This window comes from Nesterenkonia aerolata, from assembly GCF_031470965.1.
GTDB lineage: Bacteria > Actinomycetota > Actinomycetes > Actinomycetales > Micrococcaceae > Nesterenkonia > Nesterenkonia aerolata.
Genome location: NZ_JAVKGR010000001.1, coordinates 397,939 through 569,673, shown reverse-complemented (window position 1 = coordinate 569,673; position 171,735 = coordinate 397,939). Strand labels below are relative to the sequence as shown.

Below are 171,735 nucleotides of genomic sequence, written 5' to 3'. Positions count from 1 at the left end.
ACAAGGGCGCGAGCCCCTTGACTCACGACACCTCCACACTCAACCGCGAATGGCCGCATAAGGAGCGTTTCGGGGTCGAGCTCATCTGTCGCACATTGGCTGCGACAGAGGGTGGGTTCATTACCTCACGGGGCTACCGGGCCGCTAAGGCCCGGGTCCGCTCGGCCCGGGGGTTGAAGGACGATCTGATGATCCCTGAGATACAGCGGATCCACGCGGCGAACTACGGGGTCTATGGGGTGCGGAAGATGTGGCATGCCCTGCGCCGTGAAGGCTGGGATATCGGCCGGGACCAGACCGCCCGGCTGATGCGCATCGCCGGAGTCAGTGGGGCACTGCGGGGCCGGAAGCCGGTGACCACGGTGGGAGCACGGACCCCTGATCATCGGCCTGACCTGGTCGAACGCAACTTCAAAGTCCCTGCTCCGGGGCTACTTTGGGTCGCGGACATCACCTACGTGCCCACCATTGCCGGGTTCGTCTACACCGCTTTCGTCATCGACGCCTACAGCCGACGGATCGTTGGCTGGGCAACCCGTGCAACGATGACTACCGAGGCGCTGTCCTTAGAAGCGTTGGAACACGCCCTGGTCACCGCCAGAAGGCAGGAGGGCGCCCAGCTGGTCCATCACAGCGACCGCGGGGGTCAGTACGTTGCTGTGGCCTACACTGAGAAACTCGCTGATCACGGGATCCGCCCCTCGGTCGGGACTGTGGGAGATTCCTACGACAACGCCCTGGCAGAGACGGTCAACGGGTTGTACAAGACCGAGCTGATCTACTCCCAGCCCTCATGGAGCTCCCTGACCGAGGTCGAGTTCGCCACGATGAACTGGGCCCACTGGTGGAACACCGCCCGGCTGCATGAGCACCTCGGATACCGCACCCCAGCAGAAGTCGAAGCCCACTACTATGAACCCCAGCAGGAACAGATTCCTGCACCAGAACAGCGGAACAAGACCCAGGACGGTTCATCAACGGCATCAGCGGCAGTGAGTTGGAATCGGCGGCTACAAGTCGCGCGACCTGATTTGCTGGGTACCAGTTGAGTGACCGAATGATTCGAATCCGAGTGATGCCTTTGGTTGTGGGGGTGAATCTCTACTCTTAGGGTCACTTCAGCAGTGCCAGGTTGAACCCGTTGGCATGGATGATGTTCAGGTCATAGGGCATCTTCTCGAGGATAACTAGCTCTGAGTTCTGCGGCTGGGTGTGAGTGTGCCCAGCCACTAGTCACGCAATTTCGGATGAAGTTGCTCGGCTTGCTTTCCATGAGCTCCGAACCTGTAACGCACGTGTCTGACTGGTGAGTGCGTTCGCAGTGCGATTGAAGATATGCTGTTGAGCTACTTAGAGTCAGTGATAATGGATGGCTCGATGAACTGGTGCTCTGGATAGTCTCCACCAGTCAGGTAGTTCAGACAAATATTCCCGATAGATTCTCCAAATTTTCGTGCTCTAATATCAAGAATAATATCGCTTTTAACGAGTCTTGATTCCACTTCGCTGGTAGTTAAAACTATACTCCTGTGGCCGTCTTTACTGAGAAGTGCGTCGAAGCCGTCTTGCGAGCGGGTGACCAGGGCTAGAAGGGGGCCACCAAAGATAATCACGTCATATCGCGTCTCGGCTCCAGACCATTCGGCTAGCATTGCTGGCGTCGGCCACTGGTCGGGTTTGGCTGAGACGGTCCAATAATTTGCTAACAGTTGCTTCCTTTGCCACCAATCATGGTACTCAGATAGTAATTGATGCGACCATGAATAATCATATGCAGCTTCGAAAGCCAAGAATATCGGATGTTCAATTAATCGTTCTTTATGAAGTCGATCAAGTGCAGATCTCAACATGGTTCGGTAGTCGAGTTCAACGACTGCTGCGACTCTGCTGGAGGATATACCCTGGATGCGTCCTGCTGTGAACAGCGGTACATGAGACTCGAGGTTGGCGCTGAGCGGGGCGTCAGAGATCCTCGCATCAATCACGATCACCGCTGCGAAGTCATCCCACGAGCTAGCATCAGTCTGACTTTCCGCATCCGCGATAACGGTGAGGTCAAGATGCCCGCGGCCAAGCTCATCCGCCAGTGCCATCGTGAAGGGCATGTAGAACTCTTGGGCCATGACCCGGCGGGGAATGTACAGGCCAACAGTTCGACTCGTCCGATTTCGAAGCTCTTGTGCGGCTCGATTGGGTGTGTAGCCGATCGCTTTGGCGACCTCCCTGACGCGTGCACGGGTTGTCGGAGAAACGCGCCCAGTCTCTCGGAGCGCATCGGATGCAGTAGTCATCGATACGCCGAGATGACGCGCCAGATCACGCAACGTCGGAGATTTGCCGGGCATTTCTACAGCCTAGCTGTCTCGGGGGAGATAGGTTCGCAGCGTCCGTTGCTACGGCGACAGGCGGTTCATGTGAGGTGATGCATGCCTTCGATCTTTCAGCCGCCGTGCCCAGTCACCTGTGACCTTGCATCAACGACAGCTTGGATAGCCTTGTCCTGATCTGCCGTGAGGTCGTGCACGGGATACTCGTCGAAGGCCCAAGAGTAGGGGTCAGGTGTTCGCGCAGTAAAGCCCGCGAGTGACTCGATGACTGCGAGGCCGCAGAAGGGAACATACATAGGTGAGTAACCGCCTTCGTGTGAGAACACGATCTTTCCATCGCAGGTTTCGTTTGCGAGAGCAATCAGGCGTTCTGTGATTTCGGCATAGCCTCCAGCCGACACACACATACGTCCGAGAGGGTCGGCCGAGGAGGCATCGAATCCACAGCTGACGATGATCACGTCAGGCTGGAATGACTCGACGGCAGGTGCCACGCACCTGTCCAGTGCTGCTTTGTAGGCGCCGTTTCCGCATCCTGCAGGCAGCGGAACGTTGATGTTCGTATAGTCGCTGTCGCTTGATCCGACTTCATCGACCATGCCGGAGTCAAGGGGGAAAAGGCGATCCTGGTGCAGGGAGATCGTCAGAACATTCGGATCATCCCAGTAGATCGACTGTGCTCCATTTCCATGGTGAACGTCAATGTCCACTATGGCGAATCTCTGTGCGAGTCGCAGTCGCCGGGCTTCCTCGATAGCGATCGCAACGTTCGAGAAGATGCAGAACCCCCGACCTGTGTCACGTTCGGCGTGGTGACCGGGAGGTCGGACTAGCGCATACGCATTGTCTACACGGTCCTGGAGAACGGCGGTCAGTGCGGCAGTGGTTGCTCCTGCGGCCATTTGTGCGATCTCGAAAGAACCCCTTCCAAAGGGAGAGGAGCCGTCGCCTGCGTCACCACCCGATTGGCAGCTTTGCTGCTCAATACTGTCCACGTGTCGGCGGGTATGGACGGAGAGGAGCATATCCCTGGTCGCTGGTGAGAAGTCCAGATCTATGAGGCTTTCTCCAGCACCGCTGACTTCGACCAGACTGTGCATGCGTGCTTTTGATGCTGCACTCTCGAAGTGCTCGAGTGGTTGGAGCAAACCGCCAGATGGGAGGAACCCTGCGTGGGTTGAAGTGTCATGCCAAGCGAATCGCTCGTGCCAGATGTAACCGGTTCGACGTGTCGCAGTTCCCGGATGAGAGGTCATTACCGTACAGGTCCTTTCGTCGTTTTCAGTTCATTGAAGAGGCTGTCGACCCGCACCTGCTCTGCCCCGCTGTTCGGTGTGAGGTACGCGAGGCTGACCATGACGGTGACGTTTACGGCCAACCCCACAACACCGGAGGTGAGGCCGCCGAGCCATGGGACAGACAGAGGGTAGATGAGCTGAACTGCGGCCGCCGTGCAGAACCCTGACAACATGCCCAGCGATGCGCCGAGGGCGGTCGCTCTGCGCCAGAAGATCCCCAGGAACAGCGCGGGGGCCAGCTGGCACACGCCTTGATACGACACTTGAGCAAGCACAATGAGTCCGCTGTCGGCGGCCGCTGTGAGCATGGCGCCAGCTGATGAAGCGATCGTGACGGCACCGACTGCCAACCGACCGATGTTCGCATTATTGACTTTCTTACCTTGGATCGGTCCGATCACGTCATTCGCGACTGTGGCTCCGATTGCTTGCAGATTTGCGCCGACGTTGCCCATTGAGGCGCCGAGCACACAGATTGCTGCGAGCCCCAGAAGGAATGGTCCGCCGACAGATGTCACAAGGAACCACACTGTGTCTGGGGCCGCCTGGACCTCCGGCACAGATGATGCCAGGAGTGCCATCACGTTGAGCGCCGTTGCGAAGACCAAGAGTGTGGGCATCGCCTGCATAGCTGTCTTGCGAATGGTGCGAACGCCGTTCTGAGTGAAGAGACGGACGAATATGTCAGGCCAGCACCAGCCGCCGAGTGCTCCAGTCAGTACGAGGGAGAAGAGATACAACGGTCCAAGGTCGCTGCCAGGGCCAGGCAGGTACAGCATCTCAGGGTCGATCTGAGCGAATCCGTGTCCGTTGGCGATCAGCCAGAAGATGATGCCGAAGATGATGATGGTGCCGATGAGGTAGGCGAAGATGCCCTGAACCAGGTCTGAAATCATGACTCCACGCATGCCGAAGCGTACAGTCCAGATTTGGCGAATGGTCAAGAGGACGACACCGAGGAGGACAGCAACGACGGGTCCGATCGAACCGTCCGAGGAGAATGAGAATATAAGGGCCAAAGATTGCATTCCCAGGACGACCCACGGAACTGACGCGATGATCCCGATGACGGCAGCGATGACCTGAACATTCTGAGAACCGTAGCGCAGGCGAATGAGATCGGCCTGTGTGCGGAGGTCGTATCGCTTTCCCCACAGGTAGACGGGCCTCGCAAGCAGGTACATGATGATGCTTGCCAGAACGCTGTACTGGACGAGGTAGAAGCCGACGACTCCGCTTCCTGCGGTGAGCCCGGCGAACGAGATGAAGACAGTTCCGGGTAACCATGTATTGATGAAGGCTGTGGTCCCGAACAATGAGTTGAAGGAACGTCCTCCTGTGGCATAGTCAGAGAAATCGTCGTCCTTCTTGGCGAAGACTTCCATGACGACGATCACGAGGATCATGAAGGCAAGGATCATGCCGAAGACAATCCACATCGTGGTCACTCCTCTCCCGCTGGAATGACGACATTGAGGATGTAGATGATCACCGTGACCACAACGGTGCTTCCGATCATGTAGCCGAGCGACCACCCAAGGTGGCCGTTCCCGAACAGCCAATGCAGGGGCGGGAGCAAGATGACGGCTCCGGCCGTGGCGATGAGGGAAGTCGCCAGTCGGGACGATGACTTTCGGTGGGTCATGCGCCTCTACCTTTCGGTGCAAGTGATCAATTTGGGTGCACTGCCGTAACGTTCCGGCACACCTTGAGTGTGAGGCATGCCACACTGTGCTGTCAACGGAATCAGTTGTGAGAACGACTATCCGGTGTGCAGTCAGCGGGATATTGATGCCTTGGACTATCTATTCGCTTGTGAAGCGGCAGCTTGGCGATGTGCGTCCGAGGTGCATCGACTGCGATGAGTTCGGCCAGCATTCGGTGATCCTGTTGGTAAGTGATATCGGTCGGTCGACGCTCCGAGGGAAAACTCATAGTTTCGGCGTCGAGTACCGTTTAATCAGGTCTCACGGTGTTTGATGAGGAGGTACGGATGTCACAGGGGTCCTCGCCGGTCCAAGGTAGGGCGCAGGCCGTCGTCCAGGAGCTGCGCACCGGGCTGTGGCACTTCCGCAAGGGCGGAATCACCCAGGTGCGGACGTGGCGTCGACGTCGGCGGATCGCCGGAAGCAGGCCGGACGCTCAGGCTGCTGAGACACCGGCACAGGCGGGCAGCACGCGCAAGCAGGTCAGTTTTGACCCGGCAGTCCTGCCCGAGCGGGCACCGCGCTTCCCGGATATCCGGGTCGCCGTCATCCTCGACGACTTCTCCATGATGGCCTGGCGCTACGAGTTCGAGACGCTCGCCGTCACCCCTCTCCACTGGCGCGAAGAGCTCAGTGAGCATCCTGTTGACCTTCTCCTCGTCGAGTCCGCATGGCACGGCAACAAAGACGCCTGGCAGTACCAGCTCACCGGCTCGAAAGCCCCCAGCCTGGCCCTGCAGGAGCTCGTCGCCCACTGCCGCGAGCAGAACATCCCCACGGTCTTCTGGAATAAGGAGGACCCGCCGCACTTCGAGGACTTCCTCGACACCGCCCGGCTCTTCGACCACGTCTTCACCACAGACGTCACCCTGCTCACCCAGTACCGAGAGGCCCTCGGCCATGACCGCGTCGGCGTGCTGCCCTTCGCCGCGCAGTCGGCCATCCACAACCCGGTCCGTCCGCAGCACGGGTTCCACAGCCGGGATGTCGCCTTCGCGGGCATGTATTTCGCGCATAAGTTCCCGGAGCGCCGGGAGCAGATGGACGTCCTGCTCGGCGGCGCCGCTGATGTCTCACCCCGGATGTCCAAGGGCTTGGAGATCTTTTCCCGCTTCCTCGGCGACGACGAGCGGTACCAGTTCCCCGGAGACCTCGGAGACCGCGTGGTGGGCTCGCTGTCCTACCCGCAGATGCTTACCGCCTATAAGGCCTACCGGGCGTTCCTCAACGTCAACTCCGTGGTGACCAGCCCCTCGATGTGCGCCCGCCGCATCTTCGAGATCACCGCTTCCGGTACCCCCGTCATGTCCGCGCCCTCCCAGGCGATCGGCGAGTTCTTTCCCGATGATGAGGTGCCCACCGTCTCCACCCGGGAGGAGGCCGCCGACGTCGTCCGTGCCGTGGTCCGTTCCTCCGAGCTGCGGGACCGTATGGCCCACCGCGCCCAGCGCCGCATCTGGCGTGGCCACACCTACACCCACCGTGCGGGCACGGTTCTGCAGGCTGCTGGCCTTGACCACCAGGGCGACGTCACCACGCTGCCCACGGTTTCGGCGCTCTCGGTGACGAACCGCCCTCACCAGATCGAGCATCTGATCACCCAGGTGGGCCGCCAGGAACATGTGCAGCGCCAGCTGGTGCTCGTCACCCACGGATTCGAGCTGCCCGATGCCGCCCGTGCGTATGCCCGCGAGCAGGGCATCGAGGATCTGATCACCTTCGCTGCACCGGGGGACTGGTCCCTGGGCGCGTGCCTGAACGCGGCGGTCGAGCGTGCTGACGGTCAGGTGTGTTCGAAGATTGACGACGACGATCTCTACGGACCCTGGTACTTACATGATCTGCTGCAGGCACGGATGTACTCTGCCGCCGACGTCGTCGGTAAGCACGCCCACTACATGTACCTGCGCAGCACTGATGCGACGCTGCTGCGTTTCCCCTGGATGGAGCACCGCTACACCGACCGCGTCATGGGCCCCACCATCACCGCTGGCCGAGAGGTGTTCCGCGCTCACCCGTTCCAAGAGATCTCCCGCGGCGAGGACACCGGCTTCCTGGAATCGGTGGTCAGCGCGGGAGGCACCGTCAATTCGGCGGACAGGTTCCAGTTCACCCAGTGGCGCGGTTCCACCGGCCATGCCTGGGCAATGGATGACCGGCAGATCCTGGCCACGGCCGATCTCGCCTGGTATGGCCGCAATGATCAGCACGTCGCAGCGTGAGCACGTGGTGGCATCCCAACCCTCAACGTCAGCTTGATGTGCCCCAGGGCAGAGCTGATTTGCTGTGTTAGCCTGACGCCGTTCTGGCCTGGGCGGTGCTGTCCAGGAAAGGATCTTCAGAATCCGCTTTCACTGAGACCTTGTTGTCTACCCCGGAAGTGCTAGCTCATGACACCTCAGCGCCCTGTGATGGAGACCGTCTGCGTTGTCGGACTCGGCTACATCGGCCTCCCTTCTGCTACCGTGATCGCCCAGTCCGGTTCCACAGTGACCGGTGTGGACGTCAACCCCGCCGCTGTCGACGCCATCAACCAGGGCAGGGTCCCGTTCGTGGAGGAAGGGCTGGAGACTGCCGTCGCCGGCGTCGTTGCCCAAGGCCGGCTCAAGGCCCAGACGGACGTGCCGCACGCGCAGGCTTATATCGTCGCCGTCCCTACTCCGTTCACTGAGGGACACCGAGCGGACCTGAGCTACATCGAGGCCGCCGCGCGGAACATCGCCCCGCAGCTGACGGGTGGAGAGCTGGTCATCCTCGAGTCGACGTCCCCTCCCGGAGCCACTGAGCGCATGGCCGAGGTGATCTTCGAAGAGCGTGATGACCTCACCCAGCAGGAGGGCCGCCCCAACACTGTCCACTTCGCCCACTGCCCGGAGCGCGTGCTGCCCGGGCGCATCATGGTCGAGATGGTGGAGAATGACCGGATCATCGGAGGTATCACGCCGAAGGGGGCGGAGCTGGCGCGGGATCTGTACGCCCAGTTCTGCCGGGCGGAGCTGCTGCTCACCGACGCCCGCACCGCGGAGATGGCAAAGCTGACGGAGAACGCGTTCCGTGACGTCAACATCGCCTTCGCCAATGAGCTTTCGCTGATCGCAGACCACTTGAAGATCGACGTGTGGGAGCTCATCGAGCTGGCCAACCACCACCCCCGGGTCGACATCCTGCAGCCGGGTCCAGGCGTGGGTGGGCACTGCATCGCCGTGGACCCGTGGTTCATCGTCTCCGCAGATCAGAAGAACTCGAAGCTGATCTCCATGGCCCGGCAGGTCAATGATTCCAAACCGGAGCGGGTGATCGAGAAGGTCATAGCCCGAGCTGAGCGTCTGCGGGAGCCGGTGGTCGCCGCTCTGGGCATCGCGTTCAAGGCCAACATCGACGACCTCCGCGAATCCCCGTCCAGGAACATCGTGGGCGACTTGGCAGCGCGACTGGATACCGGACGTGTCCTGGTGGTCGAGCCCAATATCGACGAACTGCCGGGCGAGCTGGCTGAGCGGGAGAACGTCGAGCTTGCGGAGCTGGACGGCGCCGTCGAGCAGGCCGACATCGTCCTGCTGCTGGTGGACCACGATCAGTTCAAGACCTTCGACCGCGATCGGCTCCAGGAGAAGATCGTCATCGACACCAAGGGCCTCTGGCGCTGATATCTGCCCTGACTGAGACCGCCGCTGGATGATAAGTACGAGCCACGTATGATCTTCCCCCGACGGAACATTCCGGGGGAGCCCGACACGCAGCGAGCGACGGGCCCCGAACCCGTGACTCACCCGGCACCTGAGGCCGAGGCCCAGACCACGGACGAGCCACGAGATTAACAACGCCTTGTCCTTCGTGAAGCTGCTCAGCGTGCAGCGGCCGGTGGACACCACGATCAAGCCGTACTGCTGTTCCGGTAGGCCATCGATGCCGCTGCGCATACGGCAGACGGCGGGAGGCCTGGACTGCCAGCAGTGCCGGGTCATCCACTGCGTGCTGCCACACCGCCTGGGAGAGCAGCCCAAGATCGCGCAGCAGAGCGCGGAAAGACGGCGACCGCGCCATAGCACTCCCTCCGCTGGTCCTGACTCGGCGGCATCTCCACCCGACGGCATCGCATGGATACCCGAAGTTCCCGATCCTGCGGCACAGAGTACAACTGCTGTCCTGGCTGCCCCAAGCCCCCGTTCAGGGAGAGGTTGAAGGTCTCAGCGGCCCTCAGCCCCGGGAGAAGAGCCCCGGTCAGCGGTCTCAGCCCCGGCATCGGCGTCGTCATCGGGGCTGACCGTGGAGATCGCACCGGTCTCAGGATCCCACCCATCGGCTCAGGTGCCGGTCTCGAAGTCATAACCCACCGGATTGCCGTCCTCATCAGTGCGCTGATACCACTCGGTGTACTCCGCCGCCGTGGAATCGATGATCTTCCCAGCACCCTCACCCGGACGTGAGGGGATGACCTGCAGCTGCCAGTCATCGCCGTACCGGTCCACCCCGTCCAGCACCGCATTCGACAGCGCCTGCTGAGCGTACTGAGTGCGCATCGACTGCGGGTCAGTGCCCAGCTCGCGCACAAAACCGACCATCAGCACCAGCAGCACCAGCGCGAACGGCAGCGCGGTGACGATCACCAGATTCTGCAACCCTTGCAACGCGGTCTCACCACCGATGAGCAGCATGATCGTCGCCACCCCGGCCATCACCAGGCCCCAGAAGATGACGGTGAACTTGCGCGGATTCTGATCCCCCTGATTGGAGAGGATGCCCATGACCACCGAAGCCGAATCCGCCGAGGTGATGAAGAAGATCGCCAACACCCCCATCACCACGAACGGCAGCCACTGCACATACGGCAGCTGCTCGATGATCGTGAACAGCACCTCCGGCGGAGCCATCTCATCACTGAACCCGGGCAGACCCTCCCGGTACATGAAGATCGAGGTCCCGCCCATGATCCCGTAGGCGACGAACAGCAACGAGGACGGGATCAGCGTGACCCCCAGCAGGAACTGACGCAGCGTACGGCCCCGCGAAATACGTGCGATGAACAGCCCCACGAACGGAGACCAGGAGATCCACCAGGCCCAGTAGAACACCGTCCACGTCGATTGGAAGTCCAGCGTCTCTCCGCCCCAGGAGGCCGAACGGCCCATCAGCTCGAACAGCGAGCCCAGATACTCCATCAGTGCGGAGGGCAGCAGATTCAGCAGGAACAGGGTCGGACCCAGGAAGAACACCAGGGAGACGATCCCGATGGTCAGCACGATATTGATGCTGGAGAGATACCGGATCCCGCGGGAGACGCCCGAAACCGCTGAGATGATGAACCCGCAGGTTAGCACCGCGATGATGCCCACAGTGATCACCTCAGTGACCTCGACGTCGGTCACCACCGTCACACCCTGACCGATCTGCAGCGCAGCGATCCCCAGCGCCGCGGCGGTGCCGAAGAGGGTCGCCACGATGGCGAACATGTCCACCAGCTTGCCGGCCAGGCCCTCAGAATGCCGCTTGCCGAACAGGGTCTCGAAGATCGAGGACATCAAGAACACCCGGCCACGCCGGTAGGCCGCATAGGCCACCGCACCACCAACCAGCGCATACATCGCCCAGGCATGGAAGCCCCAGTGGTAATACGTCTGAGCCATCGACATATGGATGGCCTCCACCGTCTCCGCCTCGACGGTGTTCGGCGGGGGAGTGTGGAAATAGGTCAGCGGTTCCGAGGGGCCGAAGAACAGCACCCCGATGCCGATCCCGGCGGCGAAGAGCATCGCCACCCACGCGAAGTTCGAATACTCCGGCTTCTCGTCATCCCGGCCCAGCCGGATCCGTCCGTACGGGGAGAGCGCCACCACCAGCACGAAGGTCAGCACCACCATCGCCAGCACATTGAACAGCCAGCCGGCGTGCTCCATCGTCCAATCGAAGGCCGAGCTCGTCAGCGCGTCCACCGACTCCAGACTCACCGCACCCCAGATGATGAACGCGATCGTCAGCGCCCCACCGAGTACGAAGACGAACGTGTCCAACCGGTAGCGGCGGCGCTGCTCATCGATGCTGATTCCCGGCACCAGCGCCGGGTGGATGTCATGCGGATAGTCCTTGCGCGGCCGGCGGTACGGGCTGATCCGCTCCAGCGCGGCGCCTGCCCGGCGCACCCCGGACCGGCGCGTCGACGCCCGGCCGTTCTCCGTACTCGGTGCTCCCCGCTGCGGTTCCTGCGGCGGCTGCTCGCCCGTCATCCCAGAATTCCCCTCCATGTGCTGTACCTGATGGCTCTGACCTGCGGTGATTCTCCGCGCCGGACGGCATGGGCACATCCGGGGCGGTGAGGCACATCATAGGGCACATCCGGCCAGAGGGGCGCAGGGCATCGACCTGGCAGCCCCGCGGGAGCGTGGGTCAGCCCTCGCGGATCTCGTGTACTCCGGAGAGGAAATCGTGCAGGATCGGGCCGTTGGTGGTGGAGCCGAAGTCCCCGTCCTCGACGAAGATCGCCACCGCCAGATCCCCCTGGAAGGCGATCACCCAGGTGTGGGCATACATGTCATCACCCGAGCCGACCTCCGCGGTGCCCGTCTTCGCGTAGACGTGCTCACCGGGGATCGACTCCATCCCATCCAGCGTGCCGACGTCGACGGTGCCCTCCAGCAGCTCGGTCAGCGCGTCGGCTTCCTCCTCGCTGAGACCGGATCCGCCGCCGTCTTCGTCGTCGCCGTCGTTGCTGTCTTCGCTCGCGCCGTCCGGGACCACCAGATGCGGCTGCACCGTCTGCCCGGAGGCTACCGAGGCCATCACCGTGGCCATGCCCAGCGGGGAGGCCTGCACCACCCCTTGGCCCAGCATGTCCGCAGCCAGCAGGTTCGCCTCAGAATCGGCAGGAACCGAGCCCATCTGCACCGGCAGCCCGAAGTCCTCATTATCCGCCAGGCCCAGATCAGCGGCCGCCTGATTCAACTGCTCGGCATCCACATCGGTGGAATTATTCGCGAACACCGTATTGCAGGAATCCGCCACCGCCGTGTGGAAGGGGATCGACCCGACGCTGCTGCTCGGATACCCCGGCACGTTGTTGAACTGCTGACCGTGGACCACTGTGGAGGACGGGCACTCCACCGTCGAGTCCGGGGTCAGCCCCTCCCGCAGCATCGTCAGCGCCGTGACCACCTTGAACGTGGACCCCGGGGCATAGAGGTGCTGCAGACCGGACCCCACATACCCCTGACCCGCCGCGGCCAGCAGCGCACCGTCGGAAGGACGCAGTGCGACGATCGAGGACTCCTGACCGACGTCGGCGACCACCTGCTGGGCCAGCCGCTGGATCTGCGGGTCCAGACTGATCTGCACATCCTCACCGTCAGTCGGCTCCGACTCATACAGGGTGTCGCCGGCCAGGCTGATCCGCAGCCCGTCCTCACCGCTGAGCGCCTCCTCCTGAGAGGCCTGCACCCCCGACTGGCCGATCAGCGCCGCCGGATCCAGATCCGGGTTCTCCTCCAGATCCTCAGCGGTCACCGGACCCACTGTGCCCACCAACGCGGGGGCGAGATCCTCGTCCAGCGGCAGGGACATCGACTCCTCACGCGCCACCGCGCCCGGAATCTCCTCGACCTCAGCGGCCGTGATCTCATCCGAATCCGCCCGGTGGACGGTGGCCTCCACGAAAGCGTCATCACCGTGACCGACCACCTGATCGGCGAAGGTGGAGGCATCGATGCCCACCAGCTCCGCCAACGCGGAGGCCGCCTCACGCTGCTGCTCCTCGGTGGGGCCGCCGTCGTCATTGCCTGTGACGGAATCATCCTGGGCCTGCAGATCAGCCAGGATCTGCGTCTTATCGATCCCGATGCTGTAGACGGCGCGGTCCGAGACCAGGGCCCGGCCCTCGCCGTCGAGGATCTTGCCGCGCTCCGGGGCCACGGAGGAGACTGACGGCCCCTGCTCCCCGGTGAACTCCGGCAGGATCATCTCGGTGTCCGGCTCCAGCTGCCAGGTCTCATCCTCCTGTGCGTAGACCAGCTCCGCAGTGGTCTCGTACTCCCAGACCTCGCCCTCGGCGCCCAGATCATCCAGCGCCCACCCGTGGTGCAGCGAGACCGTGGCCCGGGGTGGCTGGACCGAGTCCTCCTCCGGCTCGGTGACCTCCAGCCCGGCCACCGTGACTTCCGGGGCAGTGTCCCCGAAGGGCTCATGAACCGTCTCCACCCCCGAGGACAGCGACTCCAGATCCCCCTCCGCTGCGCTGAGATCCGAGAAGTCCCCGGTGGTCAGGGCCTCAGCCAGTTGCTCCGCCGTGGCCTCAGGGTCCGGGCGCTGGTCACCCTCGCAGGCGCTGAGCAGCAGCGCGGTGCCGATGCTCAGCGCGCCGAGGCCTGCCAGCCGGGCGGCGGGGGAACCAGTGGTACGTGGGCGGTGAGAGTCAGGGTCCTGTGCATCAGCGGAAAGAGTCATGATTCCTCAGATCAGCTCGACGAGATCACGGGTGCGGGTGGGAGAAGCTGCGACGGGCCGTGAGCAGCAGCACCAGCAGCACCGCCGCGGGGAGCAGCCACCCCGACCACCCCTGCAGTGTGGCCTGGCGGACATCGAGGGACTCACCCATCGCGGCGAACCAGGTGGGCAGGATCGCCGCGGAGGTGATCATCGACTGGGCGAAGGCCGAGGGCCAGATCGAGCCTGAGCGTACCCGCAGCCACGCCAGCACCCCGCCGATCACCACGCAGTAGCCGACCATCAGCACTGCGGCCAGGAAGATGGGAGTGTTCTGGTAGAAGAAGCCGACCGCGAGCAGCGGGGCGAACCACAGCCCATTCAGCGCGCCGGTCAGCAGCACCGCAGCGAGGGTGCCCCACCGCAGCTGGACCCGGGGGAAGAAATATCCGCGCCAGCCCATCTCCTGCCCGGCATGGACGAACACGTTGAGCACCGCCCACCCGAGGATCAGCAGAAACTCCACCGCCAGGCCCGTGGTGAGGAACTCAGCGGCATCATGACCCAAACGGCGCTCCAGATCCTGCAGGAAGATCGGCATAGAGGTATCCAGCGGGAAGACACCCAAAGCTGCGCCGACGGGGATCGCCGCCGCGGAGAGAGCGAGGAAGAGCAGCAGGGCCAGCGCGCTCCACAGCAGCAGGCGGCTGACCGGGCGCAGCGGGGTGATGCCGAGTGCATCGGTGATGGTCTGCGGACGCAGCGCGTGAGCTGGGGTACTGGCTGAGGGGGCGCCGTCGTCGTCGGTGAGGTGACCGTAGAGCACGGAGAGCTGCTGGCGGCGCTCGACGAGGAAGATGATCGCCGCCGCGAGTGCCGGGGTCAGGATGAAGAGATGATAGACCGTGCCGGTGAGATCGGCCGGGCGCTGCTGCGGATCCTGGGCGAGCATCGGTGCTGCCACCGCCCAGCCGAGCGCTAAGGCCAGCAGCACGAAACCGCTGAGCAGGATCAGCGGGGTGCGCGGAGTGGCCGGGCGCGTACGAGCAGCCGCGGAGGTGGTCTTCGCGCGGGGCTGTTCGGTGCGCGGCTGAGTGTGCGGCTGGGCGTCCGTCTGCTCGGCGTTTGGGGTGTTCTCTCCGGTCACCGGAGTGCTCTGTTCGGCGGGGGTCTGCGGCATCGGCGGGTTCGGTGCTCCTCACCGTCACGGCCGTGCGGGGCCGCTCAGTTCAGGGATCGGGGACTGGCCTCGATGATACTCGCCGCGGCTGAGCGCCCCATAAGCATCGAGTCCCCTGTTTCAGACGCAGATTCGGCCTTTTAGGGCCTGAACTGCGCCTGAAACAGGGGACTCGATAAACGGGAGGCGAAGTCAGCCGGCCTGCGAAGGGCGCCGAGCGATGAAGAACATGCGGCGGAAGGGCAGGATCGTGCCCAAGCGGGTGGGTGGGTAGGCCTCGGCCAGTGCCCGCTTGAACTCGGCGATGAACTGCTCCCGCAGCGGATCCGGCAGTGCCTGGAGCACCGGCCGCGCCGCCGTCGAGGAGATCCAGGTGAACACCGGGTCATCACCGGTCAGAATGTGGTGGTAGCGGGTCTCCCAGGCATCCACTGTCCAGCCCTCACGGGCGACGTCGAGCATGTACTCCGGCAAGTCAGCGGTGGGCTGCAGCAGCGTCTGCGGATCGATGTGCTCCGCATAGGGCTCCGCCGCCGCGAACTCGGCCAAGAGGCGATGGCTCGGCGCTGAGAAGTTCCCCGGTATCTGCACGGCCAGCGCCCCACCGGGTGCGACCTGATCCAGGATCTGCGGCAGCAGTGCGCGGTGATCAGGCAGCCACTGCAGTGCGGCGTTCGAGACGATCAGATCCGCCGGTTCCTCCAGCTGCAGATCACGGATGTCCGCGCGCAGATAGCTGATCCCTGCATCCTCCGCCGTGGACTGAGCGGCGCGCTCCAGCATCTCTGCGCTGGAATCCACCCCGGTGATCTCGGCCTGCGGCCACAGTGCGCGCAGCACCGGCATCCCAGTGCCCGGCCCACAGCCCAGATCCACGATGCGGCGAGCCTCCGGGACGCCGGCACGGTGCAGCAGATCGATGAACGGCTGGAGCCGCTCGCCGGAGAATGTGAGGTACCGGGCCGGGTTCCAATGCGTCCCATCACCGACACCCGGTGCGGGGGTGCGCGGCTGATGCCCCAGGTAGGGGGAGCGGGTGGCATCCGCGGCGGCGGTGGCGGGTGAGGGCGCGGCGGGTTCCGTGGGGGAGGGCATGTGCTCAGTCTAAGGAGCCTGTCCTGATGGCAGCCGGGCGCAGACACAATCGGACACAGCCGGACTCAGCGAGGAGCCAGGCGCGCGACCGACGTCACTATTGAGAAATATTTGCAATAGTGGCTGATCACTGTTGATAATCATTCGCATGAAGAGTTCTGTGACGATGATGACCCAGACCACCGCCGCGCTGGCCATGATGGCCGCCCTCGCCGCCTGTTCGGCCGACGAGGGCGATGCGGCCGATGCCGAAGGGGCCGAAGAAGCCGAAGGCCACGGCGCAGAAGCGACTGCCGGCGAGGTCACCGGCGAGACGTCGGAGCCCTCCGATCGGGAGACCAGCGAGGCGGGAGGCCCCACCCCGCGGCTGGCGCTGACCTACGACGGCGGCGTCCAAGTGCTCGAAGGTGCCACCCTGGACACGCTCTCCGACCACTCCGTCGAGGGATTCCTGCGCCTGAACCCCGCCGGTGACGGCAGGCACCTCTTCCTTACCGCAGGGGAGAGCTTCCGCCTGCTCGACGCCGGCACCTGGGGCGAACCCCACGGCGATCACCACCACTACTACACCACCGAACCCGTGCTCACTGACATCACCGTCGACGGGGATACCCCTGGCCACGTGGTGGCCCACGACGGTGTGGGCACCCTGTTCTTCGACGGCTCCGGTGCGATTCATACCTTCGATCTCGAAGACCTCGATGCCGAGGCCGAGCTCGAGACCGCGGAGGCCGCCGTCGACGACGCCCATCACGGTGTGGCGGTGACCCTGGGTGACGGGTCACGGCTCGAGACCATCGGCGAGGGTGAGGAGCGCAGCGGGGCGCGCGTGCTGGACCCCTCCGGCGAAGAGATCGCCGCCTCTGAGGACTGCCCAGGCGTACACGGTGAGGCGGCGCTGAGCAACGGGACTCTGGCTCTGGGGTGCGAGGACGGCGCGCTGCTCTACGCCGACGGTGAGTTCACCACCGTCAAGGCTGAGGGCAGTCTTGAGACCGCCGACGGATACGCTCGCACAGGGAACCTCTTCCCGGCCGAGGACTCCACAGTGCTGCTGGGCGACCGCAACCTGGACCCTGAGGGTGAAGAGCCGATGACGGAAATCGCCCTGCTCGATGCAGACTCAGGTGAGATGACCGCCGTCGACGTCGGTGCGGCCTACAACTTCCGTTCCTTAGCCCGCGGCCCCGAAGGTGAGGCGCTGGTGCTCGCCGAAGACGGCCTGCTCCACGCCTATGACGAATCCGGAGAACAGCTGTGGGAGCTCGAGCTCCTGGACCCTTGGGAAGAGCCGGAGGAATGGCAGGAGCCGCGCCCGGCGATCACCGTGGACGGTGACCTGGCCTGGATCACCGACCCGGATCAGCAGCAGATCCACCTGGTGGACCTCGCTGAGGAGGAGATCATCAACTCCGCAGAGCTGGACGTGGTGCCCAATGAGATCGCGCTCGCCGACGGCCGCGCGCCCGAAGGCGCAGAAAGCACTGAGGGCGCGGATGATGCGGACGATAGTGGCGGCCATGAGAATCACGACCACGAGGATCACGACCACGAAGAACACGACCACTGACGCTCCGTGCCTACGGGTGGCCGTCCGCCTCACCGAGGGCGGCGGCCACCCTCGTCGTGGCCTGCACCAGAGCCTCCCCGCAGCGGGCCAGGTGCGCCTCATCAATCCGGTAGGTGGGCACCAGGGTGCTCATCGCCGCCACGACGCGGCCCCCGGTCAGGATGGGCGCGCTGATCGCAGTGACATCGGCCTCCACCGTGTTCTCCAGCGCCACATACCCGGCCTGGGGTACGTCGCCGTGCATCGCCGCCCCGGCCGCGGAACCTCGCCGGGGAATGGTCCGGCCCACCCAATTGGTGTGGCGCACCGAATGCGTGCCCTCGACGATGGAGACGTACAGCACCGAATCCCGCGGCCCGGGCACAGAGAGGTACACCGATTCCCCGGTGGCCTCCACGACCTCTTGCATCGGCTCCGCGCTCAGCGAGACCAGCATTTCCCGCGTGAACGCCTGTGCGCCCAGCTGAATCAGTCGCGACCCCGCCCGGTACCCGTTGTCCGGATCACGGGCCAGGAAGTCCGAGGACTCGAGAGTGCGCATCAGCCGCAGCGCCGTGCTCGCCGGAAGCTCGGCATCCCGGGACGCCTCAGCCAGCGTGGCGTGGCCGCGGTCGCACACCGAGGCGAGCAGCGCCAGGGCGCGCTCCACCGTGCGCGTCGAGGATTCCGGCATCCTCAGGCCCCGTCCCCAGCACTGTGACCGTTGCGCGGCGCCCCGGCGTCGAACGCTGTCCGCACCGCCTCATCGATCAGCCGCGCCGCCGTCTTCGCGGTGCGGGAGTCGACGTCGAGCGCGGGGTTCAGCTCCACGACGTCGAGCAGGGCGAGCTTGCCCGTGCCTGCCGCCGCCCGCACTGCAGCGGACACCTCCGGAACCGGGACTCCCAGTGCGGCCGGGGCGGAGACGCCCGGCGCGACGGCGGCGGGCAGGGCGTCCAGGTCCACGGTCAGGTAGAGCACGTCCAGCTCGGCGGCGAAATCCTCCACGAATCGCCTGATGCCGACGGCACCTGCCTCAACGCATTCACTATCGGTCATCCAACGCACCCCGAGGCGGCGAGCCTCCTGAAAAAGAGCCCCGGTGTTGGAGGGCTCCGCAATCCCCAGCACTGCGTACTCGAGCTCCGCGCCCTGGGCGGCCTCGGCCTCGGCCATCTGCAGGAACGCGGTGCCGGAGGTCGGCCGGGATTCACGGCGCAGATCGAAATGGGTGTCGATGTTCAGCACGCCCCATCGTGGGCGGGAACCGTCAGCCCGGACGGTCATGACACGGGATTCCATCAGCCCGCAGTAGGAGGCCCAGGCGGTCTCATGCCCACCGCCGAGCACGACGGCCAATCGGCAGCCCTCGGCATCCAGTGCGGCACGCACCGCCTGAGCAGCCTGCTGCTGGCCAGCTTCCAGGCCCTCGCCCTCAGTGACCGCATCGCCGCGGTCCAGCACTCCGATCTCCTCGCAAGCCAGCCGCCCGTGTACTGCCAGCGGGGCCAAGGCCGCGCGCAGCGCGCCGGGGCCCTCAGCGGCACCTGGCCGCCCGCCGTTGCGCCGGACCCCCTCATCCGAGCAGAAGCCCAGGAGCGCCAGATGGTCCACCGTCTGGGCAGCGCTGCGCGGGTCATAGGCGGAATCGGGCAGCTCATCCAGGACCTGCACCACGTCATGCCAGCGTGCATGGGCAGCACCCTCGCCGTCGTGACGTCCGGCCCACACAGCGGCGGAGGGGGAGGGTGGCATAGCTGACTCCTGACGACATGGTGGCAGAGAGGGCAGGGGTGGCACCCGCGAGCTGGACCCCCGGCGCGCAGTTCCCCTGTGTCGAACCTACCACTGCCGGGGGCGCAGGTCACAGATGAGAGTTTCAATGAACGGAATAAGAGATTCACTCTATGGAAGGTTCCGCGCGATGTCCGGCCTCACTCAGCACGACCCCACCCGCACCATCCGCGCGCCCCGAGGCGCCACGCTCACCGCCAAGAGCTGGCAGACCGAAGCCCCGCTGCGCATGCTGATGAACAACCTCGACCCCGAGGTCGCCGAGCGCCCCGAGGACCTCGTCGTCTATGGCGGCACCGGACGGGCTGCCCGCAGCTGGGAGGCCTATGACGCCATCGTTGAAACCCTGACGAACCTGGAGGAGGACGAGACTCTTCTCGTCCAGTCCGGCAAGCCGGTGGGTATCGTGCGCACTCACCGCTGGGCACCCCGGGTTTTGATCGCGAACTCGAACCTCGTCGGTGATTGGGCCACCTGGCCCGAGTTCCGGAGGCTCGAGGCCGAAGGGCTGATGATGTACGGCCAAATGACGGCCGGCTCCTGGATCTACATCGCTACCCAGGGGATCCTGCAGGGCACCTACGAGACCTTCGCCGCCGTCGGGCGCGCACGCTTCGGCGGCACACTGGCCGGCACGCTCACCCTCACCGGCGGCTGCGGAGGGATGGGTGGGGCCCAGCCGCTGGCCGTGACGCTGAACGGGGGAGCGGTGCTCATCGTCGACGTCTCCGAGGAGCGGCTGCGACGGCGGCAGTCCAAGCGGTACCTCGATGAGGTCGAGACCGATCTCGATACGGCCCTGGCCAAGGTCGCCGCTGCGAAGGCCGAGAAGCGGGCGTTGTCGGTGGGGCTCGTCGGCAACGCGGCCGAGGTGTTCGTCGAGGTGCTGCGGCGTCACCGGGAGGGAGAGATCGAGGTCGACGTCGTCACCGATCAGACCTCGGCCCACGACCCGCTGTCCTATCTGCCCAGTGAATACACCCTCGCCGAATGGGACCGGGAGGCCAAGGCTGATCCGGAGGGCTTCACCAAGAAGGCCCGGGAATCTATGGCCCGGCAAGTCCAGGCCATGGTCGAGTTCCAGGATGCCGGCGCCGAGGTCTTCGACTACGGCAACTCCATCCGTGATGAAGCCCGCACCGCCGGGTACGCCCGGGCGTTCGAGTTTCCCGGCTTCGTGCCCGCCTATATCCGCCCGCTGTTCTGCGAGGGGCTGGGCCCGTTCCGCTGGGTCGCGCTCTCCGGCGATCCGGATGACATCCGGGTGACCGACGAGGCCATCAAGGAGCTCTTCCCCGAGAACGAGCACCTGCACACCTGGATCGACGCCGCTGCAGAATACGTGGAGTTCGAGGGGCTGCCTGCCCGTATCTGCTGGCTCGGCTACGGGGAACGGCACCGGGCCGGACTGCTGTTCAACCGGCTCGTCGCCGAGGGGAAGGTCTCCGCGCCGATCGTCATCGGCCGTGACCACCTCGACTCCGGCTCCGTAGCCTCCCCCTACCGGGAGACCGAGGCCATGCTCGACGGCTCCGACGCGATCGCCGACTGGCCGCTGCTCAACGCGCTGACCGCCGGGTCCTCGGGGGCGAGTTGGGTGTCCATCCATCACGGGGGAGGAGTCGGCATCGGTCGCTCCATCCACGCCGGGCAGGTGGGCCTGGCCGACGGCACCGAACTCGCCGCCGCGAAGCTCGAAGCCCTGCTCACCAACGACCCTGCCATGGGCGTCTTCCGCCACGTCGACGCCGGGTACCCCCGCGCCGCCGAGGTCGCCGCGGAGCGCGGCGTCCGTGTGCCGATGCGCGAGACAGACTGAGAATCGGTCGGCTGCTAGGAGACACGACCTATGAACACTGCAGAGGAACCGGTCAGCGGCCACACCGGTCGTGAGTCATCCCCGACAGCGGTGTGGAGGTTCTTCCTCTACTCGGCGATCGGCATATTTGTGTTCTTCGTCCCGCTGACCATAGGCGGCGACACCACTGTTCCACTCGATCACATCGTCAACGGTGCGCGGGACGCCCTGGGGCAGGCAGCACCGTATCTCATTTTCATGGTCATCCTCGGAGGCACGATTTACCCGTTCGCCACGGGACGCTGGAGGTTGAGCCATACGAAAACGGTCTTCGCCTTACTCAACGTATTCGGACTGATTGCGGCGTCCATGCTGGTCTTCGGATTCGGCCCAGAATTTCTCTTCGAAGAGGCCCTGGGGCCGTTCCTGTTCAACAGTTTGGTGATCCCCGTTGGGCTTATCGTGCCGATTGGCGCCGTGTTCCTCGCCCTATTGATCGGTTACGGTCTGATGGAGTTCATTGGTGTGCTGGTGCGTCCTCTCATGCGCCCAGTGTGGAAGACCCCGGGGCGTTCGGCAGTGGATGCGGTAGCGTCCTTCGTCGGCAGCTACGCCTTAGGCCTGCTGATCACCAACCGCCTCTACCGAGGTGGTGGGTATACGGCCAAGGAGGCGGCCATCATCGCCACTGGGTTCTCAACGGTCTCAGTGACTTTCATGGTGATCGTCGCGCGGACTCTGGACCTTATGCATCTGTGGCTCTGGTACTTCGTCCTGGCTCTCTTCGTCACTTTTGCAGTGACTGCGCTGACCGTCAGGATCCCACCACTCCGCACCATCCCCGATGAGACGTTCCCCGGAGCCACCCCGCGACCGGAGGATGAGGTGACGGGGAGCCGTGTGGCCACAGCATGGTCCGACGCAATGACTCAGCTTGCTCAGGCTCCATCCCTGCCGCGGAACCTCTGGCTGAATTTTCGCGAGGGCGTGGTCATGGTCTCCCAGATACTCCCGTCAATCATGTCGGTCGGACTCCTTGCTCTGATCCTTGAGCGGTTTACTCCGCTTTTCGAATGGGTCGGATATCTCTTCTATCCGGTGGTATGGCTGCTGCGGCTCCCTGAGCCGGAACTCGCTTCCACGGCGGCCGCCGTCGGGATCGCGGAGATGTTTCTACCCGCTACGTTGGTCGCAGGTGCCGATTCTGAGCTTCTCCGATTGGTCATTGCTGTTGTGTGTGTATCGGCAATTATCTTCTTCTCCGCACTCGTTCCCGCGATCATGGCGACCGATATCCCGCTTAAGGTGTGGCACCTCGTCGTTATTTGGGCAGAGCGCGTCATCCTTAGCCTGATCATTACCGTTCCATTGGCTCACCTGGTCGTGTATCTGGCATAGGGCGATATCTGCCTGGAGCAACCGGCGCAGCTGGTGTCCACAGCGCCCTGCCTACCTACAACCCGAGAGGATCCGCACAATGGGCTCCACCCTCATCACTGGAATCGCTGAGCTGACCACCATCGACGCCGAATCCCGGGTGCTGGCTGATGCGGCCCTCGTCATCGAGGGCGACCGGATCGCCTGGCTCGGCCCGGCAGCTTCAGCGCCGGTCGCTGATCAGCACATCGACGTCGGCGGCCGTGCGATGCTGCCGGGCTGGGTGGACTCCCACACCCACCTGGTCTTCGCCGGAGACCGCAGCGCTGAGTTCGAGGCCCGCATGGCCGGGAAGCCCTACGCGGCCGGCGGGATCGGGGTAACCACCGAGGCCACTCGCCGAGCTGACGACGACACTCTCACCCGCCTGGTGCGCGCCCGGGTGGCCGACGCCGTCGCCGGAGGCACCACATTCTTGGAGACCAAGACCGGCTACGGGTTGGATACCGAGGAAGAAACCCGGCATGCGCGGCTCGCTGCAGCCGCCGACGTCGACGCCGTCACCTTCCTCGGCGCGCATCTGGTGCCCGAGGGCCTCGACGCCGAGGACTATGTGGACACCGTCTGCGGTCCCATGCTCCAAGCGGTGCGCCCCTATGTGCAGTGGGCCGATGTGTTCTGCGAGACCGGTGCCTTCGGTGAGGCTCAGTCCCGGAGGGTGCTCACCGCTTGCGCTGAGGCCGGGCTCGGGCTGCGCGTCCACGGTAACCAGCTCGGTGAGGGCCCCGGCGTTCGGCTGGCTGTCGAACTCGGCGCGGCCAGTGTGGACCACGTCAACCACCTCACCGAGGACGACGTCGCCGCGCTCGCCGGGACCTGGGCCGGATGGGACCGCGGCACCTCCACCGGCACTGCGGGCACCGTGGCCACCTGCCTGCCCGCCTGCGACCTCTCCACTCGTCAGCCGCTCGCCCCGGCAAGGCGGCTGCTCGACGCCGGGGTCGAGATCGCCCTGGCCTCGAACTGCAACCCCGGCACCAGCTACACCACCTCGATGAGCTTCACCGTGGGCACCGCGGTACTGCAGATGCACCTGAGTCTGGCTGAGGCACTGCGGGCGGCCACCTACGGTGGGGCACTGGCGATGCGCGCCCAGGATGAGGTGGGGTCGGTCGAAGTCGGCAAACGGGCGGACCTGCACGTACTCGACGCGCCCGCGGCGATCCACCTGGCCTACCGGCCCGGGATGCCGCTGACCCATGCGGTGTGGCGCCAGGGTGTGCGGGCACTCTGAATGGGCAGGTCAGCGGGCAGGTCAGCAAGTAGGTCAGCTCTGAGCCTGTAGGCGGCGCTGATGCCTCTGGGCGGCCATCGTCGCCCAGAGGGCACCGAGGATGATGATCGCGCAGCCTATCAACTGCCCCGGGGTGGGGATATCCCCGAGGAGCACCGCCGCCAGCACCAGGGAGAAGACGCCGGGCAGCAGGAGAAGCACGCTCGCCGCCGTCTCCGGGACGCCCAGCATTCCCATATTGATGAACCAGTAGACGACCACCTGGCCTAAGAACGCGAGCAGCAGCAGCCAGCCCCAGTCGGCCGGAGTCGCGGGCAGCCCCATGCCGTCGGTCACCAGCCCCGCGATGAGCGCGCCCGTGCCGGCGGAGAGACCCACCAGGGCGATGACGGTGAACGGCGCGGGCTTCGTCGTCGCCGGGGCCGTGCGGCGGATGATCGCCAGATAGCAGGCGTACCCGGTGCCAGCGATGAGCCCGAAGACCACTCCGCCGATGCGCAGCTCGCCGAGGTCCAGTGCGCCTGCGACCAGCACCAGGCCGAGGAACATCACCGGGACGATCAGCCCCAGCACCGGCATCGGGCGCGTACCTTCAACCGCCCAGGCGATGAGCGGCAACACGATGAGCTGGATGTTCAGCAGCACGGTGGCGATCCCCGGGCCGACCTCGGCGATGGAGAAGTTCCAGAACACGTAGTCGGTGCCCAGCGCCAGGCCGGCGATCAGGGCGCCGATCACGGTCCTTCGGGGCAGGGCGGTGGCGCGGTTCACGCGGGCGAGCTCCCACAGCACCATCGGCAGCATCATGGGGACGGCCAGCAGGCAGCGCAGGGCGGCGATCGCGATGAGGTCGGCGTCGATCACGGAGACCAGCAGGGCCGAGGCGCCCATCGCGGCGGTGCCGCAGATGAGCATGAGCGCGCCGCGCAGGGGAGTGACCATAGGGCCAGTTCTAGCACGACCTGCATCGAGTCCCCGATTCCAGGTGCTTCTGGGTCCGTTTCGGGCCCGACACGCCGCAGAAACAGGGGACTCGATGGGGAGAGGGAGGGGGTTAGGACTTCACGAGGCGACGGATCGCTGCGGAGGCCTCATCCAGCTTGGCCTGGGCCTCGTCACCGCCGTTGGCCACCGCGTGGGCCACACAGTGCTTGAGGTGATCGTCCAGCAGCGCGAGCCCGACGTTCTCCAGGGCAGAGTGCAGCGCACTGATCTGGGTGAGGATGTCGATGCAGTAGGTGTCCTCCTCCACCATCCGGTGGATGCCGCGGACCTGCCCCTCCACCCGCCGCAGCCGGGTGAGGTACTTCGACTTATCACTCATGTAGCCGTGATGGCCGCTCTCGCAGGCCTCGGACTCGCCTTGGGACCCACCTGTGGGCCCGCCGGTGTGTTCTTCCTCGCTCATAAGACCTCCTCCTCGGGGAAATATACCCCATAGGGGTATTGTTAGGCCCAGTGCAATGGGTGAAGCCCAGCGCAGCAGACACCAGGATCACCGAAAAAAGGGGCGCATCATGACAGAGACGCGAGAGTACACCGTAGAAGGCATGTCCTGCGCGCACTGCGAATCCGCCGTCGCCGAGGAGGTCTCCGCGGTCGCCGCCGTCGAGGACCTCACTGTGGACGCCTCCGCCGGAACGCTGCAGGTCACCGGCCCCGCAGCAGGTCTCGACGACGACGCCGTCCTGGCCGCCGTCGCCGAGGCCGGATACACCGCCAGGAGGGCAGCATGACCCGCACCGACGAGACTCGGCCCGCCCCGGAAGTTCCACAGGCTCAGCCTGTGCAGCACATCCAGCTGGAGATCGGCGGGATGACGTGCGCGGCCTGCGCTCAACGGGTGGAGAAGAAACTCAACCGGCTCGACGGCATCGAGGCCAGCGTCAACTACGCGACCGAGAAGGCGCAGGTCACCGCCGCAGCAGATCGGAAACAGGAAGAGCTGGTCCGTCAGCTCGTCGCCACAGTGGAGAAGACCGGCTACACCGCGGAGCCGCCTCACCGCCAACAGTCCGGCCAGGCCGATGCCGACGACGAGCCTGACCACGAGCTGGCCCTGCTCCGCGCCCGGCTCATCATCGCCACCGTCCTCTCCGCCCCGGTGGTGCTGTGGGCCATGGTCCCGGCCACCCAGTTCGACTACTGGACCTGGGTCTCGCTGGCGCTCACCGTCCCGGTGGTGCTCTGGGCGGGGCTGCCCTTCCACCGCGCCGCGCTGGTCAACGCCCGGCACGGCGCCGCCACGATGGACACCCTCATCTCCGTGGGGACGCTGGCTGCCCTGCTGTGGTCCCTCTACGCGATGTTCTTCGGTCACGCCGGAGATCCGCAGATGCGTCACGCCTTCACCCTGCTGCCCGAACACGGCGGCGGTGCCGGGGACGTGTACTTCGAGGTCGCAGCCGCCGTGACCGCGTTCCTGCTGCTGGGCCGCTACTTCGAACGCCGATCGAAGCGCCGCGCCGGTGCCGCACTGCGGAACCTGCTGAGCATGGGCGCGAAGTCGGTGACCGTGCTGCGAAGCGCCCATACCCCACATGCGGCAGGCGCAGGCGATGCCGACGGTTCGAAAGAGACCACGGTGCCCATCGACGAGCTCGCCGTCGGTGATGAGTTCCTCGTCCGCCCCGGTGAGAAGATCGCCACCGACGGCGAGGTGATCGCCGGGACCTCCGCGGTGGACGAGTCCATGCTCACCGGAGAATCCGTCCCCGTGGAGGTCAGCGCCGGAGACAGGGTCACCGGTGCGACGCTCAACACCTCAGGACGCCTGGTGGTCCGCGCTGAGCGGATCGGCGCCGACACCCAGCTGGCCCAGATGGCCCAGCTGGTGGAGCAGGCCCAGTCCGGCAAAGCCGCGGTGCAGCGACTGGCCGACCGCATCTCTGCCGTGTTCGTCCCGGTGGTGCTGGTCATCTCCGCACTCACGCTGATCGTCTGGCTGCTCACCGGCGCCTCCGCGGAGACGGCCTTCACCGCCGCCGTCGCCGTGCTCATCATCGCCTGCCCCTGCGCACTCGGCCTCGCCACCCCCACGGCGCTGCTGGTGGGCACCGGCCGGGGCGCGCAGCTGGGCATCCTCATCCGCGGCCCTGAAGTCTTGGAGACCTCCCGCGGGATCGACACGGTCATCCTCGATAAGACCGGCACGCTGACCACCGGTGCCATGAAGGTCACCGCCCTACACCCGGGGGCCGACTCCGACGAGCAGGAGCTGCTGCGCCTGGCCGGGGCTCTCGAGGCCTCCTCGGAGCACCCCATCGCCCGGGCGATCACCAGCTCGGCGCGCCAGACCCTCGGTTCCGCGCCGGGGACGTTCCCCGAGGTGACTGCGTTCCGCGGGCTCTCCGGGCTCGGCGTCGAGGGAACCATCGAGGGCCGGGAGGTCCTCATCGGGCGGGCGCATCTGCTGCAGGAGCGGGGGATCGAGCTGCCGCCCGAGGCGCATGTCTTCGTCTCCCACGCCCAGGCGCGCGGGGCGACCCCGGTGATCGCCGCCGTCGGCGGGGCATTCCTCGGGGTGATCATCGTCGCCGACACGCTCAAGGAGCGGGCCGGTTGGGCGGTGCGGTCGCTGCGCCGCCTCGGCCTCGAGACCAGGATGGTCACCGGCGACAACCCCGGCGCCGCTGGTGAGGTGGCCCGTGCTCTGGATATCGACGAGGTCGTCGCCGAGGTGCTGCCCGAGGGAAAGGTCGATGAGGTCCGGCGGCTGCAGGAGCAGGGGCGGAAGGTGGCGATGGTCGGTGACGGCATCAACGACGCCGCCGCGCTGGCCCAGGCTGACCTGGGCATTGCGATGGGAACTGGGACTGACGTCGCCGTCGACGCCGCGGACATCACCATCATCCGCGGGGAGCCGCGCAGCATCGCTGATGCGATCCGGCTCTCCCGCAAGACGCTGCATGTGATCCGCACGAACCTGTTCTGGGCGTTCCTCTACAACGTGGCGGCGATCCCGCTGGCCGCACTCGGCCTGCTGAACCCGATGCTTGCGGGTGCGGCGATGGTGCTCTCCTCGCTCTCAGTGGTGCTCAACAGTCTCCGGCTGCGCCGCTTCCAGGGGTCCTGAGCCCCTGTCGTTCCCATCGAGTCCCCAATTCCTGCGGCGTGTCGAGCCGAAAACAGACCGACACGCCGCAGAAATCGGGGACTCGATGTGCGGGGCGAGGCTCAGGGCGCCTGTGGGACCGGACGGTTCGGCGACGACGCCCGGGTGTCGAACCGTGTGCTGGCCAGTCGACGCTCAGTCAGGGTGACGAGGTCCAGGACGTCGGGGCACAGGTAGGCGCGCAGGCCTCGACCGATGGAGGCTGTGGTGAGGATGTCAGCACCGTGCAGCGATTCCAACGCCTTCGAGGCGGCGTTCATCGACACACCGTGGATGCGCCGCACGCTCGTGGGGGTGAGGACGGGAGTGCCGGGAAGGCCGTCAATGATGGCGCGGACCGCGGAGTCGCTGCGAAGCGCGCGCCGACGACCGCTCTCCCCGCGGTGATGCTGGATTCTGGCGAACCAGTCCTCGTGCAGCTCGCCGACCTCGTCCACGAGTGTGGACGCTTGATTCGCTGCGTCGATGACCGCACCGGCGAACACGGCGATCCACGTTTGCCGGGCACGGTGCGCCGTCTCGGAGTCCGGTGTGGCGTCGTGCCGGAACGCGGTGAGGCCCTCGATGTAGCGGGTGTCGAACGTGGCCAGCACCAGGCTGACCGGGAGGATGGAGGCCTGAGTCAGTCCGCGTCGAGTGAGCACTGTGTGGATCAACGCACGACCGACCCGGCCGTTGCCGTCAGCGAAAGGGTGGATCGTCTCGAACTGGGCGTGGACCAGGGCGGCCTGGACGATCGGAGAATGGGCCGCCCCGTTCATGTAGTCCACGAGGTCCTCCATCGCTGAGGGCACGTCCTGAGGTGCTGGCGGCACGAACTCGGCCTCCAGCGGGTGGTAGGCAGAGCCGCCGACCCAGTTCTGCGTGCGTCTGAGGCCGTGCAGGCGGGGAGTGTCGGTGAGCAGCGAACGCTGCAGCGCTACGAGCTGATCGACGACGACATGCTCTGCCGCGGCGATCGCCGCGGAGGCCTGAGCCACGACTGTCATGTTCTGTGCGACCAGACGCGCTGCCTGGCTCACGCCAGAGACCGATTCGTGCAGGCCGAGTTCGGCCAGCGCGGCCTGCTTGGGGCTGGGCGCGATGCCTTCGATCCTGGAAGAGGCGATGGCTTCGGACCGCAGAAGGAGCCGTGCCAGCGGAACCAGTCCGGTGAAGCTCCTACGATCGAGCTCTCGGACTGCCTGCTCGGCCCGGGCGAGAGTCGCGTCGACCTCAGGATCTAAGCGCAGCGAGGAGCCACTGAGCGGATCCGGTCGGTAGGAGGAGTAGTTCCCTGACTTCCGGGCGCTCCTGGGTAGTCCGGAACCCTCCACCGGATCCCAGTGATGCGGTGTCCACCCGGCCATGTGTAGTCTCCAAAGATGTTCTCCGAGGGGCTTTGAATACACTTTAGCCTCTAAAGTTCATCGGAGGCCGGTGAGACGGTGAGGATGCGGTTAACCGTTCATCCATCGAGTCCCCGATTTCTGCGGCGTGTCGAGCCGAAAACAGGCCGACACGCCGCAGAAATCGGGGACTCGATGCGCGGGGCGGCCGCAACGCGGGGTCATCAGTCGTAGCAAACTGTCATGTTCTTTGGTGCGGGCTCCCAGCTCGGTGTGACATGGGCAGATGATCATCACCGGCCTCATCCTCGGCACCGTATTGGGCTTCGTCTTTCAACGTGGCCGTTTCTGCGTGACCGGGGCCTTCCGCGACCTGTTCACCATCAAGAGCACCCGGTGGTTCACCGCGTTCATGGTGATCGTCGCCGTCCAGTCCATCGGCGTCTTCGCTCTCGATGCGCTCGGGGTCATCCAGCTCGACGGCGGCACCTTCCCGTGGCTGGGTACCATCATCGGCGGGTTCATCTTCGGTTTCGCGATCATCCTGGCCGGCGGCTGCGCCACCGGTACCTACTACCGTGCCGGTGAGGGGCTCGTCGGCTCCTGGTTCGCGCTGATCTTCTACATCGCCGGCGCCGCCGCCTTCCGCTTCGGGCCGCTGAGCGGGACCACTGACGCGGTGCGTTCAGTGGAGATCCAGAACGGCACCCTGCAGGACGCGCTCGGCGTCACCCCGTGGATCCTGGTGATCCTGTTGGTTGCAGGAGTGGGGGTCGCGGTGCTGCGCCAGCTCAACCGCGAACGCCAGATCACCAAGGTTCAGCTGCCGGCGATGAAGACCGGCATCGCCCACGTGCTCACGGAGAAGACCTGGCACCCGTTCGTCACTGCCGCGATCATCGGGATCATCGCCATCGCCGCCTGGCCGCTCTCCTGGGCCACCGGGCGCGAGTCCGGCCTGGGCATCACCGGACCCTCTGCGCATATCGGCGTCTTCCTCGGCACCGGTGACATGGCGCTTGTGGACTGGGGCATGATGCTGGTGCTGGGGCTGCTGATCGGCTCGTTCATCGCGGCGAAGGCCTCCGGTGAGTTCAAGATCCGTGTGCCTGACGCCCGCACTACCGTGCGCTCGATCATCGGAGGCCTTGGCATGGGCTGGGGCGCGGCCTGGGCCGGCGGATGCACGATCGGCAACGCCATGGTCAACACCGCCACCTTCAGCTTCCAGGGCTGGACGGCGCTGCTGTTCATGATTCTGGGCACCGGTGTGGCCGCCAAGATCTTCATCATGGGGCATAAGCGTGAGGGAGCGACGGCGACGCCGAAGCTCACCACCGTCTCCTGAGCCGCGCGCAGACACTTCATCTCCGACATCAGACTGACGACGCCGCCGGCCGGCGGCAAGGAGGATCGACTATGACACAGCATGTACTCGAGACCGACGGACAGGTCTGCCCCTTCCCGCTGGTGGAGGCCAAACAGGCGATGGAGCAGATCGCGACCGGCGACGAGCTCATCATCAACTTCGACTGCACCCAGGGCACCGACTCGATCCCGCAGTGGGCCGCGGAGAACGGCTACCCGGTGACTGACTTCTCCAAGCGCGGCGCCGCCGAGTGGAGTATTACCGTCAAGAAGGCCTGAGGGTAGCTCGCTGAAAAGCGGGTGATAAGGGGCGGGGAGCGCAGCGCTTCCCGCCCCTTTCTTGTGCCCACTGTCTCTCCGCAGGAAAAGTGTGACCAGTTTCACTGTCGCCTATTGACCCGGGATGTCATGGCCCCTTACATTCAATGCAACAGAGTTGCAGATATTGCAACTCAATGCACTGAGGGGCATCACCATGACAGCCAACGACACCGATGGAGTACTCCCGAAGCACGCTGTACGACCGTCTTCGGGAGGTCTGGGTACGGAACCTTCACCGAACACTGCTGGTCTGAAACCGATTGACCGTAATCTTCGCCGAAAGGTCGTGACTGCGACGTTCATCGGTAACTTCGTCGAGTGGTTCGACTACGCGGTCTATGGCTACTTGGCCGCTTCCATCGCCGTCGTCTTCTTTCCCTCGGGAAACCCCACAGCACAGTTGCTCGGCGCCTGGGGTGTATTCGCTGTATCCTTCATTGTCCGACCCCTCGGTGGCTTCTTCTGGGGGTGGCTGGGCGACCGTTATGGACGGAAGACTGCCCTGTCTTGGTCGATCCTGTTGATGTCCATTGCGACCTTCTGCATCGGGCTGCTTCCCGGATACGCGACGGTCGGGATTTTGGCACCGCTTCTGCTCCTGCTGGTCCGTGTGGTGCAGGGCTTCTCCGCGGCGGGAGAGTACGCCGGGGCTTCTGCCTTCCTCGTCGAATACGCGCCCAAAGGACGTCGAGGGCTCTACGCCGCGGTGGTGCCGGCATCTACCTCGACGGGGCTACTGTTCGGCTTGTTGTTCGTCACAGTGCTCACTGCAGTGATGGGTCAGGGAGTAGTTGACGATTGGGCATGGCGCATTCCGTTCTTCCTGGCAGCGCCGCTCGGGCTGATCGGACATTACATCCGCACTCGGCTCGAAGATACTCCGGCATTCGCTGAACTGGAGGAGCAGGACGAGGTCATCAAAGCCCCATGGAAGAACCTCTTCGTTGAGCACTGGCGATTGCTCCTGCAGTGTCTCGGTGCTGCGCTGCTCAACGCGGTGGCCTTCTACGTGCTCCTCAGCTATATGCCGAACTACCTCGAATCGCAGCTGAACCTGTCTGCAGGCCAAGCCAACACGATGACGTCGATCTCGTTGCTTACCTATATCGGATTTATTCTCCTGACTGGTTCGCTCTCCGATCGTCTAGGGCGACGTCGGGTGTTGCTCTCGGCATCTGTGACCATGTTCCTTCTGGCTATTCCGGCTTTCATGCTCCTGGATGAGGGGTTCATCCTCGGCACGATCGTGTTGGTCATTATGGGTGCAACACTCACGCTCAATGACGGTGTACTTCCCAGCTTCCTCTCCGAACAGTTCCCGACGAAGATCAGGTACTCAGGCTTCGCCGTATCGTTCAACACCGCCAACGCACTGTTCGGAGGAACGGCGGCGTTCTTCGCCACGCTCCTCATCTCCACCACCGGTTCTACGCTCGCGCCCGCATGGATGCTCATGGCTGCAGCTGCGGTGGCATTCGTCTCAGTGCTGTTGGCTCGCGAGACTTCCCATGAGGAGCTGCGGTGAGGCGTTCGAAGTCTCCCATTCCCGGTCCCGTTCTATCCGGTCGGCCTGCTGATTTCCGTGAACACTGACGATGAAGGAGAAAGTCCATGTCTTCACACACTGCTGAATCCATCACTGATCTGGAGCGGCTCAAGACGCTTCACAACGGTGAGAAACAGCCTCTGACGTTCTCCGACGTGGAGTTCGAGCGACGACTCGCGGGTTTGCGTCGCATTATGGTTCAGGAGGAGTTCGATGCGGTCATTCTGACCAGCTATCAGAACATCAAGTATTATTCGGACTTCCTTTTCACCTATTTCGGGCGTTCTTACGCTCTGGTCGTGACGCCGGATGAGACTGTGACGGTCACCGCCAACATCGACGCTGGGATGCCATGGCGCACCAGTTACGGGGAGAACGTCGTTTATACCGATTGGCGTCGGGACAACTTCTACTATGCGTTGCAGGAGGTTCTACGGAAGCGAGGTGTCACGCCCCGCCGTCTCGGAGTTGAAGATGACACACTCCCTCTGCTTTTGCGCCGACGATTCCAGGATGCATTCCCGCACGCTGAACTGCTGGACGTCTCGCAGGCGGCTATGAAGCAGAGGATGGTGAAGTCCGAGGAGGAGATCGCGGTGATCCGTGAGGGTGCACGCATCGGTGACTTGGGCGGTGAGGCCGTGCGGGGCGCCATTCGTGAGGGAGTCATGGAGTACGAGGTCGCGCTCGTCGGGGTGGAGGCGATGACACATGAGATCGCCAGGACGTTCCCCGATCAGGAGATCCGCGACACCTGGGTCTGGTTCCAATCCGGAATCAACACTGACGGGGCTCATAACTGGGCTACTACCCGACGGCTGCGCCATGGTGACATCCTGTCGCTCAACTGTTTCCCGATGACCTCCGGGTACTACACCGCACTGGAGCGGACGCTGTTCCTCGGTGAACCGGACACGAGGAACCTCGAACTGTGGAACGTCAATGTTGAGGTTCACCGCAGAGGCCTCGAACTGATCCGTCCCGGGGCGGTCTGTTCCGAAATCGCGGCTGAGCTCAATGAGATCTACGTTCGGCATGGGCTGCTGGCGCAGCGGACCTTCGGCTACGGTCATTCTTTCGGTGTCCTGTCCCACTACTACGGACGGGAAGCAGGTCTGGAACTCCGGGAGGACATCGATACCGTCTTGGAACCGGGCATGGTCGTCTCGATGGAGCCGATGATCACTGTGCCGGAGGGCGAACCCGGGGCCGGCGGCTACCGAGAGCATGACATTCTCGTCGTCACCGAAGATGCTGCGGAGAACATCACTGGATTCGGGTTTGGCCCGGAGCACAACATCCTGTCGCGCTGAATGCCTCCTAGGTGAGCGTTGAGGTCTGTGTGGTCCACGCTCGTCGTCTGCCCAGGATGAGTCCGTCCGGGGTCCGGATAGAGTGCGGCTATGACATATGACCGTGGTTCCGGGCGGGATCGTCGACAGACTGGAAAAGGGAGGACTGACGTCGGGGGTTCTTCGACAATCAGTCACGCGATGGCGGTGCTGCGAACCTTCACCCCGGAATCCCCGTCGCGGGGAGTCACGGAGATTGCTGCTGAAGTCGGGCTCCATAAGTCCTCCGTGTCACGAATTCTCGCGGCGTTGGAGCGTGAGGAGGTGGTGGAACAGGATTCGGAGACCCGGCGTTTCCGTCTGGGCCTGGGTCTGATCGCCGTCGCGGGTCCGCTCTTGGCCGACCTCGATGTGAGGCGGGCTGCGCATCCTGTGATGCTGGAATTGGCAGAGCAGGTGGGTGAGACTGTGGCCCTCAGCGTGTGGGATGGGCGTGCCGCGGTGACGGTCGAGCAGATTCCCAGCTCGGCGCACGTCAAGCACACTTCTGCGCTCGGGAGCCGTTACTACTCGACCGCCGACTCGACGATCCAGAGCTTTCTCGCTCACGGAGCGGCTGATCCTCAGGTCCTGCTCGACTCCACAGCACTCGAAGTGTCGCCCGCCATGCCGCGCGGTGACTTCATGGTCCGACTTAGTGAGGTGCGGAGTCGGGGAGTTTCGGTTAACCGCGCTGAGACTGCTGCTCATGAGGTGGGAATCTCCGCGCCGGTATTCGATCACACCGGTGCTGTCACCGCGGTGCTGTTGATTGCGGCGCCTTCGTACCGCATCGATAACGAGGTGTGTCATCGCCTCGAAGGGGAGTGTCGCCGTTCTGCGGAGCAGATCAGTGCGCGGCTCGGTTACGTAGAGAGTCGCTGAGTTACTGCGTAGGGGAGTTTGGTAAGGCTATACTCACTCTGTTCCGAAAGTCGGATGTGATGTGTCCCACCTGGGCCTGCGGGTCAGTGGCGGCATGCCGTCGGCTTCACCGCATGACAGAGGACGCCCGTGACCATAGAGACCCCGGAGGCCACCGCCACGGCCGACCCCAGGGATCCGCGCCGTGCGGCCTCAGTGCCGCGCCGGGCCGGGGTGATCCTCGCAGGGCTCATCATCCTCGCCGCCCTGGCCTGGGCCAGCCTGTTCGTCGGCTCCGGTGACATCTCCGCCGCGCGCACGCTGGAGATCCTGGCTGCCTGGACTCGCGGTGAACTCCCCGCCGGTGAGCGCGGCACCGCCGAGCTGATCATCCTCGAACGTCGCCTGCCCCGCACCATCCTGGCTATCCTCGTCGGCGCCGCGCTGGGCGTCTCCGGCACGCTGATGCAGGCCCTGACCCGCAACCCGCTCGCCGATCCGGGGCTGCTCGGCGTCAACGCCGGCGCCTACACCGCCGTGGTCCTCGGCTCAGCGACGATGGGCATCACCATCGGCACCGCCCACGTCTGGCTGGCTCTCGGCGGGGCGCTGATCACCGCGGTCGTCGTCTACGGCATCGGCACTTCGGGGCGGCTCGGCGGCTCCCCGGTCAAGCTCGTGCTCACCGGAGTCGCCCTCGGCGCGGTGCTCTCCGGGCTCAGCCACGGGATCACCCTGGCCATGCCGGAGGTCTTCGACAAGGTCCGTTTCTGGTCAGCCGGCTCCCTGCAGGGCCGCACCTTCGACGAAGTCACTGCCGTACTCCCCTTCCTCGCCGTCGGCGCCGTGTTCGCAGTGCTGCTGCCCGCCGCGCTCAATGCCTTGGCCTTGGGCGACGACGCCGCTGTCGCGCTCGGCGCACGCCCCACACTGACCCGCCTCCTCGGCCTCGCCGCGGTCACCCTGCTCTGCGGCGCCGCTACCGCCGCGGCCGGACCGCTATCCTTCATCGGGCTCATCGTCCCCCACGCGTTGCGCATGCTGCTGGGTCCGGACCACCGGTGGCTGGTCCCGATGAGCCTGCTCGCCGCCCCCATCCTCATGCTCGCCGCCGATGAGCTCGCCCGCCTCGCCGTCGCCGCCGAGCTGCCCACCGGGGTGGTCACCGCGTTCCTCGGCGCCCCGGTGCTCATCACCCTCACCCGGCGCAAGGGGGTGCGCGAACTGTGACCACCGCTCTGACCGGATCAGAACCCACGACGCCGACGTCGGCGCCCCGGCTCTTCCGCCGCGGCACCGCGGTGCTGCGCGTGGGCTCGCTCAGCCTCCGCGTCGACGCCCGGACCCTCATCGTCACCGCCGTGCTCACCCTCACCGCCCTGGCTCTGGCCTGGTGGGGCCTGAACTCGGGGACCTCCCAGATGACCACCGCCGACACCGTCGACGCCCTGCTCGGCCGTGCCGACGAAGGCACCGCCCGCGTCATTCTGGATTGGCGGCTGCCGCGCGTGGTGTTCACCCTCCTCGGCGGTGCAGCACTGGCCCTGGCCGGGGCAGTGTTCCAGTCCAGTACCCGCAACCCGCTGGGCAGCCCGGACATCATCGGTTTCTCCACCGGGGCCTACACCGGTGCGCTGATCGTCGCCCTCGCGGGATTCACCGGCCTGCTGGCCACTCCGCTCGGCGCGATCGCCGGCGGGCTGGGCACCGGGGCGGCGGTCTACCTGCTGGCCCGCCGCGGCGGGCTCAACGGCGGCGGCCTCTCCGGGATGCGGATCATCGTCGTCGGCATCGGGGTGAGCATCCTGCTCGGTTCGGTGAACACATATCTGATCACCACGATGGACCTGGAAGCCGCGATGTCCGTGGCCACCTGGGGTGCCGGTTCGGTCAATGAGATCAGCTGGTCTCATGTGTGGCCGTTGGCCGTCGCCCTCGGGGTGCTCGGGCCGCTGATGCTCGCCCACGGCCGAGAGATGACGCTGATGGAGATGGGCGATGATTCCGCCCACGGCCTCGGGATCCGGCTGGAGCGGGTCCGGCTGATCATGTTCGCCGCCGGGATCATCCTGGTCTCTGCCGTCACTGCTGCGGCCGGCCCCATCGCGTTCGTCGCGCTGGTGGCCCCGCAGCTGGCTCTGCGCCTGACCAGGTCCGGCACGGTCAGCCTCATCCCCGCCGCTGCGATGGGTGCCGCGCTGCTCACCGGCGCGGACCTGCTCGCCCGCTGGGAGGCGATCCCCGCCGACCTGCCCGTCGGAGTGGTCACCCTGTGCCTCGGCGGGGCCTACCTGGTGTGGCTGCTCACCACTATGGGACGGAGGACTTCATGACCCACTCTGCCGACGCCGCTCTTGCGGGGACCGGCACCTCACGGCTGCGCGCGGAGTCCCTGCATGCCGGGTACGAGGGCCGCCCGGTACTCGCCGATCTCTCCGTGGAGATCCCCGACGGCTCCTTCACCGTGATCCTCGGCCCCAACGCCTGCGGCAAATCCACACTGCTGCGCAGCCTGGTCCGGCTGATCCGGCCCAGTGCGGGTTCGGTGATCCTCGATGGCGCCGCCGTGGCCTCGATCCCCACCAAGCAGCTCGCCCGTACCGTCGGGCTGCTGCCCCAGTCCTCCCAGGCACCTGAGGGCATCACCGTCGCCGACCTCGTCTCCCGGGGTCGGCATCCGCACCAGTCCCTGCTGCGCCGCTGGTCCACCGGGGATGAGGACGCCGTGCGTCAGGCCCTGGCGGACACCGGGATGGCGGAACTGGCCTCTCGGTCGGTGGACGAGCTCTCCGGCGGGCAGCGTCAGCGCGCCTGGATTGCCATGGCCCTGGCCCAGCAGACCCCGCTGCTGCTGCTTGACGAGCCCACCACCTTCCTCGACATCGCCCACCAGATCGAGGTGCTGGAGCTGTGCACTCGGCTGCGCCGCAGCGGCCGCACCCTGGTCGCGGTGCTCCACGATCTCAACCAGGCGCTGCGCTACGCCACGCACATCGTGGCCATGCACGACGGGCAGATCGTCGCTCAGGGGGCTCCCCAGGAAGTCGGCACGGCGGTGCTGGTCGAGAAGGTCTACGGGGTCTCCGCGCGGATCATCGAAGATCCCGAGTCCGGCCGCCCTCTGGTCATTCCCCGAGCGCCTTCATCGGCCGACTGAGGCCCCGACGCACCGAGAGCGGTGCCGTCCGTATCCATCTACACGCTTCACCTCTATCCATCACTTCACCCCTATTCACAAGGAGAACCCCTGATGCGCAAGACCCCTATCGCCCTGACTGCCTCCCTCACCGCTCTGGCCCTCGGGCTGAGTGCCTGCGGTGGAGGCGGCGACGATGAGGACAGCTCCGAGGAATCGTCAGAAGCTGTCACCGTCGAACACAACCTGGGGACCACGGAGATCCCCGCTGCTGAGGACGGCGAGCTCGACATCGTCGCCCTCGGCTGGTCCGATGCCGAGGTCGCCCTGGCCCTGGGCCACGAGCCCATCGCCGTGATGGACTGGCTGGGCTTCGGCGAGGAGAACCACGGGGTCGGCCCGTGGGCGGCGGATCTGGTCGAAGGCGAGCCCACTGTCATCGAACGCGCTGACGGTGAGATCGACTACGAGGAGATCCAGGCGTTGAACCCGGACCTCATCCTCAACGTCAACTCCGACTACGACGAGGCCACCTACGAGCGGCTCTCCGAGATCGCCCCGACCGTCGCCGGACCTGAGGGCGCGGAGAACTTCAATCCGGGCTGGGAGAACCAGACCGAGCTGATCGCCCAGGCTCTCGGTGAGGCGGAGGCCGGTGAGGAATTGGTCGCTGAGACGCAGGACCGTATCGAGGAGGTGGCCAGCGAGCACTCGGACTTCGAGGGCGTGGAGGCCGTCACCGGGTCCAAGTTCGGGGAGGCCTACGGACTCTCGGCCTCCGGTGACCTGCGCTGGGACCTCATGGAGGACCTCGGATTCACCATGTACGGCCCGGCCGCCGATCTCGCGCCGGAGGATGACTTCTACGCCGACGTCTCCCAGGAGCAGGTGGATGTCTTCGACGCCGAGGTCGCTGTGCTCTTCCCGATCGGTTATACGCTGGAGGACCTGGAGGACGACGATCTGCTCAGCTCGCTGGATGTGGTCTCTGAGGACCGTGCCGTGCTGCTGGACCCGGAGGAAGACCTCGTCCAGGCCTTCTCCGCGGGCAGCCCGCTGTCCATCGAAGTGGTCCTCGATGAGCTGCCGGACCGCCTGCAGGAGGCCGTGGACAATGGACAGGAGTGAACTGCTTGAAAGGCCGTGAGAATCGATGAGGGCCTTCGACGTCCGTGTGTCCCGGGTCCGGCGGCTGAGTCCGCATTTTGTGCGGTTCACGTTTGTCGGCGATTCGCTGCGTCGCTTCGACCCGACCGGCTTGGACCAGCGGATCAAACTGATCTTCCCGTTGGAGGACGGCAGCTTCACCGATGTGGGGCTCTTCGATGAGCCTGCACCGGAGATGATGGCCTGGTACACCCGTTGGCGTGAGCTGCCCGATGAGCTGCGCAACCCGATCCGGACGTACACGGTCCGGCATATCCGCGCTGCGCTGGGGCAGATCGACGTGGACTTCGTGCTCCACGGAGCCGAGCACGGCGGGGCCGACGGGCCGGCGTCGAGCTGGGCCACCGGTGCGGTGCCCGGTGACCGGCTCCTGATCATCGGCCCGGAACGGGAGGCTGGCGCTGAGGTGGACGCTGACGGCTGCACTGTGGCTGATTCGGTGGTCGCCGTCCCCGGCCGCGGGGTGGAGTGGTCTCCCGGCTCTGCCCGGGAGCTGCTGATCGTTGCCGATGAGACGGCGGTCCCTGCCGCGGCTGCGGTGCTCGAGTCATTGGGCTCGGAATACACCGGGGAGGCGTTCTTCGAGGTGCCGACTGCCGGTGATGTCCTGGAGGTGCGTACCGAGTCGGCAGTGCAGATCCGTTGGCTGTCCCGGGACGGCGGCACCTGGGGCGCACAGCTGGACCCGGCGGTCCGTGACTGGGGACGGCGGCGTGTTCATGGCCCGGCGGGTGCCGGTGCTGCTGAATCTGGAGCTGCCGGCTCTGGTGCCACCGTGGCAGCTGAGCCGGGGCAGGAGCTGCCGGAGCTCCCTGAGCACGAGGGTCAGACCGTGCTGTGGGAGGTGGCCGAGTCCCAGTCCCCGCCGAGCACGTCGGGGGAGGGCGCGGGGTACTACGCCTGGCTGGCTGGTGAGGCCGGTGCGATCACGGCGCTGCGGCGTCACCTGGTCAAGGAGCTCGGCATCAGCCGCAAGCGGGTGTCCTTCATGGGGTACTGGCGTCACGGCCGCCCCGGTGCCTGAGCTCATCACCCGCATCGAGTCCCCGATTCCTGCCGCGTGTCGAGCCTGAAACGGCCGAGACTGTGACTGAAAGAGGGGACTCGATGCAGGGGCAGGGGGCGCGTGGGAGACTAGGGGGCATGTCGACATCGCAGAGCCGCCCCCAGGTCCAGCCCCAGGCCGAAGGGTGGAAACAGGCACTCGACGCCGAGGGCCGCCCGAAGCTGCAATTCGCCCAGTCCCGCCGGGTGTCTCAGCCGCCGAAGCACCTGGCTGACCTGAGCCTGGATGAGCGGGTGGAGTGGGTCAAGGAACTGGGTCACCAGGGATTCCGCGCCAAGCAGCTCTCGGTGCACTACTTCTCCCACTACACCTCGGACCCGGCCGAGATGACGGACCTGCCGGCCGATTCGCGGGAGGAGATGGTCGCCGAGCTGCTGCCGCCGCTGCTCACTGAGGTCCGCCGACTGCGCACTGACGACGGCGCCACGATCAAGTTCCTGTGGCGGCTCTTCGACGGCGCGCTCGTCGAGTCGGTGCTCATGCGCTACCGCAACCGCATCACCCTGTGCATCTCCTCCCAGTGCGGCTGCGGGATGAACTGTCCCTTCTGCGCCACCGGGCAGAACGGGCTCACCCGCAATATGTCCACTGCGGAGATCGTCGATCAGATCGTGCGGGCCAACCGCGTCATCGCCGCCGGGGAACTGGACGCCCCCTCAGCGGAAGAGATCGCGGAGGAGAAGGACCACGCGGGCCTGGGAGAGGAGGCCGACGAGGCCGCCTCACCGCCGGCCGCTGCCTCAGCATCGGGCCCGCAGCGGGTCTCGAACATCGTGTTCATGGGCATGGGAGAGCCGCTGGCCAACTATAAGCGGGTGATGAACGCGATCCGTCGGATGGTGGACCCGGCACCCGAGGGGCTGGGGATGAGTGCCCGGGGGATCACCGTGTCCACCGTCGGGCTGGTGCCCGCGATCCGTAAGCTTGCCGCAGAGGACCTCCCGCTGACCTTCGCACTGAGCCTGCACGCTCCGGACGACGAGCTGCGCGATGAGCTCATCCCGGTGAACTCGCGGTGGAAGGCCGACGAGGCCATTGACGCCGCCTACGAGTACTTCGTCAAGACTGGGCGACGGGTATCGATCGAGTATGCGCTCATCAAAGACATGAACGATCACCCATGGCGAGCTGACCTGCTGGCGGAGAAGCTCAACGCCCGCGGCCGCGGCTGGGTCCACGTGAACCCGATCCCGCTGAACCCGACCCCCGGCTCCATCTGGACATCTTCGGAGCCCGAGGTGATGGCGGAGTTCCTGCGTCGCCTGGAAGCCAAAGGGGTGCCCACGACGCTGCGCGACACCCGAGGCAAAGAGATCGACGGTGCCTGCGGACAGCTGGCCGCCGCCGAGGACTGACTCTGCCCGATCACCCCGTCCTCATGCGGTGGGGCAGAGGCGCACGCGGACCACGGTGGCGCTAAGGTGTGGCCATGAGCCCGATCATGCGCCCCACAGTGATGTCCCGTGCGATGCGCCTCGGCGCCCGTGGTCTGGGCCGTGTGCCGGCCCGGCTGCGCCGTCGCCTGGTGGGAACGCCGGTGGAGGTCGACGGGCAGCGGCTGGACCCTGATGTGCAACTGGTGCTCGCCGTGCTCAACGCCACCGGCGACACCTTCGAGACGAAACCCCTGGACGAGAGCCGCGACGAGCTGGACCAGGAGGCCTGGGCGTTCGGAGTCTTTCCGAAACTGGCTCTCGTGGAGGACCTGCTGCTCGACGTCGGCGATCATCGTGTGCCGGTGCGCCGGTATCGCCGCGACGGCCCGCAGGGTACAACGCCAGCTCCCGGCACCGTGCTCTACTTCCACGGCGGCGGCTGGGTGCTGGGCGGTCTGCTCAGTGCTGACTCTGTGTGCCGGCTCATCGCCCGGCGGACGGGGCTCGAAGTGGTCTCCGTGGACTACCGCTTAGCACCGGAGCATCCTTTCCCGGCGGCGGCCGATGATGCCGTCGCCGTCTTCCGTCACCTGCGTGATCACCCGGAGCTGCTCCACGCCGCACCCGGGCGGATCGCGGTGGCGGGGGAGTCGGCCGGGGGCAATCTGACCTGCGTCGTGGCCCAGCAGTGCGCCCGGGACTCGGCCGGTGGCCCTGTCTTCGCCTGTCCGATCTTCCCGGTGACGGACCTGTCGGTGAAGCGGCCCTCCTATGAGCTCTTCGGGGAGGGGTATTTCCTCTCTGAGGTGCAGATGGACTGGTACCGGGAGCGGTACTTGAGCGCTGACGCCGAGGAGGCGGCGCGGCTGGCCCAGGACCCGCGAGTCTCGCCGATCCTCACCGAAGACCTCACGGGTCTGTGCCCGCACCATGTGGTCGTCGCCGGATTCGATGTGCTGCGTGATGAGGGCCTGGAGTACGCGGACCGTCTCCGTGCTGCTGCCGTACCTACCCAGGTGACCCTCCACGAGGGCTTCATCCATGCCTTCGTCAATGCCGGCGCATTGGGGGAGGTCATCGTGGACAAGGTCCACGCCGTGGCAGATTCCCTCCTTGAGGGTGTCTCCGGATGACCGGAGAGGCTCACTGACTCGTGGGCCACGTAGGGTGGGGCCATGAGTTCGACGACGCGCAGCCTCCGCCCCTCCCGCCGCTCGGAGATTCCCGGCTTCCAGGTGATGGATGTGCTCGCGCGCATCGAAGAGCTGCGCGCACAGGGCCGGGACATCGTCTCGCTCACCGCCGGTGAGCCGGGCTCCGGAGCACCACCGGCGGTCAACGACGCCGCCGCGCGCATCCATGCGGAGCAGACCGTGCTCAACTACAGCCCCGGTCTGGGTATTCGGCCCCTGCGCGAGGCCATCGCCGCACACGCACAACGCTGGTATGGCGTCGACGTTTCCGCTGACCGGGTCGCGGTGACCACCGGCTCCTCCGGAGCGTTCATGCTCACCTTCCTGGCGGCCTTCGACGCCGGTGACCGTGTCGCTCTCGCCCGCCCCGGCTACCCGGCGTATCGGAACATCCTCACCAGCCTGGGTGTCGAGGTGGTGGATCTTCCCTGTGGCCCTGACGTGCGCTTCCAGCCCACAGTGGAGCTGCTTCAGCGCACGGTGGCGGAAACCGGTCCGCTCGACGGGCTCATCCTCGCCTCGCCGGCCAACCCGACCGGCACGATGATCCCCGAGGACCAGATGGCGGCGCTGACCCGCTGGTGCCGTACCCATGCAGTGCGGCTGATCAGCGATGAGATCTACCACGGCATCACCGACGGCACCGTTTCGGTCAGCGCTCTGCAGCACAGCGACGATGCCGTCGTCGTCTCCTCGTTCTCCAAGTATTGGGGGATGCCCGGTTGGCGCCTGGGCTGGGCTGTGCTGCCGGAGGATCTCATCGGCCCGGTTGCCCGACTCGGTGGGAACCTGGCTTTGTGCGCGCCGCACGGTTCTCAGTTGGCCGCCGTGGAGGCATTCTCTGCTAGCGCGTTGGACTTCGCCCAGTCTCAGGTCGCCGAGTATGCGCGTGCCCGGACGAGGGTCCTGGATGCTTTGGAGCAGCTGGGCTGGTCTGATGCGGCCCCTGCCGATGGTGCGTTCTACGTCTACGCGCGTATCGGAGAGCATCTTCAGCAGTTCGGCGATGCCAGTGCCTATTGCCGGGCGCTGCTGGAGGAGGCCGGCGTCGCGATGGTGCCCGGGACGGATTTCGATCCCGTGGACGGCCACGAGTGGGTCCGGCTCTCTCTGGCGCCAGGACCGGCGCAGGTGGCTGAGGGTCTGGAGCGGATTCTGTCCTTCCATCAGAGGGCCCGTGCGTTGACCTCCTGACCAGTGAGACCTCACCAGTCCTCGTCCTGCTCGGCGCGACGCCGGTAACCCCGCAGAACCCATGCCACAGCGAGGACTCCGAGCACCGCGCCGATGGCCCCGCCCACTGCCATGCCGAGTCCTGCCACTTCCTGCAGTCCGTCGGTGACGAATGTGAACTTCACCGTCAACGGCAGCAGTCCCTGACCCTGCGCCACGGTGTAGCCCATAGCCAGGCAGGCCAAACCGAGGATCGCACCAACGTAGATCGCCGACCCCAGACGATGCCTGGTATTCCGGGAGAGCAGCTCGAAGGTGTCAACACCACGGCGCTTGCAGTACCAGAAGATCCCATAGGAGGGCAGCATCGCGATGAGGATCAGCGTCAGCGGCAACACGATGGACCCGGCCAGCGCAGAGACGAATGCCCCGAGCACACAGACGTGCATCGTTAGTGTGGCGGCGAATGCTCCGGCCTCACCGTAGACCGCGCGCTCGCGCTCGTCCCCGGCTGATGCTCCGTCGACGTCGGCTATCCGTTCGGCCCCGCGATCAAGGAGTGTCTTCCTGGTCATCGTGTGCCTCTTTCAGTGTTCTCACGTGCCTGATCGATGCTCTGAGCTCTCCAGCTGATGGCCGAAGAGAGACTCGACAGTGGCCCCCAGCTCCCGTGCGAGACGCAGTGCAAGGAAGACGGAAGGGGCATAGTCACCCTGCTCCACGGCGACGATGGTCTGCCGACTCACGCCCACGGCGGAGGCGAGCTGAGCCTGGGTCAGCCGCAGTGATCGCCGCAGATCCCGGATGGGATGTGCAGTGGGAACAGTGTCGACATCAGCCATGCAAGAAGTCAACTACTCTTGACATGAATTGTCAAGAGTAGTTGACATAGAAGGGCGGTGAATGTGCTGGGACGGCAGTGCTGAGAGTATGGAGGCAGAAGATGTCCCGGGCCTGCCGGACAGCAGTCCTGAGGTGCCACTGAAAGTAGGGAGCAGATGATGAGCGAGCCGATCCGCGTCGCCCGCGTCGAAGATATCGAGGAAGGGGAGGCGCTGCTGCTGACCCCGGAGGTCACTGGAGCCGAGGTAGCCATCTCGGTGTTCCACGCCGAGGACGGCGCCTTCTACGCCCTCGACGACGAATGCACCCACGGTGCCGCCTCACTCTCCGAAGGCCTCATCGAGGAGGACACGGTGGAGTGCCCGAAGCATGCCGCAGCCTTCTGCCTGCGTGACGGCCGGGCGCTGAGCCTGCCGGCCACAGTGGACACTCGGACGCATCAGGTCGAGGTCCGCGACGGCGAGATCTACCTGCGCCCCGGAGTCCCGGCCGAGGCATGAGCATCGAGAGCATCATCGTCATCGGCGGTGGACCTGCGGGTTTCGCTGTGGTGCAGCGGCTCAGGCGTGGATTCTTCGAGGGGGCGGTCACCCTGATCGATCCCGGGGGCGTGCCCTATGATCGTCCGCCGCTGAGCAAGGAATACCTGGCGGGGAGTACGGGACGTGAGGGTATCGCCTTCGAACCGCGCGAGTGGTTCGCCGAGAACGAGGTGGAGCTGCTCGTCGATCGGGTCACGTCCATCACTGCTGACACCGGGGAGGTCATTCTGGGCTCCGGCGGTACGCGGCGTGCTGATCGTCTGGTGCTGGCGACCGGAGGAACAGCAGCGCTGCCGCTGATTCCGGGACTGGCGCAAGCCGCTGAAGCCGGAACGGCCATGACTTTACGCACGGTGCAGGACGCGGACCGGCTGCGGGAGCACCTGTGCACCGGGCATCGTCTGGCTGTCATCGGCGCCGGGCTCATCGGCGCAGAAACCGCCTCCACCGCCCGGGAACTAGGCACGGAGGTGATCCTCATCGATCCGGTGGATCCGCCACTCGCCGCCGCCGTCGGGGAGGCCTTGGCGCGTAGGCTCCACGGCCTGCATGCCGAGCATGGGGTGCAGGTGCGTACCGCCGCCGTCGCCGAGTTTCAGCTCCGTGGGACATCCGCAGCAGCTGGGGAAGACGGCGCCGTGTCCAGCGCCGAGCACAGCCCTGACGCCGCCCGGGCCTGGCTGCGTATTCTGCTCGACGACGGCTCCGAGCTTGACGCCGATGCCGCCCTGATCGGGACCGGTATGATCCCGCAGACCCCCCTCGCTCAGGAGGCCGGGCTGGAGGTCGACGGCGGTATCGTCGTCGATGAGGCCTTCCGCACGGCACACCCGGCGGTGTACGCCGTCGGTGACGCCGCTCGCGTTCGGACCTCTGACGCGGTGCTGCAGCCCCGCGCCGAACACTGGGAGCACGCTGTGCTCTCCGGCGGTGCGGCCGGTGCGGCGCTGCTGGCCGAGGCCGGACCATCCTCCGGCCCGGAACCGGTGGAGGCACCCTGGTTCTGGTCCGACCGCTACGGCGTCCACGTCGAAGCCGTCGGATCGATGACCGCCCCCGGGCAGACGGTCACCCGGATGTTGGACGGTGAACCGGGTGTCTCCTTCCGGCTCGACGAGGACTCGCGTGTGATCGGCTGCGCGGCGATCGATGCCTCCCAAGCGGTCCGGGTGGCCCGTCGGCTCATCGCCCGTGGAACGGTGGTGGACCCTGCGGACCTCGCCGACCCGGAGGTGCCGTTCAAACAGCTGATGCGCCGCCGCTGAGCACAGCGGACGGAACCATGCAGCGGCTGAGACCCTCAGCGGCGGGCATGCTCACCTGCCAGCTGCGCGGCGAGTCCCGTGTATTTCGCCGGCGTCAGCTCACGCAGCCGGGATGAGGCCTGCTCGGAGAGGCCGAGCCCATCGACGAATTCGCGCAGCTTCTGCTGATCCACTCGCCGGCCCCGGGTCAGTTCCTTGAGCCTTTCATAGGGACTGTCCATCCCCGGAGTGCCGGCGATCGCCTCGGCGCGCATCACCGTCTGGATCGCCTCACCCAGCACCTCCCAGTTCGCATCGAGGTCCGCAGCGATCACGTCTTCGGCCACATCCAACTGCCGCAGTCCCTTGGTCACGTTGTTCAGCGCCAATATCGAGTGGCCCAGGGCGGTGCCGATATTGCGCTGACCGGAGGAATCGGTGAGGTCACGCTGCCAGCGGGACTCCACCAGAGTGGAGGCCAGCACGTCGAGCAGCGCATTGGAGACCTCCAGGTTCGCCTCGGCGTTCTCGAAGCGGATCGGGTTGACCTTATGCGGCATCGTCGAGGATCCGGTGGCCCCGGCGACGGGGATCTGCCGGAAGAATCCGATGGAGATATAGCTCCAGATATCCACACAGAGCCCGTGGAGGATCCGGTTGAACCGCGCGATGTCCGCGTAGAGCTCCGCCTGCCAGTCATGGGATTCGATCTGCGTGGTCAGCGGATTGAACGTCAAGCCCAGCCTCTGCACGAACCGCTCGGCGATGCCCGGCCAGTCCGCAGTCGGTGCCGCGGCCAGGTGGGCCGCGTAGGTGCCGGTGGCGCCGTTGATCTTCCCCAGATACTCCTGGGCCTCGATGCGGCGCATCTGCCGAGACAGCCGGTGCACGAACACCGCGATCTCTTTGCCCAGAGTGCTCGGCGTGGCCGGCTGGCCGTGCGTCCGCGAGAGCATCGGCACCTCGGCAGCGGCCTCCGCCAAGGCGGAGAGCCCGTCGAGAGCCGTCCGGGCGGCCGGCAGCCAGACCTGTTCGACGGCGTCGCGGATACCCACGGCATAGCTGAGGTTATTGATGTCCTCGGAGGTGCAGGCGAAATGCACCAGCGGCGTCAGCTCGCCCAATCCCAGCCCCTGGAGACGGCGGGCGATGAAGTACTCCACGGCTTTGACGTCGTGGACGGTCTCGGCCTCGATCTCCGCCAGTTCAGCGATCTCCTCTGCCCCGAATTCGGAGACGATGCCCCGCAGCTCGTCGATCTGCTCGGCGGACAGCGGCGGCAGCCCGTCCAGGACCTGTTCAACGCAGAGGTGGATGAACCACTCGATCTCCACGTGGACACGATTGCGGTTCAGCGCGGCCTCGGAGAGATGGTCCACCAGGGGTGCGGCGTCCCTGCGGTACCGGCCGTCCAGTGCACCGAGCGCGATCTGCGGCTCGACGTCGGCCAGCCGGACGCGCAGCTGCTCTGAGGACACGGCAGGTGCGGACGTCTCGGCGGAGGGCATGGGTGCGGCGTCGAAAGAGGTATGAGATGCGGCCATGAGTTCGATTCTGTCATGAGCGTGCGCGGAGATTTCCCGCTGCTGCCGCGCTGCGGGTTCCTCCACAGCCGCTGGTGCACGCCGACGCCACGCCCGGTTGTCCACAGCTCAGATCGTCCAGGAGCCATGGGCGGATCCAGGCGCCTACGCTCGTGCCGTCATCACCTGCGCCGTCGCTACCTGCACCATCGAGGGCCAGTATCGAGCACCCGGCATCCGCGGCCCCGGTGAGCCGCCATCTGCCTCAGGAGGTCAAGACTATGAGCTACGTCGCCGCGAACCTGGAGTCCAGTGCGGATAATGCGGAGCGTACGGCGGCGGCTCTGCGTCAGGCGGCAGGCCACAGCGGCGGCATCATCAGCCAGCTCCATGCCGCTCGAGAGGTGACATGGGAATCACCGGCGGCCTTCGCCTTTCGTGGCTACGTCGACCTCCTCACTGCCGAAGTGCTGCTGAACCGTCACGATGCGGAGTCGGTGGCGGATGACCTGCTCGCCGCCGCAGCGGATATGCGCCAATGGGCGGCCACCGCACGCATGCTCAGCGCCGCTTTGGACGGGCTCTCCGCCGAGGACCTTCCGCACAACGCCCTGGTGGATCGTGCGCGGGCCTCACTGGAGGATCCGGCCTCGTTCGTCCGGTTCCTCACCGACGGCGGTCTCTCGACTCTCCCCGCCCTGCTGCGTTAGAAAGCCGCTCCTCCGGCACTTGCCGTACTGCCCTGTCAACCACCATCCCCTCTTCAGGAGCCCACCCATGACTGAGCTGACGTCCAGCGCATCGCAGACTCCCGGTGCCGATGATTTCGAGGAGTTCCCCACTCAGGTCAAAGGTGGCGGCAACTGGTTCCAGGTCGGACTGGATTCCTTGGCCGGGACGGCCGAGGAGGTCGCCGTCGCCACTGAGCTCTCCAACGAACAGCGCCAGATGTTCGCCGCAGCGGGCATCGAGCACCTCACTGCCGGGGTGCCGACGCTGCATCCGCGGATCCTCAGCGCCGGCACCACCTTTGCCGGACTGCATTCCAGGATGGCCTCCTCCCAGCTAGCGAACCGGGTCTTCGCCACGACGACACGTCAGGTCTATGAGGGCTATCGCGCCGGTGAGGAGGCGGTGCTGGGGTTGTTCGAGGGAGCGGTGCGGCTGGGAGCCTTCTTCTTCCACCTTTCGCAGTTTCCCGGCGCCCGTGACTCCTTGGAGTTCGTCGACCAGGCCTACGGCGCCTTGCCGAGTGCGTTCCGGCTCTTCACGCTCATCGGCACCCGCGGGGCGGCCGGGTTCGGTCGGGGCGGTCAGGTGCTGATGGGATGGTCATTGCTGCAGACCCACGGACCGGATCTGCGTCAGCCGGGTCAGATCTGGTCAGAGGTGGTGGCCATGGACGTCGGTGATCCGGTCGACGCCGGCGTCCATCGCGGTGACGGCACTGCCACCGGCTACTTGGAGACCGTGGGCGAGGCCGGAGGGGACATCGTCGTCTCCACGGTGACCGATGATGACGGATCGGTCCGCCACATGGTCCACCTGCACGGGCTCGATCTCGATCCGAGCGAGTTCTCGGCGGAGAACCTGGCCGACGGGCGCGGCGTCCTCGCCGGCTGGGATGCGATGGGGGAGGACTCCACCGTCCATTCCCAGGCGGTGATGGCGGCTCTGGATGCTGCCGGGGCCAACGAAGGGGAGGAGGTCTTCGTCTCCGGCTACAGCCTCGGCGGGAAGCAGGCCGCTGACCTCGCCGCGAATGAGGCGTTCAACCAACGCTATGAGCTGGGCGGGGTGATGACCCTCGGAGCCCCGCACAGCCAGCGCACCCTGCCGTTCGGTGTCCCGGTGACCCATTTCCAGGACAGGAACGACCCGGTGCCGCGGCTGACGGCCGAACGGGGGAGGGTCAGCTCAGAGCGCACCACGGTGGAGTACAACCGCACCCCTGATGAGCGTCATGGGTTCACCGTCTTCGGGGACAACCACCCGTTCCAGCACAATCTTGAGGCGATCCGCTCGCTGGAACATCCGGACAACGATGCCTTGGACGAGGAGCATCGCGCTACTCTGGACGCCTTCGCCCAGGCCAATGACGGAGAGGTGGAGACCCGCACCTTCACCGGTTCCTGGCGCCACGACCTGAATCCGGACGCGATCGAGGCGCTGGAGCAGCAGGCGCGTGATCTCAGCGACAGTGTCGAATCCGGTGTGGAGCGCGGTATGGAGCTGGCCGAGGAATCCGCCGATGAGATCGCCGAGACCCTCATCGAGAGTCAGCGGTTCAGCGTGCCCCCAGTCCCCGGCGCTGAGCCCGCACCGATCCCCGGAACCGGGCACGCACCGATCCCGGATGGGGGTTCGGTGCCTCTGCCGGTGACGCCGGCACCGTCAGATGCCACGGAGATCCCTGTGGTCCCTCCGGGGTCAGGCTCCGGAGCGCATATGCCCGTGGTCCCGTCGGCGCCGTGGGAGGAGCCAGAGCAGCTGCTCAGCGAGTCCGAGGAGCAGCTGAGGCGGTGACCAGGAACCTGCCCAGCACTGCGGAGACCAGGGCCACGATGAGCGCGCCGAGCACGGCATCCCAGAAGAAGCTGTGGACGAAGAACTCCACCCCGAACAGCCCGGAGAACAGGTCGGTCAGCCAGGCGGTGAGCATCAGCATCGCGGCGTTGATCACCACCGCGAACAGGCCCAGCGTCAGGCAGGTGATGGGCATCGCCACAAAGGAGAGGAGGGGTTTGATCACCGCATTGACCACCCCGAAGACCGCGCCGACGAAGAGGTACGCCAGCACAACTCCCCCTGACGTGTCGGCACCGGTCATCCCGATGCCGGGGATCAGCCACGCGGCCGCGCCGAGGGCCAGGGCGTTCAGAACAGTCGCAAGTAGGATTCTCACAGAGCCATCATCTCACCGGCGAGATGAGAGAACACTGAGAGGATCCCGTCCATGACCGATCAGGAGCCTGGCCTGACCCGCCCCATCGGTGCCACGGTGACGCCCCGCCCGGCCATTGCGGCGCTGCCGCAGTACGCCGCCGGGCGACCTCCGCAGCCCGCCGACGGGCTCACCCCCTATAAGCTCTCCTCCAACGAGAACCCCTACGGCCCGGTCGATGCAGCACGGCAGGCCTACCGCAGCGTCGACGCACTCGGCCGCTACCCGGACCCCACCGCACAGACCCTGCGCACTACGCTCGCGGAGGTCTTCGACGTCCCGGCGGAGGACATCGTCACCGGCACCGGCAGCCTCGGTGCCCTGACCCAACTGATCAGCTGCTTCGCCGGCACCGGGCCGGACGGCACCGTCGATGAGGTCATCTACCCGTGGCGGTCCTTCGAGGCCTATCCCATCGTGGTGCGCACCGCCGGGGCCCAGGATGTCCAGGTTCTTGTCGATTCCGAAGGTCGTCACGATCTCGAGGCCATGCTCGCCGCCATCACCGACCGCACCACCGTGATCCTGTTGTGCACCCCCAATAACCCGACCGGCCCGGCGCTCAGTCATCAAGAGGTCAGCGACTTCCTCGCCCGGGTGCCGCGTGACATCGTCGTCGTGATCGATGAGGCCTATATCGAATTCATCCGTGCAGAGGGCGCGGTGGATGCCCTGGCGCTCTACCGCCACCACCCTAATGTGGCGGTGCTGCGGACCTTCTCCAAAGCCCATGCGCTGGCCTCGCTGCGGGTCGGATATGTGATCTCTCAGCAGGAGATCATCGGGCCGATGCGGGCCGCCGCGCCGCCCTTCTCCGTCTCCGCCGCAGCCGAGGCGGCGGCAGTCGCTTCCCTGGGCCATCTGGACGAGATCCAGATCACAGTGCAGAATCTTGTATACGAACGACAAAGAGTCCGTGAGGCGCTGCTCGAGGCTGGTTGGGATGTCCCGGCCGCCGAAGGGAACTTCGTCTGGCTGCCGTTGGGGGAGCATTCCACCGATTTCGCGCACCAGGCGGGGGTTCTCGCGCTCTCCGTGCGGGCCTTCGACGGCGAAGGCGTACGGGTGAGCATCGGCGAGACCGAGGCCAATGACCGGCTGATCGAGTTGTGCCGGTCCTACAGTCTCCGCGGCTGATCCCGCTGGGAGAATGAATCGGTGGACCCACAAGGTCCCACCGGAGAGGAGCCCGCTCGTGCAGCCCATCCAGCTGCTCGCGCCGGACGGAACGTTCGCCGAGGATGAGGTATACACCCCTTACATCCGTGCCCTCGGTGACGACGTCCTGCGTGAGATGTACCGGTCCATGGTGGCCGCCCGCCGCCTCGACAATGAGGCGACCTCCCTGCAGCGGCAGGGACAGCTCGAACTCTGGGTCCCCTGCCTGGGCCAAGAGGCCGGACAGGCCGGGGTCGTCGCCGCACTGCGCGATGACGACATGATCTTCCCGACCTACCGGGAACACCTGATGGCGCTGGCCCGCGGCATCACGCCCGAGAAGCTGGTCCGCCAGTTCCGCGCCGCCGGTCACTCCGGCTGGGACCCCCTCGAACACGCCTTCAACGTCTACTCCGTGGTGCTCGGTGCGCAGACGCTGCACGCCGCCGGGTGGGCGATGGGGCTGCAGCGGGACCAGGCCGCCGGGCAGGCCGGAGATGAGCTCGTCGTCGCCTGCCTCGGCGACGGAGCCTCCAGCCAGGGTGATGTCCACGAATCGATGGTCTTCGCCAGCTCCTACGGGCTGCCGCTGCTCTATTTCATCCAGAACAACCACTGGGCGATCTCGGTGCCCGTGGCCACTCAGTCCAAGCACCCGCTGGCCCAGCGCGCCGCCGGATACGGCTTCGACGGTGTGCGGGTCGACGGCAACGACGTGCTGGCCAGCTATGCGGTCACCGCCCATCACGCTGGGCAGGTACGTCAGGGCACTCCGCAGATCATCGAGGCGGTCACCTACCGCATGGGCGCCCACACCACCGCCGATGATCCGACGAAGTACCGCACGGCCGAAGAAGTCGAGTCCTGGAAGGCGAAGGACCCCATCGCCCGCTACGCCACCTGGCTGGAGGCTGAAGGCCACGCAGACTCCGCCTGGTACGCCGAAGTGGAGACTGAGGCCAAAGACCTCGCCGCAGACCTTCGTCAGGCCGCGATGTCCATGGACCCGGTCGCCCTGGAGCGCAGCTTCGATACGGTCTACGCCGAACCGCACCGCCAGATCGAGACGGAGAAGGCCTGGCTGAAGGACTTCGAGGCCGGTTTCGCCGAGGAGACATCCAACGCCGAGGGGGAGAGCCGATGAGCACTGAGACCACCCCGGCGTCCCGCCGGAATACCAAGGGGGCGCTCGCCGAGCGTCCCGAGGACCGTGAGCCTACGCAGATGCCGCTGGCCAAGGCCATCACCGCTGCGCTGCGGGACACACTGGCCACCGATGAGCGCACCCTGCTCATCGGTGAGGACATCGGCGCCCTGGGCGGTGTCTTCCGTGTCACCGACGGGCTGCAGGCTCAGTTCGGCGCGGAACGGGTCATCGACTCCCCGCTGGCGGAGTCGGGGATCATCGGCACCTCGATCGGGATGGCGATGCGCGGCTACCGGCCCATCGCGGAGATCCAGTTCGACGGCTTCGTCTTCCCGGCGTTCAACCAGATCACCACCCAGCTGGCGAAGATCCACAACCGCACTGACGGCCGGGTCACGATGCCGGTCACAGTGCGGCTGCCCTATGGCGGCTCGATCGGCTCCATCGAGCATCACTCCGAGTCCCCGGAGGCGCTCTTCGCGCACACTGCCGGGCTGCGGCTGGTCACCCCGTCGAACGCTCATGACGCCTACTGGATGACCCGGCAGGCCATCGCCTGTCAGGATCCGGTGTTCGTGCTGGAGCCGAAGCGCCGGTACTGGCTCAAAGGCGAGGTCGACTTTCAGCATCCGGCCCCGGATGCGTTCACCGCTCAGGTGCTGCGTGAGGGCAGTGACGCCACGATCGCCGCCTATGGTCCGCTGGTGCCCACCGCCTTGGCAGCGGCCACCGCCGCCGCAGAGGACGGGCGCAGCGTCGAGGTCATCGACATCCGTTCGATCAGCCCCCTGGACGATGAGACCATCGCCCGCTCTGCGGCGAAGACCGGTCGGCTGATCGTCGCCCACGAGGCGCCGACCTTCGGCGGCTTCGGCGGTGAGATCGCGGCCCGGGTCTCCGAGCGTGCCTACCACCGGCTGCTCGCGCCGGTGCTGCGCGTCGGGGGTTTCCACATGCCCTACCCGCCCTCGCAGGAGGAGCACCGCTACCTGCCCGATATCGACCGCATGCTCGAAGCCGTGGAGCGCAGCTTCAGCTATGACCGCTGAGCGCCCACGCACACTGCAGCACTGACCATCGACAGGAGGCACAGAGCATGGTCGGCACATTCAATCTCCCCGACGTCGGGGAAGGGCTCACTGAGGCGGAGATCACCTCATGGAAGGTGAGCGTCGGTGACGTCGTCGAGGTCAACGACGTCGTCGTCGAGATCGAGACGGCGAAGTCCCTGGTGGAACTGCCCATCCCGTTCGCCGGTGAGGTGCGCGAGCTCCTCGCCGAGGAAGGCGAGACGCTGGAGGTCGGCAGCCCGCTGATCCGCATTGCGGAGGCCGGTTCGGACTCCGGGCCCGCCTCCGGGGGCGGCTCAGAGTCCGCTCCAGCCCCGGAGGTGCAGAAAGCCCCGGAGGCGCAGAAAGCCCAGCAGACACAGAGCGCGGGTAGCGGATCATCGGCTGAGCCGTCCGCGGCACCCGCCCCGTCACCTGAGTCGGCGACCACATCGACAAACACGTCGACAACCACGTCGGCACAGGCCCCGGAATCATCTGCCGATGACGGCTCCGGGGGAGATAAGGCCCTCGTCGGCTCCGGTCCCAAGGCTGATGCCGCGAAGCGCCGTCCGCGGACCCGCCCGGCTGCCCTGGACCTGGTGGATGCCCCCGGTGGTGCCGGCCAGGGCCGGCGCGATGCTGTCCGGGACGACCAAGCGCAGAGCCGGGGCATGGTCGACATCCTGGCCAGGACCACGCCCCCGGTGCGTGCGCTGGCTCGTCGGTTGGGGGTCGCCCTGGGTGAGTTGGCCGCGGCGGTGCCCGGACCGATCAGCCGGGCCGACGTCGAGCGGCTCGCCCAGGACCACGACGCCGGCTCCGGTGCCCCGGGTGCCCCCGGTGCGGCAGGCCCGGTGGGCGGTCCTGACGCACGGGGCTTCACCGCCGGCGTCCTGCTGCGTGAGGGCCCCCGGGAGGAGGAGATCCCGGTCAAGGGGGTGCGCAAGCACACCGCGCTGAATGTCACGCAGTCCGCCCAAGAGATTCCGCACGTCTCGGTGTTCCGGGACACTGATATCACCCGGACCATGGAACTGCGCGCCGTGCTGCGGGATGACTCCCGCTATGAGGGGCTCAGCGTGTCTCCGCTGCTCTTCGTCGCCAAGGCGATCATCTGGGCGGCTCGACGGAACCCCCAGGTCAACGCGACGTGGCAGGGGGACTCCTATGTGATGAAGAACTATGTGAACCTCGGCATCGCCGCGGCCACGCCCCGTGGACTGGTGGTTCCGGTGATCCAGGACGCCCAAGCCTATGACACCCGTGGCCTGGCGGCGGCGATCACTGAGCTCACGGCGACGGCGCGGGCGGGGAAGACCTCTCCGGCGCAGATGCAGGGCGGGACGGTCTCGATCACGAACCTGGGCCCGCTCGGACTCGACGGCGGCACCCCCATCCTGCCGCCCGGGCAGGCGGCGATCATCGCTGTCGGAGCGGTGCGCCGGAAGCCGTGGGTGGTGGACGAGCAGATCGTGCCGCGGGACGTGATGACCGTCGGCGGATCCTTCGACCACCGGCTGATCGACGGCGAACACGCCGGGCACTTTGTCAGTGACATCGCCCGTGTGCTGGAACAGCCCGGTCTGCTGCTGGACTGACGCAGAGCTGGACTGACGCAGAGCTGGGCTGGCGCAGGGCTGAACCGACCCGGCGCAGGCCAGCGTCCGCGGCTCAGTCCCGGGAACTGATCTGGCTGAGTCGCAGCGGGTCCGGCTCCTCGATGCCCAGCGCCTCAGCCAGCGGTTCGTCCTCCAGCAGCAGCTGGGCCTCGGAGGCTCCGGAGGCGGCCCGCGCGGTCGCCTCCACTTGGGCGTAGATGCGCTCGGCCTGGCACACATCGGCCGGAACGGCCTCGCCGCTGAGCTCCACGGTGACGACGTCGTCCTCCACGGAGGCTGACTCGAGCTGCAGGTCTTCGAATCCGGTGAGCTCGTTGATGAACTCCGGTTCGCCGTGGACGTCCTGTGCGTCTGAGAGCAGGAAGCCCAGGGAGGCTGCGGTCACGTCATCGGTGACCACCGGCACTGTGGTGATGACGCTGACGGTGTCCTCACAGCCGAACTCCTCTGAACGCGCGGTCTCGATCATCTGAACGTTCTCGGAGTCGTCGAGGATCTCCATATGCCCGTCTTCGAGCGGTGTGTTCAGCGCGTGCCCCGCCGGGGTGATGAGCCCCACCGGCAGTTGGACGGAGTCGTCCGAGTCGTAGTCGGGCTCCGGTAAGGGGTCTCCCTCACCGTCCCCGGAGTCGCCGTCGTCCTCAGCGGTGTTTCCGCAGCCGGTGAGGACGAGTCCTGCGCACAGCAGGGCGGCGGTGAGCCGGCTGAGGCGGCGGACCGGGCCGAGCGATGAGGCAGGGGGCGGTGCAGGGCACATAGCCCCAGAGTATGGCAGAGTCCGCTGAGCTGAGGCATGGCACGGCGCAGTCGGTCCGGGTCCGGGTGTTCGCAGAGTGGCGGCATCTATGCGATGCATACGCCGTGAAGAAGGTGGAGGGTGCGGGCGGAAGGCGATGAACGGGTGCGCCTTCCGCCCGCACTGCGGGACTTCGCCGATGGCATCAGGGGGGTGATGCATACTCGGCGCTTATGACCCGTCCCGCAGGGGCGGCGGTCCGGGGGGAACGGGTTCCCTGGACCGCAGTGGACGGAGGGAGCCTCTCCAGCGAGGGGGCGTTGCCGGAGGGCTCTCCAAAATTTGAACCGCCGTCCGTTCTCCATCTTGCAGATCCGCATCTGCCCCTGTCAACTGTTCCTCCGGGGACGTCATAGACGTTCACACAGCGGCCCGCGGAGTCATCAGATGCACTGGTCCGCGAGGGGCAGTCTGACGGTGAACGTCGAGCCGCCGGAGTCGCTCGCGACGTCGACGGTGCCGTGGTGGGCCTGCACGATCGCCGCCACGATCGACAGGCCGAGGCCGGTGCTGCCGGAGGCACGGTTGCGCGCGGAGTCGCCGCGTGCGAAACGGTCGAAGAGCCTCTGCCGCAGATCTGGGTCGATGCCGGGTCCGTCGTCGGTGACAGTGATCACCGCATTGCCGGCGTCATGGGTCACCGCCGTGGTCACCCGCGTACCGGCGGGGGTGTGCTTGCCGGCGTTGCCGAGCAGGTTGACCAGCACCTGGCGGAGCCGAGAGCCGTCACCGGACACCTCGAGGGATGTGCCGACCTCGACGGGCCATTCATGGTCCGGGTACGCGGCATGCGCGTCCTCGGCGGTTTCGATGGCGAGTAGGGCGATGTCGACTGGTTCGTGGTGCAGCGCGTGCCCGGCGTCGAGCCTCGCCAGAAGGAGCAGGTCCTCCACGAGTGCGCCCATCCGCTCCGCCTCCGATTCGATCCGGTCCAAGGAACGGGTCTGAGGGGCGGTGGTTCCGCGTGCGTCGTCCTGGGCGAGCTGGGCGTAACCACGGATCGAGGCCAGCGGCGTGCGCAGCTCATGGCTGGCATCGGCGATGAAGGCGCGGAGCCGGTCCTCGCTCTCCTGCCGAGAGGCCAGCGCGTCTTCGACGTGGCCCAATAGCGTATCCAGTGCGGCTCCGACGCGCCCGACCTCGGTGCCGGGGTCCTCATCGAGTCCTGCTCGTTCCGTCAGAGTCACGGCCCCTGCCCCGAGTGGGCGCTGGGCGACACGCTCGGCGGTGTCGGCAACCAGGTTCAGGGGTCGAAGCGTCACCCGCACCAGCCAGGTGATCCCGATGGTGACCGTGAGCAGCCCGGCAGCGACGACGATGGCGAGGATCACCGTCAGTGCGGTGATGGTGGTGGTCACGTCACGCATCGACTGGCCGGCGACGACGATGAACCCGTCCTCGGTCGTCTCCGAGGCTATGCGGAACGTCCCAAGGGCGCCGCCGAGGTCGACGGTGCTCGGCGTGCGCTCCTCATCGAGGCCCGTGGAGATCCTCTCCAGCTGCAGGGGAGTCAGTGTGGTGACGTCACCGTCGCTGTCCACATGGGCAGAACTGGTTGCCGTCCCCTCGGCGGTGAAGACGACTTCGAGGGTGTCGATCCGCTGCCGCGGCCCTGGGCCCTCCGGGACGCCGGCGTCGGGAGCGGAATCCACCGGACCCCGTGCCACGTCCAGGCCGGTGAGCACGTCCTCGTCCAGGCGTTCGTAGAGTGATGCGCGCAGTGAGAGCACAGTCGCCGTTCCCGCCAGCAGGAGCGTGATGAGCACCATGGCGATGGTGCCGGTGATGAGCCGCCGGCGCAGAGACCAGCGACGCCAGCTGCTGCGCCGTGTCATGCCTCGGCCTGCCGGATGGTGTAGCCCACGCTGCGCACAGTGTGGATCAGGGCCGGTCCCAGGGAGTCGATCTTCTTGCGCAGGTAGGAGATGTAGATCTCCACGACGCCCGATTTTCCGCCGAAGTCGTAGCTCCACACGTTCTCGAGGATCTGCGCCCGGGTCAGTACCTGCCGCTGATTCTGCATGAGATAGCGCAGCAGTTCGAATTCCTTCGCAGTGAGCCGGACCGGCACACCGGCGCGTTGGACCTCATAGGTACGTTCATCGAGGGTCAGATCGCCCACGACGAGGGGGCCGTCGTCGCTGGTGGCGCCGATATAGCGGCGAGCCATGCCGCGCACCCGGGCGACGACTTCGCGAAGGTGGAAAGGCTTGGTGACGTAGTCGTCCCCGCCGGCGGTGATGGCGTCGATGCGGTCGTCGACGCTGTCCTTCGCGGTGAGGAACAGCACCGGCACATCGTTGCCTGCCGCGCGCAGCCGTCGCAGCACCTCCAGTCCATCGGTGCCGGGCATCATGACATCGAGCACCACGACGTCGGGGCTGAACTCGCGGATCGTGTTCAACGCCTCCTGTCCGTTGGCTGCCGTCTCGACGCGCCAGCCCTCGTTCCCCAGCGCCATCGCCAGCAGTTCGGTGAGATTCCGCTCGTCATCGACCACCACTGCGCGTACAGGTGAACCGTCGAGACGAGTGAAAGAGCGCGGGTCCGCATGATTGCCCATATCGCTATTCTCACCTATCTGGTCCCTGGTGAGCCGACGAAGCCGATGCTGGGGGCGACTCTTGTACGGCCCTTGTGGCTTTCTTATCGTTCGTCAATGTTGCGCCGCTTTTATGGAGGTCACAGACAACCTCACGAAGGAGAACATGTCATGTCGGCCACGACGATGAAGAAGCGGACACTTCAAGCTGCTGCCTCCCTGCTCATTTCCGGACTGCTGCTGACCGGCTGCGCGGCCGGAGCCGATAGCTCGGCCACCGGTGCGAGCAGCTCCTCGACGTCGGTCTCTGAGACCTCATCCAGCTCCTCTTCTGAGGCCTCGACTGACAGTTCGACTGCGTCCTCGACGAGCGAGACCATCTCGTCGACCTCGGAAGCAGCTGAGGCGTTCCTCGCGACCCTGTCCGCCGAGCAGCGCGAGGCCGTGCTCTACGACTATGAGGATGAGACGAAGACGACCTCGTGGACGAACTTCCCCGTCACGTTCGTCGAGCGTGCCGGTCTCAACCTGAACGACCTCACCGATGAGCAGCGCGCCGCAGCCATGGAGGTGCTCGAAGCCCTGATGAGCGAGGAAAGCTATGACACCATCACGGGGATCATGGGCGGTGACGAGTACCTGCTGGAGAACTCCAGCTCCACTGAGACGTCGCTGGGTCAGTACTACATTGCTTTCTTCGGCGATCCCACCGCTGAGAGCGCCTATGAGGTGCAGTTCGGCGGTCATCACCTAGGTGTCAACGCCACGCTTGACCCCTCTGAAGAGGCCATCACCTTCGCCCCGACCCACCTCGGCGTGCAGCCGGCCGTGTACACCGATTCTGAGGGCAATGAGGTGCAGCCGTTCGACGCGATCTACACGGACGCTTTCACCTTCTTCGACAGCCTCACCGAGGAGCAGCAGGCCACGCTGACCTCTGGGGACGTCAGCATGTGCTCACCCGGTGACACCTGTGACTTCGCCACCGGTTCCGGCCTGACCGGTGCAGACCTCGACGACGAACAGAAGCAGCTGTTGCTGGACCTCGTCATGAACTGGGCGGGCATGGCTGATGAGGAGACCAGCGCCGATGCGCGAGCCGAGATCGAGGCCACTCTCGACGAGACCGTCATCGCGTGGTCTGGGGAGACGAGCTATGACATGAGCACCGGGGACGGCATCTCCTTCTCCATCTCTGGTCCCAACGTCTACGTGGCCTCCCAGGCGCAGCAGAACTCCGCCGGTGCCGACGTCGAGGGTGTGTCGACCTCAGGTTGGGGCCATGTTCACAGCATCTACCGTGACCCGACCAATGACTACGCGGGCAGCGTCACTCAGCAGGAGGCCAGCGGCATGAGCGGCGGGCCCGGCAGTGATGGTGGCATGCCGTCCTCGGATTCTGACAGCTGAAGCCTGCGCCAGACGATACGGCAGGCCCACATGGCAGAGCCGCCCTTGTCCGAGGAGGGCGGCTCTGCCATGTGGACTGGTGTCTTCGCCTCAACGGGGGCCGGGGCAGGGCCGGTGCTGGATGCGCTGGCTCATCGCTCCCATGAGGCGCCCCGGTATCAGGCGTAGGACGGTATTGCGGAGGCTGACGGTGACCGGGTGTGCGGCTTGAGCAACGCGACCGGCGGTACGTGAGCGATGCAGGATCGTGGAGGTGCGGTTAAGGCGCAGGTCGGAGTACGAAGTCAGCGCCCTATCCAATTCGCTTGTATCCACATCCCGGAGAAGGAGCGTCAGTGTGGCTGCGTCCTCGATGCCTTGCCCCGCACCTTGTCCGAGATTCGGCGTCATGGCATGGGCTGCATCGCCGATCAGAACTGTCCGGCCTCGAGTGAATGTCTCGAGCGGTCTCGAGAGGTCGTAGACGTCATGTCGCAGCACCGCGGCCCTCGGGGTAGCGGCGAGGCACTCCTGGATCGGCGCATGCCACTGTGCGAATCGGTCACGTACAGCCTGGTGTTCGTCCGGAAAGTCCGTGCCTGCCGGAAGGTTCGCCGTGGCATACCAGTAGACCCGATGATCTGGGAGGGGCACGATTCCGAAGAGTTGTCCACGGCCCCATGTTTCGCCGGCCTCGCCGCCGATATTGACGGGGCGGTGTGTGACGCCGCGCCACGCCGTGTAGCCCGCGTACCGCAGTCCGGTGTCCAAGCCGAGGACTTTGCGGTTCGTGCTGCGAATACCGTCGGCGACGACGACAAGGTCGAACTCCTCGGCGCGCTCTCCGATAGTGACACGCGGAGTGCCGTCCGCAGCGACCCGGGCTGTCTGTCCAGCGTGCACGGTGCCGGGAAACAGGTGTGAGCTGAGCGTGTGATGGAGCTCAGAACGATGTACGCTCCGCATCGAGGCCACCGTGCTGGGTGGGACAGCGATCAACCATGACCCGGCCGGGTCCCGCTGCCCAGTACGCATCGAGGCGATATCTGTGCCCGATACTGCCCTGACGGAATCGCCGAGGCCCATCATGTCCAGAGCATCACATGCATTGCGGAAGAGTGTCAGCCCTGCGCCGACGGGACTGGGTTCCGGCCGCTGCTCAAAGACCGTGACGTCGTATCCGTCACGCTGAAGCCCGGCCGCAACGCTCAGGCCTGCGATACCCGCACCGATCACTGCAATGCGCATGCCGTGCTCCTCATCCTCTACAAAAGTAGAGTCCTCGTATGATTGTAGCCGTGCCGGGGCATGCAGCAAGAACGGATCGGCGGGCAGATATCGCCGAGGCGGGTATTCGTCTCATTGCCGCGCGCGGCGTCCGGTCACTCAGTCACCGTGCGATTGATGCCGAACTCGGTCTCCCGGTCGGCTCGACGTCCTATTACGCGAGAACCCGGTATGAGCTGGTGAAGCTCATCGTGCACCGACTCGCCACGCACACCACCCTAGACACGGAACGTCTCACCATCCCTGCCCGGCTCACCTCACCGGAAGCGGCCAGGCTGATCGCCCAGGGCCTGCGGGCTGCCCTCGACCGGGCCGACGAGCACCGGGCGCGGATCGCGCTGCACATTGAATACCGGAATGATCCGGAAATGCTCGATGCGCTGGCCGGTGACCCGCCACTTCGGCTTCGCCTGACCAGGGCAGCCGAGGAACTGCTCACCCGGCTTGGCACCCCGAGGCCAGCTCAGCATGCGCCTGATCTGATAGCCCTGATCGACAGTTTGCTGATGCAGCTCTCAGTGCGCGACACCAGCGTTGACGCTCAGGCGATCATCCGCGCTTATCTTGACGGTATTTCAGACCCAGGACCTGCCAGCCGGGCCTGAGGCTCTGCGGAGTATGCCTTGTGTAAGAGCTGGTAGAAGGCCGTATCAAGGACCATCGAGTGATGCGCGATCATGGACACAGGGATCGCTGGTGTCCAGGAGTTCATCACCACAGCCGATAGTTGATCACCGATCTCTGCCGCGTAGACAGCTCGGCTTGTCTGCGGCACGCCCATGTCTCGCAGACGGCGGACGAGGATCTGCTTGGTCACGCCGGGGAGATATTCAGCCTCTGGCCAGATCACGGTGTCGCCGTCCCAGAACGCAAGATTCCAGATCGTCGCCTCGCTCAGTCGCCCGTGATGGTCTTCGAACACGGCGTCGTCGAACCCGCGCGAGTTCGCCTGACGCAGGAGAAGTGTCTTACTGACTTCGCCGACATGTTTGATCCGCGGAAGGTGGCGTTCATGCCGGACGACGTCGAGTGAGAGGGGACTGCTCGGTGCCTGCACCGGGTCGGTGATCTTGACGAGTATATCGAGCTCCAGGGACTCGTCGGCGGGGGCGAATTCACCTGGCCGGGAAGTGATGTAGCAGGTGACTGAGGCATCCGCAGCCTCGGAGGCTGCCACTGCAGTGCGGAGGTAGTCGGTGACCTGCTCATCGCTAAGGTGCTGTCCGAAGAGTTGGTCGCTGGCGTGACGCAGTCGCGCGAGGTGCAGATCGAGGCCGCGGACGCTGCTCTGACGTATCTGCATTGCGGTGAAGTGCGCGTATCCGGCGAAAGCCAGGGGAGCCAGGTCTGAGGTGTGCGCCGGCTTACCATTAAGGTGAGTCATCTGAAAGGTCATGAAACGACCGTAGGGGTTGACATTAGTGGCACAGGCAAGTCGGAGTGAGCGGCAGTTCCTGCGGGTTGGTGATTTGGCCGAGCGCACCGGTGCGAGCCCTCGGATGCTCCGGCATTACGAGAATCAGGGACTTATCGACGCCCAGCGGTCGGTGTCGGGGCAGCGATTGTTTGACCCCATCGTCGTCGACCAGGTTCGCCACATCAGAATGTTGCTCGGTGCGGGACTGCCCCTGAGGACGATCAGTGAACTGCTCGACTGTATCCACGATCCAGCTCGTCTGGAACCGTGCGCGGTCCCCCTGCTGATGGAGCACTTACGCGATCATGATTCCCGAATTGCTGAGTTGATCAGTACTCGAGACGCGCTTCAAGGTCTCATCGATTCGTCGGCCCCGCGCCCTCCTGGCGGCGCCACGCAGGAGCGATAGGCTGGGGTCCATGCCGATCCGGAACCATCGCGCCGCCGCACTGCCTGCCAAGCTCTCCCGCTCATGGCTGCTGATCAACGCCGCCCAGCAGGAGGATTTCGCCCCGGGGCTCGCCAGCGAAGCCGATTCGGTGATCTTCGACCTCGAAGCCTCCGTTCCGGAGGACGCCAAATCCTCTGCCCGTGAATCCGTCGTCGCGGCACTCAACGACGGGATGACCGCCTGGGTGCGGATCAGTGCCACGACCTCTGAGCACTGGGAGGATGACGTCTCCGCGCTCTCCGGGGTCCGCGGACTCCGAGGGGTCATGCTCGCAGAGACTGAAGCTCCTGAGCAGGTCACCTATACGGCCATGCGGCTGCGTGCGGGCACCCCGGTGATCGCGCTCATCGAGTCCGCCGTCGGCGTCGAACAGGCCACTGCCGTGGCGTCTGCGCCGGGGACCTTCCGCCTGGCCTTCGGCACCAACGATTTCCGCAAGGACGTCGGCGTCTCCGATGATCCCACCGCTCTGGCCTACGCCCGGTCCAAGCTCGCCATCGCCTCCCGTGTGGGCGGACTGCCCGGCGCCATTGACGGTCCCACTGCCGCTGATGCCGACGAGGAGGCGATCGCCGAGGCCTGCCGGGTCACCCAGTCGATGGGGATGACGGGCAAACTCTCGCTCAACCGGGCCCAGGTGGACAGCGTCAACCGGGGTCTCTCGCCCTCCGATGAGGAGCTGAGCTGGGCCCGGGAGCTCATCGATGCCCACGAGAAGGGCGCCTCCATCGGTGACGGCTCCTACCTTCCCCGCCTGGCCCGCGCGCGCAAGATCGCCTCGCTGGCAGACTCCTACGGGCTCTGGAACGCCTGACCTGGGGCATCTCCTCACGCGCAGCAGGTGTGACATGTCGGGCCTCGCCGCAGAGTCCGCAGAGGCCCTCCGTTGAACGGGGTCACCCCGCCAGGTAGATTGATTCGAGGCCCGGGCCTGTGTCCGGGCACACAATCATGATCACCCCGATCACCCGCTGCGCAAAGACGCGCAGCGAATCACGGCGAGGAGGCCAGATGGGCAGGGAAACCTACACCGGCGATGTGGCGTTCGAGGTGCGCGGCCATCTCGGCATCATCACGCTCAACCGGCCCAAGGCACTCAACGCGCTGACCAAACTGATGTGCGAATCAGTGCTCATCCAGCTGCAGGACTGGGCCGATGACGACGACGTCGCCCAGGTCCTGGTTCGTGGCGCCGGGGACCGCGGGCTCTGTGCCGGAGGAGACGTGGTCGGCATCTACCGCGAGATCACCTCGGACATCGACGACGGCGGTGGCCTCTTCCCGGACGGCACACCCGGCTTCCAGGCAGAGTACGAGTCCGAGGAGTTCTGGCGCGTCGAGTACCGGATGAACCAGCTCATCGCCCGCTATCCCAAACCCTACATCGCGCTGATGGACGGGGTGGTGCTCGGTGGGGGCATCGGCATCTCCGCCCACGGCTCTCACCGCATCGTCACCGAACGGACCAAAGCGGGAATGCCGGAGACCACGATCGGCTTCACCCCCGACGTCGGCGGGGCGCATCTGCTCAGCGCGGCACCGCTGGGCACCGGGCTGCACGCCGGGATGACCGGTGCCCACCTCGGTGCCGCTGATGTGCTGCACCTGGGGATGGCCGATGCCTACCTGGAGTCCGCGCAGCTGGAATCCTTCATCGCTGAGGTCACCCGTCGGCCGGTGGATGAGGTGCTGCCCGAGATGCGTTCTGCGCCCGGCGCGTCGGCCCTGGCGGAATCGGCGTGGATCGCCGAGGCCTACTCTGCGGACACCGTAGAAGAGATCCTCAGTCGGCTCGATGCCCTAGCCGCCGAGCACCCGGAGGCCGGCGAGGCGGCGAGCACCCTGCGCAGCAAATCGCCGACCTCGCTGAAGGTCACCCTGCGCTCGTTGCGTGAGGCTCAAGGACAGAGCCTCGAGGACGTGCTGCGCCGCGACTACACCCTCGGGGTGAACATCATGCGTTCCCGGGACTTCCGCGAGGGGATCCGCGCGCAGTTGGTGGATAAGGACCGCAGCCCGAAGTGGACACCGGCCACACTCGAGGAGGTGGACGACGCCGTCGTCGCTCGTCTCTTCACCCCCGCACCCGGCAAGACCCTGACCTTCGACGAGGAGTGACCCCTATGGCAGAGCAGATGACCGCCGCCGACGCCGCCGCCGGTGACTGGTCCACGATCGAGGTCTCCGTGGCAGACCGTGTCGGCACGATCCGACTGAACCGACCGAAGGCTCTCAACGCCCTGAACGAGGAGACGATGGACGAGGTGGTCGCCGTGGCGACCGCACTCGACGCCGATGACGAGGTCGGGGCGATCCTGCTGGTCGGCTCGGCCAAGGCCTTCGCCGCCGGCGCCGACATCAAGGAGATGTCCTCGAAGGGACTCGCGGAGATGTACTCGGCCGACTGGTTCCGCCGCTGGGAGGACTTCGCCCGGCTGCGCACCCCGGTCATCGCCGGAGTCTCCGGCTACGCCCTCGGAGGCGGCTGCGAGCTGGCCATGATGGCCGATGTGCTCATCACCGGTGAAGGGGCGAAGTTCGGTCAGCCAGAGATCAACCTCGGCGTCATCCCCGGGATGGGTGGCTCCCAGCGGCTGACCCGCTCAGTGGGCAAGGCCAAGGCGATGGACATGATCCTCACCGGGCGTCATATCGGTGCGGCTGAAGCCGAACGCATCGGCCTGGTCTCCCGAGTGGTGGCCGACGAGGAGCTTGAAGACACCGCTGCCACAGTGGCCGCGGAGATCGCCGCGAAGTCCAAGCCGGCCGCGCAGATGGCCAAAGAGGTCGTAGCCGCGGCCTTCGAGACGCCGCTGCAGCACGGCCTGGTCCACGAGCGCCGGGTGTTCCACTCGCTGTTCGCCACGGCGGATCAGAAGGAAGGCATGTCAGCCTTCTCCGAGAAACGCAGCCCGCAGTGGCAACGCCGCTGATTCAGGTATGACTCAATCAGAGTCATACCTGAATCAGCGCAGCGGCGTTCACTCGGCGAGGACCTCTTCCAGCGCGGCGACCTCCTCGCCGAGCGCCTGGGCCACCGGTGCGTGGGTCACCCGGCCGGCGTGGACGTTGAGCCCTGCGGCCAAGTGCGCGTCGTCGCGCAGGGCCTGCTTCCACCCCTTGTCCGCCAGGGCGAAGATGTAGCGCAGGGTGGCGTTGGTCAGCGCCGAGGTTGAGGTCTCCGGCACGGCACCGGGCATATTCGCCACGCAGTAGTAGATCTGCTCGCCGATGGTGAAGGTCGGCTCCGCGTGGGTGGTCGGCCGGGAGCCTTCGAAGCAGCCGCCCTGGTCGATGGCGATGTCGACCAGCACCGCGCCGGGGCGCATCCGTGAGGCCATCGCCCGGGTGACCAGCTTCGGCGCATTGGCCCCGGGCACCAGCACTGAACCGATCACCAGATCCGCCGAGGCGACCTGCTCGGCGATGGTCTGCGTGTTCGAGGCCAATGTGGTCAGGCTCCGTGCTGACAGCGAGGACAGCTCACGCAGCCGGTCGAGGTTGAGGTCGATGATGGTGACGTCGGCGCCCATGCCCATGGCGATGAGTGCCGCCTGCTCGCCGGCCTTGCCGCCTCCGATGACGACGACCTTCGCCGGACGTGATCCGGGCACACCGCCCATGAGGATGCCCGGGCCGCCCTGGGAGTGCATGAGGTGATAGGCACCCACCTGCGGGGCCAGACGGCCGGCTACCTCACTCATCGGTGCCAACAGGGGAAGCCCCTTGGGCCCGGTGACCGTCTCATAGGCGATGGCGGTGACGCCGCGTTCCTTCAGCGCCGCGGCGACCTCGGGTTCCGCAGCCAGGTGCAGGTAGGTGAACAGGACCTGGCCCTCGCGCATCTTCGGGAACTCCTCGGCCTGGGGTTCTTTGACCTTCAGGACGAGCTCGGCCTGCTCCCACACCTCATCGGCCGTGGCGGTGATCTCCGCACCGGCCTGCCGGTAGGCCTCATCGGTGATGCCGGAACCCTCGCCGGCTCCGGCCTGGATCAGCACCCGGTGCCCCTTGCCGGTGAGATCCGTCGCCCCCGCGGGGGTCAGTGCCACTCGGAATTCGTTGTTCTTGACCTCGGTCGGGACGCCGATCCGCATCGATTCCTCCTATTTGATGAAAAAACGTGAGCAGATCCCCGTGGATACGACGACCTGCTCTCAGGCTATGCAGGTGGAGCGCAGGATGCCAACACCGGGAGGTGCCTCCGGTGTGACACGCTGTGTCCATGGTCGATTCTCCCGTGGCCGAGGGCTTGACGACAGGCATCGCACTGGTGCTGCTGATCGTCGGTGCCGCCGGTGTGATCCTGCCGGTGCTGCCCGGTTCGCTGCTCATCGTGATCACCCTGGCCGTCTGGGCGCTGCTGCTCGGCTCGACGCCGGCCTGGACCGTGGCGATCATCGGCATAATCCTGGCCCTGCTGGGCTGGAGCGCGGCCACTGTGCTCACCGGGCGTGTGCTGCGCCGCGAGAAAATCCCACGAGGGCCGGTGCTCATCGCCATCGCCGCAGCACTGGTGGGCATGGTGGCCATGCCGCCGCTGGGCCTGTTCCTGGGCTTCGCCCTGGGGCTCTTCGGCGCAGAATACCTGCGCCGTGGCCGTGATGTGCAGGCCGCACTGGGTGCGAGCCTTAGCGCGCTGCGTGCCATCGGCCTGGGCATCTTGGTGGAGTTCGGCATGGCCGGTGCCGCGGTCTCCTGTTTCGTGATCGGCGCGCTGATCCACCATCTTGGATGAGGTGAGTCAGATCAGCGCGGTATCGCCTTCGGAGGCAGCAGTTTCATGTCGGCGGCTCACATCGACGATCCCAGCCGTTGATCGACAGATATCGACATGTATTTCGGTCAGCCTGTCCAAGCCGATCCCCTGATGGGGTCGGTACCACTGTGAGATACCGATGCAGATACTGGAGATCGCACGGGCCACGTGACGCGGTTGATCAGTGGTGAAGACCCCGGCACCTACGCCTTCTTCAACCAGTCCGGTGATGATCTCTTGCTCTCTGCGGCGTGAGGCCAAGTGGTTCTCCTGGGCAGCACCTTCCAGTGAGCGGATCTCACTGAAGGTCACGAAAGCGACGGCCGAGAAATCGGCGTGGAACTCGACTAAGCACTCGACGAGTGCATCGAAGCGGTCGAGGATATCGGCGCCGGCGGCTGCGACCGCCTCTTCTGAAGCTCTGATCAGCTCCTGCATCGCGACCTCACACAGCGACACCAGGATTGCCTGTTTGGAGCCGAAATGGTGATACACGCCCGCAACCGATAACCCGGCCTCGGCGGCGATCTGACGGATCGTCGTTCCGTGGTAGCCGTTGATGGCGAAACAGCGGAGAGCTGCTCCTGCAATAGGTCCGAGTGGTAGTTCGTCCGGCAGTACTCGTGGGAACCGCATGCAGGCTACCTCCGTGGCTGGACGACGTTCCGCAGCTGGTCGGCCGCGCTCGAATCACCCTGAGTCTCGCACATGACACTTGCCCATTGAATGTGACTCGGGTTACATTAACTGCCAACCGAGCGATCGCTCGGTCAGTTGGTGGAGATGTATATCCACCGGTCAGTGCGAAAGCGTCTGGAGGTGCTTCCGTCGTGAACGATCAGCATCAGTGCTGGGTTTCTCTGTACCCCGCGCACGTGGATCCGGACTTGGAGCGACGTCTGGGAGCGACGTGCACTTTGGTATCGGAGTGGCGCAAGCGTGTCGCAGAAAACCCAGACGCCATCGCGATGCGCTACTTCAACGAGTCTTGGACAGTCTCGCGTGTCGATGAGCTGAGCGATGCGACGGCCAGCTTCTTTGAGGAGAAGGGCGTCAAGGCCGGTGACAAGGTCGGCGTTCAGTTGCAGAACGTCCCGCAGTTCGCATGGTGCATGGTCGCGCTTTGGAAGCTCGGAGCAGTACCTCTAATCCTCAACACGATGTATGGGACTCGTGAGCTGACGACAATCCTGAGCGATGCTCGGCCGGTTGGCCTGGTCACCTCTGAGGTTGATGCCCGGGTGATCGATGGGCTCGAACTGCCCGGTCACACGCCCTGGGTCATGACGACGGATGACGATGATCTCGAAGCCCTGTCATCGGCATCTTCAGTGTGTGAAGCGGATGACGGCTTGGGGCTTGGAAGGGCAGTGGCCGCGCATATTGGCCGCACGGTGTCCTCGTTCGTCCCTTCTCCGGAACATCCTGCACTGCTGACTTACACCTCGGGAACAACGGGGCCGCCGAAGGGGGCCGTCGGAACCCATCGGAACTTGTTGAGTGTCGGTCTCGGAGTTCAGCAGTGGCTGGACCTGAGGCCGGGTGACGGGGTACTCGCTGTCGCGCCGCTATTTCACATCACGGGCGCCGTGGCGACGGCTGCTACAGCGCTCACGGTTGCGCGGGCAGACCTGATCTTCGTCGGGCGCACGCGGCCAGCTGCCATGGTCGAGGCAATTCGGCAGCATGACGTCCGGCATCTTCTCGGCTCGATCACCGTCTACAACGCCTTGCTTGACTACGAGGGTCTGACTCGTGACGACCTAGCTCACCTCAAGACGGTCTACTCCGGGGGTGCACCCGTGCCGCCCGCGACAGTTGAGAAGTTCGAGTATCGCTTCGGCCACTACATCCACAACATCTACGGGATGACTGAGACTGCGTCAGCTGTCGTTGCCGTGCCGTTAGGCCAGCGAGCACCGGTGGATTCATCGACCGGAACCTTGGCGATCGGTGTGCCGCTTCCGGGGATGGACGCGAGAGTCGTGGACATCGAAGGAAAGGCTGTCGAGCCCGGTGTGATGGGAGAGCTCGTCCTGAAGGGGCCTCAGTGCACTGCGGAGTATCTGAACAAACCGGATGACACTGCTGCGACTATTCGCGAGGGATGGCTGCACACCGGTGATGTGGCCGTCATGGACCTCGCCGGCTGGATCTATCTAGTCGATCGGCAGAAGGACCAGATCAATGTCTCCGGTTACAAAGTGTGGCCGAGGGAAGTAGAGGACGTCATCTATGAACACCCGGGTGTCAGCGAGGTTGCTGTTGTCGGCCTGCCTGATTCTTATGCGGGGGAGCGGGTGACGGCATTCGTGTCGCTGCAATCCGGGGCGGAGGTGAATGCCGAGGACATCGGGGGACTGGTCAAACAGCGAATGGCCCGGTTCAAGGTTCCCAAAGACATCTACCTGATCGACGAACTGCCGAAGACACCGACTGGGAAGATCCAGCGTCGTGTTCTGCGAGACGCAGCTGCCAACGTCACAGCTGAGGGCTAGGAGGGTCCATTGATGGAGCATCACAACAAGAGTTCGCTCAAAGGCCAGGTGGCATTGGTCACTGGTGGAAGCCGAGGCATCGGTTTGGGGATTGCGGAGGCGCTAGTGGAGAGAGGCGCTCGCGTCGTCTTGACGGCTCGGAAGCAAGAAGGGCTGGATGATGCCCTGCGCCAGTTGCCGCAAGGCAGCGCCCTGGGAATTGCCGGTCGAGCCGACGACCCTGTTCATCAGGATGAGGTCCTCGACGCTATCGCTGGAACGTTCGGAAGACTGGATGTGCTGGTCAACAACGCGGGTATCAACCCTGTGTATGGTCCCTTGAGCGAGCTTGACCTGGATGCCGCACGCAAGGTCTTCAACGTCAACGTGTTCGCCGGACTCAGTTGGGTGCAGAAGATCGTCGCTCACGACAGTCTGCGATTCCGTGAACATCGCGGTCGGATCATCTTCCTCTCATCTGTGACCGGAGTGACACCAGCACCGAATATCGGGCTCTACGGAATCTCTAAAGCCGCAGTGTCCCACCTGGCACGAACTCTCGCTGTGGAGCTTGCTCCTGAGATCCGAGTTAATGCTATTGCCCCCGCAGTTGTGAAGACACAATTTTCTGAAGCTCTCTATCAGGGCAGGGAAGAGGATGTCGCTCAGGACTATCCCCTGAAGCGTCTCGGTGTTGCTGAGGATATCGGCGCGGTGGCGGCGTTCCTCGCCACGGACGAGTCGTCCTGGATCACAGCTGAGGTCATGACTCTCGACGGGGGTCTCACCGCCGCTGGCGGAACTGCCTGAGTGCGTTTTTCCTCTTTCGGATTACCTCAATCGTTTGGAGTTTCTGATGAATGCATGGCGAACACGGGAGACAACAGGGCACGAGTCTCCTAGGGAACTGCTACCGCGCACTGAGTTTGATGATCTCCTGGGAAGGGTCGGAGATTTCGTCAGGCGCGTCGTCATACCGGCTGAACCAGCGCCGGGTGAGTATCTGGACTTGGAAGTTCGGGATGACCTGCGGGCTCAGGCCAAGGAAGCTGGTGTCTTTGCTCCCCATGTGGCACGTAGGTGGGGAGGGCTCGGCCTCCCCGTCGCTCAATGGCCGGAGGTCTTCGAAGCCGCTGGATACTCTCCCATCGGTCCACTCGTCTTGAACTGCATGGCACCTGATGAGGGAAACATGCACATGCTCGAACAGATTGCGACACCTGAACAGTCAGAACAGTTCCTACGCCCCCTCGCGCAAGGGGACGTCTCTTCCTGCTTCGGTATGACGGAGCCTCATCCCGGGGCCGGCTCTGATCCGTCACAGATTCGGACCGAAGCTCGCAAGACTGAAACGGGGTGGGTCATCAATGGTGAGAAGCGGTTTTCCTCCGGCGCGAACCTTGCCGCATTCATGATCGCGATGGCACGCACTGGGGACGAGGGGCAGGCAACGATGTTCCTGATTCCTATGAGTGCCCCCGGGGTGAAGATCACCAGGCAGATCCACACCATCGATCGCGTCATCGATGGAGGCCACCCCTACGTCGAGCTCAACAACGTTGAAGTGGATGACGACGCCGTACTGGGAGAGCCCCATCGAGGGCTGGAGTACGCGCAGGTGCGTCTTGGTCCTGCACGCCTGACCCACTGCATGCGCTGGCTGGGTCTCGCCCATCGAGCTCAGGACATAGCGCTGGATCGGGGTCATGAACGGCGCCTCTTCGGTCATTTGCTCGAAGAGCACGGTATCGCTCAGGAACTCATTGCGCAGTCCGAGATCGATATCGAAACCAGTCGATCGATCATTCGTCGAACAGCCGTGCTCCTGGATGAGGACTTCCGTGAAGGAACTCGGCTCTCATCCATCGCCAAAGTCCACTGCTCGGAGGCCGTCTACCGAGTCATCGACCGAGCTATCCAGCTGTGCGGCGGGGACGGCGTATCTGACGAGCTGCCACTGGCCCAATACCTGAATGAAGTGCGGCCCTTCCGGATCTATGACGGTTCCACCGAGACTCACAAGTGGGCGATCGCCCGCCGAGCCTCACGGCGCAGGCAGCGTCAGCTGACCGAACGCACCCCTGACCGGACCGGCTGAGCACGACTGCGGAGAAGCTATGACAACTCACATCAATTATTCGACATCGGATGAAATCGTCGCAGCACAGGACGTGGTGGCGACGGAGGAACAGGCATCGGCGTTGTCCATGCCCCCTCTGATCATCGAGGAGAATTTGCGTTCCTACCTCGATACAGAGGGGGTCGGGTCCGGGCCGATGGAGATTGAACGTATCGGTGCTGGGCAGTCGAATGTCACGTTTCGTGTGCGTCGCGAGGGCGCAGATGTCGTTCTACGGCGCGGACCGCGGCCGCCGTTGCCGAAGTCGACACACGACATGGTTCGTGAAGCGAGAGTACAGACGGCCCTGGCTGGGGCCGGGTTTCCGGTGCCGAACCTCAGATGCGTTGAGACCGACACAGCCGTACTTGGTGTTCCCTTCTACGTTATGGATTACCTGGACGGTGACGTCGTCACGTCAGTGCTTCCCGAACGCTTTCAACCCTCTGAGCACCGCCACCACTTGGTGAAGAGCGCCGTCGAGACTCTCGGGCAGCTGCATTCCCTCGATGTACGTCAGCCTCCGATTTCAGAGTTGGGAAGACCGGATGGATACCTACGTCGTCAGGTAAAACGATTCTCGGAGCTGTGGCCTCAGAACACGACACGGGACCTGCCCATCGTCGAGGAGCTCGGAACCTGGTTGGAGAAGAACCGTCCTCAGAGCCAGCGTCACGGAGTCATCCACGGGGACTATCGCATCGGCAATCTGATGTTCGCCAAGGAGGACAAGCCCCGAGTGCTGGCAGTCCTGGACTGGGAGATGGCAACCCTGGGCGACCCGTTGGCGGACCTCGGCTATCTCGCGGCAACTTACGCCACTTGTGAGTCGGGGTCGACGGTGATGGAGCTTACGTCTGTGACAAGAGACCACGGATTTCCGACACGTGATGAACTCATCGAGCTCTACGCCGAGAATTCCTCTCTCGACCTCAGCGAACTTCATTGGTACGAAGTGCTCGCTCTGTGGAAAGCGGCCATCTTCTGCGAAGCCATCTATACACGTTGGCTCAAGGGAGAGCGAGCCGATGACGCACAGTTCTCCCGACACCTCGAGAGCGGTGTTCCTGACCTTCTGGAAGCTGCACTGCAGCGAACTCGGTAGTCCTCCTCGTGAGAGGAGAGTTTGCCGCTTCTTCTGACCGACTGAGAAAGGAAGCACACCATGTCGCTGACCAGTGAGCGTGTCCCACGGAGTCTTGATTCGCCGAAGCAGCCGGCTCCTCGAAAGTCCTTGGCCGCGAGCACCGTCGGCCAGCTGCTCGAATGGTTCGAGTGGAGTGCCTACGCTGTATTCGCTCCGTTCATCGCTCAAGTGATGTTCAACCCTGCCAACCCCGTCTCGGCTCTGCTCTCCACTTTGGCAGTTTTCGCGGTCGGTTTCCTCGTGCGACCACTCGGTGGAGTCGTCTTCGGGGCGATCGCGGATCGGCGGGGACGCAAGTTCGTGCTCGTGACGACGATGCTTAGTATGGCGGCGGCTTCCGTGATGATCGGTTTCATGCCGACCTACGAGGCTATCGGAGTGTGGGCTTCAGTCGGCCTGCTCGTGGCCCGCATGATTCAGGGCTTTGCTCACGGGGGTGAGTCTGCGACGGCGAATTCCTACGTGGCAGAGATCGCTCCACGCCACCGACGCGGCCAGTGGGGAAGCATCGTTTTCGTCGCGATCTTCGGAGGTTCTATCATCGCCTACACCTTGGGTGGTGCGATCACTAATCTCCTTGATGAGACACAGGTGCTGGAGTGGGGTTGGAGGATTCCGTTCCTTATGGGTGCCGGGCTGGCTATCATCGCGCTGTATATGCGTCGTGGTATGGCTGAGTCAGTCGTGCATCAGGAAGCAGAGGGCCTGGATGACACGCAGAGTTTCGGTGACACAGAGCAGGCTCAGAACTTCTCTCAGCCAGGGGATGTTCCTTCTCCGGTTGCTGCCACTGGCCGCTCCAGCCAGTTCAAGGCGATTGTCCTCATCGTTGCGATGATCGCGGGGATTACTTCTGCCCATTACACATGGAGCTCCTATGTCTCCACATATGCCATCGTCGAACAGGGTATGGCACCGAGCTCCGCCTATTGGGCGACGGTAGCTGCCCAGGTCATCGCTCTGATCTCTCTGCCGTTCTGGGGGAGGCTGTCGGACAAGGTCGGCCGCAAACCGGTTCTCTATTTCTTCGGTATTGGCATGATCGTCGCGCAGTTTCCGCTGATGGCAATGATCACAGATCAAGGGTGGACGCTTTTCATTGCGGCAGCTCTGGCGCTGCTGATCGTCTCAGCTTCCGGTGCGCTGTTGTCCTGCGTGATGTCTGAGGTCTTCCCGACGAAGTTCCGCACACGGAATATCGGGTTGGCGTATTCCTTGTCGGTTGCTGTCTTCGGCGGGTCGGCCCCGTATCTCAACCAGCTCGCGCAGAGCGTGGAGATGCCCTGGCTCTCCAGTGTCTACATCGTCGTCCTCTGTCTGGTCACAGTGGTGGCAATCCGTAAGCTGCCTGAGACCCGAGGTATCGACCTGAACAGTGTGAGGTGAGGAGATACCCATGGCATCTCATGACAAGGTCGTGATCTGTGGCGGCGCCCGCACCCCCGTGGGAAGCTACGGTTCAGCCCTGAAGTCTGTTCCAGCCCATCGGCTCGGAGCTGCTGCCGTCACGGCTGCTCTCCAGAGGTCGAGTGTCGCCGAAGAGGATGTCGACGAAGTCATCATGGGCTGTATCGGTCAGGTCGGTGCTGATGCCTATAACGCTCGCCGAGTGGCGCTTGCTGCCGACCTAGGTGACGACACTCCCGCATTCAATGTGAACCGACTCTGCGGCAGCGGTCTTCAGGCCATCTGGTCCGGTGCGCAGCAGCTGCTCTGGGGTCACACGAACGCAGTTGTCGCCGGTGGGAATGAGAGCATGAGCCGGATGCCGTTCCTGGACTTCGAATCGCGGGACAACGGTCGGCTCGGTCATCGGAGGCTGCTGGATGGGACTGTAGCGATGCTGACTGATCCCTTCAGCGGCAAACAAATGGGCGTTACGGCTGAGAACGTCGCTCGCAAGTATGGAGTCGCTCGTAGTGAGCAGGATTCCTTTGCAGAGGAGAGCCAGAGACGCGCGGCGACGGCTGCCGCGCGGAAAGTGTTCGAAGAAGAGATCATCCCGGTTGAACAGATGGGTAGGGGTGCAGTCTTAGTGCAGGATGATGAGCACCCTCGGGCTGATACGACGGTGGACCGTCTGGCTGGTCTGCACCCCGTCTTCGACCCCGAAGGTACCGTGACTGCAGGAAACTCCTCGGGAGTAAACGACGGAGGTGCAGCCGTGGTCCTCAAGCGCGAATCAGACGTCAAGACAGAGGGGCTCAACGGCTTGGCTACCTTGGAGTCAGTTGCGGTCACAGCTATCGACCCACATCTCATGGGATATGCGCCGGTCAGCGCCCTTCAGAAGCTCTTCATGCAGACAAGACTGACCCCTGACGACATCGGAGTCGTCGAGCTTAACGAAGCATTCGCAGCGCAGGCCCTTGCTGTGATAGAGGAAGTGGGGTTAGATCGCGAGCGCACCAATCCTTATGGAGGTGCTATCGCACTGGGTCACCCAGTCGGTGCGACTGGGGCTATTCTGAGCCTGCGTGTGGCGATGGAGTTGCAGCGCAACAACCATGAACATGGAATCGTGACGATGTGCATCGGTGGTGGACAGGCCTTGGCGGCGCTCTTTCGTCGTTACGACGGCTGAGGTTTCTTCCGGCTGAACTATGAGTGTGGTGCCGTCGCGAAGACTTGACGATAGAACTGGAGGGTCTCACGTGGATGTGCCCAGTTGCGCTCCAGTTGCACCTCGGCTGTCATGCGAGATGATGTAGACGACCCTCTTGCATCCGACAGACCGCCCCGCGGCGGACCGTCGGCGGTCTGACCGGGAGAGCTGTGTGACTACCGAGCCTGAGCCGGATTCTTCCTCGCAGCCGGCGCCGTCGGCTGTGACCGAGCCGGGTCCCGGCGTGTCCGCAGGTGGGCCGGAGGGGCTGGGGCTGCGCATCAGCTCTCCGGTGCTGATCTGCGGCGGTCCCTCACCGTCGAAGTCTGAACTCACCGCCCGGCTGCGCAGCCTTGACGTCAAAGTCCTGGACAGCCCCGGCGTGGAGCATCTGGAGGCTGTGCTCAGCGCAGAGGAGCCGCGGGTGGCCGTCCTGGACGTGAGGGCCCGGCGTCGTGTGCCGGAGCTGCGGCAGGTGGTGGGGATGCTTCGCGGTGGAGCTGTGGGGTGTGCCGTGCTGCTGTGGTTCGACGGCGATGCGGAACCTCACGAGATCCTGGACCTACGCCGGGCCGGTGATGATCACACCATCGGCACCGTCGACGTCGAGGACACCCTCATCCGTCTGCACCTGCTCTCTGAGGCGCTGCCGGAGGAGGCGGGGGACCGGTTCCTCGTCGGCGATCTTGAGCTCGACGTCGCCGCGCGCACTGTGACCCGGGCCGGCCGGGACATCGATCTCTCAGATACGGAGTTCCGGCTGCTGCGGCTGCTGATGCGCCACGCCCGCACCGTGCTGTCCAAGACGGAGATCCTGCATGAGGTCTGGCAGTACGAATTCGCCGGGCAGGCCAATATCGTCGAGCTCTACATCTCCTATCTGCGGAAGAAGATCGAGGTGGGGATGCCGAAGATGATCCACACGGTGCGCGGCGCCGGTTATGTGCTGCGGCCTGCCGACGCCGACACTTCTACTGGCCGGTAGGAAACTGGTGCGACCTATGCCACACTGAACCTCATGCATCTGCTTTTCCGTACTCTGCTCGTGCTCGGTCTGGCCCGCCGTCGCCCGCTGGTGAACCCCTGGGAACCGTCAGTGCTGACGATGCGTGCGTTGCCGACGGACATCGACGTCGCCATGCACATCAACAACGGCCAGTACTTCTCCCTGTTCGACCTCGGCCGGTTCGATCTCATGCAGCGCGCCGGACTGCTCGGCCCCATCCGGAAACGTGGTTGGACGCCGGTGGTCCAGGCCGAGCAGATCGCCTTCCGCCGCTCGGTGACTCTGCTGCAGAAGTTCGAGATCCATACCCTGTTCCTCGGGGTGGATGAGAAGACCCTGTACTTCGAGCAGCGCGTGGTCATCGACGACGAGATCTACGTACGCGCCTATATGGCCACCCGGTTGCGTGCCGCCGAGGGCCCGGTGCCCGTGGCCGAGATCATGAACCTGATCCGCGAATGCGGCTGGGATGTTCCGCAGGACCTGGAAGTCCCTGAGCATATCCGGCGCTGGCGGGAAGAGACGGCCCTGCCCTCGTCGCGGCGGCCGGCACCGAACCGGTGGGCGCAGCGGATCCTCGATCGTGTGGTCTGAGAGTTTCGGCGGGCTGAGCGCATAGAGTGGAGGCATGAGAAACGCCTTCAACGCTGACCTGGGACTGCTGCTACTGCGCCTGGCCGCAGGGATCTTTCTGCTGATGTCCGGGCTGCGGAAGGCCTCCTGGATCGGCACTGAAGGTTCCCAGGCCCACATCGACGCGCTCGGGGTGCCCTTCGCCGAGTACATCGGCCCGGCCCTGCCCTATGTGGAGATCGTCGGCGGGGCGATGCTCTGCCTCGGGCTGCTGACCCGCCTTGCCGCCGCGGTCCTCGCGCTGCTGGCCGGTCTCGGTGCTGTGCTGATGCTTCTCTCTGACACGGCCCTCATCAGCATCCAGGACAGCCGCGATCAGATGCTGCTGCTCATCGGCAATCCGCTGGAGTTCAGTGCCCTGCTCACGCTGCTCGGCATCGCCCTGGTCCTCACCGGCGCCGGGGGGATCAGCGCAGACTCACCGCTGCGCCGCGCCCTGCGGCGCTGAGGCCGCATGGGTCAGCGGGTGTGTTTCTGACGTGCCGCCACCAGTGCTGCGGCACCGAGCGCCAGGACCGCCAGCACGGCAGCCCCGATAATGAGGTTCTGCGTCCCGGTGGAGGCGATGTCCTCCTGCGGGCCCTGGGCGTCAGCACTCTCGGAGGAGTTCTCTGCGCCATTCTCCCCGCCGTTCTCATCGCGCTCGTCGCTCTCAGTATCCTCCGGGCTCTGCTCGGAGGGGGATCCCTCTGCGGTCGCAGAGTCTGAGGGTGTCTGCTGATCCCGGGTGTCCTTAGAGGGAGAGGTCGATGCAGTGCGACCGTCCTCACCTGCGGAGTCATCTGTAGAACCATCTGTCGGACCATCCGTGGAGTCTGACCCGCTGGCGGACCCCGACGTGGGCTCTTCAGCACCCTGCTCGGCAGACCGGCTCTGCGTCCCGGCGGGCTGCTGGTCCGTGCCAGAGCCCGCCTCGCCGCCGCTGAGCACGGTGAAGCTCGCATGGCAGGCCGAGGAAGAGCTGCCGTCGCTGACCCGCAGCTGGACGCTGTCGTCGGAAGTCTGAGGAACCTCGCGCGGAGCGTCTAGAGTCAGCGCGTAGGTGCTGCCGCCGGTCTTGCTGAGTGTGGCGGTGACCCGGTGGATTGTGGTCTTGGCGGAGGACCCGTCGGTGAATGTCACCCGGGCGTCCGGGGAGTTGGTGACCAGCGTGATGGTGGTGTGATCACCGGGGCTAAGCATCGGGCTGCGCTGGGCCGTGCAGGAGAGCTGCGCGGCCTCCTCGCCAGGGCCGCCGGTGGCTTCCCCGGGATCCGCCTCGGCCTCACCGGACGTGGTGTCGGGTGTTGTGTCGGGTGAATCGGTGGGGCGGGGCGCCGTCGGCTCTTCCGGTTCGGCGGTCTGCTCGGGATCCTCCGGCTGCTCATCCGCGCCCTCGGCGTCATCGGGGCCGCCGGTGTCATTCGAGCCGCCAGTCTGGGGGTCAGCGGGTGCGGTGGTCTGCCCCGGTGCGGTCAGCGACGGCACCGGGGCCTGCTGGGCGTCGTCCGGGGTGGCGTCGTCGCTGCCGTCGTTCTCTGCGAGCTCATCCGACAGATTCTCGGGTACCTCCTCTTCAGTCTGAGAGGTGTAGCCGTTCGGGGCGGTGGTGTCATCGTCACCGGGGGAGCGTCCCTGGTCCTCAGCCGGGGTCTGCCCCGGTTCCTCGGTCACAGGCGGCGCAGATTCCGGGGTGGCGACGGCCGGGGTTGCCAGGCCCATTCCGAGCCCTGCCACCAGTGCGGCAGCGGCCCATGACGTGGTGGCCGTGCTGCTGGTGGAGCCGTGATGCTCCCGTCGTGCTGCGTGGAGTCGGCTGTGCTTCATACCCTGGGGTCCCCCGATGTCCCGTGCCCTGAACATGCCAGTGCATGCGCCGCGAACTGCGCATCACTCACAGATCACAATTTCATCACAATCTATGAGTTAATGCCTAGTAGCTTGTCCTGATAAGGGCCTGACCTGCGGGGATATCCCGGGAATCGTTACACCAAGCGCTGCTTCGGAGTCCGGTCAATCGTCGGATCCACCTCCGCGAAATGCCCGATCACCGCATCGATGGACTCCATCGTCGCCTCATCGAGCACCACGCCGGCCGCGGCCACATTCGAGGTGATCTGCTCCGGACGCGAGGCCCCGACCAGCGCGGAGGCGACATTGCGGTTCTGCAACACCCAGGCGATGGACAGCTGAGCCATCGTCAGCCCGTTGTCCTCAGCGATGGACCTCAGCTTCTGCACACCTTCCAGCAGCTCATCGTCCAGGTATCGGCCGATCATCCGCGACCCCTCCTCATCAGTGGCCCGCGAACCCTCCGGCAACGGCTGGCCCGGCTTGTACTTGCCGGTCAGCACCCCCTGAGCCATCGGCGACCACACGATCTGCGAGAGCCCCAGATCCTCACAGCGCGGCACGACCTGCCCTTCGATCACCCGGTAGAGCATGTTGTACTCCGGCTGATTTGAGATCAGCTGGAACCCCATCTGTTGAGCCAGCGCGTGGCCGCGGCTGATCTGATCCGCTGTCCATTCGCTGACACCGATGTAGAGGGCGCGCCCGGTGCGCACGATGTCGGCGAAGGCCTGCATCGTCTCCTCCAAGGGAGTGGCGTGGTCGAACCGGTGAGCCTGGTAGAGATCCACGTAGTCGGTGCCCAGCCGCTTCAGGGAGGCATCGATCGACTCCATGATGTGCTTGCGGGAGAGCCCGGTGTCGTTCGGGCCCTTCGGCCCGGTGGGGAAATAGACCTTGGTGAAGATCTCCAGGGATTCGCGCCGCTGGCCCGACAGCGCCTCCCCGAGAACCGATTCCGCCACCGTATTGGCGTAGGTATCGGCAGTGTCGAATGTGGTGATGCCGGCGTCGAGCGCAGCACGGACGCACCGACGGGCGACGTCGTTCTCCACCTGGGACCCGTGGGTCAGCCAGTTGCCGTAGGTGATCTCGGAAATCTTCAGGCCGCTGCGGCCGAGGTGGCGGTACTCCATGAGGTCAGCCTAGCCGTGCCCGCACCCGGTGCGGCAAGGCCTGTGGAGGACGCTTCGGCCAGCCTCACCTGCGTAGTCAGCGCGGCGGCGGCTCGCTACTGTAGGCACCAGGGAAGGCCGCCGCAGCGACGGCCCGCAGATCCCCACCGAGCAGCGTCACCACCCTCATCGACCAAGGAGTGAACCTCAGTCATGGCACAGCTGGACGGCAAACTGGAAGACGCATTCAACGAGCAGGTGACCTTGGAGCTGGAGGCCGCACTGACCTACCGCCAGCTCGGCATCGAGATGGACGTGCTGGGGCTGCCCGGCCTGGCCTCCTGGTTCCGGGCCCAGGCCGACGAGGAGGTCGTCCACGCCAATAAGTTCATCGACCACATGACCGACCGCGGCTCCCACCCCCGCATCCGCGCGATCCCGGAGATCAGCGTCAAGGCTGGCACCGTGCTGGAGGCCTTCGAAGCCTCCCTGGCCCACGAGCAGAAGGTCTCGGAGGCCATCCGCAACCTCTACCGGCTCTCCGAGCAGGAGGGTGACATCGACTCCCGTCCGCTGCTGAGCTGGTTCATCGACGAGCAGCTGGAAGAGGAGGCGAGCGTCGGCGAGATCATCGACAAGGTCAAGCTGATCGATGACGACGGCACCGGCCTGCTCGCCCTCGACGCCGAGCTCGGCGCCCGCGAATCCGGCGGCACCGAGGACTGATCCCGGTGGTTCCCCGGCTGAGTCGCCGCCGGGGAACCACCTCCTCGGTGCGGGCCTTTGACACGTTTTCTGTGACCCGCATAACATGATCCGACCCGCACCTCATCGACCCCCTCGGAGGTGAGCATGGCCGCGACGAACCCCGTCATCACGGTGCTCTGCCCCGATGACGGCGCGCGGCCCGCAGGGCTCTCCAGCCTCGAAAGCGTCGCAGAGATCCGCTGCACCACGGCGGACTCGCTGAGCGAGGATCTGCGCGGCGCCCGCGGCCTGCTCCTCTGGGACTTCTTCTCCCGCGCAGTTTCCGAGGCGTGGGGTTCGGCGGACCAGCTGGAATGGATCCACGTCGCCGCGGCCGGAGTGGACTCGCTGCTCTTCGACGAGCTTGTCGACTCCGAGGTGGTGGTCACCAACGCTCAGGGCACCTTTGATCGGCCCATCGCAGAGTTCGTGCTCGCCGCCGTCTTCTCCCGCGCTAAGGACTTCCCGCGCAGCCTGCGTTTCCAGCACCAGCGGCATTGGGAGCACCGTGAGACGCAGAAGGTCGCCGGACTCACCGCACTGGTCATCGGCACCGGGGCCATCGGCCGGGAGATCGCGCGGCTGCTGCGCGCTGTGGGCGTGGAGGTCTTCGGTGCCGGGCGCACCGCACGCAGCGGTGACGCCGACTTTGGCGAGGTCATCGCCAGCGATCAGCTCGCCGAGCATGTGGGACGTGCCGACGTCGTCGTCAACGCCGCCCCGCTGACCCCGCAGACCACCGGTCTCATCGACGCCGACGTACTCGCGGTGATGGCGCCGGACTCCCATCTGATCAATATCGGCCGCGGCGAATCGGTGGACGAGACGGCATTGGTGGCCGCCCTCGACGACGGCCCGCTCGGCTTCGCCAGCCTCGACGTGTTCGAGGTCGAGCCGCTGCCGCAGGACTCCCCCCTGTGGGGACGCGAGGATGTGCTGATCTCGGCACATATGTCCGGCGACGTCGTCGGATGGCGTGATGCGCTGGCCGAGCAGTTCCTCGACAACGCCCGTCGCTTCGCGGCAGGCGAGACCCTGAGAAACGTCGTCGACAAGCGGAAGGGCTACGTCCCCCGACACTGACGGCGCGCACGTGAGGAGGCGTAACCATGTCCACCCGTCCTACCACTCTGGCCGACCTGACCGCTGCCGAACTCACTGCTGGATACCGCGCCGGGGACTTCAGTCCCGTGGAGGCGACAGAGGCCGCTCTGGAGCGGGTGGAGGAGCGCGACGGCGCGCTCAACGCCTTCGTCCTGGTGGATGCGGAAGCGACACTGGCCTCCGCACGTGAATCTTCCCAGCGCTACCAGGACGGCATACCGCTAGGGCCCGGTGACGGTGTGCCCACCTCGATGAAGGATGTCTTCCTCACCAAGGGCTGGCCCACGCTGCGCGGCTCCCGGCTGATCCCCGAGGACGGACCGTGGGAGGTCGACGCCCCGGCCGTGGCCCGGCTCCGGGAGGCCGGGGCGGTGCTCTTCGGCAAGACCACCACCCCGGAGTTCGCGTGGAAGGGCACCACCGACTCCCCGCGCTACGGGGCCACGGGGAGCCCCTACGATCCCTCCACCCACGCCGGAGGCTCCTCCGGCGGCGCCGCGGCGGCCGTCGGCGCGGGCATGGGCCCGTGGACGGTGGGCACCGACGCCGGCGGCTCGGTGCGCATCCCGGCCGCCTTCACCGGCACCTTCGCGCTGAAGCCCACCGCCGGACTGGTGCCGATGTACCCCACTCCGCCGTATGGCACCCTGGCCCACGCCGGTCCGATGACCCGCACGGTGACCGATGCGGCCCTCCTGATGGACATCATCACCGGCTATGACCCGCGCGACTGGTGCGCGCTGCCGACTCCGCAGACCTCCTTCGTCGAGCGTCTGGGCGACGGGCTGGCCGGGCTGCGTATCGCCTTCTCCCGGAACCTCGGTTACGGGACCAACGAGCCGGAGGTCGAGCGTCTCGTCGAGCAGGCGGTGCAGGTGCTGGCCCAGGCCGGTGCCGAGGTCGAGGAGGTCGACCCGCCGATCACTGATCCGATCGAGGACTTCCACGTCCTATGGTTCACCGCGGCGGCGAAGGTGCTGGAACCCTACGGGCAGGAGGCCTTGGACATCGTGGACCCGGCTCTGCGCCGGGGGATCGAGGAGCACCGTGGCGACACCGTGATGCAGGAGCTGGCTGCCACCGCGCTGCGCCAGGCGATGGGTGCAGCGATGGGCGAGTTCCACCAGAACTACGATCTGCTGCTGACTCCGACGATGCCGATCACCTCATTCACCACGGAGCGGCAGTCACCCGAGGGGTGGCATTCGGACCTGTGGACCAGCTGGACCCCGTACACCTATCCGTTCAACATGACCCAGCAGCCGGCCGCGTCCGTGCCCTGCGGGCTGACTGAGGCAGGTTTGCCCGTGGGGCTGCAGATCGTGGGGCGCCGTCACGATGACGCCCGTGTGCTGCGTGCGGCCCGTGCCTACGAGGTGGCCTCCGGTGAGCAGTTCACCCGTCCGCCGCAGCTGGATTGAGGGGCGCGTCGCCCGTCAGCGGCACCACCTGTGGCTCGACTAGGCTGGGGCCACTGATCATGTAGCGCACATCACAGCAGTCCCCGGCGCAAGGAGGCCAGCCCGTGACGACCACCGCTCGCCATGATGGCAATCCCGTGGCCGATCATCCCGACGCCGAGGTGACCGGTCGCGGCGCTGAGCTCGCCGCTGAGCTCGCTGCCGCACTCACTGCCGCCGGTGTATCCCGCGTCTCGGACTCTGTGCTGGAGCGCGGGATGTATTCCTCGGATGCCAGCCTCTACCGAGTGGTCCCTGAGGTGGTGGCCAGGCCGCAGCACGTCGACGAGCTGCAGGCCGTCCACGAGGTCTCCCGCACCCTGGGCGTTCCGGTGACGATGCGTGGGGCGGGCACCTCCATCGCCGGCAATGCCGTCGGCGAGGGCATCGTCGTCGACACCCGTGACCTGCGCACCATCCACGAGATCGACCCGGAGCGCGGCGTCGCCCGGGTGGACCCGGGTGTGGTCCACGCAGACCTGCAGCGTGCGGCGGCGCCCTACGGCCTGCGTTTCGGGCCGGACCCCTCCACCCATTCGCGCTGCACGATCGGCGGCATGATCGGCAACAACGCCTGCGGATCCCGGGCTTTAGGTTACGGGCGCAGCTCCGACAACGTGGTCTCGGCGAAGGTGCTCTTCGGCAACGGGGAGGTCGCAGGCTTCGGCCCCGCCTACGGGTCCGACGAGGGCCCGGGCAGCACCGGGCAGCGCCTGCTGGACCTCGCCGCCGGGGAGCTCGGCCACATCCGCACCCATTTCGGCCGGTTCGGCCGGCAGATCAGCGGCTACTCGCTGGAGCATCTGCTGCCGGAGAACCGGGGGCGGATCGAGCGGTTCCTCGCCGGTACCGAGGGCACTCTGGGCACGCTGCTGGAAGCTGAGGTGCGGCTGGTCGCCGACGACCCGCGACGGATGCTGCTGATGCTGGGCTACTCCACTGTGGCTGAGGCCGCTGACGCGGTGCCGGCTCTGCTGCAGGCCGCCCCGGGGCGGCTCATCGCCTGCGAAGGCATGGACTCCCGACTCGTCGCGTTGGTGCGGGGCGCCGGGAAAGCGATTCCTGAGCTGCCGCGCGGCTCCTCCTGGCTGTTCGTGGAGGCCACCGGAGCCGATGCGGGGTCAGTGCTCGCCGAGGTCGAAAAGGCCTCCGAGGCGGTGGGCACCCGGTATGTGGACGACGCCGCCGAAGCCGCAGCCCTGTGGCGCATCCGCGAGGACGGCGCGGGACTGGCCGGGATCAGTCTGCAGACTCCGGCGCACTCGGGCTGGGAGGACAGCGCGGTGCCTCCGGAGCATCTGGGCGAATGGATGCGGATCTTTGAGCGGCTGATGGCGGAGTTCGGCCTGCAGGGCTACCCCTACGGCCACTTCGGCGACGGCTGCATCCACTGCCGGATCGACTTCCCGTTCCACCACGGCGAGCCGGGTAGCACGTCGGTGTTCGCCGAGTTCATGCGCACCTGCGCCACTGAGCTGGCGGCGTTCGGCGGATCGCTCTCCGGGGAGCACGGTGACGGCCGGGTCCGCTCCGAGCTGCTGCCGATGATGTATGACGCGAAGTCCTTGGAGCTCTTCGGCGCAGCCAAGGAGATCTGCGACCCGCAGAACCTGCTGAACCCGGGCATCATCGTCGACCCCGTCCCGCAGACTGCCGACATCCGTCCCACCCAGCCCACCCGTGAACTCCCGTGGCCTGGGCTGCGGATGATCCACGACGACGGCGACTACGCCGCCGCGGCCCATCGCTGCTCCGGGGTGGGCCGTTGCGTGGCGCCGAAGACCGCCGGGGTGATGTGCCCGTCCTACACCGCCACCCGCGAGGAGAAGGACTCCACTCGCGGCCGGGCTCGCATCCTGCAGGAGGCCATGGACGGCACCCTGGTCAAGGGGCTCGCCGATCCGGCGGTGCACGAGGCCCTGGACCTGTGCCTGTCCTGCAAGGGCTGCGCCTCTGACTGCCCGGCCGGGGTGGATATGGCCGCCTATAAGTCCGAGGCGCTCTACCAGACCTACGACGTCGGCGTCGGGCCGGAGGGAGAGCCGCTGGGCCAGGGAGAGCGGCGGCGTCGACTGCGTCCGCGCTCGCACTACCTGCTGGGTCGGCTGCCGATGTGGGCTCGGCTGGCCGCGCCCTTCGCCCCGCTGCTGAACACTCTGATGCGGATCCCCCCGGCGGCGGCTGCGGCGAAATGGATCGCGGGCATCGACCCTCGCCGATCCGTGCCCAAGTTCGCGGTGCGCACGCTGCAGCGCGCGGCGCAGCGTGCCGGGGTGGCCCGCGGCGTGGGTGAACAGCTCAGAGCACAGGCCGGAGAACAGGTCGACGAAAAGCCCGGAGAACAGCAGGTCCCGGACGTGTGGATCTGGGCTGATTCCTTCACGGACCACTTCTTTCCGCAGTCCGGCCTCGCGGCGATCGAGTTCCTGCGCTCGCAGGGGCTCACCGTGGCCTTGGTGGGGGAGAAGGGCTGCTGCGGGCTGCCCTGGATCACCACCGGCCAGCTGGATCAGGCCCGCCGGCTCTCGGGACAGACCGTGGAGACGCTGCATCCCTATGTGACATCCTCAGCGCCGGTGATGGCACTGGAACCCTCCTGCCTCGCCACGCTGCGCAGCGACCTGCTCGAGCTCTCCGACCGGCCGGAGGCTGCTGAGGTGGCCGCCGGGGTGAAGTCCTTCGCCGAGGTTGTCACCGCGCTCGCCGAGCAGGGGCGGGTCCAGCTGCCGGATCTGACCGGCGTCGACGTCGTCGCCCAGCCGCATTGTCACCAGCGGTCCATCGTGGGATGGGCTGAGGACGAGGCGCTGCTTCGCCGCGCCGGCGCCACCGTGGAGGCGGTGCCGGGCTGCTGCGGGCTGGCGGGGAACTTCGGTGTGGAGAAGGGCCACTATGAGATGTCTGTGGCGGTGGCGGAGACGAATCTGCTGCCGGCGGTCCGGCAGGCCCGTCAGCGAGCCCCCGAGACCATCGTCCTCGCTGACGGGATGTCCTGCCGGATCCAGCTCGACGATCTCGCCGATGTGCAGACCCTGCACCTGGCCGAGCTCTTCGCCTCCCGGTGATACCGCGGTCGGCTCACACGGTCTCGGCGGCCGGCTGCTCGAACGGCGTGCCGGAGCGCCGCGCCCGGTAGCGCTCGGTGTCCAGGATCCCTTCGCGTGCGGAGACGATCGTCGGCACCAGCGCCTGGCCGGCGACGTTGACCGCGGTGCGGCCCATGTCCACGATCGGCTCGACGGCCAGCAGCAGGCCCACACCCTCCAGCGGCAGGCCCAGAGTGGAGAGTGTCAGGGTGAGCATCACAGTGGCCCCGGTGGTTCCGGCCGTCGCCGCGGAGCCGATCACTGAGACGAAGACGATGAGCAGGTACTGGGTGATCGTCAGGTCGATGCCGAAGAACTGGGCGACGAACAGCGCGGCGATGGCCGGGTAGAGGGCCGCGCAGCCGTCCATCTTCGTCACCGCGCCCAGCGGCACCGCGAAGGAGGCGTAGGAGCGCGGGACTCCGAGGCGCTGTTCGGTGACCTGCTGGGTCAGCGGCATGGTGCCCATCGAGGAACGGGAGACGAAGCCCAGCTGCACCGCCGGCCATACACCGGTGAAGTACTGCACGGGGGAGAGCCCGTGGAAACGGATCAGCGCGGGGTAGACGATTCCGAAGACCAGCAGCAGGCCGATGTACATGCACAGCACGAAGACACCCAGTGAGGACAGGGCGTCCCAGCCGTAGTTGGCCACCGCACGGGCGATCAGCGCCAGAGTGCCGATGGGGGCCAGGCGGATGATCCACCACAGCACCTTCTGGATGATCTCCAGCAGTGCGGCGGTGACCTGCAGGAACGGTTCGGCCTTGGCGCCGACCTTCATCGCGGCGATGCCCACGGCGATGGAGATCACCAGGATCTGCAGCACGTTGAAGGTCACGCCGTCGGCGTCGCCGGAGAGACCCATGAAGTTCGAGGGGACCAACGAGTCGAGGAAGGCGGTCCAGGAGCCCTCGCTGTCCGGTGCTGCAGCAGTGTTCTCCGCGACGTCGGTGTGCTCACCGGGCCGGCCGATCACGCCGATGGCGATGCCCAGCAGCACGGAGATGAACGCGGTGACGGCGAACCACAGCAGCGTCTGGCCGGCCAGACGGGCGGCGTTGGTGACGTGCCGGAGGTTGGCGATCGAGGTGATGACCGCGGTGAACACCAGGGGGACGACGGCGGCGATGAGCAGGGAGACGTATATGTCACCGATGCGGTCGACTGTGGCGGTCAGCCAGTTGGGGTCCTCCTCGGTGCCGCCCATGCGCCGGGCGATGAACCCGACGATGAGCCCCAGCACCAGTGCGGCCATGATCTGATTGCCGAAGGAGGTCATCCAGCCCGGCAGGCGCCGGCGCCGGGTCTGTGTCGTCTCCTGTGCGGGTGCCGTCTCCGGTGTCGAGGAGTCAGGGGTTTCATCAGGTATCGGTGATGATGGCATCAGTGGGCTCCGTTCCAGGCCCGCGGGGCCTCGGTGGTGATCGTGATCTGCTCCGCGGGAGACCAACGGGCCCGGGTGATGCCCTATTCCGTATGTGTCGAAAGATGACGACGGCGTGATGCGGGACGCCGGGGAGCGAGTCGGGGAGCGAACCGCGTGATCCCCACGCCGAGGAGGCACATCGCCCCGCCGATCACGGCGAGCACAGGCGGGACCTCGGCGAGGAAGAGCGCGGACAGCAGCAGCGCCACGGCCGGAACCGCCAGAGAGCTCGCGGCGAGCTGACCGGTGCGCATCCTGGTCTGAGCGTAGGCCCACAGGCTGAACCCCGCGGCTGTGGCGCCGACCCCCATGAAGATGCCTCCGATGACGGCCGATGCCGGCGCCTCCGGGAGCTCGGAGCTGAGCGGGGCGAGGTAGGGCAGGCAGACCAGAGTTCCGGCTGTGCAGCCCAGGAAGACGGCAGTCAGCGGGTCCACTGCGTCAAGGATCCACCGTTGCAGCACCATGCCGGCGGCGTAGAGCACCGCGGCCAGCAGCGCCAGAGCCACACCCAGCATCGACACCTGTCCGGCGCCGCCGGTGATTCCGATGAGCGCCACACCTGCCAATGCGATACCCATCCCGAGGAAGAGGCTCCGCGGCCAGCCCTCGGCGAAGAGCAGACCCGCCGCGACGGCGACGAGGATAGGTGCCAGATTCACCAGCATGGCCGAGGTGCCGGCGTCGAGGTGGCGGGTGGCGAAACCCAGGACCACCGTGTAGACCGCGAACCAGCTGATCCCGTAGAGCAGCAGGAGGGCGATCATGTCGGCGGTGAGCCGCTTCCGGGCAGGCCGCGACGTTCTGCGGCTGATGAGCATCACGGCCAGCAGGACACCCAAGGCCAGTGTGGCTGAGGCCAGCCGCAGCAGCGTCAGCGGCCCGGGGGAGAGGTAGGGAGCCGCGCCGCGCATGATGACGAAGGAGGATGCCCACATCAGCACGGTCAGTGCCACGGCGAGACCTGCACGGAGATCCGGTCGGGAAGCCGGGGAAGTCATAGGACGATACTCCACGCTGACCGGAGCGGTGTCGAGAAGGTGGCGTAGAAGACGGCGTAGAGGGCGGCGTAGAGGGCAGTGTAGAGGGCGGCGTAGACTGCCCATCAGGAGATGATGACGATGCAGAGCGTCCACCTCACATTGAGGCTCACACACCACGGTTCAGTGCTGATCTTCCAGCAGGAGCTGGACTCCACGCTGATCGACGGCTACACCGGCGAGCATCTGCTGCGCTCCGAAGAGGGCTTCGCCTTCCAGATCGATCATGTTGAGCACATCGTCTCCGACGAAAATGAGGCCGAGCAGATGATCCTCGACCTCAGTCAGCCGGTGGACGAGGAAGGCCTGCACCGGGACCCGGTGATGGCGCTGCTGCGTCACGGCTGGCGCGAACAGCCGCGATGAGCGGTTCGACCAGCAGCTCTGCCAGTTTCTGCAGGCTGCCGCCGCGCGTTGCAGTCCGGCGCTGGTTCCGGCTACCATAGACAGTCGCAAGCCGTGCTGTGCCGTGCTTTCGCGCGCGTCGACGAGATGTGCCGCGGAACATGGTGACGAGAGGCAGCCCGGTGAATGTGAAGCCTGGATTCCAGCGCACCACACGTTCAGCACCACCGTCTTTCATCCACGTGAGAAGGCACTTCGGTTGGATCTCACCCAGCCTGGTCCGTCCTCGTAAGTAGCGAACGGTGTCACAACTGGTGGCGGGACTCGGCTCAACGACTGCACATGCCCCTGCGGCGTGTGTGCTCGCGGGTTCTGCCCGTACTACGTACTTATGTTGGAGGAGTGATCATGGCAGCACGATGCCAGGTAACCGGAGTGGGGCCGCAGTTCGGCCACAACATCTCCCACTCGCACCGGCGCACCAAGCGTCGGTTCGACCCGAACATCCAGAAGAAGCGCTACTGGGTGCCCTCGCTGGGACGCCACGTGACGCTGACCCTGTCCACCAAGGGCATCAAGACCATCGATGCCCGCGGCATCGACGTCGTCGTCGCCGAGCTGATTCAGAAGGGTGAGAAGCTCTAATGGCCAAGGACAAGGACGTACGTCCCATCATCAAGCTGAAGTCGACGGCCGGTACCGGGTTCACCTACGTGACCCGCAAGAACCGCCGCAACAACCCTGACCGCATCGTGCTGAAGAAGTACGACCCGGTCGTCCGCAAGCACGTCGACTTCCGAGAGGAGCGCTGATCATGGCCAAGAAGTCCAAGATCGCGAAGAACGAACAGCGCAAGGTCATCGTCGAGCGCTACGCCGAGAAGCGCGCGCAGCTGAAGAAGACCCTGATCGACCCGAACGCCAGCGACGAGGAGCGCGAGGCCGCTCGCGTGGGCCTGCAGAAGCTGCCCCGCGACGCCTCCCCGGTCCGCGTGCGTGACCGCGACTCCATCGACGGTCGCCCCCGCGGTACCTTCCGGAAGTTCGGCATCAGTCGTATCCGGTTCCGCGACATGGCGCACCGCGGCGAGCTGCCCGGCATCACCAAGTCGTCCTGGTGATCTCCCGCGGCAGATGAGCTGCCGCAGGGCACCGCACGGTGCTCCACCGCACTGACGAGGGCGGGTTCCCCATCACGGGGGACCCGCCCTCGTCATGTCTGCACCCGCCGATGGAGCCCAGACGCTCGGAAGGAGCACAATGGACAGCATGGACAGCCGCGAGACCACTGTGCCCACCGCCCCACCGGAGCCCAGAACACCGGGCGGCCCGTTAGGGGCGCGGGCGGCACTGCTCGTGATCCCCGGCGTCTGGTTGGGGCTGCTCATCGGCATCTCGCTGATCGAGGCGCCGCTGAAGTTCACCGCCCCAGGCATCACCATCCCCTTGGGTCTGGGCATCGGCCAGCGAGTCTTCCTGGCGATGAACATCGTCGAAGTGGTCCTCGCGGTCATCCTGGTGACCGCACTGTTCAAGACGCTCGGCGGGGCGCTGCGGGAGCGCCTGTGGACCCTGAGCCTGGGCGTCCTCGGCGTGCTGGCGATCAAGACGTTGATCATCCGCCCGCTCCTGCACCAACGCACCGCCGCCGTGCTCGCCGGCGAGTCCGCCGGAGGATCGCTCACCCACTACTTCTACATCGCCGCCGATGGCGCGCTGCTGATCCTCCTGGCACTGCTGGCCCTCACCGCGGCACGAACGCTGCTCGCCCCCTCCACACCACGGCAATCCTGAAGGAGCCCTCTATGATCCCGCACCGTCCTCTGCCGATCATCTCCGCGCCCATGGCCGGCGGCCCGTCCACGCCTCAGCTGGTCGCCGCCGTCTCGGAGGCGGGCGGACTGGGGTTCCTCGCCGCCGGGTACCTGAGCCCAGAGACGATGCAGGCCCAGATCACCCAGACCCGGCAGCTCACCGCCGCGCCCTTCGGCGTCAACCTGTTCGTCCCGGAGACCGAGTGGCCCGAGCCGCAGGCGCTGGAGGACTACGCCCGTGTGCTGGCACCGCTGGCCGAGCGTCTCGGCACGGCACCGCCCACCGTGGGGGAGTTCGACGACGACGCCTACCCGGCCAAGCTGGAAGCCCTCTTCTCAGACCCGGTCCCAGTGGTCTCCTTCACCTTCGGGCTCCCCTCCCGGGAGACGGTCCAAGAGCTGCAGCAGCTGGGCACCGCGGTGGTGCTCACCGTGACCTCCGCCGAGGACGCCAGTGCTGCCGCTGCACTCGGCCCCAACGCTCTTGCCGTTCAAGGCGCCGAGGCCGGGGGACACCGCGCCACGCTGAGGATGAGTGCCGAGCCGAACACTCTGGGGGTGCTGGAGCTGCTCGCGCAGGTCCGTGAGGTGACCGAGCTGCCGCTGATTGCGGCCGGCGGCATCGGTGCACCGGCACGTGCCGCGGAGCTGATCGGTGCCGGTGCCCAGGCAGTGCAGGTGGGTACGGCGTTCCTCACCACGCGGGAAGCCGGGACCAAACCGCCGCACCGCCGTGCACTGCACACAGCCGCCGCCCAGGACGGCGCGCCCACCGTGGTCACACGCGCCTTCTCCGGGCGGCCCGCCCGGGCTCTGGTCAACTCCTTCACCGAGGAATTCGACGCCCTAGCGCCGGTGGGCTACCCGTATCTGCACCACATGACCTCGCCGCTGCGGGCAGCAGCCGCCCGGACCGAGGACACCGAGCACCTGAACCTCTGGGCCGGCACCTCCCACGCCAGCTGCCGTGAGGAGTCAGCCGCTGAGCTCACCCGGCGCTTCGCCGGACCCGCGCTCAGCGCAGACGGGGGCGACTGAAGAGACGGAGCAGATCCACGTCCCTGTTTCAGTCACTCAGAGCCCCGGAATCAGCCTCTGAGGCCGGATCGGTGACTGAAACAGGGACGCCGATTCTCTGAGACCGGCGTAGCGCAGGCTCAGCCCTCGTCGATGACCAGCAGCAGGTCCCCGCCGTTGACCTGCTGCACCCCGTCGAAGACTGCCCGCTTGACAGTGCCGCCCACGGGCGTGGTGATTGAGGCCTCCATCTTCATGGCCTCGATCGTGGCGATCGACTGCCCGGCCTCCACGGTCTCGCCCTCTTCCACGGTCAGATGCACTGCGCCGGCAAAGGGTGCAGCGATCTCCCCCTTCTTCGAGGTGTCGGCCTTCTCCGCGGCGTGGACTGTGGCCTCGACGGAAGCATCGCGCACCACCAGCGGGCGGGCCTGTCCGTTGAGGGTGCAGACCACAGTGCGCATGCCCTTCTCATCCGGTTCGGAGATCGACTGCAGGGTCACCAGCAGCCGCACACCCTTGCCCAGGGAGATCACGTGCTCGTGGTCCTTCATCAGCCCGTAGAGGAAGTCCCGGGAGTGCAGGACCATCACATCGCCGTAGTTCTCCCGAGCGGCCTCGTAGTCCCGCGTCGGGCCGGGGAACAGCAGACGGTTCAGTACCGCCTGGCGCTCAGCCCCGGAGCCCTCGGTGAGCACCTGACGGTCCTCGGCGGAGAGCTCCTCGTCCAGCGGTTTGACGCTACGGCCCTCCAAGGCCCGGGTGCGGAACGGCTCGGGCCAGCCAGCGGGCGGGTCGCCGAGCTGACCCGCCAGGAACTGGATCACCGAGTCCGGCAGGTCGAAGTCCTGCGGGTTCTGCTCGAACTCCTGCGGGTCCACGTCCATGCCGACCAGCTGCAGTGCCAGGTCCCCGACCACCTTCGACGACGGGGTCACCTTCACCAGGCGCCCGAGCATCTTATCCGCGGCGTAGTACATATCCTCGATGGCCTCGAACTGTTCGCCCAGCCCCAGGGCGATGGCCTGCTGACGCAGGTTCGAGAGCTGTCCGCCGGGGATCTCATGGCGGTACACCCGCCCGGTCGGGCTCGGCAGCCCGGACTCGAAGGGCGTGTAGATGCTCCGGACCGCCTCCCAGTAGGGCTCCATCGAGGCCACGGCCTCAAGCCCCAGCCCGGTGTCGCGGTCGGTGTGCTCCAGCGCGGCCACCAGCGCCGAGGCTGGGACCTGAGAGGTGGTCGAGGCCATCGAGGAGGTGGCGACGTCGACGGCGTCCACCCCCGCTTCTGCGGCGGCGAGCAGGGTGGCCAGCTGGCCCCCGGCGGTGTCGTGGGTGTGCAGGTGGACGGGCACATCGAACCGTTCACGCAGCGCGCTGACCAGGATCTTCGCCGCCTGCGGGCGCAGCAGCCCGGCCATGTCCTTGATCGCCAGGATGTGTGCCCCGGCGTCGACCATCTTCTGCGCCAGCTCGAGGTAGTACTCGAGGGTGTAGATGTCCTCGTTCGGGTCGGTGAGGTTGCCGGTGTAGCACAGGGCGGCCTCGGCCACAGCGGTACCGGTCTTGCGGACCGCCTCGATGGCGGGGGTGATCTGTGAGACGTCGTTGAGCGCGTCGAAGATGCGGAAGATGTCCACACCGGTGGCGGCGGCCTCGGCGACGAACGCGTCAGTCACCTCCAGCGGGTACGGGGTGTAGCCGACGGTGTTGCGCCCACGCAGCAGCATCTGGATCGGCACATTGGGCATCTCGGCCCGCAGCAACGCCAGCCGCTGCCACGGGTCCTCGGAGAGGAACCGCAGGGCGACGTCGTAGGTCGCACCGCCCCAGGCCTCCACGGAGAACAGCCCCGGGGTCACATGGGCGATCGCCGGTGCGGCGGCCAGCAGATCACGGGTGCGCACCCGGGTGGCCAGCAGGGACTGGTGGGCGTCACGGAACGTGGTGTCGGTGACCGCCAGGGCCTCGCGCTCGCGCAGATGCTGGGCAAAGGCCTCCGGACCCTCACGCAGCAGCAGGTCCCGCCATCCGGCCGGCTTGGTCTCCTTGGAAGGGCCGTCGAAGGGGCTGCGGTCCGGCTCGTCACGCTTGTCCCCGGGGAAGTGGGGGAGCTTATCGCGCGGGTCGATGCCGTGGACCCGGGGCCCGTGGGGCTGGTTCACGGTGATGTCGGCCAGGTACTGCAGGGCCTTGGAACCGCGGTCCTTCGAGCGGTTGACCTTCGCCAGCTCCGGGTGCTTATCGATGAAGTCGGTGGCCAGATCCCCGTCGAGGAACTGCTGCTCGTCGAGCACGTTCATCAGGAACGGGATGTTCGTGGCCACCCCGCGGATCCGGAACTCGGCCAGCGCACGCCGGGCGCGGGCGATGGCAGTGCGCCGGTCCCGGCCGCGGGAGGTCAGCTTCACCAGCATGGAATCGAAGTGCGGGCTGATCTCCGCCCCGGTGTAGACGGTGCCGCCGTCGAGGCGGATGCCGGAGCCGCCGGCGGAGCGGTAGACGGTGACGGTGCCGACGTCGGGCCGGAACTCATTGGCCGGGTCCTCCGTGGTGATGCGGCACTGCATGGCCGAGCCGCGGACGGCCAGCTCATCCTGCCGGATGCCCAGGTCCTCGAGGGTCTCACCGGCGGCGATGCGCATCTGGGCCGAGACCAGGTCGATGTCGGTGATCTCCTCGGTCACCGTGTGCTCGACCTGGATGCGCGGGTTCATCTCGATGAAGACATGCTGGCCCTCCCGCTCACCGGCGGTGTCGACCAGGAACTCGACGGTGCCGGCGTTGCGGTAGCCCATGGCCTTCGCGAAGGCCACGGCATCACGGTAGAGCGCCTGGCGGATGTCCTCGTCCAGCTTCGGGGCCGGAGCGATCTCGACGACCTTCTGGTGCCGACGCTGGATGGAGCAGTCACGTTCGAAGAGATGGACCACCTCGCCGGCGCTGTCGGCGAGGATCTGGACCTCGATGTGCCGGGGGCGCACCACGGCCCGCTCCAGGAAGACGGTGGGGTTGCCGAAGGCCGTGTCCGCCTCACGCATCGCCGCATCCAGGGCGTCGGGGAGGTCTTCACGCTTCTCCACTCGGCGCATCCCGCGGCCGCCACCACCGGCGACGGCCTTGACGAAGATGGGGAAGCCGATGCGGTCTGCCTCGCTGAGCAGCTGCTCTCGGTCATCGGAGGGATCAGAGCTCTCCAGCACCGGCACACCGGCGGCCTTGGCCGCACGCAGGGCACGGACCTTGTCTCCGGTGGATTCCAGGACATCGGCCGGAGGGCCGACGAAGGCGATCCCGGCCTCCTGAGCGGCACGGGCCAGCCCGGCGTTCTCGGAGAGGAACCCGTAGCCGGGGTAGATCGCGTCGACCTCGGCCTCCTTGGCCACCCGGATGATCTCCTCGACGTCGAGGTAGGCCCGGACGGGGTGGCCCTCCTCGCCGATCCGGTACGCCTCATCGGCCTTCTGCCGGTGGAACGAGTTGCGATCCTCCTGCGGGTACACGGCGACCGTCTTGGCCCCCAGCTCGACTCCGGCGCGCAGGGCGCGGATCGCGATCTCGCCGCGGTTGGCGACCAGGATCTTTGAGAACATGCGGACTCGTCCTTCCTCCACCGATCCGGTGGCGGGTCAGGTGCACACGGCATCGTGTGTCGCTCAAGGTGCTCGTCGCGCCAGGATACCCCGCAGGTCCGCGCAGACGTGCACCAGACCACATTCTGAGCCCCCTGTGACGGGGAGAAACGCCGAGAATCGGCGGAATCTCAAGGAATCCGGGTGAACTGCGTGGTAGGTTGCCGTTCGAAAGCCCCAGATCACGGGGACTGACACCGATTGACGTCCAGGACGTCCAGGAGGACATCACCATGGCCATGAACCGCAGCGAGCTTGTCGCCGCCGTCGCCGAGAAGTCCGGCAACTCCCAGGCCGCCGTCAACGGCGTGCTCGACGCCGTCTTCCAGGTCTTCACCGAAGAGGTCTCCCGCGGCGAGAAGGTCACCATCCCCGGCTGGCTGGCCGTGGAGCGCACCGAGCGGGCCGCCCGCACCGGCCGCAACCCGCAGACCGGTGAGACCATCCAGATTCCGGCTGGTCACTCGGTCAAGCTGACCGCAGGCTCCAAGCTGAAGAACGCCGCCTCCGGCAAGTGAGTGCCCGGCTCTGAGGAGCCACCGGTTGAGGCCTCCACTCGTGATACGGGTGGGGGCCTCAGCTGTGTTCGGTCCAGCGTTGAGAACCAGCGCTGGGGCCCAGCGTTGAGACCACCTCGTGAAAGGGTGATGATGGAGTGATGGGCGGGCATCACGACGACGGGGACGACCACGGGCGCGAGCGTGGCCGCCAGTACGGTCATCAGCACGGCCATGGGCACGGTCATGAGCATGGTCACGGGCACAGCCATCAGCACGGCCACGGTGCCGGGCATTCCCACGGCCCCTCACCGGCCGAGGTGGCAGCCGCACCGGAGCTGCGCCGTCGTCTGGCCATCGCCTGTGCGCTGGTGGTGGGCATCGTGGTGCTCCAAGCCGTCGGCGCGCTGATCACCGGAAGCCTGGCCCTGCTGGTGGATGTGGTGCATTCGCTCACCGACTCCATCGGCCTGATGGTGGCGCTGGTCGCCGCGGCGCTGATGGTGCGCCCGGCCGGGGCACGCAGCACCTGGGGCTTCCGGCGGATCGAGGTGCTGGCGGCACTCGGGCAGGCGCTGCTGCTGATGGGGATCAGCGTCTACGCGCTGATCGAAGCCTACGGGCGATGGGCGCAGCCGCCGGAGGTGGCCTCGGCCGAACTGCTGATCGTCGCGTCTATGGCATTGGTCCTCAACGTCACGGCGGTCTGGGTGCTCGCGGCCCGCCGCGGGGCGAATCTGAACATGCGGGCCGCCTTCCTCGAAGTGCTCCTCGATGCCTTGGGCACTCTGGCGGTGATCGCCTCGGCTGTGGTGATGATGACCACCGGCTACCAGCGCGCTGATGTGCTGGCAGCCCTGATCATCGCTCTGATGATCATTCCGCGGGCGGTGTTGCTGATCACCGAGACGTTGCGGGTGCTCATGGAGTTCGCCCCGCGGGGGCTCGACGTCGAGCAGGTGCGTGAGCATCTGCTCTCCCAGGACCATGTGATCGAGGTCCATGACCTCCATGCCTCCACAGTGGCCACGGGGCTGCCGGTGCTCTCGGCCCATGTGGTGTTGGAGGATGAGTGCTTTCGAGATGGCCATGCGATGCAGATCCTGGAGAGGATCCGCCGGTGCACGGCCGAGCATTTCGAGGTCGGCATCGAGCACACCACCATCCAGTTGGAGACCCGTGATGTCCGTGATGCCGAAGCCGAGCACGCCTCGCATCCCTGAGCAGGTGCTGACATCCCCGGTGCTCGAGCCACCCCGTAGCTTCTACGCCACGTAGAATCAGGGGCGGTCATTCCCACACGTCCAGGAGGTCGTATGCCGCACGCCGCCGCTGAGCCGACGGTTCCGTCCCAGCAGATCACCGTCCGCCGTCTGGCCGGCGCCGCCGCCGTCGGAGCCCTCGCCCTGGGCACAGGTGTGGCCGGCGCCGCCCCAGCCTGGGCCCATGACACACTGATCGGCTCCACCCCGGACGACGACGCCCGGGTGACCGAGCCGCTGGAGGACGTCACCCTGGAGTTCTCCGGTGGCGGCCTGACCACCGGTGAGGGCATCACCAACGAGATCAGGGTGACCGACGAGGACGGCGAGGACCACGGCACTGAGACCGAGGTGGATGGTTCCACGATGTCCACCAGCTTCGAGGAGCCGCTGCCCGACGGCGAGTATGACGTGGTCTACCGGGTCGTCTACTCCGATGGTCACGATGAGGAAGGCACGCTGTCCTTCACGGTCGATGCCGGGATCGAGGCCGCCGGTGACGAGGCCGACGACGAGACTGGCGACGAGACTGAGGAGCCTGCTGAGGGCTCTGCCGCAGACACCGCCGAGGACTCCGCTGAGGACGCTTCCGACGCTGACGCTGACGATGCCGCGGAGGCCGACGGCGCCCAGGACCCGGTCTCTGAAGAAGGCGGAGCGTCCGGGTGGATCGTCGTGCTGCTGGGTATCGGCGGTGTGCTCATCGTGCTGCTGGCGGTGATCATGATGCGCCGGAAGGTCAACCAGGTCGAGGAGTGGAAGCAGGGCCGCCGCGAGCCCGGCGGCACTGGCCAGTCCAGCGCTGATCAGTCCAGTACCGACCAGCCCAGCACTGACCAGCCCAGCACCGACGAGTCCGAAGGCCCGGACCGCACCCCGTGACACGCACGCGTCCAGCTGATTCCGCCCAGGCCTCGGCGGCGCCGCTGTGGACCGCCGCGGCCCTGGCTGCTGGGCTGGTGGCGCTGATCGTGGCAGGGGCGCTCTCCGGCCTCGGCACAGCGGATCAGATCTCCGACCCTGGGGCGGTCACCCGGTGGGGGTTGCCCGTCGCCCGGTTCACCCATCACCTGGCGATGGCCGTGGCCGTCTCCGCGGCGCTGCTGGCCGCCGTCGCGGTGCCGCACGGCCGAGGGGACAAGCGCCGGCGTCGGCGCAGCAGGACCCACGACGCCGACGCCGCTGAGGCTCCTGATCAGCACCCGCTCTACCTCAAGGCCCTGCAGATCGCCGGGGCCTCTGCTGTGGTGTGGACGCTCGCGGCGCTGGCGGTGCTGGTGCTGTCATACTCCGCGCTGGCCGGCCAGCCGCTCAGCCCGGACGAGGGCTTCACCCAGGGGCTCGTGGGCTTCGTCGCCTCTATCCCCACCGGCCAGGCGTGGGCGGCGATGGTGGTCATCTCCGCCGTCTTCACCACTCTGATCGTCGCAGTGCGCGCCCCCGGCGGGGTCTTCGTGCTCAGCCTCTTCGGACTCACCGGGATCATCCCGATGGCGCTGGTAGGCCACTCGGCCTCCGGTGATGATCACACGGCCGCGGTGAACTCCCTGGCGCTGCACCTGCTGGGGATGATCGTCTGGGTCGGTGGGCTGATCGTCCTGGCGCTGCTGTCTCCGGAGATCCGTCGGCAGGCGGCTGCAGCGACCACGGCGGCAGAATCCCGGCTCGTAGGCATGGTGCTCAGCCGGTACTCCACGATCGCGGGGCTGGCGATCGCCGTCGTCGCCGGTTCCGGCGTGGTGAACGCGGCCCTGCGCATCGAGGCCTGGTCTCAGCTGGTCACCACCGCCTACGGCACGCTGATCCTGCTGAAGGCCTTCGCCACGCTCGCGCTGGGGATGATCGGGTGGATGCACCGCAGCTGGATCATCCCCCGGCTGACCGCCGATGACCCGGGGCCCGGATACCGCCGGATCACCGGGCTGCTCTGGCAGCTGGTGCTGGTCGAGGCGGCGGTGATGTCCGCCGTCGTCGCGCTCTCGGCGATCCTGGGGCGCACCTCTCCGCCGGTGTCTGAGGACCTCCCGCCGGATGCGACACCGGCGCGCATCCTCACCGGTTATGATCTGCCGCCGGCCCCGGAGCTCTCCACGTACTTCACCCTGTGGCGTCCGGATTGGCTGTGGATCGCGCTGTGCGTGTTCCTCGCCGCCTGGTACCTCTACGCCACAGTCCAGGTGCGACGCCGGGGGATCCGCTGGCCGATCATGCGCGCGGTGAGCTGGCTGTTCGGGCTGCTGGGACTGTTCTGGGTGACCTCCGGCGGCCCGGCGGTCTACGGGGTGGTGCTGTTCTCCGGGCACATGATCCAGCACATGACGCTGACCATGGTGATCCCGATCTTCCTGGTGATGGCCGCTCCGGTGACCTTGGCGCTGCGGTTCTTGCCGGTGCGCGCTGATGCCAGCCGCGGGGCGCGGGAGTGGATCCTGTGGCTGGTGCATTCGCGGTGGTCGAAGATCGTCACGCATCCGCTGTTCGCCGCGGCGAACTTCGCCGGATCGATTCTGCTGTTCTACTTCACCCCGATCTTCGGCCTGGCGCTGCGCTACCACATCGGCCATGAGCTGATGATGGTCCATTTCCTGCTCACCGGGTACATCTTCGCCTTGGTGCTCATCGGTGATGACCCGCTGCCCAAGCGTCCGGCGTACCCGATCCGGCTGCTGATGCTGCTGGCCACGATGGCCTTCCACGCGTTCACCGCCATCGCGCTGACCAATATGGAGGTCCTCATCGAAGCCTCCTGGTTCGGGAACATGGGCCACGACTACGGCTTCTCCGCTGTGGAGGATCAGCGCTCGGGGTCGGAGATGATGTGGGGTCTCGGGGAGATCCCGGCCATGCTCATGGCGGTGATCGCCGCGATCCAGTGGTCCCGGGATGATACCCGCGAGATGCGGCGCACCGACCGTGAGGCCGAGCGCACCGGAGACGCCGAACTGCACGAGTACAACGAGATGTTCGCCCAGATGGCTGAGAGGGATTCCCGACGATGACCCACCCCCACCGTTCCCGTGCCCTCCGGCTGGGTGCCGCCGGTGCCGTGCTGGCGTTGGCGCTGAGCTCCTGCGGCAGTGAGGAGGAGCCCGAGCAGAGCCCCCGCGCCGGGGGAGAATCTCTGGTGGCTGCGGCTGAGGCGGCGATGGAGCGGGCCTCGAGCTTCGGCTTCGACTCCGCCGGGTTCTTCACCGAGGACGCGGTGGAGGAGTTCCGCACCCAGATGGAGGACTCGATGGCCGAAGGCGCCGACGACGCCGAGGTCGAGCCGGGCGAATGCGCCGAACCGTTGGCCGCGGTGGACTGGGCGCCGCTGCTGCTGGGTTCGGATGCCGCCCGGGTGGACTTCGGCTCGGAGACATTCACCGGCACCGGCTCCATCGAGGTGGCCTCGGTCTCCGGTGCAGAGGAGTCGGAGCGGGTGGATGAGCACTTCGACCACGTGCGGACGCTGGTGGAATCCTGCCCGGAGGTGGAGTTCTCCCGCTATGAGACTGACTATGACCTTGAGGTCTCCGAGGTGGAGCTCGACCAGTTGGAGACCGCTGACCAGGGGCATCAGGGTACGATCGCCTATTCCTGGGAGCGTGGCTTCGAATCTGAGGAGCAGCAGGAGGCTCTGGAGGGCGCTCCGGATGACGAGGCCCACAGCGGGGGCGGAACAATCGTCGCGCAGATCCTGTTCACCCGGGTGGACGATGACGTGGTGATGGTGTCCTTCATCGGGGAACCGGCGGCCGGGTCGTCAGAATTCACGGAGATGGCCGAGTCCATCACCGAGCACGCTCTGGACTCGTTGGAGGAGACCTCATGACGGAGACGATCCGCCGTACCGACAGGATTCGCGCCTCGCAGCTCATCGGCCGTGGATGGCTGAACACCGGGGGCCGGGAGATCGCGTTGGAGGATCTGCGCGGCAAGGTCGTCATCCTGGATTTCTGGTCCTTCTGCTGCATCAACTGCCTGCATGTCCTCGATGAGCTGCGTCCGCTGGAGGAACGCTTCGACGACGTGCTGGTCACGGTGGGGGTGCACTCTCCGAAGTTCGACCACGAGGCCGATCCGGAGGCTCTGTCTGCTGCGGTGGAGCGTTATGAGATCGCGCACCCGGTGCTCGATGATCCGAGCCTGACCACCTGGCAGGCCTATTCGGCCCGAGCCTGGCCGACGCTGGTCGTGGTGGATCCGGAGGGCTATATCGCCGCGCACCTCTCCGGTGAGGGGCATGTCGCGGGGCTGACGTCTCTGGTGGAGGAGCTGGTGGCCGAGCATGAGGCCAAGGGCACTCTGCACCGCGGGGATGGCCCGTATGTGCCGCCCGAGCCGGTCTCCCGGACGCTGCGCTTCCCGGGCAAGGCGGTGCCGATCACCCGTGCGCTCAGCGGTGACGAGTCCTCAGTGGGACGGTTCCTGGTGGCCGATACCGGTCATCACCGGATCGTGGAGCTTGAGGCTGATCTGGAGACTGTGGTGCGGGCCTACGGCGGGGGAGCGGCAGAGGCTCCGGAGAAGGGCCACCGCGACGGCGATGCCGAGTCCGCCCGATTCACCGAGCCGCAGGGCGTGGCCGTGCTGCCGCAGCAGGTCGCCGAGCAGGTGGGCTATGACATCGTCGTCGCCGATACGGTGAACCACCGGCTGCGTGGGATCGACGCCGCCACCGGGACGGTGAGCACAGTGGCCGGCAACGGCGTGCAGCGGCTGATCGATTCGGAGCGGGTGACCCAGGGGCAGGACGGCCCGGCGACGGGATCGCTGGGCACCTCACCGCTGCAGGTCTCGCTGTCCTCGCCGTGGGATGTGCTGTGGTCTGAGGCTGCGGACCGGGTGGTGATCGCGATGGCCGGGACCCACCAGATCTTCACCTTCGATCCGCGCACCTCAGAGCTGGCGATCTGGGCCGGCACCGGGCTGGAGGGTCTCACCGATGGCGAGGCCGAGCAGGCCTGGTTCGCGCAGACTTCGGGGCTCTCGGCCGATGCGGCCGGGGATATCTGGATCGCGGATTCGGAGACGTCCTCGCTGCGGGTGCTGCGGGTGGCGCAGAACTCGCAGGCACCGCGGGTGGAGACGATCGTGGGGCAGGGGCTCTTCGACTTCGGGTTCCGTGATGGCGCTCCGGAGCAGGCGCGGCTGCAGCACCCGTTGGGTGTGGCTGCGCTGCCCGATGGGTCGGTGCTGGTGGCTGATACCTATAACGGGGCGATCCGTCGGTATCACGGGGAGCATGTGGCCGCCGACGGCACCACTGTGGCCGCAGAGATCTCCACAGTGGCCCGGGGGCTGAAGGAGCCCTCTGATGTGCTGCTGGATTCGGACGGCACCACGCTGTTGGTGGTGGAGACCAATGCGCATGAGCTGGTGCGTCTGGCGGTGCCCGAGGAGTACCTCAGTGTGGATGAGGGTGCGCTGCAGACTCAGCGGCCGACCACACCTGTCTCTGCCGGGGAGTTCGCGCTGAGCATCGGGTTCTCTGCGCCGACGGGGCAGAAGCTCGATGATCGCTGGGGTGATCCCACGCAGCTGAAGGTGTCCTCCTCCCCGGAGGAGCTGATCCTGGAGGGGGCAGGTTCCCAGGAGGGCCTGCAGCGGAGGCTGCGGCTGAACCCCGAGGTCAGCGAGGGGGTTCTGCACATCACCGCCCGGGCCGCGGCCTGCGACGGCGCACCGGGTGAGGAGATCCCGATGCATGCCGCCTGCCATCTCTACCAGCAGGACTGGGGCATCCCCGTCACTGTGGAGGACGGCGGGGACACGGGCCTGCAGCTGGATCTGCGCGGAGTGAAATAAGTGGAGCAGAGATCAGTGGACCAGAAATAAGTGGAGTAGGGGCGCCTTCGGAGCCTCCTCGTCGTCCCCGGGTGACTCAATCTCCGCCTCGGTCCTCTGGTGGTCCGTGTCCGCCAGGCTACGTGAATGCAGTGCGACTCAGCTAACATCCCGGGTTAAGCTGCGGAAGTTTCGGTAGGCTCGTGACCAGCAGACATGTCGCACCGAAAGGCGGAGGACCTATGACCACTATGGTCGTTGTGGCGACCACCCACGGCTCGACGACGGAGATCGGCGAGCGCATCGCCGCCACGCTGAGTTCGCGCGGCGTGCGGGCCCACATCAAGGATGTCTCCGAAGCGGGGAAGTGGCTCTACGACGCCTCGAACGTCGTCATCGGGATGCCGGTGTACAAGCAGAATCTGCTGGCCGAGGGGACCATGTTCCTGGAGTCCCACCGCACCGAGCTGCAGGGCAAGCCGCTCTTCGCCTTCGCCGTCGGCGGTGCGCCCCGCCTGGACGGTGAACTGGCTGCGAAGCTGCGCCGCTTCGGACCCCGTGAGATCGCCTACTTCCGCGGGGCCATCGACTCCGAGAAGCTGGGCTTCGTCGAGAAGCTCATGCTGCGCTTCGCCAAATCCCCGCTCGACGCCGATTGGCGCGACTGGCCCGCCATCGAAGACTGGGCCCGGGACCTGGTCTCCTACGGGGTCAACTGAGCCTTCACTCACAACGGCCCGCCAGCCGGTGCATGGTCTCACGCATCGCCGGATACGCCTGAGTGTAGGTATCCAGCAGCGCCGCATAGGTGTCCGCCCGGGTGGGGTCGGGAATGATGCGGCGCTCGATCCGTGTCCAGTCCGTCTCGGCGGGCACATCACCGACGGCGATCGCCGCCATCAGGGCGTCCCCGTAGCTGGCCCCGATGGTCTGCTCGGGGACATCCTGCTCCCGGCCGGTGACATCGGAGACGATCTGCGCCCACAGCGGACTCTTCACACCGCCGCCCACGCACACCAGCCGCTGAGCCTCCCCGGAGTCCGGGGCCATGAGCTCCAGGATCTGCGCCACACCGCAGGCCATCCCCTCGTAGATCGCCCGCAGAATATGGCCCCGGCCGTGGGAGAGCGTGAGCCCGGTGATCGTTCCGCGCGCGAACGGATCGAAGATCGGGGTCCGCTCACCGGCGAAATACGGCAGCACCAGCAGCCCCTCGGCTCCCGGGGGCACAGCGGCCGCCTCAGCACTGAGGTCCTCCATCGCAGACTGCGTCAGCTGCTGGAACCAGCCGACGATCGACCCCGACGTCGCCATCCCCGCGGCCAGAGAGAACGTGCCCGGCTCCACACCGCGCGTCGCCCACAGTCCCTGCCGGCGCTGAGCCCTGGCCACGTGCTGGACGAAGAAGAACGTGGAACCATACATTAGCATCAGGTCACCGGGCCTGCGGGCGCCGACGCTGAAAGCCTCCGCCCAGGCATCCACAGTGCCCGCGGTCACCGGAGTGCCCGCCGGAATGCCGGTCAGCTTCGCCGCCTCCGCGGTGACCTCACCGGCCACCTCCGTCGAGGCCACCAGCCCCGGCATCTGAAGATGTTCGGTGATCGCCGCGCAATGCTCGGGGATCCATGCCCCGGCGTCGAGGTCATGCAGCGGATCAGCCTGTGAGGCGGTGTGCTGGTCGATGACGTATTCACCGGTCAGCTTCGCCACCAGGAAGTTCGACCCGGAGAACCACCGGCTCGCGCGGGAGAAGGCCTCCGGCTCATGCTCCTTCACCCACCGGATCTTGGGGCCCAGCGCCTGCGAGGACAGCGCACTGCCCCCGGTGCGCAGGATGTGCTCCTCGCCGAGCTCGGCATTGAGCGCCTGGATCTGCTCCTCAGCGCGGGTGTCCACACCGTAGAGGATCGCCGGTCGCAGCGGAGTCAGGGCCTCATCAGTGAGGATGAGGCAGGGCCCCATCGCGGAGATCCCCACCCCGCGCAGCTTCCCGGCGTCGCGGCCTTCGAGCAGTTCGCGGGAGAGCTCGGCGACCTCTGCCCACCACACGTTCTCGGCGTCGAACTCCACATGACCGGGCTGCGGCATCGTCGGCTGATGACTGCGTGAGGCCTGGGCCAGCAGCGTGCCTTCGGCATCGGTGAGCACCGCCTTGGTGCTGCCGGTGCCCACATCGATCCCCAGATACATCACGGCCTCCCTCAGATGACGGTGCTGCTGTCACGGCAGGTCAGACACCTGCCGTGACGATCATCGCAGAGTCTGCCTCCGCTGCGTCAGGCGATCGTGAAACCACCGTCGATCCGCAGGTCAGCGCCGTTGACCATCGCGGCCTCCTTCGAGGCCAGATACACCACGGCCGCGCCGATCTCCTCCGGCTCGGCGAACCGGCGCACCGGGATCTGCGCCTTGTGCGCGTCACCGTGCGGACCATCCCAGGCCTGGATGCCCAGCTCGGTGAGCACCACCGTCGGCGAGATGGTGTTGGAGGTGACGCCGTAGGGCCCCAGCTCCGCAGCCATCGAGATGCTCATCCCCAGCACCCCGGACTTCGAGGCGGTGTAGGCGGTGTGCGCGGGCAGCGAGACATGCGCCGCCTGGGAGGCGATGGTGATGATCCGGCCGTATCCCGCCGGCTTCATATGCCGCGCCGCGGCACGGGAGACCCAGAAGGCACCGGTGAGGTTGAGCTCCATGATGCGACGCCAGCTCTCATCGGCGACCTCGGTGACCTCCTCGAGGATCGTCATCCCGGCCGAGTTGACCAGGATGTCCAGGCGGCCGTGACGGGCGACGATGTCATCGACGGTGCGCTGAACCGCCGCCGAGTCGGTGACGTCCAGCGCGAGCGCCTCGGCGTGGGCCCCGGAGTCCCGCAGCTGCTCGGCCAGCTGCTCGGCGCGGTCGCTGCGCACATCAGCCAGGATCACCGTGGCGCCCTGACCGGAGAAGGAACGGACGATGGCGGCACCGAGCCCCGAGCCGCCGCCGGTGACCAACGCGATGTGGCCGGTGAGATCGAAGAGTCCTGTCGTCATGGGATGCAGTGTCCTTTCAAGTCGTGAGAACAGTGGTCAAGCAGAGGTCAGGTCAGTGTCAGGTCAATGGTCAGATGAGTGGTCAGATCAGAGACGGCAGAGGTGAGGGGACCGCGCCGCGCAGAGGCTCAGGCCCCTTCGTAACCGCAGATGGCGGCCACCTTCTCGGCTGAGGGGGAGGTGGAGTCGAACTCGTGACGGAGCCATTCGGCGACCAGCTTGCGGGCCAGCTCCGGGCCGATCACCCGCTGACCCAGGCACAGCACCTGGGCGTCGTTGGACAGCACGGCCCGCTCCACGGAGAACGCATCGTGCGCGGTGGCCGCCCGGACCCCGGGCACCTTATTCGCCGCGATGGCCACGCCTAAGCCGGTGCCGCAGACCAGCAGCGCCCGATCGGCCGTGCCCGCGGCCACCATACGGGCGGCCTCCACGGCGATGTGCGGGTAGGCCGTGGTGCCGTCAGCGGCGACGCCGACGTCGGCGACCGATTCCACCCGCTCATGGCGTTGCAGGTCCTCCTTCAGCATCTCCTTATAGGTGTATCCGGCGTCGTCGCTTCCGACGACCACACGAAGTGAGTTCACGTCTGGTCCTCCTCGGTAGAGCTGTGCAGGTGATCGGTGTGCAGGTGATCGGTGAGCCGACGCAGGATCATCGCCAAGGAGGTCGCCCCGGCATCCGGGGTGCCGACGGACTTCTCGGCCAGCGGGCGGGCCCGGCCCACGGCAGGCCGTAGATCCTTCGTGGCCTCGGCGGCCTGTTCGGCGGCCGCCGCACCCCGGGACCAGGCCGATTCCAGGGTGCTTCCGCGGTCCGCCTCAGCGGTGAGCGTCTCGAGGAACGGGACCAGCGCGTCGATCAGCGTCTTATCACCGGGCTGCGCCCCGCCCAGGGACTGCATGGACTCGAGGAACGCCCCGGCCGCGCGCACCGCGTCGGCGGCACTGAGGGCATCGGCCTGTTCATCCAGGGTGTTCGCAGCGGCCTCCAGGGCCGCGCCCCAGAGCACACCGGAGGTGCCGCCGGAGTCATCGGCCCAGGTCCGCCCGGCGCTGCGCAGCACGGAAGCGATGCCGGCATGTGCGGGCAGCTCATCGAGCGCGGCGCAGGCGGCGGTGATGCCGCGGAGCATGCCCCGGCCGTGATCGCCGTCCCCGGCGACGGCATCGATGCGGCCGAGCTCCGTACTGGCCTGCTCCAGCAGCACGGCCAGATCAGCGGCGGCGCCCCGGGCCCGTTCACCGGCGAGCCGACCCGCCGTGCTCGCGGCGGGGATCTCAGTCTCCTGCGGGGCGAGGTGGACCCCGGCCCGCCCGGACGTCCCCGACGGCAGGCCTGCGGCCACGCGGCGGAACGCCGGAGTGTAGGCATCAGCGGTCCACCACCGGTGCAGGTCCTCATCCAGCCACATCAGCGTCAGTGAACAGCCGCCCATGTCCAGGCTGGTCACCAGCTCGCCGACCTCCGGCTGCACGACCTGATACCCGGCCTCGCGCAGCAGGTCCGCCACGTGCCCCCAGAGCAGGAACAGCTCCTCATACTTGGTGGTGCCCAGACCGTTGAGCACCGGAGCCACCCGAGAGCCGGCACCCTCAGGAGCCTCGGCCAGGACGCGGGAGACCAGCAGCTGCGCCAGCTCCGCGGCGCTGAGCATCGGGACATCGTCGATCCCGGGTTCGCCGTGGATCCCCAGCCCAAGCCCCAGATGCCCCGCAGGCACCTCGAAGAGCGGCTGCTGCGCACCGGGCATCGTGCAGCCCTCGAAGGCCACGCCCAAGGTCCGGGTCATCGCATTGGCGTGCCGCCCAGCCGCCTCTACGGCGTCGAGGTCGAGACCTTCGGCCGCCGCGGCCCCGAGCACTTTGAACACGGTGAAGTCCCCGGCGATCCCGCGGCGCCGATGCGGCTGTTCAGCCGAGGCGATGTCATCGGTGACGATGACGCGGCGCGCGTCGATCCCCTCAGCGGCCAGGCGCTGGGCGGCCAAGCCGAAGTTCATCACGTCGCCGGCATAGTTGCCGAAGGTGAAGATGACCCCGCGTCCGGCCTCGGCGGCCCGGGCCACCCGGTAGGCCCGCCCGGCCGAGGGGGAGGTGAAGATATTGCCGACCACGGCCCCGTGGGCGAAACCCGGGCCGACCAGACCGGCGAAGGCCGGATAGTGCCCGGAACCGCCACCGAGGACCACGCTGACCTGCGGCTGAGGTGTCGGTGCTGCGGAGATCACACCGCCGTCGACGCCGAGGAGCCGGTCGGAGTAGAGGTCCAGGAAGCCGCGGAGCTGGTCCTCGGTGAACTGCGCGGCGTCGTCGAACAGTCGCGTCATCGGTGATCACCCGGCTCGGGGTGGGCCTGTACCTGACGGATGACCTGCTCTTCCTCCTCGATCGAGATCTCGCGGCGGCCGAACAGCTTGCCGTACTTCTCCTTCGCCGCGTCCTCGGGCACCTTCAGATGCCGGATCATCAGGAAGGCACAGAAGTAGAGACCGACGAACACCCAGACGGTCAGGCTGTTGCGGGCGTAGTCGCTGATCCCGATGCTCTGGGCGATGGTGAACACCACTGCGACCACGGCGGAGCCGAGGAAGATCGCCCCGCCGGCTGCGGTGGTGTACATGGCCATCGCCGCACCGCGGTGGTCCGGGGCCAGCGCCGGCATAATCGCGCCCATCGGAACGAACCCGGCCAGCAGGCAGCCGAACATGCACCCGGCGGCGGTGGCCAGCAGGAAGCCCCAGTCGGACCCGGCCGGCACCAGCTGCGGGACGTACCACCAGGCCAGCAGGCCGATGGCCGAACCGGTGATGCCGAACCACTGCACGGTCCGGCGCCACCCCCACCGGTCACCGATCGCGCCGAAGACGGCGTTGACCAGGATGTTCGTGGCATAGACCGCCACGGTCATCGCCAGCCACCGGCCCTGACCCCAGCCGAGGGTGTCAGCGATGACCACCGGCATGACGATGAACATCCCGAACTGCGGGGCGGTGTTGATCAGGCGGATCAGAAAGCCCATCGCGACCTTGCGGTGGGTGAAGGTCAGGCGCAGCCCTGCGGTGAGGACCTGGGCCGCCGATTCACCCGCCGGGGCCAGGCGCTCGGTGCCGCGCGGGTCCTTCACCCCGAGGGCGGCGATGAGGAACCCGGCCAGTACCAGGAGCCCGGCCATCCACATGGCGCGGGTCTCGCCGACTCCGCCGGCGCCTCCGCCGCCCAGCGCGGGGATCGCGCCGATGGCGACCAGTGAGCCCAGCGTGGGCAGTCCGCCGGTGAACATCACGTAGAACCAGCCGATCGCCGTCGAACGGCGCTGCGGCGGGGCTGAGATGTTGACCCACACGATGAACGCGAAGGCGAAGAGCGGGAAGCCGAAGCCGCGCAGGAAGTAGGTCACCGCCGCGAACTCCACACTGCCGCTGGAGAGTGCGATGAGGAACAGCACCTGGAAGACCAGGAAGATGCCGGCGCCGAGCGCCATGATCCGCTTGGGACCGAAGAGGTCGGAGAGCGCCCCGCCGAGGTAGGAGCCGATGGCCACTGCGATCGAATGGCCGGTGATGATGGAGGCGGCGGTGGCCTCCGGAGAGCCGAGCACGGCGACCATATGCGGAGTCAGGATGTTCGACTCCACGCCGACGCCGGTCATCAGCACCAGCAGTCCGAGGAAGCCCCACTTCAGTGCTGAGGGGATGCCGAGGCGGTCCAGCCGGGTCTCCTCGGGGTGGCCGACCGGAAGCGGCAGCCGCGATGCGCTCTGCGGCGCAGCAGATGTCTCAGAGGTGCTGGAGTTCATCGTCCCTGCCCTTCCTGTGAGCGCTGCTGGTCCTGCTGGCGCTGCTGGTCCTGCTGGCCGGGCTGCTGCCGGGTCTCGTCGGCTGCGGGGATGTGCCCGTGGGGGAGGATGGAGACCTTCACCGAGTCCCCGGAGGAGTCCGCGACGAGGTCCAGCGCCTGCTGGAAGTCCTCCAGGGCGAACTGGTGGGTGCACAGCCGCTCCATCGGCAGCTTGCCGTCGTCGATGAGCTTGATCGCCGCCGGCCAGCAGTGCGGACCCAGGTGGGCGCCGAGGACGTCGAGCTCTTTGTCATCGGAGATGATCGACCAGTCCACGGAGGCTTTGTCCTTGAACACGGAGTACTCCACGAAGCGCCCGAGCTTGCGCAGCAGGTTCAGCCCCTGGGACACCGCTGAGGGGTGGCCGGTGGCCTCGATGTAGACATCGGCGCCGTAGCCGCCGGTGAGTTCCTTGACTCGGGCGACGGCGTCTTCAGCGGCGATGTTGATCGTGAGATCCGCGCCGCAGGCCTTGGCAAGCTCGAGCTTCTCCTCGACCATGTCCAGGGCGATGATCCGCAGCGGGTTCTTCTGCCGGGCCCCGGCGATGGCCGAGAGCCCGATGGGACCGGCCCCGGCGATGACGACAGTGTCTTCAAAGGTGATCGAGCCCCGCTCGACCGCGTGCATCGCGCAGGAGAGCGGTTCGGAGAAGGCCGCCCAGTGGCCGGGCAGCTCTGCGCTGACCGGATGGGTCAGTGCGCGGGCGGGGATGAGCACGTATTCGGCCATCGCGCCGTCGAAGCCTTTGAAGCCGAACATGTCATGGGGCTCACACATCCAGTAGATGCCGCGCAGGCAGTAGAAGCACTCCCAGCAGGGCACGATCTGCTCGCAGGCCAGGCGCTGGCCCAGGGCGGTGCCGCGCGCCTCGAGCGCACCCTCTCCGGCGGCGACGACGGTGCCGACGAACTCATGGCCCGGGGTCCGGTTCGTCTCCGCCCAGGCGGGCTTGTGCTCCCCGCCCCAGAACTTCTCGGCGCCGTGGTAGCACTTCAGATCGGAGGCGCAGACGCCGACGGCGTCGGTGCGCAGCAGCAGCTCGCCCGGGCCGGGTGTGGGCACCGGCCGCTGTTCCAGCCGGTAGTCCTGGGGGCCGTGGACGACGACGGCACGCATCGTCGTCGGCAGCGCCTCGGAGGTCTGCACGGTGTCATGTGTCATCGAAGTCTCCTCATCGAGATCAGGCGGCGTCCCGATGTGGGACGGATCACGCAGGGACTATCGTAGCCCCATTCGAACAAACGTCAAGCACAGATGTTCACGCACGATAGTGTGGCGGCGGCGACATCGCGCATACTGGTAGCCGGAGTACGGCGCCGGTGTGATGGCGGCGGAGCCGACAGGACAAATGAGCAGGACATATCAACAGGGCAGATCAGAGAGACTCAGCAGAGGCAGAGAGGGGCGTAGGCATGGGGCAGGTCTCGGTCAGCGCCGACCGGGCAGGCAGCACCGGCAGTGCACACAACACCGGCAGTGCGCACAGCGAGGGTTCCAAAGAGCTCGACCGGCTCTACCGGGCCGCCCAGCTCTACTACGAACGCGGTGCCACACAGGAACAGGTGGCCACGGAGCTGGGCGTCTCCCGGCCCTCAGTCAGCCGCATGCTGGGGGAGGCCCGCCGTCAGGGCATCGTGGAGATCCGCGTGCACCGCCCACGCTCCGGCGGTGCTGAGGCCATGGAAGCCCAGCTGTGCCAGGCGCTCGGACTGCAGGCGGCGCACATCGCCCCGGGTGACCAATCAGACCGGCTCGGCCCCGGACTCGCCGGTGCCGCACGCAGCGCCCTCGCCGAGGCTGACCTGCGCTCCGGTGACGCGCTGCTCATCGCCTCGGGCGCCACTCCTTATGCCCTGGCCCAGCAGAACCTGGGGGACTTCCGCGGTGTGGTGGTCGCCCCGACGGTGGGAGGCCAGGCCGAACCCGATGCCTGGCACCAGACCAATGAGGTCGTGCGCGCCTTCGCGGTGTCCACCGGGGCATACCCGCGGTATCTCTTCGCCCCCTCGATGCCCTCGCCGGCACTCTTGGAAGCACTCCACGACGACCCCGGCTTCCGTCAGGTCCTCGACGACTGGGCGCAGGCCAAGGCCGCGCTGGTCGGCATCGGAGCACCGGCGATGACGCGGGTGTCCATCGCCCGTTCCGTACCGCGGGAGCACCCCAGCCTCGCCGCCTCGGTCGGGGATGTGTGCCTGGCGTTCTTCGATGAGGCCGGAGCGGAGATCACCTTCCCCGGCAGCGAGCGGATGGTCCGCATCCCCAGTGACACGCTGCGCGCCGTGCCCACCAGGATCGGTGCCGCCGTGGGCGGTGCGAAGGTCCCCAGCATCATCGCCGCGGCGCGCGGGGGCTGGGTCACCGCCCTGGTGACCGATGAGGAGACCGCACGCGGTGTACTCAGCCGGTGCTGAGCAGCATCACATCAGCTTCTTCAGCAGGGCACGTTTGATCCGGCCCAGCGGCGGCATCGCGAAGGAGAGCGTATCCGGCAGATACGGCTTCTCCACCACCGGCTTGTCATGGCTGAACCGCCGGAACGAGGCCTCTCCGTGATAGGCGCCGATCCCGGACTCGCCGACTCCGCCGAAGGGGATCGTCGCGGCTCCGGCCTGGACCAGCCCGGCATCGTGGACGATCGAACCCGAGGAGGTCCGGCGTTCGAACAGCTCCCGGGTCTGGGCGGAGGCTGAGTGCACATACAGCGCCAACGGCTTCTCCCCGGCGCGGATGAGCTCCACCGCGTCTTCGGCGGAGTCCACCGGCACGATCGGCAGGATGGGACCGAAGATCTCTTCGGCCATCAGCGCATCATCGCCGCGGGCGCCGGCCGTGAGCGCCAACCCCCGGGCGCCACGCCGCGGGGCGGGGGAGTGCACCACGGTCGGGGCGAAATACCGCTGCGCCCTGTCCTGTGCGCCGCCGAAGGCCACAGTGGCACCGGCCCCGGCCCGGTTGGCCGAGGTGTGCTCCTGAAGCGCGGCGGCAAGCCGATCGAAGTGCTTCTCATTGACGATCCGCCCGTAATCCGGGCTGCGCCGCGGATCCCGGCCGAACATCTGACGGCATGCCTTCTGCAGCGCCTGCGTCAACGGCTGGACACGGTCCGGGGTGGTCAGCACATAGTCCGGGGCGATGCAGGTCTGCCCCGCATTGGTGAACTTCGACCACACGATCCGCCGGGCGGCGGCCTCGAGGCGCTCGTCATCGTCGAACCAGGTCGGCGACTTCCCGCCCAGCTCCAGGGTCACCGGGGTCAGATGCTCAGCGGCGGCCCGCATCACGATCCGCCCGACATGCCCGTTGCCGGTGTAGACGATGTGGTCGAAGCGGTGACGCAGCAGCTCCGTGGTCTCCTCGACCCCACCTTCGACCACCTGGACCGCGTCTGCCGAGGTGTACCGCGGCAGCAGCTCCGCCAGTGCTGCCGAGGTGTGCGGAGCGATCTCACTGGGCTTGACCACCACAGTGTTCCCCGCCGCCAGGGCCCCGACCAGCGGAGACAGGCACAGCTGGACCGGATAGTTCCACGGCGAGATGATCAGCACGACCCCCAGCGGCTCGGGCTGCAGGCGTGCGCTCGCCGGACGCAGGAACAGCGGCACATCCAGGCTGCGCGGCCTGGCCCAGGACTCCAGGTTCTTCAACGTGTGGTCGATCTCGGAGAGCACCACCCCGATCTCGGTCAGCTGGGCCTGCGCCGGTGACTTCGCCAGATCGGCTTCTAAGGCCTCGGCGAGCTGATCGGCGTCGGCGGTGAGCATCTCGCGGATCCCGGTGAGCTGCCGACGTCGCCAGCTCAGGCTCCTCGGCTCATCGGACTCGGCGAGATGACGGGCTGCGGTGACGGCTGCTGCGCTCATGGGCACAACATAGCAGTGAGCACCCGGGCCGGTCAGGAATCATCCACCCTGGCCGCGGGCCTCCAGAGCATCGCCGACGTCATCGGCATAGCGCAGCGCGAGCACCAGCACCGGCACCACCCAGGACCACGGCGGCAGCCGCACCCCGCGGCTGCGCTGGGCATCGCGGACGTCAGAGACGAAGGAGCTGAGCTGCCCGATGGCGGTGAGCACCAGGCCCATCGCCAGTCCGATGCGCTCCGGGCGCACCCCGAACCGGCGCAGCGGGGCCAGGAACCGCTCGGCCGTCTCCACCATTGCCGTCATCGGGGTGGTGCGGGTGATGCACTGGGCGAGCAGGATGATCGAGAGGACTCGGGCGGTGTTCGTCGCCGCAGAGAGCAGATCGAGGAAGATCAGCTGCCCGACGGCGAGGATCACCAGCAGCGGGACGAGCTGCCGCAGATCCTGCCACACTGTGCCGGGCCCGATCCCGGCGAGCAGAAACGCCAGCGCCGGGGCGGCGAGGCAGACCGCCACCGTCCACCAGGAGGCCGGGGCGAAGGAGAGCGTCAGTGCCACTGCGGTCAGCACCGCCAGCTTCAGCGCCGGCGGTGCGCGGTGGATCAGGCTGCGCCCGGGCAGGTACAGGGAGATCACGCGGGCCTCACCCCCTCACTGAGTCCACATAGGCGGTGACCACCTCATCAGGGGGACCCTGGCGGACCAGGCGCCCGCCGGAGACCATGACGGCCTCATCGCAGCGGCGGACCAGGTCCAGATCATGGGTCACCAGCACCACTTGTTCGGCGGCTGGGGCCAGCAGCCGGGCGGCGATGAGCTCGCTGTGCCGCAGATCCAGCAGACTGGTGGGCTCATCGGCCAGGATCAGCGAGGGCTCACCCACCAGGACGGCACACAGCGCCAGCCGCTGCGCCTGCCCGGAGGACAGGGACTGGCAGGAGCGCTCGGCCAGCTCGGTGAGATGGTGTGCGGCGAGGGCGGCCTCCACCCGCTCGGAGACCTCCCGGCGGCTGAGCCCGCGGCCGCGCAGGGTCAGCGCCACATCCTCTCGGACCGTGGGCATGATGGTCTGCGCCCCCGGGTTGGCGAAGATGAACCCCGCCCGGCGGCGCAGCGCACGTACATCAGTCACAGTGTCCAGACCGTCGACGGTGATGTGCCCTGCGCTGGGCTGCACCAGGCCGCTGATCGCTCGGGCCATGGTGGACTTCCCGGAGCCGTTCTCCCCGATGATCGCCGTCCGGGGGGCCTGCAGCGTGCAGTTGACCCCATCGAGCAGGACCGAGGTGCCCTCAGGGCCTTCAGCGGTGACCGTGACGGCGTCGAAGACGATGCTCATGCGGTGCGCTCCAGCACCAGTGCCGAGGCCATCCCGCCGCCGATCGCGCAGCTGGCGACACCGTAGGCACCCAGCGGAGCAGCGGCCAGACGATGGATCAGCCGCACGACGACGGCGGCCCCCGAGGCACCCCACGGGTGCCCCAGTGCCAGCGCCCCTCCAGCGGCATTGACCCGGGGGTCTACCTCGTCGCCGCCGGCGAGACCGAGGTCATCCAGACAGGCGAGCACCTGGGCGGAGAAGGCTTCCACGAGTTCCACGGCGGCCAGGTCATCCACACCGAGGCCCGCCTGCTGACAGGCTCGGCGGATGGCGGCTGCGGGGATCTCCCCGGGGAGGGCGGGGTCCCCGCCGACTGTCACAGCGCTGCGCACCGTCCACTGCGGGCCAGCGGGCGGCGGGGCCGTCTCCCCGGAGTGCGGCGAACCGGGCATCAGCAGCAGTGCGGCGGCGCCGTCGGCGATCCGCGCCGTCGTCGCGGCGGTGACTGTTGCGCCGTTGTGCGGTGAGCCAGTACGTGGTAAATCGGGGCTCTCACGCAGCGTGGGGAATCGGGCGAGGAGCTGCGGAGCCATCGGCCGGGGGCCGTCGTCATCCCGGACGGGATCGGGTTGCTCGGCACTGGTGGGGCCTGTTGTCCGGGGGACGCTGACTCGCTCGGCGGCCAGGAGATCTACCTGGTGCCGGGCCAGCTCGTGGCTGCGCAGTGCGTAGTGCTCCTGACGTTGCCGGCTGATGCCGCGGCGCCGGGCCAGCTCATCGGCGGCTTCCAGCATGTCAGGATCTGCGTACCCCTCAGGGGTGAAGGGTGCCCGAGCGTAGGGCACACCGTGCAGGCTGCGGGTCGGGGCGGTGGAGGGGCTCTCCACTCCGCCGGCGCAGACGGCACTTCCCGTGACCGCCACGTGGGCGATGCCCTGCTGTACGGCCACCATGCCGGAGCCGCACTGGGCGTCTACGGACCAGCCCGGCGTCTGCATGCCGAGCCCTGCCGCCAAGGCGGCCCGGCGCCCCACATTGCCGCCCGGTCCGATGCAGCTGCCCAGGATGACGGCCTCAGGAGTCCATGCCGCGCGGCGCGCTGCTTCGTTCACCGCTGCGGCGGCGAGCTGGGCCTCATCCACCTCGCCCAGGGCCCGGGAACGCCCGGTGAAGGGTGTGCGCACTCCCGCGGCGATCACCACTTCGGTCATCGTGACCGGCTCCTCTCCCGCCGCGGCAGGGCGGCGGCCTCTTCGGGACTCAGGCGTCGCACTTTACCGGAGCCGGTGCGCGGCAGATGCTCGACGATCCGCCAGTGCCGCGGCCACTGCGCCGGTGCCAGCTGGGCGCGCACCGCACGGATGAGAGCAGTGTGATCCAGTGCCTCGTGATCCGGGGTGTCATGTGCGCCGGTGCTGCCACGAGGCTTCACATAGGCGACGAGGCGCTGACCCAGCAGAGGGTCCGGCTCGCCGAGCACGAGCACCGCCTCGACCGTCTCGAACGCCGCGATCACCGCTTCGACGTCAGCCGGGACCACAGTGGCACCCGCGGTGAGGACGGCATCATCGTCACGGCCGTGCAGGTGCAGCGTGCCGTCCTCAGTCAGCTCAGCGCGGTCGCCGACACTGGCCCAGCCCTGTTGACGGCGCCACGAGCCGCCGTCGCCGAGGGTGGTCAGTGCCAGCTGCGGGGTCCGCACCCACAGCACGCCGTCGCAGATCTGCAGCTCCACCCCGTCCACTGCGCGCATCCCGCTGCCGGTATCGGCAGCGACCAAAGACAGCTCGGCGGCGCCGAAATAGGACACGGTGCGCAGCCCGAGCGCCCGTGCCCGCGCGGTGAGCGCAGGGTCCAGGGCGGCTCCGCCGATCAGCACGCTGCCGATGCTGCAGCGGGCACCGGCCTCCATCAGATCCACCAGTTCCCGCAGATGCCACGGAGTGCCGTGCATCAGCGTGGGGCCGTCGAGGTCTTCGGCCTGCAGCCGGTGGCCGGCGGCAGTGGTGAACTCCATGCCGCGCCACTGGGCGTGGGCGGCGGCGTAGACAGCCATCGAGGAGACCGGGTGTACCGGAATCAGTACTGCATCACGCTCAGAACCTTTGGCGGCGAGTCCGTAGAGTGCATCGACGGTCGCAAAGGACACCTCCCAGGAGGCGGCGCTGCGCAGCACCACGCGCGGCCGAGCAGCCGACCCTGAAGTGAATGTGGCCCAGGCAGTTCCCTCGGGCAGCTCGCGATCGGCGATGTCGTTGAGGATCTGCGCCCAATGCTGCGCCGACCAGCGCTCATCACCGATGAGCGGGACCTCGCCGGCAGCTCGGGCGCGCAGCCCCGCACGCAGGGCGGTGCGGTGGTCGGCCTCGCGGATGGGGGTGATCATCAGCCGGTGAACGCCCGGGGGTAGGCCTTCCACAGGGCCATCGTCAACACCGCGGCCAACACTGCCTTGATCAGGTCACCGGGGAGGAACGCCGCTGACATGATGGTGGCCTCCCGCAGGCTCAGGCCGGTGACCAGCGACTGCACCGGAATGCCGACGAGATAGATGACGAGGACGCCGCCGAGCAGCGAGCCGAGGAAGACCTTCAGCCACGTCGGGCGCAGGCCGCCGCGGGACGCCCCGGCGTGGACGACGAGCCCCACCACCAGGGCCCCGAGGACCCAGGCGATCAGGAACCCGGCACTGGGCCCGACGAAGGCGCCCAGGCCACCGCGACCGCCGGAGAGCAGCGGCAGGCCCATGGCGACCAGGCCGAGGAAGAGAGTGAGGGAGGCCGCGCCGCGCCAGGGGCCGAGTACGGCACCGGCGAGCATGACGCCCAGGGTCTGCGCGGTGATCGGGACGAGGCCGGGCAGAGGGATGCTGCCGGGCAGGCCGAGGACGGCGATGAGCGCGGCGAAGACGGCGATCTGTGCCAGACCACGGCTCGCTGAGGGGCCGCGCCGGGGTCGGTGGTGCGCGGCAGGGCTGGTTGGCTGGGCGGCGTCGGACTGTGCGGGGCCTGATTGTGCGGCGTCGGTGCCGGTAGTGGGGTTCTCCATCGGGCCTTCCAGGAGCGGGTGGGTGAACGTTGAGGTGCCTCACCTGAACGGTGTTCAGGTTGTCATCGTGGATATCGTAGACCCATGCCCGCCTCCCCGCCCAATTCCAGCCCGGCGCACGATCACAGCGTGGTGCCGACGGGATCACGGAATACCTACCGGGACGTCGTCACGGCGGCTGTGGAGATCCTCAACGAGTACGGCCTCGCGGACCTCTCCATGCGCCGAGTGGCCGCCGCCCTGGAGGTGCGGCCCAGCGCGCTGTACTGGCATGTGCCCAATAAGCAGCGGCTGCTGGCCGCTGTGGCCGATCAGATCCTCGACGGCGCCGTCTCCTGTCCGCTCAGCGGGGACCTGCGTCGTGACGTCCGTGCCAGGGCTCTGGCCTTCCACGAGGCCATGCTCGCCCATCGGGACGGAGCCGAAGTCGTGGCGTCCACTGTGGCGCTGGGGATCGGAGGGCAGATCCTGAGAACCTCGATCCGTCAGGCCGCGGAGCAAGACGGTGATGATCAGGCAGACCCGGTGCTCGTGGAGTCGGTCTGCGCCCTGCTGCTGGGTGCGACCACCGTCATCCAGCAGCGACGCCAGGCGGCCGCGCTGGGCGTGGAGCTCGGCGCGCAGCTGGGGGCCTCAGATGCCGAGGTCGGATTCCCGCAGATGCTGGAGATGCTTCTGAGACGGTCATAGACTGATCCGTGCAGGCTCCAGAACGGAGGTGCCGCCATGCCGTTTCGATTCGGCACACTGTTGATCATCCCGCTGGGCTTCGTCGTGCTGCTGGTCTTCGGACTGCACCAAGTCGGCACGATCACCGAAGCGGGACGGAACTACCTGCTCGCAGCTTTGGTGTTCACAGCGCTGGGCTACGGAGTGCTGCGACTGCTGCAGAGCGTCAGCGAGAACCACGTCACCGGCCAGGATGCCGCCGGTCGGCGCGGTTCAGGTGGGCCGGGCTGAACCGAGCTCTGCGGTGCGGGGCGGATGACGTGGCCGACTAGAGCAGCCGACTAGAGTAGTCGGCGATGACCGATGTGCTGGTGACGATCGCGCCGCTGACGGCGATGATTCTTGTGGGCTTCGCCGCCGGGTTCCTGCCGCGATTCTCCGCCGCCGAGTCCGGTCTCAACGTCTTCGTCCTGCATTTCGCCCTGCCGGCCTTCCTGTTCAGCGCGGTGGCCGGAGCCTCACTGGACCGCGGGCTCCCGCTGCCGTTCCTGCTCATCGCGTTGCTGGTGCCGACCGCTGTCTCCGCCGCCGTGCTGCTCATCGCCCGGGCCGTGCCGAACCTGCGGAGGCGGCGACTGGCCGGGCCGCTGGCGCTGACCGGCGGGTACGGCAATGTCGGCTACCTGGGTGTTCCCATCGGGATCAGCCTGCTCGGGGCCGAGGCGGCGCTCGCGGTCGGCGTCGGGCAGCTGCTGCATAATCTGGTCTTCATGATCGGCTACCCCCTGCTTGCCGAGGCCGGCGCCGGTGCTCAGGGGGAGTCCGTGATGGCACGGGTGCGGCGGACTGTGGTCTCGGCGTTGCTGCTCAACCCGGTGGCGCTGAGCATCTTCGCCGGTCTGGCGGTCGCCGCCGTGCCCTGGAGCCTGCCCGGACCGGTGGATGAGGCCGTCGAACTGCTGGCCGGGGCAGCCGTGCCGGTGGCGCTCTTCGCCGTCGGACTGGCCCTGCACCATGCACTGGTCGGCCTGCGCTCGGGCGCAGTGCCGTTGGGTGCGCTCACTGTGGCCACGGCGGTGAAGATGCTCCTGCTGCCGTCGCTGACCTGGGGCGCGGCAGTGCTGACCGGACTGGACCGGGAGTCCACGCTGGTGCTGGTGCTGCTGGCGGTGATGCCGACGTCGACGACGGCGTACCTGCTCGCCCACGCTTATGACGGCCACGGTCCCTTCGGCGCGGCGACGATCTTCGTCACCACGGTGCTGTCGGTGGGTCTGATCCCGCTGGCGTTCGTGCTTGCCGCGTGAGTGAGGCGGCGCGTGGGCGAGGAGGCGCGGGTGTCAGAGCGGATGTGACGGTGGATGCGAAGATCGAGGCATGGACGCATCACAGCACTCTGACCAGACGCCCGCAGATTCCAGCACAGACTCCACTGCCGACTCCACCGCCGATTTCACGGCTCAGGCCCCGACCCATCAGGTCGAGCTCAGACGGGTGGGCACGAACCACTACCGTGTCCGCAACGCCGCCGGAGTCGAGCTCGACTTCGGACGCGGGGAGGGGCTGCTCAGCCCCGTGGAGCTGCTCCTCGCCGCCGTCGCGGGCTGCTCCTCGATCGACGTGGATACTGTGGCCTCCCGGCGGACTGAGTTCAGCGACTTCCGGGTGACGGCGGAGGGCCGCAAGGTGGAGGAGAACGGCGCCTCCCGGCTGGCTGACCTCCGGCTGCGCTTCGGGCTGTCCTTTCCCGACGATGAGGCCGGGCGTCAGGCCGCCGGCATGGTGGACCGACTCGTCCAGCTCTCCCACGATAAGCACTGCACCGTCTCCCGCACTGTGGAGCACGGTGAGCCCATCGAGTTCAGCACCGATGTCAGTACCGATGTCAGTACCGACGCCAGCACTGACACCCAAGCTGAGGCCACCACTGACTGAACCCACATTCGCGGATCAGGGACGGCTGCAGCGCGAGCGGCTCAGCGTAGGGCGGCCACGGCCTCGGCGAGTCCTCGGTCGGAGGCGGCGAGCTGCTCACGGTTCCAGATGCTGGTCCAGGCCATCACCTCATCGGCCCCGGCCGCCTGGGCCATACGCGACAGCTGCTCGCCGACCTGCTCTGCGGTGCCCGACACCGCGGAATCGAGCGTACGGGTGATGCTGTCCCGCTTGCGCGGGGTGACGGGCCCCTCCAGGAGAGCTTCGACGTCCTCGACGGGGCGCAACGCACGGAACTCGCCGACATCGCGGGAGTCGGCCAGGGCCCAGGCTTCAGACAGGAGCAGTCTGCGCGCCTGCTCGGCGGAATCGGCCACCACCACCTCGGCGAAGAGGATGAGCTGCGGCGCTGCACCGTGCGGGCCGGGACGGAATCGTTCGGTGTACTCCCGCAGCCGTTGAGGCTGCTTCAGCAATGGACCCCCGACGACGGCCGGGAGCCCCAGCTCAGCGGCCAGTTGCAGACCGTCCCCTGTGGCCAGCTGGAACACCGGAGGCGGGGAGGACACCTGAGGCCGAGCGGTGACATCTGCTGCACCGGAGAAGTGGTCTAACACCTGCTGAACCAACTGCCGATACTCACCCTCGGCGAGATCGGTACGGCCCAAGGCGCGCCGCACCGGGGCGGTATAGCCCAGCGAAGACCCTAAGCCCAGATCGATGCGCCCCGGATAGAGGGATTCGAGCATCAGCGCCTGCTCGGCGACGACCAGCGGGGCATGGTTGGGCAGCATGACACCGCCGCTGCCCAGCCGGATCCGCGTGGTGTGCGCGCCGAGGGCGGCGAGCATCAGCAGCGGGGCCCCGCCGACGACGCCCGGCACCCCGTGGTGTTCCGCCACCCAGTACCGGTGGAAACCCAGCTGCTCGGCACGCCGGGCACGTTCGATCGACCAGCTCAGGGCGTCGGCGTCGGACTCACCCTCATGGGTGCGGATGCGGTCCAACAGTGAGATGCGCACCCCACCAGTCTCTCACCCGCAGATCCCGTCAGCCCGCGAACCGGGCGGGGATCGTCGCCGACCACGCCTCACGGACCTCGTCGATGCCGAGGGTGAAGCCTGAGCCCTCCGCCGGGCCGGAGACCTCGATCGTCCCGGACTGCGCATCCACCACACCCAGCCGGATGGCGGGGAACCTGCGTGCGGTGGTCATATCCGTGAACCGCACCTCCTCGGAGCGCGGCAGCGCGACCAGCGCGCGAGCCTGGGACTCGCTGAACAGCGCGGTGAACATGTCGATGCCGTCGCGCTCGCACAGCCCGTCCAGCGCGGTCCGTGACCCGACGCCGAAGCGCAGGCTCATCTCCACCAGCGCGGGGGCGAGGCCACCCTCGGAGAGGTCATGGGCGGCGTCGATCATCCCGTCCCGGGAGGCGTTGATCAGGATCTCAGCCAGCGTCTTCTCCGCCGCCAGGTCCACCTGCGGCGGCACCCCGCCGAGATGCCCACGCCCGCGGGCGAACTCGGAGCCGTCCAGCTCGTCACCGGTGACGCCCAGCAGATAGATCGCCTGGCCGTCGGCCCACCGCTCGAAGCCCGAAGGGGTCCGGCGGCCGACGTCGTCGAAGGCACCCAGCACGCCCACCACCGGGGTGGGATGGATGGCCCGGCCCGCCGTCTGGTTGTACAGGGAGACATTGCCGCCGGTGACCGGGATGCCCAGCTGCTGACACCCGTCGGCCAGCCCGCGGACCGCCTCCGCGAACTGCCACATGATCTCCGGGTCCTCCGGGGAGCCGAAGTTCAGGCAGTCGGAGACCGCCTTGGGCACCGCACCGGAGGTCGCCACGTTCCGGTAGGCCTCCGCCAGGGCCAGCTGCGCCCCGGCGTAGGGGTCCAGATAGGCGTAGCGGCCGTTGCAGTCGGTGGCCAGGCCCACTCCGAGCCCGGTGGACTCGTCCACGCGGATCACTCCGGAGTCATCGGGCTGGGAGAGCGCGGTGTTGCCGCCGACGAAGCGGTCATACTGATCGGTGATCCAGGAGACGTCGGCCATATTCGGCGAGGACATCAGCTTGACGACGGCGGCGCCCAGCTGCTCACCGGTCTGCGGCAGATCCCGGCCGGCCGCCGAGGCCCGGAACGTATCGGCCTGCAGCTCATCCTGCCAGGCGGGCCGGTGGTAGGGCCGCTCATAGACGGGGCCGTCGTGGGCGACAGTGCGCGGGTCGACGTCGACGATGGTCTCGCCGTCCCACTCGATCACCAGCCGGCCGGTGTCGGTCACCTCGCCCAGCCAGGAGAACTCGACGCCCCATTTGCCCAGCACCTCTTCGAAGCGGGCGGCGTTGGCCGGAGTGACCACCGCCATCATCCGTTCCTGCGACTCCGACATCAGGATCTCGCCGGGAGTCAACGACGGGTCACGCAGCAGCACATCGGTGAGCTCCACGTGCATCCCGCCCTCACCGTTGGAGGCCAGCTCGGAGGTGGCACAGGAGATGCCGGCCGCCCCGAGATCCTGGATGCCCTCGACCAGCTCGGCGTGGAAGAGCTCCAGACAGCACTCGATGAGCACCTTCTCGGAGAACGGGTCACCGACCTGCACGGCCGGGCGCTTCGAGGGCTTGGAATCGTCGAAGGACTCGGAGGCCAGCACAGAGGCGCCGCCGATGCCGTCACCACCGGTGCGGGCCCCGAAGAGCACCACTTTGTTGCCCACGCCCGAGGCATTGGCCAGGCGCAGATCCTCATGGCGCATCACGCCGACGGCCAGCGCGTTGACCAGTGGGTTCTGCTGATAGACGGAGTCGAAGACGACCTCACCACCGATATTCGGCAGCCCCAGCGAGTTGCCGTAGCCGCCGATGCCGGAGACCACGCCGGGCAGCACGCGGGCGGTGTCGGGGTGGTCGAGATCGCCGAAGCGCAGCGGGTCCATCACCGCGACGGGCCGGGCACCCATGGAGATGATGTCCCGGACGATACCGCCGATGCCGGTGGCCGCCCCCTGGTACGGCTCCACATAGGAGGGGTGGTTGTGGGACTCGATCTTGAAGGTCACGGCCCAGCCGTCGCCGAGATCGGTGACCCCGGCGTTCTCGCCGATGCCGACCATCAGGTCCTTCCGCATCTCCTCGGTGACCTTCTCGCCGAACTGACGCAGATGCACTTTGGAGGACTTATAGGAGCAGTGCTCGGACCACATGACTGAGTACATGGCCAACTCCGCAGCGGTGGGGCGGCGGCCCAGGATCTCAACGATCCGCGCGTATTCCTCGGCCTTGAGTCCCAGCTCGGCCCAGGGGAGTTCGGCGTCTGGGGTGGCGGCGGCGTCGGCGACGGTGTCGATGTTGAACGCGGGGCTGGTCCGAGCGTTGGTCTCTGGGGTGCTCACAGGGCGGCTCCGGATGTGGTCAGGGTGGAGATCACGGAGGTGAAGACGGTCAGTCCGTCGGTGCCGGCGCGCATCCCGACGGCGTCATCGGGGCCGTAGCCGGCCTCGACGGCGTGCTCAGGGTGAGGCATCAGGCCGACGACGTTGCCCCTCGCGTTGGTGATCCCGGCGATGTCATTGCGCGAGCCGTTGGGGTTGGCCCCGACGTAGCGGAACACCACGCGGCCCTCGCCCTCGAGCGTCTGCAAGGTGTGTTCGTCGGCGACGTACTGGCCGTCCTGGTTCTTCAGCACCACGGTGATGAGCTCGTCGTCGGTGTACTGGGAGGTCCACGCGGTGGAGGTGTTCTCCACGCGGAGCACCTGGTCGGCGCAGCGGAACTTCAGGTGGTCGTTCTTGATCATCGAGCCGGGCAGCAGGTGGGCTTCGGTGAGGATCTGGAAGCCGTTGCAGATGCCGAGCACCGGCAGGGCGCCGGTCTGGGCTTCGCGGGAGATCGCAGACATCATCGGTGCGAAGCGGGAGATCGCTCCGGCGCGCAGGTAGTCGCCGTAGGAGAAGCCGCCGGGGATGATGACGGCGTCCACACCGGCGAGGTCATCGTCAGCGTGCCACAGGGAGACGGCGGTGCCGCCGGCCAAGCGGACCGCGCGGGCGGCGTCGCGGTCATCTAGGGTGCCGGGGAAGGTGACCACGCCGATGCGTGCGCCGCTCAGCGCCTGGGCGTCGGTCGGGGAGGTGTAGTCGCCGATCAGAGGGGTCTCTGCCGGTGTCGGGGGAGTTGCTGGCGTCATGGTCAGGCGTCACCCTCGACGCGCACGTCGACGACGTCCTCGATGACCGGGTTGGAGAGCATCTCCTCGGCCGCACGGCGGGCCTGAGCGAGGACCTCGTCCGTGGCGTCACCCTCGACGGTCAGCTCGAAGCGCCGGCCCTGGCGCACACCGGCGAAGGCGTCGAATCCAAGGTGGGGGAGGGCGGAGGCGATGGCTTTGCCCTGCGGGTCGAGGATCTCTGGTTTGGGCATGACCTCGACGACGATGCGCGGCATGGGGACTCCTGTGCTGTTCTTCCGGGTGCCTGACTGCACGAGGAGCGACGGCGCGCCGTCGGTGCCGTCTCACACCGGGTTCCGGTGCTCCGCGTGCTTGCGCGGTTCAGTCTATCCGTCGTCAGAGATCGTCGCTGACTCTGGAGTTGGTGCCGTTTTGACGCTGAATCTGAGCTCAAAAGGGCACCAACTCCAGAGTCACCGGGTGTGCGGGGTTGGGCGCGTGCACGCGCGGTGTCATACTCATCTCTGTGGAGTTGACTGCTTACCTGAGCTTTGTGCTGATCGCCGCCGTCGTGGTGATCACCCCCGGTTCTGACACCGCCGTGGTGCTGAAGAATTCGCTGATGTCGGGACGCCGCGGCGGTGTGGCCACGGCCTTCGGCGTCACCGCTGCGGCTGCGGTGCAGGGCGTGCTTACTGCCGCTGGCCTAGGGATCCTGATCGCGCAGTCTCAGCCGGTGCTGCAGACCATCCGGTGGATCGGTGTGGCATACCTGACGTTCCTGGCGCTGCAGGCGTTGCGCTCAGCGTGGAAGGGTCAGTACACCGCTCAGCTGCGCAGCACCAACGCCGGGGCACGCGGCTTCCGTCAAGGGTTCATCACCAACATCACCAACCCTGCGGTGCTCATGTTCTACCTCGCGCTGTTCCCGCAGTTCATGACGCCGACTATGCCGTTCTGGGCACTGAGTGTCCTCGCACTGACTTTGCCTCTGCTGGGCCTGGCCCAGCAGACTCTGCTCGCCCTGCTGGTGGACAGCGCCTCGAAGTGGCTGCAGCGCCGTCGGGTGCGCCGTGCCCTGGACACCTTCACTGGTCTGGCTCTGGGCGGGCTCAGCCTCCGCGTTGCTCTGCAATGAGCGGTTCTGCGGTGTGCGGTTCCGCCGGCGCACCGTCGGCGAATCGGTTGGTCTGAGTGCGCAGGAACCACGTGTAGAACACGATCCAGCATCCCGCACATCCCAGGGAGATCAGCCGCTCATCGACGCCGGGAATCCTCCGGGCCGTGGCGGCGATCCCACTGACGCCCAGGGTCACCACAAGGAAACGCAACTGCCGCGCTGGAACCGACCACAGCAGGAAACCTGACCGACTCATCCCCAGCGCTCCGGAACTGCGGGCGTAGAGCTTATACGGGATCCCCTGCCGGGGGCCGTCCATCATCGCAGCATGGCCTCGAGCCCGCAGCCCGTCCTCGACCATCCGCACCATCGGTTCGGAGACCCCCGGCACCCGTGCCAGCAGCTTTCGGCTGTGCTCGACGTCGACGGCCGCACCCCACCGGTGCATCACGGCTCCGCCTGCCAGTGCCCCGGCCAGGGCACTGCCCGTGGTGAGCACAGCGCGGCGAGGCCGCCGCAGCCCCACCCAGGAGGTCCAGACGTCCGGGACGACGAAGAACGCCGTCGCCTCGGCGAATCCCCAGGCCGCGGCGATTGCGTGGTCCACCGATGCCGACCGCGCTCGCCAGGTGCCGCCTCGTCGGATGCCGCCTCGTCGAACGCGGTCTCGTCGGGCACTCGTCCTGGGATTCATCGGCCACCTCCAGCCCTCACAGTAGCCACATCGTGGTAGAAACAACCAGAGGACTTGGTCGTGAGGACACCGGCAGGATCCTGCCGCAGAGGACGGAGCGAAGCATGGGGGACACCGGGCAGCCGCGCGGGACAGACCGTCGAGAGGTCCCACAGCGTTCGACCGGCTGGGCGCGCCGTGCCGCCGAGGCACTGTACCGGCTGGAGGTCACCCCGAACCAGATCTCCGTGGGCTCCGTACTCTTCGCCGCGGCGGCAGCGATCGGACTGGTCCTCTCCGGCGCAGTAGCCGAGCACCTCCGCCCGGGATTCCTCGTCATGGCGGCAGTCTGCATCCCCCTACGGCTGCTGCTGAACATGCTCGACGGCATGCTCGCCGTGGAGAAGGGGATGCACTCACCCGTCGGTGACCTCTACAACGAGCTGCCGGACCGCATCGCTGACGCCATGCTCATCGGGGCGGCAGGCTACGCGACGGCCGGGCTCATCACCGTCGGCACAGTGCCGGTCTACGACGTCGGCGTGCTGCTGGGCTTCATCGCCGCAGTGCTGGCGGTGCTCACCGCCTATGTCCGCACGCTCGGTGCGGCCCAGGGCGTCGGGAACTTCTTCCAGGGGCCGCTGCCGAAGCCGCTGCGGATGTGGGTGCTCGTCGTGGCGTGCCTGCTCTCTGTGGGGGAACCGGTGTTCGGCATCCCCGGTGGATCGGTGCTATTGGCGGCCGTAGTCCTGATCCTGCTGGGCTCGCTGTCCACTGTGCTGGTCCGGCTGCGGCTGATCGCGGCTGCGCTGCGAAGCCGGGAGCAGGCGTGAGTGCCGCGGACCTCCTCCGTCGCGGGCTGGCCCGCAGTGTCTCGATCGTCTCGGGGGCACAGCTGGGCGCAGACAGCGTAGACCCCGCCCACCTGCCGGAGCAGGCGATCTTCTTCGCCAATCACACCAGCCACCTGGACTTCATCACCCTATGGTCAGCGCTGCCGTCCCGCCTGCAGAAGCGGGTGCGGCCCATCGCGGCCCGTGACTACTGGGATACCGGGGTGCGCCGGCTCCTGGCGGAGAACGTCTTCCACGCCTTTCTGGTGGACCGTCACGGCGGCTCCCAGGATGCCGGGGCCAGTCCGAGCGGGCAGCTCGGTGGTATGACCGAGGTTCTCGACGGCGGCGATTCGCTGATCATCTTCCCCGAGGGCACCCGCGGTGACGGCGAGGAGCTCGCCGCGTTCCACAGCGGCCTCTACCGTTTGGCGCAGCACAACCCGGTGATCCCCGCCGTGCCGGTGTCATTGGGGAACCTGGGGCGGATCCTGCCCAAGGGTGAGGCCGTGCCGGTCCCGCATCTGTCCTCGGTGACATTCCACCGGCCGCTGCACGTCGGGGACGCAGAGACCAAGGACGAGTTCCTGGCCCGGTGCCGGGCGGCGCTGCTGGGAGATCACTGATGGTCGGTCTGCTCGATGAACGTGCCGGATGGCTGCTGCTCGGCATCGCCGGGGTGCTCGTCATCGCCAGTGGGGTCACCTGGGTTCTGCACCATCGGATGAGGGAGCGGAACCCGGAGCTGATCACGAACCTGGTCCAGCGGGTGGCCGCCTGGTGGGTGATGGCGGTGCTGCTCACGGCCGCGCTCGCCGGCGGTGAGACCGTCACCGTGCTGCTGTTCCTGGTGCTCTCCTGGCTGGCCCTGCGCGAGTTCATCACCATCTCGCCGACCACGCGCCGGGATCATAAGGCACTGATCTGGCTCGTCTTCATCATCCCGCCGCTGCAGTATTGGTTCGTCTGGGAGCACTGGTACGGCATGTTCGCCGTGTTCATCCCGGTGTACGCCTTCCTGTTCCTGCCCGCGCGCAATGCGATCGCCGGGGACAGCCGCGACTTCCTGCAACGCTCGGCGACCATCCAGTGGGCGCTGATGGTCTGCGTCTACACGATCAGCCATATTCCGGCGATTCTCCAGCTGCCGGTGTCTATGGCCCAGGGGCGCGAGATCGCTGAGGGATCGGCCCCGGGCTCCGGAGGCGCTGAGGGTGCTTTGCTCATGTTGTTCCTGGTGCTGGTGGTGCAGGGCAGTGACGTCTTCCAGTACATCTGGGGCAAGCTGCTGGGCCGGCATCGGATCGCACCGACGGTGAGCCCGAATAAGACGTGGGAGGGCTTCATCGGCGGCGTGCTGACGGCGACGGCGCTGGGTGCCGGGCTCTGGTGGATCACGCCGTTTGCCCCCTGGCAGGCGGCGGGGTTGGCGCTGATCTGCTGCCTGATGGGGGTGGCCGGGGGACTGGTGATGAGCGCGATCAAACGCGACCGGGGGATCAAGGACTTCGGGGCGATCATCCCCGGCCACGGCGGGATCATGGATCGGCTGGATTCGCTGTGCTTCGCCGCGCCGGTGTTCTTCCACCTGGTGCGCTTCTTCTTCGCCTGACGAGCGCCGTCGCGGGGCCGGGAACAAACCGCCCGACCGTCCTGTTGTTTCAAAATTGAAAAGATGTGAAGCATTCAGGATGAGATGGAGACACCCCATGGACCTCACCCGAGACGGCAGCACTGAGCGCGACGACGCCCGGCTCAGTTCGACGACGACCGCCCTGACCATCGGGGTGCTCGGCGCGGGGCGGGTCGGCACCGCAGTGGCTCGTCAGGCCGTGCGGGCCGAGCACACCGTGAAGATCGCCACCGCGCGCCCAGCCGCGGAGATCCGGCTGCTGACCGAGGTGATCGTCCCGGGTGCCTCCGCAGTGGACAGCTATGAGCTGCGGGGCGCGGATCTGATCGTGCTGGCAGCTCCGCTGCACCGGTATCGCAGCTTCGACGTCGAGACGCTGCGGGGCCACATCGTGGTGGATGTGACCAACTACTGGAGTGAGGTGGACGGCCGGATCGAGGAGTTCGAGGCGGGGCTCTCCACGTCCGAGGTGTTGGCTGAGCATCTGGGTGAGCAGGTGCGTCTGGTCAAGACCCTCAACCACATCGGGTACGGCTTCATCGAGACCGATGCCAAGCCTGCCGGGACTCCGAGACGGCGCGCGCTGGCGATGGCCGGTGACGACGAGGACGCCAAAGAGCTGGTCGGCGGCTTCGTCGACGGTCTGGGCTTCGACGTCGTCGACGCCGGTCCGCTCTCTGCAGGCCGCGCCTTCGAGAACGGCACGCCGATCTTCGAAGGTGAGTTCACCGCACCCGAGATGGAGCGTCTGCTCGCTGAGGCGCGGGTGCTTGTGGGCGCGTGAGCTGCTGCGGGGCAGGGTGTTGTGCAGCGGGGGCTCATGAGGCTCTGCGGCGGTGCGGGGTGACTGCCCAGAGGAGATCGACGGTATGCCTGCGCGGAGTCAGCTCAGGCATGTGATCCGTGTTGGGCGCTGTATTCGTTCCCGGTGTCATGTTCATTCGGGATGCGGCATCCGGTGGTGGTGCCGGTGGGCTGAGATAGCCGTGGGATTTCATCCGGTGATGCCGTCGGCATAATGCCCATAGGTTGTCTGCGGTGGTGGCTCCTGCCGGGTAGGGGGTCTGGTGGTCGAGATCGCACCGTTCGGCGGGCACAGTGCAGCCTGGTGCGCGGCAGGTTCCGTCACGGAAGATCAATGCATCTCGGAGCCGTTTCGAGGGACTTCGCCCGGTGGAGACGACGGAGAGCAGATCAGCTTCCATGCCGCTGGGGCCGAGCCCGTCTCCGATGACACCAGGCCCTGCTGACGCCGTACCGGGGTCAATCGGCCGGATGCTGGGTTCGGTGTTGGGCCCAGTGTGGGGCACTGGCCGGAAGCGGGCCTCGTACCAGTCATGCCTGCCACCGCGGCCGGTCAGTCCACCAGCGGCCAGCCGCCGGGCCTCCTGTGCGGAGAACGTGTAGGAGCCGTCGGCGGCGAGCCCCGGAGCCTCGGACTCTCCGCGCAGGGTGGCCTCCGGGATCATGACGGCGATCTTCGCATCGACCTCGACGCCGTCGATCCGGCCCGAGAGCAGCCAGGCGCCGAACAGGTCTGCTTCCCGTTGGGCGAGCGTGCGCGGGTCACCACCGGCTCGGGACTGTGATGGACCCGGCACTGTGCCTTCGGGATCTGCCGATGCCTCGTTCCCGGGGTTGTGGGCGGGGCCTGCGGAGCTACGGGTGAGAACGCTGTCGTCGCTGTGGTCTGGGGGCTCTTCAGCGCCGTCGAGGCGGCGTCCGCGTTCGTCCTGGTGTGGGATGGGCGAGTCGGTGGACCGGGCCACCGCGGAGAGCCGGCGGGCGATGGCGGCTGCGGTCAGAGTCGGCAGATGTGCTTCGAGCAGGCTCATTCCGTCATCTCCGTGGGTCACCCGGACCCAACGGTCTGCTCGAGCCTGCTGGGCCCGGTGTTCCGCAGCCTCCGGTGACAGGCGCGCCAGGTACCGCTTCAGCCACGGTCCGAGGCGTGGGAGAGTCATACCGACCGCGGCCTCGGCCGCTGCGGCGTCGAAGGCCTCCAGGACGTCGGGTTGGCTTGCCCCGGCCGCTGCCGCCAGGTGGTCGGCGGTCTCGGCGATCCGACTCACCGCTGCCCGTTCCAGGAGTCCCCGGCAGAACGCCGTCCAGGTGGTGGGCAGGTCCCTGCGCACCTGCCTGGCAGTGGAGAGGCAGACGGCGGCGTGCCGCTCGGAGCAGTTGAGCACCCGCGCAATCTCGCCCGGCACCGTGGAGCGTGCCACCGACAGCGCCTCCCCGCTCAGCCCCTCGACGGCGAACTCACGTTCCCTCTGATCCTGGTGGGCCAGCATTGCTGCCCAGCCGCGGGCTTCGGCGCGGCGCCTTTCGACCGTCGCAGCATTCAGGGCCTCCAGATGAGGGGAGTCAGGATCGGGCACGGTGTTGCCTGCCAGCCCTTCGTCTGCCTGTGTCATCGTCCACTCACCTCCGCTCCGCCGTCATCTGCCCGATGCCGCTTCGGGTGACCGTTCTCTCCGATCACCATCTACGTTACGGGGGACCTATGACATCGCTGCGCGGATGAGATGTCAGACCCTGCTCGCTGGGGCCAGCCCCTCGATCCGATCCAGCTGCGCCAGGATCCGCTCTCGCAGCGTCTGCGCCTCCTCGGAGAACGCTTTCTGGGCCCGTGCATACTCTGCCCGTCCGGAGGGCTCCTCGATCCGGACCGGCTCGTAGCCCCAGCCCCGCAGATCATAGGGTGAGGCGCGCATGTCCAGCTCACGGATCCGCCAGGCCAGGTCGAAGCAGTCCATCAGCAGGTCGGACCCGACTGCGGGGATGAGCTTATACGCCCACTTATAGAGGTCCATGTTGGCATGGAGGCAACCCGGCTGCTCCATCTCCACCTGCTTCTGCCGCGTGGGCTCCAGCGCATTGAGCGGCTTCGCCGAGGGGGTATAGAACCGGTAGGCGTCGAAGTGGCTGCAGCGGATGTTCATCGCCTCCACCACCTCATCGGTGCCTGCAGCTCCCAGCCGCAGCGGGACCTGATCATGGCGCTGGCCGTGCTGCACTGAGCGATACACCATCGCCCACTCATGCAGCCCGAAACACCCCAGCTGCGCAGGCTTCGCCGCCGTCGCGGAGAGCAGCCGCCGGGCGAACCCCACCATCGACTCCCGCTGCGCCAGAAATCCTGCGACGTCGACAGCCACCCCACCGGCCTCCGTGCCGTCAGCCACCTGGGTATAGAACCGCCATTGCGCCTGTTCAGAGGCTCCGGCGCCTTCGAGCACCACACCGGCACCGGGATGCCAGCGCGCCAGCTGACCGGGGGAGTGGGAATAGTAGGTGAACAGGAAATCCTCGACCGGATGCTTGTGTCCCTCATGCCGTCGAGCGAGGAAATCGGCCGTGTAGTGCTCCACACGCCGCTGATGCGCCGTCCGCCGAGCATGGTGCTCGCGTTCAGGCAACACGGTGGTAGTGGCCGTTTCCTGAAATCTCTCTGTATTCTGCGTTAGACTCATCACGTATCCCGCACCGTACGCGCAGGCGGCAGGACCTCAGAAGAGGTCCTGCCGCCTGAGTGTTTCTCGAACTGGTCTGGGGCGTTGCTCAGCGACCAGTGCCTGCGTACACGGTCGCTTCCTCTTCGCTGTCCAGGCCGAAGGCCGTGTGCAGCGCCTCGACAGCACGCTCCATATCCTCGATCTTCGTGATCACCGAGACACGGATCTCAGAGGTCGAGATCAGGGTGATGTTGATGCCGGCGTCGCGCAGCGCAGAGAAGAACTTCGCCGAGACACCCGGGTGGTGACGCATACCCCCACCGACCAGAGACACTTTGCCGACCTCCGGGGTGAAGTCCAGGTCCTCGAAGCCGATGGCCCCCTTCTGCGCCTCCAGAGCCTCCAGCGTCTTCCGGCCGTCGTCGCTGGGCAGAGTGAAGGAGATGTTGGTCTTCTTCGTCTCATCCGAGACATCCTGAACGATCATGTCGATGTTGGTGCCGACCTCGGCGACCACGTTGAAGATTGCCGCCGCCCGTCCCGGCTCGTCCGGGATGCCGGCGATCGTCATCCGCGCCTCAGTGGCATGAGCAAGTCCGGTGATGATGGGCTGTTCCAAGGGTTCGCCTTCCTGGATGGTGATCTTGTCTTCGGGGTCGGGGATGACCCAGGTGCCTTCTTTCTCGCTGAACGAGGAACGCACGTGCAGCTTCACGCCGAAACGGCGGGCGTACTCCACCGAGCGCAGGTGGAGCACCTTCGAGCCGTTGGCCGCCATCTCCAGCATGTCCTCGCTGCTGGCGACGTCGATCTTGCGTGCACGGGAGACCACACGCGGGTCAGCGGTGAAGACGCCGTCGACGTCGGTGTAGATCTCGCAGACATCAGCGTTCATCGCCGCGGCCAGCGCCACCGCCGTGGTGTCGGAGCCGCCGCGGCCCATCGTGGTGATGTCCTTCGACTCCCGGCTCATCCCCTGGAAACCGGCGACGATGCCGATATGCCCGGAATCCAGGGACTCATGCACACGGTTCGGGTTGACCTCGATCAGCCGTGCCTTGCCGTGGATGGCGTCGGTGATCATCCCCGCCTGGGAACCGGTGAAGGACTGGGCGGTCTCACCCAACTGGTTGATCGCCATGGCCAGCAGCGCCATCGACATGCGCTCGCCGGAGGACAGCAGGATGTCCATCTCCCGGTCCTGAGGATGATCGGTGATGTCCGCGGCCAGGTCGAGCAGATCATCAGTGGTGTCACCCATGGCCGAGACCACGACGACGACCTGGTTGCCCTGCCGTTTGGTCTCGACCACGCGGCGCGCCACGCGCTTGATGCTCTCGGCATCGGCCACTGACGACCCGCCGTATTTCTGGACGATGAGGCTCATCGGCTCTGACTCACTCCTGTGATGGTTGGTGTCGATCTTCAGTCTATAAGCGTGCGCTCTGTCAGGCGTTGTCCCCGGAGGTCATCGCGCTCCCAGCCAGGCCCAGGCGGCGGTGGTCAGCGCCCGCACCCCGGTACGCAGGCTCACCTCCGCCAGCGGAGCGAACTGCGGGGAATGATTCCCCGGGAACTCGGCCTCAGGATCGGTGCAGGCGTGCCAGGCCTCAGGATCGAAGGCCCCGAAGCCCCAGTAGGCGTAGGGGATGCCGAAGGCGGCGGGCAGCACGGAGAAGTCCTCCGCCCCGGAGCGGCGGGCCATCTCAGTGACCCGTTCTGCACCGAACTCCTCGGTCAGCGCAGCGCGCACCGTCTGGGCGGTGCCGGGGTCGTTATCGGTGACCGGCAGCTGATCATAGAACTCGACGTGTGGTTCCGGTGCGCCGTGGGCCACTGCCTCGGCACGGGCCATCTGCGTGATGACCTCCCGGCAGCGGCGGCTGACCTCAGCATCGAAGCTGCGCACAGTGCCCTCGATGACCGCCTGCTCGGGAATGATGTTGTTCTTCGTCCCGCCGTCGATCCGCCCCACGGTGACCACTGCGGTGGCCTCCGGGTCCGTGTGCCGGGAGACCACGGTCTGCAGCCGCATCACCAGGGAGGCGGCCATGACCACCGGATCGATCCCGCGGTGCGGGACGGAGGCGTGGGCGCCTTTGCCGTGCAGGGTGATGCGGAAGTCATCGGAGGCGGCCATGATCGGCCCCTCGGCGATCTCCACCGCATCGGCCGGGCCGGGCATCACATGCTGGCCCAGTGCGACATCGGGAACCGGGATCGTGCGGGCCAGCCCGTCAGCGACCATCCGCTCCGCGCCGTTGTGCTGCTCCTCGGCCGGTTGGAAGACGGCGACGACGGTCCCGCTCCACTGCGCAGAGTCTGCATGCTGCGCAGACTCCAGCAGCATCCGCAGCGTGCCGAGCAGACAGACGATATGGGTGTCATGCCCGCAGGCATGCATCACCGGCAGCTGTTCTCCGGTGTGCTGGTCGGAGTCCCCGCCGGGGAGCTGATCGATATCGGAGAGCTGATCGGCGCCGACGTCGTCTGCGTGGTGCGGGGCCTCCTGCCGGTAGGGAACTCCGGTGTCGCGTGAGGCCCAGTCGAGCCCGGTCTCCTCCCGCACTGGCAGCCCATCGATATCAGCACGCAGCAGCACAGTGGGCCCGGTGCCGCGGCGCAGCACGGCCACCACACCGGTGAGACCGAGCCCGGTGGTCAGCTCGAAGCCGCCCTCGGGGTGCTCGGCAGCCCCGGTGGCCGTTTCGATCGCCCGGAGCTCCTCGACGATCCGTGCGGCCGTGCGATGCTCACGCAGGGACAGCTCAGGATGGCGGTGGAAATCGCGGTAGATCTCGAGCAGCCAGTCCATATGCTCCTCGAGCGTCTCCAGCGGTGCCGAGCTCACAGTGCTCACAGAGTGTTCTCCTTGAGGTGGTAGATGGTGTCGCGGGCGGGGTAGGGCCAGAGCAGCGGGTCTAGACCGGCCACACCCAGAGCTGAGCGATCAGGACGAAGCCCAACCCCACGAGCGCCTGAATGAGGATCAGCGGCCAGACGAACCGCGCCCAGGTGAACCAGGAGATCTTCGCCAGAGCCAATGCCGCCAGCAGCAGGCCGTTCGTCGGGGTGAGGATATTGGTCAGCGCATCGCCCAGCTGGAAGGCGATGACCGAGGTCTGCCGGTCGATGCCCACCAGATCCGCCAGCGGAGCCATGATGGGCATCGTCAATGCCGCCTGCCCGGAGCCGGAAGGGATCAGGATGTTCATCAGCGCCTGCACGCCCAGCATGCCGGCCGCCGCCAGGGCGCCGGGAGCCCCGTCCACCCAGGAGGAGACCGCGTAGAGGATCGTGTCGATCACCGAGGCCGACTGCAGCACCTCCAGCACGGCGTAGGCCAGGCCGACAACCAGGGCGCCGACGACCATATCCCGGCAGCCCTCGGAGAAGGCCTCCACTGTCCCGGAGACCCCCAGGCCGCCGACGATTCCGCAGAGCAGACCGAAGGCGATGAACAGTGCGGCGATCTCAGTGATGAACCATTCATGGGTCAGCACACCCCAGACCATGACGACCAAGGTGACACCCAGCAGGACCAGCACCAGGATCTGCCGCAGCGAGAGCTTCGCATCATGAGCCTCAGCGTCGATCCCGGCCCGGGCGTCAGCCTCCCGGGCGGCGGCATCGGCGGCGTGGGTGAAGCTGCGCAGCGGATCCGCGTGGACCCTGCGGGCATAACGGGTCACGAAGACGATGGACACCGTCATCATCACCAGCCACATGACCAACCGGAACTCCAGCCCGGAGAACAGCGGCACCTCCGCGATCTCCTGAGCCACACCGACGGTGAACGGGTTCGTCATCGCCCCCATGTAGCCGGTGGCGCAGCCGACCAGGACGATGGCGGCCCCGGTCATCGAGTCATAGCCCAGCCGCACGGCCACCGGAGCCAGCAGCAGCACGAAGGGCAGAGCCTCCTCGAACATGCCGAAGCTCGCACCGGCCAGGCCGAAGGCCAGCATCAGCAGCGGGATCATCAGGATCTGCGCCCGGCTCATCCGCCGGGCCAACCCCGTGATCCCCGATTCGACGGCCTTCGTGCGCTGCATGACCCCGAAGGAGCCGCCGACGACGAAGATGAAGAAGATGATCGCAGCAGCCTCGACCAGCCCCAGATGCACTGAGGTGAACAGATCGGTCAGCCCGGCGGGGTCCGCATCGATCCGCCCGTAGGAGCCTTCGACGACCACCTCACGGCCGTCGATCTCTTCACGATCGAACGCCCCGGCGGGGATGAGCCAGGTGCTCAGTGCCGCCAGCACCAGGATCGTGCCGAGGACGAGGAACGGGTGGAGCCCGGTACGAGGAGCCTCGGGCTCCCGGACATCAGGGCTCTGCTGGGTCTGACCGTCCAAGCGGCCGCCTCCTTCAGTTATCGCCGAGCACGGCGGAGAGGAACGCCTGAGTGCGTTCATGATCGGGATCGGAGAATATCTTCTCCGGTGGTCCCGATTCCACCACACGTCCGCCGTCGAACATCATCACCTTATGCGACACGTCCCGGGCGAAGCCCATCTCATGGGTCACGATCAGCATGGTCACGTTGGTGGTCTCAGCCACAGTGCGCAGGATGTTCAGCACCTCGCCGACGACCTCCGGGTCCAACGCCGAGGTGACCTCGTCGAGCAGCAGGATCTCCGGGTCCATCGCCAGCGCCCGGGCGATGGCCACACGCTGCTGCTGCCCGCCGGAGAGCGAGGTGGGGTGGGCATCGGCCTTATCGGAGAGACCCACCTGGCGCAGCAGGTCATGAGCCTTCTCGGTAGCCTCGGCCTTGGACCGACCCAGGACGTGGATCGGTGCTTCGACGATGTTCTCCAGCACGGTCATATTGGGGAACAGGTTGAACTGCTGGAACACCATACCGATGCGGGTGCGCAGCCGCTTCTGCTCCTTCTTCGACACCGGTACGCGCCTGCCCTCGCGCTCGCGGTGGGTCAGCGGCTCCCCGTCGATGTAGATGTAGCCCCCGGTGAGCTCCTCCAAAGTCATCACCAGCCGCAGAATGGTGGTCTTCCCCGAGCCGGAGGGACCGATGAGGGTCACGCGCTCGCCACGTTCGACCGTGAAGTCGAGATCCTTGAGGACCACGTTGTCACCGAAGCGCTTCTCGACGTCGACGAATTCGATGACCGGAGTGCCGGCGTCAGGCGCCGGATCAGTGGGCGTAGGCAAGGCGCTTCTCCAATCGGTTGATCAGCAGAGCTGTGGGGTAGCTCGCGGCGAGGAAGATCAACCCCGCGAGGGTGATCGGCTCGGTATAGCGGAACGTCTGCGAACCGATGGTCTGGGCCACCCGCACCATCTCCATCACCGAGATCACGAACAGGAATGGGGTGTCCTTGAACATGGAGATGGCGTAGTTGCCCAGCGCGGGCACCGTCGAGCGCAGCGCCTGGGGCACGATGACCCGCCGCCAGGTCCGCACTGCGCTCATGGACAGCGCCGTGGTCGCCTCCCATTGTCCGCGCGGCACTGATTCGATGCCTGCCCGGTACACCTCAGACATGTAGGTGGCGTAGTGGACGCCGAAGACGATGATGCCGATGGTCAGCGGGTCCATCCACATCACCCCGTAAAAGAGCAGCAGCAGCTGCACCACGATCGGGGTCATCCGGATGAAGTTCGCCGCCCAGCGGAGGATGAACGCTAGCGGTGCCGGCAGCACCATGATCAGGATGGCGATCACCAGCCCCAGCACGGCGGCGATGAGTGTGCCCAGCGCGGTGACCAGCAGGGTGACCTGCAGGAACGCGGTGAGGATATCGGGCAGCACCTCCAGGGCGAAGCCCCAGTCGAAGATCGGGCCGGACTCGTCGACGATGGCCGGATCATCGACCTCCTGGGCCAGCACGGCCGCGGTGTGCTGTCCGAAACCGACAGGCAGAGTGTCCATGATGTTCATCGGTCCTCACCGCCCTTTCCCGCCGCGGGCGAGGAGCCTTCCGTGCTGACCGGGCGCAGCCGCAGCGAGAACACCTCGCGCAGAGACGGGCCTCTGCCGAGCCGATGCTTGGCCCGGGCCTCCAATGCCTGCATCACGAACAGCAGCACCAGGGCGAGCAGGAAGTAGGTGACCAGTCCGACGAAGGCGTGGGAGAACCACACATCGGTGGGCCGACGCAGGTTGTTCAGCTCGAAGGTGAGGTCATTGACCCGCGGCAGGATGTAGACGATCGCGCTGCCCTTGAGCAGGTGGATCCACAGATTCGCCAGCGACGGGATCATCAACGCCCACGCCTGGGGGAAGATGATCCGCCGCATCTTATGCACCCAGGACATCGACAGCGCCGTCGTCGCCTCCCACTGGCCCTTGGGCACGGTGGTCAGCGAGGCGCGCACCGCCTCCGCCCCGTAGGCGCCGTAGTTGATGCCCAGTGCCAGCACGCCGGTGACGAAGGTGTGGTCCTGCGGTCCCGGCAGCGGGATGTCATAGCGGATGAGGAAGACCGGCAGCACGTAGACCATCCAGAACAGCAGCACCAGCAGAGAGATGCCGCGGAAGAACTCGATGAGTACGCGCGCCGGTCCGCGCAGCCACAGACTGGGGCTGCCGGCCATCAGCCCCAGCACCACGGCGACGACGAAGGCGACGAGCCCGCCCAGCAGGGTGAGCAGCACAGTGGTGGTGAGCCCGTCGAGCAGGCGTTCGGAGAAGTTGCTCAGCGACTCGAAGTGCTCAGCCTGTTCGCCCAACCAATCCATAGGGTGTCCGGTGGTCTCTCAGCTGGTGGTGGGTCAGTCCTCGAGGTACTTCTCGTTCAGGGCGTCGATGTCACCCTCGCAGAGCTCTTCGGTGGTCATCTCCGGATCCGGGATCTCCGCCTCGGTGAAGCCGAACTCGGAGACGATGTCGAGGTACTCGCCGGACTCCTTGAGCTCCGCCAGATGCTCGTTGAACTCCTCGATGAGCTCCGTGTCCTCGGGGCGGAAGGTGTGGGCGCCCACAGAGATCTCGTGGCTGAACGCGTCAGTGACCTCGAGCCCGTCCATGTCTCCAGCCATGGCCTCCAAGGAGATGGCGGTCAGCGCGAAGACATCGGCGCGGCCGCCCTCGACGAAGTCGATGCCGTCCTGCGCGTTGGCCACACCCTCGGCGTCGATGCCCATCTCCTCGAGCCAGCCCATCTCCACCCCAGCGGAGAGTGCGACGACGTCGAGGTCATCGCCGTCCTCCTGGGCGGCGAGCAGATCGTCGAAGTCCTCGACGCCGGCCGGGTTGCCCTCCTCGACCAGCAGGGCGGTGGTGTAGACCAGCTCGGGCTCTCCGAAGGCCGCCTCAGCGCAGCGCTCCGGGTTGATGGACATGCCCGCGGAGACCACGTCCCAGTTCTCCGAGGTTAGACCGGGGATCAGGTTGTCCCAGTCGGTCTCCTCGACCTCGAGCTCATAGCCCATGCGCTCTTCGAAGATCTCCTCGGCCACGGCGATCGTCGCGCCGGTGGGCTCGCCGTCGTCATCGAGCCAGGAGTAGGGCTCCTCACCGAACAGGGCGATCTGCAGGGTGTCGCCGTCGGCCTCGCCGTTGTCATCGTCGCCGTTGCCGCAGGCGGTCAGCGCGAGCAGGCTCGCGGCGGTGGCCGCGGTGAGCGTCGTGGCCTTGGACGTCCTCCAGGTGCTCATGATGGTCCCCTCATCTGTGGTGGTGTGGTGCTCACGTGACGCTGGCCCCGTGAATGCGGCACCGATGCTGAGCGCGGCGAGTGGGCGCGATCACCGTCGGTGCTGATCGCCACAGTAGTGAGGGAAAAGCGTCTTGGGTATCTGAATTCCTGTACGACGGCGCTGTCAGGCCCCAGAAGAGGGCTCGGAGGGGCTCAGATCACAGTGCGGTGAAATCTTCCAGAAACGGGGATTCTGCGGGTGGATCGCGCTCATACCACGGACTCAGGTGAGTCCGGCGAGCCACGAAAAATCCCGGTAATAGCTTCTTGAATGCATTGGATCACATTCTGATAAAGATATCTGCGGTGGCGCTCAGGAGTCTGCGGTCAGCGACCGTCGGCCCTCGAAGGCGCGTCCCAAGGTGACGTCATCGGCATACTCCAGATCCCCGCCGACGGGCAGGCCCGAGGCCAGACGGGTCAGCCGGATGCCGATGGAGCCGAGCATCCGCACCAGGTAGGTGGCGGTAGCCTCGCCCTCCAGATTCGGGTCGGTGGCGATGATGACCTCCTCGACCGCGTCATCGGAGAGCCGGCTCAGCAGCTCACGGATGTGCAGCTGCTCCGGCCCGACTCCGGCGATCGGATTGATGGAGCCGCCGAGCACGTGGTACCGCCCCCGGAAGGAGCGTGTGCGCTCGATGGCCATGACATCTTTGGACTCTTCCACCACGCAGATCACTGACGGGTCGCGCCGCTCATCCAGGCAGATCTGGCAGCGCGTCCCCTCGGAGACGTTGAAGCAGACCTCGCAGAACTTCACCCGCTCTTTGACCGTGACGATCGCCTCGGCCAGGCGCTTCATGTCCTCAGTGTCCGCCTCGAGGATATGGAAGGCCACGCGCTGGGCGGACTTGGGGCCGATGCCCGGAAGCCGCCCCAATTCGTCGATGAGGTCCTGGACTGCGCCTTCGTACACGGTGTGCGGATGCCTTTCTCAGCGGGGATGGCCTGACAGGGACCCGTCAGGGATGGCCTGGGCGGGCCTGCGGCCGGTCAGAGCGGACCGCCGGAGAGCGAACGCTCCTCGATGAGGGTACCGTCCAACAGCCGTTCCACGGCTTTGCGGCCGAAGACGGCTGAGTCCTCGACGGTGATGTCATCATCGCTGGGGACATCCTCGGCGGGCTCTCCAGCAGGATTTTCGGGTGGGGTTTCTGGACGAGCGTCGGTGTGAGCCGTGGGGTGAGACGTGCGGTGAGTTGAGGGGTGAGTTTCAGGGTGCGCTTCTGGGCGAACCTCAGCCTGTTCGGCGTCCTCCGGCGGTCTCGGCGTGCCGAAGGGGTCCGGGGGAGGCAGCGGCTGCTCACCGGGCGACGCCGGCTGCCGTCGGGCCATACGCTCGCGGATCGCCGCGTGACGGGGCGGTGTGTGCTGGGATGCGTCGGTGGTCTGGGGGGATGACGGCGCAGCCGCGGGCTGTGTCGTGGCGGCCGGAGCGGGTGCCGGAGCGGGTGCCGTGGGGGACGGCCGCGCGAAAACCGGCACCTTCGGGGCAGTCGCCGCGTGACGGTAGGCATCCGGCTCAGCGCTGGGCTCAGCGTCCTGTGCCTGGTCCGGCTCGTCCTCGACGGTCCCGGCGGGGTCCGTGCTCGGGTCGCCGTCCCAGGCGGGATGCGCTGAGGGCGGCAGATCGTGCGGGTCCTCAGGGGGTGGCTCATCCGGGGGAGGGGGCTGTTCCTCCGGTGTCTCCTCGTGCACCCAGGCAGGTTCCTCTTGGTCCCTGGGGCTCTGGCTTACCTCGCCCTGAGGCCCAGGGACCTGATGTTCGGGGCTCTGTTCGCTGGGGCTTTGGGACGGCTGCGGCGCCGGCGTCGGCCGGCTAGGGCCTTTTGGGCCCCGACCAGCTGCCGGTGGAGCCCCTCCGGTGATGAGGTCGAAGCTCACGGACATTCCCAACACCTGGTGGATCGCCGCGCCGAGCGCCTGCTCACCGTTGCGGGAGGCGAAGGTGTTCCGGGCGCCGTCATTGGTGAAGGAGAGCGTGAGGGTCTGACCGTCGAATCCGGCGACGGAGGCGTTGTCCTTCACCAGCATCCACAGCAGACGCGACTGTGAGGCCAGCGCGTGGACCACATCGGGCCAGGCGCGCTGCATCATATCCGCACGTGAGGAGTCGGATGAGGTCGCCTGCTGGGCTACTGGGGTCTCTGTCGAGGTTGCTGCCGCGGTTGCTGCCGCGGCCGGTGCAGCGCTGGGCGCGGGGACGGGGGACTGCTCCGTGGCCGTCGTCGGGCGCTCTGCTGCCAGGCGTTCTGTTGCCGAGTGCTCTGCTGCCGCTTGCGGTGCTTCTGGCTCCTCGGCTGCTCCCCGGCTGACTCCCGGCGCCGCCCAGTCATCGGCGGCGGAGGAAGGCGCCGCCGCGGGTGTCGGCGCTGGCGATCTCGGTGCGGAAGTCGCTGTGGAAACCGGTGCGGAAGTCGCTGTGGAAACCGGTGCGGAAGTCGGTGTGGAAGCCTGTGAAGACTCCGCAGGTGGCTGGGCTGCGGTTTCTGCCGGTGCCTGGGGCTCAGCGCCGGAGCCGGAGAGGAAGTCCAGGCGCCGTTCCAGCTGATCCAGACGGGCGGCCAGGCTGGAGGTGCCCTGATCAGCGTGAGGCAGCAGCAGCCGAGCCATCAGCAGCTCCAGATGCAGCCGCGGGGACGTCGCGCCGACCATATCGGTCAGCGCCTGCGCGGTGACATCGGCCGAACGGGACAGCTCCCCGGAGCCGACAGTGCTGGCCTGCTCCTGCATCCGGGTGATCTGGTCCGTGGGCACACCACGCAGAATCGCCTCCGGATTCTCCGGGACTGCTTTGACGATGATCAGATCCCGCATCCGCTCCAGCAGATCCTCGACGAACCGGCGTGGATCCTGCCCGGACTGGACCACACGGTCCACCACGTCGAAGGCCTTCGCACCCTCACGGGCGGCCAGCGAGGCCACCACGTCATCCAGCAGCGCCGAGTGGGTGAAGCCGAGCAGCGCCACGGCCCGCTCATAGTCGATCCCCTCAGCTGAGGAGCCGGCGATCAGCTGATCGAGCACCGAGAGCGTGTCGCGGACCGAACCGCCTCCGGCGCGCAGCACCAGCGGAAGCACACCGAGAGCGACGCCGACCCCCTCCTCCTGGCAGAGCCGGTCCAGATAATCCAGCAGCGGCTCCGGAGGCACCAGGCGGAACGGGTAGTGGTGGGTGCGCGAGCGGATCGTGCCGATGACCTTATCCGGCTCCGTGGTCGCGAAGATGAACTTGATGTGCTCCGGAGGCTCTTCGACGATCTTCAGCAGCGCGTTGAAGCCCGCTGCGGTGACCATATGAGCCTCATCGATGATGAAGATCTTGTAGCGGTCCCGCACCGGTGCGAAAGTGGCCCGTTCCCGCAGGTCACGGGCGTCGTCGACACCTCCGTGGCTGGCCGCATCGATCTCGATCACATCCAGCGAGCCGGGACCCCCGGTGGCCAGATCCCGGCAGGATTCGCAGGAGCCGCACGGCGTCGGCGTCGGACCCTGGGCGCAGTTCAGGCAGCGGGCCAGGATGCGCGCCGAAGTGGTCTTGCCGCAGCCGCGCGGGCCGGAGAACAGATAGGCGTGAGAGACCGCGTCCTTCTCCAGGGCGGTCATCAGCGGGGCGGTGACATGCTCCTGCCCGATGACGTCGGCGAAGGTATCCGGACGGTAGCGGCGGTACAGGGCGGTGCTCACCCCAGAAACCCTACCGCCTGCCGCTGACAGGCGCATCGGAGCCTGTGGGACATCCCGGCCTGTTCACCGTGTCAGCCCGGCCGAACCGTTCACTGCCGAGGTGACAGCGCAGCACGGCGGTGATCGCCACGGGGGGAGGCGTAGAGCCAGGGAGTCCAAGGGCGCAGAGCCACCATCCCGACGGTCACCGCAAGCCCGCCCAGTGTGGTCACACTGACGTGGAGCAGCGGATCAGCGCCGAGCTGGTCCATCGTGCGATGGATGACGACCAGGATCGGGAAATGGGTGACGTAGACGACCAGCGAGTTCCGCCCCATCCATTCCAGGAACCAGGTGCGGGCATTGGACGGGATCTTCGGGGCGAACCACATCACCACGGCCAGGCACGTCACCGAGATCGCCGCGGCCTGCCAGCTGCCTCCGCGCAGCGAACCGTCCTGGACGGCCAGATGGGAGAGTACGGCGGCCGGACCGAGGAGCAGCAGGGGAACGATCGGATGGGTGCGGGACCAGGCCAGCACATACCGGCCGAGCCACGCGCCCAGGAAGAAGAACGTCCCGTAGTAGAGGATACGGTCCGGCAGGATCGTCAGTGAGGTGAGGCTGACCGTGGCGATCATCACCGCAGCCGTCAGCCCCGGGTGGATCTTCCGCGTGACCAGGGCGATCAGGTAGCAGCCCAGCAGCGCCAGCAGGAACCACAGGTAGTCCCCGGTGGCCCAATAGGCGGCATCGAAGGGGCCGTTGCGGAAGATCAGCACACCGTAGAGCACCATCCAGACCAGTGCTGGCCAGCCGATGGCGGCGAACTTGCCCCAGAGGTACTCACCGGCGGTCTTGCGCAGAGCGCGGGGCAGCAGCATGCCGGAGAGGAACATCAGCAGCGGCATACGCACCGGTTCGAGGTACTGGTTGACGACCACCCACTCACGGAACCCGGAGTCCGTGGAGAGCGGGATCGTGGCACCGTGCATGATGACGACCAGCACGACGGCCAGGCCTCGGAGCAAGTCCATCCACCGCATGCGGCGTGAGGAACCGGCACCGGCGTCCGAGGGCGGCGAGACGGGGGAGGACATCGCCTCCGATTCTACGGTGAGCAGGGTCTCATCGGGGAGGTCGACACAGGCTCCATTGGCGCAGGCCCCGTCGACACAGGCCCCGTCGACACAGGCCCCGCCGGTTCAGGGGCGGTGGGCACCTGAGCCGACGGGGCCTGAGCCAGCGAGTCCTGAGCCGGGGAGTCCTCAGCGGGCCTCTCGGCGGATCTCTCAGCGGACCACGGAGACGATCACTCAGCGGAGAGCGAGAACTCCCACACCCGCTCATCGAATATCTGGTCGGTGCCGATGATCTCAGTCTCCGGACGGACGATGCCCAGGTTGTAGCTGTCGGCACGTTCATCGACGACGAACGCTGCCCAACCGGGGAGGTCGTCATCGACATAGGGGTCATAGGCGGTGAGCCCGGCTGCCTCGATCTCCGAATCCATGAGCAGCGAATTGCGCTGCTCATTGCCCTCCGGGCCGAGGAACAGGATCTTGCCGATCGAGCTGTAGAGGTCGGAGCCGACGTCAGGCTCGATATAGAGCAGGATCACCTCGCCGCCCTCCTGGAGGCGCCAGGAGTTGCTGGGCGAGGGGAAGTCCCGGATCACGCGGGTGATCTCCAGGCCGTTCTCCATCTCCTCGTCATAGATCTCGACGCCGCTGACGTCACCCTCCTGGAAGTTCCTGTTGTCGAGGGCGTCCTGCACTGAGTCGCGGAACTCCGCCGAGCTGGTGCCGGTGTTGCCTGAGACCGGATCCGGGGCGTCGGTGGAGTAGTCGTCAGTGTCGGAGTCGTCCTCGCCGTCGCCCGAGCCGTCGAAGGAGGAGCCGGAGGAGCCTTCGAAGGTGTCGGAACCGGAGGCCTCAGAGCTCTCCTCGTCGGTGGGGGAGTCGTCGTCAGCGGGCTCCTCCGTCTCGTCGGCCTCGTCGGAGTCGTCTGCGTCGTCTGCGTCGTCTGCGTCGTCCTTGTCCTCGGCGTCATCATCTGACTCGTCACCCGAGTCGTCAACCGAGTCGTCACCTGAATCCGCGTCGGAATCGTCCTCGGAGCTGTCCTGGTCGTCCTCGTTCTCCGAGGTCTGCTCCTGATCCTGATCGTCGGAATCGGAGTCCGAATCGTTGTCGAGCAGGGTGCAGCCGGTCAGCGAAAAGGCGAGGAGTCCTGCGGTCAGGACGCCGGCGGCGCGGTGGACGATAGAGCGGTGGGGCTTCACCGCGTCGAGCGAGGCCTCGGAGGGGCACTCTGCCGTGTTCGTGGGGGTGGTCATCTGTCGCATGATGCCGTTCCGTCCTCTCGGGAGGCGTCGCCGTGACGCCGGTGGTCTCTGACGTAGATCAGTCGAGCACGCCGACCCATGACGTTGCAATCTTTGCAGTCGAAAATCAGGTGAACTGTGACCTGATCGTGATCTTGGGTCCAGTGGATCGAGATCCCCTTTGCAGTCACGGATCGAGAGATTTCCGGGGTCAGCGGGGCTGATCGTGACTGAAAAAGCGACGCGGATGCTCAGCCCCCGCCCCGCGGGGGCTCATGCAGAGAAAAGCCCTCGCTCCCTGATATATCAGGGAGCGAGGGCTGTCAGCGGAGGATGGGGGATTTGAACCCCCGAGGGCGTGAACCCAACACGCGTTCCAAGCGTGCGCCATAGGCCGCTAGGCGAATCCTCCTGGCTGTTCCCATGACGCGGAGGATCACCCCGCGTGATGAGAACGCAGACCATCATAGCGGAGTCGCCCGGGGGAACGCACATCGAGGCTCTGCGCCTCACTCGCGGCTTAACTCGTGCCTTTCGCGCAAGATGCTCCGGCTGAGGCCGCCGCTGAGTTGGCGTCAGCTCTGATCGGGGCACTACGATGGAGTCCGGCCCCACGTGTGGTGTCATCCTGCTGAACTCCCCCAGGACCGGAAGGTAGCAAGGGTAAGTGGGCTCTGGCAGGTGCACGTGGGGCTTTTCTATACATGGGTATCATGCGCTGTAGCGAAATCACCCAGAGTTGAACCGGGGTTGTAAGCCGACAGCCGAGACGAGACGGGGTCATGATGACTGAGCACCGACTGCCGCCCCACAGCCTCCGGGGCGTGATCCACCGACTGACGCGCAGCCCCCGCGCTGCGGGCACTGTCACCGGGATTCTCGTCGGTGCCTCCTCGGTGATCCCGGTGAGACGCTGGCCCCGGCCCCTGCATCGCGGTGTCCTCTGGGGGTTCCCGCTGGCTGTGGCGGGGACGAGCGCAGCCGCCCTGCGGCACGTCTCCTCAGCTGATGGGCACTCCGGCGATCACGCACCCGCTGAGGGCTCCGCTGCCACGGTTCTCTCCCCGCAGGCCCGGGTCGCGATCGGCCTCGGCCCGGCAGTTCTCATCCACCTCGCCACGCGGGTGAGCTACTGGGTCGACGACGCCGTCGAGGTGGGACTGCGCCGATTGCGGGTGCCCGCACCACGGTTGGTCTATGCCGCCGGGGCCGGTCTGATCACGGGCCTGCAGGTTGCCTACGATATGCGGCAGCGGGAACGTTCGGGAGCCTGCGAGCCCTCCGCGGAGAACATTTGGGACTGAAGAACATCTGGGACTGATCCCTGTCAGGGGTGCCCGCTAGACTCGTGCCCATGTCCAGTCAGCAGTTCGGCCGCTTCGCCCGTCGCGGGGCACGCAGGGTCGCACGCCAGGGAATGCGCGATCTGCGCCGCCGCAGCGGCGGATCCGGCAACCGGCGGCGCAGCACCGGCAGCAGCACCGGCAATGGTCGTCGTGGCCCCATCCGCGCCGGTCGCCGTGGCCCACGCGGGGCCAACGGTGCGGTGTTCCCCTGGATCGCGGCACTCATCGGCCTCCTGCTGCTCATCGGCATACTCATCGAAGTGCTCGGATTCAGTGATACTGCAGACGGAGCCGACGGGGCGGGCGAGTCCGCCGTTGTGGAGCGGGTCGTCGACGGTGACACCCTCGTCGTCACCCTGGATGGTCAGCAGGAGCGTGTCCGGCTGCTCAACATCGATACCCCGGAGACCGTCCACCCTGATAAGCCCACAGAATGCCTCGGGCCGGAGGCCACTGAGCGGATGGAAGAGCTGCTGCGCCCCGGCGACGAGGTGCAGCTGGCCTTCGACGAAGAGCGCACCGACCAGTACGACCGCCTGCTCGCCGGAGTCTACTCCGAGGACACCTTCATCAACGCCCAGCTGGCCCGCGACGGCTACGGAGCCCCTGTGGTCTATGCGCCGAACGACCGGTTCCTCGCCGAGATCGAAGAGGCCTGGGAGCAGGCCGAGCGCGACGGCGTCGGGGTCTTCGCCGATGACCTGGACTGCACTCCGGCGATCCCCTGAGCATCCACCGGACCAGCCGCCTAGACTCGCCCTATGACCGACGAGACCCGCGCGCCGCTGCGCCGTAGGATCCTCGTCGGGCTGACCGCCGGAACCACGCTGGCTGGGGCCACTGTGCTCAGCTGGCTGATGATCGACGGCACTGTCGAGATCGATCTCTTCTCCCAGGACATCCCCGCCGGGGAAGACTGCCCGACGGCGACCCTCTCACCGGTCACCCCGGAGCGGGTGCGCGTGGACGTCTACAACGTCACCAACCGTCCCGGCCTGGCCAGCGAGGTGGCCGAGGAACTCACCGACCGCGGATTCCGTGTGGGCGATGTCGACAACGACTACGCCGGCAACACCGGCTTCGACACCATCATCCGTGCCGGGGACCGGGGCCTGCGGCAGGCCTACACCCTCCAGCAGGAATATTCGCGCACCTACGTCGACATCGACGGCCGTGACGGCTTCACCATCGATCTCGTCATCGGTGACGAATACGACGGGATGCTCCCCGTCGAGGATGTGGTCCTGGAGCAGGGGCGGCTCGTCTGCCGCTGAGCTCAGGTGGTGATGCTGAAGAGTCCCAGCACGAGACCGGCGACCAGCATCATGAGCGAGAAGCCCCAGACGATGAAGAACGAGTACCGCAGATGGGTGCCGAGGTTCGCGCCGGAGAGGCCCAGCGCCAGCCACAGCGCCGGGGAGAACGGGCTGACGAAGGTGCCGATGATGTTGCCGACCAGCATCGCGTGAGCCGCTTCCGCCGTACCCACGCCGAACTGCGAAGACGTCGCCTCCACCAGCGGCAGCACGGAGAAGTAATAGGCATCAGTGGAGGTCAGCAGATCCATCGGCACACCGAAGGACGCCATCACCAGATGCAGATTCGGGCCGAGCCCATCAGGGATCACCGTGAGGAAGGACAGAGCCACCGACTCCAGCATCTGCGATTCGTTGAGCACACCGAGGAAGACCGCAGCCGCGAGGATCACCGCGCCCATCATCAGTGCGTTGGGTGCGTGCGCGCGGACGCGCTCCATCTGCAGGTCGGAACCGCGGAAGTTCAGCGGCAGCGCGATGCCCACACCTATCAGGAAGGCCAGCGCCGGAGGCAGGATGTCAGCGAGCATGAGCCCGATGATGGACAGCGCCAGCACCACATTGGCCCAGTAGACGGCACGGGAACCGCGCATCGTCGCCGCGATCTCCGCACGCTGCTCCGCCTGCCGTGCGGCGAAGTCGTCGGCGAAGCTGCGAACCTCGACGTCATCGGCGGCCTGGACCTCACCGGCGGCCACCTTCTTCGCGATCCTCGACTTCTCACGCAGCCCCAGCAGCACGGCCAGGGTGACGATCAGGACGAGACCGACGATCTGAAGCGGGATCAGCGGACGGTACAGCTCACCGGGGTCGATGCCGGTGACACTGGCCGCGCGGCCCAAAGGCCCGCCCCAGGGCACCATGTTGATGATCCCCGCTGAGAGGGCGAGCAGCAGCAGAAGCAGGTACCGGCTCATGTTCAGGGCCTGATAGAGCGGTAGCAGCGCCGGGATGGTCAGCAGGAACGTGGTCGCTCCGGCACCGTCCATATGGGCCACGACGCCCATGAGTGCCGTGCCCACGGAGACGAGGACGACTTTGCCTCGCGTGAGCAAGATCAGGCCGCGGACGATCGGATCGAAGAGGCCGGCGTCGGAGAGGATCCCGAAGAACAGGATCGCGAAGATGAACATCACCACGACGTTCATCACCTGCGCCACCCCGGAATCGAAGAACTCGACCAGGTCAGACGGGCCGAAGCCGACCAGCAGGGCGCCGAGCAGCGGGACCAGGGACATCACCACAATGGGCGAGAGCCGGTTCCACATCAGCAGACCGACGGTGACGGCGATGATCGCCAGCCCGCCCAGGGTCAACAGAGTTGAGGGTTCGTCCATAGTGTGCTCCTGCGCCGCGTTGAGTGGGTAGGTGACCGGTGGTGATCAGCTGCTCTGCCGTCATCGGCCGATGGGTGGTCTCAGGGGATCGTACTGGTCTCAAGGGTGACCCGCATCATGGGAACAGCGGCCGGCGTACTCCTCGGCACGTAGCGGGCCCCGTGTGTCCAGCTGCGATTCAGCCCTATGTCGGTGTTTCACCAGGATGATATTCCCTGTCATATCGCGATGATTGTTATCTTGCCCGCTGGTCAAATCGCACGCTGTGGAGGTGCGCACGGGTTCGTTGCTATCAGCGCAAAGCGGCGCCATCGTCGCATTGCTCTGCGGCACATCAGCGATCATGGCGAGTAATGTCCACAGTCTCGCACCGTTATCCAATCTATAACATTTTAGAAATAAGATTATTGTCGAAGTTTCGTGGCGGTTACGGTCAACTTTGCTACGCTGATAGCCGCGCGACCGATTTCGTCCCCGTGTGACACAGCTTGTTCCGTAGGCGGCGCCTGCGGGAACGGCTCGGAGTTCGTGCGTCGAGAGAATGTGGACGTCGTAAGGAAGGACTCCAGGTTGAGTCACAGTGGCGATGCGCCTTCGTTGAGCGTGCGCAATGTGTTCAAAGCCTTCGGGCGCAGACCGAAGGAGATCGTCCGTCGGATCAAGGCCGGCGAGGATCGGGCGGACCTCACAGAACTGGGCACTGCCGCCGTCATCGACGCCTCCTTCGATGTGCAGCCGGGCGAGATCTTCGTCGTCATGGGGCTTTCCGGCTCAGGGAAGTCGACGCTGATCCGCACACTCAACGGTCTGCAGCCGGCCACGGAGGGGACCGTGGAGGTGCGGGGGCGGAACATCGGCCGCCTGCCCAAGAAGCGGCTGCGCCGACTCCGTGCCGAGGACATGGCCATGGTCTTCCAGCACTTCGCGCTGTTCCCGCACCGCACCGTGCTGCAGAACGCCGCCTACGGGCTGGAGATCCAAGGTGTGGAGGTCCACGCCAGAGAGCGCAGGGCGCTGGATGTGCTGGCCCGCGTCGGACTCGACGGCTGGCAGGATCACTATCCCGGGGAGCTCTCCGGCGGTATGCAGCAGCGCGTCGGGCTGGCCCGAGCCCTGGCCGCCGAGACCGACATCCTGCTCATGGATGAGGCCTTCAGTGCTCTGGACCCGCTCATCCGCCGGGAGATGCAGCAGCAGCTCATCGTGCTGCAGCGCGAACTGGGCAAGACCATCATCTTCATCACTCACGACCTCAATGAGGCCATGTACATCGGTGACCGGATCGCGGTGATGAAGGACGGGCGGATCGTGCAGATCGGTACCCCCGAGGAGATCCTCACCCGCCCGGCCGATGACTATGTGGCTCAGTTCATCGCCGACGTCGACCGCGGGCGGGTGCTCACCGCCGGCTCGGTGATGGTCGCTCCGGGCGCGCTGAGCGCACAGGAGCAGGCACAGGTATCGGACGACGAGGGTGCGGGGGCCGATCAGGCCGTCGTGGCCCAGACCGCTACGCTGCAGGAGATCGTCCCGGTGGCCGCCCATGCGGAAGGACCGGTGGCGGTCACCGCCGACGGCGCAGCCGGTGAGCCGATCGGCTGGATCCGCATCCCCGATCTCCTGGCCTCCCTGAACACGCCGGAGGAGTACTCGGCCCCGCTGCCGGAGCCGAGCGCGGCTGCCGCAGAGCCGCCGACGGTCACTACTGCTGAGGCTGCCGTGGACGCCACTGCTGACACTGCTGCTGACGCCGCCGTTGACACCGCTGACACCGTTGACACCGCCGAAGGAGGACGCTGATGGACGACTTCCGCATTCCGCTCGGTGACTGGGGCGAGGACATCCTGGCATGGATGCTCGACGCCCTCGGCGGCTTCTTCAACGTGTTGCGGGCCGTGCTCACCGAGACCTACGACGCCCTGGTCTGGGCGCTGAGCACACCGCCTTGGTGGGCGATCACCCTGATATTTGCCGCCCTGGCCTGGTGGATCCGCTCCTGGAAGCTGGCCATCGGCACCGTCCTCGGTTTCGTGCTGATCTTCGGGGTGAACCAGTGGGAGAACGCGATGTCGACTCTCGCCCTGGTGCTCGTGGCCACGGTCACCGCCGTGATCATCGCCGTCCCCCTGGGCATCCTGGCCGCCACCTCGCGCACGTTCTCCGCCCTCATCCGCCCGGTGCTGGACTTCCTGCAGACCATGCCGCCTATGGTGTATCTGATCCCGGCGCTGGTGATATTCCGCGTCGGGGTGATCCCCGGGATGGTCGCCACCATCCTCTTCTCCCTGGCCCCCGGGGTGCGCTTCACCGAACTGGGCATCCGCCGGGTGGACCGCGAAGTGGTCGAGGCCGGTGAGGCCTTCGGCGCCTCACGATGGAGGATCCTCCGTCAGGTACAGCTGCCCCTGGCCCTGCCGACGATCATGGCCGGCATCAACCAGGTCATCATGTTGGCTCTGTCCATGGTGGTCATCGCCGGGATGGTCGGAGCCGGTGGGCTGGGAGGCCAGGTCGTCGGCTCCCTGAACCGTCTGGATGAGGGGCTCGGCTTTGAGGCGGGGATCTCCGTGGTCATCCTGGCGATCTTCCTCGACCGGCTCACCAGCTTCGCCGGGAAGGACAAGACCACCTGATGCGACGGCCATGCGGTGCGGAGGCCTCACGGCCGCCGTCGTCGGATTCGTCGCCATCGTCTGGAAACCTCCTCGCAGGGCTTGGGGCACTGCGAGGCACAACTGAACACCTGTCACCAAGGAAGGAATCACTCATGCGCACCACATCGACATTCATGAAGTCCGCCGCTGTGCTCTCCGTCGCGGGACTCGCCCTGACGGCCTGCGGCGACGGAGACGGGGACGGGGGAGGCTCCGACGCCGTCGAGGAGCACTGTTCCGGTGAGGGCGATCAGGGTGAGATCACCATCGGCGTCTTCTCCGGCTGGGAAGAGGGCATCGCGGCTTCTGAGCTGTGGAACTGCATTCTCACCGCTGAGGGCTATGACGTCACCCTGGAAGAGGCCGAGGCAGGCCCGGTCTTCTCCGGTCTGGCCAGCGGCGACTATGACCTCAACCTCGATGTCTGGCAGCCGGTGACCCACGCGAGCTACATCGAGGACTACGGAGACACCCTGGAGGAGTACGGCTCCTGGTACGACGACGCCGAGCTGACCATCGCCGTCAACGAGGACGCGCCGATCGACTCGTTGGAGGAGCTGGCCGACAACGCTGACGAGTTCGGCAACACGATCGTCGGCATCGAGTCCGGCGCCGGTCTGACCGGTGTCACCGAGGACGAGGTCATCCCCACCTACGGGCTCGAGGACATGGACTTCACCACCTCCTCGACCCCGGCGATGCTCTCCGAGCTGCAGACCGCCACGGACAACGATGAGAACATCGTCGTCACCCTGTGGCACCCCCACTGGGCGTACGAGGCCTTCCCCATCAAGGACCTCGAGGACCCGGAGGGCACTCTGGGAGATGCTGAGACGCTCAGCGTCTTCGGCCGCGAGGGCTTCTCCGACGACCACCCCGAGGTGGCCGAGTGGATGGAGAACTTCGAGATGGACGCCGAACTCCTCTACGACCTCGAGAACGAGATGTTCAACGAGGCCGAGGAGGACGCCGACTACGAGGAGATCGTCGCGGACTGGGTCAGCGAGAACCAGGACTACGTCGACGGTCTGACCGAGGGCGGCGACGGCGACGACGCTGACAGTGACGATGACGCCGAGGACGCAGAGGACACTGAGGACGCTGAGGACGAAGACTCCGAGGGCGAGGAGAACTGACCCTCGGCTGAGCCTCCACGGCCTGTGGTTCTCCCCGCCACCGGAGCACGATTCTCCGGTGGCGGGGAGAACTGTCTCTGCGGTGTTTTTCGGTGGAGTTCTGGCTGGGGTATCAGGTCCTGCCGGGCCGCCGTCGCGGCGTGCCCTGGCGGACGTCATGACGGCCGTGCAGGATCCAGTACAGGACAGAGGCGAGGGCGACCACCAGCGTGCAGGCGGCGAACATCTCCCGATACCCGAAGGCCTCCACCAGCATGCCCAGCGCCAGCGGAGCCACCCCGAAGCCCAGATCCAGCAGGATGAAGAAGGTGGAGACGGCGATGCTCACCCGCCCGCGCTCCGCCTGCGCGGCGACCACCGCCTGCAGCACGGGAAGCAGTGAGCCGAAGCCGAACCCGGTGAGCACACCGGCGGCGATGATCGCGGTGGGATGCGGTGACCAGGTCAGCAGCACCATGCCCACCACATAGAGCGCCAAGCAGGGGTACATGGCCGCGTTGTCGCCGAATCGGTCCTGGATCCTGCCGGTGAGCACCCGCGCGATGAGCATCGCCACCGCGTAGACCAGGAAGAACGTGGAGGCTGCCTCCAACATGCCTTCGGCGCGTCCGAAGCCGTGCAGGAAGGCGATCACTGAGGCGAAGGCCATACCCAGCAGCATCATCACCAGGGCGATGGGGAACGCACGCGGATAGAGGATCTCACCCGGGCGCAGCACCAGCTTCTGCCGCCAGGTCATCGGCGTCGGAGAGACTTCCGGCGGACGCAGGAACAGTGCCCCCAGCAGCGCCAGTCCGGAGAACGTGGTCGCCGCGACGAACATCGCCCAGAAACCGACGGCAGCGCTGAGCTGGATGGCGATCGCCGGGCCGATCGCCGGGGCCAGCGCAATCGGCATCGTGTAGTAGCCGGAACCCTCACCGCGCCGTGAGGCGGGGATCATCGCGAAGACGCCGGCGGTCAGTGCAGTCTGCCCGAAGCCGAAGGCCATACCGTGGGTGAGCCGCATGGCCACCAGCAGCTCATAGGAATCTGCCACCAGATAAAGGGCCGAGACCGCCGTGTAGATCACCAGGCAGACGAGGATGGAACGCCGTCGCCCCAGGTGATCAGAGTACTTGCCTGAGAGGATGCGGCCCAGCAGAGCGCCGACGACGAACGCCGAGGCAGCGAAGCCCGCTGCGGTGTCACCGGAGCCGAACTGCTCCGTCGCATAGACGGCCATGCCGGTGATCAGCATGTAGAAGACCAGGGCGAAGCCGAAGTTCACCCCGGTGGCCAACAGGAACCGACCGGTGACCAGCCGCGGGCGTTCAGCGGGCACGTCATCACTCTGGTCAGTCACACCGATGATTCTTTCACGGACGAGAGGAGGCTTCAGCGTGGACCCATGATTGTTGAACAATCTCAGAGGGTGCGGCATGATGGAGATCACGACTTTTCGGACCCGAGCCCGAGGCAGGATGGAGCCGACTATGCCACATATCGACATGAACTCCGACGTCGGAGAGTCCTTCGGCAACTGGCGGATGGGCGACGACGCCGCCATTCTGAAGACCGTCTCCTCCGCCAACATCGCCTGCGGCTTCCACGCCGGGGACCCGGGCACCATCCGTGAGACCTCGCGCATCGCCGCGGAGAACGGTGTGGCCATCGGTGCGCACATCGGGTACCGGGATCTCGACGGCTTCGGCCGCCGGTTCCTCGACTGCTCCTATGAGGAGCTCGCCGCCGATGTCCTCTACCAGCTGGGGGCGCTGCAGGCCATGGCATCGGCCGCCGGTGGGCGCATCCGGTACGTCAAGCCGCACGGGGCCCTGTACCACTCGATGATCGGCAATCAGACCCACGCCCGGGCTGTCATCGACACCATCGCCGCCTATGATGCCAGCCTGCCGGTGCTGCTGCTGCCGGGTTCTGTGGCCTTGGACTTCGCCGCGGAGAACGGGCTGCGCGGAGTAGCTGAGGCCTTCGCAGACCGGAACTACGACGCCGACGGCACATTGGTCTCACGCCGCGAACCGGATGCGGTGCTCCACGACGTCGACGTCGTGGTGGAGAACATGCTTCGCCTGGCCGAGGACCGCGAGATCATCGCCCGTGACGGCACCCGCATCCCCATGGATGCGGAATCGATCTGCGTCCACGGTGATACCCAGGGGTCCGTGGCCATGGCGGCTGCCGTGCGTCAGGCGCTGGAGGCCCAGGGGGTCCAGATCCGCAGCTTCGTCACCGAAGCGGCCTGAGCCTCGACGCCGATGACCCTCGATTCTCCCTGCGCCGGTCCCACCGGGGTGCGGCTGGCCGGGCCGCGGTCCCTGCTGATCGAATTCGCCACCCTCGACGATGTCCTGGCCCACCACCAGCACCTGGCTGAGCACCCGTTGCGCGGTCAGATCGACGTGGTCGCCGCCGCACGGACTCTGCTGCTGCGGTTCGACTCCCGTCCGGCGGCGCGCCGCGGTGCCGAGGCCCTCGAACAGCTGCAGGTCAGTGCGTTCTCCGCCGGAGAGGCACGCCGCGTCGAGCTCGAGGTGGTCTATGACGGGGAGGATCTCGACGACGTCGCCGAGCACCTGGGCCTCAGCGTGGAGGGGCTCATCGAGCAGCACACCTCACGCGACTGGATCGGCGCCTTCGGCGGTTTCGCCCCCGGGTTCACCTACTGCGTGCCCGCAGAGAACCCCGATCAGGTACCGCGGCGGCACAGCCCCAGGACTCAGGTGCCCGCGGGATCCGTGGCCCTGGCCGGTGAGTTCTCCGCCGTCTATCCCCGCGAATCCCCGGGGGGCTGGCAGCTGATCGGGCGCACTGCCGCGGTGCTCTGGGACGTCTCCCGGGAGTCGCCGGCCTTGGTCCGGCCCGGGGACACCGTCCGGTACTGTGCGGTGACCGCTGAGGCCCTGACCTCTCACCAGACGGCGGAACCTGCGGAGGCCCGCGCTGAAGCTGGAACAGAGGCTGGAACAGGCGCCAGAACAGATGCTGGGGCAGATGCCGTGCTGGAGGTGCTCGCTCCGGGGCTGCGCACTCTGGTGCAGGACTTCGGCCGGGCTGGGCTTTCTGATCTCGGGGTCTCCCGCGCGGGCGTCGCCGATGAGAACGCCATGCGGCAGGCGAACCGGCTGGCCGGCAATGACGCCTCGGCCCCGGTGTTGGAAGTCCTCCACGGCGGTCTCCGACTTCAGGCGTGCGCCACTTCGGTGCTGGCCGTCTGCGGCGCCGAGACCCCGCTGAAAGTCACCGGGAAGGACGGCTCAGTGCGGCACCCGGCGCTGTACGCTGCCTTCACCCTTCTCGCCGGAGACCGGCTCGAGCTCGCGGCCCCGAACCGTGGGCTGCGTTCGGTGGTGGCGCTGCGTGGTGGGATCGCCGCAGAGCCGGTGCTGGGCAGCGCCTCCGCGGATACGATGTCCGGGCTGGGTCCGGCGCCGTTGGAGGCGGGAGACCTGATCCGCCTCGGCGGACACCCTGTGCATGCCGTGTCGCCTGCGGAGCTGAGCACATTGGTCGAGCAGAGCGCATGGGCGGAACGGGAAGACGGTGCCGTCCCCCTGCGCTTCACCCGCGGCCCCCGTGATGACTGGTTCGACGAGGAGGAAGTCCGGGCACTCAGCCAGCAGCGGTGGGTGGTGACCCAGGAGTCTGACCGCATCGGGATCCGTGTGGAGCCTGCCGACGGCGGACGGCCGCTGACCCGCGCCCGCACAGACGAGCTGCCCTCTGAAGGGGTGGTGCGCGGCTCCCTGCAGATGCCGCCGTCGGGGCTGCCCGTGCTGTTCCTCAACGATCACCCCGTCACCGGTGGGTATCCGGTGATCGGCGTCGTCGTCCCGGAGGACATGTCCCACGCCGCCCAGCTCGCCCCCGGCGATCTGTTGAGGCTGATCCCTGTCGACCCGGATACCCTCGCGCCCGAGGACGCCGCAGCGGCTGGCGTCCCCGAGGCCTCAGACACTCCCGACACCCGCACCCGCTGAACGGAAGGTCCCGTCCATGAAGAGGCTGCTCATCGCCAACCGCTCGGAGATCGCCGTGCGGATCATCCGCACCGCCCGCGAACTCGGCATCGAGACTGTCGCCGTCTACGCTGACCAGGACGCGGCATCGATGCATGTCGAACTCGCCGATGTCGCCCATGCCCTGCACGGGACCACCGCGGCGGAGACGTACCTGGACATCGAGAAGATCCTCGCCGCCGCTGAGGCCTCCGGAGCCGACGCGGTACACCCCGGATACGGTTTCCTCTCCGAGAACGCCGCCTTCGCCCGCGCCGTGATCGATGCCGGGCTCACGTGGGTGGGGCCGAGCCCTGAGACCATCGACGCGCTCGGGAACAAGGTCTCCGCCCGGCAGATCGCTGTCGCCGCCGGAGCCCCCTTAGCCCCCGGCACTGACGGCCCGGTGTCCTCGGCGGAAGAGGTCCGCACTTTCGCCGCGGAGCACGGCCTGCCGGTCGCGGTGAAGGCCGCCTACGGCGGTGGCGGCCGCGGGATGCGAGTCATCCGCCAGACCGACGAGATCGACGAGGGGTTCGCCTCCGCGGTCCGCGAGGCCGAGGCTGCCTTCGGCCGCGGGGAGTGTTTCGTCGAACGGTTCCTGGACCGGCCCCGCCACGTCGAAGCCCAGGTGCTCGCCGACACCCACGGCCAGGTGGTCGTCGTCGGACTGCGGGACTGCTCGCTGCAGCGCCGGAACCAGAAACTGGTGGAGGAAGCACCGGCACCGTTCCTGAGCCGACAGGAGAGGGACAGGCTGCACGAATCGGCTCGGGCGATCTGTACAGAGGCCGGTTACACCGGCGCGGGCACTGTGGAGTACCTGCTCAGCCCGGACGGAGTGATCAGCTTCCTGGAGGTGAACACGCGCCTGCAGGTCGAGCACCCGGTCACCGAGGAGACCTCCGGAGTGGATCTCGTCGCCGAGCAGCTGCGCATCGCCGACGGGCTGCCGCTGAGCCTGACCCAGGACCCGGAGCCGGCCGGGCACAGCATCGAATTCCGGCTCAACGCGGAGGACCCTGCCCAGGGGTTCCTGCCCACCCCCGGCCCGGTCGACCTGTTCCAGCCGCCCACCGGACCAGGAGTGCGCATCGACACCGGGATCCGCACCGGAGACGAGGTCTCCGGAGCTTTCGACTCGATGATCGGGAAACTGATCGTCACCGCCGCCGACCGCCCCACCGCGCTGCGCCGAGCCCGGACCGCACTGGCGGAGCTGCGCATCGACGGCCTCCCCACGGTGCTGCCCTTCCACCGCGCAGTGCTCGAGGCCGAGGACTTCCTCGCCGCATCCGGTCCGGAGGCCTTCGGCGTGCACACCCGGTGGATCGAGACCGACTTCGAGGCGGAGCTCGCCGAATCCGAACATCTCAGCACTGCCCTCCGGCACCGGGAACAGTCCATGCAGCGCGCCACGGTGGAGATCGACGGCCGTGCCGTCACTCTCGGTCTGCCCGCCCAGCTGCTCAGCCTCTTCGGCTCCGCCGGCGCCCATCCCGCCGGGGCACACAGCCCCGGGGCGCCCGGCGCTGATGATGCCGAAGACCAGGGCGCCGTCACGTCCCCGGTCTCCGGCTCCCTGGTGTCCTGGGTGAGCGAAGACGGCGCCGAGGTGGAGGAAGGGCAGGGGCTCGCCGTCGTCGAAGCCATGAAGATGGAGACCACAGTGCGCGCAGAGACCTCCGGCACATTCCATCGAGAGGAGCTGGAACCGGGGACCGCGCTGAAGGGCGGGCAGATCCTCGGTAGGATCGGCTGAGCCCCACGCATCAGCGCAGACGAGGAGGTCACCGGTGGAGACAGAGCGCCGCACAGGCATCGGCCCCGTGGATCTGGTGGCCACACCGCCGATGGCGGCGGCCCACGTGCCCGAGCGGGTGGCGAGCCTGCTGCGTGAGCGGATTTCCGCGGGGGAGACCGGCCCCGGCGCGAAGCTCACCGAGGCTCGACTGACCCAGGACTTCGGCGTCTCCCGGCATTCGCTGCGTGCCGCGTTCCAGATCCTCGCCGCCGAAGGCTTAGTGGAACGCCACCCCAACCGAGGCGTCTTCGTCCATTCACCCACTGCCGAGGACGTCCGGCAGATCTACCGGACACGGCGGGTCCTCGAAATCGGCGTGGTCTCCGTGGCCGACTACGACGCACGGACCCTGGACGAGTTGGACCGCATCATCGGTGCGGCACGCAGCGCCGTGGCACTGGGTGACGGTGATGAGATGGCCCAGGCGAACCAGGAATTCCACCGCAGGCTCGTCGCCCAGGCCGACAGCGCCGTGGTGGTCCGCGCGATGGAAGAGGTGCTGGCACGGATGCGCCTGGCGTTCTCCACGATGCGCGACATCAGCTCGTTCCACCCCGACTATGTCGAACCCAATGCGCGGACAGTGCAGCTGCTGCGCGCCGGTGACCGAGGTGAGGCGATCACCCATATGAGCGACTACTTCGACAGGGCCGAGGCCGAACTGCTCGACCACCTGGGGCAGAGCCGATGACCGAGCCCACGGCGAAGGCCCCGCGACGCTACACCCGCCCTGCCGCATACCGGGATCAGCCCGGAGGCCCGCTCAGCCTCGACCGCAGCCTCTACGAGTCCATCGCCTCAGCCGAGCGTTCCAGCCGGGAACAGTTCACGATCCCGGTCCGCAGCGGGGCGGCCTGGGAAGTACCTGCCGGATCGATCGTGCGGATCAGCTCAGTGGACGGCCCGCAGGTGGGAGACCTCAATCTGTGGAATCTCCACGACCCGCGGGAACGGTTCTGGGCGGCACGGACCCGCCAGCTGCAGCGATCCTCGATGACGACCTACGACCGCTTCTGGTCCACTCTGCCGTTTCTGCGCCCGATGGCCACCGTCGTGGAAGACACCCTGGCAGACCATCCCGACGCCGAGGTCATCCACGATCTGCTCGGCACCCGTTGCGACCCCTACGTCAATCAGATGCTCTCCGGTGAAGCTTTCGACTACCACTGCCACTCGAACCTGGTGCGGGCGGTGCGCGAGTATGGGCTGACCGAGTACGACGTCCACGATGTGCTCAACGTCTTCCAGCTGGCCGGGCTCAACGAGGACCGCCAATACTTCATGGACACCTGCCCGGCCGGCCCGGGGGACCGGTTCGAGTTCTTCGCCGAGATCGACCTGCTCTGCGCGCTCTCCACATGCCCCGGCGGGGATCTCTCGCTGCACATGTGGGGACCGGAAGCCGCCAGCGAGACGGAACAGCTGGCGCACTGCCATCCGCTGCACGTCGAGATCTTCGACGTCGAGCCCGCCGCTCTGGACCAGTGGGAGCCGCCGTCGCGTGCGGCCTACCGCGGAGCTGACGGACTGCACGGGCTGAGCTGACCGTGCGGTGGAACGCCTGCGGGCCGGGACCGTCACGAATCATAGCCCTGTGCAGATATCCCACCCCATACAGCTATGACATCGGCACGGGGCTATGGCAGGTGTGCAGGCAGCGGCTCTACGGCACCTGCAGCTGTGCATCCGGCTGATCGGTGATGAGCATATGGCCGGGGGAGTGGCTGATCGCCAGCTCCGGCCGTGACTCCATGACGGCCGCCTGCGGTGTGACGCCACAGGCCCAGAACACGGGGATCCACCCGGTGGGTATGTCGACGGGGTCCCCGAAGTCCGGGGCGTCCAGATCCTCGATGCCCAGTTCCTCCGGCGCGCCGATGTGCACCGGAGCCCCGTGCACGCCCGGGTATCGCGAGGTGATGCGCACCGCATCGGCAACCCGCTCAGCGGGGATCGGCCGCATCGAGACCACCAGGGGTCCGGTCAGTGCCCCGGCGGGAGCACACCGTCTCCACGTCCGGTACATGGGCACGTTCCTGCCCTGCTCGAGATGCCGCACCGGTATGCCGGCATCGAGCATCGGGGTCTCGAAGGTGAAGCTGCAGCCCAGCAGAAAGGTGACCAGGTCCTCACGCCAATGCTCGAGGACCTCACCCGGCTCCTCCACCAGTTCCCCGTCACGGTAGACCCGGTAGGCCGGCAGATCAGTGCGGATATCCCCGCCGGGCAGCAGCTCAGAGTTCAGCTGACCCGGTTCCAGCACACCCAGCACCGGACACGGCTTCGGGTTCCGCTGAGCGAAGAGCAGCATGTCGAAGGCCAGCTTGCGGGGCAGGGCCAGCACGTTCACCTGGGCGAACCCGGCGCTGTAGCCGCTGGTCGGCACACGCAGCCCAGCCCGGAACGCCGCCCGTGCCTCAGCCGGCGAGGTGTTCGCGGGCTCCTCAGGCAGCAGGTGCTGCTCACCAGTCATGCTCAGGCTCCGATCAGCCGGTCTGCCACAGCTCAGCGATGCCGGTCAGCGACTCCGCACCCATGTACAGCGTCAGCGCCCACGCCAGCACGCCGATGATCAGCAGCCACTTCGGATACCGGTACCCGCCCAGCAGATCCTTGCGGAACGCCGCAGCGGCCAGCACGACGGTGAACCCCAGCGGAAGCACCGCGCCGTTGATCGCCCCGGCCAGGATCAGCAGGGTCTGCGGAGCCTGGCCCAGAGCCAGGAAGATCCCGCCGGTGAGCACGAGGAACACCGCCAGCAGCACCGCGCGCACCTTCGGCGAGGTGTTCCGGGTGGTCAGGAAGGACACGGTGGTGAAGGTACAGCCGAGGATCGAGGTGATCGCGGCGACCCAGAACACCAGGCCGAACACTCGCAGCCCGAACTCGCCGAGGGCGGACTGGAAGGCATCGGCGGCGACGTTGTCCGCGGCCAGGGAGACCCCGGTGGTGACTACGCCCAGGATCGCCAGGAACAGCAGGAAGCGGATCACCGAGGCCACGATGATGCCCATCACCGAGGTCTGACTGATCCGTCTGACGTTCTCCACTCCGCTGTGGCCCGAGGCGATGAGCCGGTGCGCCCCGGCATAGGTGATGTAGCCGCCGACCGTGCCGCCCACCAGGGTGGTGATGACGAAGAAGTCGATCTCCGCCGGGAGCACGGTCTGGCGCATCGCCTCGCCCACTGGGGGAGAGGTGGTGGCCGCCATATAGATCATCAGCAGGATCAGCACTGCACCACAGGCGACGACGATGCGGTCCAGGGCCACACCGGCCTTCTTGGAGAGGAAGATCAGCAGCGCCAGCGCCACCGACAGTCCGCCGCCCAGCGAGGCATCCATCCCCGTCAGCGCATTGAGCCCGATCCCGGCCCCGGCGATGTTGCCAACGTTGAACACGAACCCGCCGAAGAGGATCAGCCCCGCCAGCGCCCACCCCAGCCCAGGCAGCATCCGGTTGCCCAGCTCTTGGGCATAGAGGCCGGAGACCCCGATGACCCGCCACACATTGAGCTGCACGGCGATGTCCACGATCACCGAGATGAGGATCGCGAAGGCGAAGGCGGCACCGAGCTGATAGGTGAAGGTGGAGGTCTGCGTAATGAACCCCGGGCCCACTGCTGAGGTGGCCATGAGGAACATCGCGCCGAAGAACGCGGTGCGGCGGGTGGCCGCCATCGTTGGTCCCTTGGGCTGCTGCTCAGTGGAGGCTGCGGGCGCCTTCTGCGCCTCGGAGGTCTCGTCGGACTCGGACATGGGTACTCTCCCCGGAGGATGCGGACATCGACCTGTGAGTCAGGTCATGCGTTGGTGGTCACAGTAATAGTTGTTCCACAATCCGCGCAACAGCCGATGAGAGCCCCCAGGTCAGTCCATCGCTTTCGCCGCCTCCACGGAGGGATCGGTCCAGCGGCCGGACTTCACACCGCGGTGATAGATGATGCCGCCGGTCAGGGCGAGGACGAAGAGGATCGCCATCGGGATCAGCATGATGTAGACATTGCCCGTGGCCACCATCACCGGGATCGAGATCGCGGTGATCAGCCCGCCGCCGAAGATCGGCTCGAAGGCCAGCTGCTTATACCCGAAGGCCTCCAACGCCGGAGACTCATCATTCGGGTCCGCCACGCGCAGCAGCGCCAGCCCGGTGGCGGTGACCCCCATCGACTGCCCGAAGTCCGCGATGCCGCGCTCCAGCCAGAACTGCGGGATGATCCGCGGCGTGAAGTAGACCAGCATCACCGTGCAGAAGGCGATGCCGGCCACCGAGAGGATCACGAAAGCCTGCCAGTAGTCGGCGATGACGGCCAGGGAGATCGTCGACAGCGCCGCGACGATCAGGATGTCCAGGGCCAGCCCCTGGATGCGCTGCATGAGCTCGGCATCGAGCAGGCTCGAGTTACCGGTGCGATCCAGCACCAGCTGGACCACTACGCCACCGAGCATGGCCAGCGGGAACAGCGGCACATAACCCAGCAGGGTCATGCCCTCCTCGCCCTCACCGACCCACAGCGAATCCGGCTGTCCCCACAGGGCGTCTTCCACCAGGACCAGACCCTCCAGCATCAGCCAGCCGATGATGATCGCCAGTCCGATCACCGCCACGTGCAGGGTCAGCGGCTCGATCGACCCCGGGCGGGCGGTCATCCGACCGGCATAGACGGTCTCATCGTCGGAGTAGAGGCCCCGCAGCTCCGAGGCGGACTGGTTCTCGATCTTCTCCAGCACTTCAGTGCGCCCGGTGCGCACACCCCAGTTGATGACCGACACGCCGATGATGATCCCGGAGACCAATCCCACAGTGGCCATCGCCAGGGCCAGATCCGTGGCCTCGGGGATGCCCATATCCTCGAAGGCCGGGGCCATGCCGGCTGCCGTGCCATGACCGCCCTCGAATGCGATCTCGATGAGCCCGCCGTAGAACGGCTCCAGCCCGAAGAACGGGGCCAGGACCAGCAGCCCGATCAGCAGGCCCACCACGTACTGGCCTGAGCCGTAGGCGATCCCGATCGAGAGCTGCGGGCCGGCGAGCTTCGCCACGCGCTTCGGCGACGGAAGAGAGGAGCCCAGGAAGAGGGTGGCGAAGACCACGGAGATGAGCAGCCCCGGCAGAGTGCTCCAGAGCTCGACGATGTCCTCGGTGAAGAAGCCGCCGTCGGCGAGCCAATCGACGTCGAGGGCTGCGCCGATGCGACCGGCGATCTCCGGGCCCAGGAACAGGCCGATGAACCCGGCCACGATCGAGCTGGGCAGCAGCAGCTTCTGGACGAAGGGCACCTTCACCCGCAGGTACTTGCCGATCAGCATGACAGTCGCCAACAGAACGATGGCGAATCCGACGGAATCCGGACTCATGAGTTCTCCCCTCGCTTCTCACCCCAGCGTGCAGCGGCCGCGTAGACTGTCCCGGGCCAGCTCAGCCCGCCGCCTCGCGGTGTGAGAAGTCTATGCCGTGGAGGTCACCCCCGCCATGTCTGCGCCGGAACCAGCGTCCGCCTCAGCGCCTGAACCCGCCTCAGCGCAGGATCCTGCCTCAGCGCCGGGCTCGGTCCCCGAGCAGCGCCGCACCTCAGTGCCCGGCAACGCCCTGCGCGGGGCGCTGATCGGCACGGTGGAGACAGTGCCCGGTGTCTCCGGCGGCACTGTCGCGCTGGTGGTGGGGATCTACCACCAGATCATCGACTCCGCCTCCCACGTGGTCTCAGCCGTGCGCCGCCTTCTGCTGGGCCCGGAGCGACTTCTGGGATTCCGTGAGGAGCTCGCCGGTGTGCAGTGGAAGGTCGTACTGCCGGTCGCGATCGGGATGCTGCTGGCCGTGTTCTCCGTCGCCGGGCCCGTCGCCGATGCCTTCGAGGCTCATCCGGAGAGGATGCGCGGACTGTTCTTCGGCATGGTGCTGGCCTCAGTGGCCGTGCCGGTGCGGATGATCCTGCATGATCTGCGCAGCCGCAGAGCCCGCGCCGGCGCTGCTGGAGAGGCGACCTCACACCTGCGGCTGCGCCCGTACCATCTGTTGGCCGGGGTGGCGGCGGCCGTCGCGACGTTCCTGCTGGTCTCCTTGCCCCCTGCCGACGTCGAGGCCCACCCGGCGGTGCTGGTCCCGGCCGCCGCCGTCGCCGTCTCCGCGCTGGTGCTGCCCGGGCTGTCCGGTTCCTTCCTGCTGCTGACCTTCGGCCTCTATGAGCCCACCCTGCGTGCCGTGGACAACCGAGACCTCGGATACCTGAGCATCTTCATGCTCGGCATGGTGCTGGGCATGATCGTCGTGGTCAAAGTGCTCAAGTGGCTGCTCGAACACCGCCACACCATCACGATGGTTGTGCTCACCGGTGTCATGGTCGGTGGGCTGCGTTCGCTGTGGCCCTGGCAGGACGAGATGCGCCGGGTCTTCGCGCCCTCCGGCGAGGTGGGCCTGATCTTCGGGCTGATGGCGCTCGGGCTGGTCGTCGTCGCAGCTCTGGTGTGGCTGGATGCCCGTCTGGTCGCCGCTCAGGAGCGAGAGGCGCGGACCACCTAGAACCCCGGCTCGTGTCCCAGGCCACAGCGCTGTGGCAGAATGGGCCAGAACTGAATACATCTGCCACGTCCTCTGCGCGGGAGAGTCCGTGCGGCCGTTGTCGGCCGCACGGCGCCGAAGGAGCAATCTCCTCCCCAGGAACCTCTCAGGCACCCGTACCGTGCAGGGGTGGCAACTCTGGAAAGCGGTCCGCCCTCATGCGGACCCACCGGCGGTGCAAGCCTTGCCGAACAGGCAGGGTCAATCTCTCAGGTCCACCACAGAGCGGGGAGGATGCACACCCTGGCATCCGCCATGCGTACTGGAGGCACCTGAACATGACCGAGACCACCGACGCCCGCCCGGAGAACAGTTCCGCCGCGGCCCAGCATGCTGTCCCCGAGGGTTTCGCCGCCCGCCACATCGGCATCGGCTCCGAGGGTGCGGCGCAGATGCTGCAGACCCTCGGCTATGACTCGCTCGCCGCCCTCGTCGACGACGCCGTCCCCGCCTCCATCCGTCAGCCGGGAGCACTTGAGCTGCCCGCCGCGCTCACCGAGGCCGAGACCCTGGACGCGCTGCGTGGATTCGCCGCCCGCAACCAGGTGATGACCCAGATGATCGGTCAAGGCTTCTACGGCACCCACACTCCGCAGGTGATCCTGCGCAACGTACTGGAGAACCCGGCCTGGTACACCGCCTACACCCCCTACCAGCCCGAGATCTCCCAGGGTCGGCTCGAGGCGCTGCTGAACTTCCAGACTATGGTCGCCGACCTCACCGGCCTCGACATCGCCAACGCCTCCCTGCTCGATGAGTCCTCCGCCGTGGCCGAGGCCATCCTGCTGATGCGCCGGGCCAATAAGAAGAAGGCCGCCGGGCGGATCGTCGTCGACGCCGACACCTTCCCCCAGACCCTCGACGTCGTCCGGGGCCGGGTGGAGCCGCTGGGACTTCAGATCGACGTGGTGGACCTCGCCGCCGAGGGCCTGCCCGAGGGCGAGATCTGTGGTGTGGTGCTCCAGCAGCCCGGTAACTCCGGTACGTTGACCGACCACTCCGGGCTGATCGCCGAGGCCAAGGAGCGCGGTGCGATGGTCACCGTCGCCGCCGATCTGCTCGCACTCACCCTCATCACCCCTCCCGGGGAGCAGGGTGCCGACATCGCTGTGGGCAGCTCCCAGCGCTTCGGCGTCCCCCTGTTCTTCGGTGGACCGCATGCGGCCTATATGGCGGTGCGCTCGGGGATGCAGCGCCAGCTGCCCGGGCGGCTGGTCGGCGTCTCCGTCGATGCCGAAGGCCGCCCCGGCTATCGGTTGTCCCTGCAGACCCGTGAGCAGCACATCCGCCGCGAGAAGGCGACCTCCAACATCTGCACCGCCCAGGCGCTGCTGGCCGTGGCCGCGTCCATGTACGGGGTCTACCACGGACCCGAAGGACTGACCCGGATCGCCGGTGAAGTCCACGCCAAGGCCCGGGCACTCGGGAACGCGCTGCGGTCAGATGGCCTCGAGCTTGTCGCCGAGGACTACTTCGACACCGTTCAGGTGCGGCTGGAATCTGAGCAGGTGGCCGCAGAGGTCGTCTCCGCCGCCGCGGAGCAGGGCATCAACCTGCGCCGGGTGGAGGCACGGACCGTCGGCGTCTCCGTGGACGAGACCACCACCGAGGCGACGCTGCGCACCGTGCTGGGCGCCTTCGGAGTCCACGCCGAACTGCGCGTACAGAGCACGGAAGAGGGCACCCAGAACAGCGTCCCGGAAGCGCTGCGCCGCACCAGCGCGTTCATGACCCACCCGAACTTCCACGCCATCCGTTCCGAGACCCAGATGATGCGCTATCTGCGCCGGCTGGCCGACCGGGACCTCGCGCTGGACCGCACGATGATCCCGCTGGGCTCCTGCACGATGAAGCTCAACGCCGCCACGGAGATGGAAGCCATCTCCTGGCCCGAGTTCGCATCGATCCACCCCTACGCGCCGGAGGAGCAGACCGAAGGATGGCGTGCACTGATCGCCGACCTCGAGGACCGGCTGACCACCATCACCGGCTACGCGCAGGTCTCCATCCAGCCCAACGCCGGATCCCAAGGCGAGTACGCCGGTCTGCTGGCCATCCGCGACTACCACCGCGCCCACGGCGAGTCCGACCGTGACATCTGCCTGATCCCCGCCTCCGCGCACGGCACCAACGCCGCCTCCGCCGTACTGGCGGGGCTACAGGTCGCCGTCGTCGCCACTGCGGACGACGGCACGATCGATGTGGATGACCTCGCTGCCACGATCCAGAAGTACCCCGGCCGGGTGGCGGCGATCATGCTCACCTACCCCTCCACCCACGGGGTGTACGAGGAGAACGTCCGTGAGGTCTGCCGGACCGTCCACGAGGCCGGCGGGCAGGTCTACGTCGACGGAGCGAACCTCAACGCGCTGGTCGGCCTCGCCCAGCCCGGCGAGTTCGGCGGCGACGTCTCCCACCTGAACCTGCACAAGACCTTCTGCATCCCGCACGGCGGCGGAGGCCCCGGTGTGGGCCCGGTGGCCGTGGCCGAGCACCTTCGGCCCTTCCTGCCCACCACCTCCGTGGGGCTGTGGGCCCATGACCCGGAGGCCGACCAGGCTGCCGACGCCGTAGCCGACGGCGCCCCGGTGACCGCCACACCCTACGGTTCGGCCGGGGTGCTGCCGATCTCCTGGGCGTACCTGGCACTGATGGGCGGCGAGGGGCTCACCTCGGCCACCGCGCACGCGCTGCTGAGCGCGAACTACATCTCCCGCCGACTGGCTGAGCACTACCCGACCCTCTACACCGGTGACACTGGGTTGGTCGCCCACGAGTGCATCATCGACCTGCGCGAGCTGACCAAGGCCTCCGGAGTGACCGCCGAGGATGCCTGCAAACGGCTCATCGACTACGGCTTCCACGCCCCGACGCTGGCGTTCCCGGTGGCCGGGACGCTGATGGTCGAGCCCACCGAATCCGAGGACATCGACGAGATCGAACGGTTCATCGAGGCGATGGTCGCCATCCGTGCCGAGATCCAGGAGATCACCGACGAGAAGATCGCCCTGGAGGACTCCGCGCTGCGGCTCTCCCCGCACCCGGCCGCCGTCGTCGCCTCCGAGACCTGGGACCGGGCATACTCCCGGGAGCGGGGAGCGTTCCCGGTGGCCCGGCTGCGCCAGGACAAATACTTCCCTCCGGTCTCCCGGATCGACGGAGCCCACGGGGACCGCAACCTGGTGTGCTCCTGCCCGCCTCCCGAGGCCTTCGAGATCGACTGACGCGCACCGACCACCGAACGGACTGAGGAACACTATGAGCACCGATCCCCAGCGCACCGCCCTCTACGCTGAGCACGAGGCCCTGGGCGCCTCCTTCACCGACTTCGGCGGCTGGGCCATGCCCCTGAAGTACAGTTCTGAGCTTGAGGAGCACCGCGCCGTGCGTGAGGCCGCCGGACTCTTCGACCTCTCCCATATGGGGGAGGTGCGCATCGTCGGCCCCGACGCCGCGGTCTTCCTCAACACCGCCTTAGTCGGCAACCTGGCGCAGGTCGCCGTCGGCAAGGCGAAGTATTCGATGATGTGCACGCAGACCGGTGGCATCGTCGATGACCTCATCAGCTACCGGATCGAGGAGAACGAGTACCTCGTCGTACCCAATGCGGCGAACCGGCAGCGGGTTGTGGCAGAGTTCGAGAAGCGCGCC

Annotated in this window: 150 protein-coding genes, 1 tRNA gene, 1 other RNA gene, 1 pseudogene and 2 riboswitches (1 of these 155 only partly in view); of the genes and pseudogenes, 88 read left to right on the top strand and 65 right to left on the bottom strand. The window is 66.7% G+C overall.

Annotation, left to right across the window (positions count from 1 at the left end; genetic code table 11):
• Positions 1-914 (top strand): annotated as a pseudogene (locus RIL96_RS02555) (IS3 family transposase); the annotation flags it as partial.
• 432 nt (positions 915-1,346) lie between these two features.
• On the opposite strand, the gene RIL96_RS02550 reads toward RIL96_RS02555, so the two are convergent.
• The 4 genes from RIL96_RS02550 to RIL96_RS02535 all read right to left on the bottom strand — a co-directional run bounded on the left by RIL96_RS02550 (position 1,347) and on the right by RIL96_RS02535 (position 5,270).
• Positions 1,347-2,345, bottom strand: a complete 999-nt coding sequence (locus tag RIL96_RS02550; RefSeq protein ID WP_310547418.1) for a LacI family DNA-binding transcriptional regulator — start codon at positions 2,343-2,345, stop codon at positions 1,347-1,349.
• A 95-nt stretch (positions 2,346-2,440) separates the two neighbouring features.
• Positions 2,441-3,583, bottom strand: a complete 1,143-nt coding sequence (locus RIL96_RS02545) for a histone deacetylase-like amidohydrolase (RefSeq protein WP_374761825.1) — start codon at positions 3,581-3,583, stop codon at positions 2,441-2,443.
• Positions 3,583-5,064: a sodium:solute symporter family protein gene (locus RIL96_RS02540; protein ID WP_310547416.1), complete on the bottom strand. Its 1,482-nt coding sequence runs from the start codon at positions 5,062-5,064 to the stop codon at positions 3,583-3,585. Before RIL96_RS02540 ends, RIL96_RS02545 begins: the two co-directional genes overlap by 1 nt.
• Before the next feature lie 5 nt (positions 5,065-5,069).
• Positions 5,070-5,270, bottom strand: coding sequence for a hypothetical protein (locus RIL96_RS02535; protein ID WP_310547415.1), 201 nt, complete (start codon positions 5,268-5,270; stop codon positions 5,070-5,072).
• 348 nt (positions 5,271-5,618) lie between these two features.
• Between RIL96_RS02535 and RIL96_RS02530 the strand changes: the two genes are divergently transcribed.
• Together RIL96_RS02530 and wecC are read left to right on the top strand one after the other, a co-directional pair.
• On the top strand, positions 5,619-7,553 hold the full coding sequence (locus tag RIL96_RS02530) for a glycosyltransferase family protein (RefSeq protein ID WP_310547414.1): 1,935 nt from the start codon (positions 5,619-5,621) through the stop codon (positions 7,551-7,553).
• A 168-nt stretch (positions 7,554-7,721) separates the two neighbouring features.
• Positions 7,722-8,978: a UDP-N-acetyl-D-mannosamine dehydrogenase gene (gene wecC, locus RIL96_RS02525; RefSeq protein WP_310547413.1), complete on the top strand. Its 1,257-nt coding sequence runs from the start codon at positions 7,722-7,724 to the stop codon at positions 8,976-8,978.
• A 657-nt stretch (positions 8,979-9,635) separates the two neighbouring features.
• Here the strand turns inward: wecC and RIL96_RS02520 are convergent.
• The 4 genes from RIL96_RS02520 to RIL96_RS02505 all read right to left on the bottom strand — a co-directional run bounded on the left by RIL96_RS02520 (position 9,636) and on the right by RIL96_RS02505 (position 16,015).
• A complete protein-coding gene (locus tag RIL96_RS02520; RefSeq protein ID WP_310547412.1) occupies positions 9,636-11,552 on the bottom strand; it encodes a BCCT family transporter in 1,917 nt (638 codons plus the stop codon).
• Positions 11,553-11,712: 160 nt separating this feature from the next.
• Entirely contained in the window at positions 11,713-13,761 is a 2,049-nt protein-coding gene (locus RIL96_RS02515) for a penicillin-binding transpeptidase domain-containing protein (protein ID WP_310547411.1), read from the bottom strand.
• A gap of 25 nt (positions 13,762-13,786) precedes the next feature.
• Positions 13,787-14,920 carry a CPBP family intramembrane glutamic endopeptidase gene (locus RIL96_RS02510; RefSeq protein WP_310547410.1) on the bottom strand — a complete coding sequence of 378 codons (1,134 nt, stop codon included), beginning with the start codon at positions 14,918-14,920 and terminating at the stop codon, positions 13,787-13,789.
• A 192-nt stretch (positions 14,921-15,112) separates the two neighbouring features.
• Complete coding sequence (locus tag RIL96_RS02505) at positions 15,113-16,015, bottom strand: methyltransferase domain-containing protein (RefSeq protein ID WP_310547409.1); 903 nt, start codon at positions 16,013-16,015, stop codon at positions 15,113-15,115.
• A gap of 148 nt (positions 16,016-16,163) precedes the next feature.
• On the opposite strand from RIL96_RS02505, the gene RIL96_RS02500 reads away from it, so the two are divergent.
• On the top strand, positions 16,164-17,585 hold the full coding sequence (locus RIL96_RS02500) for a hypothetical protein (protein ID WP_310547408.1): 1,422 nt from the start codon (positions 16,164-16,166) through the stop codon (positions 17,583-17,585).
• A gap of 10 nt (positions 17,586-17,595) precedes the next feature.
• Here the strand turns inward: RIL96_RS02500 and RIL96_RS02495 are convergent, their stop codons facing one another.
• Positions 17,596-18,258 (bottom strand): IclR family transcriptional regulator, encoded by a 663-nt coding sequence (locus RIL96_RS02495; protein WP_310547407.1) that lies wholly within the window; start codon positions 18,256-18,258, stop codon positions 17,596-17,598.
• A 2-nt stretch (positions 18,259-18,260) separates the two neighbouring features.
• Positions 18,261-19,319, bottom strand: coding sequence for a formimidoylglutamase (hutG, locus tag RIL96_RS02490; RefSeq protein ID WP_310547406.1), 1,059 nt, complete (start codon positions 19,317-19,319; stop codon positions 18,261-18,263).
• Between the two features lie 169 nt (positions 19,320-19,488).
• On the opposite strand from hutG, the gene hutU reads away from it, so the two are divergent.
• From hutU to hutI, 3 genes are all read left to right on the top strand, one after another.
• On the top strand, positions 19,489-21,177 hold the full coding sequence (hutU, locus tag RIL96_RS02485; RefSeq protein WP_310547405.1) for a urocanate hydratase: 1,689 nt from the start codon (positions 19,489-19,491) through the stop codon (positions 21,175-21,177).
• Between the two features lie 30 nt (positions 21,178-21,207).
• A complete protein-coding gene (locus RIL96_RS02480; protein ID WP_310547404.1) occupies positions 21,208-22,554 on the top strand; it encodes a YjiH family protein in 1,347 nt (448 codons plus the stop codon).
• A gap of 79 nt (positions 22,555-22,633) precedes the next feature.
• Complete coding sequence (gene hutI, locus RIL96_RS02475) at positions 22,634-23,827, top strand: imidazolonepropionase (protein ID WP_310547403.1); 1,194 nt, start codon at positions 22,634-22,636, stop codon at positions 23,825-23,827.
• Between the two features lie 33 nt (positions 23,828-23,860).
• Here hutI and RIL96_RS02470 read toward each other — a convergent pair whose 3' ends face one another.
• Entirely contained in the window at positions 23,861-24,769 is a 909-nt protein-coding gene (locus tag RIL96_RS02470; protein ID WP_310547402.1) for a DMT family transporter, read from the bottom strand.
• Between the two features lie 112 nt (positions 24,770-24,881).
• Positions 24,882-25,235: a metal-sensitive transcriptional regulator gene (locus RIL96_RS02465; protein WP_374761824.1), complete on the bottom strand. Its 354-nt coding sequence runs from the start codon at positions 25,233-25,235 to the stop codon at positions 24,882-24,884.
• Positions 25,236-25,344: 109 nt separating this feature from the next.
• Between RIL96_RS02465 and RIL96_RS02460 the strand changes: the two genes are divergently transcribed.
• Positions 25,345-25,563, top strand: coding sequence for a heavy-metal-associated domain-containing protein (locus RIL96_RS02460; RefSeq protein WP_310547401.1), 219 nt, complete (start codon positions 25,345-25,347; stop codon positions 25,561-25,563).
• Complete coding sequence (locus RIL96_RS02455) at positions 25,560-27,902, top strand: heavy metal translocating P-type ATPase (RefSeq protein ID WP_374761823.1); 2,343 nt, start codon at positions 25,560-25,562, stop codon at positions 27,900-27,902. Before RIL96_RS02460 ends, RIL96_RS02455 begins: the two co-directional genes overlap by 4 nt.
• Positions 27,903-28,003: 101 nt before the next feature.
• Here RIL96_RS02455 and RIL96_RS02450 read toward each other — a convergent pair whose 3' ends face one another.
• Positions 28,004-29,290 carry a Fic family protein gene (locus tag RIL96_RS02450; protein ID WP_310547400.1) on the bottom strand — a complete coding sequence of 429 codons (1,287 nt, stop codon included), beginning with the start codon at positions 29,288-29,290 and terminating at the stop codon, positions 28,004-28,006.
• A 265-nt stretch (positions 29,291-29,555) separates the two neighbouring features.
• Here RIL96_RS02450 and RIL96_RS02445 point away from each other — a divergent pair, with 265 nt between their 5' ends.
• The 13 genes from RIL96_RS02445 to RIL96_RS02385 all read left to right on the top strand — a co-directional run bounded on the left by RIL96_RS02445 (position 29,556) and on the right by RIL96_RS02385 (position 43,831).
• Positions 29,556-30,617, top strand: coding sequence for a YeeE/YedE thiosulfate transporter family protein (locus tag RIL96_RS02445; protein WP_310547399.1), 1,062 nt, complete (start codon positions 29,556-29,558; stop codon positions 30,615-30,617).
• 71 nt (positions 30,618-30,688) lie between these two features.
• Positions 30,689-30,916, top strand: a complete 228-nt coding sequence (locus RIL96_RS02440) for a sulfurtransferase TusA family protein (RefSeq protein WP_310547398.1) — start codon at positions 30,689-30,691, stop codon at positions 30,914-30,916.
• 196 nt (positions 30,917-31,112) lie between these two features.
• A complete protein-coding gene (locus RIL96_RS02435) occupies positions 31,113-32,483 on the top strand; it encodes an MFS transporter (protein ID WP_374761831.1) in 1,371 nt (456 codons plus the stop codon).
• A gap of 86 nt (positions 32,484-32,569) precedes the next feature.
• Positions 32,570-33,817 carry an aminopeptidase P family protein gene (locus RIL96_RS02430; RefSeq protein ID WP_310547396.1) on the top strand — a complete coding sequence of 416 codons (1,248 nt, stop codon included), beginning with the start codon at positions 32,570-32,572 and terminating at the stop codon, positions 33,815-33,817.
• A gap of 180 nt (positions 33,818-33,997) precedes the next feature.
• The gene (locus tag RIL96_RS02425; RefSeq protein WP_310547395.1) at positions 33,998-34,720 is read left to right on the top strand and encodes an IclR family transcriptional regulator; all 723 of its coding nucleotides are present in this window, start codon (positions 33,998-34,000) and stop codon (positions 34,718-34,720) included.
• Between the two features lie 129 nt (positions 34,721-34,849).
• Positions 34,850-35,929, top strand: coding sequence for a FecCD family ABC transporter permease (locus RIL96_RS02420; RefSeq protein WP_310547394.1), 1,080 nt, complete (start codon positions 34,850-34,852; stop codon positions 35,927-35,929).
• The gene (locus RIL96_RS02415; RefSeq protein WP_310547393.1) at positions 35,926-37,032 is read left to right on the top strand and encodes a FecCD family ABC transporter permease; all 1,107 of its coding nucleotides are present in this window, start codon (positions 35,926-35,928) and stop codon (positions 37,030-37,032) included. The genes RIL96_RS02420 and RIL96_RS02415 overlap by 4 nt, the downstream gene beginning before the upstream one ends.
• Positions 37,029-37,856, top strand: coding sequence for an ABC transporter ATP-binding protein (locus RIL96_RS02410; RefSeq protein ID WP_310547392.1), 828 nt, complete (start codon positions 37,029-37,031; stop codon positions 37,854-37,856). Before RIL96_RS02415 ends, RIL96_RS02410 begins: the two co-directional genes overlap by 4 nt.
• Positions 37,857-37,949: 93 nt before the next feature.
• The gene (locus RIL96_RS02405; protein WP_310547391.1) at positions 37,950-38,963 is read left to right on the top strand and encodes an ABC transporter substrate-binding protein; all 1,014 of its coding nucleotides are present in this window, start codon (positions 37,950-37,952) and stop codon (positions 38,961-38,963) included.
• Positions 38,964-38,988: 25 nt separating this feature from the next.
• Positions 38,989-40,026 carry a siderophore-interacting protein gene (locus RIL96_RS02400; protein WP_310547390.1) on the top strand — a complete coding sequence of 346 codons (1,038 nt, stop codon included), beginning with the start codon at positions 38,989-38,991 and terminating at the stop codon, positions 40,024-40,026.
• A gap of 119 nt (positions 40,027-40,145) precedes the next feature.
• Positions 40,146-41,423, top strand: a complete 1,278-nt coding sequence (gene rlmN, locus RIL96_RS02395) for a radical SAM protein (RefSeq protein ID WP_310547389.1) — start codon at positions 40,146-40,148, stop codon at positions 41,421-41,423.
• Positions 41,424-41,497: 74 nt separating this feature from the next.
• On the top strand, positions 41,498-42,577 hold the full coding sequence (locus RIL96_RS02390) for an alpha/beta hydrolase (protein ID WP_310547388.1): 1,080 nt from the start codon (positions 41,498-41,500) through the stop codon (positions 42,575-42,577).
• A gap of 42 nt (positions 42,578-42,619) precedes the next feature.
• On the top strand, positions 42,620-43,831 hold the full coding sequence (locus RIL96_RS02385; protein WP_310547387.1) for a pyridoxal phosphate-dependent aminotransferase: 1,212 nt from the start codon (positions 42,620-42,622) through the stop codon (positions 43,829-43,831).
• An 11-nt stretch (positions 43,832-43,842) separates the two neighbouring features.
• Here RIL96_RS02385 and RIL96_RS02380 read toward each other — a convergent pair whose 3' ends face one another.
• Complete coding sequence (locus RIL96_RS02380) at positions 43,843-44,385, bottom strand: hypothetical protein (protein ID WP_310547386.1); 543 nt, start codon at positions 44,383-44,385, stop codon at positions 43,843-43,845.
• Between the two features lie 21 nt (positions 44,386-44,406).
• On the bottom strand, positions 44,407-44,652 hold the full coding sequence (locus RIL96_RS02375; RefSeq protein ID WP_310547385.1) for a helix-turn-helix transcriptional regulator: 246 nt from the start codon (positions 44,650-44,652) through the stop codon (positions 44,407-44,409).
• Between the two features lie 159 nt (positions 44,653-44,811).
• On the opposite strand from RIL96_RS02375, the gene RIL96_RS02370 reads away from it, so the two are divergent.
• Complete coding sequence (locus RIL96_RS02370; protein ID WP_310547384.1) at positions 44,812-45,153, top strand: bifunctional 3-phenylpropionate/cinnamic acid dioxygenase ferredoxin subunit; 342 nt, start codon at positions 44,812-44,814, stop codon at positions 45,151-45,153.
• Positions 45,150-46,460 (top strand): NAD(P)/FAD-dependent oxidoreductase, encoded by a 1,311-nt coding sequence (locus RIL96_RS02365; protein ID WP_310547383.1) that lies wholly within the window; start codon positions 45,150-45,152, stop codon positions 46,458-46,460. Before RIL96_RS02370 ends, RIL96_RS02365 begins: the two co-directional genes overlap by 4 nt.
• Before the next feature lie 35 nt (positions 46,461-46,495).
• On the opposite strand, the gene purB is transcribed toward RIL96_RS02365, so the two are convergent.
• Positions 46,496-47,947 (bottom strand): adenylosuccinate lyase, encoded by a 1,452-nt coding sequence (gene purB / locus RIL96_RS02360; RefSeq protein ID WP_310547443.1) that lies wholly within the window; start codon positions 47,945-47,947, stop codon positions 46,496-46,498.
• A gap of 296 nt (positions 47,948-48,243) precedes the next feature.
• Here purB and RIL96_RS02355 point away from each other — a divergent pair, with 296 nt between their 5' ends.
• Together RIL96_RS02355 and RIL96_RS02350 are read left to right on the top strand one after the other, a co-directional pair.
• On the top strand, positions 48,244-48,672 hold the full coding sequence (locus tag RIL96_RS02355) for a hypothetical protein (protein WP_310547382.1): 429 nt from the start codon (positions 48,244-48,246) through the stop codon (positions 48,670-48,672).
• 67 nt (positions 48,673-48,739) lie between these two features.
• Entirely contained in the window at positions 48,740-50,488 is a 1,749-nt protein-coding gene (locus tag RIL96_RS02350; RefSeq protein ID WP_310547381.1) for a hypothetical protein, read from the top strand.
• Here the strand turns inward: RIL96_RS02350 and RIL96_RS02345 are convergent.
• On the bottom strand, positions 50,457-50,867 hold the full coding sequence (locus RIL96_RS02345; RefSeq protein WP_310547380.1) for a phage holin family protein: 411 nt from the start codon (positions 50,865-50,867) through the stop codon (positions 50,457-50,459). The genes RIL96_RS02350 and RIL96_RS02345 overlap by 32 nt on opposite strands.
• A gap of 51 nt (positions 50,868-50,918) precedes the next feature.
• On the opposite strand from RIL96_RS02345, the gene RIL96_RS02340 reads away from it, so the two are divergent.
• The 4 genes from RIL96_RS02340 to RIL96_RS02325 all read left to right on the top strand — a co-directional run bounded on the left by RIL96_RS02340 (position 50,919) and on the right by RIL96_RS02325 (position 55,861).
• Positions 50,919-52,043 carry a histidinol-phosphate transaminase gene (locus RIL96_RS02340; protein ID WP_310547379.1) on the top strand — a complete coding sequence of 375 codons (1,125 nt, stop codon included), beginning with the start codon at positions 50,919-50,921 and terminating at the stop codon, positions 52,041-52,043.
• 58 nt (positions 52,044-52,101) lie between these two features.
• A complete protein-coding gene (locus RIL96_RS02335; RefSeq protein ID WP_310547378.1) occupies positions 52,102-53,208 on the top strand; it encodes a thiamine pyrophosphate-dependent enzyme in 1,107 nt (368 codons plus the stop codon).
• Positions 53,209-53,288: 80 nt separating this feature from the next.
• Complete coding sequence (locus tag RIL96_RS02330) at positions 53,289-54,260, top strand: alpha-ketoacid dehydrogenase subunit beta (protein WP_310547442.1); 972 nt, start codon at positions 53,289-53,291, stop codon at positions 54,258-54,260.
• A 47-nt stretch (positions 54,261-54,307) separates the two neighbouring features.
• Entirely contained in the window at positions 54,308-55,861 is a 1,554-nt protein-coding gene (locus RIL96_RS02325) for a 2-oxo acid dehydrogenase subunit E2 (RefSeq protein ID WP_310547377.1), read from the top strand.
• 73 nt (positions 55,862-55,934) lie between these two features.
• Here the strand turns inward: RIL96_RS02325 and RIL96_RS02320 are convergent, their stop codons facing one another.
• The 3 genes from RIL96_RS02320 to RIL96_RS02310 all read right to left on the bottom strand — a co-directional run bounded on the left by RIL96_RS02320 (position 55,935) and on the right by RIL96_RS02310 (position 59,241).
• Positions 55,935-56,639, bottom strand: a complete 705-nt coding sequence (locus RIL96_RS02320) for a hypothetical protein (protein ID WP_310547376.1) — start codon at positions 56,637-56,639, stop codon at positions 55,935-55,937.
• A gap of 422 nt (positions 56,640-57,061) precedes the next feature.
• On the bottom strand, positions 57,062-58,513 hold the full coding sequence (locus tag RIL96_RS02315; protein WP_310547375.1) for a sensor histidine kinase: 1,452 nt from the start codon (positions 58,511-58,513) through the stop codon (positions 57,062-57,064).
• A complete protein-coding gene (locus RIL96_RS02310) occupies positions 58,510-59,241 on the bottom strand; it encodes a response regulator transcription factor (RefSeq protein WP_310547374.1) in 732 nt (243 codons plus the stop codon). Before RIL96_RS02310 ends, RIL96_RS02315 begins: the two co-directional genes overlap by 4 nt.
• A gap of 150 nt (positions 59,242-59,391) precedes the next feature.
• Between RIL96_RS02310 and RIL96_RS02305 the strand changes: the two genes are divergently transcribed.
• Positions 59,392-60,630, top strand: a complete 1,239-nt coding sequence (locus RIL96_RS02305) for a DUF3500 domain-containing protein (protein WP_310547373.1) — start codon at positions 59,392-59,394, stop codon at positions 60,628-60,630.
• A gap of 90 nt (positions 60,631-60,720) precedes the next feature.
• On the opposite strand, the gene RIL96_RS02300 is transcribed toward RIL96_RS02305, so the two are convergent.
• The gene (locus tag RIL96_RS02300; protein ID WP_310547372.1) at positions 60,721-61,857 is read right to left on the bottom strand and encodes an FAD-dependent oxidoreductase; all 1,137 of its coding nucleotides are present in this window, start codon (positions 61,855-61,857) and stop codon (positions 60,721-60,723) included.
• A gap of 38 nt (positions 61,858-61,895) precedes the next feature.
• Between RIL96_RS02300 and RIL96_RS02295 the strand changes: the two genes are divergently transcribed.
• Complete coding sequence (locus RIL96_RS02295) at positions 61,896-62,501, top strand: TetR/AcrR family transcriptional regulator (RefSeq protein WP_310547371.1); 606 nt, start codon at positions 61,896-61,898, stop codon at positions 62,499-62,501.
• Here RIL96_RS02295 and RIL96_RS02290 read toward each other — a convergent pair.
• Positions 62,456-63,280, bottom strand: coding sequence for an aminotransferase class IV (locus RIL96_RS02290; protein WP_310547370.1), 825 nt, complete (start codon positions 63,278-63,280; stop codon positions 62,456-62,458). The two genes, RIL96_RS02295 and RIL96_RS02290, sit on opposite strands and share 46 nt — an antisense overlap.
• Positions 63,281-63,317: 37 nt before the next feature.
• On the opposite strand from RIL96_RS02290, the gene RIL96_RS13305 reads away from it, so the two are divergent.
• The 4 genes from RIL96_RS13305 (at position 63,318) to RIL96_RS02275 (ending at position 66,697) form a co-directional block, all read left to right on the top strand.
• Complete coding sequence (locus tag RIL96_RS13305; RefSeq protein WP_374761821.1) at positions 63,318-63,722, top strand: MerR family transcriptional regulator; 405 nt, start codon at positions 63,318-63,320, stop codon at positions 63,720-63,722.
• 10 nt (positions 63,723-63,732) lie between these two features.
• Positions 63,733-64,578: an HpcH/HpaI aldolase/citrate lyase family protein gene (locus tag RIL96_RS02285; protein WP_310547369.1), complete on the top strand. Its 846-nt coding sequence runs from the start codon at positions 63,733-63,735 to the stop codon at positions 64,576-64,578.
• Between the two features lie 197 nt (positions 64,579-64,775).
• A complete protein-coding gene (locus RIL96_RS02280; RefSeq protein ID WP_310547368.1) occupies positions 64,776-65,882 on the top strand; it encodes an enoyl-CoA hydratase/isomerase family protein in 1,107 nt (368 codons plus the stop codon).
• A gap of 17 nt (positions 65,883-65,899) precedes the next feature.
• The gene (locus RIL96_RS02275; RefSeq protein ID WP_310547441.1) at positions 65,900-66,697 is read left to right on the top strand and encodes an enoyl-CoA hydratase-related protein; all 798 of its coding nucleotides are present in this window, start codon (positions 65,900-65,902) and stop codon (positions 66,695-66,697) included.
• Positions 66,698-66,745: 48 nt separating this feature from the next.
• On the opposite strand, the gene ald is transcribed toward RIL96_RS02275, so the two are convergent.
• Positions 66,746-67,861 carry an alanine dehydrogenase gene (gene ald / locus RIL96_RS02270; protein WP_310547367.1) on the bottom strand — a complete coding sequence of 372 codons (1,116 nt, stop codon included), beginning with the start codon at positions 67,859-67,861 and terminating at the stop codon, positions 66,746-66,748.
• A 128-nt stretch (positions 67,862-67,989) separates the two neighbouring features.
• On the opposite strand from ald, the gene RIL96_RS02265 reads away from it, so the two are divergent.
• Entirely contained in the window at positions 67,990-68,502 is a 513-nt protein-coding gene (locus RIL96_RS02265) for a DUF456 domain-containing protein (RefSeq protein ID WP_310547366.1), read from the top strand.
• Between the two features lie 6 nt (positions 68,503-68,508).
• On the opposite strand, the gene RIL96_RS02260 is transcribed toward RIL96_RS02265, so the two are convergent.
• Positions 68,509-69,159, bottom strand: a complete 651-nt coding sequence (locus tag RIL96_RS02260; protein ID WP_310547365.1) for a TetR/AcrR family transcriptional regulator — start codon at positions 69,157-69,159, stop codon at positions 68,509-68,511.
• A gap of 194 nt (positions 69,160-69,353) precedes the next feature.
• Between RIL96_RS02260 and RIL96_RS02255 the strand changes: the two genes are divergently transcribed.
• From RIL96_RS02255 to RIL96_RS02215, 9 genes are all read left to right on the top strand, one after another.
• Positions 69,354-71,021, top strand: a complete 1,668-nt coding sequence (locus RIL96_RS02255; protein ID WP_310547364.1) for a class I adenylate-forming enzyme family protein — start codon at positions 69,354-69,356, stop codon at positions 71,019-71,021.
• 12 nt (positions 71,022-71,033) lie between these two features.
• Complete coding sequence (locus RIL96_RS02250; protein WP_310547363.1) at positions 71,034-71,810, top strand: SDR family oxidoreductase; 777 nt, start codon at positions 71,034-71,036, stop codon at positions 71,808-71,810.
• A gap of 46 nt (positions 71,811-71,856) precedes the next feature.
• On the top strand, positions 71,857-73,098 hold the full coding sequence (locus tag RIL96_RS02245; protein ID WP_310547362.1) for an acyl-CoA dehydrogenase family protein: 1,242 nt from the start codon (positions 71,857-71,859) through the stop codon (positions 73,096-73,098).
• Positions 73,099-73,117: 19 nt separating this feature from the next.
• A complete protein-coding gene (locus tag RIL96_RS02240) occupies positions 73,118-74,224 on the top strand; it encodes a phosphotransferase family protein (RefSeq protein ID WP_310547361.1) in 1,107 nt (368 codons plus the stop codon).
• A gap of 60 nt (positions 74,225-74,284) precedes the next feature.
• Entirely contained in the window at positions 74,285-75,652 is a 1,368-nt protein-coding gene (locus tag RIL96_RS02235) for an MFS transporter (protein WP_310547360.1), read from the top strand.
• A 10-nt stretch (positions 75,653-75,662) separates the two neighbouring features.
• The gene (locus RIL96_RS02230) at positions 75,663-76,850 is read left to right on the top strand and encodes a thiolase family protein (RefSeq protein WP_310547359.1); all 1,188 of its coding nucleotides are present in this window, start codon (positions 75,663-75,665) and stop codon (positions 76,848-76,850) included.
• 193 nt (positions 76,851-77,043) lie between these two features.
• The gene (locus RIL96_RS02225) at positions 77,044-77,856 is read left to right on the top strand and encodes a winged helix-turn-helix transcriptional regulator (RefSeq protein ID WP_310547358.1); all 813 of its coding nucleotides are present in this window, start codon (positions 77,044-77,046) and stop codon (positions 77,854-77,856) included.
• A 33-nt stretch (positions 77,857-77,889) separates the two neighbouring features.
• Positions 77,890-78,471 carry an acyl-CoA thioesterase gene (locus RIL96_RS02220; protein ID WP_310547357.1) on the top strand — a complete coding sequence of 194 codons (582 nt, stop codon included), beginning with the start codon at positions 77,890-77,892 and terminating at the stop codon, positions 78,469-78,471.
• Positions 78,472-78,505: 34 nt separating this feature from the next.
• Positions 78,506-78,958 (top strand): DoxX family protein, encoded by a 453-nt coding sequence (locus RIL96_RS02215; protein ID WP_310547356.1) that lies wholly within the window; start codon positions 78,506-78,508, stop codon positions 78,956-78,958.
• Between the two features lie 11 nt (positions 78,959-78,969).
• Here the strand turns inward: RIL96_RS02215 and RIL96_RS02210 are convergent, their stop codons facing one another.
• The gene (locus tag RIL96_RS02210; RefSeq protein ID WP_310547355.1) at positions 78,970-80,316 is read right to left on the bottom strand and encodes a hypothetical protein; all 1,347 of its coding nucleotides are present in this window, start codon (positions 80,314-80,316) and stop codon (positions 78,970-78,972) included.
• 158 nt (positions 80,317-80,474) lie between these two features.
• Entirely contained in the window at positions 80,475-81,476 is a 1,002-nt protein-coding gene (locus RIL96_RS02205; RefSeq protein ID WP_310547354.1) for an aldo/keto reductase family protein, read from the bottom strand.
• 192 nt (positions 81,477-81,668) lie between these two features.
• Between RIL96_RS02205 and RIL96_RS02200 the strand changes: the two genes are divergently transcribed.
• The 4 genes from RIL96_RS02200 to RIL96_RS02185 all read left to right on the top strand — a co-directional run bounded on the left by RIL96_RS02200 (position 81,669) and on the right by RIL96_RS02185 (position 87,831).
• Positions 81,669-82,181, top strand: a complete 513-nt coding sequence (locus tag RIL96_RS02200) for a ferritin (protein ID WP_310547353.1) — start codon at positions 81,669-81,671, stop codon at positions 82,179-82,181.
• 126 nt (positions 82,182-82,307) lie between these two features.
• Complete coding sequence (locus RIL96_RS02195) at positions 82,308-83,285, top strand: D-2-hydroxyacid dehydrogenase (RefSeq protein ID WP_310547352.1); 978 nt, start codon at positions 82,308-82,310, stop codon at positions 83,283-83,285.
• A gap of 26 nt (positions 83,286-83,311) precedes the next feature.
• Entirely contained in the window at positions 83,312-84,727 is a 1,416-nt protein-coding gene (locus RIL96_RS02190) for an amidase (RefSeq protein WP_310547351.1), read from the top strand.
• A 104-nt stretch (positions 84,728-84,831) separates the two neighbouring features.
• Positions 84,832-87,831 (top strand): FAD-binding and (Fe-S)-binding domain-containing protein, encoded by a 3,000-nt coding sequence (locus tag RIL96_RS02185; RefSeq protein ID WP_310547350.1) that lies wholly within the window; start codon positions 84,832-84,834, stop codon positions 87,829-87,831.
• 13 nt (positions 87,832-87,844) lie between these two features.
• On the opposite strand, the gene RIL96_RS02180 is transcribed toward RIL96_RS02185, so the two are convergent.
• Both RIL96_RS02180 and RIL96_RS02175 read right to left on the bottom strand, forming a co-directional pair.
• Positions 87,845-89,239: a dicarboxylate/amino acid:cation symporter gene (locus RIL96_RS02180; RefSeq protein ID WP_374761820.1), complete on the bottom strand. Its 1,395-nt coding sequence runs from the start codon at positions 89,237-89,239 to the stop codon at positions 87,845-87,847.
• Between the two features lie 83 nt (positions 89,240-89,322).
• Positions 89,323-90,282: a DMT family transporter gene (locus RIL96_RS02175; RefSeq protein ID WP_310547349.1), complete on the bottom strand. Its 960-nt coding sequence runs from the start codon at positions 90,280-90,282 to the stop codon at positions 89,323-89,325.
• Between the two features lie 114 nt (positions 90,283-90,396).
• Here RIL96_RS02175 and RIL96_RS02170 point away from each other — a divergent pair, with 114 nt between their 5' ends.
• The 6 genes from RIL96_RS02170 to RIL96_RS02145 all read left to right on the top strand — a co-directional run bounded on the left by RIL96_RS02170 (position 90,397) and on the right by RIL96_RS02145 (position 93,517).
• Positions 90,397-90,687: a hypothetical protein gene (locus RIL96_RS02170; protein ID WP_310547348.1), complete on the top strand. Its 291-nt coding sequence runs from the start codon at positions 90,397-90,399 to the stop codon at positions 90,685-90,687.
• 387 nt (positions 90,688-91,074) lie between these two features.
• Positions 91,075-91,311, top strand: a complete 237-nt coding sequence (gene rpmB / locus RIL96_RS02165) for a 50S ribosomal protein L28 (protein WP_310547347.1) — start codon at positions 91,075-91,077, stop codon at positions 91,309-91,311.
• Complete coding sequence (gene rpmG / locus RIL96_RS02160) at positions 91,311-91,478, top strand: 50S ribosomal protein L33 (RefSeq protein ID WP_022872124.1); 168 nt, start codon at positions 91,311-91,313, stop codon at positions 91,476-91,478. The genes rpmB and rpmG overlap by 1 nt, the downstream gene beginning before the upstream one ends.
• Positions 91,479-91,480: 2 nt before the next feature.
• Positions 91,481-91,786, top strand: a complete 306-nt coding sequence (rpsN, locus tag RIL96_RS02155; RefSeq protein ID WP_261624710.1) for a 30S ribosomal protein S14 — start codon at positions 91,481-91,483, stop codon at positions 91,784-91,786.
• Positions 91,787-91,925: 139 nt separating this feature from the next.
• Entirely contained in the window at positions 91,926-92,459 is a 534-nt protein-coding gene (locus tag RIL96_RS02150; RefSeq protein WP_310547346.1) for a hypothetical protein, read from the top strand.
• Positions 92,460-92,470: 11 nt separating this feature from the next.
• The gene (locus RIL96_RS02145) at positions 92,471-93,517 is read left to right on the top strand and encodes a nitronate monooxygenase (protein WP_310547345.1); all 1,047 of its coding nucleotides are present in this window, start codon (positions 92,471-92,473) and stop codon (positions 93,515-93,517) included.
• Positions 93,518-93,636: 119 nt separating this feature from the next.
• Here the strand turns inward: RIL96_RS02145 and RIL96_RS02140 are convergent, their stop codons facing one another.
• A complete protein-coding gene (locus tag RIL96_RS02140) occupies positions 93,637-97,089 on the bottom strand; it encodes a pyruvate carboxylase (RefSeq protein ID WP_310547344.1) in 3,453 nt (1,150 codons plus the stop codon).
• Between the two features lie 272 nt (positions 97,090-97,361).
• Between RIL96_RS02140 and RIL96_RS02135 the strand changes: the two genes are divergently transcribed.
• The 7 genes from RIL96_RS02135 to RIL96_RS02105 all read left to right on the top strand — a co-directional run bounded on the left by RIL96_RS02135 (position 97,362) and on the right by RIL96_RS02105 (position 105,375).
• Positions 97,362-97,646, top strand: coding sequence for an HU family DNA-binding protein (locus RIL96_RS02135; RefSeq protein WP_310547343.1), 285 nt, complete (start codon positions 97,362-97,364; stop codon positions 97,644-97,646).
• A gap of 140 nt (positions 97,647-97,786) precedes the next feature.
• Complete coding sequence (locus tag RIL96_RS02130) at positions 97,787-98,848, top strand: cation diffusion facilitator family transporter (protein WP_310547342.1); 1,062 nt, start codon at positions 97,787-97,789, stop codon at positions 98,846-98,848.
• Positions 98,849-98,941: 93 nt separating this feature from the next.
• On the top strand, positions 98,942-99,769 hold the full coding sequence (locus RIL96_RS02125; protein WP_310547341.1) for a copper resistance CopC family protein: 828 nt from the start codon (positions 98,942-98,944) through the stop codon (positions 99,767-99,769).
• A complete protein-coding gene (locus RIL96_RS02120) occupies positions 99,766-101,886 on the top strand; it encodes a bifunctional copper resistance protein CopD/cytochrome c oxidase assembly protein (protein ID WP_310547340.1) in 2,121 nt (706 codons plus the stop codon). The genes RIL96_RS02125 and RIL96_RS02120 overlap by 4 nt, the downstream gene beginning before the upstream one ends.
• Entirely contained in the window at positions 101,883-102,701 is an 819-nt protein-coding gene (locus tag RIL96_RS02115; protein ID WP_310547339.1) for a hypothetical protein, read from the top strand. The genes RIL96_RS02120 and RIL96_RS02115 overlap by 4 nt, the downstream gene beginning before the upstream one ends.
• Complete coding sequence (locus RIL96_RS02110) at positions 102,698-104,677, top strand: NHL domain-containing thioredoxin family protein (RefSeq protein WP_310547338.1); 1,980 nt, start codon at positions 102,698-102,700, stop codon at positions 104,675-104,677. Before RIL96_RS02115 ends, RIL96_RS02110 begins: the two co-directional genes overlap by 4 nt.
• Before the next feature lie 221 nt (positions 104,678-104,898).
• Positions 104,899-105,375, top strand: a complete 477-nt coding sequence (locus RIL96_RS02105) for a flavodoxin domain-containing protein (RefSeq protein WP_310547337.1) — start codon at positions 104,899-104,901, stop codon at positions 105,373-105,375.
• A gap of 4 nt (positions 105,376-105,379) precedes the next feature.
• On the opposite strand, the gene RIL96_RS02100 is transcribed toward RIL96_RS02105, so the two are convergent.
• The 6 genes from RIL96_RS02100 to RIL96_RS02075 all read right to left on the bottom strand — a co-directional run bounded on the left by RIL96_RS02100 (position 105,380) and on the right by RIL96_RS02075 (position 112,700).
• A complete protein-coding gene (locus tag RIL96_RS02100) occupies positions 105,380-106,849 on the bottom strand; it encodes an FGGY-family carbohydrate kinase (protein WP_310547336.1) in 1,470 nt (489 codons plus the stop codon).
• A gap of 86 nt (positions 106,850-106,935) precedes the next feature.
• Entirely contained in the window at positions 106,936-107,697 is a 762-nt protein-coding gene (locus RIL96_RS02095; RefSeq protein WP_310547335.1) for a GolD/DthD family dehydrogenase, read from the bottom strand.
• A gap of 128 nt (positions 107,698-107,825) precedes the next feature.
• Positions 107,826-108,284, bottom strand: a complete 459-nt coding sequence (locus RIL96_RS02090; protein WP_310547334.1) for a ribose-5-phosphate isomerase — start codon at positions 108,282-108,284, stop codon at positions 107,826-107,828.
• Positions 108,281-110,026: a dihydroxyacetone kinase family protein gene (locus RIL96_RS02085; RefSeq protein WP_310547333.1), complete on the bottom strand. Its 1,746-nt coding sequence runs from the start codon at positions 110,024-110,026 to the stop codon at positions 108,281-108,283. The genes RIL96_RS02090 and RIL96_RS02085 overlap by 4 nt, the downstream gene beginning before the upstream one ends.
• Entirely contained in the window at positions 110,023-111,495 is a 1,473-nt protein-coding gene (locus RIL96_RS02080; RefSeq protein WP_310547332.1) for an RbtT/DalT/CsbX family MFS transporter, read from the bottom strand. Before RIL96_RS02080 ends, RIL96_RS02085 begins: the two co-directional genes overlap by 4 nt.
• Positions 111,492-112,700, bottom strand: coding sequence for a zinc-binding dehydrogenase (locus tag RIL96_RS02075; RefSeq protein ID WP_310547331.1), 1,209 nt, complete (start codon positions 112,698-112,700; stop codon positions 111,492-111,494). Before RIL96_RS02075 ends, RIL96_RS02080 begins: the two co-directional genes overlap by 4 nt.
• A 251-nt stretch (positions 112,701-112,951) precedes the next feature.
• Here RIL96_RS02075 and RIL96_RS02070 point away from each other — a divergent pair, with 251 nt between their 5' ends.
• A complete protein-coding gene (locus RIL96_RS02070; RefSeq protein ID WP_310547330.1) occupies positions 112,952-113,953 on the top strand; it encodes a sugar-binding transcriptional regulator in 1,002 nt (333 codons plus the stop codon).
• Between the two features lie 6 nt (positions 113,954-113,959).
• On the opposite strand, the gene RIL96_RS02065 is transcribed toward RIL96_RS02070, so the two are convergent.
• The 6 genes from RIL96_RS02065 to RIL96_RS02040 are packed head-to-tail and all read right to left on the bottom strand — an operon-like array spanning position 113,960 to position 119,774.
• On the bottom strand, positions 113,960-115,402 hold the full coding sequence (locus tag RIL96_RS02065) for an aldehyde dehydrogenase family protein (protein ID WP_310547329.1): 1,443 nt from the start codon (positions 115,400-115,402) through the stop codon (positions 113,960-113,962).
• Between the two features lie 39 nt (positions 115,403-115,441).
• On the bottom strand, positions 115,442-116,041 hold the full coding sequence (locus RIL96_RS02060; RefSeq protein ID WP_310547328.1) for an energy-coupling factor transporter transmembrane component T family protein: 600 nt from the start codon (positions 116,039-116,041) through the stop codon (positions 115,442-115,444).
• A 7-nt stretch (positions 116,042-116,048) separates the two neighbouring features.
• Positions 116,049-116,744 carry an energy-coupling factor ABC transporter ATP-binding protein gene (locus RIL96_RS02055; protein ID WP_310547327.1) on the bottom strand — a complete coding sequence of 232 codons (696 nt, stop codon included), beginning with the start codon at positions 116,742-116,744 and terminating at the stop codon, positions 116,049-116,051.
• Positions 116,741-117,937 carry an acetyl-CoA C-acyltransferase gene (locus RIL96_RS02050; protein WP_310547326.1) on the bottom strand — a complete coding sequence of 399 codons (1,197 nt, stop codon included), beginning with the start codon at positions 117,935-117,937 and terminating at the stop codon, positions 116,741-116,743. Before RIL96_RS02050 ends, RIL96_RS02055 begins: the two co-directional genes overlap by 4 nt.
• Entirely contained in the window at positions 117,934-119,112 is a 1,179-nt protein-coding gene (locus RIL96_RS02045; RefSeq protein WP_310547325.1) for an ANL family adenylate-forming protein, read from the bottom strand. The genes RIL96_RS02050 and RIL96_RS02045 overlap by 4 nt, the downstream gene beginning before the upstream one ends.
• Complete coding sequence (locus RIL96_RS02040; RefSeq protein ID WP_310547324.1) at positions 119,112-119,774, bottom strand: biotin transporter BioY; 663 nt, start codon at positions 119,772-119,774, stop codon at positions 119,112-119,114. Before RIL96_RS02040 ends, RIL96_RS02045 begins: the two co-directional genes overlap by 1 nt.
• An 84-nt stretch (positions 119,775-119,858) precedes the next feature.
• Between RIL96_RS02040 and RIL96_RS02035 the strand changes: the two genes are divergently transcribed.
• From RIL96_RS02035 to RIL96_RS02020, 4 genes are all read left to right on the top strand, one after another.
• Entirely contained in the window at positions 119,859-120,464 is a 606-nt protein-coding gene (locus RIL96_RS02035; protein ID WP_310547323.1) for a TetR family transcriptional regulator, read from the top strand.
• Between the two features lie 36 nt (positions 120,465-120,500).
• Complete coding sequence (locus RIL96_RS02030; protein ID WP_310547322.1) at positions 120,501-120,734, top strand: hypothetical protein; 234 nt, start codon at positions 120,501-120,503, stop codon at positions 120,732-120,734.
• Between the two features lie 65 nt (positions 120,735-120,799).
• The gene (locus RIL96_RS02025; protein WP_310547321.1) at positions 120,800-121,750 is read left to right on the top strand and encodes an AEC family transporter; all 951 of its coding nucleotides are present in this window, start codon (positions 120,800-120,802) and stop codon (positions 121,748-121,750) included.
• Positions 121,751-121,820: 70 nt separating this feature from the next.
• On the top strand, positions 121,821-122,378 hold the full coding sequence (locus tag RIL96_RS02020) for an OsmC family protein (protein WP_310547320.1): 558 nt from the start codon (positions 121,821-121,823) through the stop codon (positions 122,376-122,378).
• A 41-nt stretch (positions 122,379-122,419) separates the two neighbouring features.
• On the opposite strand, the gene RIL96_RS02015 is transcribed toward RIL96_RS02020, so the two are convergent.
• Genes RIL96_RS02015 through purS form a run of 4 tightly spaced genes read right to left on the bottom strand, consistent with a single transcriptional unit; the run spans position 122,420 to position 126,828 of the window.
• Positions 122,420-123,400, bottom strand: coding sequence for an MsnO8 family LLM class oxidoreductase (locus RIL96_RS02015; RefSeq protein ID WP_310547319.1), 981 nt, complete (start codon positions 123,398-123,400; stop codon positions 122,420-122,422).
• Between the two features lie 28 nt (positions 123,401-123,428).
• Positions 123,429-125,777, bottom strand: a complete 2,349-nt coding sequence (gene purL / locus RIL96_RS02010) for a phosphoribosylformylglycinamidine synthase subunit PurL (protein ID WP_310547318.1) — start codon at positions 125,775-125,777, stop codon at positions 123,429-123,431.
• The gene (purQ, locus tag RIL96_RS02005; protein ID WP_310547317.1) at positions 125,774-126,571 is read right to left on the bottom strand and encodes a phosphoribosylformylglycinamidine synthase subunit PurQ; all 798 of its coding nucleotides are present in this window, start codon (positions 126,569-126,571) and stop codon (positions 125,774-125,776) included. The genes purL and purQ overlap by 4 nt, the downstream gene beginning before the upstream one ends.
• A 2-nt stretch (positions 126,572-126,573) precedes the next feature.
• Positions 126,574-126,828 (bottom strand): phosphoribosylformylglycinamidine synthase subunit PurS, encoded by a 255-nt coding sequence (gene purS, locus RIL96_RS02000; protein WP_310547316.1) that lies wholly within the window; start codon positions 126,826-126,828, stop codon positions 126,574-126,576.
• A 251-nt stretch (positions 126,829-127,079) separates the two neighbouring features.
• Here purS and RIL96_RS01995 point away from each other — a divergent pair, with 251 nt between their 5' ends.
• On the top strand, positions 127,080-127,691 hold the full coding sequence (locus RIL96_RS01995; RefSeq protein WP_310547315.1) for a LysE family translocator: 612 nt from the start codon (positions 127,080-127,082) through the stop codon (positions 127,689-127,691).
• Here RIL96_RS01995 and RIL96_RS01990 read toward each other — a convergent pair.
• Complete coding sequence (locus tag RIL96_RS01990; protein WP_310547314.1) at positions 127,666-128,280, bottom strand: hypothetical protein; 615 nt, start codon at positions 128,278-128,280, stop codon at positions 127,666-127,668. The two genes, RIL96_RS01995 and RIL96_RS01990, sit on opposite strands and share 26 nt — an antisense overlap.
• A gap of 191 nt (positions 128,281-128,471) precedes the next feature.
• Between RIL96_RS01990 and RIL96_RS01985 the strand changes: the two genes are divergently transcribed.
• The 4 genes from RIL96_RS01985 (at position 128,472) to RIL96_RS01970 (ending at position 131,596) form a co-directional block, all read left to right on the top strand.
• A complete protein-coding gene (locus RIL96_RS01985) occupies positions 128,472-129,179 on the top strand; it encodes a CDP-alcohol phosphatidyltransferase family protein (protein WP_310547313.1) in 708 nt (235 codons plus the stop codon).
• Positions 129,176-129,805, top strand: a complete 630-nt coding sequence (locus RIL96_RS01980) for a lysophospholipid acyltransferase family protein (protein WP_310547312.1) — start codon at positions 129,176-129,178, stop codon at positions 129,803-129,805. The genes RIL96_RS01985 and RIL96_RS01980 overlap by 4 nt, the downstream gene beginning before the upstream one ends.
• A complete protein-coding gene (locus tag RIL96_RS01975) occupies positions 129,805-130,791 on the top strand; it encodes a phosphatidate cytidylyltransferase (protein WP_310547311.1) in 987 nt (328 codons plus the stop codon). Before RIL96_RS01980 ends, RIL96_RS01975 begins: the two co-directional genes overlap by 1 nt.
• A gap of 97 nt (positions 130,792-130,888) precedes the next feature.
• Positions 130,889-131,596, top strand: coding sequence for an NADPH-dependent F420 reductase (locus RIL96_RS01970; RefSeq protein WP_310547310.1), 708 nt, complete (start codon positions 130,889-130,891; stop codon positions 131,594-131,596).
• A gap of 34 nt (positions 131,597-131,630) precedes the next feature.
• Here the strand turns inward: RIL96_RS01970 and RIL96_RS01965 are convergent, their stop codons facing one another.
• The 14 genes from RIL96_RS01965 to RIL96_RS01900 form a co-directional block, all read right to left on the bottom strand.
• The gene (locus tag RIL96_RS01965) at positions 131,631-133,229 is read right to left on the bottom strand and encodes an HNH endonuclease signature motif containing protein (protein WP_310547309.1); all 1,599 of its coding nucleotides are present in this window, start codon (positions 133,227-133,229) and stop codon (positions 131,631-131,633) included.
• Between the two features lie 114 nt (positions 133,230-133,343).
• Positions 133,344-134,288, bottom strand: a complete 945-nt coding sequence (locus tag RIL96_RS01960; protein WP_374761819.1) for a 3-methyladenine DNA glycosylase — start codon at positions 134,286-134,288, stop codon at positions 133,344-133,346.
• 88 nt (positions 134,289-134,376) lie between these two features.
• A complete protein-coding gene (locus tag RIL96_RS01955) occupies positions 134,377-135,657 on the bottom strand; it encodes an aspartate kinase (protein ID WP_310547307.1) in 1,281 nt (426 codons plus the stop codon).
• An 81-nt stretch (positions 135,658-135,738) separates the two neighbouring features.
• A complete protein-coding gene (locus RIL96_RS01950) occupies positions 135,739-137,130 on the bottom strand; it encodes an amidohydrolase (protein WP_310547306.1) in 1,392 nt (463 codons plus the stop codon).
• A gap of 61 nt (positions 137,131-137,191) precedes the next feature.
• Positions 137,192-138,631 carry a YfcC family protein gene (locus RIL96_RS01945; protein WP_310547305.1) on the bottom strand — a complete coding sequence of 480 codons (1,440 nt, stop codon included), beginning with the start codon at positions 138,629-138,631 and terminating at the stop codon, positions 137,192-137,194.
• A gap of 13 nt (positions 138,632-138,644) precedes the next feature.
• A complete protein-coding gene (ehuA, locus tag RIL96_RS01940; protein WP_310547304.1) occupies positions 138,645-139,451 on the bottom strand; it encodes an ectoine/hydroxyectoine ABC transporter ATP-binding protein EhuA in 807 nt (268 codons plus the stop codon).
• Positions 139,435-140,172 carry an ectoine/hydroxyectoine ABC transporter permease subunit EhuD gene (gene ehuD, locus RIL96_RS01935; protein WP_310547303.1) on the bottom strand — a complete coding sequence of 246 codons (738 nt, stop codon included), beginning with the start codon at positions 140,170-140,172 and terminating at the stop codon, positions 139,435-139,437. The genes ehuA and ehuD overlap by 17 nt, the downstream gene beginning before the upstream one ends.
• A gap of 5 nt (positions 140,173-140,177) precedes the next feature.
• On the bottom strand, positions 140,178-140,981 hold the full coding sequence (locus RIL96_RS01930) for an amino acid ABC transporter permease (RefSeq protein WP_310547302.1): 804 nt from the start codon (positions 140,979-140,981) through the stop codon (positions 140,178-140,180).
• A gap of 33 nt (positions 140,982-141,014) precedes the next feature.
• A complete protein-coding gene (locus RIL96_RS01925; protein ID WP_310547301.1) occupies positions 141,015-141,899 on the bottom strand; it encodes a transporter substrate-binding domain-containing protein in 885 nt (294 codons plus the stop codon).
• A 354-nt stretch (positions 141,900-142,253) separates the two neighbouring features.
• Positions 142,254-142,859, bottom strand: coding sequence for a recombination mediator RecR (gene recR, locus RIL96_RS01920; protein WP_310547300.1), 606 nt, complete (start codon positions 142,857-142,859; stop codon positions 142,254-142,256).
• Between the two features lie 77 nt (positions 142,860-142,936).
• On the bottom strand, positions 142,937-145,630 hold the full coding sequence (locus tag RIL96_RS01915; protein ID WP_310547299.1) for a DNA polymerase III subunit gamma and tau: 2,694 nt from the start codon (positions 145,628-145,630) through the stop codon (positions 142,937-142,939).
• An 89-nt stretch (positions 145,631-145,719) separates the two neighbouring features.
• A complete protein-coding gene (locus tag RIL96_RS01910; RefSeq protein ID WP_310547298.1) occupies positions 145,720-146,709 on the bottom strand; it encodes an acyltransferase family protein in 990 nt (329 codons plus the stop codon).
• 212 nt (positions 146,710-146,921) lie between these two features.
• A complete protein-coding gene (locus RIL96_RS01905) occupies positions 146,922-147,947 on the bottom strand; it encodes a hypothetical protein (protein WP_310547297.1) in 1,026 nt (341 codons plus the stop codon).
• A 315-nt stretch (positions 147,948-148,262) separates the two neighbouring features.
• A tRNA-Ser gene (locus RIL96_RS01900) sits at positions 148,263-148,347 on the bottom strand.
• 192 nt (positions 148,348-148,539) lie between these two features.
• Here RIL96_RS01900 and ffs point away from each other — a divergent pair.
• The 4 genes from ffs to RIL96_RS01880 all read left to right on the top strand — a co-directional run bounded on the left by ffs (position 148,540) and on the right by RIL96_RS01880 (position 150,555).
• Positions 148,540-148,636: signal recognition particle sRNA small type (ffs, locus tag RIL96_RS01895), an RNA gene on the top strand.
• Between the two features lie 123 nt (positions 148,637-148,759).
• Positions 148,760-149,239, top strand: a complete 480-nt coding sequence (locus RIL96_RS01890) for a hypothetical protein (protein ID WP_310547296.1) — start codon at positions 148,760-148,762, stop codon at positions 149,237-149,239.
• Positions 149,240-149,289: 50 nt separating this feature from the next.
• Positions 149,290-150,009, top strand: coding sequence for a thermonuclease family protein (locus RIL96_RS01885; protein WP_310547295.1), 720 nt, complete (start codon positions 149,290-149,292; stop codon positions 150,007-150,009).
• Between the two features lie 33 nt (positions 150,010-150,042).
• Positions 150,043-150,555, top strand: coding sequence for a LytR C-terminal domain-containing protein (locus RIL96_RS01880; RefSeq protein WP_310547294.1), 513 nt, complete (start codon positions 150,043-150,045; stop codon positions 150,553-150,555).
• A gap of 2 nt (positions 150,556-150,557) precedes the next feature.
• On the opposite strand, the gene RIL96_RS01875 is transcribed toward RIL96_RS01880, so the two are convergent.
• Positions 150,558-151,934 carry a CitMHS family transporter gene (locus tag RIL96_RS01875; RefSeq protein WP_310547293.1) on the bottom strand — a complete coding sequence of 459 codons (1,377 nt, stop codon included), beginning with the start codon at positions 151,932-151,934 and terminating at the stop codon, positions 150,558-150,560.
• A gap of 570 nt (positions 151,935-152,504) precedes the next feature.
• On the opposite strand from RIL96_RS01875, the gene RIL96_RS01870 reads away from it, so the two are divergent.
• The 3 genes from RIL96_RS01870 to RIL96_RS01860 all read left to right on the top strand — a co-directional run bounded on the left by RIL96_RS01870 (position 152,505) and on the right by RIL96_RS01860 (position 155,724).
• Entirely contained in the window at positions 152,505-153,734 is a 1,230-nt protein-coding gene (locus RIL96_RS01870; protein WP_310547292.1) for a quaternary amine ABC transporter ATP-binding protein, read from the top strand.
• A complete protein-coding gene (locus RIL96_RS01865) occupies positions 153,734-154,567 on the top strand; it encodes an ABC transporter permease (protein WP_310547291.1) in 834 nt (277 codons plus the stop codon). Before RIL96_RS01870 ends, RIL96_RS01865 begins: the two co-directional genes overlap by 1 nt.
• Positions 154,568-154,701: 134 nt before the next feature.
• On the top strand, positions 154,702-155,724 hold the full coding sequence (locus tag RIL96_RS01860; RefSeq protein WP_310547290.1) for a glycine betaine ABC transporter substrate-binding protein: 1,023 nt from the start codon (positions 154,702-154,704) through the stop codon (positions 155,722-155,724).
• A 112-nt stretch (positions 155,725-155,836) separates the two neighbouring features.
• Here RIL96_RS01860 and RIL96_RS01855 read toward each other — a convergent pair whose 3' ends face one another.
• Positions 155,837-157,048, bottom strand: coding sequence for an MFS transporter (locus RIL96_RS01855; RefSeq protein ID WP_310547289.1), 1,212 nt, complete (start codon positions 157,046-157,048; stop codon positions 155,837-155,839).
• 151 nt (positions 157,049-157,199) lie between these two features.
• On the opposite strand from RIL96_RS01855, the gene RIL96_RS01850 reads away from it, so the two are divergent.
• The 5 genes from RIL96_RS01850 to RIL96_RS01830 are packed head-to-tail and all read left to right on the top strand — an operon-like array spanning position 157,200 to position 163,071.
• Positions 157,200-157,970: a LamB/YcsF family protein gene (locus tag RIL96_RS01850; protein ID WP_310547288.1), complete on the top strand. Its 771-nt coding sequence runs from the start codon at positions 157,200-157,202 to the stop codon at positions 157,968-157,970.
• A gap of 12 nt (positions 157,971-157,982) precedes the next feature.
• Positions 157,983-159,704: a 5-oxoprolinase subunit B/C family protein gene (locus tag RIL96_RS01845; protein ID WP_310547287.1), complete on the top strand. Its 1,722-nt coding sequence runs from the start codon at positions 157,983-157,985 to the stop codon at positions 159,702-159,704.
• Between the two features lie 16 nt (positions 159,705-159,720).
• Entirely contained in the window at positions 159,721-161,484 is a 1,764-nt protein-coding gene (locus RIL96_RS01840; RefSeq protein ID WP_310547286.1) for an acetyl/propionyl/methylcrotonyl-CoA carboxylase subunit alpha, read from the top strand.
• A gap of 34 nt (positions 161,485-161,518) precedes the next feature.
• Positions 161,519-162,217, top strand: coding sequence for a GntR family transcriptional regulator (locus RIL96_RS01835; RefSeq protein WP_310547285.1), 699 nt, complete (start codon positions 161,519-161,521; stop codon positions 162,215-162,217).
• Entirely contained in the window at positions 162,214-163,071 is an 858-nt protein-coding gene (locus tag RIL96_RS01830; protein WP_310547284.1) for an urea carboxylase-associated family protein, read from the top strand. The genes RIL96_RS01835 and RIL96_RS01830 overlap by 4 nt, the downstream gene beginning before the upstream one ends.
• A gap of 118 nt (positions 163,072-163,189) precedes the next feature.
• On the opposite strand, the gene RIL96_RS01825 is transcribed toward RIL96_RS01830, so the two are convergent.
• From RIL96_RS01825 to RIL96_RS01815, 3 genes are all read right to left on the bottom strand, one after another.
• Positions 163,190-163,999 carry a putative hydro-lyase gene (locus RIL96_RS01825; protein ID WP_310547283.1) on the bottom strand — a complete coding sequence of 270 codons (810 nt, stop codon included), beginning with the start codon at positions 163,997-163,999 and terminating at the stop codon, positions 163,190-163,192.
• A 13-nt stretch (positions 164,000-164,012) separates the two neighbouring features.
• Positions 164,013-165,284, bottom strand: a complete 1,272-nt coding sequence (locus RIL96_RS01820) for an NRAMP family divalent metal transporter (protein WP_374761818.1) — start codon at positions 165,282-165,284, stop codon at positions 164,013-164,015.
• A 111-nt stretch (positions 165,285-165,395) separates the two neighbouring features.
• On the bottom strand, positions 165,396-166,883 hold the full coding sequence (locus RIL96_RS01815) for a sodium/glutamate symporter (RefSeq protein ID WP_310547282.1): 1,488 nt from the start codon (positions 166,881-166,883) through the stop codon (positions 165,396-165,398).
• 115 nt (positions 166,884-166,998) lie between these two features.
• Between RIL96_RS01815 and RIL96_RS01810 the strand changes: the two genes are divergently transcribed.
• The 3 genes from RIL96_RS01810 to gcvT all read left to right on the top strand — a co-directional run.
• Positions 166,999-168,045, top strand: a complete 1,047-nt coding sequence (locus tag RIL96_RS01810) for a DUF368 domain-containing protein (protein WP_310547281.1) — start codon at positions 166,999-167,001, stop codon at positions 168,043-168,045.
• Positions 168,046-168,112: 67 nt separating this feature from the next.
• A riboswitch (glycine riboswitch) is annotated at positions 168,113-168,216 on the top strand.
• A gap of 1 nt (position 168,217) precedes the next feature.
• A riboswitch (glycine riboswitch) is annotated at positions 168,218-168,318 on the top strand.
• A 44-nt stretch (positions 168,319-168,362) separates the two neighbouring features.
• A complete protein-coding gene (gcvP, locus tag RIL96_RS01805) occupies positions 168,363-171,308 on the top strand; it encodes an aminomethyl-transferring glycine dehydrogenase (protein ID WP_310547280.1) in 2,946 nt (981 codons plus the stop codon).
• 34 nt (positions 171,309-171,342) lie between these two features.
• Positions 171,343-171,735: the 5' portion of a glycine cleavage system aminomethyltransferase GcvT gene (gene gcvT / locus RIL96_RS01800; RefSeq protein ID WP_310547279.1), read on the top strand. 732 nt of this gene lie beyond the right edge of the window; 393 of the gene's 1,125 nt are visible here — the first part of the coding sequence; it begins with the start codon at positions 171,343-171,345; its stop codon lies beyond the right edge, outside the window.

Bases quoted from the DNA above. Each gene is read 5' to 3' on its own strand.
- RIL96_RS02550 (WP_310547418.1), bottom strand. From the start codon at position 2,345: ATGCCCGGCAAATCTCCGACGTTGCGTGATCTGGCGCGTCATCTCGGC.
- RIL96_RS02545 (WP_374761825.1), bottom strand. From the start codon at position 3,583: ATGACCTCTCATCCGGGAACTGCGACACGTCGAACCGGTTACATCTGG.
- RIL96_RS02540 (WP_310547416.1), bottom strand. From the start codon at position 5,064: ATGTGGATTGTCTTCGGCATGATCCTTGCCTTCATGATCCTCGTGATC.
- RIL96_RS02535 (WP_310547415.1), bottom strand. From the start codon at position 5,270: ATGACCCACCGAAAGTCATCGTCCCGACTGGCGACTTCCCTCATCGCC.
- RIL96_RS02530 (WP_310547414.1), top strand. From the start codon at position 5,619: ATGTCACAGGGGTCCTCGCCGGTCCAAGGTAGGGCGCAGGCCGTCGTC.
- wecC (WP_310547413.1), top strand. From the start codon at position 7,722: ATGACACCTCAGCGCCCTGTGATGGAGACCGTCTGCGTTGTCGGACTC.
- RIL96_RS02520 (WP_310547412.1), bottom strand. From the start codon at position 11,552: ATGACGGGCGAGCAGCCGCCGCAGGAACCGCAGCGGGGAGCACCGAGT.
- RIL96_RS02515 (WP_310547411.1), bottom strand. From the start codon at position 13,761: ATGACTCTTTCCGCTGATGCACAGGACCCTGACTCTCACCGCCCACGT.
- RIL96_RS02510 (WP_310547410.1), bottom strand. From the start codon at position 14,920: ATGCCGCAGACCCCCGCCGAACAGAGCACTCCGGTGACCGGAGAGAAC.
- RIL96_RS02505 (WP_310547409.1), bottom strand. From the start codon at position 16,015: ATGCCCTCCCCCACGGAACCCGCCGCGCCCTCACCCGCCACCGCCGCC.
- RIL96_RS02500 (WP_310547408.1), top strand. From the start codon at position 16,164: ATGAAGAGTTCTGTGACGATGATGACCCAGACCACCGCCGCGCTGGCC.
- RIL96_RS02495 (WP_310547407.1), bottom strand. From the start codon at position 18,258: ATGCCGGAATCCTCGACGCGCACGGTGGAGCGCGCCCTGGCGCTGCTC.
- hutG (WP_310547406.1), bottom strand. From the start codon at position 19,319: ATGCCACCCTCCCCCTCCGCCGCTGTGTGGGCCGGACGTCACGACGGC.
- hutU (WP_310547405.1), top strand. From the start codon at position 19,489: ATGTCCGGCCTCACTCAGCACGACCCCACCCGCACCATCCGCGCGCCC.
- RIL96_RS02480 (WP_310547404.1), top strand. From the start codon at position 21,208: ATGAACACTGCAGAGGAACCGGTCAGCGGCCACACCGGTCGTGAGTCA.
- hutI (WP_310547403.1), top strand. From the start codon at position 22,634: ATGGGCTCCACCCTCATCACTGGAATCGCTGAGCTGACCACCATCGAC.
- RIL96_RS02470 (WP_310547402.1), bottom strand. From the start codon at position 24,769: ATGGTCACTCCCCTGCGCGGCGCGCTCATGCTCATCTGCGGCACCGCC.
- RIL96_RS02465 (WP_374761824.1), bottom strand. From the start codon at position 25,235: ATGAGCGAGGAAGAACACACCGGCGGGCCCACAGGTGGGTCCCAAGGC.
- RIL96_RS02460 (WP_310547401.1), top strand. From the start codon at position 25,345: ATGACAGAGACGCGAGAGTACACCGTAGAAGGCATGTCCTGCGCGCAC.
- RIL96_RS02455 (WP_374761823.1), top strand. From the start codon at position 25,560: ATGACCCGCACCGACGAGACTCGGCCCGCCCCGGAAGTTCCACAGGCT.
- RIL96_RS02450 (WP_310547400.1), bottom strand. From the start codon at position 29,290: ATGGCCGGGTGGACACCGCATCACTGGGATCCGGTGGAGGGTTCCGGA.
- RIL96_RS02445 (WP_310547399.1), top strand. From the start codon at position 29,556: ATGATCATCACCGGCCTCATCCTCGGCACCGTATTGGGCTTCGTCTTT.
- RIL96_RS02440 (WP_310547398.1), top strand. From the start codon at position 30,689: ATGACACAGCATGTACTCGAGACCGACGGACAGGTCTGCCCCTTCCCG.
- RIL96_RS02435 (WP_374761831.1), top strand. From the start codon at position 31,113: ATGACAGCCAACGACACCGATGGAGTACTCCCGAAGCACGCTGTACGA.
- RIL96_RS02430 (WP_310547396.1), top strand. From the start codon at position 32,570: ATGTCTTCACACACTGCTGAATCCATCACTGATCTGGAGCGGCTCAAG.
- RIL96_RS02425 (WP_310547395.1), top strand. From the start codon at position 33,998: ATGGCGGTGCTGCGAACCTTCACCCCGGAATCCCCGTCGCGGGGAGTC.
- RIL96_RS02410 (WP_310547392.1), top strand. From the start codon at position 37,029: ATGACCCACTCTGCCGACGCCGCTCTTGCGGGGACCGGCACCTCACGG.
- RIL96_RS02405 (WP_310547391.1), top strand. From the start codon at position 37,950: ATGCGCAAGACCCCTATCGCCCTGACTGCCTCCCTCACCGCTCTGGCC.
- RIL96_RS02400 (WP_310547390.1), top strand. From the start codon at position 38,989: ATGAGGGCCTTCGACGTCCGTGTGTCCCGGGTCCGGCGGCTGAGTCCG.
- rlmN (WP_310547389.1), top strand. From the start codon at position 40,146: ATGTCGACATCGCAGAGCCGCCCCCAGGTCCAGCCCCAGGCCGAAGGG.
- RIL96_RS02390 (WP_310547388.1), top strand. From the start codon at position 41,498: ATGAGCCCGATCATGCGCCCCACAGTGATGTCCCGTGCGATGCGCCTC.
- RIL96_RS02385 (WP_310547387.1), top strand. From the start codon at position 42,620: ATGAGTTCGACGACGCGCAGCCTCCGCCCCTCCCGCCGCTCGGAGATT.
- RIL96_RS02380 (WP_310547386.1), bottom strand. From the start codon at position 44,385: ATGACCAGGAAGACACTCCTTGATCGCGGGGCCGAACGGATAGCCGAC.
- RIL96_RS02375 (WP_310547385.1), bottom strand. From the start codon at position 44,652: ATGGCTGATGTCGACACTGTTCCCACTGCACATCCCATCCGGGATCTG.
- RIL96_RS02370 (WP_310547384.1), top strand. From the start codon at position 44,812: ATGAGCGAGCCGATCCGCGTCGCCCGCGTCGAAGATATCGAGGAAGGG.
- RIL96_RS02365 (WP_310547383.1), top strand. From the start codon at position 45,150: ATGAGCATCGAGAGCATCATCGTCATCGGCGGTGGACCTGCGGGTTTC.
- purB (WP_310547443.1), bottom strand. From the start codon at position 47,947: ATGCCCTCCGCCGAGACGTCCGCACCTGCCGTGTCCTCAGAGCAGCTG.
- RIL96_RS02355 (WP_310547382.1), top strand. From the start codon at position 48,244: ATGAGCTACGTCGCCGCGAACCTGGAGTCCAGTGCGGATAATGCGGAG.
- RIL96_RS02350 (WP_310547381.1), top strand. From the start codon at position 48,740: ATGACTGAGCTGACGTCCAGCGCATCGCAGACTCCCGGTGCCGATGAT.
- RIL96_RS02340 (WP_310547379.1), top strand. From the start codon at position 50,919: ATGACCGATCAGGAGCCTGGCCTGACCCGCCCCATCGGTGCCACGGTG.
- RIL96_RS02330 (WP_310547442.1), top strand. From the start codon at position 53,289: ATGCCGCTGGCCAAGGCCATCACCGCTGCGCTGCGGGACACACTGGCC.
- RIL96_RS02325 (WP_310547377.1), top strand. From the start codon at position 54,308: ATGGTCGGCACATTCAATCTCCCCGACGTCGGGGAAGGGCTCACTGAG.
- RIL96_RS02320 (WP_310547376.1), bottom strand. From the start codon at position 56,639: ATGTGCCCTGCACCGCCCCCTGCCTCATCGCTCGGCCCGGTCCGCCGC.
- RIL96_RS02315 (WP_310547375.1), bottom strand. From the start codon at position 58,513: ATGACACGGCGCAGCAGCTGGCGTCGCTGGTCTCTGCGCCGGCGGCTC.
- RIL96_RS02310 (WP_310547374.1), bottom strand. From the start codon at position 59,241: ATGGGCAATCATGCGGACCCGCGCTCTTTCACTCGTCTCGACGGTTCA.
- RIL96_RS02305 (WP_310547373.1), top strand. From the start codon at position 59,392: ATGTCGGCCACGACGATGAAGAAGCGGACACTTCAAGCTGCTGCCTCC.
- RIL96_RS02300 (WP_310547372.1), bottom strand. From the start codon at position 61,857: ATGCGCATTGCAGTGATCGGTGCGGGTATCGCAGGCCTGAGCGTTGCG.
- RIL96_RS02295 (WP_310547371.1), top strand. From the start codon at position 61,896: ATGATTGTAGCCGTGCCGGGGCATGCAGCAAGAACGGATCGGCGGGCA.
- RIL96_RS02290 (WP_310547370.1), bottom strand. From the start codon at position 63,280: ATGACTCACCTTAATGGTAAGCCGGCGCACACCTCAGACCTGGCTCCC.
- RIL96_RS02285 (WP_310547369.1), top strand. From the start codon at position 63,733: ATGCCGATCCGGAACCATCGCGCCGCCGCACTGCCTGCCAAGCTCTCC.
- RIL96_RS02280 (WP_310547368.1), top strand. From the start codon at position 64,776: ATGGGCAGGGAAACCTACACCGGCGATGTGGCGTTCGAGGTGCGCGGC.
- RIL96_RS02275 (WP_310547441.1), top strand. From the start codon at position 65,900: ATGACCGCCGCCGACGCCGCCGCCGGTGACTGGTCCACGATCGAGGTC.
- ald (WP_310547367.1), bottom strand. From the start codon at position 67,861: ATGCGGATCGGCGTCCCGACCGAGGTCAAGAACAACGAATTCCGAGTG.
- RIL96_RS02265 (WP_310547366.1), top strand. From the start codon at position 67,990: ATGGTCGATTCTCCCGTGGCCGAGGGCTTGACGACAGGCATCGCACTG.
- RIL96_RS02260 (WP_310547365.1), bottom strand. From the start codon at position 69,159: ATGCGGTTCCCACGAGTACTGCCGGACGAACTACCACTCGGACCTATT.
- RIL96_RS02250 (WP_310547363.1), top strand. From the start codon at position 71,034: ATGGAGCATCACAACAAGAGTTCGCTCAAAGGCCAGGTGGCATTGGTC.
- RIL96_RS02245 (WP_310547362.1), top strand. From the start codon at position 71,857: ATGAATGCATGGCGAACACGGGAGACAACAGGGCACGAGTCTCCTAGG.
- RIL96_RS02240 (WP_310547361.1), top strand. From the start codon at position 73,118: ATGACAACTCACATCAATTATTCGACATCGGATGAAATCGTCGCAGCA.
- RIL96_RS02235 (WP_310547360.1), top strand. From the start codon at position 74,285: ATGTCGCTGACCAGTGAGCGTGTCCCACGGAGTCTTGATTCGCCGAAG.
- RIL96_RS02230 (WP_310547359.1), top strand. From the start codon at position 75,663: ATGGCATCTCATGACAAGGTCGTGATCTGTGGCGGCGCCCGCACCCCC.
- RIL96_RS02220 (WP_310547357.1), top strand. From the start codon at position 77,890: ATGCATCTGCTTTTCCGTACTCTGCTCGTGCTCGGTCTGGCCCGCCGT.
- RIL96_RS02215 (WP_310547356.1), top strand. From the start codon at position 78,506: ATGAGAAACGCCTTCAACGCTGACCTGGGACTGCTGCTACTGCGCCTG.
- RIL96_RS02210 (WP_310547355.1), bottom strand. From the start codon at position 80,316: ATGAAGCACAGCCGACTCCACGCAGCACGACGGGAGCATCACGGCTCC.
- RIL96_RS02205 (WP_310547354.1), bottom strand. From the start codon at position 81,476: ATGGAGTACCGCCACCTCGGCCGCAGCGGCCTGAAGATTTCCGAGATC.
- RIL96_RS02200 (WP_310547353.1), top strand. From the start codon at position 81,669: ATGGCACAGCTGGACGGCAAACTGGAAGACGCATTCAACGAGCAGGTG.
- RIL96_RS02195 (WP_310547352.1), top strand. From the start codon at position 82,308: ATGGCCGCGACGAACCCCGTCATCACGGTGCTCTGCCCCGATGACGGC.
- RIL96_RS02190 (WP_310547351.1), top strand. From the start codon at position 83,312: ATGTCCACCCGTCCTACCACTCTGGCCGACCTGACCGCTGCCGAACTC.
- RIL96_RS02180 (WP_374761820.1), bottom strand. From the start codon at position 89,239: ATGCCATCATCACCGATACCTGATGAAACCCCTGACTCCTCGACACCG.
- RIL96_RS02175 (WP_310547349.1), bottom strand. From the start codon at position 90,282: ATGACTTCCCCGGCTTCCCGACCGGATCTCCGTGCAGGTCTCGCCGTG.
- RIL96_RS02170 (WP_310547348.1), top strand. From the start codon at position 90,397: ATGACGATGCAGAGCGTCCACCTCACATTGAGGCTCACACACCACGGT.
- rpmB (WP_310547347.1), top strand. From the start codon at position 91,075: ATGGCAGCACGATGCCAGGTAACCGGAGTGGGGCCGCAGTTCGGCCAC.
- rpmG (WP_022872124.1), top strand. From the start codon at position 91,311: ATGGCCAAGGACAAGGACGTACGTCCCATCATCAAGCTGAAGTCGACG.
- rpsN (WP_261624710.1), top strand. From the start codon at position 91,481: ATGGCCAAGAAGTCCAAGATCGCGAAGAACGAACAGCGCAAGGTCATC.
- RIL96_RS02150 (WP_310547346.1), top strand. From the start codon at position 91,926: ATGGACAGCATGGACAGCCGCGAGACCACTGTGCCCACCGCCCCACCG.
- RIL96_RS02145 (WP_310547345.1), top strand. From the start codon at position 92,471: ATGATCCCGCACCGTCCTCTGCCGATCATCTCCGCGCCCATGGCCGGC.
- RIL96_RS02140 (WP_310547344.1), bottom strand. From the start codon at position 97,089: ATGTTCTCAAAGATCCTGGTCGCCAACCGCGGCGAGATCGCGATCCGC.
- RIL96_RS02135 (WP_310547343.1), top strand. From the start codon at position 97,362: ATGGCCATGAACCGCAGCGAGCTTGTCGCCGCCGTCGCCGAGAAGTCC.
- RIL96_RS02130 (WP_310547342.1), top strand. From the start codon at position 97,787: ATGGGCGGGCATCACGACGACGGGGACGACCACGGGCGCGAGCGTGGC.
- RIL96_RS02125 (WP_310547341.1), top strand. From the start codon at position 98,942: ATGCCGCACGCCGCCGCTGAGCCGACGGTTCCGTCCCAGCAGATCACC.
- RIL96_RS02115 (WP_310547339.1), top strand. From the start codon at position 101,883: ATGACCCACCCCCACCGTTCCCGTGCCCTCCGGCTGGGTGCCGCCGGT.
- RIL96_RS02110 (WP_310547338.1), top strand. From the start codon at position 102,698: ATGACGGAGACGATCCGCCGTACCGACAGGATTCGCGCCTCGCAGCTC.
- RIL96_RS02105 (WP_310547337.1), top strand. From the start codon at position 104,899: ATGACCACTATGGTCGTTGTGGCGACCACCCACGGCTCGACGACGGAG.
- RIL96_RS02100 (WP_310547336.1), bottom strand. From the start codon at position 106,849: ATGTATCTGGGGATCGATGTGGGCACCGGCAGCACCAAGGCGGTGCTC.
- RIL96_RS02095 (WP_310547335.1), bottom strand. From the start codon at position 107,697: ATGACGACAGGACTCTTCGATCTCACCGGCCACATCGCGTTGGTCACC.
- RIL96_RS02085 (WP_310547333.1), bottom strand. From the start codon at position 110,026: ATGACGCGACTGTTCGACGACGCCGCGCAGTTCACCGAGGACCAGCTC.
- RIL96_RS02080 (WP_310547332.1), bottom strand. From the start codon at position 111,495: ATGAACTCCAGCACCTCTGAGACATCTGCTGCGCCGCAGAGCGCATCG.
- RIL96_RS02075 (WP_310547331.1), bottom strand. From the start codon at position 112,700: ATGACACATGACACCGTGCAGACCTCCGAGGCGCTGCCGACGACGATG.
- RIL96_RS02070 (WP_310547330.1), top strand. From the start codon at position 112,952: ATGGGGCAGGTCTCGGTCAGCGCCGACCGGGCAGGCAGCACCGGCAGT.
- RIL96_RS02065 (WP_310547329.1), bottom strand. From the start codon at position 115,402: ATGAGCGCAGCAGCCGTCACCGCAGCCCGTCATCTCGCCGAGTCCGAT.
- RIL96_RS02055 (WP_310547327.1), bottom strand. From the start codon at position 116,744: ATGAGCATCGTCTTCGACGCCGTCACGGTCACCGCTGAAGGCCCTGAG.
- RIL96_RS02050 (WP_310547326.1), bottom strand. From the start codon at position 117,937: ATGACCGAAGTGGTGATCGCCGCGGGAGTGCGCACACCCTTCACCGGG.
- RIL96_RS02045 (WP_310547325.1), bottom strand. From the start codon at position 119,112: ATGATCACCCCCATCCGCGAGGCCGACCACCGCACCGCCCTGCGTGCG.
- RIL96_RS02040 (WP_310547324.1), bottom strand. From the start codon at position 119,774: ATGGAGAACCCCACTACCGGCACCGACGCCGCACAATCAGGCCCCGCA.
- RIL96_RS02035 (WP_310547323.1), top strand. From the start codon at position 119,859: ATGCCCGCCTCCCCGCCCAATTCCAGCCCGGCGCACGATCACAGCGTG.
- RIL96_RS02030 (WP_310547322.1), top strand. From the start codon at position 120,501: ATGCCGTTTCGATTCGGCACACTGTTGATCATCCCGCTGGGCTTCGTC.
- RIL96_RS02025 (WP_310547321.1), top strand. From the start codon at position 120,800: ATGACCGATGTGCTGGTGACGATCGCGCCGCTGACGGCGATGATTCTT.
- RIL96_RS02020 (WP_310547320.1), top strand. From the start codon at position 121,821: ATGGACGCATCACAGCACTCTGACCAGACGCCCGCAGATTCCAGCACA.
- purQ (WP_310547317.1), bottom strand. From the start codon at position 126,571: ATGACGCCAGCAACTCCCCCGACACCGGCAGAGACCCCTCTGATCGGC.
- purS (WP_310547316.1), bottom strand. From the start codon at position 126,828: ATGCCGCGCATCGTCGTCGAGGTCATGCCCAAACCAGAGATCCTCGAC.
- RIL96_RS01985 (WP_310547313.1), top strand. From the start codon at position 128,472: ATGGGGGACACCGGGCAGCCGCGCGGGACAGACCGTCGAGAGGTCCCA.
- RIL96_RS01975 (WP_310547311.1), top strand. From the start codon at position 129,805: ATGGTCGGTCTGCTCGATGAACGTGCCGGATGGCTGCTGCTCGGCATC.
- RIL96_RS01970 (WP_310547310.1), top strand. From the start codon at position 130,889: ATGGACCTCACCCGAGACGGCAGCACTGAGCGCGACGACGCCCGGCTC.
- RIL96_RS01965 (WP_310547309.1), bottom strand. From the start codon at position 133,229: ATGACACAGGCAGACGAAGGGCTGGCAGGCAACACCGTGCCCGATCCT.
- RIL96_RS01960 (WP_374761819.1), bottom strand. From the start codon at position 134,288: ATGAGTCTAACGCAGAATACAGAGAGATTTCAGGAAACGGCCACTACC.
- RIL96_RS01955 (WP_310547307.1), bottom strand. From the start codon at position 135,657: ATGAGCCTCATCGTCCAGAAATACGGCGGGTCGTCAGTGGCCGATGCC.
- ehuD (WP_310547303.1), bottom strand. From the start codon at position 140,172: ATGGACACTCTGCCTGTCGGTTTCGGACAGCACACCGCGGCCGTGCTG.
- RIL96_RS01930 (WP_310547302.1), bottom strand. From the start codon at position 140,981: ATGGATTGGTTGGGCGAACAGGCTGAGCACTTCGAGTCGCTGAGCAAC.
- RIL96_RS01925 (WP_310547301.1), bottom strand. From the start codon at position 141,899: ATGAGCACCTGGAGGACGTCCAAGGCCACGACGCTCACCGCGGCCACC.
- RIL96_RS01910 (WP_310547298.1), bottom strand. From the start codon at position 146,709: ATGTCCTCCCCCGTCTCGCCGCCCTCGGACGCCGGTGCCGGTTCCTCA.
- RIL96_RS01905 (WP_310547297.1), bottom strand. From the start codon at position 147,947: ATGACCACCCCCACGAACACGGCAGAGTGCCCCTCCGAGGCCTCGCTC.
- RIL96_RS01885 (WP_310547295.1), top strand. From the start codon at position 149,290: ATGTCCAGTCAGCAGTTCGGCCGCTTCGCCCGTCGCGGGGCACGCAGG.
- RIL96_RS01880 (WP_310547294.1), top strand. From the start codon at position 150,043: ATGACCGACGAGACCCGCGCGCCGCTGCGCCGTAGGATCCTCGTCGGG.
- RIL96_RS01875 (WP_310547293.1), bottom strand. From the start codon at position 151,934: ATGGACGAACCCTCAACTCTGTTGACCCTGGGCGGGCTGGCGATCATC.
- RIL96_RS01865 (WP_310547291.1), top strand. From the start codon at position 153,734: ATGGACGACTTCCGCATTCCGCTCGGTGACTGGGGCGAGGACATCCTG.
- RIL96_RS01860 (WP_310547290.1), top strand. From the start codon at position 154,702: ATGCGCACCACATCGACATTCATGAAGTCCGCCGCTGTGCTCTCCGTC.
- RIL96_RS01850 (WP_310547288.1), top strand. From the start codon at position 157,200: ATGCCACATATCGACATGAACTCCGACGTCGGAGAGTCCTTCGGCAAC.
- RIL96_RS01845 (WP_310547287.1), top strand. From the start codon at position 157,983: ATGACCCTCGATTCTCCCTGCGCCGGTCCCACCGGGGTGCGGCTGGCC.
- RIL96_RS01840 (WP_310547286.1), top strand. From the start codon at position 159,721: ATGAAGAGGCTGCTCATCGCCAACCGCTCGGAGATCGCCGTGCGGATC.
- RIL96_RS01830 (WP_310547284.1), top strand. From the start codon at position 162,214: ATGACCGAGCCCACGGCGAAGGCCCCGCGACGCTACACCCGCCCTGCC.
- RIL96_RS01825 (WP_310547283.1), bottom strand. From the start codon at position 163,999: ATGACTGGTGAGCAGCACCTGCTGCCTGAGGAGCCCGCGAACACCTCG.
- RIL96_RS01820 (WP_374761818.1), bottom strand. From the start codon at position 165,284: ATGTCCGAGTCCGACGAGACCTCCGAGGCGCAGAAGGCGCCCGCAGCC.
- RIL96_RS01815 (WP_310547282.1), bottom strand. From the start codon at position 166,883: ATGAGTCCGGATTCCGTCGGATTCGCCATCGTTCTGTTGGCGACTGTC.
- RIL96_RS01810 (WP_310547281.1), top strand. From the start codon at position 166,999: ATGTCTGCGCCGGAACCAGCGTCCGCCTCAGCGCCTGAACCCGCCTCA.
- gcvP (WP_310547280.1), top strand. From the start codon at position 168,363: ATGACCGAGACCACCGACGCCCGCCCGGAGAACAGTTCCGCCGCGGCC.